Source organism: Duganella sp. Root1480D1, assembly GCF_001427305.1.
Classification (GTDB): Bacteria; Pseudomonadota; Gammaproteobacteria; order Burkholderiales; family Burkholderiaceae_D; genus Rugamonas.
In genome coordinates this window covers 171,472-400,148 of the sequence record NZ_LMFZ01000023.1, presented here as the reverse complement: position 1 = coordinate 400,148, position 228,677 = coordinate 171,472, and the positions used below count along the sequence as shown (strand labels likewise).

213 protein-coding genes and 1 riboswitch (2 of these 214 only partly in view) are annotated in these 228,677 nt (G+C 62.3%); of the genes, 99 read left to right on the top strand and 114 right to left on the bottom strand.

Going from position 1 to position 228,677, the window contains the following annotated elements; genetic code table 11:
• Positions 1–495: the 3' portion of a CocE/NonD family hydrolase gene (locus ASD58_RS19900; RefSeq protein ID WP_156401392.1), read on the top strand. The gene continues 543 nt to the left of window position 1, outside the view; only the last 495 of its 1,038 coding nucleotides appear in the window; its start codon lies beyond the left edge, outside the window; the stop codon is at positions 493–495.
• On the opposite strand, the gene ASD58_RS19895 is transcribed toward ASD58_RS19900, so the two are convergent.
• Entirely contained in the window at positions 496–906 is a 411-nt protein-coding gene (locus ASD58_RS19895; protein ID WP_156401379.1) for a hypothetical protein, read from the bottom strand. It abuts the gene before it with no gap.
• A 99-nt stretch (positions 907–1,005) separates the two neighbouring features.
• On the opposite strand from ASD58_RS19895, the gene ASD58_RS19890 reads away from it, so the two are divergent.
• The 6 genes from ASD58_RS19890 to ASD58_RS19865 are packed head-to-tail and all read left to right on the top strand — an operon-like array spanning position 1,006 to position 8,570.
• Complete coding sequence (locus ASD58_RS19890; protein WP_057262939.1) at positions 1,006–2,736, top strand: NADH-ubiquinone oxidoreductase-F iron-sulfur binding region domain-containing protein; 1,731 nt, start codon at positions 1,006–1,008, stop codon at positions 2,734–2,736.
• Positions 2,733–5,516, top strand: coding sequence for a formate dehydrogenase subunit alpha (gene fdhF, locus ASD58_RS19885; protein ID WP_057262938.1), 2,784 nt, complete (start codon positions 2,733–2,735; stop codon positions 5,514–5,516). Before ASD58_RS19890 ends, fdhF begins: the two co-directional genes overlap by 4 nt.
• A complete protein-coding gene (locus tag ASD58_RS19880; RefSeq protein WP_057262937.1) occupies positions 5,513–6,406 on the top strand; it encodes a formate dehydrogenase accessory sulfurtransferase FdhD in 894 nt (297 codons plus the stop codon). Before fdhF ends, ASD58_RS19880 begins: the two co-directional genes overlap by 4 nt.
• Positions 6,406–7,113, top strand: a complete 708-nt coding sequence (locus tag ASD58_RS19875) for an ABC transporter permease (protein ID WP_057262936.1) — start codon at positions 6,406–6,408, stop codon at positions 7,111–7,113. The genes ASD58_RS19880 and ASD58_RS19875 overlap by 1 nt, the downstream gene beginning before the upstream one ends.
• Positions 7,110–7,763, top strand: a complete 654-nt coding sequence (locus ASD58_RS19870; RefSeq protein WP_057262935.1) for an energy-coupling factor ABC transporter ATP-binding protein — start codon at positions 7,110–7,112, stop codon at positions 7,761–7,763. Before ASD58_RS19875 ends, ASD58_RS19870 begins: the two co-directional genes overlap by 4 nt.
• The gene (locus ASD58_RS19865; RefSeq protein WP_057262934.1) at positions 7,764–8,570 is read left to right on the top strand and encodes a substrate-binding domain-containing protein; all 807 of its coding nucleotides are present in this window, start codon (positions 7,764–7,766) and stop codon (positions 8,568–8,570) included.
• Here the strand turns inward: ASD58_RS19865 and ASD58_RS19860 are convergent.
• Positions 8,567–9,448, bottom strand: coding sequence for an alpha/beta fold hydrolase (locus ASD58_RS19860; RefSeq protein ID WP_057262933.1), 882 nt, complete (start codon positions 9,446–9,448; stop codon positions 8,567–8,569). The two genes, ASD58_RS19865 and ASD58_RS19860, sit on opposite strands and share 4 nt — an antisense overlap.
• 61 nt (positions 9,449–9,509) lie before the next feature.
• Between ASD58_RS19860 and trxC the strand changes: the two genes are divergently transcribed.
• Positions 9,510–9,944, top strand: coding sequence for a thioredoxin TrxC (trxC, locus tag ASD58_RS19855; RefSeq protein WP_057262932.1), 435 nt, complete (start codon positions 9,510–9,512; stop codon positions 9,942–9,944).
• On the opposite strand, the gene ASD58_RS19850 is transcribed toward trxC, so the two are convergent.
• From ASD58_RS19850 to dctP, 10 genes are read right to left on the bottom strand one after another with little or no spacing between them, the layout of a single operon-like run.
• On the bottom strand, positions 9,941–10,834 hold the full coding sequence (locus ASD58_RS19850) for an acyltransferase domain-containing protein (RefSeq protein ID WP_057262931.1): 894 nt from the start codon (positions 10,832–10,834) through the stop codon (positions 9,941–9,943). The genes trxC and ASD58_RS19850 overlap by 4 nt on opposite strands.
• Positions 10,831–11,757: a triphosphoribosyl-dephospho-CoA synthase MdcB gene (gene mdcB / locus ASD58_RS19845; protein WP_082565542.1), complete on the bottom strand. Its 927-nt coding sequence runs from the start codon at positions 11,755–11,757 to the stop codon at positions 10,831–10,833. Before mdcB ends, ASD58_RS19850 begins: the two co-directional genes overlap by 4 nt.
• On the bottom strand, positions 11,754–12,416 hold the full coding sequence (gene mdcG / locus ASD58_RS19840; protein ID WP_082565541.1) for a malonate decarboxylase holo-[acyl-carrier-protein] synthase: 663 nt from the start codon (positions 12,414–12,416) through the stop codon (positions 11,754–11,756). Before mdcG ends, mdcB begins: the two co-directional genes overlap by 4 nt.
• Positions 12,400–13,116 (bottom strand): biotin-independent malonate decarboxylase subunit gamma, encoded by a 717-nt coding sequence (locus ASD58_RS19835; protein ID WP_057262930.1) that lies wholly within the window; start codon positions 13,114–13,116, stop codon positions 12,400–12,402. The genes mdcG and ASD58_RS19835 overlap by 17 nt, the downstream gene beginning before the upstream one ends.
• 2 nt (positions 13,117–13,118) lie before the next feature.
• Positions 13,119–14,003 carry a biotin-independent malonate decarboxylase subunit beta gene (locus ASD58_RS19830; protein ID WP_057262929.1) on the bottom strand — a complete coding sequence of 295 codons (885 nt, stop codon included), beginning with the start codon at positions 14,001–14,003 and terminating at the stop codon, positions 13,119–13,121.
• Entirely contained in the window at positions 14,000–14,314 is a 315-nt protein-coding gene (gene mdcC / locus ASD58_RS19825) for a malonate decarboxylase acyl carrier protein (protein ID WP_057262928.1), read from the bottom strand. Before mdcC ends, ASD58_RS19830 begins: the two co-directional genes overlap by 4 nt.
• An 8-nt stretch (positions 14,315–14,322) precedes the next feature.
• A complete protein-coding gene (mdcA, locus tag ASD58_RS19820; RefSeq protein ID WP_057262927.1) occupies positions 14,323–15,990 on the bottom strand; it encodes a malonate decarboxylase subunit alpha in 1,668 nt (555 codons plus the stop codon).
• Entirely contained in the window at positions 15,991–17,340 is a 1,350-nt protein-coding gene (locus ASD58_RS19815) for a TRAP transporter large permease (protein WP_057262926.1), read from the bottom strand.
• Positions 17,337–17,891, bottom strand: coding sequence for a TRAP transporter small permease (locus ASD58_RS19810; RefSeq protein ID WP_057262925.1), 555 nt, complete (start codon positions 17,889–17,891; stop codon positions 17,337–17,339). The genes ASD58_RS19815 and ASD58_RS19810 overlap by 4 nt, the downstream gene beginning before the upstream one ends.
• Complete coding sequence (gene dctP, locus ASD58_RS19805) at positions 17,888–18,904, bottom strand: TRAP transporter substrate-binding protein DctP (RefSeq protein WP_057262924.1); 1,017 nt, start codon at positions 18,902–18,904, stop codon at positions 17,888–17,890. Before dctP ends, ASD58_RS19810 begins: the two co-directional genes overlap by 4 nt.
• A gap of 129 nt (positions 18,905–19,033) precedes the next feature.
• Between dctP and ASD58_RS19800 the strand changes: the two genes are divergently transcribed.
• The 4 genes from ASD58_RS19800 to ASD58_RS19785 all read left to right on the top strand — a co-directional run bounded on the left by ASD58_RS19800 (position 19,034) and on the right by ASD58_RS19785 (position 21,930).
• Positions 19,034–19,696 carry a GntR family transcriptional regulator gene (locus tag ASD58_RS19800; protein WP_057262923.1) on the top strand — a complete coding sequence of 221 codons (663 nt, stop codon included), beginning with the start codon at positions 19,034–19,036 and terminating at the stop codon, positions 19,694–19,696.
• Positions 19,697–19,762: 66 nt separating this feature from the next.
• Positions 19,763–21,004, top strand: coding sequence for an MFS transporter (locus ASD58_RS19795; RefSeq protein ID WP_057262922.1), 1,242 nt, complete (start codon positions 19,763–19,765; stop codon positions 21,002–21,004).
• Complete coding sequence (locus ASD58_RS19790; protein WP_057262921.1) at positions 21,001–21,621, top strand: metalloregulator ArsR/SmtB family transcription factor; 621 nt, start codon at positions 21,001–21,003, stop codon at positions 21,619–21,621. Before ASD58_RS19795 ends, ASD58_RS19790 begins: the two co-directional genes overlap by 4 nt.
• A 51-nt stretch (positions 21,622–21,672) precedes the next feature.
• Entirely contained in the window at positions 21,673–21,930 is a 258-nt protein-coding gene (locus ASD58_RS19785) for a hypothetical protein (protein WP_057262920.1), read from the top strand.
• On the opposite strand, the gene ASD58_RS19780 is transcribed toward ASD58_RS19785, so the two are convergent.
• The gene (locus ASD58_RS19780) at positions 21,900–23,102 is read right to left on the bottom strand and encodes a multidrug effflux MFS transporter (RefSeq protein WP_057262919.1); all 1,203 of its coding nucleotides are present in this window, start codon (positions 23,100–23,102) and stop codon (positions 21,900–21,902) included. The two genes, ASD58_RS19785 and ASD58_RS19780, sit on opposite strands and share 31 nt — an antisense overlap.
• Positions 23,103–23,228: 126 nt before the next feature.
• On the opposite strand from ASD58_RS19780, the gene epsC reads away from it, so the two are divergent.
• The gene (epsC, locus tag ASD58_RS19775) at positions 23,229–24,146 is read left to right on the top strand and encodes a serine O-acetyltransferase EpsC (protein ID WP_057262918.1); all 918 of its coding nucleotides are present in this window, start codon (positions 23,229–23,231) and stop codon (positions 24,144–24,146) included.
• Here the strand turns inward: epsC and ASD58_RS19770 are convergent.
• Genes ASD58_RS19770 through ASD58_RS19735 form a run of 8 tightly spaced genes read right to left on the bottom strand, consistent with a single transcriptional unit; the run spans position 24,143 to position 31,589 of the window.
• Positions 24,143–24,871, bottom strand: a complete 729-nt coding sequence (locus tag ASD58_RS19770) for an ABC transporter ATP-binding protein (protein ID WP_057262917.1) — start codon at positions 24,869–24,871, stop codon at positions 24,143–24,145. The genes epsC and ASD58_RS19770 overlap by 4 nt on opposite strands.
• The gene (locus tag ASD58_RS19765; RefSeq protein WP_057262916.1) at positions 24,864–25,724 is read right to left on the bottom strand and encodes an ABC transporter permease; all 861 of its coding nucleotides are present in this window, start codon (positions 25,722–25,724) and stop codon (positions 24,864–24,866) included. Before ASD58_RS19765 ends, ASD58_RS19770 begins: the two co-directional genes overlap by 8 nt.
• On the bottom strand, positions 25,721–26,704 hold the full coding sequence (locus tag ASD58_RS19760; RefSeq protein WP_057262915.1) for an aliphatic sulfonate ABC transporter substrate-binding protein: 984 nt from the start codon (positions 26,702–26,704) through the stop codon (positions 25,721–25,723). The genes ASD58_RS19765 and ASD58_RS19760 overlap by 4 nt, the downstream gene beginning before the upstream one ends.
• Positions 26,701–28,089, bottom strand: coding sequence for an LLM class flavin-dependent oxidoreductase (locus ASD58_RS19755; protein WP_057262914.1), 1,389 nt, complete (start codon positions 28,087–28,089; stop codon positions 26,701–26,703). Before ASD58_RS19755 ends, ASD58_RS19760 begins: the two co-directional genes overlap by 4 nt.
• A gap of 4 nt (positions 28,090–28,093) precedes the next feature.
• On the bottom strand, positions 28,094–28,921 hold the full coding sequence (locus ASD58_RS19750; RefSeq protein WP_057262913.1) for a MetQ/NlpA family ABC transporter substrate-binding protein: 828 nt from the start codon (positions 28,919–28,921) through the stop codon (positions 28,094–28,096).
• 12 nt (positions 28,922–28,933) lie between these two features.
• On the bottom strand, positions 28,934–29,596 hold the full coding sequence (locus ASD58_RS19745) for a methionine ABC transporter permease (RefSeq protein ID WP_057262912.1): 663 nt from the start codon (positions 29,594–29,596) through the stop codon (positions 28,934–28,936).
• Positions 29,589–30,398 (bottom strand): methionine ABC transporter ATP-binding protein, encoded by an 810-nt coding sequence (locus ASD58_RS19740; RefSeq protein ID WP_057262911.1) that lies wholly within the window; start codon positions 30,396–30,398, stop codon positions 29,589–29,591. Before ASD58_RS19740 ends, ASD58_RS19745 begins: the two co-directional genes overlap by 8 nt.
• Before the next feature lie 3 nt (positions 30,399–30,401).
• Complete coding sequence (locus ASD58_RS19735; RefSeq protein ID WP_057262910.1) at positions 30,402–31,589, bottom strand: acyl-CoA dehydrogenase family protein; 1,188 nt, start codon at positions 31,587–31,589, stop codon at positions 30,402–30,404.
• Positions 31,590–31,718: 129 nt separating this feature from the next.
• On the opposite strand from ASD58_RS19735, the gene ssuE reads away from it, so the two are divergent.
• The 8 genes from ssuE (at position 31,719) to ASD58_RS19695 (ending at position 38,874) form a co-directional block, all read left to right on the top strand.
• The gene (gene ssuE, locus ASD58_RS19730) at positions 31,719–32,279 is read left to right on the top strand and encodes an NADPH-dependent FMN reductase (RefSeq protein ID WP_082565540.1); all 561 of its coding nucleotides are present in this window, start codon (positions 31,719–31,721) and stop codon (positions 32,277–32,279) included.
• An 8-nt stretch (positions 32,280–32,287) separates the two neighbouring features.
• Positions 32,288–33,268, top strand: a complete 981-nt coding sequence (locus ASD58_RS19725) for a sulfonate ABC transporter substrate-binding protein (RefSeq protein WP_057262909.1) — start codon at positions 32,288–32,290, stop codon at positions 33,266–33,268.
• 10 nt (positions 33,269–33,278) lie between these two features.
• The gene (gene ssuD, locus ASD58_RS19720) at positions 33,279–34,427 is read left to right on the top strand and encodes an FMNH2-dependent alkanesulfonate monooxygenase (RefSeq protein ID WP_057262908.1); all 1,149 of its coding nucleotides are present in this window, start codon (positions 33,279–33,281) and stop codon (positions 34,425–34,427) included.
• A 1-nt stretch (position 34,428) separates the two neighbouring features.
• The gene (gene ssuC / locus ASD58_RS19715; protein ID WP_057262907.1) at positions 34,429–35,187 is read left to right on the top strand and encodes an aliphatic sulfonate ABC transporter permease SsuC; all 759 of its coding nucleotides are present in this window, start codon (positions 34,429–34,431) and stop codon (positions 35,185–35,187) included.
• A gap of 9 nt (positions 35,188–35,196) precedes the next feature.
• Positions 35,197–36,003, top strand: coding sequence for an ATP-binding cassette domain-containing protein (locus ASD58_RS19710; RefSeq protein ID WP_057262906.1), 807 nt, complete (start codon positions 35,197–35,199; stop codon positions 36,001–36,003).
• Positions 36,004–36,130: 127 nt separating this feature from the next.
• Positions 36,131–36,697 (top strand): YceI family protein, encoded by a 567-nt coding sequence (locus ASD58_RS19705; protein WP_057262905.1) that lies wholly within the window; start codon positions 36,131–36,133, stop codon positions 36,695–36,697.
• A gap of 4 nt (positions 36,698–36,701) precedes the next feature.
• Entirely contained in the window at positions 36,702–38,462 is a 1,761-nt protein-coding gene (locus tag ASD58_RS19700; RefSeq protein WP_057262904.1) for an amidohydrolase, read from the top strand.
• Between the two features lie 208 nt (positions 38,463–38,670).
• Positions 38,671–38,874, top strand: coding sequence for a hypothetical protein (locus ASD58_RS19695; RefSeq protein WP_057262903.1), 204 nt, complete (start codon positions 38,671–38,673; stop codon positions 38,872–38,874).
• A 286-nt stretch (positions 38,875–39,160) separates the two neighbouring features.
• Here the strand turns inward: ASD58_RS19695 and ASD58_RS19690 are convergent, their stop codons facing one another.
• The 3 genes from ASD58_RS19690 to ASD58_RS19680 form a co-directional block, all read right to left on the bottom strand.
• Positions 39,161–39,859: a hypothetical protein gene (locus ASD58_RS19690; RefSeq protein ID WP_229210030.1), complete on the bottom strand. Its 699-nt coding sequence runs from the start codon at positions 39,857–39,859 to the stop codon at positions 39,161–39,163.
• Between the two features lie 290 nt (positions 39,860–40,149).
• Complete coding sequence (locus ASD58_RS19685; RefSeq protein ID WP_057262902.1) at positions 40,150–40,770, bottom strand: hypothetical protein; 621 nt, start codon at positions 40,768–40,770, stop codon at positions 40,150–40,152.
• A complete protein-coding gene (locus ASD58_RS19680; protein WP_255357341.1) occupies positions 40,767–42,425 on the bottom strand; it encodes an ATP-binding protein in 1,659 nt (552 codons plus the stop codon). Before ASD58_RS19680 ends, ASD58_RS19685 begins: the two co-directional genes overlap by 4 nt.
• A gap of 155 nt (positions 42,426–42,580) precedes the next feature.
• On the opposite strand from ASD58_RS19680, the gene ASD58_RS19675 reads away from it, so the two are divergent.
• Positions 42,581–43,210, top strand: coding sequence for a LysE family translocator (locus ASD58_RS19675; protein WP_057263049.1), 630 nt, complete (start codon positions 42,581–42,583; stop codon positions 43,208–43,210).
• Here ASD58_RS19675 and ASD58_RS19670 read toward each other — a convergent pair.
• The gene (locus ASD58_RS19670) at positions 43,194–43,817 is read right to left on the bottom strand and encodes a YceI family protein (protein ID WP_229210028.1); all 624 of its coding nucleotides are present in this window, start codon (positions 43,815–43,817) and stop codon (positions 43,194–43,196) included. The two genes, ASD58_RS19675 and ASD58_RS19670, sit on opposite strands and share 17 nt — an antisense overlap.
• Positions 43,818–44,361: 544 nt before the next feature.
• Here ASD58_RS19670 and ASD58_RS19665 point away from each other — a divergent pair.
• From ASD58_RS19665 to ASD58_RS19645, 5 genes are all read left to right on the top strand, one after another.
• Positions 44,362–47,415, top strand: coding sequence for a putative Ig domain-containing protein (locus tag ASD58_RS19665; RefSeq protein ID WP_162253038.1), 3,054 nt, complete (start codon positions 44,362–44,364; stop codon positions 47,413–47,415).
• A gap of 10 nt (positions 47,416–47,425) precedes the next feature.
• Positions 47,426–48,016 (top strand): NF038129 family PEP-CTERM protein, encoded by a 591-nt coding sequence (locus tag ASD58_RS19660; RefSeq protein ID WP_057262899.1) that lies wholly within the window; start codon positions 47,426–47,428, stop codon positions 48,014–48,016.
• 67 nt (positions 48,017–48,083) lie between these two features.
• On the top strand, positions 48,084–48,782 hold the full coding sequence (locus ASD58_RS19655; RefSeq protein ID WP_057262898.1) for a glutathione S-transferase family protein: 699 nt from the start codon (positions 48,084–48,086) through the stop codon (positions 48,780–48,782).
• Between the two features lie 24 nt (positions 48,783–48,806).
• Positions 48,807–49,430, top strand: a complete 624-nt coding sequence (locus ASD58_RS19650; RefSeq protein WP_057262897.1) for a glutathione S-transferase family protein — start codon at positions 48,807–48,809, stop codon at positions 49,428–49,430.
• Positions 49,431–49,433: 3 nt separating this feature from the next.
• Complete coding sequence (locus ASD58_RS19645; RefSeq protein ID WP_057262896.1) at positions 49,434–50,231, top strand: ABC transporter substrate-binding protein; 798 nt, start codon at positions 49,434–49,436, stop codon at positions 50,229–50,231.
• Here the strand turns inward: ASD58_RS19645 and ASD58_RS19640 are convergent.
• The 6 genes from ASD58_RS19640 to ASD58_RS19615 are packed head-to-tail and all read right to left on the bottom strand — an operon-like array spanning position 50,200 to position 55,777.
• A complete protein-coding gene (locus tag ASD58_RS19640; RefSeq protein ID WP_057262895.1) occupies positions 50,200–51,267 on the bottom strand; it encodes a branched-chain amino acid ABC transporter permease in 1,068 nt (355 codons plus the stop codon). The genes ASD58_RS19645 and ASD58_RS19640 overlap by 32 nt on opposite strands.
• 1 nt (position 51,268) lies before the next feature.
• Positions 51,269–52,243, bottom strand: coding sequence for a branched-chain amino acid ABC transporter permease (locus ASD58_RS19635; protein ID WP_057262894.1), 975 nt, complete (start codon positions 52,241–52,243; stop codon positions 51,269–51,271).
• 13 nt (positions 52,244–52,256) lie between these two features.
• Positions 52,257–52,979 (bottom strand): ABC transporter ATP-binding protein, encoded by a 723-nt coding sequence (locus ASD58_RS19630; RefSeq protein WP_057262893.1) that lies wholly within the window; start codon positions 52,977–52,979, stop codon positions 52,257–52,259.
• Positions 52,972–53,721, bottom strand: coding sequence for an ABC transporter ATP-binding protein (locus tag ASD58_RS19625; RefSeq protein ID WP_229210044.1), 750 nt, complete (start codon positions 53,719–53,721; stop codon positions 52,972–52,974). The genes ASD58_RS19630 and ASD58_RS19625 overlap by 8 nt, the downstream gene beginning before the upstream one ends.
• Positions 53,722–53,734: 13 nt before the next feature.
• A complete protein-coding gene (locus ASD58_RS19620; protein WP_057262891.1) occupies positions 53,735–54,907 on the bottom strand; it encodes a substrate-binding domain-containing protein in 1,173 nt (390 codons plus the stop codon).
• Positions 54,908–54,910: 3 nt separating this feature from the next.
• Positions 54,911–55,777: an alpha/beta fold hydrolase gene (locus tag ASD58_RS19615; protein ID WP_057262890.1), complete on the bottom strand. Its 867-nt coding sequence runs from the start codon at positions 55,775–55,777 to the stop codon at positions 54,911–54,913.
• A gap of 137 nt (positions 55,778–55,914) precedes the next feature.
• On the opposite strand from ASD58_RS19615, the gene ASD58_RS19610 reads away from it, so the two are divergent.
• On the top strand, positions 55,915–56,817 hold the full coding sequence (locus tag ASD58_RS19610) for a LysR family transcriptional regulator (protein ID WP_057262889.1): 903 nt from the start codon (positions 55,915–55,917) through the stop codon (positions 56,815–56,817).
• Here ASD58_RS19610 and ASD58_RS31395 read toward each other — a convergent pair.
• From ASD58_RS31395 to ASD58_RS19590, 5 genes are all read right to left on the bottom strand, one after another.
• Positions 56,703–57,311, bottom strand: coding sequence for a hypothetical protein (locus ASD58_RS31395; protein WP_156401378.1), 609 nt, complete (start codon positions 57,309–57,311; stop codon positions 56,703–56,705). The two genes, ASD58_RS19610 and ASD58_RS31395, sit on opposite strands and share 115 nt — an antisense overlap.
• Positions 57,312–57,313: 2 nt before the next feature.
• Positions 57,314–58,192 carry a DUF692 family multinuclear iron-containing protein gene (locus ASD58_RS19605; RefSeq protein ID WP_057262888.1) on the bottom strand — a complete coding sequence of 293 codons (879 nt, stop codon included), beginning with the start codon at positions 58,190–58,192 and terminating at the stop codon, positions 57,314–57,316.
• Entirely contained in the window at positions 58,176–58,430 is a 255-nt protein-coding gene (locus tag ASD58_RS19600; protein WP_057262887.1) for a hypothetical protein, read from the bottom strand. Before ASD58_RS19600 ends, ASD58_RS19605 begins: the two co-directional genes overlap by 17 nt.
• Before the next feature lie 149 nt (positions 58,431–58,579).
• Positions 58,580–61,225 (bottom strand): AAA family ATPase, encoded by a 2,646-nt coding sequence (locus ASD58_RS19595; RefSeq protein WP_057262886.1) that lies wholly within the window; start codon positions 61,223–61,225, stop codon positions 58,580–58,582.
• A 66-nt stretch (positions 61,226–61,291) separates the two neighbouring features.
• A complete protein-coding gene (locus tag ASD58_RS19590) occupies positions 61,292–63,628 on the bottom strand; it encodes a TonB-dependent receptor (protein WP_057262885.1) in 2,337 nt (778 codons plus the stop codon).
• A gap of 213 nt (positions 63,629–63,841) precedes the next feature.
• On the opposite strand from ASD58_RS19590, the gene ASD58_RS19585 reads away from it, so the two are divergent.
• A complete protein-coding gene (locus tag ASD58_RS19585; protein ID WP_057262884.1) occupies positions 63,842–66,073 on the top strand; it encodes an alpha-galactosidase in 2,232 nt (743 codons plus the stop codon).
• Between the two features lie 9 nt (positions 66,074–66,082).
• On the opposite strand, the gene ASD58_RS19580 is transcribed toward ASD58_RS19585, so the two are convergent.
• On the bottom strand, positions 66,083–66,979 hold the full coding sequence (locus ASD58_RS19580) for a LysR family transcriptional regulator (protein WP_057262883.1): 897 nt from the start codon (positions 66,977–66,979) through the stop codon (positions 66,083–66,085).
• On the opposite strand from ASD58_RS19580, the gene ASD58_RS19575 reads away from it, so the two are divergent.
• Positions 66,972–67,973 carry an AEC family transporter gene (locus tag ASD58_RS19575; RefSeq protein WP_200951635.1) on the top strand — a complete coding sequence of 334 codons (1,002 nt, stop codon included), beginning with the start codon at positions 66,972–66,974 and terminating at the stop codon, positions 67,971–67,973. The genes ASD58_RS19580 and ASD58_RS19575 overlap by 8 nt on opposite strands.
• A gap of 9 nt (positions 67,974–67,982) precedes the next feature.
• Here the strand turns inward: ASD58_RS19575 and ASD58_RS19570 are convergent, their stop codons facing one another.
• The 4 genes from ASD58_RS19570 to ASD58_RS19555 form a co-directional block, all read right to left on the bottom strand.
• Entirely contained in the window at positions 67,983–68,831 is an 849-nt protein-coding gene (locus tag ASD58_RS19570; RefSeq protein ID WP_057262882.1) for a CheR family methyltransferase, read from the bottom strand.
• Positions 68,831–73,726, bottom strand: coding sequence for a HAMP domain-containing protein (locus tag ASD58_RS19565; RefSeq protein WP_057262881.1), 4,896 nt, complete (start codon positions 73,724–73,726; stop codon positions 68,831–68,833). Before ASD58_RS19565 ends, ASD58_RS19570 begins: the two co-directional genes overlap by 1 nt.
• Positions 73,727–73,959: 233 nt before the next feature.
• Positions 73,960–74,802 carry a transposase gene (locus ASD58_RS19560; protein WP_057262880.1) on the bottom strand — a complete coding sequence of 281 codons (843 nt, stop codon included), beginning with the start codon at positions 74,800–74,802 and terminating at the stop codon, positions 73,960–73,962.
• Between the two features lie 120 nt (positions 74,803–74,922).
• A complete protein-coding gene (locus ASD58_RS19555) occupies positions 74,923–76,989 on the bottom strand; it encodes a prolyl oligopeptidase family protein (protein WP_057262879.1) in 2,067 nt (688 codons plus the stop codon).
• Between the two features lie 81 nt (positions 76,990–77,070).
• On the opposite strand from ASD58_RS19555, the gene ASD58_RS19550 reads away from it, so the two are divergent.
• Positions 77,071–77,643, top strand: coding sequence for a hypothetical protein (locus ASD58_RS19550; protein ID WP_057262878.1), 573 nt, complete (start codon positions 77,071–77,073; stop codon positions 77,641–77,643).
• Here ASD58_RS19550 and ASD58_RS19545 read toward each other — a convergent pair whose 3' ends face one another.
• Entirely contained in the window at positions 77,644–78,531 is an 888-nt protein-coding gene (locus ASD58_RS19545; RefSeq protein WP_057262877.1) for a neutral zinc metallopeptidase, read from the bottom strand.
• A 74-nt stretch (positions 78,532–78,605) separates the two neighbouring features.
• Between ASD58_RS19545 and ASD58_RS19540 the strand changes: the two genes are divergently transcribed.
• Positions 78,606–79,286, top strand: coding sequence for a hypothetical protein (locus ASD58_RS19540; protein ID WP_156401376.1), 681 nt, complete (start codon positions 78,606–78,608; stop codon positions 79,284–79,286).
• On the opposite strand, the gene ASD58_RS19535 is transcribed toward ASD58_RS19540, so the two are convergent.
• Positions 79,273–80,664 (bottom strand): CehA/McbA family metallohydrolase, encoded by a 1,392-nt coding sequence (locus ASD58_RS19535; RefSeq protein WP_229210027.1) that lies wholly within the window; start codon positions 80,662–80,664, stop codon positions 79,273–79,275. The genes ASD58_RS19540 and ASD58_RS19535 overlap by 14 nt on opposite strands.
• A 360-nt stretch (positions 80,665–81,024) precedes the next feature.
• Between ASD58_RS19535 and ASD58_RS19530 the strand changes: the two genes are divergently transcribed.
• From ASD58_RS19530 to recD, 4 genes are read left to right on the top strand one after another with little or no spacing between them, the layout of a single operon-like run.
• A complete protein-coding gene (locus ASD58_RS19530) occupies positions 81,025–84,120 on the top strand; it encodes a CHASE domain-containing protein (protein ID WP_057262875.1) in 3,096 nt (1,031 codons plus the stop codon).
• Between the two features lie 48 nt (positions 84,121–84,168).
• A complete protein-coding gene (recC, locus tag ASD58_RS19525; RefSeq protein WP_057262874.1) occupies positions 84,169–87,567 on the top strand; it encodes an exodeoxyribonuclease V subunit gamma in 3,399 nt (1,132 codons plus the stop codon).
• Positions 87,564–91,196 carry an exodeoxyribonuclease V subunit beta gene (gene recB, locus ASD58_RS19520; RefSeq protein WP_057262873.1) on the top strand — a complete coding sequence of 1,211 codons (3,633 nt, stop codon included), beginning with the start codon at positions 87,564–87,566 and terminating at the stop codon, positions 91,194–91,196. Before recC ends, recB begins: the two co-directional genes overlap by 4 nt.
• Positions 91,193–93,166 (top strand): exodeoxyribonuclease V subunit alpha, encoded by a 1,974-nt coding sequence (gene recD / locus ASD58_RS19515; protein WP_057262872.1) that lies wholly within the window; start codon positions 91,193–91,195, stop codon positions 93,164–93,166. The genes recB and recD overlap by 4 nt, the downstream gene beginning before the upstream one ends.
• On the opposite strand, the gene ASD58_RS19510 is transcribed toward recD, so the two are convergent.
• Both ASD58_RS19510 and ASD58_RS19505 read right to left on the bottom strand, forming a co-directional pair.
• The gene (locus tag ASD58_RS19510; protein WP_057262871.1) at positions 93,146–95,476 is read right to left on the bottom strand and encodes a histidine kinase dimerization/phospho-acceptor domain-containing protein; all 2,331 of its coding nucleotides are present in this window, start codon (positions 95,474–95,476) and stop codon (positions 93,146–93,148) included. The two genes, recD and ASD58_RS19510, sit on opposite strands and share 21 nt — an antisense overlap.
• A 33-nt stretch (positions 95,477–95,509) precedes the next feature.
• Positions 95,510–96,376 (bottom strand): serine hydrolase, encoded by an 867-nt coding sequence (locus ASD58_RS19505; RefSeq protein ID WP_057262870.1) that lies wholly within the window; start codon positions 96,374–96,376, stop codon positions 95,510–95,512.
• Positions 96,377–96,577: 201 nt separating this feature from the next.
• On the opposite strand from ASD58_RS19505, the gene ASD58_RS19500 reads away from it, so the two are divergent.
• The 3 genes from ASD58_RS19500 to ASD58_RS19490 are packed head-to-tail and all read left to right on the top strand — an operon-like array spanning position 96,578 to position 103,550.
• A complete protein-coding gene (locus ASD58_RS19500) occupies positions 96,578–98,080 on the top strand; it encodes a cache domain-containing protein (RefSeq protein WP_162253037.1) in 1,503 nt (500 codons plus the stop codon).
• A gap of 9 nt (positions 98,081–98,089) precedes the next feature.
• Entirely contained in the window at positions 98,090–102,400 is a 4,311-nt protein-coding gene (locus ASD58_RS19495) for a response regulator (RefSeq protein ID WP_057262868.1), read from the top strand.
• Between the two features lies 1 nt (position 102,401).
• A complete protein-coding gene (locus ASD58_RS19490) occupies positions 102,402–103,550 on the top strand; it encodes a two-component system response regulator (RefSeq protein ID WP_057262867.1) in 1,149 nt (382 codons plus the stop codon).
• 3 nt (positions 103,551–103,553) lie between these two features.
• Here the strand turns inward: ASD58_RS19490 and ASD58_RS19485 are convergent, their stop codons facing one another.
• Positions 103,554–104,564 carry a sulfate ABC transporter substrate-binding protein gene (locus ASD58_RS19485; RefSeq protein WP_057262866.1) on the bottom strand — a complete coding sequence of 337 codons (1,011 nt, stop codon included), beginning with the start codon at positions 104,562–104,564 and terminating at the stop codon, positions 103,554–103,556.
• A 173-nt stretch (positions 104,565–104,737) separates the two neighbouring features.
• On the opposite strand from ASD58_RS19485, the gene ASD58_RS19480 reads away from it, so the two are divergent.
• Positions 104,738–105,256, top strand: coding sequence for a GNAT family N-acetyltransferase (locus tag ASD58_RS19480; RefSeq protein ID WP_057262865.1), 519 nt, complete (start codon positions 104,738–104,740; stop codon positions 105,254–105,256).
• A 24-nt stretch (positions 105,257–105,280) separates the two neighbouring features.
• A complete protein-coding gene (locus ASD58_RS19475) occupies positions 105,281–106,015 on the top strand; it encodes a ThuA domain-containing protein (protein ID WP_057262864.1) in 735 nt (244 codons plus the stop codon).
• On the opposite strand, the gene ASD58_RS19470 is transcribed toward ASD58_RS19475, so the two are convergent.
• Both ASD58_RS19470 and ASD58_RS19465 read right to left on the bottom strand, forming a co-directional pair.
• Positions 106,016–106,240: a 2-hydroxymuconate tautomerase family protein gene (locus tag ASD58_RS19470; protein WP_057262863.1), complete on the bottom strand. Its 225-nt coding sequence runs from the start codon at positions 106,238–106,240 to the stop codon at positions 106,016–106,018.
• Positions 106,228–107,592, bottom strand: a complete 1,365-nt coding sequence (locus ASD58_RS19465; protein WP_057262862.1) for an MFS transporter — start codon at positions 107,590–107,592, stop codon at positions 106,228–106,230. Before ASD58_RS19465 ends, ASD58_RS19470 begins: the two co-directional genes overlap by 13 nt.
• A 96-nt stretch (positions 107,593–107,688) precedes the next feature.
• Between ASD58_RS19465 and ASD58_RS19460 the strand changes: the two genes are divergently transcribed.
• Positions 107,689–108,555: a LysR family transcriptional regulator gene (locus ASD58_RS19460; RefSeq protein WP_057262861.1), complete on the top strand. Its 867-nt coding sequence runs from the start codon at positions 107,689–107,691 to the stop codon at positions 108,553–108,555.
• Between the two features lie 94 nt (positions 108,556–108,649).
• Here the strand turns inward: ASD58_RS19460 and ASD58_RS19455 are convergent, their stop codons facing one another.
• From ASD58_RS19455 to ASD58_RS19440, 4 genes are all read right to left on the bottom strand, one after another.
• Entirely contained in the window at positions 108,650–110,878 is a 2,229-nt protein-coding gene (locus ASD58_RS19455) for an NADP-dependent isocitrate dehydrogenase (RefSeq protein WP_057262860.1), read from the bottom strand.
• Between the two features lie 121 nt (positions 110,879–110,999).
• A complete protein-coding gene (locus ASD58_RS19450; protein WP_057262859.1) occupies positions 111,000–111,836 on the bottom strand; it encodes a sterol desaturase family protein in 837 nt (278 codons plus the stop codon).
• A gap of 45 nt (positions 111,837–111,881) precedes the next feature.
• Complete coding sequence (locus tag ASD58_RS19445) at positions 111,882–112,625, bottom strand: helix-turn-helix domain-containing protein (RefSeq protein ID WP_057262858.1); 744 nt, start codon at positions 112,623–112,625, stop codon at positions 111,882–111,884.
• Positions 112,625–113,137 carry a DUF1697 domain-containing protein gene (locus ASD58_RS19440; protein WP_057262857.1) on the bottom strand — a complete coding sequence of 171 codons (513 nt, stop codon included), beginning with the start codon at positions 113,135–113,137 and terminating at the stop codon, positions 112,625–112,627. Before ASD58_RS19440 ends, ASD58_RS19445 begins: the two co-directional genes overlap by 1 nt.
• 10 nt (positions 113,138–113,147) lie before the next feature.
• Here ASD58_RS19440 and ASD58_RS19435 point away from each other — a divergent pair, with 10 nt between their 5' ends.
• The 3 genes from ASD58_RS19435 to ASD58_RS19425 all read left to right on the top strand — a co-directional run bounded on the left by ASD58_RS19435 (position 113,148) and on the right by ASD58_RS19425 (position 114,631).
• Entirely contained in the window at positions 113,148–113,423 is a 276-nt protein-coding gene (locus ASD58_RS19435; RefSeq protein WP_373994459.1) for a 2Fe-2S iron-sulfur cluster-binding protein, read from the top strand.
• 59 nt (positions 113,424–113,482) lie between these two features.
• Complete coding sequence (locus ASD58_RS19430; RefSeq protein ID WP_057262855.1) at positions 113,483–113,932, top strand: hypothetical protein; 450 nt, start codon at positions 113,483–113,485, stop codon at positions 113,930–113,932.
• Positions 113,933–114,013: 81 nt separating this feature from the next.
• Positions 114,014–114,631, top strand: coding sequence for a DUF882 domain-containing protein (locus tag ASD58_RS19425; protein ID WP_082565535.1), 618 nt, complete (start codon positions 114,014–114,016; stop codon positions 114,629–114,631).
• An 18-nt stretch (positions 114,632–114,649) separates the two neighbouring features.
• On the opposite strand, the gene ASD58_RS19420 is transcribed toward ASD58_RS19425, so the two are convergent.
• Positions 114,650–114,835 (bottom strand): DUF3460 family protein, encoded by a 186-nt coding sequence (locus tag ASD58_RS19420; protein WP_057262854.1) that lies wholly within the window; start codon positions 114,833–114,835, stop codon positions 114,650–114,652.
• Between the two features lie 35 nt (positions 114,836–114,870).
• Between ASD58_RS19420 and ASD58_RS19415 the strand changes: the two genes are divergently transcribed.
• From ASD58_RS19415 to ASD58_RS31370, 21 genes are all read left to right on the top strand, one after another.
• A complete protein-coding gene (locus ASD58_RS19415) occupies positions 114,871–115,275 on the top strand; it encodes a hypothetical protein (RefSeq protein WP_057262853.1) in 405 nt (134 codons plus the stop codon).
• A 10-nt stretch (positions 115,276–115,285) separates the two neighbouring features.
• Positions 115,286–116,056 (top strand): transporter substrate-binding domain-containing protein, encoded by a 771-nt coding sequence (locus ASD58_RS19410; protein WP_057262852.1) that lies wholly within the window; start codon positions 115,286–115,288, stop codon positions 116,054–116,056.
• A 2-nt stretch (positions 116,057–116,058) separates the two neighbouring features.
• Complete coding sequence (locus ASD58_RS19405) at positions 116,059–116,721, top strand: amino acid ABC transporter permease (protein WP_057262851.1); 663 nt, start codon at positions 116,059–116,061, stop codon at positions 116,719–116,721.
• A gap of 42 nt (positions 116,722–116,763) precedes the next feature.
• Complete coding sequence (locus tag ASD58_RS19400) at positions 116,764–118,983, top strand: bifunctional diguanylate cyclase/phosphodiesterase (protein WP_229210026.1); 2,220 nt, start codon at positions 116,764–116,766, stop codon at positions 118,981–118,983.
• Between the two features lie 181 nt (positions 118,984–119,164).
• The gene (locus ASD58_RS31390) at positions 119,165–119,602 is read left to right on the top strand and encodes a hypothetical protein (RefSeq protein ID WP_156401375.1); all 438 of its coding nucleotides are present in this window, start codon (positions 119,165–119,167) and stop codon (positions 119,600–119,602) included.
• Positions 119,603–119,848: 246 nt separating this feature from the next.
• Complete coding sequence (locus tag ASD58_RS19395) at positions 119,849–122,158, top strand: cohesin domain-containing protein (RefSeq protein WP_082565534.1); 2,310 nt, start codon at positions 119,849–119,851, stop codon at positions 122,156–122,158.
• Positions 122,155–122,649: a type II secretion system protein gene (locus ASD58_RS19390; protein ID WP_156401374.1), complete on the top strand. Its 495-nt coding sequence runs from the start codon at positions 122,155–122,157 to the stop codon at positions 122,647–122,649. Before ASD58_RS19395 ends, ASD58_RS19390 begins: the two co-directional genes overlap by 4 nt.
• Before the next feature lie 31 nt (positions 122,650–122,680).
• Positions 122,681–123,229: a hypothetical protein gene (locus ASD58_RS19385; RefSeq protein ID WP_057262848.1), complete on the top strand. Its 549-nt coding sequence runs from the start codon at positions 122,681–122,683 to the stop codon at positions 123,227–123,229.
• A complete protein-coding gene (locus tag ASD58_RS19380; RefSeq protein ID WP_156401373.1) occupies positions 123,222–123,740 on the top strand; it encodes a hypothetical protein in 519 nt (172 codons plus the stop codon). The genes ASD58_RS19385 and ASD58_RS19380 overlap by 8 nt, the downstream gene beginning before the upstream one ends.
• A gap of 7 nt (positions 123,741–123,747) precedes the next feature.
• The gene (locus ASD58_RS19375) at positions 123,748–124,230 is read left to right on the top strand and encodes a type II secretion system protein (RefSeq protein ID WP_057262846.1); all 483 of its coding nucleotides are present in this window, start codon (positions 123,748–123,750) and stop codon (positions 124,228–124,230) included.
• Between the two features lies 1 nt (position 124,231).
• The gene (locus ASD58_RS19370; RefSeq protein WP_057262845.1) at positions 124,232–124,606 is read left to right on the top strand and encodes a type II secretion system protein; all 375 of its coding nucleotides are present in this window, start codon (positions 124,232–124,234) and stop codon (positions 124,604–124,606) included.
• 17 nt (positions 124,607–124,623) lie between these two features.
• A complete protein-coding gene (locus tag ASD58_RS31385; RefSeq protein ID WP_057262844.1) occupies positions 124,624–125,808 on the top strand; it encodes a type II secretion system F family protein in 1,185 nt (394 codons plus the stop codon).
• Positions 125,809–125,817: 9 nt separating this feature from the next.
• Entirely contained in the window at positions 125,818–127,467 is a 1,650-nt protein-coding gene (locus tag ASD58_RS31380) for a GspE/PulE family protein (RefSeq protein WP_057262843.1), read from the top strand.
• On the top strand, positions 127,448–128,215 hold the full coding sequence (locus ASD58_RS19355; protein ID WP_156401372.1) for a hypothetical protein: 768 nt from the start codon (positions 127,448–127,450) through the stop codon (positions 128,213–128,215). Before ASD58_RS31380 ends, ASD58_RS19355 begins: the two co-directional genes overlap by 20 nt.
• Entirely contained in the window at positions 128,212–128,739 is a 528-nt protein-coding gene (locus ASD58_RS19350; RefSeq protein WP_057262841.1) for a hypothetical protein, read from the top strand. Before ASD58_RS19355 ends, ASD58_RS19350 begins: the two co-directional genes overlap by 4 nt.
• 146 nt (positions 128,740–128,885) lie before the next feature.
• Positions 128,886–129,218 (top strand): hypothetical protein, encoded by a 333-nt coding sequence (locus ASD58_RS19345; RefSeq protein WP_229210025.1) that lies wholly within the window; start codon positions 128,886–128,888, stop codon positions 129,216–129,218.
• Positions 129,219–129,277: 59 nt separating this feature from the next.
• Positions 129,278–129,604 carry a hypothetical protein gene (locus tag ASD58_RS19340; RefSeq protein ID WP_057262839.1) on the top strand — a complete coding sequence of 109 codons (327 nt, stop codon included), beginning with the start codon at positions 129,278–129,280 and terminating at the stop codon, positions 129,602–129,604.
• A 63-nt stretch (positions 129,605–129,667) separates the two neighbouring features.
• Entirely contained in the window at positions 129,668–130,006 is a 339-nt protein-coding gene (locus ASD58_RS31375; protein WP_156401371.1) for a hypothetical protein, read from the top strand.
• Between the two features lie 194 nt (positions 130,007–130,200).
• Positions 130,201–137,163: an HNH/ENDO VII family nuclease gene (locus ASD58_RS19335; RefSeq protein WP_156401370.1), complete on the top strand. Its 6,963-nt coding sequence runs from the start codon at positions 130,201–130,203 to the stop codon at positions 137,161–137,163.
• Positions 137,141–137,557 (top strand): hypothetical protein, encoded by a 417-nt coding sequence (locus ASD58_RS30640; RefSeq protein WP_200951633.1) that lies wholly within the window; start codon positions 137,141–137,143, stop codon positions 137,555–137,557. The genes ASD58_RS19335 and ASD58_RS30640 overlap by 23 nt, the downstream gene beginning before the upstream one ends.
• On the top strand, positions 137,554–138,027 hold the full coding sequence (locus tag ASD58_RS31370) for a hypothetical protein (RefSeq protein WP_156401369.1): 474 nt from the start codon (positions 137,554–137,556) through the stop codon (positions 138,025–138,027). Before ASD58_RS30640 ends, ASD58_RS31370 begins: the two co-directional genes overlap by 4 nt.
• Positions 138,028–138,344: 317 nt before the next feature.
• On the opposite strand, the gene ASD58_RS19330 is transcribed toward ASD58_RS31370, so the two are convergent.
• Positions 138,345–138,569 carry a hypothetical protein gene (locus ASD58_RS19330; RefSeq protein ID WP_156401368.1) on the bottom strand — a complete coding sequence of 75 codons (225 nt, stop codon included), beginning with the start codon at positions 138,567–138,569 and terminating at the stop codon, positions 138,345–138,347.
• 160 nt (positions 138,570–138,729) lie between these two features.
• On the opposite strand from ASD58_RS19330, the gene ASD58_RS31685 reads away from it, so the two are divergent.
• The gene (locus ASD58_RS31685; RefSeq protein ID WP_162253036.1) at positions 138,730–138,942 is read left to right on the top strand and encodes a hypothetical protein; all 213 of its coding nucleotides are present in this window, start codon (positions 138,730–138,732) and stop codon (positions 138,940–138,942) included.
• Between the two features lie 449 nt (positions 138,943–139,391).
• Here ASD58_RS31685 and ASD58_RS19325 read toward each other — a convergent pair whose 3' ends face one another.
• Complete coding sequence (locus ASD58_RS19325) at positions 139,392–139,775, bottom strand: helix-turn-helix domain-containing protein (protein WP_057262836.1); 384 nt, start codon at positions 139,773–139,775, stop codon at positions 139,392–139,394.
• Between the two features lie 99 nt (positions 139,776–139,874).
• Between ASD58_RS19325 and ASD58_RS19320 the strand changes: the two genes are divergently transcribed.
• The 6 genes from ASD58_RS19320 to ASD58_RS31360 all read left to right on the top strand — a co-directional run bounded on the left by ASD58_RS19320 (position 139,875) and on the right by ASD58_RS31360 (position 145,611).
• The gene (locus ASD58_RS19320) at positions 139,875–142,949 is read left to right on the top strand and encodes a CHC2 zinc finger domain-containing protein (protein ID WP_082565531.1); all 3,075 of its coding nucleotides are present in this window, start codon (positions 139,875–139,877) and stop codon (positions 142,947–142,949) included.
• 11 nt (positions 142,950–142,960) lie between these two features.
• Complete coding sequence (gene xerC, locus ASD58_RS19315; protein ID WP_057262835.1) at positions 142,961–144,031, top strand: site-specific tyrosine recombinase XerC; 1,071 nt, start codon at positions 142,961–142,963, stop codon at positions 144,029–144,031.
• 2 nt (positions 144,032–144,033) lie between these two features.
• The gene (locus ASD58_RS19310; RefSeq protein WP_057262834.1) at positions 144,034–144,225 is read left to right on the top strand and encodes a hypothetical protein; all 192 of its coding nucleotides are present in this window, start codon (positions 144,034–144,036) and stop codon (positions 144,223–144,225) included.
• Positions 144,226–144,227: 2 nt separating this feature from the next.
• Complete coding sequence (locus ASD58_RS19305; protein ID WP_057262833.1) at positions 144,228–144,431, top strand: hypothetical protein; 204 nt, start codon at positions 144,228–144,230, stop codon at positions 144,429–144,431.
• Between the two features lie 199 nt (positions 144,432–144,630).
• On the top strand, positions 144,631–145,059 hold the full coding sequence (locus tag ASD58_RS31365) for a hypothetical protein (RefSeq protein WP_156401367.1): 429 nt from the start codon (positions 144,631–144,633) through the stop codon (positions 145,057–145,059).
• Positions 145,060–145,611, top strand: coding sequence for a hypothetical protein (locus ASD58_RS31360; protein ID WP_156401366.1), 552 nt, complete (start codon positions 145,060–145,062; stop codon positions 145,609–145,611). It begins immediately after the preceding gene.
• A 438-nt stretch (positions 145,612–146,049) separates the two neighbouring features.
• Here ASD58_RS31360 and ASD58_RS31355 read toward each other — a convergent pair whose 3' ends face one another.
• From ASD58_RS31355 to flgB, 13 genes are all read right to left on the bottom strand, one after another.
• On the bottom strand, positions 146,050–146,247 hold the full coding sequence (locus tag ASD58_RS31355) for a hypothetical protein (RefSeq protein WP_156401365.1): 198 nt from the start codon (positions 146,245–146,247) through the stop codon (positions 146,050–146,052).
• 227 nt (positions 146,248–146,474) lie between these two features.
• Positions 146,475–147,509, bottom strand: coding sequence for a hypothetical protein (locus ASD58_RS19300; protein WP_057262832.1), 1,035 nt, complete (start codon positions 147,507–147,509; stop codon positions 146,475–146,477).
• Between the two features lie 5 nt (positions 147,510–147,514).
• Entirely contained in the window at positions 147,515–148,426 is a 912-nt protein-coding gene (flgL, locus tag ASD58_RS19295) for a flagellar hook-associated protein FlgL (RefSeq protein WP_057262831.1), read from the bottom strand.
• An 11-nt stretch (positions 148,427–148,437) separates the two neighbouring features.
• Positions 148,438–149,829 carry a flagellar hook-associated protein FlgK gene (flgK, locus tag ASD58_RS19290; RefSeq protein ID WP_057262830.1) on the bottom strand — a complete coding sequence of 464 codons (1,392 nt, stop codon included), beginning with the start codon at positions 149,827–149,829 and terminating at the stop codon, positions 148,438–148,440.
• Between the two features lie 84 nt (positions 149,830–149,913).
• Positions 149,914–150,321 carry a rod-binding protein gene (locus ASD58_RS19285; RefSeq protein WP_082565530.1) on the bottom strand — a complete coding sequence of 136 codons (408 nt, stop codon included), beginning with the start codon at positions 150,319–150,321 and terminating at the stop codon, positions 149,914–149,916.
• The gene (locus tag ASD58_RS19280) at positions 150,321–151,514 is read right to left on the bottom strand and encodes a flagellar basal body P-ring protein FlgI (protein ID WP_200951632.1); all 1,194 of its coding nucleotides are present in this window, start codon (positions 151,512–151,514) and stop codon (positions 150,321–150,323) included. The genes ASD58_RS19285 and ASD58_RS19280 overlap by 1 nt, the downstream gene beginning before the upstream one ends.
• A gap of 10 nt (positions 151,515–151,524) precedes the next feature.
• Entirely contained in the window at positions 151,525–152,184 is a 660-nt protein-coding gene (gene flgH, locus ASD58_RS19275; protein WP_057262829.1) for a flagellar basal body L-ring protein FlgH, read from the bottom strand.
• Positions 152,184–152,975 carry a flagellar basal-body rod protein FlgG gene (flgG, locus tag ASD58_RS19270; protein ID WP_200951631.1) on the bottom strand — a complete coding sequence of 264 codons (792 nt, stop codon included), beginning with the start codon at positions 152,973–152,975 and terminating at the stop codon, positions 152,184–152,186. The genes flgH and flgG overlap by 1 nt, the downstream gene beginning before the upstream one ends.
• 13 nt (positions 152,976–152,988) lie before the next feature.
• Entirely contained in the window at positions 152,989–153,717 is a 729-nt protein-coding gene (gene flgF / locus ASD58_RS19265) for a flagellar basal-body rod protein FlgF (RefSeq protein WP_057262828.1), read from the bottom strand.
• 11 nt (positions 153,718–153,728) lie between these two features.
• Positions 153,729–154,976, bottom strand: coding sequence for a flagellar hook protein FlgE (locus ASD58_RS19260; RefSeq protein WP_057262827.1), 1,248 nt, complete (start codon positions 154,974–154,976; stop codon positions 153,729–153,731).
• 15 nt (positions 154,977–154,991) lie between these two features.
• Positions 154,992–155,660, bottom strand: coding sequence for a flagellar hook assembly protein FlgD (locus tag ASD58_RS19255; protein WP_057262826.1), 669 nt, complete (start codon positions 155,658–155,660; stop codon positions 154,992–154,994).
• Positions 155,660–156,076, bottom strand: a complete 417-nt coding sequence (flgC, locus tag ASD58_RS19250) for a flagellar basal body rod protein FlgC (protein ID WP_057262825.1) — start codon at positions 156,074–156,076, stop codon at positions 155,660–155,662. The genes ASD58_RS19255 and flgC overlap by 1 nt, the downstream gene beginning before the upstream one ends.
• Positions 156,077–156,110: 34 nt before the next feature.
• Positions 156,111–156,473: a flagellar basal body rod protein FlgB gene (gene flgB, locus ASD58_RS19245; protein ID WP_057262824.1), complete on the bottom strand. Its 363-nt coding sequence runs from the start codon at positions 156,471–156,473 to the stop codon at positions 156,111–156,113.
• Between the two features lie 60 nt (positions 156,474–156,533).
• Here flgB and flgA point away from each other — a divergent pair, with 60 nt between their 5' ends.
• On the top strand, positions 156,534–157,250 hold the full coding sequence (gene flgA, locus ASD58_RS19240; protein ID WP_229210024.1) for a flagellar basal body P-ring formation chaperone FlgA: 717 nt from the start codon (positions 156,534–156,536) through the stop codon (positions 157,248–157,250).
• On the opposite strand, the gene ASD58_RS19235 is transcribed toward flgA, so the two are convergent.
• The 17 genes from ASD58_RS19235 to ASD58_RS19155 form a co-directional block, all read right to left on the bottom strand.
• Positions 157,210–158,043 (bottom strand): glycoside hydrolase family 73 protein, encoded by an 834-nt coding sequence (locus ASD58_RS19235; protein ID WP_057262823.1) that lies wholly within the window; start codon positions 158,041–158,043, stop codon positions 157,210–157,212. The two genes, flgA and ASD58_RS19235, sit on opposite strands and share 41 nt — an antisense overlap.
• On the bottom strand, positions 158,030–158,458 hold the full coding sequence (flgN, locus tag ASD58_RS19230) for a flagellar export chaperone FlgN (protein ID WP_229210023.1): 429 nt from the start codon (positions 158,456–158,458) through the stop codon (positions 158,030–158,032). The genes ASD58_RS19235 and flgN overlap by 14 nt, the downstream gene beginning before the upstream one ends.
• Positions 158,455–158,727: a flagellar biosynthesis anti-sigma factor FlgM gene (locus ASD58_RS19225; protein ID WP_057262822.1), complete on the bottom strand. Its 273-nt coding sequence runs from the start codon at positions 158,725–158,727 to the stop codon at positions 158,455–158,457. The genes flgN and ASD58_RS19225 overlap by 4 nt, the downstream gene beginning before the upstream one ends.
• A gap of 22 nt (positions 158,728–158,749) precedes the next feature.
• On the bottom strand, positions 158,750–159,736 hold the full coding sequence (locus tag ASD58_RS19220) for a flagellar motor protein MotB (protein ID WP_057263038.1): 987 nt from the start codon (positions 159,734–159,736) through the stop codon (positions 158,750–158,752).
• On the bottom strand, positions 159,720–160,634 hold the full coding sequence (gene motA / locus ASD58_RS19215) for a flagellar motor stator protein MotA (protein WP_057262821.1): 915 nt from the start codon (positions 160,632–160,634) through the stop codon (positions 159,720–159,722). The genes ASD58_RS19220 and motA overlap by 17 nt, the downstream gene beginning before the upstream one ends.
• A 40-nt stretch (positions 160,635–160,674) precedes the next feature.
• Positions 160,675–161,391 carry a FliA/WhiG family RNA polymerase sigma factor gene (locus tag ASD58_RS19210; protein WP_057262820.1) on the bottom strand — a complete coding sequence of 239 codons (717 nt, stop codon included), beginning with the start codon at positions 161,389–161,391 and terminating at the stop codon, positions 160,675–160,677.
• Between the two features lie 5 nt (positions 161,392–161,396).
• The gene (locus tag ASD58_RS19205; protein ID WP_057262819.1) at positions 161,397–161,852 is read right to left on the bottom strand and encodes a flagellar basal body-associated FliL family protein; all 456 of its coding nucleotides are present in this window, start codon (positions 161,850–161,852) and stop codon (positions 161,397–161,399) included.
• A gap of 7 nt (positions 161,853–161,859) precedes the next feature.
• Complete coding sequence (locus tag ASD58_RS19200) at positions 161,860–163,095, bottom strand: flagellar hook-length control protein FliK (RefSeq protein WP_057262818.1); 1,236 nt, start codon at positions 163,093–163,095, stop codon at positions 161,860–161,862.
• 2 nt (positions 163,096–163,097) lie between these two features.
• Positions 163,098–163,409 (bottom strand): hypothetical protein, encoded by a 312-nt coding sequence (locus ASD58_RS19195; RefSeq protein WP_057262817.1) that lies wholly within the window; start codon positions 163,407–163,409, stop codon positions 163,098–163,100.
• Positions 163,402–163,788, bottom strand: a complete 387-nt coding sequence (gene fliS, locus ASD58_RS19190) for a flagellar export chaperone FliS (RefSeq protein ID WP_057262816.1) — start codon at positions 163,786–163,788, stop codon at positions 163,402–163,404. Before fliS ends, ASD58_RS19195 begins: the two co-directional genes overlap by 8 nt.
• Positions 163,789–163,800: 12 nt before the next feature.
• Positions 163,801–165,192 (bottom strand): flagellar filament capping protein FliD, encoded by a 1,392-nt coding sequence (gene fliD / locus ASD58_RS19185; protein WP_057262815.1) that lies wholly within the window; start codon positions 165,190–165,192, stop codon positions 163,801–163,803.
• An 87-nt stretch (positions 165,193–165,279) separates the two neighbouring features.
• Positions 165,280–165,711, bottom strand: coding sequence for a flagellar export protein FliJ (gene fliJ, locus ASD58_RS19180; RefSeq protein ID WP_057262814.1), 432 nt, complete (start codon positions 165,709–165,711; stop codon positions 165,280–165,282).
• Positions 165,708–167,018: a flagellar protein export ATPase FliI gene (gene fliI, locus ASD58_RS19175; protein ID WP_057262813.1), complete on the bottom strand. Its 1,311-nt coding sequence runs from the start codon at positions 167,016–167,018 to the stop codon at positions 165,708–165,710. Before fliI ends, fliJ begins: the two co-directional genes overlap by 4 nt.
• Positions 167,015–167,725 carry a flagellar assembly protein FliH gene (fliH, locus tag ASD58_RS19170; protein WP_057262812.1) on the bottom strand — a complete coding sequence of 237 codons (711 nt, stop codon included), beginning with the start codon at positions 167,723–167,725 and terminating at the stop codon, positions 167,015–167,017. The genes fliI and fliH overlap by 4 nt, the downstream gene beginning before the upstream one ends.
• The gene (locus tag ASD58_RS19165; protein WP_057262811.1) at positions 167,725–168,753 is read right to left on the bottom strand and encodes a flagellar motor switch protein FliG; all 1,029 of its coding nucleotides are present in this window, start codon (positions 168,751–168,753) and stop codon (positions 167,725–167,727) included. The genes fliH and ASD58_RS19165 overlap by 1 nt, the downstream gene beginning before the upstream one ends.
• A complete protein-coding gene (gene fliF, locus ASD58_RS19160) occupies positions 168,734–170,515 on the bottom strand; it encodes a flagellar basal-body MS-ring/collar protein FliF (protein WP_057262810.1) in 1,782 nt (593 codons plus the stop codon). The genes ASD58_RS19165 and fliF overlap by 20 nt, the downstream gene beginning before the upstream one ends.
• Before the next feature lie 36 nt (positions 170,516–170,551).
• Positions 170,552–170,902, bottom strand: a complete 351-nt coding sequence (locus ASD58_RS19155) for a flagellar hook-basal body complex protein FliE (RefSeq protein ID WP_057262809.1) — start codon at positions 170,900–170,902, stop codon at positions 170,552–170,554.
• Between the two features lie 386 nt (positions 170,903–171,288).
• Between ASD58_RS19155 and ASD58_RS19150 the strand changes: the two genes are divergently transcribed.
• From ASD58_RS19150 to ribB, 9 genes are all read left to right on the top strand, one after another.
• Positions 171,289–172,143, top strand: coding sequence for a FliM/FliN family flagellar motor switch protein (locus ASD58_RS19150; RefSeq protein ID WP_082565558.1), 855 nt, complete (start codon positions 171,289–171,291; stop codon positions 172,141–172,143).
• A 2-nt stretch (positions 172,144–172,145) separates the two neighbouring features.
• Positions 172,146–172,520: a FliM/FliN family flagellar motor switch protein gene (locus ASD58_RS19145; protein WP_057263037.1), complete on the top strand. Its 375-nt coding sequence runs from the start codon at positions 172,146–172,148 to the stop codon at positions 172,518–172,520.
• A complete protein-coding gene (fliP, locus tag ASD58_RS19140) occupies positions 172,517–173,263 on the top strand; it encodes a flagellar type III secretion system pore protein FliP (protein ID WP_057262807.1) in 747 nt (248 codons plus the stop codon). Before ASD58_RS19145 ends, fliP begins: the two co-directional genes overlap by 4 nt.
• 11 nt (positions 173,264–173,274) lie before the next feature.
• Positions 173,275–173,547 carry a flagellar biosynthesis protein FliQ gene (gene fliQ, locus ASD58_RS19135; protein WP_057262806.1) on the top strand — a complete coding sequence of 91 codons (273 nt, stop codon included), beginning with the start codon at positions 173,275–173,277 and terminating at the stop codon, positions 173,545–173,547.
• Positions 173,548–173,553: 6 nt separating this feature from the next.
• Positions 173,554–174,336 carry a flagellar biosynthetic protein FliR gene (locus ASD58_RS19130; RefSeq protein ID WP_057262805.1) on the top strand — a complete coding sequence of 261 codons (783 nt, stop codon included), beginning with the start codon at positions 173,554–173,556 and terminating at the stop codon, positions 174,334–174,336.
• Positions 174,329–175,474, top strand: coding sequence for a flagellar type III secretion system protein FlhB (flhB, locus tag ASD58_RS19125; protein ID WP_057262804.1), 1,146 nt, complete (start codon positions 174,329–174,331; stop codon positions 175,472–175,474). Before ASD58_RS19130 ends, flhB begins: the two co-directional genes overlap by 8 nt.
• Complete coding sequence (locus ASD58_RS19120; protein ID WP_057262803.1) at positions 175,471–177,564, top strand: flagellar biosynthesis protein FlhA; 2,094 nt, start codon at positions 175,471–175,473, stop codon at positions 177,562–177,564. Before flhB ends, ASD58_RS19120 begins: the two co-directional genes overlap by 4 nt.
• 8 nt (positions 177,565–177,572) lie before the next feature.
• A complete protein-coding gene (locus tag ASD58_RS19115) occupies positions 177,573–178,217 on the top strand; it encodes a hypothetical protein (RefSeq protein WP_057262802.1) in 645 nt (214 codons plus the stop codon).
• A 65-nt stretch (positions 178,218–178,282) separates the two neighbouring features.
• Positions 178,283–178,432, top strand: a riboswitch (FMN riboswitch).
• A 100-nt stretch (positions 178,433–178,532) separates the two neighbouring features.
• Positions 178,533–179,174 carry a 3,4-dihydroxy-2-butanone-4-phosphate synthase gene (gene ribB, locus ASD58_RS19110; protein WP_057262801.1) on the top strand — a complete coding sequence of 214 codons (642 nt, stop codon included), beginning with the start codon at positions 178,533–178,535 and terminating at the stop codon, positions 179,172–179,174.
• A 169-nt stretch (positions 179,175–179,343) separates the two neighbouring features.
• Here ribB and ASD58_RS19105 read toward each other — a convergent pair whose 3' ends face one another.
• The 6 genes from ASD58_RS19105 to ASD58_RS19080 form a co-directional block, all read right to left on the bottom strand.
• Positions 179,344–180,024, bottom strand: a complete 681-nt coding sequence (locus ASD58_RS19105; protein WP_057262800.1) for an aquaporin — start codon at positions 180,022–180,024, stop codon at positions 179,344–179,346.
• On the bottom strand, positions 180,021–182,366 hold the full coding sequence (gene xdhB, locus ASD58_RS19100; protein WP_057262799.1) for a xanthine dehydrogenase molybdopterin binding subunit: 2,346 nt from the start codon (positions 182,364–182,366) through the stop codon (positions 180,021–180,023). Before xdhB ends, ASD58_RS19105 begins: the two co-directional genes overlap by 4 nt.
• Positions 182,363–183,850, bottom strand: a complete 1,488-nt coding sequence (gene xdhA / locus ASD58_RS19095) for a xanthine dehydrogenase small subunit (RefSeq protein ID WP_057262798.1) — start codon at positions 183,848–183,850, stop codon at positions 182,363–182,365. The genes xdhB and xdhA overlap by 4 nt, the downstream gene beginning before the upstream one ends.
• A gap of 17 nt (positions 183,851–183,867) precedes the next feature.
• On the bottom strand, positions 183,868–185,169 hold the full coding sequence (locus tag ASD58_RS19090) for an NCS2 family permease (protein WP_057262797.1): 1,302 nt from the start codon (positions 185,167–185,169) through the stop codon (positions 183,868–183,870).
• 145 nt (positions 185,170–185,314) lie between these two features.
• The gene (locus tag ASD58_RS19085) at positions 185,315–187,066 is read right to left on the bottom strand and encodes an allantoate amidohydrolase (protein WP_057262796.1); all 1,752 of its coding nucleotides are present in this window, start codon (positions 187,064–187,066) and stop codon (positions 185,315–185,317) included.
• A gap of 130 nt (positions 187,067–187,196) precedes the next feature.
• Positions 187,197–188,132, bottom strand: coding sequence for a LysR family transcriptional regulator (locus ASD58_RS19080; protein ID WP_057262795.1), 936 nt, complete (start codon positions 188,130–188,132; stop codon positions 187,197–187,199).
• A gap of 232 nt (positions 188,133–188,364) precedes the next feature.
• On the opposite strand from ASD58_RS19080, the gene ASD58_RS19075 reads away from it, so the two are divergent.
• The 5 genes from ASD58_RS19075 (at position 188,365) to ASD58_RS31880 (ending at position 193,784) form a co-directional block, all read left to right on the top strand.
• Positions 188,365–189,645, top strand: a complete 1,281-nt coding sequence (locus ASD58_RS19075) for a urate hydroxylase PuuD (RefSeq protein WP_057262794.1) — start codon at positions 188,365–188,367, stop codon at positions 189,643–189,645.
• A gap of 11 nt (positions 189,646–189,656) precedes the next feature.
• On the top strand, positions 189,657–191,279 hold the full coding sequence (gene hutH, locus ASD58_RS19070; RefSeq protein WP_057262793.1) for a histidine ammonia-lyase: 1,623 nt from the start codon (positions 189,657–189,659) through the stop codon (positions 191,277–191,279).
• A 77-nt stretch (positions 191,280–191,356) separates the two neighbouring features.
• On the top strand, positions 191,357–192,592 hold the full coding sequence (locus tag ASD58_RS19065; RefSeq protein ID WP_156401364.1) for a hypothetical protein: 1,236 nt from the start codon (positions 191,357–191,359) through the stop codon (positions 192,590–192,592).
• Between the two features lie 37 nt (positions 192,593–192,629).
• A complete protein-coding gene (locus ASD58_RS19060) occupies positions 192,630–193,094 on the top strand; it encodes a hypothetical protein (protein WP_057262791.1) in 465 nt (154 codons plus the stop codon).
• Positions 193,095–193,427: 333 nt separating this feature from the next.
• Positions 193,428–193,784: a hypothetical protein gene (locus ASD58_RS31880; RefSeq protein ID WP_057262790.1), complete on the top strand. Its 357-nt coding sequence runs from the start codon at positions 193,428–193,430 to the stop codon at positions 193,782–193,784.
• Between the two features lie 4 nt (positions 193,785–193,788).
• Here the strand turns inward: ASD58_RS31880 and ASD58_RS19050 are convergent, their stop codons facing one another.
• The 3 genes from ASD58_RS19050 to ASD58_RS19040 all read right to left on the bottom strand — a co-directional run bounded on the left by ASD58_RS19050 (position 193,789) and on the right by ASD58_RS19040 (position 197,514).
• Positions 193,789–195,150, bottom strand: a complete 1,362-nt coding sequence (locus ASD58_RS19050) for an 8-oxoguanine deaminase (RefSeq protein WP_057262789.1) — start codon at positions 195,148–195,150, stop codon at positions 193,789–193,791.
• 112 nt (positions 195,151–195,262) lie between these two features.
• Positions 195,263–196,615 carry a uracil-xanthine permease family protein gene (locus ASD58_RS19045; protein ID WP_057262788.1) on the bottom strand — a complete coding sequence of 451 codons (1,353 nt, stop codon included), beginning with the start codon at positions 196,613–196,615 and terminating at the stop codon, positions 195,263–195,265.
• Positions 196,616–196,692: 77 nt separating this feature from the next.
• Positions 196,693–197,514 carry a hypothetical protein gene (locus tag ASD58_RS19040; RefSeq protein WP_057262787.1) on the bottom strand — a complete coding sequence of 274 codons (822 nt, stop codon included), beginning with the start codon at positions 197,512–197,514 and terminating at the stop codon, positions 196,693–196,695.
• A gap of 129 nt (positions 197,515–197,643) precedes the next feature.
• Between ASD58_RS19040 and uraH the strand changes: the two genes are divergently transcribed.
• A complete protein-coding gene (gene uraH / locus ASD58_RS19035) occupies positions 197,644–197,997 on the top strand; it encodes a hydroxyisourate hydrolase (protein WP_057262786.1) in 354 nt (117 codons plus the stop codon).
• Positions 197,998–198,006: 9 nt separating this feature from the next.
• Positions 198,007–199,308, top strand: a complete 1,302-nt coding sequence (gene guaD, locus ASD58_RS19030) for a guanine deaminase (RefSeq protein WP_057262785.1) — start codon at positions 198,007–198,009, stop codon at positions 199,306–199,308.
• 55 nt (positions 199,309–199,363) lie between these two features.
• Here guaD and pyk read toward each other — a convergent pair whose 3' ends face one another.
• From pyk to gcl, 5 genes are read right to left on the bottom strand one after another with little or no spacing between them, the layout of a single operon-like run.
• A complete protein-coding gene (gene pyk, locus ASD58_RS19025) occupies positions 199,364–200,785 on the bottom strand; it encodes a pyruvate kinase (RefSeq protein WP_057262784.1) in 1,422 nt (473 codons plus the stop codon).
• A gap of 28 nt (positions 200,786–200,813) precedes the next feature.
• Positions 200,814–202,085, bottom strand: a complete 1,272-nt coding sequence (locus ASD58_RS19020; RefSeq protein WP_057262783.1) for a glycerate kinase — start codon at positions 202,083–202,085, stop codon at positions 200,814–200,816.
• Between the two features lies 1 nt (position 202,086).
• Positions 202,087–202,974 (bottom strand): 2-hydroxy-3-oxopropionate reductase, encoded by an 888-nt coding sequence (glxR, locus tag ASD58_RS19015; protein ID WP_057262782.1) that lies wholly within the window; start codon positions 202,972–202,974, stop codon positions 202,087–202,089.
• A 17-nt stretch (positions 202,975–202,991) separates the two neighbouring features.
• Complete coding sequence (gene hyi / locus ASD58_RS19010) at positions 202,992–203,774, bottom strand: hydroxypyruvate isomerase (protein ID WP_057262781.1); 783 nt, start codon at positions 203,772–203,774, stop codon at positions 202,992–202,994.
• A gap of 9 nt (positions 203,775–203,783) precedes the next feature.
• Positions 203,784–205,526 (bottom strand): glyoxylate carboligase, encoded by a 1,743-nt coding sequence (gene gcl, locus ASD58_RS19005; RefSeq protein WP_057262780.1) that lies wholly within the window; start codon positions 205,524–205,526, stop codon positions 203,784–203,786.
• A gap of 125 nt (positions 205,527–205,651) precedes the next feature.
• Between gcl and ASD58_RS19000 the strand changes: the two genes are divergently transcribed.
• Positions 205,652–206,620: a LysR family transcriptional regulator gene (locus tag ASD58_RS19000; protein ID WP_057262779.1), complete on the top strand. Its 969-nt coding sequence runs from the start codon at positions 205,652–205,654 to the stop codon at positions 206,618–206,620.
• Here ASD58_RS19000 and ASD58_RS18995 read toward each other — a convergent pair.
• From ASD58_RS18995 to ASD58_RS18985, 3 genes are all read right to left on the bottom strand, one after another.
• Complete coding sequence (locus tag ASD58_RS18995; protein ID WP_200951629.1) at positions 206,550–207,509, bottom strand: hypothetical protein; 960 nt, start codon at positions 207,507–207,509, stop codon at positions 206,550–206,552. The genes ASD58_RS19000 and ASD58_RS18995 overlap by 71 nt on opposite strands.
• A 74-nt stretch (positions 207,510–207,583) precedes the next feature.
• Positions 207,584–208,465 carry a flagellin gene (locus ASD58_RS18990; protein ID WP_057262778.1) on the bottom strand — a complete coding sequence of 294 codons (882 nt, stop codon included), beginning with the start codon at positions 208,463–208,465 and terminating at the stop codon, positions 207,584–207,586.
• A 173-nt stretch (positions 208,466–208,638) separates the two neighbouring features.
• On the bottom strand, positions 208,639–210,255 hold the full coding sequence (locus tag ASD58_RS18985) for an electron transfer flavoprotein-ubiquinone oxidoreductase (protein WP_057263035.1): 1,617 nt from the start codon (positions 210,253–210,255) through the stop codon (positions 208,639–208,641).
• Positions 210,256–210,466: 211 nt separating this feature from the next.
• On the opposite strand from ASD58_RS18985, the gene ASD58_RS18980 reads away from it, so the two are divergent.
• Positions 210,467–211,243, top strand: coding sequence for an SDR family oxidoreductase (locus ASD58_RS18980; protein ID WP_057262777.1), 777 nt, complete (start codon positions 210,467–210,469; stop codon positions 211,241–211,243).
• Between the two features lie 27 nt (positions 211,244–211,270).
• On the opposite strand, the gene ASD58_RS18975 is transcribed toward ASD58_RS18980, so the two are convergent.
• On the bottom strand, positions 211,271–211,816 hold the full coding sequence (locus ASD58_RS18975; protein ID WP_057262776.1) for a PAS and helix-turn-helix domain-containing protein: 546 nt from the start codon (positions 211,814–211,816) through the stop codon (positions 211,271–211,273).
• Between the two features lie 82 nt (positions 211,817–211,898).
• Between ASD58_RS18975 and ASD58_RS18970 the strand changes: the two genes are divergently transcribed.
• Together ASD58_RS18970 and ASD58_RS18965 are read left to right on the top strand one after the other, a co-directional pair.
• Positions 211,899–212,597, top strand: coding sequence for a CoA transferase subunit A (locus tag ASD58_RS18970; protein ID WP_057262775.1), 699 nt, complete (start codon positions 211,899–211,901; stop codon positions 212,595–212,597).
• A gap of 12 nt (positions 212,598–212,609) precedes the next feature.
• A complete protein-coding gene (locus tag ASD58_RS18965; protein WP_082565528.1) occupies positions 212,610–213,254 on the top strand; it encodes a CoA transferase subunit B in 645 nt (214 codons plus the stop codon).
• A gap of 45 nt (positions 213,255–213,299) precedes the next feature.
• On the opposite strand, the gene ASD58_RS18960 is transcribed toward ASD58_RS18965, so the two are convergent.
• From ASD58_RS18960 to ASD58_RS18925, 9 genes are all read right to left on the bottom strand, one after another.
• Positions 213,300–214,421: a hypothetical protein gene (locus ASD58_RS18960; protein ID WP_057262773.1), complete on the bottom strand. Its 1,122-nt coding sequence runs from the start codon at positions 214,419–214,421 to the stop codon at positions 213,300–213,302.
• Positions 214,418–214,591 (bottom strand): hypothetical protein, encoded by a 174-nt coding sequence (locus ASD58_RS31350; protein ID WP_156401363.1) that lies wholly within the window; start codon positions 214,589–214,591, stop codon positions 214,418–214,420. The genes ASD58_RS18960 and ASD58_RS31350 overlap by 4 nt, the downstream gene beginning before the upstream one ends.
• A gap of 51 nt (positions 214,592–214,642) precedes the next feature.
• The gene (locus ASD58_RS18955) at positions 214,643–217,984 is read right to left on the bottom strand and encodes a pilus assembly protein (protein ID WP_057262772.1); all 3,342 of its coding nucleotides are present in this window, start codon (positions 217,982–217,984) and stop codon (positions 214,643–214,645) included.
• A 39-nt stretch (positions 217,985–218,023) separates the two neighbouring features.
• Positions 218,024–218,599: a hypothetical protein gene (locus ASD58_RS18950; RefSeq protein ID WP_082565527.1), complete on the bottom strand. Its 576-nt coding sequence runs from the start codon at positions 218,597–218,599 to the stop codon at positions 218,024–218,026.
• A complete protein-coding gene (locus ASD58_RS18945) occupies positions 218,599–219,621 on the bottom strand; it encodes a PilW family protein (RefSeq protein ID WP_057262770.1) in 1,023 nt (340 codons plus the stop codon). Before ASD58_RS18945 ends, ASD58_RS18950 begins: the two co-directional genes overlap by 1 nt.
• Positions 219,622–219,632: 11 nt before the next feature.
• Positions 219,633–220,190 carry a prepilin-type N-terminal cleavage/methylation domain-containing protein gene (locus ASD58_RS18940; protein WP_082565526.1) on the bottom strand — a complete coding sequence of 186 codons (558 nt, stop codon included), beginning with the start codon at positions 220,188–220,190 and terminating at the stop codon, positions 219,633–219,635.
• 8 nt (positions 220,191–220,198) lie between these two features.
• A complete protein-coding gene (locus ASD58_RS18935; RefSeq protein WP_057262769.1) occupies positions 220,199–220,648 on the bottom strand; it encodes a GspH/FimT family pseudopilin in 450 nt (149 codons plus the stop codon).
• A 4-nt stretch (positions 220,649–220,652) separates the two neighbouring features.
• The gene (locus ASD58_RS18930; protein ID WP_057262768.1) at positions 220,653–221,045 is read right to left on the bottom strand and encodes a type IV pilin protein; all 393 of its coding nucleotides are present in this window, start codon (positions 221,043–221,045) and stop codon (positions 220,653–220,655) included.
• Positions 221,046–221,209: 164 nt separating this feature from the next.
• On the bottom strand, positions 221,210–222,526 hold the full coding sequence (locus ASD58_RS18925) for a dicarboxylate/amino acid:cation symporter (protein WP_057262767.1): 1,317 nt from the start codon (positions 222,524–222,526) through the stop codon (positions 221,210–221,212).
• 134 nt (positions 222,527–222,660) lie between these two features.
• On the opposite strand from ASD58_RS18925, the gene ASD58_RS18920 reads away from it, so the two are divergent.
• Entirely contained in the window at positions 222,661–223,197 is a 537-nt protein-coding gene (locus ASD58_RS18920; RefSeq protein ID WP_057263033.1) for a gamma carbonic anhydrase family protein, read from the top strand.
• Here ASD58_RS18920 and ASD58_RS18915 read toward each other — a convergent pair whose 3' ends face one another.
• Entirely contained in the window at positions 223,198–223,992 is a 795-nt protein-coding gene (locus ASD58_RS18915; RefSeq protein WP_057262766.1) for a 3-hydroxybutyrate dehydrogenase, read from the bottom strand. It lies immediately after the preceding gene.
• 73 nt (positions 223,993–224,065) lie between these two features.
• Here ASD58_RS18915 and ASD58_RS18910 point away from each other — a divergent pair, with 73 nt between their 5' ends.
• From ASD58_RS18910 to ASD58_RS18900, 3 genes are read left to right on the top strand one after another with little or no spacing between them, the layout of a single operon-like run.
• Positions 224,066–224,947: an alpha/beta fold hydrolase gene (locus ASD58_RS18910; RefSeq protein WP_057262765.1), complete on the top strand. Its 882-nt coding sequence runs from the start codon at positions 224,066–224,068 to the stop codon at positions 224,945–224,947.
• 9 nt (positions 224,948–224,956) lie between these two features.
• Entirely contained in the window at positions 224,957–225,304 is a 348-nt protein-coding gene (locus ASD58_RS18905; protein ID WP_057262764.1) for a RidA family protein, read from the top strand.
• A gap of 26 nt (positions 225,305–225,330) precedes the next feature.
• Entirely contained in the window at positions 225,331–227,580 is a 2,250-nt protein-coding gene (locus ASD58_RS18900) for a bifunctional (p)ppGpp synthetase/guanosine-3',5'-bis(diphosphate) 3'-pyrophosphohydrolase (RefSeq protein WP_057262763.1), read from the top strand.
• Positions 227,581–227,651: 71 nt separating this feature from the next.
• Here ASD58_RS18900 and ASD58_RS18895 read toward each other — a convergent pair whose 3' ends face one another.
• A complete protein-coding gene (locus tag ASD58_RS18895) occupies positions 227,652–228,500 on the bottom strand; it encodes a LysR family transcriptional regulator (RefSeq protein WP_057262762.1) in 849 nt (282 codons plus the stop codon).
• A gap of 99 nt (positions 228,501–228,599) precedes the next feature.
• Here ASD58_RS18895 and ASD58_RS18890 point away from each other — a divergent pair, with 99 nt between their 5' ends.
• Positions 228,600–228,677, top strand: partial view of a lipocalin-like domain-containing protein gene (locus ASD58_RS18890; RefSeq protein ID WP_057262761.1) — the 5' portion only. The gene runs 402 nt beyond the window's last position; the window shows 78 of its 480 coding nt (coding positions 1–78); the start codon lies at positions 228,600–228,602; its stop codon lies off the right edge, out of view.

Genomic DNA, 228,677 nt, shown 5'->3' with positions numbered 1-228,677 from the left:
AGTTACTTCGGCCCGGAGCTGGTGGCGCGCATGCATGGCGCCTTCATTGCGGCCGGCGGCAAGGCCGACCTGGTGGCGTATGGCGCGTTCAAGAAAGACGCGCATGGCTTGCTGGGTAACCGTGACGGCGCTGCGATCTGGCTGCCGGAGGTCGAGCGTTTCCTGGCCGGCGTCGGCATGCCGACCCGCGAAGTGTATGCGGTGGCGGAGCCGCCGGTGCAAAAGGCCACCCACTATGCGGCGCTGGATGACGTGAATGCCGTGCCGTTCCTGCCGCAACGCGGGCGCGAACAGTATCGCGCATTCCTGACGAAGGCCACGCCGCGCGCCTTTGCGATTTCGGCTACCGGTTCCTGGGGCTGGGCGGAAGAGGGTGAGAACACCAACGAGAAGGCGCTGGCGGCGTGCCAGGCGGCGAGCAAGGAACCATGCCGCTTGTACTCGGTCGATAACGATATCGTCTGGTCTGAACACGGTACTGCCGGCCGTAACTGATTACGCCAGCGTACATCCGGCGACGACGGTCAGCGCGGCACTCAGGTAACCGAGCGGGCGCTGGGCCCAGACCATGCGGTGGGCCATCATGGCACTGGCGCGGTGCAGGCGAACGAAGGCGTAGCTGGCCAGCAGGTTTTGCAGCGCAACCCAGGCATGCATCATGATCGCGGCGCCCAGCAGGGCGATGCCGCCTCCACGCACGATCGCGCTATATTCCACGGCAGCGGCGATCACCGCGCCCTGCGCAATCCCCAACATCATTCCAAGCATGGCCACCCGCATCAGGCGCGGGTGGAAATATTGGCGCTGCCATTGCGGTACCAGGCTGAGCGCATGCAGTACGAGGATGATCGTCAGGCTCAGCTGATACAGGTCCAACATGGACGCCAGCGACTGAAAATTTTCCACGGTTGACCTCCCGTGCTGTGGCATCCTTATACTGACAATAACATGATCCGCCGCAGGGCTACGCATGATACCCTGAGGTAAGCAACGCCATTTTGCGAGGTGAATCAGGGCATGATTCCTATTGCAGTGCAGGGTGCCAGCCGGGAGAGGAAACGCCAGCGGCCGAAAGGCCGGCAAGTCGACGCTGCTGCGCTGCAGCAGGTGCAGGCTTTGCTGGGCGGCCTGCCGCGCAGGCGGGATTTGCTGATTGAATTCCTTCATTTGATTCAGGATGCGCATGGCTGCCTGTCGGCTGCGCATCTGGCGGCGTTGGCTTCCGAACTGCGGCTGGCGCAGGTTGAGGTCTTTGAAGTCGCATCTTTCTACCACCACTTCGATATTGTCCGCGAGGGCGAGCAGGTGCCACCCGCGCTGACGGTGCGCGTGTGCGATGGCCTGTCGTGTGAGCTGGCAGGTGCTGGCGAACTGCTGGCGCGCTTGCCGGCGTTGCTGGGGCGGGAGGTGCGGGTTGTGCCGGCACCTTGCATCGGGCGCTGCGATCAAGCACCGGTGGCGCTGATAGGCCAGCGGGCGTTGGCGCCGGCCAGTTGCGCGGGCGTGTCGGCGGCAATTGCCGATGACGCCTGTGCTGGCAACGCGGCCAAGGCTGCGCTGGCCGAGGATGCGGTGGACGCAGGCGTCGCGAGCCGGGGGAACATGGCGGGCTCCGGCGTTGACGGTGGCGCGTTCGCGGTCCTGGGCGAATGCCTGTCCGGCGCGCGTTCCGTGGAGGCCGTGATTGGAGCGCTGGAGGATTCGGGCCTGCGCGGGCTCGGTGGGGCCGGCTTCCCGGCGGGGCGCAAATGGCGCATTGTGCGCAACGAGCCGGGCCCGCGCCTGATGGCAGTCAATATCGACGAAGGCGAACCGGGCACCTTTAAAGACCGCTTCTACCTCGAACGCAATCCGCGGCAATTCATCGAAGGCATGCTGATCGCGGCCTGGGCTGTGGGCATCGACGAAATCTACATCTACCTGCGCGACGAATACCACGATTGCCGCAAGCTGCTGCAGCAAGAGCTGGCGCGCCTCGACGCGGGAATGCCGCGCATCCACCTGCGGCGCGGCGCCGGCGCCTACATCTGCGGCGAAGAATCGGCCATGATCGAATCGATCGAGGGCAAGCGCGGCATGCCAAGACTGCGGCCGCCATACGTAGCCCAGGCAGGCCTGTTCGGCCGTCCGACGCTGGAACATAACTTCGAAACCTTGTACTGGGTGCCGGAGATCCTGGCAAAAGGCGCAGCATGGTTCGCCAGCCATGGCCGCAACGGCCGCAAGGGCTTGCGCTCGTTCTCGGTATCAGGACGCGTGAAGCAGCCAGGCGTCAAGCTGGCGCCCGCCGGCATCACGGTGCACGAACTGATCGACGAATACTGCGGCGGCATGCAGGAGGGCCACCAGCTCTACGCCTATCTGCCGGGCGGCGCTTCGGGCGGCATCCTCCCCGCCAGCATGGGCAATATCCCGCTCGACTTCGACACGCTGCAGCCCTATGGATGCTTCATCGGCTCCGCCGCCATCATCGTGCTCTCGCAGCACGACAGTGCGCGCGCCGCGGCCGGCAACATGATGCGCTTCTTCCGCCACGAATCCTGCGGCCAATGCACGCCTTGCCGCGTCGGCACCGCCAAGGCGGCTGAATTGATCGAGGCGCCGGTGTGGGATGCAAGCCTGCTCGGCGAACTGTCGCAGGTGATGCGGGACGCGTCGATCTGCGGCCTTGGCCAGGCTGCGCCCAATCCGGTCGACTGCGTACTGAAATACTTCCCGCAGGAGGTCACGCGATGATCGCGTTCGAGCTCAATGGCCGCACAGTGCAGGCGGCGGAAGGTGAGACCCTGCTGCAGGCGGCCCGCCGCCAAGGCATCGAGATCCCGCACCTGTGTTACAAGGACGGCATGGCGCCCGCCGGCAATTGCCGCGCGTGCATGGTGGAGATCGATGGCGAGCGCGTACTTGCGCCATCGTGCTGCCGCCACCCCGCGCCGGGCATGAAAGTCAGCACCGACAGTCCGCGCGCGCTGGCAGCGCAAAAGATGGTGCTGGAACTCCTGCTGGCAGACATGCCCGGGCAAGCGCATACGCGCCATAACGAAGTCGAACAATGGGCCGCCAGGCTTGCGGTTGGCAAGCCGCGCTTCGCTGCGCGCAGGCAGCCAATTCGCGACCTGACGCACGCCGCCATTGCGGTCAACCTCGACGCCTGCATCCAATGCACGCGCTGCCTGCGTGCCTGCCGAGACGAGCAAATGAACGACGTGATTGGCCTGGCCTGGCGCGGCGACCACGAGAAAATCGTCTTCGACATGGATGACCCGATGGGCGCATCCACTTGCGTCGCCTGCGGCGAATGCGTGCAAGCCTGTCCGACCGGTGCGCTGATGCCGGCGCGCGACGCTGCGCTGGCCGCGCCGGACAAGCGCGTCGACTCCGTATGCCCCTATTGCGGCGTAGGCTGCCAGCTCACTTACAACGTCAAGGACAACAGGATACTCTACGTAGAAGGGCGCAACGGACCGGCCAACCAGGGCAGGCTGTGTGTGAAAGGCCGTTATGGCTTCGACTACGCGCACCACCCGCACCGGCTGACCAGGCCCCTGGTGCGCCGCGCTGATGCGCCAGCGAAGTCGGGCGACTTCACCATGGACCCAGAACGTTTGTACGACGTCTTCCGCGAAGCGAGCTGGGAGGAAGCGCTGGCGCTGGCCGGCGGCAAGCTGGCCGCTATCCGCGATACCCACGGCCCGCGTGCGCTGGCCGGCTTCGGCTCCGCCAAGGGCAGCAATGAAGAGGCTTACCTGTTCCAGAAGCTGGTGCGCACCGGTTTTGGCAGCAATAACGTCGATCATTGCACGCGCCTGTGCCACGCCTCCTCGGTTGCTGCGCTGCTGGAAGGGATAGGCTCGGGCGCTGTGTCCAATCCGGTCAAGGACGTAATAAAGGCCGAAGTGGTCATCCTGATCGGCGCCAATCCGGCAGTTAACCACCCGGTGGCAGCGACCTGGATCAAGAATGCCGTGCGGCAGGGCACAAAGCTCGTGGTGTGCGACCCGCGCCGTTCCGACCTGTCGCGCATCGCCCACCGCTTCCTGCAATTCAAACCGGATACCGACGTCGCGCTGCTGAATGCAATGATGAACGTGATCGTGACGGAGGGGTTGGTGGACCAGGATTTCATCGCCAGCCGCACCATCGGCTACGAGGAACTGGCGGCTAACGTGGCCGATTACAGTCCGGAAGCCATGGCGCCGATCTGTGGCGTCGAGGCAAGTACCATCCGCGAGGTGGCGCGTTTATACGCCACGTCGCGCGCTTCAATGATCCTGTGGGGAATGGGAATCTCGCAGCACGTGCACGGCACCGACAATGCACGCTGCCTGATCGCGCTGTCGCTGATGACGGGGCAGATCGGCCGGCCGGGCACCGGGCTGCATCCGCTGCGCGGGCAGAATAATGTGCAAGGCGCGTCCGATGCCGGCCTGATTCCGATGATGTATCCGGACTACCAGCGCGTGACCGAGCCGGTGGCCAAAGCCCGCTTCGAAAATGCCTGGGGGCTGGCGCCCGGCACGCTGGACGACAAGCCCGGCCTGACGGTGGTGGAAGTGATGGATGCCGCCGAAGCCGGGCAGGTCAAAGGCATGTACATCATGGGCGAGAACCCTGCCATGTCCGATCCCGATGCCAATCACGCGCGGGCCGCGCTGGCGTCGCTGGGGCACCTGGTGGTGCAGGACATTTTTCTCACCGAAACCGCCTACCTGGCAGACGTGATCCTGCCTGCCAGCGCCTTCCCCGAAAAGACCGGCAGCTTCACCAATACTGACCGGCTGGTACAGATCGGACGGCAGGCGCTGGAACCGCCCGGTGAGGCGCGGCAGGATTTGTGGATCATCCAGCAGCTTGCCCAAAGGCTTGGACTGGACTGGCAATATGGCAGTGCGGCCGACGTGTTTGCAGAGATGCGGCAAGTCATGCCAAGCATTGCCGGCATTACCTGGCAACGGCTGGAGCGCGAGCATGCGGTGACCTATCCATGCCATGAAGAGGGCGATCCGGGCACGCCTGTGGTGTTTACCGAAGACTTCCCGCGCGAGTCCGGCCGGGCGCGTTTTGTACCGGCCGACATCATCCCGGCCGACGAACGTCCCGACGCGGCATATCCGATGGTCCTGATCACCGGCCGCCAGCTCGAACATTGGCACACAGGCAGCATGACGCGCCGCACGGCGGTGCTGGATGCGATCGAACCGGATCCGGTAGCGCTGGTGCATCCGCTGGACCTGGCGGCACTCGGCGGCAAGCCTGGCGATGTGGTGTCCATTGCTTCGCGAAGGGGGCAGGTTGCGCTGTACGCGCGGGCCGACGACAGCTCGCCGCGCGGGGCGGTGTTCGTACCGTTCTGCTATTACGAAGCGGCGATCAACAAGCTGACCAACCCCGCGCTCGACCCGTTTGGCAAGATCCCCGAATTCAAGTACTGTGCAATCAAAGTCACGCTGGGCGGCGAAGTCGCGCCCCAGTCCAGTTTTGGAGGTGGCAGAGCGATGGAGGCGGCAGGCGCATGAGACTACCGGAGATGACACAGGCCAGCGTGCCGCTGACGCAGGAAGTGGAAGCGATCGACGAGAAGGGACGCCGCTCCGTGATCCATATTCCCGCCGAACGCCCGCTGACCGTGTACGTGGACAAGCGCGAGCTGGTCACCCTGATGACGCTGGGCGGCGCGCCGGAAGCCCTGGTGCTTGGCTACCTGCGCAACCAGCGGCTGGTGCGCTCGGTGGAAGAGGTGGAGTCGGTCCAGGTCGACTGGTCGGTCGGCGCCGCGGCAGTCAGGACGCGCGGCGGCGTGGCCGATATCGAGCAGCGCACCGCACGCAAAGTGGTAACCACCGGTTGCGGCCAGGGTTCCGTGTTCGGCGATCTGATGGACGAAGTGGACGACATCGTGCTGCCGCCCGACGCGCGGCTGAAGCAGTCGGGCGTGTACCGGATCGTTGAAACCATCCGCACGCTGCAGTCGATTTACAAGCAGGCCGGTTCGGTGCACGGCTGCGCCCTGTTCACGCAAGACGGAGAGTTATTGTATTTTGTCGAAGACGTGGGACGTCACAATGCAGTGGACTCGATTGCCGGCAAAATGTGGCTGGACGGCGTGGAAGGCGGCGATAAAGTGTTCTACACCACCGGCCGCCTGACATCGGAAATGGTGATCAAAGGCGCGCAAATGTCGATCCCCTTCCTGTTGTCGCGCTCCGGCACCACGCAAATGGGCCACAGTGTCGCCAGCCGGCTAGGCATGACGCTGCTGGCCCGCTGCACCGGCCGCCACTTCCTGCTGCTGGCATCACCGCAACGCCTGGTCGCCGAACCGGAGCTGGCAGAGCTACCGTCGAGGCCGTGTCCCGCCGTGGGGTCTGACCCCAAGGTGGGACACGAGCTCGGCCGGGAGCCGTGATGGGGCTGATGGATGCGGTGCGCGGGGCGTTTGAACTGCTGTTCAATGGCGATCCGGCTCTTTGGCGGATTGTGTGGGTGTCGGTCAGCACCAGCGTGCTTGGTTTGCTGGTTGCGACGCCGTTTGCGATTGCCGGCGGCTATGCAATTGCGATGGCGCAGTTCCGTGGCCGCCGCGTCGTGATATGGCTGGTGCAGGCGGCATTGTCCCTGCCGACTGTGCTGATTGGACTGTTGCTGTACATGATGCTGTCGCGTCACGGGCCTTTGGGCGGCCTGCAGTGGCTGTTTTCGCAACCGGGCATCGTGGCGGGGCAGGTGGTGATTGCGTTGCCGGTGCTGCTGGCCTTTACGCTGGCGGCCGTGCAGGCGGCCGATCCGCGCTTTGCGGAAACCGCCATCGCGCATGGCGCTTCGCCTTGGCGGGTGATGTCGACCCTCCTTTATGAAGTGCGCTTTGGCGTGATGGCGGCAATTATCAGCGGCTTTGGGCGGGTGATCTCGGAAGTCGGCTGTGCCATGATGGTTGGCGGGAATATCGCGGGGGAGACGCGTACCATCACTACTGCCATCGCGCTCGAAACCAGCAAGGGAGAATTCGCGCAGGGCATCGCGTTGGGCGTGGTACTGGTCACCATCGCACTGGCCATGAATGGCGCCATGATGGTGCTGCAGGGCGACGCCCATGCCGCCAGGGGCCGGGGATGACGCCGATGCTTTCCATCGCCCGGCTGACCAAACGTTATGGGGGAAACCTGCTGTTCGACCTGCAGGATTTCAAGCTTGATGCTGCCCGCGCCTATGTGCTGACCGGGATGAACGGCGCCGGTAAAAGTACCTTGCTGCGCGTGCTGGCAGGCCTGGCGCCGGCAGACGCGGAGGGCATGCACTTCGCGGGCGAAGCGGTGACTCTGGCGCCTTATCCCGCTGAGCTGCGGCGCGAGATCGTTTATGTGCACCAGCATCCGGTAATGTTCTCGACCAGCGTGGCTGGAAATATCGGCTATGGCCTGAAAGCGCGCGGCATGGCGCGTGCTGATGCGGCGCAACTGGTCGAGGAAGCCATGCATTGGGCCGGCGTGCAGCATTTGCGCGCCAGCCAGCCGGCTACCCTGTCCGGGGGCGAGAAGCAGCGCGTTGCGCTGGCCCGCGCCAAGGTGCTGCATCCGCGCCTGCTGCTGCTTGACGAGCCGACTGCCAGCCTGGATGGCGAGGCGCGCGAACAAGTGCTGGCATTGATTCCATCGCTGACCCAATCGGGCAGCACGGTAGTCATGGCGTGCCACGACCGTGACTTGATTAACCTGCCGCACGTGCGGCGCCTGAAGCTGCGCGACGGCCAACTTGAGGAGAAGTGAATGAAGCGCAGGCTCCTGCTTACCTTTGCCGCTGCGTTTGCACTGTCCGGCAGTGCTTATGCCCAGCAGATCATCCGGCTGTCGACCACGACCAGCACGGAAAATTCCGGCTTGCTGGCCTACCTGCTGCCGGCCTTCGAGGCCAGGACCAACAGCAAGGTGCATGTGATCTCGGTCGGTACCGGCAAGGCGCTCGAGCTGTCGAAAAATGGCGACGTCGACGTGACCCTGGTGCATGCGCGTGCGGCGGAAGATAAATTCATGGCCGAAGGCTGGGGTGTCGATCGCCGGGATGTAATGTACAACGACTTTATCGTGGTCGGCCCATCCAGCGATCCGTCCGGCATCAAGGGCGGCAAGGATGTCCTGGCTGCATTCCGCAAGCTGGCTGGCGGCCCGGCGAAGTTCATTTCACGCGGTGACAATTCCGGCACCGACATCATGGAAAAGGCCTATTGGAAGCAGGTGGGCATGCAGCCCGCCGGTGCGCAGTACGTTTCGGCGGGCCTGGGAATGGGCGAAGTGCTGAATATGGCAGCCGAGATGGGAGGCTATACCCTGACCGACCGCGCGACTTACGGCGTGTACCAGGCCAAGACCGGACTGGCGTTGATGGTAGAGGGCGATCAGCGCATGTTCAACCCATACGGCATTATCGCCACCAATCCTGCCAGGCATCCGGGCGTGAACTACAAGGGCGCGCGCCAGTTGATCGATTGGATCACGTCGCCGGAAGGACAGGCGAGGATTGCGCAGTTCCGGCCCGGCGGCCAACAGCTATTCTTCCCAAGCGCCAAGCCCGACTAAGCGCGCTGCAGCCATGCGAGCAGGGCGTCGGCCACGGCGCCCGGGTTCTCGCGCTGCGGGAAGTGGCCGACGCCGGCCAGCAGTGCGCGGTGATATGGGCCGCTGAACAGGTGTTCCTTGTGCTCCGACGTTTGCGGGCTGTTGGCGCCGTCCTCCGTGCCATGCAGAGTCAGCGTCGGCACGCTGATCATCGATTCATGCCGCAGCCGTCCTTCCTGCAGGGCGTAATGTGGATCGGGCAGGGCCAGACCCCAGCGGTGGCGGTATGAATGCAGCGTTACGTCCACCCAGTCCGGATTGTCCCAGGCATGCATGGTGTCGTGGAAAACGCCTTCGCCGAAATGCCATGAAGGCGACCAGGTGCGCCATAGCAGGAGCGCGAATTCGCGACGCTCCTTGCGTAGCGCTTCGGCGCCGCGCTCGGTCGCCATATACCAGTGATACCAGTAGTTGCGCGCCTGGTGCAGGCTCAGGACCTGGTTCGGGTCATTGGTGCCCCAGCCCACCGACAAGGCCATGCAGCGCATCACGCGTTCTGGCGCCAGCAGGGCGGCGTTGTAGGCTGCGCGTGCTCCCCAGTCATGGCCGACCACGTTGAAACGCTCGATGCCCAGCGCGCTGGCGAAGTCCAGCAAGTCTTGTGCAAGCGCGCTAAGCTGGCCGCTGCGCGGTGTGGATGGGGCGAGGAAGCGGGTGTCGCCAAAACCGCGCAGGCTGGGCACGATCAAGCGGTAGCCGCAGCCTGCCAGGTAGGGCAGGACGCCATCCCAGGTATGCATATCATCCGGCCAGCCGTGCAGCAGGAAGATCGGCTCTCCCTGCATGTCGCCATGCTGGCGGAAGGCAATGCGCAAGCGGTCGGTGTTCACGTATTCCATGTTGCCTCCTGGCTGGCGAAGCGTGCCCTCGGGATTATAAGCCTGCGCTATACTTGAACCTATGGAAAACTTGCATATCGTCTGCCCCCACTGCGACGCGGTCAACCGTGTGCCTTCGGTGCGCCTGGAAGAAGAGGCTACCTGCGGCAAATGCCTGCGTCCCCTGTTCACCGGCCACCCGGTGGACTTGGCGACAGAGCGCTTCCTCAAGCATGTTGAGCGCAACGATATTCCGGTGCTGGTGGATTTCTGGGCGCCGTGGTGCGGGCCTTGCCGCACGATGGCGCCGTTCTACGAGCAGGCCACCCAGCACCTGGAACCGTATTTCCGTGTGGTGAAGGTTAATACCGAGGCGGAACAGCAACTGGCGGCGCGCTATGCCATCCGCAGCATCCCGACGCTGGCAGTCTTCAAAGGCGGCCGCGAACTGGCGCGCCAGGCCGGTGCAATGGATAGCAAGAGCATCATCGCCTGGGTGCAGCAGCACTTGCGTTAAGCCCGCGCCAGCCAGGTTCGGATTCCATCCATTGAGCGGAAATCCGCTACCGAACGGCATTCGATGCCGGGGTGGCGGGCCGACAACATCTTCGACAAAGCACTGCCGGGGCCCAGTTCCAGTGCGGCCGTAATGCCTTGCTCAACGCAGGCGTCCATGCATTCGGACCAGACGATTGTTTCTGCCAGCTGGCGTGAGAGATGGCGGATAGCGGCGTCCTTTTCTCGTATGGGCGTGGCATCTATTCCGCCCAGGACAGGTGCGCGTGGCGTTCCAAATTCTTCCTGTGCGAGGAGATTCGCGAATGGCTCAACGGCGCCTTGCAGGTAGGGCGTGTGCGAGGCAACAACAACTGGCAGCGGGGCGATACGCGCGCCAGGGAGCGAAATGTCGGCGGCATGCGAGGCGGGGCCGCCGGCGATGCAGCTATCCTCGCCTGTTTCTATTGCGATGTAGAAGCCGTGGGATGCCAACTGGGGACGCAAGGGGGCTAAGCGGCGGCCACTGATCGCGAGCATGGCCTGCGGCTTGTCTGGGGAGACGCAAGCGTCCATCAGCGCGGCGCGTTGTGCTGCAAGGGCGACGGTGCGCTCGGGCGTGAATGCGCCAGCCACGCCGTAGGCCGTCAGCTCGCCGACGCTGTAGCCGGCCACCAGGGCAGGTTGCGGGCAGTCGCGGCGCAATGCTTCCCACATGGCGAGGCTGCTGGCGGCGATGGCCGGTTGGGCGCTGCGGTTGCTGAACATCGTACCTGGCTGGGACAGGTCGGGCAGCCATGGCGCCAATTGTGCCAGCAGGGAGGCGGCGTGCGGGTCGCTGCGCGCCAGGTCGTACATGGCTGCATGCTGGCCGCCTTGGCCGGGACACAGGATCAGCAGGCGGCTTTTCATGGCGGTGGCATGGCGGTGAGGCTATGCACCAGGCAGGTGGCGGCCAGCAGGTCGGCAGCGCCGCCAGGCGACAGTCGTTGGGCGACGAAGCGCCGGTGGCAGTCCAGGGCATGCTCTTTCCATTGCGGATTTGCGGTGCCGCCTTGCTGCTGGAAGTGTCGGGCGGAGTGCCGCACCGTGTCGGCTCCCTTGGCTCCGCCGCGGTGGTAGATATTGGTGTCGCTGATGTGAGCCATCAAGGCAAAGATGGCGTCGATACGGGCGTGCAGCATGGGGGCGCCACGTGATAGCGTGGCTTGCAGGGCCGGCAGGCCGACGTCGAATACCGATGGCAGGCCGAGCGCACCTTCTTCACGGGCGCCGCTGGCGGCATGCCGTGCGGCTGCCTGCAGGCCATGCGATTTACCGCTGGCCTGCGTGTGGGCGGCCAGCTCTTCGCCCCAGTGCAGCAGGAGTGCGGTGCGCAGGGCGGCCGGCGTCAACGTCATGTGCAGGGACCGGACGCGGCCCATCGCGGCGCACAGCAGGCCGAGGGCGAAGATGGCGCCGCGGTGGGTGTTGATGCCTTGTGTGGCGGCCATCATGCGCCGCTCGGCGGCGATGCCGAGTTTTTTCAATTCCGCGAAAGGGGCGCCATCGTAGCCTGCCCGGCAGATGCGGGCGTAATAGTGGCGCAGCGAAAACAGGCTGCGCATGAAGGTGGCGGCGTTCATGTCGGCATGGCTGCCGTTGTCGACAAAGGAGACCAGGCCCGGCTTGGGGTAAAGTGCCAGCTCGTGGTACAGGCTGCGTACTGCGCGCAGGGCGACCTCGCGGGAAAGCGCATATGCGGCGTGGCGGCGCGGCTTTGGATTGGCAGTGAGGCGGGCGGCTGCCGCCAGTGCGCGTGCTTGCGGTGCCGGGTGGAGGGCGGATGCGCTCATGCGGGCTCCAGTTCTGCGCGCAGTTCGGCGCGCTTGCCGAGTTTTACACTGGCTTGCGACTTGACGAGAACGCGATCCGTGTGGGTCTGCACGGCGAACCATTCTTTCCACGCCACGGCCTGGCCGCTGGGGAAAATGATTTCTCCGTCCAGTGGCAGTTGGTCCAGGAAGCTGGCGAGCAGCAGGGTGCCTTGATCCAGTTCGGCGCTGTCGCGCGGGCGGAACAGCAAGTCGATGTCGGAGGTGTCGCGCAGGTAGGCCTGGCCGGTCAGTGCTTGCAGTGCCAGTGAGCCGAAAACGCGGAGCTCATGCCCTGTGCTGGCCCTGGCCAGGCGGCCAAACTGCACTTGCCAGCGCGCGGGGAGGGCATGGATTACAGCGCCCAGCGCCAGCGGCGCGCTATGGCGGGCGATGTGCCGCGCCGGGACGCGCAATGGCAGGCGCAGTTTCGCGCCGCTGGCTGCATCGGGGGGCGCGGCCAGGCCGAGGCAGACATCGCCGGCGTGCGCGCTGTCGTCTCGGCGGCGGACGACCAGCGGCCAGTCGGCTTCGGCCCAGCGGGCGATTGCCGCATGGGCGGGGTTGCCATGCACGGCGGTGGCCAGCACGTCACGCCAGCCATCTCGCGTCAGCCACGCCAGGTCATGCCGCGTGTACATTGCTGCCGCCAATGATGGCTTCAATGACCGGCTGCGCTACCTTACGGCCGCCGCGCAACAGGCCGAGGGCGCTGCGCTGGTCGTCGCGTGGCGCGTTGGCGATGGCGTGCGCAAGATGCCCAGCCAGGTCGCCTTCCCAGATCGCCTGCAAGCCGCCCATGCGCAAATAGTTTTCGGGCCCCGGGGCGAACACGGGATTGCTGCGCGCCAGTTCCACCAGCTTTTCCTCGGGCACTTTGGTGATGCGCGCCATTGCGGGCAAACCCATGACGCGGATCGTGGCGTCGGGAAGGGCGTAGCAGGCATCTGCCAGCAAGCCGCTGGTAATGAAGCCGCCGGACAATGCCTGGTCGTAAACCAGCCCGATGATGCTGTGGCCCAGGTGACGGGCCAGGTCGATGCATTTTCCCAGGTGAGCCATATAGCTGTTGATGCCCAACATTTCGTCGCGATGTCGCAAGCGTTGTCCTTGCGTGTCGACCAGCAGCACGATCGGGCGGCCTGGATGGTTGCGCACTGTCGCCAGCACGGCCTTGGCCTGCGCCAGGGCGATTTCCACACCGATTGGCGCATGGCCTGTGGTGCCGATCACGCTGACGGTCTCGCCGTCCACCCGCGCGGTGCCATTCAGGAATTGCTCTCGTTCGACGATGTCATGCCCGCCCGGGAACAGGGAATCGGCCAGTACTTTCCAGTCCATTGTCATGCTCCCAATCGGTAAGGCGCTACGGCGGCGGTGAAGGAATCGATGTCGAGCATCGGGATGTCCTGCGGTGCGGCAATGCCCAGGGCAGCCCAGATGTCAGCCGGGTCGCGCAGCTCGCCAAAACGTTCGATGCGCTGCTCCAACATGGCCTGCTCCGCTTCCAGCGCTGCCAAAGTCAATTCGACGGTGCCGTTGCGGGCCTCCTCGATGGCATCCAGTGCGGCCTGGCGGAAGGCGGGAATGCTGTCCTCCACGATGCGCTGCACATCGCCAAGCAGGTAGCGGTGTTTGCCGCCGGTGGTGCGCCATACCAGGGCGCGGTCGCGCGAATCGAATTCTTCGACGCCATTTGCGGTTTCGATCACCTCCGGGCCCGACATGGCCAAGCGGCCTTCCTCGGAAATCACCAGCGAATTCGCGCAGCGCGCCACGATGCCCATGCCGCCAAAGGCGCCGTTGGAGCCGCCGATCAGCGCCACCACCGGGATGCCGGCGGCACGCACGTCCAGCACGGCGCGCATGACTTCCGATACCGCGATCAGGCCCGCATTCGCTTCATGCAGGCGCACGCCGCCGGTTTCCAGCAGCAGCAGCACGGCGGCGGGACGCTCAAGCAGGGCGCGCCGCAGCAGGCCAACCAGCTTCGCGCCATGCACTTCTCCGACGGCGCCACCCATGAAGCCGCCTTCCTGCGCTGCGGCAAATATGGTCAATCCGCCCAGCGCGGCGCGGCCAACGACCACGCCGTCGTCGAACGACACCGGCGCATTGAGTTGCGCCAGGTGCGGGCTGACGACGCGCTGCGCCGGGCCGATGAATTCCTCAAAGCTGTCGAACAGCGCCAGGCGCTCGCGCGCATTGGCTTCCAGGTAGCTGCTCATTTGCCTTCTCCCAGCATGGATTCCACCGCCTGGTCGAGCCGCAAGCTGACCACGGCGGGCGTGGCGCCCATATCGTTGATGGCGATGCGCGTGTCTGCCAGTTGCCAGCGCTGGTGGAAATCGGTGATGACGGCTTGCCAGATCGGGCCGAAGCCGACTGCGGCGGTCTGGATGCCTACTTCGCAGGCGCCGCCCAGCGGCAAGCTTTCGATCAGCACTTCCAGGTTGCCCGAACTGACTACGCCGACGATGCGCGGTTCGGCCGACAGCGCGCGGCGGCCTTGTTCGAATCGGTAATTGAGTGTTTCCATCTTGGCTCCTACCAGTTGCGAAAGCGTTTGGGTGGGTCATACAGGCCGCCCGACGCTCGCACGAGGTCTTTCATGTTCTTTGCCGCCAGCAGGTCGCGCGTGGCTTGGCGCTTGTCGATGCCCAGGTCTTCGGCGCGCGTGATGATGCCGCGGTCGCGCAGGTTTTCCACCATGCGCTTGTCGCGCTGCAGGCCGACCGGGGTATAGCCCGCCACGCCGCGGATGGCCTGTTCGCGCTCCTCGGCGCTACGGCACAGCAACAGGTTGGCAATGCCTTCCTCGGTCAGGATGTGGGATACGTCGTCACCATAGATCATCACCGGCGGAATCGCCATCTTAGCCTGTTCGCCCAGTTCCCAGGCGTCCAGCCGTTCGACAAAGGCGGGCTGCATGTGTTCGCGGAAGGTCTCCACCATCTGCACCACCAATTTCTGGCCGCGCGGGATCGAGCCGCTGCCCTGGCGCGCCTGTTCGCCGGCCTTGAGCCATGCCGGGCTGGCGTGGCGCCGGCCGCGGGCATCGGCGCCCATGTTCGGTGCGCCGCCAAAGCCGGAGATGCGGCCCAGCGTGGCGGTGGAGGAGTTGCCGGCCAGGTCGATCTGCAGGGTGGAACCGATGAACATGTCGCAGGCGTAATGGCCCGCGGCCTGGCAGTAGGCGCGGTTGCTGCGCATCGAGCCATCCGGTCCGACCGCGAAAACGTCGGGCCTGGCGCGAATATAGTTCTCCATGCCCAGTTCGGACCCGAAGGAATGGATCGATTCCACGAAACCCGCCTCAATCGCGGGAATCAGGGCCGGGTGCGGATTCAACGCCCAGTTGGTGGCGATCTTGCCGCGCAGACCGAGCGAGGCGCCGTAAGTCGGCAGCAGCAGTTCGATGGCCGCGGTGTCGAAGCCGATGCCGTGATTCAGGCGCTGTACCTGGTATTCGGCATAGATGCCCTTGATCGCCATCATCGCCATCAGCACCTGGATTTCCGAAATCTGCGCCGGGTCGCGCGTGAACAGCGGTTCGATGTAGTAGGGCGTTGGCGACTGCACCACGAAATCGACCCAGTCGCCCGGCACGTCGATGCGGGGCAGTTCGTCCACGATGCGGTTGACCTGCACGATCACGATGCCGTTCTTGAAAGCCGTAGCCTCGACGATGGGTGGCGTGTCTTCCGTATTCGGGCCGGTGTACAGGTTGCCGTGGCGGTCGGCCGCTTCCGCCGCGACCAGGGCCACGCGCGGCGGCAGGTCGATGAAGTAACGGCTGAACAGCTCGAGGTAGGTGTGGATGGCGCCGATATTCAGCTTGCCTGCTGCCGCCAGCCTGGCGACACGGGCTGCCTGCGGGCCGGAGAAGGAGAAGTCCAGCTTCGACGCCACGCCGCGCTCGAATACGTCCAGGTGCTCGGGCAGGGCCAGTACCGATTGCAGCATGTGCAGGTCGTGTACACGCTGCGGATCGAGCCCCGCCAGGGCCTGCGCCAGGAAGTCGGCCTGCTTCTGGTTATTGCCTTCGATGCAAACGCGGTCGCCGTTTTCCAGCACAGCATGCAGCAGGTCGGCGATGCGGGCAGCAGGTAATGCCTTGCCTGCCAGCTCGCTACCAAGCACGCTGCTGGCGCGCGTCAGGCGTTCGTTGCGGTTGCGCTGAAGGCTGTCCCATACGCGGGTTGGGGCATTCATTTACTTGGCTCCCATGATCATGTCGGGCAGGCCGGTGGCAATGCCGGGGAAGATGCACAGCAGGATCACGGCCGCCACCATCAGCAGCAGGAAAGGCATCACGCCCCAGATCACGTCGCGCAGCGGAATATCCGGCGCGATGTTCTTGATGACGAAGATGTTCAAGCCCACCGGCGGGTGGATCAGGCCCATCTCCATCACCACCGTCATGACGATGCCGAACCACACCAGGTCAAAGCCGGCTTCGCGCAGCGGGGGCAGGATGATCGGGGCCGTCATCAGGATGATGGAGACCGGCGGCAGGAAGAAGCCCAGTACCACGACCAGCACCAGGATGGTTGCCAGCAGCACCCACTTCGACAGGTGCATGCCGACCACCCAGCTCGCAGCAGCCTGGCTGATATGCAGGTAGCTCATGACATAAGAGTACAGCAGCGACATGCCGATGATCAGCAGCAGCATGGTCGATTCCTTGATGGTGGACGACAGGATCGGCGACATGTCCTTCGGCCGCCAGGCGCCGTACACCACTGCGATCAGCACCAGCGCGAGCAGGGCGCCCAGGCCGGCCGTTTCGGACGGCGTAGCGAAGCCGCCATACAGCGCGACCATCACGCCGATCAGCAGCACGATGAAGGGCAGCACGCGCGGCAGCATTTCCACTTTTTCGCGCAGCGTGAAATGCTCGTCCTCCAGGTAGGCCGACTTGACGCCGCCCTTCTGGTAGGCCACCAGCGCCAGTTGGTATTCGGCGCGGGCGCGGTAGACGGCATAGCCGGCAAACAGCAGCACCAGCAGCACGCCCGGACCAATACCGGCCAGGAACAGGCGGCCCAGCGACTGCTCCGCCGCCACAGCGTACAGGATCATGGTGATCGAAGGCGGCAGCAGGATGCCGAGCGTGCCGCCGGCAGCGATGATGCCTGCCGCGAAGCCAGGCGAGTAGCCGCGCTTGCGCATTTCAGGAATGCCTGCGGAGCCGATCGCCGAGCAGGTGGCCGGCGAAGAACCGGCCATGGCGGCAAACAGCGCGCAGGCAAACACGTTGGCGATGCCCAGGCCTCCCGGCACCTTGTGCAGCCAGGTGTGGATGGCCGAGTACAGGTCTTTGCCGGCCGGCGATTTGCCGATGGCCGCACCTTTCAGGATGAACAGCGGAATCGAAAGCAGGGTGATGGAAGCCATTTCCTCGTACACGTTCTGGGTGACCGTGTCGAGCGAACTGGCGGGCATGAAGAAATACATGAAGGTGGTCGCCACGATGCCCAGCGCATAAGCGATCGGCATGCCGGAGAACATGACTACCAGGGTGACGATGCCGTACAAGGCGCCTAAAGTCAGCTCGCTCATTTTGCGGCTCCTTTGTCAGTGATGCGGGCCAGCACTTGCAGCAGGATCTGCAGGGTCAGCAAGGTCATGCCGGCCGCCATCATGGAGTAGGGAATCCACAGCGGCGGTGCGAAAGTCGAAGTGGTGGTCTGGCCGTCCGCCCAGGCTTCGTGCCACAGCGTCCACGACTTCCAGGAGAAGAATGCACAGAACACGAAGGACAGCAGGTCGACGATGAACATGCGCACGGCATTGGCTTTGGGCGGCAGGATCGCAGCCAGCGCCTCGATGCCGATATGGCCGCGGAAGCTTTGCACATAGGCGCAGCAGAAGAAGGTGACGCCGACCAGCATGAAGATCGACGCTTCGTCCTGCCAGTCGGTCGGCGCGTGGAAGAAATAACGCGACACCACGGAGTAGGTCAGGATCAGGGCGGTGGTCACCATCGCCACCATGGACAGGACCAGCAGGCCCTGGTTCACTTTCGCCAGCAGCATGCCCGCCATCGACAGGCCGGGAGCCTGCGGCAGCGCCGCCTCCTTGGGCGGATTGAGTTCGAATCCGTGGCTCACAGCGTTTTCTCCGCGAGGGCCAGCAGCTTGGCGCAGCTTTCGTTGCGCTCGCCGTAATCCTTCCACGCGGTGGTGCGGGCGATGGCTTGCCACTTCTTGACAGAGGCTGCGTTCAGGTCGACCACCTTGGCGCCGGCCTTCTGGTACACGGCGGCGACTTGCGAGTCGTCGGCCTGGGCCGCCGTCCTGGCGAAAGCTTCCAGCTCGGCGCCAACGGCCATGATGGCTGCCTGCTGGTCCTTCGGCAGCCGCTCGTAGGCGGCGCGCGACATCATCAATGGCTCGAACATGAACCAGTAAGCAGTACCGCGCCCGGTGGTCAGCGCTTTCGATACTTCTTCCAGGCGGAAGGAAATCAGGGAGGTGGAGGAGGTCAGTGCCGCATCCATGGCGCCGGTCTGCATGGCCGCGTAGATCTCGTTGGACGGCAGCGACACCACGGCGGCGCCGGCAGCTTTCAGGATCAGGTCCATTTCACGCGAGCCGCCGCGGATCTTCATGCCCTTGGCATCTTCCGGATCGACCACCGGTTTGACGCGCGAAGCGACGCCGCCGGCCTGCCAGATCCAGCTCACCAGCACCACGCCTTTTTCCCACAACAGCTGCGTCAGCGCCTTGCCGATTTCCTGGTTCTTCCAGCCGTAGCCTTGTTCATAGGAGGTGACCAGGCCGGGCATCAGGCCGATATTCACTTCGGGCACTTCGCCGCCCGCGTAAGACAGCGGCACCAGCGACAAGTCGAGCGCGCCCTTGCGCATGGCGGAGAACTGGGCGTTGGTCTTCATCAGCGAAGAGCCGGGATAGATCGAAAACTTCAGGGCTCCCTTGGTGCGTTTTTCTACTTCCGCAGCAAACATGCGCGTCAGCCGGTCGCGGAAGTCGCCTTCGGCCAATGTGCCGCCGGGGAACTGGTGTGAGATCTTCAGGGAGCCGCTCTGGGCCCAGGAGGTTTGCAGCCACAGCGGGCTGGTGGCGAGTGCGGCAAGAACGGACCTGCGGGTCATCTGGGACATGTCATCCTCCAAGGGTTAAGTATGCAGCTTTGTTTTTTATGTATACAAGAATATCTTCACCAAATACATTGTCAAGTGAAATGTGCGACTTATAATGGAGTCTTATATACACACCTAATTTGTGGTTCCATGACGAAACATTCTTCCACCCTGCGGGAAACCATCGAGGAAATGATTGCGATGGGGGAGCTGCAGCCGGGCCAGCACCTCGATGAAACCGAGCTGGCGAGCCGTTTTGGCGTGTCCCGCACGCCGATCCGGGAAACGCTGATCCAGCTGGAATCGATGGGGCTTGTGGTGATCCGGCCACGGCGCGGCGCCATCGTGGCCGAACTGGGGCCGCAACAGTTGGTCGAAATGTTCGAAGTGATGTCGGAACTGGAAGCGACCTGCGGCCGCCTGGCCGCTCGCCGCATGACGCCGGAAGAGCAGCAGGTGCTGCTGGCTGCCCATGAAGCCTGCAAGGCCGCCGTCGAAGCACAGGAGCCGGACGAGTATTACTACCGCAATGAGGCCTTCCACGAAGCGATTTACGCGGGTGCCCACAACAGCTTCCTGTTCGAGCAGACGCGCGGGCTGTATCGCCGGCTGCGGCCTTACCGCCGCTTGCAGCTTCGCGTGCGCAACCGTATCGGCCATTCCTATTCCGAGCATGAGGGCGTGGTGCAGGCCATCCTGGCCGGCGATGGCGACCAGGCGGCCGAACTGCTGCGCGGGCATGTGATGATCCAGGGGCAGCGCTTCTCCGACCTGATGGCATCGCTGCCGCAACTGACCAAATCCGCTGCCTGATAAATTAGCAAGAATAAGTAAGGTTTTTTGTTTACTTATTGTCGGGGCCTGCGTATATTGGAGGGCATGAACAATGTCCTCCTCATCGCGGCGACCTGCCTGCTTGGCCTGCTGTCCACCACGGGTGCCTCGCTGCCATATCCTATCCTTCCGCCCTTGTTTGCGGCGGAAGCGCATAACTCCCTCAATAACTTTCTAGGCTTGCCGCCCAAGCTGTTGTTCGGCATTGCGTTGACGGTAAATCCGATCGGCCTGGTGATCGGCTCGGCGCTGCTTGGTCCTCTCTCGGACCGCTATGGGCGCCGCCCGATCCTGCTGGCGACTGCGCTCGGCGCCGCCGCAGGCCACGCACTGACCGCATTCGCGCTGGTGATGCAATCCTACCCCTTGTTCATCCTGGCCCGCTTCGGCACCGGCCTGCTGGAAGGAAATGGCGCGGTCGCGCGTGCGCTGGTGGCCGAAAAGCTGGAAGGGCCGCAGCGCCTGCGCGCGCTGTCGCTGGTGAATGGCTCCCTGCACCTGGGTTGGCTGGTGGGCCCGGTGCTGGCCGGCTTCACGCTGGGCTTCGGCATTACGGTGCCGTTCTGGGTTGCGGTGGCGGCGCTGGTGCTGGCTGCGGCATTGGTGGCAATCACGGTGCCGCGCGCCGCCAGGACGCCTGCCGATGGCGCTTCGTGGTGGCAGGTGGCGCGTTCGCACCATGCGATGAACCTGTTGCGCTTTCCTGAGTTGCGCACGCTGTTCATCGTGCAGTTGGCGCTGACCTGCGGGATCACCGGTTTCTACGAATACTATCCATTGTGGCTGGTGGAGCAGGGCGGCTACGATGCGCGTGGTATCGCCACCATCAATATGGCGATGTGCGCAAGCATGACGCTGGCCGCCTTGATCGCAGGCCGGCCAAGCAGCATGGAACCGCTGCATCGCGCGAGCTGGCTGGCGTTCGGCCTTGCGGCTTCGGTGGCGGGCGTTGCGCTTGGCAACCTGTGGGTCGGCATGGTGGCGATCTGCCTGTTCGGGCTGCCCAATGCTTTCTATAACGCGACGGTGCAGTCGTGGGCGGCGGACCGTTTTGCCGCACATGGCCAGGGCTCGGTCATGGGGCTGCTGTCGATGACGTTCTGCCTGGCGAACATCGTCATGGCGGCGATTGGATCGGTGCTGACCTTGGTTGATACGCGCCTGATCCTGTTGCTTGGCGCCGTGCTGGCGGTGTGGGCGGGCTGGCGGCTGCGCGGCTGGCGCGGCGAGTTGGCGGCGGTACCCGTGCAGCGCGCGGCGGCAAGTACTGGAGGAGCTGGCGCATGAATACTGCCGACCAGATCCTGTTCCTGTTGAAGACGCGCGGCCCGCGCACTGCGCAGCAACTGGCCGAGCTGCTCGACCTGACCTCGATGGGTGCACGCCGCCACCTGGAAGCGGCAGAGGAGCGTGGCTTCGTCACCTTCGAAGACGTGGCGGAAAAAGTCGGGCGCCCTGCGCGCCGCTGGCTGCTGACTGACGCCGGCCATGCGCGCTTCCCCGACCGCCACGCCGACCTGACGCTGCAACTGATCACGCAAGTGCGCGCGCTGTTCGGCGAGGAAGGCATGGATAAGCTGATCGCCGCCCGCGAGCAGACCAGCGAGGCCTTCTATCGTCAGGCGATCGGCGATGGTGCCGCGCTGCCGGAGCGGGTGCAAGCGCTGGCCCTGGCGCGCGACGTGGAAGGCTATATGGCCGAAGTCGAGCAGCAGGGCGACGGCAGCCTGCTCCTGGTCGAAAATCATTGTCCGATCTGCGCCGCGGCGCGCGAATGCCAGAATTTCTGCCGTTCCGAGCTCGACGTCTTCCAGCGGGTGCTGGGCCCCGGGTGCGCAGTGCAGCGCGAAGAACATATCCTGGCCGGCGCGCGCCGTTGCGCCTACCGGATCAAGCCTGTGTGACAGCATTCCCGCCACTGGTGTAGAGTAGGGGAAACCCCAATGGAGGCACCAATGGACGACGAAATCAGGCGGAAATTTGTCACCGAAGTGTGGAAGCGCTACGTCGAAGTGCAGAACTGGGCCATTGCCAACTGGCCCGACCGCGAACATCCCCTCAGTACTTCCGATTTTGTCGAAGGCAGGAAGGAAATCCTGGGCCTCGGCTTGCCCTCCAACCTGAAGCTGGGCCATGAGCCGCCGCAGGCAGCTCCCGAGCCAGCGCAAGGCGGCCCGCAATATCAGGAAGTGACGCCAGCCCCCTGGCCCTGATGCTGGCCATGCGTGGCACCGCGATAGGTGGCGTAACTCACCACCAGGCAGGCCACCAGGCCAAGCGCCAGGTGCAGCGCGCTGTCGAACAGCAGCGGCGCCACCAGGCCGGACACCAGGGCAAACAGCATCATCTGCAGGAAGGACTGCATTGATGCGGCCAGGCCGCTATGCTGGGGGAACAGGTTCATGCCGGCCAGGGTCAACGGCGGCATCGCCAGGGCCAGCGAGAACGAGAACAGGAACAGCGGCAGCACGGCCCAGGGCACCGTGGCAGCGAAGAACCAGTTGTAGCCCACGTTGAGCGCTGCGGCGATTGCCATCAGGCCGTAGCTCAGGCGGATCAGTCGGGCCGGCGCCATGCGGTGCGCCAGCCTGCCGCTCATGGTGGCGCCCAGCACGTGGCCGCTGATCAGGGGGATGAACAGCCAGGCAAAGGCGGTTTCCGGCAGCTTCAGGATGTGCATGATGAAGTAGGCGGCGGAGCCGATATACAGGGCAAAGCCACCAAACGCTGCGCCGAGCGATACCGACAGCAGCAGGAACTGACGATGCTTCAGCACCATCCAGTAGTTGCGGGCGATCGCCCCCAGGTGCAGCGGGTGCCGCTTCTCCTGCGGCAGGCTTTCAGGCAGCCAGCGCCAGACGGCAACCCACATCAATACGCCGAAGGCAGCCAGGAACCAGAAGATGGAGCGCCAGCCGAAGGACACCTGCATCCAGCCGCCCAACACCGGCGCAATGGCTGGCGCCAGGCCGAATACCATCATGATGTTGCCGAGGATTTTCTGGGCTTCCATGCCCTGGAAACGGTCCTGCACGATGGCGCGGCCGATCACGGAGCCGGCGCCGGACGCCAGGCCTTGCAGGATGCGCGCGCCAAGCAGGAAACCGAAGGAGCCGGCCAGGGCGCCACCCAGCGAAGCGAGGACATACAGCACCAGGGACCACAGGATGACCGGGCGGCGGCCGAAGCTGTCCGACAGCGTGCCATAGAACAGCATCATGAAGGCAAAGGTGAACAGGAACAGGCTCAGGGTCTGCTGGATCGCCATCGGGCTGGCGTTGAAAGTCTCCGCAATCGCAGGGAAAGACGGCAAATAGGTGTCGATTGCCAGCGGACCGACCATGGTCAGGCCGGCAAGCAGCAGGGTAAGCAGGATGTTCTTCATGTGGTGCCCGAGAGTGAGCGCGCTATTTTAAGGGAAACCCGGACTATCTGCTTATGACTGAAAAGCATAAGCTTGTGCAAACAGTTTCTTTCGCTTTTCAATGTAATCTCGATATTCTTGTGCCTTATGGCTATCGACTCTTACGGCGCCGCGAGCGGCGCAGCACGCTGGGACCTCGACGAGGTGGTTAACCAGCTACGCGTATCGCGCGAAGCGACCCACAATATCCGCCACCAGCGCCGGGTGCGCGAGCTGCCTTCGCGTGCCGAGCTGGTGCAGATCCTGGAGGGTTTGTCAGCGGCCTTGTTCCCGACCCATTACGGGCGGCCGAACCTGACCGACGAGAGCATCGACTACTTCGTTGGCGATACCCTCAACACGACGCTGGACCGCCTGCATGAACAGGTGCGGCGCGGCTTGCAGTTCGGCGCCGGCGTGGCGGAGACCGAGGAAGCGCAGCTCGCCACGGCGCAGGGCATTACGCGGGCTTTTGCTGCCTCGCTGCCGCGGATCCGTGCGCTGGTCGTGTCAGACGTACAGGCCGCGTATGCCGGCGACCCGGCGGCGACCTCGATCGCGGAAATCCTCCTGTGCTATCCGGGCATGGTCGCCATCCTGCATTATCGCCTGGCGCATAGCCTGCATAAACTGGGCGCACCGTTCATCGCCCGCATCGTCAGCGATATCGCCCATTCCCGCACCGGCATCGATATCCACCCGGCGGCGCACATCGGCGCCAGCTTCTTCATCGATCACGGTACCGGCGTCGTCATCGGCGAGACCACCATCATTGGCGAGCGTGTGCGGCTGTACCAGCATGTGACGCTGGGCGCCAAGCGCTTCCCCGCGGACGAATCGGGACAGCTGATCAAGGGCACGCCGCGCCATCCGATCGTGGAAGACGACGTGGTGATCTACGCCGGCGCCACAGTGCTGGGACGCATCACCATCGGCGCCGGCTCTACCGTCGGCGGCAACGTCTGGCTGACGCAGAGCGTGCCGCCGAACAGCAATGTCTCCCAGGCGCAAATGCGCAGCGACTAACCGGCCTGCTCGGCCAGGTGCAGCAAGTCCAGTACCCGGTGCTTCAACGGCAGCAGGCTGGCCTCGCTGCGGCTGCGCGGCCGAGCCGCCGGAACCGTGAATTCCCCGCGCAGCGGACCACCACCGGAAGCCAGGACCAGGATGCGGTCGCTCAGGTAGAGCGCTTCGTCGATGTCGTGCGTGACCTGCAGGATGGTCAATTGGTGGTGGCCTGCGACCCGCAGCAGCAGGTCTTGCAGCTTCATCCGCGTAAAGGCGTCGACCGCCGAAAACGGCTCATCGAGCAGCAGCACGCGCGGGCGGCGCATCAAGCCGCGTGCGATGGCTGCACGCTGGGCCTGGCCGCCGGATAGCTGCTTGGGTAGGCGCTGGCCCAGCCCTTGCAGGCCGGTTTCTGCCAGCAGCAACTCCACTTCGCAGCCGCAGTCGTCCGAGGAAGGCAGGCCAAAACGCAGGTTCTCAGCCACTGTCAGCCAGGGAAACAGGCGCGGTTCCTGGAATACCAGGCTGACCGCCGGGTGCACGCCGTGCAAGGCGGCTCCGTCCAGGTGCAGACTGCCGCGCCAATCGCGGTCCAGTCCCGCGAGAATGGAAAGCAGGGTGCTTTTGCCGCTGCCGCTGGCGCCCAGCAGGCTGACGACTTCCCCTTGCTTCAATTGAAGGTGCAATGGCCCCAGTACCTTCTGGTCGCCATAGGATTTGCTGTCGATGCGGATATCAAGCATGGTCGGTGCTTTCAAAGCTGTCGCGCCAGGCCAGCAGGCGTTGTTCGAGGCGGAGCACCAGGCTGTCGCTGGCTTTTCCCAGTACGGCTAGCAGCAGGATCGCTGCCAGCACGATGTCGGCACGGCTGGTTTCGCGGCCATCGCTGAGCAGGTAGCCAAGGCCCTTGCTGGCGGCAATCAGTTCTGCCGCCACCATGAACATCCAGGCCAGGCCCAGGCCGTTGCGCAGGCCGGTCAGGATGGCCGGTAGCGCGGCCGGCAGCAATACTTGCCTGGCCTGCTGCGACGGCGAGAGCCGGTACAGGCGTGCCACTTCCACCAGCTTGCGGTCAACGCCGCGGATGCCGGCACCAACACCCATGTAGACGGGGAAGAAGGCGCCGATGGCGATCAGCGCAAGTTTCGGCGCTTCGTCGATGCCGAGCCAGAGCAGCAGAAGCGGTACCCAGGCCAGCGAAGGAATGGCGCGCAACGCTTGCAACGTTGGGTCGAAAATGGCGTGGGTTGGCCGGTGCAACGCAGTGGCAGCGCCGAGCAGGATCGCTGCCAGGGCGCCGGCCGCAAAGCCGGCGGCGACCCTGAGTGCACTGGCCGCAATATGACCGGCCAGTCCGCGCTGCGCCAGCTCCGCAATCGTCGCCAGGATGGCGCTTGGCGGCGGCAGCAGGTTTGGCGCCAGGACGCCCGCGCGAACTGCCAGTTCGGCGCAGGCCAGCAAGGCGGCCGGCAGCAGCAGGCCAAGCAGCCAGCCTGGCAAATGGCGGCGGCGTGCCGGCGCGCTCGGGACCGCGCCGGCCGCACGGGCCGTGTGCGCCCCTCCCTGGCCGGGATAAATTGCTGCCTGTTCGCTCATGCGCGGGCAATCAGCGCTTGGGCGAAGCGGGTGTCCACCAGCTCAGCGATCAGGCGCGGCAAGTCGCTGCCCGGCTTGACCAGTGCTTCGTCGAGCAGGATCGGCGCCGCTGCCTGCAGGGCTTTCACGTGCTCGCTGGACGGCTGCGGATTGGAGAAGTCGGTGCGCAGCTTGAGCTGCAGCAGCGCTATCGGCAGCGACACCTTGGCTTCCTCCGACAGGATGCGCGCCGCTTCGCTCGGGTTGGCGCGGATCCAGGCACGCGCCTTTTCATAGCCCTGGATGACCCGGCTGACAGCACCCGGCTGGCTGGCCAAAAAATCTTCCCGTACATTGAGGAAACCGTAAGTATTGAAAGCGACGTTGCGGTAAATGAGGCGGGACCCTCCTTCCAGTTCGCTGGCCGCCATGTGCGGATCCAGCCCCGCCCAGGCATCCACCTTGCCTTGTTCCAGCGCGGCGCGGCCATCGGCATGCGGCAGCGAGATGTGCTCGATATCGCTGCGCTGCAGCTTGGCCGAATGCAAGGCGCGCAGCAGGAAGAGGTAGGGATCGGTGCCCTTGGTGGCGGCGACCTTCCTGCCTTTCAGGTCGGCCAGGGAGCGGATCGGGGAATCCTTGCGTACCACCAGCGCAGTCCATTCGGGGCGCGAGAAGATATAGGGTGTGCGGATTGGGTTACCGTTTGCCTTCGCCAACAACGCCGCCAATCCGGCACTCGAGCCGATGTCGATGCTGTTGGCGTTCAGGTATTCGAGAGCGCGATTGCTGCCGGCGCTCAGTACCCATTTGACTTGGGTGCCGTCGGTGGCAAAGTCCTGTTCCAGCCAGCCGAAGCGCCGCAGCACCAGGCTGGCTGGCGAATAATAGGCGTAATCGAGCCGCAGCTCCTTGAGTGGTGCGGCTGCGTGCGCGAGGCGCGGCAGGGTGGCCAGGGCGGCGCTGGCGCCGGCAGCTTGCAGCAGGGTTCTGCGTTTCATAAGGCTTCCTCGGAAAAATGGGAGGGAATGACTACCTGTGTAGCGGGATGGCTGGCCGCCAGGCGCGGGCCGCGGCCGGCCAGCTTGTGGCGCAAGGTGCCCGGGGTGTAGGACGTGGGGTAGCGGCCGCGCCGCTGCAGTTCGGGCACGATATAGTCGACGACGTCGCGCATCGATTCGTGGGCAACCGCAAACGCAAGGTTGAAGCCATTGATGCCGGTGCTGTCGAGCCAGTCTTCCAACTGATCGGCCACTTCGCTGGCTGCACCGGTCAGCACCGGACCGCGCCCGCCTAGGCCGATGAAGCGGGCGGCGTCGCGCACCGTCCATTGGCGGCCGGGATCGGCGGTGGTGAACGAGGCAAGCGCCGAGCGGCCGGCATCGGATTCGATGTAGTCGATGGTGGCATCCAGCGGCAGGCGGCTGAAATCGACGCCGGTCCAGCCGGACAGCAAGGCCAGGGCGGCTTCGACGTCAACGTGCTCCAGGTATTCCGCATGGCGCTCGCGCGCCTGCTCGCTGCTTTCCCCGGTAATGATCAGCGCCTGGCCATAGACCAGCAGGGCGCCCGGATCGCGCCCGGCATCGGCTGTCGCGGCGCGCAGCTTGTCGACATAGCCTTTGACGACGCCTTTGCCCGGGCCGCTGACGAAGGCTGCCTCCGCATGGCGGCCGGCAAACGCATTGCCGCGAGGCGAACTGCCGGCCTGGTACAGGAAGGGCGTGCGCTGCGGCGACGGTTCGCTCAAGTGGATGCCAGGGACGCTGTAATAACGGCCCTCGTGGCCGATGGGGTGAACGCGGGCCGGATCGGTATAGATTCCGCTGGCCTTGTCGCGCAGGACGGCACCGTCCTCCCAGCTCTTTTCCCACAGTTTGTAGACTACCTCCAGGTATTCGTCGGCCAGGTCGTAGCGCTCATCGTGCGCCAGTTGACGCTGCTGGCCGAGGTTGCGGGCCGCGCTATCGAGATAGCCGGTGACGATATTCCAGCCGATGCGCCCCTGGGTCAGGTGATCCAGCGTCGACAGGCGGCGTGCAAAAGTGTAGGGATGCTCATAGGTGAGGGCGGCTGTCACGCCAAAGCCAAGGTGCTCGGTGACGCCTGCCATCAGCGGCACCAGGGCCAGCGGGTCGTTGAGTGGTACCTGGACGCCGCGCGCCAGCGCCGTGGCGTGACTTTGCTTGTAGACGTCGTACACACCCAGCACGTCGGCCAGGAATACGGCGTCGAACAGACCGCGCTCGAGCAACTGCGCCAACTCGATCCAATGCTGGGGATCGGTGTAGCGGTGGCTGCTGTCGCGCGGATGCCGCCACAGCCCGGGCGACTGATGCCCGGCGGTGTTCATCTGGAATGCGTTGAAGCGAATCTGCCTGGCCATTGTGCTACTGCGCCTTTTCCAGGGCGAGCTGGTAGTCGGTCTTGGCGTAATCGCGGAAATGCTTGTTGGTGACCGCCAGGAATTCCTTCGATTTGTAGGCGGCCTCGATGTCGCGCGCAAACTGCTTGTCCTTGTCGGCGGTACGAACGGCAACCAGGTTCACATAGTTGGGCGAGATCTTTTCCGTCATCAGGGCTTCATTCAGTTTGAGGCCGGACGCCAGCGCGTAATTGCCGTTGACGAAGGAGTAGTCGGCATCCTGCAGCGAACGCGGAAGCTGGGCCGCTTCCAGCGGCAACAGCCTGACCTTCTTCAGGTTCTGCGCCACGTCGCGTTCGGAGGCGCGCAGCGGGTCGGCGCCGGCTTTCAGCTTGATCCATCCAAGCTGGTCCAGCAGCACCAGGGCGCGCGCCTGGTTGGTCGGGTCGTTCGGCAGCGCCACGGTAGTGCCGTCGCGGACCTCGGACAAGGCTTTGTGCTTCTTGCTGTAGATGGCAATCGGCGCGGTCGGGATGGTGACCAGCGGCGACAAGGCCAGCTTATGCTCGGCTGCGAACTTGTTCAGGTAGATGATGTGCTGGAATACATTGGCGTCCAGCGAACCTTCGGCCAGCGCGATGTTCGGCTGCACATAATCGTTGAACTCCACCAGCTTGACCTGGTAGCCCTGCTTTTCGAGGATGGGTTTGATGCCCAGCTTGATCTGGTCGGCATAAGGGCCGGCGCTGGTGCCGATCACCAGTTGTTTCGGATCCTTGGCGGCAGCGGAGCCGGCAGCGAGGGCCAGGGTGGCCAGTGCGGCCAGCAGTACGGAACGTCGTAGAACAGTCATTGTCACTCCTTGTTATCGTTTGTCGAGGCGGCGCGCGATGCGATTGCCGGCGAACTGGATTGCCTGCACCAGCAGGACCAGCAGGGCAACAGTGGCGAACATCACGTCGGTCTCGAAGCGGTAATAGCCATAACGGATGGCAAGGTCGCCGATGCCGCCTCCGCCCACTACCCCAGCCACTGCGGAATAGGACAGGAAGCTGATTGCCAGTACCGTCAGTGCCAGCACCAGGCCGGAACGCGATTCCACCAGCAGCACCCGCAGCACGATCTGCAGTTCGCTGGCACCCATGGCATGGGCTGCTTCGATCACGCCGCGCGGTACTTCGCGCAGGTTCTGTTCGACCAGGCGGGCGAAGTAAGGGATTGCCGCCACCGACAAGGGAACGGCCGCCGCCAGCGGGCCGATCGAGGTGCCGGCAATCGCTCGCGTGAACGGCACCAGCGATACCAGCAGGATGATGAAAGGGAAGGAGCGCACCGTATTCACCAGCCAGCCAAGCAGTGCGGACAGGGGACGGTTTTGCAGCGACTGGCCATCGCCGACCAGGAACAGCATGATGCCAAGCGGGCCGCCCAACAGCACGGCGATGGACAAACCGATGCCAAGCATGGTGCCGGTTTGCGCCAGCGCTTGCACCAGCTCGGGCAGCAGCGAGAGGTATTTTTCAAACATGGGCAGCTTCCTTTCGCAAGGCGACGCCGGCTGCCAGCGAGGCCTGCGCCGACAGCGCTGCCAGCTCGCGGCCGAGGGCGGTCTGGCGCGGAGCCGGCCAGTCGGCGACGTGGAACTGTTCGGCGACCGTGCCGTCCTCGATCACCGCCACGCGCTGGCAGATCGAGGCCAGCACGTCCAGTTCGTGGCTCACGATCACGATGGTCACAGCCAGCCGCTGGTTGACGTCCTGCAGTGTCGCCAGCAGGGCGCGCGTCGTTTCGGCATCAAGCGCCGAGGTGGGCTCGTCGCAAAGCAGGACGGCCGGTCTGCTGGCCAGCGCGCGCGCAATTGCCACACGCTGCTGCTGCCCGCCGGACAGGCGCGAAGGATAGCTGCCCGCCTTGTCCTCCAGTCCCACCAGAGCCAGGCAGTCTGCCACCCGGCGTGCCACGTCTTGCCGGCCATGGCCGCCATGGATGTGCAAGGGAAACGCGACATTCTCGGCGACCGTTGCGTTGCGCAGCAGGTTGAATTGCTGGAAGATCATGCCGATGTTCTGTCGTGCGGCGCGCAGCGCGCCCTTGCCGAGGGCGGTCAGGTCGTCCCCCTCCACCAGCACACGGCCCCTGTCGGGACGCTCCAGCAGGTTGATCATGCGCAGCAAAGTCGACTTGCCGGCACCGCTCTTGCCGGCCAGGCCGAAGATCTCGCGGCGCCCGATCGTCAGGCTGACGTCGCGCACCGCGTGCAGTCGCTCACCTGGGCCTTGCGCAAAGCTGCGCGCGACACGGTCCAATTGAATAAGTGGTTCGATGGTCATGGATCAGGAATAGGCTGTCGGCTCAGGCAAGGTGCGGTGCAGGGCATAGCGTCCGAGGTCGCGGTACTTGTAGTCGATCGGGTCGTGCAGCGTATGCACGCGCACGTTGCGCCAGAAACGGTCCAGTCCCAGCTTGCTGGAAGTGGCGCGGGCGCCGGTCAGTTCGAACAACTGGTTCGATACTTCGATGCCCGCGCGATGCGACAGCACCTTGGCCTCGGCAACGGAAATGGCCAGTTCGCCGCGCTCACGTTCGGTCACCAGCGCGCCTTTGCCCAGTACCGCGTCCAGTTCCAGCGCGGCGTGGCCCGCCAGTACGGCTGCGGGCCGCAGCAAGGTCCACAACTCGCCATAGCGGTGCTGCACGAAAGGATCTTCGGTTGCCGCGGCCACATTGGATGCGAACCAGGGACGCGATTGTTCGCTAGTGAAGCTGCGCGCCGCTTCAAAGGCGCCTTCAGCGATGCCGAGGTAAAGGTTGGCCATGATCAGTTGTGCGACCTGCGAGCGCAGGGTGGCGCGCGGGGATGGCTTTTGGCCGGGCGGCTGCAACACCAGGCCGGCCGGCAGTGCGACACCGCGGAATTCCACGCTGCCGCTATCGGTCTGCTTCTGGCCAAAAGCATCCCAATCAGGACGGATCGAAACACCTTCGCTGGTGCTTGGCAGTACGCCGATCAGCGCGCTTTGCGTTGGCGCGTGCCATGCCGACACGGTGAGCCAGTCGGAACCGACCGAGCCGGAACTGAAGCTCTTCACGCCGGACAGCACGAAGCCATCGCCCTGTTCGGTGGCGACGGTGCGCTGGTCGAGCGGGTTCAGGGCATTGCCCCAGAACAGACCCTGTTCAACCGTGGCCGTGAGCAGTTCGCGTTGCTGGCGCGCGCTGCCGTACAACTGGATGCCGGCGAGCTGCAGGTGGTGGAAGCCGAACAGGTGGGCCAGCGCGCTGTCGGCGCGCGCCAAAATGCGGACCACCTGGTTCACCGTGATCCAGCTGGCGCCTTCGCCGCCGAATTCGCGCGGCACGGAGAGAGTGAGCAAGCCGGACTCGCGCAGCTGGCGGCGTTCGCGTGCTGCGTGGCCGCCCTGGCGGTCGCGTTCTACGGCGCTGGCAGAAAAACTGCTTGCCAACTCCTCGGCGATCGCCAGCGGGTCGAGTGGCTGTGGCTTGAGTAATGCATTGGTCATGGAAGGTCTTTCGGGTTGCGATGTTTTCAGTATTGCCGCCGACGCGAGCAAGCGTCCACGAAGAAAACTGAATATCTATTTGCGAAACAATTCGTTTGCCCGGCGAACCGTGCGCCTTACGCTAGGCCCATGACTATCTTGCTTATCAGCGGCAGTCCCGCACAACCATCCAGTTCCAATCGTCTGCTGCAGCACATCGGCGAACGCCTGGCAGTGCTGGGACACAGGTATAGCCGCATCCATGTGCGCGACCTGCCGCCGCGCGCCTTGCTGCATGGGCTGGCGGAAGACCCGTCCGTGCAGCGCGCCTTACAGGCCGTGCGCGATGCCGACGCAGTGGTGATTGCCACGCCGGTCTACAAGGCTTCCTTCGCAGGCATACTGAAAGCCTTCCTGGACCTGCTGCCGCAGGACGGGCTGGCAGGCAAGGTGGTGCTGCCCATCGCGACGGGCGGCAGCCAGTCCCATTTGCTGGCCCTCGATTACGCGCTGCGGCCGGTGCTGCAGGCACTGGAGGCGCGCCACGTTCTGGCCAGCATTTTCGCCACGCCGCAGCAACTGCAATGGACCGAAGAACGCGGCCTGCTGCTTGCTCTGCCGATTGCGGCGCGGGTCGATGCAGGCGTTGCCGCGCTTTCGCAAGCGCTGCTGCCGCGCCACGGCGAATTCAACGATCTTCAATCCGCATAAGGAAACCCATGAACCAATACCAGCTAGCACGGGCGACGCGCCGCCGCACCCTTGGACTTTTTGCGATCGGCATTTTCCTGGCCGGCGTAGCGGCCGGCCTGCTGCCTTCCGCCGCGCTGGCACAAGAGAAGCAGGTGCTGCGCATCGGCTACCAGAAATACGGCACGCTGACCTTGCTCAAGGGCCGTGGCACGCTGGAGATGCGCCTGGCCGAGAAGGGTGTCGACGTGAAGTGGACGGAATTCCCGGCCGGCCCGGTGCTGCTGGAAGGCCTGAACGTGGGCAGCATCGACTTCGGCACGGTAGGTGAAGCGCCGCCGATCTTTGCACAGGCAGCGGGAGCCGACCTGGTGTACGTAGGAAACGAGCCGCCATCTCCGGCCAGCGAGGCGATCGTGGTGCCCAAGCAGTCCGCGTTGCGCAGCGTGGCGGACTTGAAGGGCAAGAAGATCGCCCTGAACAAAGGTTCCAATGTCCATTACCTGCTGCTGAAGGCGCTCGAGAAGGCCGGCCTGCAATACAAGGACGTGCAAACCGTGTTCCTGCCGCCAGCCGATGCGCGTGCCGCCTTTGAGCGCGGCAGCGTGGATGCGTGGGTGATCTGGGACCCCTTCCTGGCTGCAGCCGAGAAGCAGCTGGGGGCGCGGGTCATCGCCGACGGCAAAGGCCTGGTAGCCAACCACCAGTTCTACCTCGCTTCGCGCAGCTATGCGCAAAAGAACCGCGAGATTGTCGGCATCGTCATCGACGAACTGGCCAAGGTCGATGCATGGGGCGCCGGCAAGCCGAAGGAGGTGGCGGCCATCTTGTCGGCGCAGACCGGGCTGGAGCCGCCGGTAGTCGAACTGGCGGCCACCCGCTATGCCTACGGCGTGCTGCCGGTGACAGCGCAGGTCATCCAGGAACAGCAGAAAGTGGCCGATGCTTTCGCCACGCTCAAGCTGATTCCGAAACCAATCATCGTCAGGGAAGCCCTGCTCAAGCCTTGAAGGACACCAAATGACTTCCGATATCTTCTGGTTCATTCCAACCCATGGCGACAGCCGTTACCTTGGCACCACCCAGGGTGCGCGCGCGGTCGATGCCGATTACCTGCGCCAGGTCGCTGTTGCAGCCGATACGCTGGGCTACGATGGCGTACTGCTGCCAACCGGCCGTTCCTGCGAGGACGCCTGGGTGGTCGCTTCGTCGCTGATTCCGGTGACCAGGCAGCTCAAATTCCTGGTTGCCGTGCGGCCGGGCCTGTCCACACCCGGCCTGGCGGTGCGCATGGCGTCGACCTTCGACCGGCTGTCCAACGGACGCCTGCTGGTGAACGTGGTAACCGGCGGCGACCAGCAGGAGCTGGAGGCCGACGGCGTGTTTGCCAGCCACGCCCAGCGCTATGAAATTTCCGACGAATTCCTGCGCGTCTGGCGCGCCGCGCTGGCAGGCGAGGGCGGCGAGGCGGGCTACGACTTTGAAGGCAAGCACATTACCGTCAAAGGCGCGCGTACCCTGTACCCACCGGCGCAGAAGCCGTATCCGCCGCTGTATTTCGGCGGCTCCTCCGAAGCGGCGCACGAGCTGGCCGCGCAGCAGGTCGACGTCTACCTGACCTGGGGCGAGCCCCCGGCCGCCGTGGCGGAAAAGATCGCCGACGTGCGGGCGCGGGCCGCACGCCATGGCCGCAAGATCCGTTTCGGCATCCGCCTGCATGTGATCGTGCGAGAAACCAGCGAGGAAGCCTGGGCTGCCGCCGACAAGTTGATCAGCCACCTGAGCGACGACGTCATCGCCAATGCACAGGCGGCATTCAGCAAGATGGATTCCGTCGGCCAGCGCCGCATGGCTGCCTTGCACGGCGGCCGCCGCGACAGGCTGGAAGTGTCGCCCAACCTGTGGGCCGGCGTTGGGCTGGTGCGCGGCGGTGCGGGAACGGCACTGGTAGGCGATCCGGAAACCGTGGTGGCGCGCATCCGCGAATACGAGGCGCTCGGCATCGAGAGCTTCATCTTCTCCGGCTACCCGCACCTGGAAGAATCCTACCGCTTCGCCGAACTGGTGTTTCCGTTGCTGGGCAAAGGCAAGGCTGCGGGCGAACAGTCGCTGACTGGCCCCTTCGGCGAAGTCATGGCATCGAACATCGTGCCGAAGAAGGCGGCCTGAGATGGCTTGGCGCAAAGCGCTGGTGCCCTGGGCATTGCCGCTTGCCTTGCTGCTGGCCTGGGAGCTGGCGGCGCGCATCGGCTGGCTCTCCAGCCGCATCCTGCCCGAACCGCTGGCGGTGGCACAAGCCTTCTGGTCGCTGGCCGTCTCGGGTGAGCTGTGGCAGCACTTGAAAACCAGCCTGTGGCGCGCCGCCAGCGGCTTTGCCATCGGCGCCAGCGCCGGCCTGGTGCTTGGCCTGCTGACCGGCACCTGGCGCCAGGCGGAAACCCTGCTCGATACAACGCTGCAAATGGTGCGCAACATCCCGGCATTGGCCCTGATACCGTTGGTGATCCTGTGGTTCGGCATCGACGAAACGGCCAAGCTGTTCTTGCTCGCGGTAGGGGTGTTCTTCCCGGTCTACCTGAACACCTTCCATGGCATCCGTTCGACCGATGCCGGGCTGGTCGAAATGGCGCGCAGCTACGGTTTGCGCGGCTGGCCGCTGTACCGCGAAGTGATCCTGCCGGCGGCCTTGCCCTCGATTCTGGTCGGCGTGCGCTTCTCGCTAGGGCTGGTATGGGTGCTGCTGATCGTCGCAGAAACCATTTCTGCGCAGGCCGGCATCGGCTACATGACGATGAATGCACGCGAGTTCCTGCAGACTGACGTGGTGCTGGTCGGCATCCTGCTGTACGCGGTGCTGGGCAAGCTGGCCGACATGCTGGCACGTGGCCTTGAAAAACATTACCTGCGCTGGAATCCAGCCTACCGATAAGGAGTGTCCATGCTGCTGGCACCAACTTTGATCGACAGTGACTTGCTGGCCTATGCGCGCCAGGAATTGTCCCCACCCGAGCGGCAGCCGGTGGCACGCCTGGGCGCCGGCATCGTGCTGGAGGGAGTGGGCAAAGCCTATGGTGCGCGGCGCGTATTGCATGGCGTTGACCTGAACCTGAAAGCCGGCGAGTTCGTTGCCGTCGTGGGGCGCAGCGGCTGCGGTAAAAGCACGCTGCTGCGCGCGATCGCGGGCATTGAAATCGCTGACGAAGGGCGCACCCGCGTCGGCAACGGCGCCGCCGATGCCAGCCTGCGCATCATGTTCCAGGAACCGCGGCTGCTGCCATGGAAGACGGTGCTGCAGAACGTGGCGCTCGGCCTGCCGTATGCACTTGGCCGCGCCGCAGGCGCGCTTTCCACAGTCGGCCTGGCCGAACGCGCCGACGACTGGCCGGCCGAGCTTTCCGGCGGACAGCGGCAGCGCGTGGCGCTGGCAAGAGCCCTGGTGCACGAACCGAACGTGCTGCTGCTGGACGAACCACTTGGCGCACTCGACGCGCTGACGCGAATCGAAATGCAGCAGTTGATCGAATCGCTTTGGCGCCAGCGCGGCTTCACCGCCGTCCTGGTAACGCACGACGTGCAGGAAGCCCTGGCCCTGGCCGATCGCGTGCTGCTGGTGGAACAGGGCCGCATAGCACTGGACCTGCCGGTGCATCTGGCGCGCCCGAGGCAGCGCGGCGATGCCGCCTTTGCCGCCCTCGAACGGCGTTTGCTGGAGCGCCTGCTGCAGCCCGATACCTCGAAAGGGTGATTGTTTTTCGCTCCCAAGTGGTGCCTACTATCGAAAAAGTCGATCGGTAGTGCGCACATTATGCGTTTTACACTGATCGGCAGTCGTCGCATAATGGGCCATCATCCCCCACCTGGAGTGTTAGACAATGAAAAAACTGATCGCCTTTGCCCTCGCCGCTGGTTTCTCGCTTGCCGCATCGGCCGCACCTGAAACCTATGCCATCGATCCAATGCACTCTTTCTCCCGCTTCGAATACAGCCACTTCGGCTATTCGACCCAGGTGAACAAGTTCAACAGCACCACCGGCAAGATCCAGATCGACCGCGCCGCCAAGACTGGTTCGGTGGAAGTGACCATCGACCCGAAATCGGTCAATACCGGTTCCGACCTGTTCAACGGCCACCTGCAAGGTCCTGACTTCCTCGATTCCGCCAAATATCCGGCCATCACCTACAAATCGACCAAGTTCCTGTTCAACGGCGACAAGGTGGTAGGTGTGGAAGGCAATCTGACCATCAAGGGTGTGACCAAGCCGGTGAACCTGGAAGTGACTTCCTTCCAATGCATGCCGCACCCAATGCTGAAGAAGGACGCTTGCGGCGCCAATGCGGTCGCCAAGATCAAGCGCTCCGATTTCGGTGCCGGCAAATACGCTCCGCATGTCAGCGACGAACTGACCCTCGGCTTCTCGATCGAGTCCGTCAAGGAATAAGCCCATGAACAGACCGTTGCTGGCCGCAGCCTTGCTGGCTGCCGGTCTGTCGCAGGCGTCTGCGACAGACATGATCATCACCAATGGCAAAGTCGCCACGATGACGCGTGAAGGCAGCTTCGCGCAGGCAGTAGCCATCAAGGGCGGTGTGATTACTGCGGTGGGCAGCGATGCCCAGGTGCTCAAGCTGAAGAAGCCGGGCACGCAAGTGATCGACGCCGGCGGCCGCACGGTCATTCCCGGCCTGAACGACTCCCACCTCCACATCATCCGCCAGGGCCTGAATTACAACGCCGAGCTGCGTTGGGATGGCGTGACCTCGCTCAAGCGCGCGATGCAGATGCTGCGCGAACAGGCGGCCCGCACGCCGGACGGCGCTTGGATCAAGGTGGTGGGCGGTTTCAATGAATTCCAGTTCGAAGAAAAGCGCCTGCCGACGCTGGAAGAGCTGAATGAGGCGGTGCCGGACAAGCCCGTATTCATCCTCTACCTGTATGGCCTTGGCTTCGTGAACAAGAAGGGCATTGAAGTCCTGGGCTACGACAAGGACACCAAATACAAGGACGGTGTGGTGGAGCTGGGCGCCGACGGCAAGCTGACCGGCCTGCTGGTGGCCAAGCCCAATGCCATGGTGCTTTATTCCACGCTGGGCAAGACCGGCGTGCTGCCGCGCGAGCAGCAGCTGAATTCCACCATCCAGTTCTACCGCGAGATGAACCGCCTGGGCGTGACCAGCGCCATCGATGCGGGCGGCGGCGGCCAGGCCTATCCCGACGACTACGCGGTCAGCCTGGAGCTGGCCAGGGACGGCAAGCTGACCGTGCGCACCTCCTACTACCTGTTCGCGCAAAAGCCCGGCAAGGAGCTGGAGGATTACCAGCGCTGGCTGGCCATGGCCAAGCCGGACCACAACGACCATATGTTCTACGCCAATGGCTACAACACCGAAGGGGCCGGGGAGAACCTGGTCTGGAGCGCAGCCGATTTCGAGAACTTCCTCGAGCCGCGCCCTGAAATGCCGGGCCATATGGAAAGCGAGCTGGAACCGGTGCTGCGCCTGCTGGTGAAGAACCGTTGGCCATTCCGCATCCACGCCACTTACGGCGAATCGATCGAACGCGACCTGGCAGTGATCGAAAAGGTCAACCGCGAAGTGCCGTTGAACGGCTTGCGCTGGTTCTTCGACCACGCCGAGACCATCAGCGAGGAGCAACTGGCGCGCGTCAAGAAGCTGGGTGGCGGCGTGGCGGTGCAGGACCGCATGTACTTCCAGGGCGAGCTCTATTGGAAGCGCTATGGCGAGCAGGCGCGCCAGATGCCCCCGATCCGCAAGATGCTGGAAATGAAGATCCCGGTCGGCCTGGGCACGGATGGCACGCGCGTGTCGAGCTATGGCCCGTGGCCATCGATCTATTGGGCGGTGACCGGCAAGACTGCCGGTGGCATGCCGCTGTGGCAGGCCAAGGACCGCCTGAGCCGCTACGAAGCGCTGAAACTGATGACGCAAGGGAGTGCCTGGTTCAGCGGCGAAGAAAAGCTGAAAGGCCAGCTCGCCAAAGGCCAATACGCCGACCTGGTGATCCTGCCGAAGGACTACTTCAGCATCCCCGAAGCCGAAATCAAGACGCTGGAGAGCGCGCTAACGGTGGTCAACGGCCGCATCGTCCACGCCGGCGCCGACTTCGGCCAATACGCCCCCGACCTACCGCCCGTGCAGCCCGAGTGGAGCCCGGTCAAACACTTCGGCGGCTACCAGAATCACTAGGCCCTACGGCCCAGTCCGTGTCACACCCTGGGGTCACACCCCAAGTGTGACACGGCCTCAGCGGGACGCGGCTGTGCTCGTGTCACACTTGGGGTGTGACCCCACGGGGTGACACGAGCTCGGCAGTAGTTGTTGCGGGCGGGCCATTGACTTATTGGCGACATGGTCAATACTTCCTTGACCGCCCACCCCGCCCGAAGGTGTTCTTATGGATCTGCTGCAATACCTGCCACGCGTCGATGCGGCGCGCAGTGCAATCGTCGACCGAGGTATCGAGGTGCAAGCCAGTTTCAGCACCTTGTGCGCAGTGGAGTATATGAAGTCCCATAACATCGCTCCCCACATCATCCAGCGCGTCTTGCTGCAACCGGCCCAACGGCGTGCGGCAGCTCAGGTTATGCACAAGAATTAACGAAAAGTAACGCGCGACTTTAATTAGTTAAAGAACGCATGTGATAATTCGTGAGATTTTAAGTCGTTGATTTTTAAGGTGCTTTTTTCTGCACATTGAACAGGCAGTTTGTTGGAAATGGCGTCGTTGAGGGCTGTTTGCCTTGTCAAGACCCTCTTATCAACAAAGATATCCACAGACAATGTGGATAATCGGAAAAGCCCTTTTCAATCCGCCACTTACGGCAGTTTGTCTGGAATTTGATGGTAGATGACCGCAAAATAACCACTGTACGTGCGTACAGTGGTTATTTCAGGATGCGGCCGGAGGCCTTGAAACTGCCTGGTTCAGCGCCCGGCTGGACCTGGATATCCACAGTCGAAGCAGGCTGGCCGATGACCAGTTGGCCCGACCACGCTTGGCCGTTTTGCAGGCCTTGCAGGATCGCGGCGAATTGCTCGCGGTGCTGGCTGTATTTGGCCAGTTGCGATTGCAGGATCTGCAGGTCGGAGTAGTTGCGCAGCGAAGAAATCACGGTGGTGAACAGCTTGCGCGTGGTGAGGTCGGTCTTGCACCAGAAATCATTGATGTCGTAGTCAAGAATGATGCTGTGCTCGAGGGCCTGGCCGGGCTGGCCGGTGCGAAGCACGATGCGCACCAGTTCGTTCTTGAGTTCCGAGCGGATCTGGTTGGCCACGCGCAGGCCTGCATCGCTGGTTTCCATGATCACGTCCAGCAGCACCAGGGCGACATCCGGATTGTTGCGCAGGGTCGTCAGGGCCTCTTCGCCGGAGTAGGCATGCAGGAAGCTGAGGCGGCGCCCCATGAAGCAGGCATTGCTGAGGGAGAATTTCGTGACTACGTGGACGTCAACGTCATCATCGACGATCAGCACCCGCCATGGAGCGGGATTCGTGCCTGGAGCCTGCTCGGCGGAGCTGGCTTGCGCCTCGTCGTCGATCATCCATCCTTCGCTTGAATCGTCGTCAGGAACTTTCACGTCCATGCATTTTCCTTTGTCGGTTGTGGACACACTATTCCGCGCCAGAACTTTTGTCAAAATATTTTCCGAAGGCCCAGTGAGTTGCAAAAAGGCATGCACTCTGCCTTGCTAAGTCATTGATTCTATTCAGACTAATCGGCTGCCAAAGAATTGGGCAATTTGTTGAAAGCCGCGTCGTTAAAGGCGAAACAGGCTGTCAAGAGCCGCTTCTCCACACGTTTATCCACAGCAGGAGTGGATAACTGAAATTTCGTCTTTAAAAACTTCGCTTTACGGCAATTTTATCATCCGGACTATGAAGCCGCCGCCTTGAGGCGATTCAGTTCATCCAGGAAACGTTCACAAGCGAGCCCCGGCGGCCAGGGTTCCCAGGCCGGCTCGCCGTATAAGGCTTGCAATGGATCTTCGTGTAAGGGCACGGCGGTAATCTTCAATGTGCGCCGCACTTCTTCATCGCTCCAGCCCACCACGTGCACGGCTTCGCTCGCTGCCGCCAGGCGGTCGGCGCGCTTGTGGACCTGGTATTCCTTTGGCGTCCAGGCCGGCAAGCCATAGCGCAGGAAGACGGCCTGTTCCAGCCGCTGGCTCAGCTCGCGGAAGCTGTCGCCAAGGAAGGGCTTGAGCACCGAGATGCAGTCGAAGCCGAGCAAGCCTTCCTCTGCGTCGTGCAGCAGCTCGCGCAAGCAGCGCAGCGGATCGAGCGGGGCGGGCGACCACAGGCGGCGCAATTGCAATACCGTGATCGAGTGCTGGGCAACGGAGAGCGGCAGGGGCCAGGCCGAGTGGCCGCCCCAGCGATAGGTGCGTGCCAGGCCCAGTGCCAGGTCGGCGTCGTCCCAATCGAAGGGCGTGGGGTCCAGCAAGTCCAGCCGCCGGCCGGATGGCATGCGCACCCAGGCGCGTTGTGTCGTCATGCAGCTATCGTATCGTCGCGACGCAGGTCGGCGCAAGCTTGCAGGATCAACGTTTCGAGTTCCGGCAACAAGGTGGAGGCGGATTCCAGATCGCCGGCCGCACTGGCTTTTTCCATTTGATGGCACAGGGTGTGCAGTTCCGGCGCACTCAGGTAGCCGCAACTGCCTTTCAGCGCGTGGAAAGCACTGGTGGCGCCTTCGCCGTCGCCGTTCTGCAGCGCCAGGCGGCCTTCGTCCAGGCGGCGCGGCGCCTCCTCCAGGAAAGCTTGCGCGATGCGCTGCTGGTGGCGTGCCGTCATGCCGCTGAGCGGCAGGATATGGATCGCCGGGCTAGCCGGCTCCACGCCGAACATGTCGTCCAGTTCCGCCAGCGTGGGGGCGGTGCGCGGCAGGCTGCGGCCGCGATTGAGCAGTTGGGCGATGGTTTTTTCGAGCTGGTCGAACAGCAGCCGCTCGTCGACCGGCTTGCTGAGGAAGGCATCCATGCCGGCCGACAGGTAGCGGGCGCGATCGAGGTCGCTGGCATTGGCGGTGAGGGCGATGATCGGGATCAGCGGGTCGCGTGACGGGAAGTCCTGGCTGCCGCCGCGGCGCACCAGGCGCGCCGCCTGCTCGCCGTCCATTTGCGGCATGCGGCCATCCATCAGCACCACGTCGAAGTCTCTTTCATGCAGGGCGCGCAGGGCTTCCAGGCCGTTTTCGGCGACGGTCACTTCATGGCCCATGCCTTCCAGCAGGGTGCTGATGATGATCTGGTTGGTGCGCACGTCTTCCGCGCACAGCACGCGCAGGCGGTAGGCATGGCGCAGGTGGGCCGGGATCTTGACCGGGTCCTGTTCCGGCGGTCCGCCCAGGGCCAGCGGCAGCGAGAAGCGCAGCGTGGTGCCTTTGCCGATGCGGGTATCGGCTTCGATCTGGCCGCCCATTAGGTCCACCAGCTCCTTGCAGATGGCCAGGCCAAGGCCGGGACCGTCGGCGCGGCGGGTGGAAGAGAGGTCGGCCGGCTCGAATTTGCGGAACAGGCGTGGCAGCATTTCCAGCGGAATGCCAGGTCCCGTATCGCTGATGCTGAAGCTGACCCGCGCCAGGCCGTCGGTCGTTTCACCGGATGCGCGCAGCCGTACCTCGCCGCGCTCCGTGAACTTGATGGCATTGCCCAGCAGGTTGAGCAGGATCTGGCGGATGCGATTCGGGTCGCCCTGTACATGGCGCGGCAGGCCGGGCGCCAGTTCGCAGCGCAGCAGCAGGGCCTTGGCGTCAGCTTGCGGACGCAGGATGGTGATGGCTTCGTCGATGATGTCGATCAGGTCCAGGTCCTGGGTGTTGATCGACAGGCGGCCTGCATCGATGCGGGAGAAATCGAGCAGGTCGTTCAGGATGGCCAGCAAGGCTTCGCTGTTCTTCAGGCCGATGCGCAGGTATTCGACCGTGCGGTCGGCGATGGTGCGGTCGCGCAGCGCAAATTTCAGCATGCCGATCACGCCGGCCAGCGGGGTGCGGATGTCGTGACTCATGGCCGCCAGGAAGTCGATCCGGTGCCGGCCAAGTTTTTCATTTTGAATCTGGGTTTGCCTCAGCGCGGCTTCCCGCGCCTGTAATTGCTTCTTTAGGCTGCGGTTCTCCCATATCAGCAGGATAAACGCCGCCAACCCCACGATTAATAAGAGGGGTGCAAGCAGTTCAATAAATGATGCAAACGAAGAAAGCAAAATATTAATGATCTCCTCAATAGCAATTATTGTAATGGACAAATAATCATGGCGTGATACTGAATTGTTATGCCCCGGCGCACTCGTGTATGATCCTGGCTATGTTAATTTCTCCTGAACAAGGGCTGGCCTTCCTGGCTGCCGCCATGCTCATTACTGTTTCCCCAGGTCCGGATAACCTGATGGTCTTAAGTATGGGCATGTCTCGTGGACGCAAGCAGGGCGTGGTTTTCGGCCTGGGCTGCGCCCTCGGTTGCCTTAGCCATACACTGTTGGCCGCGCTGGGCGTGGGCGCCCTGATTGCAGCATCGCCAACCGCATTCACCGCGCTGAAGGTTGCGGGGGGACTCTACCTGATCTGGATGGGATATGGCGCACTGCGCAGCAAGGGCGGTGCGCAGGTGGGCCAGGCGGCCTTGCCGGAGGAGTCCTTGGGCAAACTGTTTGCCAAAGGCCTGTTCGCGAACGCGATCAATCCGAAGGTGGTGCTGTTCTTCCTCTCGTTCCTGCCGCAGTTCGTGGTGGCGGGGCGCGGCGACGCGAGCTGGCAGACCGCGCAACTGGGCTTGATCTTCACGCTCCAGGCTTGCCTGCTGTTCGGGATGCTGGGCTACTTCTCGGGCGCGGTGGGTAAATGGATCAACCGCAATCCGCGTGCCGGCTTGTGGCTGGACCGCGGCGCCGGCGCGATTTTCGTCGGCCTGGGCCTGCGCCTTATCGTCGCGCGCTGATCGCGAATCTCAGTTCCAGCTCGTCTTTCACTGCCAGTGCGCCGCCGAACACGGCAAACGGCGTGATGCCGAAATCGGTCTGCCTGGCCACAAAGGCGCCGCTGGCTAGCACGCTGGCGCCGTCTGCGCGCAACTGCAGCGGCACCTGGTACTCGTGAGTCACCCCGTGCAGCGTGATTGCCGCGCGCAGCATGTCTTTCCTTCCCGGCTCGAACGCTGCCTGCACCAGCACCCAGGGGTAGGCTTGCGCTTGCAGCACCTTGCTGAACATATTCCGGCGCGTGCCATCGATGGCGTCGACCGAAGGCTGCGTCTCCAACCCGGCTTCCTCGCGCAGGGCTGCTTCGTCGACCGTGAGCTGGTCCAGGCGGAAGCGCAATTCGGTGCGGCCCTGCTCAAGGTCGATGAAACCGTCAAGCTGGCGCGTTGCGACCACGTGGTCGTGCCCCATGCGCGCCAGCGGCCCGCCGCGGCGCACCGTGATGGTGACCAGCGAGTCGCCGGCCACGATGCGGTGTGCCGACTGGCTGGCCTGCAGCACAGGCGCGGCCGGTGCCGGCACGGCAGTTGGCCCTGGGGGCTGGGTGCCGCAAGCGGAACTGGCCAATAGCGCCGCTAAACACACGCTTCGAAAAGTCCATTTGCAGATTTTTTTATGCATTGTGACTATTGGATAGTTTCTATTATAAAAAGTGTACTATCTTAAACGAAGTCGTGATGTTTTCGTTTTCGAGAATATCCCCTTGCACTTTCAAATCTCTCCCGATTTGAATCCCTTAACCCGCGCAAAGACGCGGGTATTTTTTTGCCGCGATAATTTGATTCCTTAATGAACTCCTAAGCCTGGGGCGGTGGAATGCTGGCAAAGTACGTTCATAGCGTACAGCATCCCTGTGCGCCGGGTTGCCGGATTCCTCAATCCGGCACGGTTTCTTCTATCCCCGCGCCCTCAAAAGCGTTTTTCACCGGCCCCTCCAAATGGCCGGTTTTTTTTTGCCCATCCGTAAACCGGTATCGCTAACGTAGATATCGATAACATAAATTTAAGGCAGGTTTACATGGTGCGTGCTATATTTATTTGGTATCGATAACACGAGAGGAGACGCTCGGCTGTCGGTATGTCCCTTCGACATTGGTTAATAAGGATAATCATGCATAACCATTCACTTAAGGGCGGGGTCACGGCCGGTTTCAGGGTATTGGCCGCTGCGGCGGCAATCGCCGCTTCATTACAACCCGCACACGCAGTCAGCTATGTAGCAACACCTGTTTTCCAGCCAGTTGTTAACGCTACCGGATTCAGGCATCCAGCGCTTGGCATCACGCTCGAGCAGCTCGAGTACGCGCGCCAGCAGGTGCGCGCCGACGTCGAGCCGTACAAGACTTACTACAACACCCTGGCGACGGTTTGCTGCAATTACGCGAACATCAACCTGCTGCCGACCAACCGCGATGCGACCAAGGTCGACACGCCCAACACGCCTAACTTCAACGGCAATACCGCCCAGGTGCGCCTGATCAACGATTCGCAGGGGGCACTGACGCAAGCCATCCTGTATTACATCACCGGCCGCAACGAGTACCGCCGCAATACCATGCGCATCCTGCGCACCTGGAGCAATATGAACAAGGATGGCTATGCCTACTATCCGGATGCGCACATCCACACCGGCGTGCCGCTGTTCCGCATGCTCGCTGCCGCCGAGATCATGCGCTATACCCCGGGCGACCCGGCCTACACGGCCTATCCGCTGGCCTGGACCGACACCGACACCCAGAAGCTGAAGGACAATCTGGTCGACCCGATGGAGCGCACCTTCTTCGCCAGTAACGAGCGCTTCATGAACCAGCAAGTGTATTCGCTGGTGGGGCGGATTTCCGGCGCCATCTTTACCGACAACCGCGTGCGCTATGACGAATCGGTGGAATGGATGACGGTCAACGCCACTTCGACGCGGCAGGACATCAATGGCGCCATCCTGCCGCTGATACCCCTGATCGAGGCTGACAACCCGTACAACAAATACGGCTATCCCTTCTACCAGATCCAGGAAATGCAGCGCGACCAGGCCCATGGCGGAGACAACGTCGACAACCTGACCGGCTTGCTGCGCCTGGTGACAGCCCAGGGCACCAGGGTCGATCCCTTCAGCGGCAAGCCCTCCAGCTCGGGCGATGCGGTAAGCGTCTACAAGTTCGGCGGCAACCGCGTGCTGATGGGTGCCAATGCCTATGCCCAGTTCATGCTGGGCTATGCCGCGCCCTGGGCCGATACCTCGGGCGGCACTTCGTCCCAATCGGAAGCCTACCGCGGCCGCCTGTACGAAGTGGGCGGCATCGCCGAACTGTATAACGTCTACAAGTATGAGGAAGGCGTGGATGTCGATACGGACGCACCATTCCTCGCTACGGCGTCCGCACATTCGAACGATTTCGTCACGCGCTGGGGACCGGGGGCGCCGGCCAACAAGGACATGGGGGCGGAAGCTTTCCTGTCCTTGCCCAAGGCGCTGACCGGGGCCACTTTGCCGGTCAACACCGGCATGCTGGAGACGGAGCGCAAATCGATCTTCCTGAAAGGCGACTGGAGCAAGGTGACTGAGGGAGAGCGTACCTTTGGCCACGCCAATGTCACGCAGGCCGGCGCCACCGTGGTGTTTTCCGACGTGCAGTACGCCGACCGCGGCAAATATGCGCCAGTCGGCATCATGATCCGCACCAATGCCGTGACCAAGCTCTCGGCCAGCGCCACCGAAAGCGCCAGCCCTTGGTGCGAAATGACAGTGCCGGATACGGAAGGCCAGTGGCGCTATATCGTGCCGGATACTTCGTGGGCTGCCACGCCGGGCAAGCGCCAGGGCGACAATATCATGTACTTCAAATTCACCGGCGCCGAAGGGGCAGCGGTGGATGTGGACTTCGTGAACATGGCCGCGCCAACCCAGCTGACTCCGCCGCGCTTCGCCATGCCGGTATTCCCGGTCACGGAGCTGGTGGTGCAGGGCATACCTTATAAGGCCACCTACACGGCGACCGATGCCCAGGTCGGCGACACGGTGCTGTACAAGGCGATCAGCATCCCCGACGGCGCTACGCTCGATACCTCGACCGGCGCCTTCAACTGGACCCCGACCGCGGGGCAGGCCGGCCTGCATGACATTATCATCAGCGCCACCGACGGTGTCTCGATCAGCACCATGACTGCACGCCTGAGCGTGCAGCCGGACCGCGCCAGCGCCTTTGCGGCGGCGCAGGGCGGCTATGACCCTGCCAGCGTCTACACCACGCCGTCGCTGGCGACCTTCCAGCAGGAGATCGCACCGCTGCGGGACCAGATGATGACGGTGTCGGATGCCGACTTCCCGGCCTTGCTGAAATCCGTGCAGGCGGTGGTGGCCAGGCTCGAGTTGCTGAACCCGCGCGTGGCGCTGGACGGCAGCCTGGATTGGAGCAAGCATATGGTGAGCACGACCACGCTGGACGTGAATCGTGTCGGCCTGCTGGTTGACGGCGACTACAACAGCACGTCGGGCGACCTGCGCAATTTCGTGACCATCGACTTCGGCGCGGATTACCGCGTTTCCGTCGACGCCTTCGGCATCCAGGCCCGCTTCATGTTCGCCAACCGTTCCCAGGGCATCAATATCTACGGCTCGAACGACAACTCGAACTGGACGCTGCTGACCAGCCGCGAGACTACCGATACCAGCGGCCGCAATTTCGAGCTGGAGACGATCCCTGTGCTGCCCGGCCTGTCGGAACAGCGCTATCGCTACTTCATGGTGCGGGTCGACCATCCCGGCCCGCCCACCGATCCGGCCTATCCGGGCATCTCGTCCTATAGTGAATTGCACTTCCATGGCGACCGCTACGACCTGCTGACGCCGGTGGACGTCACGCCCATCGTCAAGATCCAGCAATCGGGCCTGAACATGAACCGCTTCACGCAGAAGTACAGCGGCAACGTGACCATCGTCAATTCCACGGATCACACGGTCAGCGGGCCGCTGCAGTTCCGCCTGTACGGGCTGACGCCGGGAGTGACGCTCGATAACGCGACAGGCATCAAGGATGGCGTGCCCTATATCACGCTGCCAACGCTTGACCTGGCCCCTGGCCAGAGCCTGACGCTGACGACCACCTTCAGCAATCCGGCAAAGGCGGCCATCGGCTATACCCGTCAACTGTTCAGCGTCAAGTACTGAGGACATCATCATGATCAATCTGCAAAAAATGCTGGCGCGGCTGCTGTTGGTCGCCATGCTGGCCTGCGGAGCCGGGCAAGCTGCGGCCGGGCCGTTATACAAAGTAAGCGTCGACACTGCCCCGCTGGGATCCGGACCGGCTTTTCTTGGCCTGTATTTCATGGGCCTGGCCGATGCCGCGCCTGCCACCGCGCTGGTCACCAACCTGGCGGGCGACCTGCTTGGCGCGCCCGACGTGAGCGGAACCATTGCCGGTTCGGCGCCAGGTCCCATTGCATTCAGCAATGCCAATGGCGGCAGCGACTGGGTGCAGGCGGTGACGCTGGGCGGTGTGTTCTCCTTCGACGTCAACTTCCTGGTCGGGCCAGGCGATGCCGGTTCGACCTTCGGCTGGGCGCTGTTCAACGACACCAGCTACCTTGGCGCCGATGGCGACCTGGGGACGGTGTCCGTGCAAGCTATCCTGGGCGGCAATCCGCAGTTCGCCCTGGTCACGACCAGCCCGCTGGTTGAGGTGCAGGCGATTCCGGAACCTGGCACGGCCTGGCTGCTGCTGGCAGCCTTGCCACTGCTGGCCTTCACTCGCCGCCGCCGCGCCTGACGCGGCGGGCCCCGGCGTGGGAGTGGAAAAGCAGCTATGATGCAGCGATTCCGTGAAAGGAGCCGCGATGATCGACCTGTACACCGCCGCCACGCCGAACGGCCACAAGATTTCCATTGCGCTGGAAGAGCTGGCGCTGCCTTACGAACTGCATGTGCTCGAACTGGGCAGGAACGAGCAGAAGGAGCCATGGTTTACGGCCATCAATCCGAATGGCCGCATCCCGGCCATCGTCGACCGCGCCAACGATAACTTCGCGGTGTTCGAGTCCGGCGCCATCCTGATCTACCTGGCCGAAAAGACCGGCCGCCTGCTGCCGCAAGACCCCAAGGGCTGCTCCCTGGTATTGCAATGGCTGATGTTCCAGATGGGCGGCATCGGCCCGATGATGGGCCAGGCCAATGTCTTCTACCGCTACTTCCCCGAAAAGATCCAGCCGGCCATTGACCGTTACCAGGGCGAGTGCCGGCGCCTGTTCCGCGTGTTGGACGGCCACCTGGCGCAGCACGAATTCCTGGCCGGCGATTATTCGATCGCCGATATCGCCAACTGGGCCTGGGTACGCACCCACCGCTGGTCGGGCGTCGAGACCGAGGGCCTGCCGCACCTGCAGCGCTGGATTCGCCAGATCCGCGCCCGTCCCGCCGTGCTGCGCGGGATCGAACAGCCGCCCAGCAATGTGTTGGAACGGGAGGACAGCAAGGATAAAGTTGAGCAATTTGCCGCCGAGGCGCGCAAAATGCTGGAAACAGGCCAGTCGCGCTGATTACCTACAACTGAAGGAGACCTGATGAAGCTGTACACCGCCCCCCGTGCCCCCAACCCGCGCCGCGTTGCCATGTTCATGGCGGAGAAGGGCATTCAACTGGATTTGCAGCCGGTCGACCTGGGCAAGGGCGAACATCGCAGCGCGTCTTACCTGGCGGTCAATCCTTTCGGCCGCGTGCCGGCGCTGCAATTGGACGACGGCCGCATCCTGTGCGAAACGCGCGCCATCTGCACCTACCTGGAAGGCCTGCATCCGACGCCGAACCTGATGGGCGAGGGGGCCGAGGAACGCGCGTTCATCGAAATGGCCGACCGCCGCATGGAGCTGCACCTGTTCGCCATCGCGGCCAACAGCATCCGTCACTCCCATCCCGGCTTTGCGCCGCTTGAGAATCCGCAGTTTCCGGACTTTGGCGCTTCGCAGGGCGAAAAGTTTCGTGAGAACGCGAGGTGGCTCGATGGCGTGCTGGCCGGGCAGCCTTTCGTGGCGGGGCAGCGTTTCACGATTGCCGATATCACAGCCTATTGCGCAATCGACTTTGCGCGCGGGCTGATGAAATTCCGTCCGTCCGACCATGGGCTGGCGCATTTGCAGGCCTGGCGCGATCGCATCGCCGAGCGCCAGAGCGCCACTGCCGGGACCTGAGCGATGGATGCGGCGCTGCGCCGGCGCTGGCTGGGCCGCATGGCCCGCTGGTCGGGCGCGGCCGCCTGGGCCGCCATGGTCCCGGTGGCGCTGGTCTCCCGGCCGGGTCGCGCGATCGCCAGGCCGCGCGCGCTGCGTGCAGTAGCGCTGGCAATCCCGCCTTTTGCCACGCTTGATGCGGGCGGCCGCAAGTCCGGGCTTTTCGTGGAGGCGCTTGAGTTGATCTCGCACGAATCGCGGCACCAGATCGAGATCACCGTTGCTCCCTACGCCCGTGCCATCGCCATGCTGCGTTCGGGCGAGGCCGACCTGATGATCGCGACCTCGAATTCCGCCGTGGCGGAGGCGGCCGAACCCATGGGCATGCTATGGACCACGGAAGTCATCGCCATCGGCCGGCCGGGCCTCAAGCTCGAAGGCTTGCAGGACTTGCGCGGGCGCACGGTAGGCATGTTGCGCGGCTCGGACTATGGCGCCGCCTTCCTGGATGACCATGAATACCGCAAGCATGAGATCACCGACCAGTTGCAGGGCATCCGCATGCTGCTGGAAGGGCGGCTCGATGCCTCGATCGGCACGCGCTTGGGGGTGTTCCACGCCATGCGCCTGCTGGGCGTGCCGCGTGGGCGGCTGGGCGGAACGCTGGCGGTGCAAACGCGTGAAATCCATTTGCACCTGAGCCGCCACAACACCGATGAAGCGCTGGCCACGGAGTTGCGGCGTGCCGTGCATGAATTGCGCAGCAGCGGCAAGGCCGATGCACTGCTGGCTAAGTACCTGGCCGGGCTGCCTGCTGCCTGAACCTGCCCACGATCCCGCTCGGGAAGAAGTAAATGGCGAGGATGAACAGGATGCCAAGCCACAGCAGCCAGCGGTCCGGATGCAGGGCCGCTTCGAGGATCGGCACGCCAGCTACGGCGCCTGCCGCTTTCGCCATCAGGGACTTCAGGTAGTTGTTCGCCAGGATAAACAGGGCGGCGCCGATCACGGAACCATACATGGTGCCCATGCCGCCAATGACCACGATCAGCAGGATGTCGGTCATCACTTCAAAGCCCAGGGTCGTCTTGGGACCGACGTAGCGCAGCCACAGCGCCATCAGCGCGCCGGCCAGCGCGGCGGCGACAGCGCCGATGCAGTTGGCAGCAATGCGGTAGACGACGGTACGATAGCCCAGGGCCTCGGCGCGGAACTCGTTTTCGCGGATTGCCTGCAGCACGCGGCCGAACGGTGAGTTGACGATCCGCAGCAGGGCCAGGAAGATCAGGACCGCGCAAGCAAACACGATGTAGTAGGTGAGCACCTTGCCGTCCAGGATGCGGCCCAGGAATTCGCCGAACTCGTTGGCTGGCGACAGCAGGTCCGGCACGTCGAAAGTCTTGCCATCCTCGCCGCCGGTCCAATCCGACATTTGCGATGCCAGCACGGCGAAGGAGGACGCCACGGCCAGGGTAATCATGGCGTAGAAAATCGCGCGCACGCGCAGCGCAAACAGGCCGATGATGAAGGCCAGGACCAGCGTCAGGCCCAGCGCCGCAGCAAGGCCCAGCGCCATCGTGCCCCAGGCCGGCGCGGGGCTGTCGAATCCAAGCCCGACGCCATAGGCTCCGATGCCGAAGAACATGGTGTGGGCGAAGGACACGATGCCGGTATAGCCAATCAATAAGTCGTATGAGGCGACCAGCACGATATAGATGCAGATGGTGGCGGCCGTATTGAGCGGACGTGCCCCGCTGGTAATGAAGGGCGCAAATGCGAGCCCCAGTACCACCACGAGCAGCAACAAGGACAGCGCACGGCTGCGTGGCAGGTCGCCTGAAAGAAGGGTGTTCAGCATTTCATTTCCTCGACAGGCCGGCTGGGCGCCACAGCAGGATGGCGATCATCAGCACGATATGGGACACGAGCGCCAGCTTGGGTGCGAGGAAGCCGGCGTAGTTGGCCGTCAGCGCCATCAGCAGTGCCGCGATGAAGCAGCCGCCGACCGAACCGAGGCCGCCGATGATGATCGTGATGAACACCATGACCATTACCTCGCCGCCCATGGAGGCGGTCAGCGTTTCCTTGTACAGGCCCCACATCACGCCGCCCAGGCCCGCCAGCGCGGAGCCGGCTGCAAATACCGCCACGAACAGGCGGCGGATGCGGTAGCCAAGCGCTTCGACCATTTCGCCGTTCTCGACGCCGGCGCGGATCAGCAAGCCAAGCTTGGTGCGATTCAGCACCAGCGTGAGCACGATGAACACCAGCACGCCAACGGCCACCGCCAGCAGTCGATACTTTTCGATGGCAGCATCGGCCACCACGAAGGCGCCGCGCAAGGCGGTTGGCAACGGCATCGGTTTCTGGTCGGCGCCCCAGATCACGTGGATCAATTGTTCGACCACGATCATGCCGCCCATCGTGATCAGGATCTGTTTCAGGTGCTGGCCGTAGACCGGCATGATGATGACGCGTTCGAAGACCCAGCCCAAAGCGGCTGTAACGGCCATTGCCATGGCAATGGCCAGGGCAAGCGCGACCAGGTTCATGCCGAGTGAATCGGCTTCCATCCAGCCCTGCAATGGCACCAGCACCAGCGTGGCCGCGAAGGCGCCGACGGACACAAAGGCGCCATGGCCGAAATTCAGCACGTCCATCAGGCCGAACACCAGCGTGAGGCCGCTGGACATAATGAAGATCATCATCCCCATCGCCAGCCCGGCCACGGTCAGCGTGACCCAGGTTGGCATGCTGCCCACCAGCGGCAGCATGGCCAGCATCAGGGCCGGCACCAGCAGTATGGGAATGTAGTCGCGTGGGACGGAAGGCATCTTGGGCGGCTCCTTATTGGTGTGAGTCGAGGGCCAGGCCAAGCAGGCGCTCCTGCAGGGCGCGGTCGGCGGCCAGTTCGGCCATCGGACCGCTGTGGACGATGCGGCCGTCATCCATCACTGCCACGGTGTCGCCAAGCTGGCGCACGAAATTGAAATTCTGCTCGACCAGCAGCACGGTGGCCTGGCCCTTGAGCTGGCGGATCGCATCGGCCAGGCTCTGAATGATGGCGGGCGCCAGGCCCTTGGTCGGCTCGTCGATCAGCAACAGTTCGCGCGGCTCGATCATGGCGCGCGCGATTGCGACCATTTGTTTCTGGCCGCCGGACAGGTTGCCGGCGGGGTAATTCCAGAACTTCTTCAAGGCCGGGAAGAACGAGAAAATCCATTCCAGCCGCGCCGTGTCCATAGGCCCGCTGCGCGCGGCCAGATGGAGGTTCTCGCGCACCGTCAGGTCGCTGAACACGGCCATCGATTCCGGCACATAGGCGATGCCTGCCTGGGCGATGTCCGGCGTGCGCAGTTTGCTGATATCGCCCCCGTTGAATTCGACCCTGCCGGCGCTGGCTTGCCACAAACCCATGATGGTGCGCAGGGTGGTGGTCTTGCCCGCCCCGTTGCGGCCCAGGAGGACCGTCAGCCCGCCGCGCGGCACGGCCAGGTCGACGCCTTGCAGGATATGGTACTCGCCGATATGCGTGTGCACGCCGGAAATTTTGAGCAGGGCGTCAGTCATGGCTTGCGGTTCCCAGGTAAGCTTCCTGCACGATGGCAGAGGACATGACGGCTGCCGGTTCGCCGTCCGCCACCAGGGCGCCGTTGTGCAGCACGATGATGCGGTCGGCCAGTGCGCGTACCACATCCATCTTGTGTTCAACCAGCAGCACGGCCTTGTTGCGCTCCGCCCTGACCTGGTGGATCAGGTCCAGCACCACCGGCACTTCATCCACGCTCATGCCGGCGGTCGGTTCATCGAACATCATCACTTGCGGCTCCAGTGCGAGCAGGATGGCCACTTCCAGCTTGCGCTTGTCGCCGTGCGACAGGGCGGCCACCGGCGTGTCGCGCCTGGCTGCCAGCGCCACGCGTGCGAGGTAATGGTCGGCACGTTCGATCAGTTCCTTGTGGCTGGACCAGACCGACCACAGCTTCATTCCCGCGTTGGCGTGCGCCTGAACCGCCAGCCGCACGTTCTCGTGCACCGTCAGGTGGGGAAACAGGTTGGTGAGCTGGAAGGCGCGGCCGATGCCCTTGCGGGTGCGGCTTGCCGGCCCGCTGCGCGTGATGTCTTCGCCGCGCAGCAGCACCTGGCCACTGGTGGCAGGCAACTGGCCGGACATCAGGTTGAAATAGGTGGTCTTGCCGGCGCCGTTGGGTCCGACGATCACCGTCAACTGGCCCGCATGGAAGTCAGCGCTGACGTTGTCGACGGCCGTGTGGCCGCCGAAGCGGATAGTCAGCCCGCGTGTGGACAGCAATGGAGTCATGGGTTCAACGCCGCTTGTTCTTGATTGGTACCGGCAGTTCGGAAGCCGGAATTTCGCGCACCAGTTCCAGCAGGTCCCATTCGTTCTTCTGCTCCTTCTTGATGCGGAAGTGGTACATCGGCTGCATCGCCTGGTGGTCCTCCTTGCGGAAGCTCATTTTTCCCTTCGGCGTGTCGAATTCCATGCCTTCCATGGCGGCGATCATCTTCTGCGTGTCGCCGCCGCCGGTCCTGGCGAGGGCAGTGTAGACCGCGCTGGCGGCCGTAAAGCCGCCCGCCGTGAACATGTCCGGCGGTTTCCCGTAGCGCCTCTGGTGCTCGGCCACGAACCAGTCGTTCATCCTGTTGTGCGGGAAACCGTAGTAGTAATAGATCGTGCCTTCGGTTCCGGCAAACGATTTCCAGGTCTTCAGCACCGGCAGGATATTGCCGCCAGGGGCCAGCGTAATGCCGTAGCGCTCTGGCTTCATGTCGGCGATCTTGTTCATCGGGTTGGGGCCGGCCCAGATGATCTGCAGCACCCGCGGCTGCGGGGCGTCTTTCAGCTTGTCAAACAGCCGCTGCGCCGAAGCGGTGAAATCGGTCGCATTCTGCGGTGCGAACTCCTCGTGCACGATATTGGCTTTGGAGCCGGTCAGCTTGAGCGCTTCGCGCGCTGCCGCCACCGCGTCCTTGCCGAAGGCATAGTCCTGCGCCAGGAAGGCTACGCTGCCCTGCTTGAAGGTGGAAGCGGCGGCCAGGCCGTCCTGCATCGAATTGCGGGCCGTGCGGAAGATGTACTTGTTCCACTTGGCGCCGGTGATGGCGTCGGCCACCGCAGGTTCCACGATCAGGACCTTCTTGTATTCCGCCGCGATGGGCAGCATGGCGATGGCCGAGCCGGAGGAACTGGTGCCGACTGCGATGTCGACCTTGTCGTCGCCGTAGGCTTCGGCCAGCAGGGTGCGGCCCAGGTCCGGCTTGCTCTGGTCGTCCTTGACGAAGACTTTCAGCTTGCGGCCATTGATTTCCATCCTGCCCTTGGTAAGGTATTCAAGGCCCATCATGAAGCCGGCCTCGGTCTCCTTGGCGTATGGCTCGAGGATCCCTGTTTTGCCTGCGATGAGCGCGACCTTCAGTTCCTGCGCCATGGCCATGGCCGGCGCCAATGCGAGCAGCAGGGGTATCAGTTTTTTCATCAATCAATCCACACTGGCGAGGAAGTTGCGCAGCGCTTCTTGCGCGGCGGGCTCGGACAGCATCGGCGCATGGCCGACATCGGGCACCTCAGCATACAGCATGCGCGGTGCGGCGGCGCGCATGGCATTGGCCTGCGCCGGCTCGATCAGGTCGGACAGCGCACCGCGAATCAGCATGGTAGGGCGGCGCCGTGCCAGCCGGCGGAAAGCGAAGTGCGCGGCCATGGAAGTGGAGCGCAGCTTGTTGGCGCGGATCGGCACGGCGATGTTCGGGTCGTAGCGCATGGCCAGTGTGCCGTCCTGCTCTTCGCGGAAGGCGCGCCGCGCCCAGCGCTCCCATTCCTGCGGCGTATTGCCGGGGAAGGCGACGGCGTTGATGCCGCTGATGTAGTCGGCCGCCTGCTGCCAGCTGGTGAACTGTTCGCCTTTGCCGGTGTAGCTGCGGATGCGCGACAGGCCGCGCTCGGACAGCGTCGGTCCCACGTCGTTGAGGACTGCCGCAGCGACCAGGGCCGGTTTGCGCAGGGCCAGGGTCATGGTAATCAGGCCGCCCATCGAGGTGCCGATGAACACCGCGCGTTCTATGCCCAGGTCGTGCGCCAGCTTGACTACGTCATTGGCGTACACCATCGGCGTGTAGCGGTCGGGCTGCGCATCGTAGTCGGAATTGCCCCGCCCGCGCACGTCGACGGCGATCACCCGGCGGCCCTGGGCCGCAATCGATGGCGCGACATCTTCGAAGTCGGCCGAATTGCGCGTCAGGCCGTGGATGCAGATCACAGGCAGGCGCGCAGGGCCGCTGGCGGCGGGGTAGTCACGCGCATACAGGCGCAGGCCATCATCGCTGGTGTAGCTGATCTCGGAATACATGGTCCTCGTGGGCAGCGTTGCAGGAGCGTGCAGTGTGCAAGAAATGCATCAAGGCGGGAACCGGAGGCCGCGCCCACTGTGTGTGCAATTTTGCACAGCAACACTACGGCGCGGGAAAATGATGCACAATAGGCCGCATGAAAACACTGCCCGAATGGACCGACCTGCGTTTCTTCCTGGAGCTGGCGCGCTCCGGCACTCTGTCCGGCGCCTCGCGCCGGCTGGAAGTGGAGCACACCACGGTCTCGCGCCGCATCGACCGCCTGGAGCAGCAGTTAGGCGCCACGCTGTTCGACCGTTCGCGCGAAGGCTATGAATTGACGGAAATGGGGCATGCCGTGCTGCCGCATGCCGAAGCGATGGAGAGTGCGGTGCTGGCTGCTCAAGGCCAGTTGTCCGGCACCGAGGTGGCGATTCGCGGCGTGGTGCGCCTGGGCGTGCCGGAGGCCTTGGGCGTGCGCTTCATCACGCCGCTGCTGGCGCAGTTCCTGCAGGATTACCCGGAGCTGTCGGTCGACTTGCTGGTGCAGCCGCGCTTTGCCAACCTGGCCAGCCGCGAGGCCGACCTTGGCGTAACGCTGGATGCGCCCAACACCGGCCGTTACATGGTGACACGCCTGGCGTCCTTCCGGCTGTACGTGTATGGTTCGCCTGATTACCTGGCGCGCCATCCGCCGATCAAGAAGCGCAGCGACCTGGCGGGGCACGATTTTGTCGACTACGTGCAGGACCGCCTGGCCAGCAATGAGCTGAACTTCCTCGATGAACTGGGCGTCAACCCGCGCCGCCGCCTGTGCTGCACCGGCATGCTGGCCCAGGCCGAAGCTGCCGCGGCCGGCCTGGGCTTGATGATGGCGCCGCCGTACATGGCAACCGATGGCCGGCTGGTGCCAGTGCTGCAGGACGAGGTGTTCGTGGAGCGCGCTTACTGGCTGGTGGCGCCGGTCGATTTGTACCGGCTGCCGCGTGTCAGGGCGGTGTGGAACCTGCTGCGCTCATTCGCCGAATCGCGCGCCAGCCTCTTTATCTCGAACAAATAGGGCAGATCTCCTGAAATCTCGGTGCGGTGCAGGTCGGGATCGGCCCGATCCGGCAACGGCTCCCGCTGCGCCAGCGCTTGCAGGATGGGCGTTGGCTCGTAGCTCCAGTCCACCATATAGCGGCAGGGATCGCCCTCGCGCACCTTCATCAACGCCAGTTCGAACTGCGACACCGACACCACCAGCGGGTCCTCATGCCCGGCCAGGAAGTCGAGGAAGGCCAGTGGCTGGTACTCGCGGAACGGCGAGATATTCTCCTGCCGGATGAAGGCCTGCAGCGCTTCTTCCAGCAAAGCGCCCTGGCGCAGCAATTCAACCGTCAGCACGCAGCTGCGTTCCAGCACGTAGACCCGCCACAGGAGCACATTGCCGCGTGCCTCCTGCAGGTCAGGCGACCCGGCAACCCGGTGGTAATACGAAGCATCGCCGGCCCCGGGCCGGTAAGTGGCGCGCATCAGGCCAAGCAGGATGCGCTGGTGGCTGGCCAGGTCCATGTCTACCTCCATTCTCGTTGCCGCATTTGCTGCAGGGTGTTGGCGATGGCCGCGTTACCCAGGCCGGGCACGGCTTCCGGCATGAATTCGTACACGATCACTTCCGCCTCGGTCGCCACCTCGCGCAGTACTTGCTGCGCCAGGTCCATGGTGCAGGGGCGCGGCAGGCGCGAATGCACGTCCAGCATCAGGCCATTGTGCTTGACGCCGCAGGCGACGTGCAGCTCCTTCACATGGCGGCCATCGAGCTCCGCGAGGAATGCCTGGATATCGAGCGCGTGGTTATGCTCATCGCATTCCAGGTTGTACACGTCCAGGATCAGCCCACAGCCGCTGTCGCGCGCAACAGCATTCAGGAAGCCGGCGTCGCTGTAGTCGGCCGGGCAGTCGGGCACCACATGCACGATATTCTCCAGCAGGAAGGGCAAGCCGTAGCGCTGTTGCAGGCACCAGGCCCGCTGCGCCACCAGTTCCGCCGCCTGTTCGGTGCGCGGCATGGCCAGCATGATGCCGAGGTGTTCGCCATCGACCCGCGTATAGCCAAGATGCTCGCTGTGCCAGCGCACCCGCACCTGGTCCATCAGTTCGTCGAGCAGGTGCAGGTAGGTCGGCGACCAGCCATCGTGCGAACCGATGGACAAGCTGACCCCATGCACCACGATGGTCTTTTCGCGGTCGATATTTTTCAGCTCGGCCAGGATGCCTTTATCGAGCGAAATCCGGTCGCCGTCCACCACCGACATGGTCTCCGGCGTGACCTCGATGACGTCCACGTGCGGCAGCATCATCTCCAGCAACGCCGGGTCGCGCCCTTCATAGCTGACGCCCACGCCCAAGGCAGGGCGTGGGTCGGGCGCAGGCAGCTTAGCCGCGGAATTCATTTTCCAGCACCGCGCCTTCGATGTGCGGGACCTCGCGCAGCACGCGGCCAATCGACGGGTCGCCGCGCAGGAAGGTCAGGTCGAAGCCCGTCAGGCCGCAGTTGCAGCCGCCCTTTGGCACCATCTGGGACACGGCGATGTCGAGCGCCTTGTGCAATTCTTCCAGGGTGACCTTGCCTTCGCTGACGACGATCTTGATATGGTTTTTCTTGGAATTGGTGTGGCGCAGTTCTTCCATGACGATCTCCAGGCGGTCCGGTATTGAAGAGGGGCGGGCCCTTCGGACCAGGCTATGGACCGCGCCCCGTGCTTTCCATGGAAGTCACTTTAGGCGGCAAGGAGGCGCGGCGAATTGGTACTGGCACCCAGATTCCGGGCCGCCAGCACCTAGTTTTTATGTAGAGGGGCAGGCGGCCGGCGCAGCAAGTCGAGGCGGGTGGTGGCGCCCAGCTTGCCGAGCAGGGTTGAAACATGGTGTTCGACCGTGCGTTCGGAACGGCACAGGCGCTGGGCGATCTCAAGGTTGCTGAGGCCATCGAGCAGCAATTCCAGCACTTGGGCTTCGCGGCGGGTCAGGCCGCTCGGATGTTCGCGCGCCGCCGCATAAGGGCCGCGCCGCGACTTGGGTAGTTGGGCCTGGGCTCCGCAGGCACGCGCGCGCTGCCGCGCCAGCGCTGCCGCCGGTACGGCGCCGATCTGCTCCAGCAGCGCGACCGCCTTGGGCATGGCTTGCGCCGCGGCGGCACCGGGCAAGTCGAGCAGCGCCAGGGCCGCCTCAAATGGCAGGCCCAGTGCCAGCCAGGCATCGCAGGCGGCCTGGCAACTGCCGGTAGCCTCCGCAGCGCGCGGCAGCGGGCCAGCAGCGCGTTCGCCCGCCACCTGCGTGGCCATTGCGGCCCGCCGCTGCCAGGCGCCGACTTCAGCCAGGTCCCAGGCATTGACGCCGGACAGGTCGAACTGGCCGATCTCGTCCAGCCAGCGGCGGCAACTGTCCATGTCCTGCACTTGCCAGGCCGCTTCCGTAAGGGCCAGCAATACCGGCAACAGGCGCTGCGATTCGCCGGTGGCGCGGGCCCATTGCAGCGCTTCCTGCAGGCAGCGTGCAGCGTCCGGTTCGCCCTGGCGCGACAGGGTGCGGCCCAGTACCGTCAAGGCCGGCAATCGCATCACCAGGCTCAGGTCCGGCAGGGCAAGCACCTGCTGCGCCAGCGCAGCGGCCTGCGCAAACTCGCCTTTGTCGAGGTGGAGCTGTGCCTGCCAACCGGTCAGGTAATGCACCCAGGCATCCAGCTCATGCTCGCGGTGGTAAGTGAAGCCTTCGGCCAGCAGGCGTTCTGCCAGCGCAAACTGCTTGAACACCACGGCGTATTCCACCCAGTTGCTGTAGATGCGCGCTGCATGCTCGTGCAAGTGCTGGGCCAGGGCGCATTGCAGGCCATCGGCCAGGTCTTGCTGCCCGCTGTCATCGCCCAGGAATAATTTGGCGCTGCCGATATTGGTCAGCGCATGGACGCGGGTGTCGTGGTCGTCCAGCGCCGTAGCCAGTTCCAGCGCCAGGCGGCCCCATTCGATGGCGGAAGCGGGGTGGTCTTGCAATAACTGGTGCTGGGAACGCATGCTGTACGCCATGGCCAGCTCTTTGCTGTTCGGCAGCTGTTCGAGCGTGCGGATGGCTTCCAGCCCATAGCGTTCGGCCTCTTTCGCTTCGCCGCGGTACCAGTGGGTGCGCGCCAGCCAGCGCAGGTTGAGGCCGACCTTGTCGGGCCGCTCCACGCTTTGCCACAGGGCGATGGCCTTTTGCCGCGCTTCGATCAGGCGCTCGTCTATGCGCAGCAGGCCGGCTTCGTAGGCCCAGTCTTCGTAAAGCTGGGCTGCTTCACCGGTCCAGCCAACGGCGTCGACGAATTGCAGGGCACTTGCCAGGTGGGCCGCGGCCTGGCGGTGTGCGCCCAGCCGCGCTGCCTGGCGGGCTGCGCGCGGCGCCAGTTGCAGCACCATATGCGCATCCTGCGCCCCAGTCGCGTGGTGGACCAGCCGCGCCAGTTCGATGCGGGCATGCGGCGGCGCCTGCGAGGTCAGGGCCTTGCACAGTCGTTTGTGCAGGGCGCGCGTGGCGCCGGGACGCAGTCCGCTCAACACTGCTTGCCGCGCCAGTTCGTGGCGGAACGACAGCAGGCCGGGACTGGCGCGTTGCAACAGGCCGCTGTCAACGCTGGCGTCGATCGCATCGTGCCCCTGTTCACCCAACAGGGCTTCGAGCAGCCGTTCCTCCAGGGCCACGGGGCTGACGCTGACCAGTTCCAGTACGGTGCGGACCTCAGGATCGAGCCGCGAGGTACGCGCCCAGACCGCATCGCGTACCGAGGCAGGCAGGTGGCCGGGGTCCCGACTGCAATCGGTCAGCAGTTCGGAAAGGAAAAAGGGATTGCCGCCGGTGACGCGATATAACTCGCAGGGATCGCAATCCGCGTCGCGCGCGAGCGTGGCGACAGCATCGGGGGACAAAGGCGGCAGGTCGAGGCGTTGGGTGCTGGCGGGCGGCAAGTCGCCGGCCCAGCGCCAGAAGGCATGGTCGGGCGGCAGCTCGTCGTTGCGGGCGCTGGCCAGCAGCATGATGTGCTGGTCGGAGATGCGGCGGGCCAGGTATTTGAGCAAGTCCAGCGTCGCCTGGTCGGCCCAGTGCAAATCCTCGCACATCACCAGCACCGGCCGCGGCTGGGTGGCCAGGTGGCCCAACAGCAGCGGCATCAGGATGTCGGGGCTGCCGGCATTGTCGATGGTGGACACCACATCGGGCCCCAGTGCCGGCGCGAAATCGCGTAGGGGGCCAAGCACGCGTGGCGTCGACAGGTCTTCGCAAGCCCCTTGCAGGACGAAGAATTCGCCCTTCAGCGGTGCGGCAAAGGCTTGTAGCAGGGATGACTTGCCAATGCCGGCTTCACCCAGCACCAGCGCCATCCCGCCCGCACCTGAGCTAACGCGGCTGGCAAGCCGCTGCAGTTCCTGCAATTGCCTTTCGCGCTCGAGCAGCATCTGGCTCTCCTCACTGCCATCATATTCCTGTCAGCGCAAAAGGATTCTCACCAATCGTAACGTGCGTCAGAACTTGTACGAAGCGGTCAGCTTGTAGGTCCTTGGGTCGCCGTAGTAGGCGGTCACGGTGTTGAAGAAACCACCGAAGGCGTAGCCAGCTACCTTGTAGCGCTTATCCGTCAGGTTACGGCCGTGCAGGCCGATTTGCAGGCGGCGGTCGGTACTGGTCCATACCAGGCCGGCGTCCCACAGCGTGAAGCCGCCTTGTGCCAGCATCAGGTTCTGCGGCACCAGCGCATCCATCGAAGCGATGCCGGTCAATCGCACGATTTCAGCCTGGTACACCTTGTCCTTGTAGGACAGGCTGTTGTTGAAGCTCATGCTGCCGCCGCGGCCGAACAGGCTGACCGGCCACTCATATGTCGCGCCCACGTTGGCCGACTTTTTCGGCGTGTTCTGGAATTCCGCACTGCTCGCCACATTGACCAGTGTCGCGCCGCTGGCCACCATCCATTCCTTGTACTCGGCGTCGATGTAGCTCAACATGCCGTTCAGCGACAGGCCATCCGTGACGCGGGCAATGGCTTCCAGCTCCAGGCCCTTGATCTTGGCCTTGCCGGCGTTGGTCAGCGTGCCGGCGAAGCCGTTCACCTGGCCTTGTGCATTGAAAGTCGGGATCGAGCCGGGAATCTGCACGTTCTTGTAATCGGTGTAGAACACAGCCGCATTGGTCTGCAGGCGGCCGCCGTTCAGCGACGATTTCAGGCCCAATTCAACGGTATCGACTTCTTCCGGATTCACGCCCTTGCGTTTCTCGAGCGAGGCCGGGGTGTTCGGGCCGCCGGTCGCCGCCAGGTCCATGCGCGGATCGAACATGCCGCCCTTGAAGCCGCTCTGGTACGAGCCGTACACGTTGTGTTGCGGCGACAGTTTCCAGCCAAAGCCCAGTTTCGGGGTGAATTTCTTGTCTTTGCGATGCAAGTCTCCCTTGCCGAGGTCCGTGTTCGGCGTCAGGCCCACGGCGGCAGGATTGCCCAGGTTCGGCGAGCCGGCCAGACCGAGGTAGGTGCGCTTATAAATGGCGGCTTCGCGCTCGTCGTCGGTCCAGCGCCCGCCGACACTGACGCTGAAACTATCGGACACGCTATAGCTGGCATCCGCGTAGACGGCCCAGGTCTTGGAATCGATATCGTCGCGGGTCAGCAAGGACAGGCCGCCAGCGGCGCTATACAGCACGTCGAATTCGTTGAAGGCATTGGTCTTCATGTAGAACAGGCCTGCCACGCCCTGCCATTTGGAGCCGGTGTAGGTGAGCTGGAACTCCTGGCTGTCCTGCTTGTCGCTGTAAATGGCCGGCGCTTCCCACAGTGGCGCGTTCAGCGAGTCGAAGTCGATTGGCGCGTAGGATTTGGACGAGCGGTGCGCAGTGACCGACTTGAACATTGTTTCGGCATTGATGTTGTAGTCGATCGTCAGCGAGGCGCCCTTGGTGGTCACTTGCTGCTCATGGCCGTTCACCTTGTACAGGTTGGCGCGGGTGTCGTAAGCGCCTTCCAGTGGGGGCTCATTGCCCGGCGGCGGGCCATTCAGCAGGCGGTAGCCTTGCTTCGGTTCCGAATTGTCCCGGGTGTAATCGGCGGCCAGCCGGATGAACAGGTCGCTGTTCGGTACCAGCTCCGCGCTGATGCGGGCGGCGTTGACGTCCTTGTTGTAGTTCTCGCGGCCGTTGATGAGGTTCTTGCCGAAACCGTCACGGTCGAAAGTGCCCACCGTGCCGCCGATGCGCAGGATGTCGCTGACCGGGGTGCTGCCTTTCAATACCAGGTCGTGCTGGCTATAGTTGCCCAGGGCTCCCTTGATTTCGAAAGTCGGGTTGGGGGACAGCTTGCGGGTCACGTATTTGACGGCGCCGCCAATGGTATTGCGGCCGTACAGGGTGCCTTGCGGGCCGCGCAGCACTTCGATGCGTTCCAGGTCGTAGATGTCGGTCAGGGCGCCTTGCGGGCGGGCCAGGTAGACGTCGTCCAGGTAGATGCCGACGCCTTGCTCGTAGCCGGCCACCGGGTCTTGCTGGCCGATGCCGCGAATGAAGGCGGTCAGGGTGGTATTGGTGCCGCGCGAGGCTTTGAGCGTGGTATTCGGCACAATGTCGGTCAGCGCGGTAATGTCCGGCAGCGCTTTCTTTTCGAGCTGTGCGCCGGATAGCGCGGTGACGGCGCCCGGCACATCCTGGATCAGCTCTTCGCGTTTGCGGGCGGTGACGATAACCCGGTCCATCTCGCCTTCGGCCTTCTCACCGCCGGCGCTTTGCGCCAGGGCAGGGTGGGAATACATGGCGGGAAGCGTCATCATCACGGCCGCTACCGAGCGTCGCAGCATGAAATTGTGTTTCGACACACGCATCAAAGTCTCCTCAGGTTTTGTTATGCGAGGAGTGTGCATGTTTTGCCAACTGTGCGAAACTGACAGGGTTGCACTCACGTTGTGCAATTTTGCACACAATCGTGACTAGTGCTATTTCAAATTCAGATAGAACTAATCCGTACTGATATAGCTGTGCCGCAGCGGCCTGCCCGCTTGCTATCCTCTGCCGAAAACATATCAGGGAGGCGGCAAATGACAGCGACGAATGAAACCCGGCGCAAGGTCTTTCTTGGCTTATTGGGCGGGGCCGCGGGGCTGGCCTTCGGCGGCGGCGCGGCGGCCCGCGTCGCGGTCGACGAGGCCAGCAAGGTCTTTCGCCTGGACGGCGGCGCCGCCACCTACGCCTTTGGCGTCAATGCGGGTGGCCAGGTACAAACGCTGTACTGGGGCGCCGCGCTGGCTGCCAGCGACCAGTTGCCGGCGGCTGTCCTCACCGAAGGCAATTCGTCGAACGAAATGCCGGTGAGCGTTTCGCCTTACGAATTTGCCGGTTTTGGCGGCGGCTTGACGACCGAGCCGGCATTGAAGGTGCGCTTCCCCGACGGCGTGCGCGACCTCGACTTGCGCTATGTTGGCCACCAGGACAAGGGCGACCGGCTTATTCTGCAACTGAAAGATGTGCAGCGGGCAGTCCATGTTGCGTTGACTTACGCAATGGACGAGGCGACTGGCATCCTTGCCCGCTCCGCCGTGGTGGAAAACAGGACCGGCAGCTGGATCCAGGTAGACCAGATGGCTGCAGCCTGCCTGAATCTTCCTTACAGCGACGATTACCAGTTGTCTTTCCTGTCCGGGCGATGGGCCGGCGAATTCACGTTGCAGACGCGCGCCATCACGCCCGGCGCCTTCGTGCTGGAAAGCCGCAAGGGCGTCACCTCGCACCAGGTGAATCCATGGATCGCAATCAGCCGCGCCGCGACTGGCGAGGAGGCTGGTCCCGTGTGGTTCGGGGCGTTGGGGTGGAGCGGCAACTGGCGCATCAGCGTCGAAATGGATGCAATGGGCGGCGTGCATGCAAGCGCTGGCTACAACCCGTTCGATTTCAACTACCGGCTGAAGCACGGCGAAAGCCTGGCGTCACCCGTGCTTCATGCCGGCTTTTCGAATGAGGGCTTTGGCGGAGCGTCGCGCATCTTCCATCGCTACCAGCGCGAGAAAATCCTGCCGCACGCGCCCGCGCCGCGCCTGCGCCCCGTGCTTTACAACTCCTGGGAAGCGACCTTCTTCGACGTCACCGAAGCGGGGCAGCTGGCTCTCGCTGAAAAGGCGGCCGGCATCGGTGTGGAACGTTTCGTCGTTGACGATGGCTGGTTTGGTGCGCGCAACAGCGACAAGCAAGGGCTTGGGGATTGGGTGGTCAGCCGCAAAAAGTTCCCGAATGGACTGGGCCCCCTGGTCAAGCGCGTGAATGAGTTGGGCATGCAATTCGGGCTCTGGGTAGAGCCTGAAATGGTGAACCCGGACAGCGACCTGTATCGCGCCCATCCCGACTGGGTAATCAATTTCCCCGGCCGGCAGCGTTCCCAAGCGCGCAACCAGTTGGTGCTGAACCTGGCGCGGAAGGACGTCTGCGAACACTTGCTGAAGGTGCTGGATGGGCTGGTCGCCAGTCACAATATCGCATACCTGAAATGGGACCATAACCGGGCCTGGTCGGAACCCGGTTGGCCGGAAGCGGCGCCGGACGAACAGCAGCGGCTCTACGTCGTCTATGTGGACAAGCTGTACCAGCTGCTGGCCGAACTGCGTCGGCGCCATCCGAAACTTGAAATTGAATCCTGTGCCAGCGGCGGAGGGCGCGTTGACCTGGGCATCATGCGGCTCACGGAACAGGTCTGGACCTCCGACAATACCGACCCGTATGACAGGCTCGTGATCCAGGACGGATACAGCCATGCTTACGCACCTGCGGCAATGATGGCCTGGGTGACCGACTCGCCGAACTTCGTCAACAAGCGGGAGACTTCGCTGGAATACCGTTTCCTGTCGGCAATGCAGGGCGGACTGGGAATTGGCGCCAACCTCAATCATTGGAAGGATGAAGATTTTTCCAAGGCCAGGCGCTTAATCGGAGAATACAAACTGATTCGCGCTACCGTGCAATTGGGGAATCTCTATCGGCTGGTATCGCCGAGGAATGGTTCGCCGCGTTCGGCTACGCTATCCGTTTCGCAAGACCGCAAGCAAGCAGTGTTGTTCGCCTTCCTGCATTCCAGCATGATGCGCTCGGCACAGCAAACGATCCAGCTGCGCGGCCTTGATGCCGATACCGTCTACGCGCTGCGTGCCATCGCCGGTGCCGCGGCGCCGGGGACGGTGGCCAGGGCAAGCGGCGCCTACTGGATGGGGCATGGCTTGAAGGTGATTCTGGAAGGCGACTTCCAGGCAGCAGCATTCGTGCTGCAGGCCGCCGCACACACCTGACCGGCGCATTCAGGCAGGACGGTGCTTGAGGCTAGCGTGGTAGCGGCGGGTCTCCTGCCAGAAAGCCTTGGCGACCGGCGAAAGCCGGCTCTCATCCAGGCATGCCAGGCCAATGCGCCTTGAAGCGCCCGGCGAGATGGGCCGCAGGACGACACCGTCATAGTGTTCGGGAAGTGCCAGCCTGGCCAATACCGATATGCCTTTCCCGCTTGCGACCAGCTCCAGGATAGACATCAGTTGCACCAGCTCGTAACGGATGTTTGGCCGCGATCCGTTCTTTTCAAATAGCCTGGAGACCAAAGCCTGCGACCCCGCACGCGTCAGGATGAATGGATCGTTCGTCATCGCTTTGAGCGGGACGTTATCGAGCCGCGCCAATGGATGCCTGGACGGCAAGACCGCCACCAGCTCGTCGATGGCCAGGGTTTGCGTATCGAAGTCGCGCTTGGGAAGCGTTATTGCGGCCAGTTCCAGGCGGCGCTCGATCAGGTCGTGCGAGGTTTGCTCGTCGGGCTTTTCCGTGACAACTATCTCCACGCCGGGATAACGCGCCTTGAAGCGCTCCAGAAGCGGCGGCAGGACCCTGATCGTCGCGCTGGCCCCGAATGAACCCAGGCGCAACAGGCCGGTCTTGAGTTCTGCCCCGGCCAGCGCCGTGGCCTGCGCCAGTTGGAGCGAGGCGAAGACGTCCCGGACGTGGGGCACGATTTGTTCGCCTGTATAAGTGAGCGACACGCCTGGCGCATTGCGGTCGATCAGTTCCGTGCCGAGCGCAGTTTCCAATGCTCGCAGGGCATGGCTGGTGGCCGAGGGCGACATGCCAAGCTTGGCCCCGGCTCCGGCGATTCCGTCCGAGGAAACGAGTGCCAGCAGAAGTTCAAGCTGACGCAAGGTAGGAGTGGTCATTCGAATCGTATTGAAATCAAATTCAATTGTGTATGAATTTGATGAAGCATACGATAAGCCGCTGTTCGCAACAACCATTAATATCCCAATGAGCCTCACCCTGGTAACACTCTGGCCCCTTTTTGTGTTGATTGTGGCTGGCTACTTCATGAAGCAAACCGGTTTTCCAGGCGATGGATTCTGGCCGGGAGCAGAACGACTCAATTACTTCATCCTTTTCCCAGGCCTGCTTTTTGGCAGCCTGGCAGCCGCGCCATTGGACAACCCAGCCTTGCCTCGACTGCTCGGGGCGACGACGCTTGCGTTGTCGGCATATGTAACCGGGCTGCTGCTGCTCCGCGCGCTGAAGGGATGGCCCGCGGCCCGGTTTGGAGTGATGTTGCAAGGTGTCCTGAGGTTTAACACCTACCTTGGCCTGGCAACAGTCGGCGGGCTTTATGGCAAAGAGGGCATGCTCCTGGCGAGTGTCCTGATTGCCTTGCTCGTACCTGCAGTGAACGTGCTGTCCGTTCTGGCACTGTCGGCCGACAGTGGGACGAGGCTTAAGCCGCTCGCACTCTCGCTCGTCAAAAATCCATTGATCGTATCTTGCCTTGCCGGTGCACTTTTCAATCTATTGGGATTCCGGCTGAACTGGGGCGCAGATCGTCTCCTGGCATTGCTTTCCAATTCGAGCCTGCCGCTTGGCTTGCTGTGCGTCGGAGCTGCTTTGAAGCCAGGCGAACTTCGCGGCCAGTTCAGCGCATTGGTCTCAAACAGCGTAGCGCGACTGTTGCTGGTTCCATTGGTTGCCTGGCTCAGTGCGCGATTTCTGAAGTTGTCCGGCACTGAAACGGCGATCATGGTGCTTTTCTTTGCCTTGCCCACTGCTCCAACTTCATATGTGCTGACGCGGCAAATGGGCGGGGATGGCCACCTCATGGCCGGCATCATCTCGTTGCAAACCCTGTTGTCGGCAGCAAGCCTGCTGCTGGTATTGGCGATGGCGACCTAGCAAATCAAATCAGCTAATGCGCTTGTACCAGCACTGGCCGGGGACGATGGCCTGATAAGCGGCGGCAAGGGGTTCTGCTGGATCGAGTTCCCGATCGAGGCCGAGGGTGCCGAAGGGAACCAGGCTGTCATGGAACAACTGCAGCACGCGCTGCCGCAGCAAGGGACCAAAGTCGGGCAGGGCACGCTGGCAGGCGATCAGGTTGAATTCGTTGAACGAAGCGTCGGTGACCAGGTTGTATTGCGCCCAGGTGATGTGGCTGCGCAGCGATGGCACCAGCATCGCGCGGCCACCCTGCAGGTTGAAGTAATCGGCCAGGCGGCCCTTGCCACCGGACTGCTGGTAGCCTTCCTGCGCCCGTTCAAGGTCCGCTTCGGGCAGCCAGGCCGACGCGGCTTCGTCCAGCATCTCGTCGCTGGCGACCGTGGCGTGAATTTCGGCATGGGACAGCAAGCCCATTTCGGCCAGTATGATGGCCAGCGTCCAGGCCTGCCCGGCGCCGGCGCAATCGGCCAGCCAGATGCGGGGCAGGGCAGCGCCGCGCAGGGAATGCTCGGCGGCTTCGCGCAGCATGAGTGCTTCGGCCGCGTCGTCGAACAATCCTGCCGGCGGCACGTGCAAGGTGCGCAGCAGCCCACCTGCAGTGGCGGGATCGTGCAGCACATGGTCCTGCAACTGCGACAGCGTGGAAAGCCCACGCTGCTGCATGAAGCCGAACAGCTTGCGCTTTAGCGGCGCCCGGTCGTGCAAGCGGAAATCGAAGCCGAAGCGCCGCACCAGCGCTTCCAGCAGCAGCTCCAGTTCGAGTTCCTCCAGCTCTGGCGCCGTGCTGCGGCGCAGTTCTTCGTTGGCACCCATCAGTGCAGCCAAACGCGCATCAGCGACAGGAGCTGGGCCACGTCCACCGGCTTGGTGATGTAGTCCGACGCGCCGGCCGCAATGCACTTGTCGCGGTCGCCCTTCATCGCCTTCGCCGTCAAGGTGATGATCGGCAGCGAGCGGAATTTCGGGATGCGGCGGATGGCGCGCATGGTGTCGTAGCCGTCCATTTCCGGCATCATGATATCCATCAGGACGATCTCGATGGTCGGATCGCGCTCCAGCACTTCAATGCCGTCACGCCCGTTTTCCGCGAAAGATACCAGCATCTGCTGGCGTTCCAGCAGCGAGGACAGGGCAAAGATGTTGCGCAAGTCATCATCGACGATCAGCACCTTGCGGCCCGCCAGTCCGGCATCGGCCGCATGGACTTCTTCCAGCATGCGACGCTGAGCTTCCGGCAGATTGGCCTGCGAACGGTGCAGGAACAGGGCCGTTTCATCGAGCAGGCGCTCCGGCGAACGGGCATCCTTGATGACGATGGTCTTGGCGTAGCGTTTCAGCTTTGCCACCTCCTTGCGGTTCAACTCCTTGGCTGTGTTGATCACGATCGGCAGGTCGCGCAGGCGCTGGTCCTTGCCGATCATGTCCAGCAGGTCGAAGCCGCTGATGTCGGGCAGGGTCAGGTCCAGCACCATGCAATCGAAGTGCGAGGCGTGCAGTGCAGCCAGCGCGTCCTGGCCGGTGCCAACGGCTGTGATGTCGACATCGCTATCGCCGATCAGCTTGACGATGGCGTCGCGCTGGTTTTCCTCATCATCCACCACCAGCAGGTTGCGCTTGCCGCCGATCAGGAAGCGCTGGATGCGCATGAATTCCTCGTTCAGGTCTTCCTTGCTGACCGGTTTATTCAGGTACGAGATGGCGCCGGAACGCAGCGCGCGTTCGCGCTCGCGCAGGCTGGACATCACATGCACCGGGATGTGGCGCGTGCTCGGGTCGCGTTTCAGTCGTTCCAGCACGGTGAAGCCATCGATGTCCGGCAAATCCAGGTCAAGCAGGATCGCGGACGGCAGGTAGTCGCGCGCCAGGCTCAGCGCCCAATCGCCCTGGTGGGTCACGATGCCCTTGAAGTTCTTCTCGCGAGCGAAATCCAGCACTACCTTGGCGAAACGCTCGTCGTCCTCGACGATCAGCACCGATGGATCGCCTGGCGTGGTCAAGCCGCGGTCGTCGATGGTCGAACCGTAGATCTGCTCGTCGGCCTCCACTTCCTGCCCCTGCAGCGGCTGCGCGTACAGCACGGCCGGCGTGGTGATGATCGGGTTGGCAGTTGTCGTTGAAGCCGGCAGGCGTGGCATGGCCGGCTGGCGGGCAGTTTCGTAGTACACGAAGCCGGAGCGGTTATACGGCAGGAACAGGGTAAAGGTCGAACCTGCGCCGACAGTCGACTCCACGCGGATCTCGCCGCCCAACAGGCGGGCCAGTTCGCGCGAAATCGACAGGCCCAGGCCGGTGCCGCCGTATTTACGCGCGGTGGAACCGTCAGCCTGCTGGAATGCCTCGAAGATCAGTTGCAGCTTGTCGCCCGCGATACCGACACCGGTGTCGCTGACCGAGAAGGCCAGCACCGCGTCGGCATTGCCCAGGTTCGGGTGGTCGGTGCTCCAGCCGCTTTGCACCAGCGCGATGCCAAGCGAGACCTGGCCATGGTTGGTGAACTTGAATGCGTTCGACAGCAGGTTTTTCAGCACCTGCTGCAAACGCGTGGTATCGGTCATCAGGGAGGCCGGCAGGTTGTTGCCAAGTTCCACCGTGAAGCCGAGATGCTTGGCTTCGGCCATGTGACGGAAAGTGCGTTCCACATAGCTGCGCAGGTTGGCGAAGCGGTATTCCGAGACGTCCAGCGTAACGGTACCGGACTCGATCTTCGACAGGTCCAGGATGTCGTTAATCAGGGTCAGCAAGTCGGAACCGGAACCGTGGATGGTCTTCGCAAATTCCACCTGCTTGCCCGACAGGTTGCCCTCCGGGTTGTCGCCCAGTTGCTGCGCCAGGATCAGCAGCGAGTTCAAAGGCGTGCGCAGCTCGTGCGACATATTCGCCAGGAACTCGGATTTGTACTTGGAAGACAGCGCCAGCTGGGTCGCCTTTTCTTCCAGCGCCAGTTTTGCCTGTTCCACCTCGCGGTTCTTGCGTTCTACCTCGATGTTCTGGTCGGACAGCAGGCGGGCTTTCTCCGCCAGTTCCTGGTTGGTCTGCTGCAGCTCTTGCGCCAGCGATTGCGACTGGGTCAGCAGCGATTCGGTCCGGCTGTTTGCCTCGATGGTGTTCAGCACCACGCCGATCGACTCCATCAGCTGGTCGAGGAAGGAGAGGTGGGTTTCCGTGAAGCGGTCCAGTGAAGCGATTTCGATCACTGCCTTCACCTGCTGCTCGAACAGGATAGGCAGCACCACGATATTGGTTGGCGGCGCAGCCCCCAGTCCGGAACTGACCACGATGTAATCGCGCGGCACATCGGTCAGCCAGATACGCACTTTCTCCAGCGCGCACTGGCCCACCAGGCCTTCGCCCGGCAGGAAGGAAGTCGGCAACTTGCGCGAGGAACGGTAGCCGTAGCTGGCGATCATGCGCAGGCGGGCGTCGGCCAACTGCGAGTCCATCATATAGAACACGCCGTGGTGGGCCGATACCAGCGGTGCCAGTTCGGACAGGATCAGTTTCGTCACCGCCTGCAAGTCGCGCTGGCCCTGCAGCAGGCGGGTGAAGCGCGCCAGGTTGGTTTTCAGCCAGTCCTGCTGGGCATTCTTCTGCGTGGTTTCCTTCAGGTTGCGGATCATCTCGTTGATGTTGTCCTTCAGGTAGGACACCTCGCCGCGCGCTTCTACCTGGATGGAACGGGACAAGTCGCCGCGCGTCACGGCGGTCGCCACCTCCGCAATGGCTCGCACCTGGTTGGTCAGGTTTGCCGCAAGCTGGTTCACGTTCTCGGTCAAGTCCTTCCAGGTACCGGCCACCCCGGACACGTTGGCCTGGCCGCCCAGCTTGCCCTCGGTACCCACCTCCCGTGCCACGCGGGTCACCTCGGAAGCGAAGGAAGACAACTGGTCCACCATCACGTTGATGGTGTCTTTCAGCTCCAGGATCTCGCCTTTCACGTCCACGGTAATTTTCTTGGACAAGTCCCCGCGTGCCACCGCGGTGGTCACCGCCGCAATATTACGCACCTGGCCGGTCAGGTTGGACGCCATGAAGTTCACGTTGTCGGTCAAGTCCTTCCAGGTGCCGCCGACGCCCGGCACGTAGGCCTGGCCGCCCAGCTTACCCTCGGTACCCACCTCACGCGCCACGCGGGTCACCTCCGATGCAAAGGAAGACAACTGGTCCACCATCACGTTGATGGTGTTTTTCAGTTCCAGGATCTCGCCCTTCACGTCCACGGTAATCTTCTTGGACAGGTCGCCGTTTGCCACCGCGGTGGTCACCTCCGCGATGTTGCGCACCTGGCCGGTCAGGTTGGACGCCATGAAGTTCACGTTGTCGGTCAAGTCCTTCCAGGTGCCGCCGACGCCGGACACGTTTGCCTGGCCGCCCAGCTTACCCTCGGTACCCACTTCGCGCGCCACGCGGGTCACCTCCGATGCGAAGGAGTTCAACTGGTCCACCATCACGTTGATGGTGTTTTTCAGTTCCAGGATCTCGCCCTTGACGTCCACCGTGATTTTCTTGGACAAGTCGCCGTTGGCCACGGCGGTGGTCACCTCAGCGATGTTACGCACCTGGGAGGTCAGGTTACCCGCCATCGAGTTCACGGAGTCGGTCAAGTCTTTCCAGGTACCAGCCACGCCTTTCACCTGCGCCTGGCCACCCAGCTTGCCCTCGGTCCCCACCTCCCGTGCCACGCGGGTCACCTCCGAAGCGAAGGACGACAACTGGTCCACCATCACGTTGATGGTGTTTTTCAGTTCCAGGATCTCGCCCTTCACGTCCACCGTAATCTTCTTCGACAAGTCGCCGTTTGCCACCGCGGTAGTCACCGCCGCGATATTCCTCACCTGGCCGGTCAGGTTGGATGCCATGAAGTTCACGTTATCGGTCAAGTCCTTCCAGGTGCCGCCGACGCCCGGCACGTATGCCTGGCCGCCCAGCTTGCCCTCGGTACCCACCTCCCGCGCCACGCGGGTCACTTCGGACGCGAAGGAACGCAGCTGGTCTACCATCACGTTGATGGTGTCTTTCAGCTGCAGGATCTCGCCGCGCACGTCAACCGTGATCTTCTTCGACAAGTCGCCGTTCGCCACGGCAGTGGTCACCTCGGCGATGTTACGCACCTGGGAGGTCAGGTTGCCCGCCATCGAGTTCACGGAGTCGGTCAAGTCTTTCCAGGTACCGGCCACGCCTTTCACCTGCGCCTGGCCGCCCAGCTTGCCTTCGGTACCCACTTCACGCGCCACGCGGGTTACTTCCGAAGAGAAGGACGTAAGCTGCTCCACCATGGTATTAGCGGTCATCGCCGCGCGCAGGTACTGGCCTTTCAGCGGATGGCCGTCGACTTCCAGCGCCATGGTTTGCGACAGGTCGCCCTTCGCCACAGCGCCGATCACGCGCGCCATTTCGGTGGTAGGGCGCACCAGGTCATCGATCAGGGTATTGACGGCGCTGATGATGGTCGCCCAGCCGCCGGAAACATGGACAGTCGCGCGCTGCGTCAGGCGGCCTTCGCGGCCCACTACGCGGCTAACCTCAGTCACCGACTTCACCATGCGCTCGTTGGTCTCGATGATGTCATTGAGGGTATCGGCGATCTTGCCCGACACGCCCGTCCAGTCGGACGGCAGGCGCGCCGAGAAATCACCTTTTTTCAGAGCCATCAGGGTGGACAGGATCAGCTTAAGGTCCAGCTCTTCCGGCAATTCGGTCATGTCGTTCATTCGACGGTACCTCAGGTATGAAGGTGGAATGCGAGGGTAGGCCTAATGTCACTCCGGCAGGTGCGACAGTCAAGTAAAAACGTGACAAAAAACTTCACTTTGTCAACTATGCAACGCGTGGGGAAACATTTTCCTTAGCATAACGACGTGCAATATTCCAACGCGCACGATTGGGGACGAAATTCGGGGTCAGGTCTGTCATTTGGACATCCAGCTCGCACCTTTGATATTTCTCAATACGTTCTTTCAAAGGCGGCGACCGCTCGGCTAACGGTTTTGACGGAAACACGTGCAAACCCGGCAATTTCTGGCATTGAATAAGCAAGGGAGCGATAGGCGCGTGCCATGGCTTCTTTCGGATCACGAAATTCCACGAAGTATTCTGCCAAGGGCCGAGCTATGGCACGACGTTGGGACCGCTTGAGTTCCATCAGGTTTCCTTCAGGACGCGTGTCCGCAACGCGAGCGCAGAATTCCTCGTCGCCAAGCAGGAGTTGGTTCGAGACTGCACGAAGGGGGCTAGGGCCACCCATTCCAGCCACGACGAACTCCTCATACGCCAAGCGTGCCTCGTGCCTGTTGCTATCGAAGTGCGCAAGCAGCTCATCGGTCCGTAGCCAGGAAGGGCCATCGACCATGTCCATCGTTGCGTTATAGCTGCTCCAGGGCCATTCCGAAGGCAAGGCCATCATATTTGCGCGCACGGGATTGAGTTCGATATACCGTGCAAGTTCCTTCATATAACGTTCTCGCTGGCAGAGAATCGCCTGGAAGCGTCCCTGGAACACGTGCCCGACGAGTCCATGGGCACGGTTGAAGTACTGCGAATAATTGCCATTAAGGTGCCGCATGCCGCGCGATAGCTGCCCGTCAACCGTTTCAAGCAAGATATGGAAATGATTGGTCATCTGGCAGTAAGCCAGCACCGCCAAATTGAATCGATCACAAGTCTCACCTAACAGGGTAAGCCAGGTCATCCGATCGCTATCGAAGCGAAAAATGTGATCTTTTCGGTCGCCGCGCGCAGTGACGTGATAAAGCGCGCCGCCGAGTTCGATGCGGAGTGGACGGCTCATCGATAGAGCTTACGCAGCAATACAAATGAAAACACCCGCCATTGAGCAACGTTGGGCGGGCGTTTTGATCTGCATCAAAGGTGTGCGGCGACTGTCCGAAAGACAGACCTGACCCCGAATTTATTGCAACTGCTTGAGGAGGAAGGCGTAGGTCAACGCCCACATCTGGGCTTGCTGGTCGTTGTTGGCGGCGCCGGCGTGGCCGCCTTCGGTGTTTTCCCAGTACAGCACGTCGTGGCCTTGGTCTTTCATCTTGGCGACCATCTTGCGCGCGTGGCCGGGATGGACGCGGTCGTCGCGGGTGGAGGTGGTGAACAGCACGCGCGGGTAGTGCTTGTCCTTGAACACGTTCTGGTAGGGCGAGTACTGGCTGATGTAGGCCCACTGCGCCGGGTCGTCCGGATCGCCGTATTCGCCCATCCAGGAGGCGCCGGCCAGCAGCTTGCTGTAGCGCTGCATGTCCAGCAGCGGCACCTGGCAAACAACGGCATTGAACAGGTCGGGGCGCTGCGTCAGCGCGGCACCGACCAGCAGGCCGCCATTGCTGCCGCCCATGATGCCGAGGTGGCGCGGGCTGGTGATCTTGCGCTTGATGACATCCTGGGCGACGGCAATGAAGTCGTCGAAGGCGCGCTGGCGGTTTTCCTTCAGCGCGGCCTGGTGCCAGCGCGGGCCGAATTCGCCGCCGCCGCGGATGTTGGCCAGCACGTAGGCGCCGCCATGCCGGAGCCATGCTTCGCCGGTAGTACCGCTGTAGAAGGGCTTCATCGAGACTTCGAAGCCGCCATAGCCGTACATCACGGTGGGGTTTTTGCCATTCAGCCTGGCCTTCTTGTTCATCAGGACGAAGTAGGGCACCTTGGTGCCGTCCTTTGAAACCGCCATGTGCTGCTGCACGGTGTAGGGTTTGGCGTCGAAGTAGGCCGGCAGGGACTTCAGCGCGGTGCGCTCGTCGTTGCCGGCATGGGCCAGGTACATCGTGGTCGGGGTCAGGAAGTCGGTCACCGTCAGGAAGTACTGCTCGGATTCGATCGGGTCGAGCGCTTGCACGGCCAGCGTGCCGAAGGCTGGCGCAGCGACGTCGCGCCGCTGCCATTTGCCGTCTGCATGGCGCAGTTCGACCAAGCGGTTCTTCACGTTATCGAGCACGTTGAGCAGCAGTGCCGAGCGGGTGGCGGAGACCCCGTCAAGCGAGCTGCTTGGCGTTGGTGTGAACAGTACTTCGAACTGTCGTTCGCCGGCCATGAAGCGCTTGAAGTCGGCCGCCAGCAGCGAGCCTTGCTTGTAGGTGGCGCCGTTGACGGTCCAGTCGGAGCGCAGGTCGATGATCAACTGGTCGCGCACCGTGTAGGCATTGGCGTCGTCCGGCTTGTCGATCTTGAACAGCTTGTCGCCTTCGCGCACGAACAGCTCGCTGGCGTAAAAGCCGATCTGGCGGTTGATGAACTGGTGGCTGTGGCCGGGCGTGAAGTCCTTGTAGGCGCCCACGCCCAGGTCGTCGGCCCTGGCTTCGTACAGGGTGGCCGCTGCAGTCAGCGCGGTGCCGCGCTTCCATTCCTTGACAATGCGCGGATAGCCGGAGGCGGTCATGCTGCCTTCGCCGAAGTCGGTTGAGACGAAGATGGTGTCGCTATCGATCCAGCCGATATCGCTCTTCGCTTCCGGCAGGTTGAAGCCGTCGGTCACAAAACGCCGGCTGGCGACGTCGAACTCGCGCACCACGTGCGCATCGCCGCCGCCGCGCGATAGCTGCACCAGGCATTGCTCGCCTTTCGGATACAGGCAGGACACGCCGTGCCATACCCAGTTTTCGTTCTCGTCGGCGGCCAGCTTGTCGATGTCGAGCACCGTCTCCCATTGCGGCTCGGCCTTCTGGTATTGCTCCAGCGTGGTGCGACGCCAGATGCCGCGCGTGTGCTGGGCATCGCGCCAGAAGTTGTAGTAATAGTCGCCATGCTTTGTGACGTAGGGGATGCGCTCCCTGGAATTGAGGATGGTCTTCAGGCGCTCGTGGATGCCGGGGTAATCCGGCTGCGCCTGCAGTTCCTTGAGGGCGACGGCATTTTGCTCCTTGACCCAGGCCAGTGGCTTGTCGCCGCCCACGTCCTCCAGCCAGAGATAGGGATCAGGCTTTTGCGCTTGCGCGCCGCCGACTGCCGCCAGCCCGAAGACTACTCCAGATGCCATTTTTCGATACGACCGCATTGCCGCTCCTGTTCTTCAGAATCCAATTACTCTACACTAATCGTTTTCCTGCAGGAGAACGAATTGAAGAAGTCCATCATGGCCACCATTCTTGGCGCGGCCGCCTTCGCCGCCAACGCTGCGGCGCCTGCCGTCAAGGTCACCCAGGAAGAGGGCTTCGTCGATTTTGCATTTCCGGTGCAGAAGGTTGAGCAGTTACAGGATGGTACGCGCAGCGTGGCGGTGCATGGCAGCCTGGGTGGCCAGCCCGTGGGCTTTGCCGTCGAGTTCCACCCGAACTGGAAACGCAAGCAGATCGAAGGCAGTCAAGCTTCGGTCTATTGGGGGACCGGGCGTTTCATGAGCACCGGCGGCGATACCGATCGATTCATTGATGCACTGGCGCGCTTGTACGGAGTGGCCGGCGGTCTTCATCAGGCGAAAGCCAGTGTGGATGCCGAAGTGGTGGGGCTGGATGCTGATCCGGCGGCAATGGCGTCCGCGCCGACGAGGATGAAGTTCTTCTTCCAGGGCGACGGTTCGCAAGGCCAGTACAGCGAAGTCTTCATCAACGCGGACCTGAAGCGGGGCATCCTGTATTTCAACGAAAAAGACGTCGATTACAGGGCGCCCCTGGTCAGGAACCTGGCGAAATAATCAGAGCTGGCGCGCTTCGAAGGTGTTGCACTGGGCGATTTCGCCCGATTCGATGCCGCGGTTGAACCAGCGCACGCGCTGGGCCGAGCTGCCGTGGGTGAAGGAGTCCGGCATCACCTGGCCGCCGGCCTGCTTTTGCAACGCATCGTCGCCGATGGCGGTGGCGGCGTTCAGTGCCGCCTCCACGTCGCCTTTTTCGATAATGCTGCGGGCGCGGTTGGCGTGGAAGGCCCAGACGCCGGCGAAGCAGTCGGCTTGCAGTTCCAACCTTACCGACAGGGCATTGGCCTGGCGTTCGGAGGCGTTGCGCTGGGCATTATGCACCTTGTCGCTCAAGCCCATCAGGTTCTGCACATGGTGGCCGACTTCGTGCGCGACCACATAGGCTTGCGCAAATTCGCCCGGCGCGTGGAAGCGTTGTTCCAGCAGGCGGAAGAAATCGAGGTCGATGTAGATGTCCTGGTCGCCCGGGCAGTAGAACGGGCCGGTGGCGGAACGCCCGGCGCCGCACGCAGTCTGGATGGCACCGCTGAATACCTTCATCTTGGGCATCTGGTAGGTGCCGCCGTTGCGGCGGAACAAGTCGGTCCACACGTCTTCGGTATCGGCCAGTACCACCTTCATCAATTTGTATTCGCGGTCATTGGCTTCGGTGCGCGGGCGTTGTTGCTGCTGCTGGCTTACCTGGACCGGGCCGCCGCCGCCGCTCAGCAGGCCGAGGATGGTCATGGGGTTGACGCCCAGGACCCAGCCGCCGATCAGCGCCACCACGATCGTGCCGATACCGATCGACCGGCCGCCGAATCCGAATCCGCCGCCGCCGCCCCCGCCGCCATCGCCGCGGTGGTCTTCGACGTTATCGCTTTCCCGGTTACCTTCCCAACGCATTTTTTAACTCCTTGTTTATTTTCGCTAAGTGTAACGCATTGGTGCGCGGGGCAGGCGCACGTAGAATGCTGGGCATGAAGATTGAACGCAAAACCATGTTCGCGGCGCTGGCCGCCGTGATGTTCCTGGCAACGGCGGCGGGCGGCGCCTGGTATTACCAGCGGTTGCAGGAGCGCGGCAGCGTGCCGTGCGCGCAGCAGCCGCCCGCCCAATTCAGCCCCTATTGCCTGGCCCAGTCGCAGGCTGCGGCGGGACGCGGCGAGCGGGCTGCGATGGCGGCGCTGGTAGAGTATTTCGACAAGCGCCAGCCGGCCGAAGCGATCCGCTGGACCAGGGCGGCGGCGAAATTGGGCGAGCCGAAGGCGGTCAGCCGGGTGCTGTCTTCCTGCGGCGCGGCGGGACCATTCGCGGTGGAGGAGGCGCAAGCGCTGTTGCCGGCGGCGCCGGTGCTGGAAGCGCTGAATTTCCGTCTCGGCGGCGCTTGCGCGCCTGCGGATGTGGCGGCGGCACGCGCCGTAGTGCCGGCCGAACTGCTGGCGGCACCGGATGGCGCGGGGCTGTGCAAGGTTGCGGTGCGTTTTGGCATGCTGCGTTTGTCGCGCGAGGGAGCGCAACTGGACTCGCAGGCGGCACAGCAATTGCTGGCCGAATGCGAGCGCCGCCGGCAGGTGCCGGCCATTGTCCGCAAAGAGGCGGAAACGGTGCGGCAGATGCTGGCGCGTGAAATCAATCCGGTCCGCATCAGCGTTGATTGACCCAGATCGGCGCTGACCAGAGCTGTTTGCCGTCGTCTTGCGTAAGGCGTGCGTAATAGAAATGCGCGCCGGGCTGTGGCGTGAAGCCGTGCTGCATGCCGCGCACGCCTGCCATGGGTTTGACTTCGCCATGGCGGCCCGGCACGCCTTCCATGATGTCCAGCGCTGCAATGCCGCGGCCTGCGCTGCTGGCGTAATGCACTTGCAGCGTGAGCGGGCCGCTGTTGTCCATTTGGGCGCCCATCAGCGTGCCGTTGGCGGTCAGCGCGATGGCGGCCTGCTTGTCCATCGTCGCGAACACGCGGCGCGCGCGGATTGCTTCCAGCAGGGCCTCGACAGTCGGAGTTGTGCCGGCGGGCAGCAGGATGCCGGTGCGGTTGCTGTAGGAGGCGCCCCAGTTGGCGCAATGGTTGTCCTGGTCGCTGCTGAATGCCAGGCGGTAGCCGGCTTCCAGCAGCGTGGCGCAGGCATCTTCGTAGAAGCTGTGGCGCGGCTCGCCTTCGTCCAGGCGTTTGGAAAAGGCGTTGCTGTTCATGACTTCGCACAGCGCCATGACGGCGGCGCCGTCTTCACTGAAGGCCAGCGGCTCGCCGTTGAGCGGGAACTGCCTGGCGCCCGGATGGTTGAACTGGCCCAGCCAGCCTTGCTCCTTCATCAGCTTGTACAGCGCGGCGTAGTCGTTCTTTGGCGTGACCACGTCGGCAAAAGGTTCGCCGCTGGTGCTGCGTTCCCAGCCCAGCAGGGCAGGGCTGTTCAGGATATTGAGGTGTCCGCCTCCGCTGATGACGCCCCATTCCAGGCCGTACATCGCGACGAAGCCGGGGTGCCTGGCAGTATATTGCTCGGCATTCGCGATGCCCAGGCGGTACAACTGGCGGGCGGCCTGCGGATCGGCGTTCGGGTCGCTGCCTTCGCTGGCGTCGTACATGTGGTTGTGTTCTGAAGTGAGCAGGAATTGCAGGCCGTGTTGCTGGGCGAAGCGGTAGGCGTCTTCGGGGCCGAAATCGCCCGTGCGGGGCGCCTGGGCGCCGCGGCAATGGGCGGGATCGCCGCCGCCGTCACTGTGGTTGGTCTGGCTGTGGAGGTTGCCATACACGATATCGAAGTCCAGTCCGACAAGCTGCGCAGGCCCGCTCATGCCTGGTGCCGCCAACGCTGCTGCGGCGTGCTGCAATGGCGCCGGATGGCCAATCGCAATCGGGCGGCGCTGGCGGATATGGTCGGCTTGCAGGCGCAATTCGTAGATCCCGGCCGGCAGGGTAGCTGGGACGCGCCAGTCGACCATGGTGCTGCCGCTGCCGCCATGCAAGACGTGGCGTCCGCGCCACTTGCGGGCCAGGCTGCCGTCCGGATGGTGCAGTGCCAAAGTCCAGTTCACAGCTTGCGCCGCATGTGCACCGGGAAGTGTAAAGTGCACTATGAAAGTTCTGTTTTTTCCTGCTGCGGGTGGCTGGAATGCGGCCTCCAGCATGGCATCGAATTCGCGGTGCTCCAACACCGGCGCGGGTGGCGGGGGTTGCCGCCCGACTGGTGCGGCAGTGGCCGGCACAGCCAGGAAAAGTGTCGTGCAATGCATGCAGGCTAGGAAATTCCGGCAAGCCCGGGATGCCGGTAAGATGTGGAATCCATTTTTCATGATGAGCCCTCCTGTCGCGCTTTGGACCGGGGGGCGATGAATTGGTTCCGTTCAGGGCTGCTTTAATAGTATGCTGCTCAAATGCAAGACTTTTCTCAATGGATGAGGCGTAAGCTGCGTAGCCTGGCAAGCGGGCGGGTCGTGCTATGGATACTCGGCCTGTCGCTGGCAGCCGCGGTCGGCACTACCTTGTTTGCCACCACTTCCAACACGGTGGAGGAGGAGGCGCAGCGCCGTTTCGACAACCTGAACCGCGCGACCCAGTACAGTATCTCGGCGCGGGTGAAGGCTTATTCGGACGTGGTGCGTGGCCTGGCGGCGCTGTTCCAGACGTCCGACCATGTGACCCGCCTGCAATTCCGGCAATACGTCACCAGCCTGAACATCGGCAAGCATTATCCGGCCATCGAGGCAATCAACTATGCGCCGAACGTGGCGCAGTCGGAGCGCGATGCCTTCGTGGCCGCGGTGCGTGCCGATACCAGCCTGACGCCCGCCGGCTATCCAAAGTTCGACATCAAGCCACCCGGCATGCGCGAACAGTATTCGCCGCTGACCTACCTGGAGCCGATGGGCTTGCTGATGGAGAAGTTCGGCGTCGATATCACCGCCAATCCTGCGATCGGGCGCGCCATGCAGCTATCGCGCGACACGGGCGAAATCAGCGCTTCCGGCCAGCCGGTGCTGCTCAAGCAGCCGGTGCCCCATATCGGACTGGGCATGCGCCTGCCGGTGTACAAGCGCGGCATGCCGTTGGATGACGTGAGCAGCCGCCGCAGCAGCTTCATGGGCTCGGTGGGCATCGGCTTTTCGGTCTCCAAGCTGATCCAGGGCGCGATCGACGAGATGGCGGACCGCCAGGTGCACATGATCCTGTATTCGGACGCCTCCACCGATCCCGAAAAGCGCAACCTCACCATCGAGGCGGACGACCGTTTGCTGTTCAACGACAACGGCTCGATCGACAAGCCGGCGGCGCTGCCGGGCAATCCCGACGACTATTTCACCTCCGTGCTGCCGATCGACTTCAATGGCAGCCTGTGGAAGGCGCAGTTCTACGCCCGCAAGGACGCGATGATCGTCGGCTTCGACCGCTGGATTCCCTATCTCGCGCTGGTGACCGGCTTTGTCGGCACGCTGCTGATATACGGCTACCTGTTCACCATGTATTCCCAGCGCCGTAACGCGCTGGAGCAGCGCCGCCTGCTGGACAGCGTGCTCGATAACGTCGAGGCGCTCGTCTACATGAAGGACCAGGACCGGCGCTATGTCTATGTCAACGCCAAGATGGCGGAAGTGATCGGCTTGCCGGTGGAGGACATCATCGGCCGCCTGGACATCGAAGTCATGCAAAAGCGCGATGCGGACCAGGCCTGGCTCGAAGACGGCGTGGTGCTGGCCGATCGCCAGAAGCGCTCGGGCGAAGCCAGTTACACCGACCGCCACGGCGTGGTGCACCACCTGTGGACGGTGAAGGCTCCGGTGCGGCTGGAAAAGGATGTGACGGTGGTGATCGCGCTGTCGACCGATGTCACCGAGCTGCACATGCTGAAAGAGCAGGCGCGCGCGGCCAACCAGGCCAAGAGCGATTTCCTGTCCAATATGAGCCACGAAATCCGCACGCCGATGAATTCCGTGATCGGCATGGCGCACCTGGCCTTGAAGGGCGCCACCAGCCCGAAACAGAAGGACTACCTGCAAAAGATCTACCACTCGGGCCAGCACCTGCTGGGCATCATCAACGATATCCTCGATTTCTCCAAGATCGAGGCGGGCAAGCTGGACCTGGAAGTGCTGGACTTTGCGCTTGAATCGCTGCTGACCAATATCTCCGCCCAACTGGGCGATGCGGCCAGCCGCAAGGGGCTGGAACTGGTCTTCGAGATCTGGCCGGGACTGTCGCACCAGTTGCGCGGCGACCCGCTGCGGCTGGAGCAGGTGCTGCTGAACTTCACCAGCAATGCCATCAAGTTCTCGGAAAACAGCAAGATCTACATCCGCGCGCGGCCGGTCGAGGACCGCGACAACTATACCGTGGTGCGCTTCGAAGTGCAGGACAACGGCATCGGCATGACGCCGGCCCAGGTTTCCAGCCTGTTCCAGTCCTTCCACCAGGGCGATACCTCAACCACCCGCAAATACGGCGGTACCGGTCTGGGCCTGGTGATCAGCAAGCAGCTGGCGGAGCTGATGGGCGGCACGGTGGGTGTGGAGAGCGAGCCGGGCAAGGGCTCGACGTTCTGGTTCACGGCCAAGCTGCAGAAGGGCACCCACCTGCTGCAGGCCACGGACACCAACGCGCTGCAGCCGGACATGCTGGCGCCGATCCACGGCGCTTCGATCCTGCTGGTGGAAGACAATATCTTCAGCCAGCAGGTGGGCCAGGAATTGCTGGAAGATGCCGGCGCCACGGTGGTGGTGGCCAACAACGGCAAGGAAGCCATCGACCTGTTGCTGAAGGAGCACTTCGACTGCGTGCTGATGGACGTGCAGATGCCGGTAATGGATGGTTATGAAGCGACGCGCATCATCCGTGCGCATCCGAAATTGTCCGGTACCCTGATCATTGCCATGACGGCCAATGCCGGCCGCGAAGACCAGGCGCGCTGCCTGGCTGCCGGCATGGACGAATTCGTGACCAAGCCGATTGCGCCGAACCTGCTGTTCTCCGTGCTGTCCAAGTGGATGAGCCAGCGCGCGGCGGAAGCCCACCTGGCCCAGGTGCGCAGCACCACCACGCCGGGCCAGCCGCTGCCCGAGCCTGCGCCGGCGCCGATGCCGGCGTCAACGCCCGCGCCGGCGCCGGCATCCGGGCTGGAAACCGAGGCGGATGCCGCCGGCGGCGAGGCCGAACTGTTCGACATGCGCGCATTGGCCCAGACCTTCGGCAACAAGCCCGAGAAGATGCGCAAGTATGCCAATATGTTCCTCGATTCGGCGCAGGATGGCCTGCGCGAAGTGCAGGTGGCGCTGGAGGCTGGCGATGTCGTGCGCCTGTCCGAATTGGGCCACCGCATCAAGTCTTCCGCCCGCGCGGTAGGCGCCATGAGCTTTGCCGACCTGTGCCTGGCGTTGGAAAAAATGACGCCGGCCGATGGCATCGACCGCGCGCGCTCCATCGTCAGCCAGATGCAGCCTTTGCTGGACCGCCTGCGCGAGCATATTGCGCAAGAAATGAACGTCAATATTCCCGGATAGCCGGCTTTGCGGCGATAATGGCAATCTACGCTATTTCGCTGCTTTTACATGGCTCAAAGCATCCAACCCGGACTCCTTATTTTGCACGGCAACCAGCTCGAAGAGTTGCGCAGCGCCGTGTTCCAGTGGCTGCGCGGCCAGCCGCTGGAGCCGTTGGAGCAGGAAATCTTCCTGGTGCAGTCGAATGGCGTGGCTGAATGGCTGAAAATCGCGTTGGCCGAGGAGACCGGTCTGTGCGGCGCCACCCGCGTTGCGCTGCCGGCGCGGCTGTTGTGGGAAATTTACCGCGGCATGCTGGGCCATGCGCGGGTGCCGCCGATTTCCGCCTTCGACAAGGGACCGTTGACCTGGCGCCTGATGCGCCTGTTGCCGCAACTGCTGGAGCTGGAGGCCTTTGCGCCGCTGCGCCATTTCCTGCGCGATGGCGACCCCGAACGCCGCCTGCAGCTGGCCGAGCGCCTGGCCGACTTATTCGACCAATATCAGGTGTACCGCGCCGACTGGCTGCAAGACTGGGCTGACGGCCGCGACCAATTGCGCAATGCGCGCGGCGAAGCGCTGCCGCTGGCGCCGGACCAGCGCTGGCAAGCCGAGTTGTGGCGCGCGATCGCGGCCAGCGTGCCGGAGGAGGAACGCGGACTGGGACGTGCCAGCGTGCACGCCGCCTTCGTGCAGGCAGTGCAGCGCGGCGATGCGCCGCTGGGGCGCCTGCCGCGCCGCATCGTGCTGTTCGGCGTCTCGGCGCTGCCATACCAGACCTTGCAGGCCATGGCCTCGCTGGCGCGCTTCACCCAGGTGGTGATCGCAGTGCCGAATCCTTGCCGCTACTACTGGGGCGACATCATCGAAGGCCGCGACCTGCTGCGCGCCGCCCGCCACCGCCACGCGGCGCGCAAGGCCATCGACCTGTCGGCGGTGCCGCTGGAGGCGCTGCACGCGCACAGCCATCCGCTGCTGGCGAGCTGGGGCCGCCAGGGCCGCGACTATATCCGCATGCTGGATGAATTTGACACTGCCAGCGACCTGGACGGGCGTGATGACAAGCTGCGGGTGGACCTGTTCAGCGACGAGGCAGGAGAGACGCTGCTGGCGCAGGTGCAGGCTGCCGTGCGCGACATGCTGCCGTTGGCCGAGCATCCCCACGTGCCGCCCGGGGACAGCGACCGTTCGATCGAATTCCATGTGGCGCACAGCGTGCAGCGCGAAGTCGAAATCCTGCACGACCAGTTGCTGGCCATGTTTGCCGCCGAGCCGTCGCTGCGCCCGCGCGAGGTGGTGGTGATGGTGCCGGACATTGATGTTTTCACCGCCTCGATCCGCGCCGTGTTCGGCCAGCACCGGCGCCATGACCCGCGCTTCATCCCGCACGAGATCGGCGACGTCAACGACCGCAGCGTCAATCCGCTGCTGGTGGCGCTGGAATGGCTGCTGCGCCTGCCGCAGCAGCGCTGCCGGCAGAGCGAGGTACGCGACCTGCTGGACGTACCGGCCCTGGCGCGCCGTTTCGGCCTGGCCGAAGACGATTTGCCGACGCTGGGCCAGTGGATCGAAGGGGCCGGCGTGCGCTGGGGCCTGGATGCCCGGCACCGGGCTGGCCTGGGCCTGGCGCCGGCCGGCGAGCAGAATGCCTGGATATTCGGCGTGCGGCGCATGCTGCTTGGCTATGCGGCCGGCAACGGCGACGCCTTCGTCGGCATCGAACCGTATTCGGAAGTAGGCGGTCTGGATGCCGCCCTGGCCGGCTCGCTGGCACAATTGATCGAAGCCTTGCTGGTCTGGCGCGAGCGCCTTGGTGCGGTGCGCCGTCCTGCCGATTGGGCCGAGCAGGCGCGCCTGCTGCTGGCAGGCTTCTTCAGCGACCGTGACGAGGCCGACCGCCTGACGCTGGCGCGCCTGGACGGCGCGCTGGATAAATGGCTGGAGACGTGCGAAGACGCCGGCTTTGACGAAGAAGTGCCGCTGGCGACCTTGCGCGAAGCCTGGATGGGCGGCCTCGACGAACCATCGCTGGAGCACCAGTTCGTGTCAGGCGGCGTCACCTTCTGCACCCTGATGCCGATGCGCGCCGTGCCATTTCGCGTGGTGTGCCTGCTCGGCATGAACGATGGCGACTTCCCGCGCCGTGCCAGCCGTGCCGACTTCGACCTGCTGGCCCTGCCCGGCATGGCGCGCCCCGGCGACCGCTCGCGCCGCGACGATGACCGTTACCTGATGCTGGAGGCGGTGCTGGCGGCGCGCGACAAGCTGTATGTGAGCTGGGTCGGCCGCAATGTGCGCGACAACAGCGAGCAGCCGCCATCGGTGCTGGTGGCGCAGTTGTGCGAGTACCTGCGCGCCGGCTGGAACCTGGATCTCGCCGCCCGCACCACCTTGCATGCCCTGCAGCCGTTCAGCCGCGCCTACTTCGAGCGCGGCGGCCTGCTGACCTATGCCGGCGAATGGCGCGCGGCGCATGATGCCGGCGGCGTCGACGCCAGCGTGGCGGCATTGCCGCCATACGAGGTGGAGGAGAGCTTCCGCTTGCGGCTGTCCACGCTGGCAGGCTTCCTGCGCCAGCCGGTGCGGCATTTCTTCCGCCAGCGCCTTGGCGTCTACTTTGCCGAGTCGGCGACGGTGGGCGAGGATGAAGAGCCATTCCAGCTCGATGGCCTGCAGCGCTACACCCTGGAAGACGCGATGCTGGCGGACAGCGGCGGGATCGAGGCTGGGAGCGACGTGCGCGCCGGCCTGCAGCAGCGCGGCCAGCGCTTGCGACGCCAGGGCGTGCTGCCGATCGGCTTGATCGGCGACCGCGTGCTCGAGGAATTGGTGGAAGAACTGGTGCCGGTGCGGACCGCCTGGCTGTCGCTGCGCGGCACTTACCGCGATGAGGCGCCCAAACTGGCTATCCACCTGGAGTTCGACGGCCTGCTGCTGGAGGACTGGATCGACCAGTTGCACCGTGCCGAGGGGGCGACGGTCTGGCTGCTGCAAATGTCCTCGCGCGTATGCGACAAGTCCGGCGCGCCGCGCGGCGAAAAACTGATACCGATGTGGCTGCGCCAGCTGGCGGCGGCAGCCCAGGGGCACGAGGTCACCGGCTTCCTGGTCGCGCGCGATGCCATCGTCATCATGGAGCCGCTTGAGCAACAGGCCGCGCTTGCAGCATTGACCCGTATTGTCGAACTGTGGCGAGCGGGCATGGACCGGCCGCTGCCCGCTGCCTGCAAGACCGGGCTCGCCCTGGTGCTGGACGGCGACCCGCGCAGCGTCTACGACGGCGGCTTTGAGCTGTCCGGCGAAAACGAAGACCCGTGCCTGGCCCGCCTGTGGCCGGACTTTGCCGGGTTGGCCGCGCAGCCGGGCTTCGCGGAGCAAAGCCGCGCGCTGTACCAGCCGCTGGCGGACTGGTTGGCGCAGTCGGTGGCGGTGCAGCCGATTGAAGGCGGGGGGGAGGGCGAGCAATGAGCATCGCACTGGACCCGCTCGACTTTCCGCTGCATGGCTCGCGCCTGATCGAAGCCAGCGCCGGTACCGGCAAGACCTGGACCATCGCGGCCTTGTATGTGCGCCTGGTGCTGGGCCATGGCGGCGCCAACGCCTATCGCCGGCCGCTGATGCCGAACGAAATCCTGGTGATGACCTTCACCCGTGCGGCCACCCGCGAACTGTCCAACCGCGTGCGCGAACGGCTGGTGGAGGCGGCGGCCTACTTCCGCGCCGAAACGCCGCTGGTCCGCGATGCTTACCTGGACGCACTGCTGGAGGAATTGCCCGACCACGTGGCGTGCCAGCAGGCCGCCTATCGCTTGCAGCTGGCCGCCGAAACGATGGACGAGGCAGCAATCTTCACCATCGACGCCTGGTGCCAGCGCATGCTGCGTGAACATGCCTTCGACAGCGGCAACCTGTTCGATGAAGAATTGCTGAGCGACGAGGCGGCACTCTACGAAGATGCGGTACACGACTACTGGCGCCAGCACGTCTACCCGCTGGGCGAGCAGGCCTTGCGCGTGCTGCTCTCCGCCTGCCGCGACGTGTCGGTGCTGGGCCGCAGCGTGCGTGAGCTGGCGCGCCGGCCCGATGCCGCCGCGCTGGCCAGCCGGGAGCCGCTGGGGTCGATGATCGGCCGCGTGCAACAAGAGCAGCAAACCGCGCTGGCGGGCCTCAAGCAAGGCTGGGCCGAACGTGCCGACCGCATGGAAAGCTGGATCGCGGCCCAGCGCGAAGCCAATCCCAAATGCTTCAACGGCACCAAGATGCGTGCCGACTCGCTGGCCAGGTGGTTTGCCGCCCTGCGCGACTGGGCCGGCGACCCTGCTCTGGCCGAGCCCGAAATGAACGCCACGCCGTGGATGCGCCTGACCTCGGCCGGCCTGGTCGATGCCTGCGCCAAAGGCTTCGCTCCCGACATTCCGGCCGACTTTGAAGAAGTCGCGCCGCTGCGGCGCGCGCTGGACGCGATCGAACCGCTGCGCCACCACGTCTTGCGCCATGCTGCGGCCACGATTGCCGCGCGCATGCAGGAATTGAAGCGCCAGCAGCGCCTGTTCGGCTTTGCCGACATGCTGGAGCGCCTGCGCAGCGCGCTGGAAGGCGCCAACGGGGCGGCGCTGCGCCAGCGTATCGTGACCCAGTTTCCGGTGGCGATGGTCGATGAATTCCAGGACACGGCGCCAAGCCAGTACCGCATCTTCAACCTGCTTTACCAGGTTGCCGCCAACGACCCCGGCCTTGGGCTGTTCCTGATCGGCGACCCGAAGCAGTCGATTTACGGTTTCCGCGGCGCCGACATCCACAGCTACCTCGATGCGCGGCGCGCCACCGAAGGCCGCCATTACCAGCTTGGTACCAACTTCCGCTCCACGGCGCAAATCGTGGCTGCGGTCAACCAGGTCTTCCTGCATGCGGAAGGCGTGGCCGGACAGGGTGGCTTTGCGCGCGGCGCCTTCCGCTTCCGCACCGAACAAGGCAACCCGCTGCCGTTCGACGCGGTGGGTGCGCGCGGCCGGGCGGAGCGGCTGGTTGGCCCGGCAGGCGACATCCAGGCCCTGACGGCCGGCTGCACGCTGGAACAGTTGGGGGCCGACGCCTACCGCGAATACTTTGCCGAGCAGTGCGCCGAACATATCGCCTGCCTGCTCAACGATGCTGCGACAGGCTTCCAGGGCAGCGCTGGCTTCACCCGCCTGCAGCCGGCCGATATCGCCATCCTGGTGCGCGACCGCCGTGAAGCGGCCGCCGTGCGCAGGTCGCTGCAGCGCCGCCTGGTGCCCAGCGTCTACCTGTCCGACAAGGACTCGGTGCTGTCCAGCGACGAGGCGGCGGATATGCTGCGCTGGCTGTCGGCGGTGGCCAACCCGCTCGATGGCCAATTGGCGCGGACCGCATTCGCCACCCGTACCGCCAACCTGCCGCTGGCCGAGCTGGCGCAGTTTTCGGCCGACGAACTGGCCTGGGAGCGCCGTGTCGAGCAGCTCAAGGAATTGCATCTGGTGTGGCAGCGCCAGGGCGTGCTGGCCATGCTGCGCCGCTTCATCCACGACCTTGGCCTGCCGGCGCAACTGCTGGCACGGCCGGGCGGCGAACGCAGTCTGACCAACCTGCTGCACCTGGCCGAGCTGCTGCAGCAGGCCGGCCGCCAACTGGAAGGCGAGCAAGCACTGATCCGCTGGCTGGCGGAGCAGATCGACGAAGAGACGGATGGCGGCGACGAACGCGTGCTGCGGCTGGAATCGGATGCGGAACTGGTCAAGGTCGTCACGGTGCACAAGTCGAAAGGCCTGGAGTATCCGCTGGTCTACCTGCCGTTTGCCGTCACCGTGCGCAAGGTCGACAAGCGCAACCGCACCTTCTTCGAATACACCGATGCCGACGGCGAGCGCCGCCTCGACATGCGCCTGTCCGATGAAGGCCAGGAGGCCGCCGAAGCTGCCCGCATCGAGGAAGACCTGCGCCTGCTGTATGTGGCGTTGACGCGCGCCCGGCATTTCCTGTGGCTGGGTGTTGCTGCGCTGCCGGCGCGCAAGAAAGACGAAAACACCCTGCACGATTCGGCCCTGGGCTATCTGCTGACCGGCGGTGCGCCGCTGCCATCCGGGCAATTGCTGGAGAGCTGGCAGCAGTTGCGGGCCGGCTGCGACGCCATTTCCATCGCCTTGCTGGAACCGTCCGTGCCGGTAACCCGGCTGGCGCGCGCAGTTGAGCGCCCGCCGCTGGAGGCGCCGCTGGCCTATCAAGGCAATTTCGAGCGCGACTGGTCGGTCGGCAGCTTCACCTCGCTGGCAAGGCGCAGCGGCGGCGAAGCGCTGCCTGCGCCCATGCACGCCTCGCAAGAGACGCTGCTCGAAGGCGAAGAGGAGGGCGCGCTGCTGCGCATCGAAGACACGGCCTGGCACCGTTTCCCGCGCGGTTCCGTTCCCGGCAACTTCCTGCATGACCAGCTTGAATCGCTGGCGCGCGACGGCTTTGCCTCGATCCACCAGGAGCACTTTGCCGAGCGCGCCGCACGCCAGATCAAGCGCGCCGGCTGGGGCCATCGGGAAGCCGACACCCTGGAATGGCTGCAAGTGATCGCCACCACCGAGCTGCCGCCCCTGGGCTGCGCGCTGGACGCCATCGTGCAGCTGCTGCCGGAGATGGAATTCTGGTTCCCGAGCGAGCGCCTGGACACCGGAAAGCTGGACCGCCTGTGCCGCCAGCACCTGCTGGACGGCATTGCGCGCCCCGGCCTGCCGCAGCGCGAGCTGCACGGCATGCTGAAAGGCTTCTGCGACCTGGTGTTCGAATACGGGGGGCGCTACTGGGTGCTGGACTACAAATCGAATGCGCTGGGCGGCGGCGATGCGGCGTATCACAAGGCTGCGCTGGCGCACGGCATGGCCGCCCACCGCTACGATGTTCAGGGCGCGATCTACATGCTGGCCCTGCATCGCCTGCTGCGCACGCGCCTGGGCGATGCCTACGACCCGGCCGCGCAACTGGGCGGCGCAATCTTCTATTTCCTGCGCGGCGTCGGGAATGCGCAGACGCGCGGCTGCTACCTGCTGCCGCCGGATGCGGAACTGCTGGATGGACTGGACGGGCTTTGCCAATGAGTTTTTACGAACATAACGACATGCTGGCCGAAGGCGGCATGCTGCGCCGTCTGGGACCGGTGTTTGCGCGATTTGTCGCCTCCCTGGCGCCGGCAGGCAGCGCGGCGGGCGGCACCCCGCTGGCCCTGGCCTGCCTGCTGCTGTCCGAGCTCGAAGGCCGCGGCCACAGTTGCCTGCACCTGTCGGCGCTGGCCGGCAACCCGTCCTCCATGCTGGGCTGGAGCGAGGAAGACTGGCAGGGACTGTGCGCAGAAGCGGGGGAATTGCCGCAAGGGCTGGCGGGCTGGCACGAATTCCTGCAGGCCTGTCCCCAGGTCCTGCGCTGGCCGGGCGACGCCGATCAGGGCCAACCCCTGGTGCTGGCCGGCGGCCGGCTGTACCTGCGCCGCTACTGGTCCGACGAAAACACCGTGGCCGATGCCGTGCGTGCCCGGACCGAACCGGAAAAATGGGGACGTACCCCATTTTCTGAGGAAAATGGGGTACGTCCCCATTTTTCCGAGCCGGCGCTGGTGCGCCAATGGCTGGATCGCTTGTTTACGCACGCCACGCGCGAGGGTGGTGCCGACTGGCAGAAGATTGCCTGCGCGGTCGCCACGCGCGGCGGCCTGGCGGTCATTACCGGCGGCCCGGGCACCGGCAAAACCTATACCGTGGCGCGCCTGCTGGCATTGCTGTTTGCGGTCGCAGGAGAGCATGCCGGGCAACTGCGCGTCGCGCTGGCCGCGCCGACCGGCAAAGCTGCGGCCCGCCTGAAGCAAGCCATCGACGGCGCGCTGGAAGACCTGGAACAAAGCCTGGCAGGCGCCTTGCCGCTGCGCGAGCTGGCGCAGCGCATGGGCGGGGCCCGCACCCTGCATTCGCTGCTGGGGGCGCGTCCGGACACCCGCGCTTTCCGCCACAACGCCGCTAACCCGCTCGACGTGGACGTGCTGATCGTGGACGAAGCTTCGATGGTGCACCTGGAAATGATGGCAGCTCTGCTGGACGCCTTGCCGCAAGGCGCACGCCTGATCCTGTTGGGCGACAAGGACCAGCTGGCGTCGGTGGAAGCGGGCTCGGTGCTGGGCGACTTGTGCCACGATGCCCAAGCCGGCGGCTACGGTGCCGCCACGGCGGCCTTTGTGCAGGCTGCCTCCGGCCAGGACATCCCGCCTGAGTTCCTCGGCAATGGCGGCGCGCTGGCGCAGCAAACCGTGATGCTGCGCCAAAGCCGCCGCTTCGGCGGCCCGATCGGCCAGTTGGCCATTGCCGTCAACAATGGCGATGCCGAAGCTGCACGCGCCGTGCTGCGTTCCGACAGCGCAGGGCAACTGCACTGGAACGAAGCGGCGCAGCAGGAAGACATGCTGCGCCTGGCGCTCGAGGGCTACCGGCCTTTTCTGCAAATGATCCGGCAGGGCGCCGCTGCGGCGGGCCATGATGCCTGGGCGGCCAGCGTGCTGGCAGCTTTCGAAGGGTTCCGCCTGTTGTGCGCCGTGCGCGAGGGGGAATGGGGCGTTGCGGGGCTGAACGACAGCATTGCGCAGCGCCTGGAAGAACACGATTTGTTGAAGCGGCGCGGCGACTGGTATGTGGGCCGCCCGGTCATGGTCACGCGCAACGACTACGCAACGGGCGTGTACAACGGCGACATCGGCCTGGTGCTGCCCGATCCGGAGCGTTCTGGTTCGCTGCGCGTGTATTTCTCGGATGGCGGCCAGGTGCGCAGCGTGCTGGCGACCCGTTTGCGCAACGTGGAAACCGCCTTCGCCATGACGGTGCACAAATCGCAGGGTTCGGAGTTCAGCCACACCGTGCTGGTGTTGCCGCGCGAGGCCTCCAGCGTGCTGGCGCGTGAGCTGGTGTACACCGGCATCACGCGTGCCCGCCAGCGCTTCACTTTGTTGACGCCCAATCCCGGCGTGCTGCCCGAGGCGATCCGGCGCCGCACGGAACGCACCAGCGGCTTACGCAGCTTGCTCGCCTGAGCCGTCGACCGCCTGAAGGTCGGCGTGGATCGCCTGCAGCACCGCGTCCAGCACCGGGGCAAGCTGCGCCAGTTCCGCTGCCGCATCGCCGCCGGCACGCAATGCGTTGAACACGCCAGCCGCGACGCGGCGCAATCCTTCCATGCCCCATTGTGCCGAAAGCCCGGCCAGCGTATGGGCCATCCGCTGCGCCCGCTGGCGATCACCCATCGCGCATGCATCGCCAATCGCCACGTGCAGGGCGGCCTGGCCCTGCAGGAACTGGCCAAGCATCTTGCGCAATTGGGCGCGGTTGCCGTGCATGCGCGCCAGTGCGCCTGCCATGTCGGCGCCGAGCGCGCTCAGGGCGGGGAAGGCTGCCTGCGCCGCCGCTTGCGCTTCGGCGCAGGCCACGGCACCCGGCAGCGGATGCCGGAACAGGACGGTAAACACGAAGCGGTTGCCTTCGGCCGGGTCGCTCTCGAGCAGCAGGTGGCCGCCCATCATGGCTGCCAGTTGGCGCGCCACCGAGAGGCCGAGGCCGGCCGCCGAATCGCCCGGCCCGACCGGCTCATAGAGCTGGACTGCCGCGTCGCGCGCCGCGCCGGTGTCGCGTACTTCCCAGCGCAGCACGGTGCCATCTTCGCTGCCGGCATCTTCCTGCCGCAGCAGCAGCTGCACTTTGCCGCGCTCCGTGAACTTGATCGAATGCGCCAGCAGGTGCTGCAGCAGCTGCTGCAGGCGCGCTGCGTCGCCCACCAGTTCCTCAGGCAGCGCCGCCTCCACCGAGCATTCGAGCTGCAGTCCTTTGGCCTGCGCTGCCGCCTGCCACTCCGCGCACGCCTGTTCGGCCGCCTGGCGCACGCCGAACACGCATTCCTCCATGTGGAACTTGCCGGCCTCGATGCGCGAGAAATCGAGAATGTCGTTGAACATCGCCATCAGGCTCGCTGCCGCGCCATCGACCTGTTCAAGATAGCTGCGCTGGCGCGCATCGAGCGGCCCGCGCAGGGCCAGTTCGGTCAGGCCGATGATGGCATTCAGCGGCGTGCGGATTTCGTGGCCCATATTGGCCAGGAAGGCGCTCTTGCTGCGATTGGCGTGCTCCGCCGCCTCGTGGGCCGCCGCTATCGCCCGCTCGGCCTGGCGCAGTTCGGTCACGTCGATGCCGAAGCTGAGCATGGCGATGGCGCCGTCTTCCAGTGCGCTGTGGTGCCAGGCGATGCGGCGTTCGTCGCCCGAGGCGGTATGCAGCAGGTGTTCGTGCCCGGCCGGCATGGCGCGGAACTGTTCCGGATGCCCGCCTTCCGGCCATTGGGATACGGCCGACATGGGCAGCAGCGGCAGGTCGCGCCAGACGCGCCCCAGCACGCTGTCGCGGCTGCAGCCGGTGACCTGGGCTGCGGTTTCATTGAAGATCAGGACCTCGCCGTCGTGCCCAAGCCCCAGCACCAGCATGTCGGCGCTGTTCAACAGGCGCTCCAGCAGCTGGCGCGTGCAGCGCAGCTTGCGATCCGCTTCGTCGCGCGCGGCCGCGGCAGTGGCCAGGCTCTCCTGCAATGCATGCAGGGATGACAGCAGTTCGCCGGTTTCGTCGTCGAAGGGCTGCGGGGCCGGCGAGCCCAGGTCGCCGCTGCGTATCCGTTGGGCGATTGCCAGCGCCTGCGCCAGCGGCCGCGTCATGCTGCGGCTGATCAGCCATGCCATGCCGGTCGCCAGCGCCAGGGAGCCGCCCAGGATGGCCAGCAGCAGCAAGCTGTCGGCCTGGATGCGGTCGGACGCCTGGCCTTCGGTAAAGCGCGCGCGGCTGGCCGCCAGGCTGACCAGGTCATCCACCACTTGCCGGTGCAATTCGTAATGGCGCTGCATCTTCGCCAGCGCATGGTCGGCGCGCGGCCGGTCGCCCAGCTCCAGCGCAGGCACCAGTTGGCCGAAGGCTTCGTTGTAGAAGGCGCTGGCCTGTATGTTCGCTTGCTTGAGCGCTTCGGCCAAGCTGCCGTCAAGCGCGCGGCCTTGCCAGTAGTGCACGCGCGCCACCTGCTGCGCGTGCAGCGTGCGCAGGCGCTGCGCCAGCTGCTCGCGTTCGACCTGGCTGCTTGCCGCGGCCAATTGCTGTGCGATCAGGAAGGACTCGATGATATACAGCGGCGGCGGCAGCACGTCCGCAATCAGGTCCTTGCCCTGCACCACGTCCCCATACAACGGGCCATTGACGCGCAATGCATCGAGGGTACGGAAGGACCAGAAGCCGTACAGCAGGAAGCCGCCGGCAAAGATCCCGACGAGGATCGCCAGGCGGCGCGCGAAGCGCAGGTTGCGCAACAGGTCCATGGTGCCTCTCGGCAGCGAACCCCGTCCGGAGTGTTACATGCGGCGGCGACGGCGTTCCGTTGTGCGCAGGGCTTTCTTGCGCGGGCTCGATGCTTTCATCACTTTGGGAGCGTCGTCGCCCGCCAGCAGGCGGCGGATGTTCAGCGCGTCCATCAGGCGCGCCGAATTGCCCCCGGCGTTGAGCAGCACCAGGGTTGCTGCGCGGCCGGCTTCCGTGATGCGCATGATCAGGCAGCGGCCCGCTTCTTCGGTATAGCCGGTCTTGGACAGGCCGATATCCCAGCCCTTGGCGCCGACCAGGCGGTTGGTGTTGTGGTACTGCACCATGCGCCCCTTCATATTGATCACTTCCTCGGTATCGGTCGTGATGCGGCGGATCTCAGGATACTGGGCAGCGGCCGCAGCCATTTTCACCAGGTCGGCCGCGTTCGATGTATTGTTAGGCGACAGGCCGGTCGGTTCGTCGATCTGGGTGCTGGTCATGCCAAGCTGCTTGATCTTGGCGTGCACGGCCGCGGTAAAGGCAGCCGGGCCGCCGGGGAAGGTGCGGGCCAGCGCGGCGGCTGCACGGTTATCGGACGACATCAGCGCCAGTTGCAGCACGTCGCCGCGCGAAATGGTGGCGCCGACCGGCACGCGCGAGGTGCTGTGCTTGAGCGTATCGACATCGTCCTTGTCGATGCTGATCTGCTCGTCCATATCAAGCTTGGAGTCGAGCACGACCATTGCAGTCATCAATTTAGTCAGGGAGGCGATCGGAACAACGGCGGTGGCGTTCTTCTCGACCAGCACTTTGCCAGTCTCATCCTCGACGACAAGCACGGATTGCGAGCCCAGAGGCACGGCAAACGCGGCTGCGGAGATCGACATCAGCAGGGCTGCGGTTATTTTCTTGAACATGGTTGGTGTGAAGCGTTCGTTCGGGGCGGAATATTGCTGGATTAGGGGCAATATTCTAAATATGGACAATATCACTAACGGGTTAACTCGTCCAGCAAACGTCAATCATGCGCAACTGAACAATAAAATCCAAAGCGTGCGGCACATGCAGCGGGAATGCTGGTATTGTTATTCGATAATATTTCCTTCTTGAAATTTGCCATGTTGGTAATTGAGAGAATTGCAAAATATCCCTTGCGCGCCTGGGCGGTAGTCACGCTGCTGGCCGTGGCGGCGGCCCTGCTGGCGGGCAGCAGCTACCGCGCCAGGATGGAACAAGGCCGGCTGGAATTATTGAATATCGATGTCCAGCGCGATGCCATTGCCGCCATGTCATTAACCCTGGACAGTAATTTGATGGGGGCGATATCCCTGCTCGGATTGATTGAACCGGATATCAAAAAGGAAAGCACGGGGCCAATTCCAGCAAACCAGCCGAATATATCGGCCTTATTGGAAAACGTTGGCCGGGCCCAGCATATCCAGGGTTTATTTGTGGTGGGCCGGGACGGCTTCGTCAAATCTTCCTGGGACGATAGCGGAAAACCGTCCACCGGCATCGATGTGCGCTTCCGGCCTTATTACAAGGAAGCCATGGCCGGGCGGAACAATATCTACGCCGCCATCAGCCTGGCGCGCGGCGACCATGCCTTGTATTTTGCCGCGCCGGTCTACGCCGGCATGGCGCGCCGCGGCGATCCGGTCGGCGTGGTAGTGGCGCGCACCGATATGGAAAAACTGGAGCGCCTGCTGGCGCGCAGCGGCCAGGCCGCCATCCTGCTGTCGCCGCAAGGCGTGGTGTTCGCCAGCAGCCGGCGCGAATGGCGCGGCATGCTGGCGGGCGAGGTGACGCCGGCCCGGGTGGCCGAAATCCGCGCCGTGCGCCAGTTCGGCAAGCTGTTCGATGAGAAGGCGCCGCGCACGCTGCCGCTTGGCCTGGTGCCCGGCATGGTGCAGGGCGAAGGGCGGCATTATGCCGTGGCATCGGCAGTCGTGGACTGGAACGATCCATCCGGCAGCTGGAAGCTGGTGGTGCTGGAAGACCTGGGCCAGAGCGTGCCGGTGGGGACCGGCGTGCCTGCCGCATCCATGGCGGCTGCCGTCGTGGTCCTGCTTGGCGCGGCCGGCATGCGCGCCGTGCGCAGCCAGGCCGCCCAGCAGCGCGCCCACCTCGAACTCGAACGCGTGGCGCAGGAGCAGGCGCTGCGCGCCGAACGCAAGATGCAGCTGGCCCAGGTGGCGCTGCAGATGCAGCAGGCGCCGGACCGCCATGCCCGCCTCACCGCCTTCCTTGACCAATGCCATCAACTGTTTGGCGCCATGCAGGGCAGTATCTACGCCGCCGATGCCGATGGGCTGGCACTGGCCGCCAGCTATGCCAGCAGCGTGCCGCCGGAGCGCCTGGCGCTGGGCGAAGGCTTGCTGGGCCAATGTGCGCTGGAGCGCAAGGCCCGCATCGTCGATGCCGGCGGCGCCAACGCCGCATGGAGCATCCGTTCCGGGCTTGGCAGCGCGGCGCCGGGTGCCTTGTTGCTGGCGCCAGTCCAGTTAAGCGGCCGCCTGTTGGGAGCAGTGGAGCTGGCGCTGCCGCAAATGCCGGAAGCGGCGGCCCACGAACAATTCCTGGCAGCGCTCGACCTGCTGGCAATTAATATGACTGAGTAGGGAGGAAGCGTGTCGCGCTTACTGACTCGACTTGAAAAACTGGGCCTGACGTGGAAACTCGCGCTGGGCTTTGGCGGCAGCCTGTTGATCACGCTGGCGTTCGGGCTGCACAACGTCACCACCCAGTCCCGCATGCACGACGAAATCCTCGGCATTTACAAAAACGACCTGCTTGGCATTTCCGACGCCAAGGATGCGCTGATCCAGTTCGTCCAGCGCGGCCGGGCCTTGCAGCAAGCCTTGCTGGCGCGCGACAAGGCAAGCCGCGATTATGCGCTGTCCTTGATCGAAGAAGCCCAGCGCAGGCAAGACCGGGCGCTGGAAGAACTGCGCCCGCGCATTATCCGCGAAGAGAACCGCAAGAACCTGGCCGAGTTCGAAACCGCCTACGCCGACTATCACCTGCGCGTCGACGACGCAGTGCGCCTGCTGCGCGCTGGGCAGGCGGAACAGGCGCTGGCCGTGGTGGCGGATCCGGCATTCCAGGAGCACGCGCTCCGTGCCAACAATGCCTTGACGCGCATTGCCGAAATCAAGGAAGACAGCGCGCGCCACCAGATCGAGGAAATGCAGGCCCTGTCGCGCTACGAAAAGCAGCTCACCTACGGCTTGCTGGGACTGAGCCTGGTGCTGGGCATCCTGTTCAGCTACCTGGTGGGCCGTTCGGTGCGGCTGCCTACCGACCGGCTGCGCAACGCCGTGCAGCAACTGGCGAAAGGCAAACTCAGTGCCGAAGTGCCGCTGACCGATTTCCCCAACGAGATGGGCAGCCTGGCGCGCTCGATCAAGGTGCTGCAGGAAGAAGCGTGCAAGATGGAAGCGCAGCGCTGGCTCAAGACCCACCTGGCGGCAATCGGCAACGACCTGCAATCGGCGGAAAGCGCCGAGGACCTGGCCACACGCACGCTGGCGGCACTGGCGCCGCTGGTGCAAGCTGGCCACGCGGCTTTCTACCGGCATGAAGCGGAGGTGGGCAGCCTGTCGCTGCTGGCCGGCTATGCGATGCGAGGCAGGTCGGCGGCGCAGCAAGGCTTCCTGCTCGGCGAAGGATTGGTGGGGCAGTGCGCGGCGCAAGGCAATCCGATCGTCATGCGCCAGGCGCCGGCGGGTTATGTGCGCATTGGTTCCGCGCTGGGCGAGGCCGACCCCGCCAGCATTGCCATCGTGCCGGTGCAGCGCAATGAACGCCTGCTGGGCGTGCTGGAACTTGCTACGCTGGAGCCTTACGGCGACCAGGCCCAGTCGCTGCTCGATGGTGCGCTGCCGGTGATCGCCATGAATATGGAAATCCTGGAACGCAACGAGCGCACGCGGCTGCTGGAAGAGCGCAGCCGCCTGGTGCTGGGCGCCGTCAGCGACGGCATTGTCGGCCTGGACCTGGGCGGCAGGATCACCTTCGTCAACCCTGCCGCACCGGCCTTGCTGGGTTACGGCGAAGGGGAGCTGGTTGGCGCCGAATGGCAGCAGGATGGCGAGCAATTGAAGCGCAAGGACGGCAGCACCTTCCCGGTCGACTATGCGGACCGGCCAATGTACAAGGATGGCGCCCAGGTCGGTTCGGTGGTGGTGTTCCGCGACATTACGGAGCGCAAGGTGCTGGAAGAACAAATCAAGCGCAGCAATTTCCTGGGCGATATCGCGCTGGAGATGACCGATTGCGGATACTGGGTGGTGGACTACAGCGATCCCGATTACTACACGCAGTCCGAGCGCGCGGCGCGCCTGCTGGGCGAGCCGCCACGGCCCGATGGCCGCTACCACCTGCAGGACGAATGGTTTGCGCGCGTTGTGGAAGCCGATCCCGAAGGTGCTTTGCGCGTGGCGGCCCGGGTGCAGGGCGCGCTCGATGGCAGCTACGACAAGTTCGACGCGGTATATGCCTACAAGCGCCCATTGGACGGCCGCGTCATCTGGCTGCACGCGGTCGGTACCGTGGTGCGCGACGAGGAAGACGGCAGGGCGCGTTTCATGTATGGCGTGTACCAGGACATCACCGCCCAAAAGGCCGCCGAGGACGAGCTGCGCATCGCCAAGGAGCAGGCGCAGGCTGCAACGCGCGCCAAGAGCGACTTCCTGGCCAATATGAGCCATGAAATCCGCACGCCGATGAACGCCATCATCGGCATGTCGCACCTGGCCTTGCAGACCAACCTCGATAAACGTCAGCGCAACTATGTCGAGAAGGTGCAGCGCGCCGGCGAGAACCTGCTTGGCATCATTAACGACATCCTCGACTTCTCGAAGATCGAGGCCGGCAAGATGACGGTGGAACAGGTCGAATTCGACCTCGACGACGTGCTCGATAACCTGGCCAACCTGATCGGCTTCAAGGCCGAGGACAAGGGCCTTGAATTGCTGTTCCAGGTGGCGCCGGAACTGCCGAGCGGGCTGGTTGGCGATCCGCTGCGCATTGGCCAGGTACTGGTCAACCTTGCCAATAACGCGGTCAAGTTCACCGACAGCGGCGAAGTGGTGGTCGGCATCGAGCAAGCGACCCGGGACGAGCAAGGCATCGAGCTGCACTTCTGGGTGCGCGATTCCGGCATCGGCATGAGCGCAGCGCAAAGCGCCAAACTGTTCCAGTCCTTCAGCCAGGCCGATGCCTCCACCACCCGCAAGTACGGCGGCACCGGCTTGGGCCTGGTGATCTGCAAGAACCTGCTGGAGCTGATGGGCGGGCGCATCTGGGTCGAGAGCGCGGAAGGCCAGGGTTCCACCTTCCACTTCACGGCGCGTTTCGGGCTGCAGGCCAATCCGAAACCGCGCCGCATGTTCCGCGCCGACGAGCTGCTTGGCGTGCGCGTGCTGGTGGTGGACGACAATGCCTCGGCGCGCGAGATCCTGTCCACCGTCGCGCGCTCCTTCGGGCTGGAAGTCGACGTGGCGCTGAGCGGCGCCCAGGCCCTGGACATGGCGGCACGCTCGGAGCAGCAGGCCATGCCATATGACCTGATCCTGATGGATTGGAAAATGCCTTCGATGGACGGGGTTGAAACGGTGCGTCGCCTGCAATCGGGACAGGCCGGCAGGCTGCCGGCCGTCATCATGGTGACCGCCTATGGCCGCGAAGAAGCCCTGACCAGCGCCGAGGAACGGCGGGTCCAGCTCAAGTCCGTGCTGACCAAGCCGGTGACGCCGTCGGCCTTGCTGGAAGCGGTCGGCGAGGCGCTCGGCAAGGGCGTGCTGGCCGAAGGCCGCCGCGCGGCGGAGCGCGACATGCATCATGGCGAAATCATGGCGCGGCTGTCGGGTACGCGCGTGCTGCTGGTGGAAGACAATGAGATGAACCAGGAACTGGCGATCGACCTGCTGGGCAAGGCAGGCATCGAAGCCGTGCTGGCAGGCCACGGGCAGGAGGCGCTGGACATCCTGGCGCAAGACACCCGTTTCGACGGCATCCTGATGGACTGCCAGATGCCGGTGATGGATGGCTTCCAGGCTTCGCGCGCGATTCGCGCCAATCCAGCTTTCGACAGGTTGCCGATCATCGCGATGACAGCCAACGCCATGGCCGGTGACCGCGAAAAGGTGCTGGCCTGCGGCATGCAGGACCATATCGCCAAGCCGGTCAACGTGGCTGAAATGTATGCCACGCTGGCACGCTGGCTGCGGCCGGCGCCGGGCGAGGGCCAGGCCGGCACGCAAGCCGCACCCGGCCCACGCGCGCTTTCCAGCGGCGCCGCTGCGGGCAAGACTGCGCCGCTTCCGGCGCTGCCGATGGTCGACGTGCGGGCAGGGCTCGCAACTTCCATGGGCGACGAAAAGCTGTACCGCCGCCTGCTGGTCAAGTTCCGCGACGGCCAGCAGGATTTTGCCGCCATGTTCGTGCAAGCCCTGATGGGCGGCGATGCCACGGCTCCCGAGCGCCTGGCGCATACCTTGAAGGGCGTGGCCGGCAATATCGGTGCGCGCAGCGTGCAGGAGGCCGCGCAGGCCCTGGAACAGGCTTGCCAGCAAAGCGCGGCACGCGAAGAACTGGAACGCCTGCTGGCGATGGTGCTGGTGGAGCTGGACCCGCTGCTGGCAGCCTTGCGCGCAGTCGACGCGGAGACGCGCGGCGCGGCCTTGCACCCGGCGCTGGTGCCTGTCGTGGCCGCACCGGCGGCGGCAATGGCCGCGGCGCCACCGCTCGAACGCCTGCGCCACCTGCTGGCCGACAGCGATTCGCAGGCTGCCGACCTGTGGGAGGCCGAACTGTCGCAGTTCAAAGCCGCCTTGCCCGATCACTGGCGACGTATAGCGAGCGGAATTGGTAACCTGGACCTTGAAGCCGCGCTGGCGGCGCTGGACGAAGCAATGGCAAGCCTGGAGGGAAAGTGAGATGGAACTGGAACTGATCGCAAGGAAAACCGTGCTGCTGGTCGACGATTCGCCCGACAACCTGGTGCTGATGAACGACCTGCTGAAAGACCTGTACAAGGTAAAGGTTGCCAACAGCGGCGAAAAGGCCCTGCGCATCGCCACCACCGGCCAGCCGCCTGACGTGGTGCTGCTGGACGTGATGATGCCTGAAATGGACGGCTATGAAGTATGCCGGCGGCTGAAGGCCGATCCGGCCACGCGCAACGTCCCCATCATCTTCCTGACTGCCAAATCGGAAGTGGAAGATGAAAGGCTCGGCCTCGACCTGGGCGCCGTCGACTACATTACCAAGCCAATCAGCCCGCCGATCACGCTGGCCCGCGTGCGCAACCACCTGATGCTGAAGGAGCATGCCGACTTCCTGCGCGACCAGAACGAATTCCTGGAACAGGAAGTGCGGGAGCGCACGCGCGAAGTGGTGGCGATCCAGGACGTCACCATCCTGGCCATGGCATCGATGGCAGAGACCCGCGATTCAGAAACCGGCAACCATATCCGCCGTACCCAATTTTACGTGAAGGCGCTGGCGGAACGGCTGAAACAGCATCCGCGCTTCAGCGCCGTGCTGACCGACAGCTACATCAACCTGCTGTTCAAATCAGCGCCGCTGCACGATATCGGCAAGGTCGGCATCCCCGACCGCATCCTGCTCAAGCCTGGCAGGTTCGAACCGCATGAATTCGAGATCATGAAGACCCACACCACCCTCGGCCGCGCCGCCATCGAGCATGCGGAGCGGTCGCTGGGCACGCCGATGGCATTCCTGTCGATCGCCAAGGAGATCGCGCATTCGCACCAGGAGAAATGGGACGGTTCAGGCTATCCCGAGGGGCTGGCCGGCGAAGCAATCCCCGTTTCGGCTCGCCTGATGGCAGTGGCGGATGTGTACGACGCCCTGATCAGCCGCCGCGTCTACAAGGACGGCATGCCGCACGAGCAGGCAGTGCAGATCATCATCGAGGGCAGGGGAAAGCACTTCGACCCCGACATGATCGATGCGTTCATCGGCTTGCAGGAGGAGTTCCGCGCCATTGCGGCGCGGTTCCATGATAGCGACCATGACATGGCCGAGAAGAAGGCGCAGATCGAGCGCCTGACGAAAGCGTAAGGCTTACTTCGAGCTGTAGATCTTGTCGAACTCGCCGCCGTCGTCGAAGTGCTTCTTCTGGGCCGCGCGCCAGCCGCCGAACACTTCATCCACGGTGAACAGCGAGATCGGCTTGAAGCTGGCCGCGTATTTCTTGAACACTGCATCCGAGCGCGGGCGCAGGTAGTGCTTGGCGATGATTTCCTGGCCCGCATCGGAGTACAGGAAATTCAGGTAAGCGGTGGCTTCCTTGCGGATGCCCTTCTTGTCCACCACCTTGTCGACCACGGCAACCGGCGACTCCGCCAGGATCGACGACGATGGATACACCACCTCGAAGTTGTCGCCGAATTCAGCGCGCACCAGGTTCACTTCGTTCTCGAAGGTCACCAGCACGTCGCCGATCTGGCGCTGGGTGAAGGTCGTCGTGGCGGCGCGGCCGCCTGCGTCCAGCACCGGCACGTTCTTGAAGATCTTGCCTACCAGCTCGCGCGCTTGCGCCTCGTTGCCGCCTTTTTTCAGCACCGAGCCCCAGGCAGCGAGGTAGGTGTAGCGGCCATTGCCGGCCGTTTTGGGATTCGGGATCACGACAGCCACGCCCGGCTTGGCCAGGTCGCTCCAGTCCTTGATCGCTTTCGGATTACCCTTGCGCACCAGGTAGACCATGGTGGAGTAGGCCGGCGCAGCATTATTCGGGAACTTCTTGGCCCAGTCCTGTACCACCAGGCCGCGGTCGGCCAGCATATCGATGTCGTTGGCCTGGTTCATGGTGACCACCGACGCCTCCAGGCCATCGGCCACGGCACGCGCCTGCTTCGACGAGCCGCCATGCGACTGCTTGACGGTGACGTCCACGCCGCTGCTCTTCTTGTAAGCCGCAGCGAAGGCCGGGTTGATATCTTTGTACAGCTCACGCGCCACGTCATAGGACACGTTCAGCAAGGTCACTTCATTGGCCGAGGCAGCCGGGGCAAAACCGATAGTGGCAGCCGCCAGGGTGGCACTGAGTGCAAATGCGAATTTGTTATAAGTCATGGCATTCTCTATTGTGAAAACAGATAAGCATGGTCTAGAATCTCGCGCCGAAAGGAAACTACTTATTCGTTATAAGCTTAGTATCGGCCCCGGATAAGGCAGGGCGCACGCGGCCTCATACGGGGATTTTGCCGCTGGTGTATATTCCGGTTATTGAATACCTGTGAGCACGCATGAGTTTTGAAATTCGCCGCGCGGAAGCGAAAGACGCCACGGCTGCCTGTGAGGTGCTGCGACGCTCAATCGCCGAATGTTGTGTGCTTGACCATAAAAATGATCCCGCCATTCTTGGCGCCTGGCTAGGCAACAAGACGCCCGAGACGGTAGCGTCCTGGTTCGCCTCGCCCACCAACTTTTCGCTGGTGGCAGTCGATGAGGGCGTTGTCGTCGGCGTCGCCTTGTTGACGGCTGCCGGCAAGCTGGCCCTGTGCTACCTGTTGCCCGAAGTGCGCCTGCGCGGCGCAGGCAAGGCGCTGCTGGCCTGCGTCGAACAGCAAGCCTGCAGTTGGGGCGTCAAGGCCCTGCAGCTGCACAGCACCGCCACCGGCGAGGAGTTCTTTGCCCGCCAGGGCTACCTCCGCGCCGGCAATGTCCGCTCCCCCTACGGCGTCGACACGGTCTTCTTCTGGAAGCAGCTGGATGGCACCGTCTGCGATGCCAGCAAGCCGAAGCGCTTCTGCGGCTGTAACTGAGGCGCCTAGCGGGCAGGGGCAGACATGAAACAACTGATCGCTGCTCTTCTTGCCTTATCCTGCTGCTGCGCGCAAGCCGCGCAATTCAACGTACTGGTGTTTTCCAAAACGGCCGGCTGGCATCATGACTCGATCCCGGCCGGGGTTGCGGCAATCGAGGAACTGGGCCGGCTGCATGATTTCAATGTGTCCTGGACCGAAGATGCAGATCGCGTCTTCAGCGAGCGGGAACTGGCCAAGTACCAGGCCGTGATCTTCCTGCAGACGACGGGCGACATACTGGACGCCAAACACAAGGAAGCGTTCGAGCGCTATATCCGTTCCGGCGGGGGCTATGTTGGCGTGCACAGTGCGTCGGACACCGAATATGGCTGGCCGTGGTACACCAGGCTGGTGGGGCATATGTTCGACCACCATCCCGCAATCCAGAGCGCAGTCCTGAAAGTGGAAAATCGCAATTTCCCCGGGATGGAGCGTTATGCCGCACGCAACCTGGTGACGGAAGAATGGTATGCGTTCAAGCCCGCCACCAGCAAAGTCAGTTACCTGCTCTCGGTCGATGAGTCGAGCTACCAGGCCGGACCGAAAGGGATGGGGGCCTTCCACCCGGTGAGCTGGTACCAGCATTACGATGGCGGCCGCGCATTTTACACAGCGCTGGGCCACCTGCCGGCGACCTATGGCGACCCGCTATTCCGCCACCACCTGTATGGCGGAATTTACTGGGCCGCCACGGGCAATGGCGTGACCCCGCAGTAATCAGCCCTCCTGCGCCTTGGCTGCCGCAGCCTTGGCGCGCAGTGTCGTGACGTTATCGTAGCCGATGCCCCAGTTATCGGTTTCCACTTCATCGATGATGACGAAAGTGGTGGCCGGGTTTTTGTTCAGCACGCGCTGCAGCAACTCGGTTGCGCCCTTGATCAGTTCCAGTTTCTGCTCAGCGGTTGCGCCTTCTTTGGTGATGCGGAAATTTACATACGGCATAGTGAAGCTCCTTTGGTGGCAAGTGGGTGTTTGATGCAGTGCCAGGCCAGCAAGGCGCCCAGCAGCAACAGGATGGTTGAAACGGAAAGCGCGAATTCGATGTCCTGCATGGCGCCGAAGATGGCGACCCCCATGGCGCCGCCAACCTGGCGCGCCGTGTTCAGCACTGCCGAAGCGGTACCGGCTTGGCTGCGGTCGACCGACGAAAGAATGGACGTGGTCATGGCCGGCACGGCCAGCCCCATCCCGCCCGGGATCAGCGCCAGGCCCGGCAGCATTTGCATGAACGTGGCATCGTTCGAGACGCCAAAGATCGCCAGCAGGGCATAGCCCGCAGCGCCAATCAGGCCGCCGACAATCATCGGCGTGCGCGATCCGAGCCGGGCCTGCATACGGCCGCTGGCAATATTCGAGATGATGAAAGTGCCCGTCAGCGGCAGGAACACCAGCCCTGCATGCATGACAGAGAAACCGCGCACCTTCTGCAGGTAGAAGCTGAGAACGAAGATCACACCGTAATAGGCAAAGTTGACCATGACGCCAAATAGTACCGCGCCTGAGAAACCGACATCCCGGAACAGGCCAAGCGGCAGCATGGGCGCCGCGCTGCGCTGCTGGCTGCGGATGAACAGCACGGCCGATACCAGGGCCACCAGCAACGCTCCCTGTACCAGGTGGCTGGAAGCGCCCAGCGCATTGAACTCGATCACGGCACCGATAAAGGCCGTCAACGCAATGATGGCGAGCACCTGGCCGGTGATGTCGAAAGCGCGCGCAGGCTCTTTGCCGCGCAGTGCCGGGACCACGCGCAGCGTGAGCCAGAAGCCCAGCACGCAAATCGGGACATTGACCCAGAAGATGCTGCGCCAGCCGGCAAGGCTCATGAGCAGGCCGCCCAGCACGGGACCGGCTGCGATCGAGACCCCGCCGGCAGCCGTCCACCAGGCGATGGCCTTGGCCAGTTGCGCGCGGTCGTGGGCGTAAGCGGCATTCAGTATTGCCAGCGAACTTGGGATCAGCAGCGCGGCGCCGACACCCTGCACGGCGCGCGCCAGGTTCAGCGCCAGCGCACCAGGCGCCATCGCGCAGGCCAGCGAGGCAAGCGTGAACAGCGCGAAGCCGGACAGGAACACGCGGCGCGCGCCGAAGCGGTCGCCCAGCACGCCGGCCGACAGCAGGAAGACGGCAAAGCCGAGGGTATAGGCGTCGACCACCCACTGCAAGGCGCTGACGCTGGCGCCCAGTTCGTGCCCGATCTCCGGCAAGGCAACGTTGACGATGGTGACATCAAGCTGGACGATGATGAAGGCAAAGCTGGCGGCCAGCAGGACGGCGGGTGATGGCTTGTTCATGGCGCGGCTCCCATTTGTTAGCTTGAACTATAAATGGCTTCACGCATCAATAAAAATGAATAATAATGATTGAAGTCATCTCAAACGGAGAACGAAATGGAACTCTCCTCCCTGAGGATATTCAAGACCGTCGCCGAGGAAGGCAGCGTGACCCAGGCGGCAGCGCGGTTGCACCGGGTGCAGTCGAACGTATCGGCGCGCCTCAACCAGCTCGAGGAATCGCTGGGCGTCACCCTGTTCAACCGCTCGGGGCGGCGCATGCTGATCACGGCGGAGGGAACGCGCCTGCTGGAATACGCCGACCGCCTGCTGCGGCTGGCCGATGAGGCGCAAATGTCGGTGCGCGGCGAGCAGGAGCCCGCCGGCCAGTTGCGCATCGGTTCCATGGAGACCACGGCCGCCGCACGCCTGCCGCGCGTGTTGGGAGCCTTCCACCGCAAATACCCGCAAGTCGACCTGCTGCTGGATACGGGACCGACCGACTACCTGGTGCAGCAGGTGTTGAACCACAAGGTCGACGTAGCCCTGGTATCGGCACCGATAGAACGCCCGGAACTCGAACAAGTGCCGGTCTTTGTCGAAGAACTGGTGCTGCTGACGGACGCGTTGCACGGCCCCGTCACCGGTCCGGCCGACGTGGCGCGCCGCACGCTGCTGGGCTTTCGCAGCGGCTGTTCCTACCGCCGCCGGCTGGAATGGTGGTTCGCCGACGCCGGCATCCCCCACGCGCGGGTAGCCGAATTCGGCACCTTCGAAGCCATCATCGGATGTGTTGCCGCCGGCATGGGCGTCGCCATGATGCCGCGCGAAGTCCTGCGCCAGCGCGGCCTGGGCCGCACCGTGCAATGCCATACCCTGCCACCCGACGTGGCAGAAGTCGAGACGATGATGATATGGCGCCGCGACATCCCCCACCACGCCGCCCGCGACGCCTTTATTGCCGGCGTCGGCCAAGCAAAATGAAAGTCGGGGTCAGCTCCGGCAATCGGACATTCGCTGCGCGAATGTCCGATTGCCGGAGCTGACCCCGACTTTTAAATGCGGAGCGAAGGGCGGCTTACAGGGCTGCCAGTGCTGCGTTGAAGGTGGCGCTTGGGCGCATGACGGCGGCGGTCTTGGCGGTGTCCGGCTTGTAGTAGCCGCCGATGTCCATCGCAGTGCCTTGCACGGAATTCAGCTCTTCCACGATCTTGGCTTCGTTTTCGGCCAGGGCCTTGGCCAGTGGCGCGAACTTGGCTTTCAGTTCGGCGTCGTCGTTCTGCGCTGCCAGGGCCTGGGCCCAGTACATCGACAGGTAGAAGTGGCTGCCGCGGTTGTCCAGTTCACCGGTGCGGGTCGATGGCGACTTGTTGTTGTCCAGCAGCTTGCCGGTGGCTTCGTCCAGGGTCTTGGCCAGGATCTTGGCTTTGGCGTTACCGGACTTGATGCCCAGTTCTTCCAGCGACACGGCCAGGGCCAGGAACTCGCCCAGCGAATCCCAGCGCAGGTGGTTTTCTTCCACCAGCTGCTTGACGTGCTTAGGTGCGGAGCCGCCGGCGCCGGTTTCGTACATGCCGCCGCCAGCCATCAGCGGAACGATCGACAGCATCTTGGCCGAGGTGCCCAGTTCCAGGATCGGGAACAGGTCGGTCAGGTAGTCGCGCAGGATGTTGCCGGTCACGGAGATGGTGTCCAGGCCGCGCGAAACGCGTTCCAGGGTATAGCGCATGGCGCGGGTCTGCGACATGATCTCGATTTCCAGGCCGCTGGTGTCGTGGTCTTTCAGGTAGGTCTCCACCTTCTTGATCACTTCAGCTTCGTGCGGACGGTAGGTGTCCAGCCAGAACACGGCAGGCATGCCGGAATTGCGGGCGCGGGTGACGGCCAGCTTGACCCAGTCGCGGATCGGCGCGTCCTTCACCTGGCACATACGCCAGATGTCGCCTTCTTCCACGTTCTGGGTCAGCAGCACTTCGCCGGTGGCCAGGTCGGTGATGTTGGCGATGCCGGCTTCCGGCACTTCGAAGGTCTTGTCGTGCGAGCCGTATTCTTCGGCTTGCTGCGCCATCAGGCCCACGTTCGGCACGGTGCCCATGGTCTTCGGATCGAAGTTGCCATGCCATTTGCAGAAGTTGATCATCTCCTGGTAAATGCGGGCGAAGGTCGATTCAGGCATGACTGCCTTGACGTCCGCAGTGCGGCCGTCGGCGCCCCACATCTTGCCGCCGATACGGATCATGGCCGGCATCGATGCGTCGACGATCACGTCGTTTGGCGAGTGGAAGTTGGTGATGCCCTTGGCCGAATCGACCATGGCCAGCTTCGGACGGTTTTCCAGGCAGGCGTGCAGGTCTTTCAGGATCTCGTCCTTCTGCGACGCCGGCAGCTTTTCGATCTTCTCGTACAGGTTGGCCATGCCGTTGTTGACGTTCACGCCCAGTTCGTCGAACAGCTTGGCATGTTTTTCGAACGCTTGCTTGTAGAAGATGCGCACGCAGTGACCGAACACGATCGGGTGCGATACCTTCATCATGGTCGCTTTCACGTGCAGCGAGAACATCACGCCGGTCTTGTACGCGTCGTCGATTTCGCGCTCGTAGAATTCCAGCAGGGCTTTCTTCGACATGAACATGGAGTCGATGATCTCGCCGGCTTGCAACGCGACCTTCGGTTTCAGGACGATGGTCTTGCCGGACTTGGTGATCAGTTCCATCTTCACTTCACGAGCCTTGTCCAAGGTCATGGACTTTTCGCCGTGGTAGAAGTCGCCGCCGTGCATGTGCGACACGTGGGTGCGCGATGCCTGGCTCCATTCGCCCATCGAGTGCGGGTTCTTGCGTGCGAATTCTTTCACTGCCTTCGGTGCGCGGCGGTCGGAGTTGCCTTCGCGCAGAACCGGGTTCACGGCGGAGCCAATGCACTTGCCGTAGCGGGCTTTCAGCGCTTTCTCTTCTTCGGTCTTGGCATCTTCCGGGTAGTCCGGCAGCTTGTAGCCGGCAGCCTGCAGTTCGCGGACGCAGGCGATCAGCTGCGATACGGATGCCGAAATATTAGGCAGCTTGATGATGTTGGTGTCTGGGTTCTGGGTCAGGGCGCCCAGTTCGGCCAGGTTGTCCGGCACTTTCTGAGCGTCGGTCAGGCATTCCGGGAAGGCGGCCAGCACGCGGGCGGCAACCGAAATATCGCTGGTCACGACGTCAACGCCGGCCGGTGCTGCGAATTTCTGCACGATCGGCAGCAGGGAATAAGTCGCCAGCAGTGGCGCCTCGTCGGTAAGGGTGTAGATGATTTTAGACTTTTGAGACATGTTTATTCCCTCAAATGCGGATGTTTTCCGCTGGATGTTCTTCCCTGGGCCAGCCGGATTCGACCGGCTCGGGGTGGATGGCGGGTGGCGATGGCCTACCGGACAAGCTTGACATTGTAGCTCACAGGAATGGTCGTAACAATTGGCGATGATACGTAGCCGGGGCGTTTGGGCTGTCCAGGCCGACATCCCCGCGCCCGATCCGGCCCGGCGGCTGGCGGTAAGTGCGGAACAGGTGGTCCCACAGCATCAGCCACTCGCCGAAGTTGACCTGGGCATCCGCGTAGTCCCGTTTATGGTGCCAGCGGTGGGTCTCGGCGACGCCGAACGCATGGCGCAGCGGGCCCAGCGCGTAATCGAGATTGGCGTGCTGGAAGGCCAGGTGGACGGAGAGAATGGCCAGGCCGCTCGAAATCACCGCTGCCGGAGCCCCCAATGCCAGCAAGATGGCAAAGCCGGGTGCGCCCATCATCATGGCGTGCAAGGGGTGGCGCCGTTCACTGTTCAGCCAATACAGGCGTTCACTGCTATGGTGCGCCTCGTGGAACAGCCACAGGCGGCGGTGGCGATGGCTTAGCCAATGCATAAAAAACAAGCCGAAGTCGAGCACGACCATGGCAGCGGCGATTTGCGCCCAAACCGGCCAATGCGAAGGCCATGCAGCCGGCGCCGGCAGCCAGGTACGCGCCCAGGACAGGATTTCGATGCTCCCATACAGGACGCTGGCATTGACCAGGAAGTGCAGGCTGTCGGTAAGCGTATCGCCATGGCCGGCCAGCCAGGCCTCTTCATAAGGCTGCCATTGCTCGAGCAGGGCGACGCAGGCGATGGCGGCCAGTGCCATCAGCGGCACGGCTGGCCAGTACGGCAGGCCTTGCGTGCAGCCCCAGAGAATTGCTGTTGCGGCACCGCCAAAAACGATCGGGTAACTCAGGTAGCGTATTGCCCATTGCTTCATATCGACCTCCTGTGGTGAGAGGAGGCCAGCGTAAGCGCGCCTGCGTCAGGCGGCTTGAACGAAAGAGCTATCCAGCACAATCCCCTGCAGCAGGGCCGCAGGATTCAGGCCGAACATTTCACGGAAGGTGCGCGAAAGGTGGGCTGAGTCGGCAAATCCGCTGGCGTGGGCGGCGTCGGTCAGGTTGCCTCCATGTGCAAGGCGGTGCAATGCCAGTTCCAGGCGTAGCCATTTCCGGTAGCTGCGCAAGGGAAGGCCGGTTTGCTCGACGAACCAGTGGGAAAAGCGGCTCGGGGACAGGTTCGCCAGGCCTGCCAGGTGGATGCGGCTGACACTGCCTGAGGTCGTGCCGGCACGCAGGGCGCCTGCCACGGCAGCCATGCGCGGATCCGGCGTTGACGAGCGAGGTAGTCCAAAGGCGCCCCTCAGCACGCTGCGCAAGGGCTGGCCTTGGTCTGCTGCCGCAAGGAGCTGGCTGCAGAGGTCCGCTGGCAGCGGCAACGGCGCGGTGGCAGGCAGCTGGAACAAAGCGGCTCCTTCCGGCGTCAGCGGGTCCAGGTAAACCAACAATGCTTCTTCAGCGCACACGCAATGCGGCATGCCCGCCGGGACGGCAATTCCGGCGGCGCGCAGCGGGCCGGTAGGGAAAGCAACGCCGACTTCGTCTTTGAGTGCGATGACTAGCTGGTGCGCGTAATGGGCGTGCAGGGCGCTGTCTCCGACCGTGCCGCGAAAGACGCCGAAACCGGGTGACAGCAGCGCATTTCCCGACCAGTGCTGGACTGGCATCAGGCCCCCGCGCACTTGCGCACCGTGTCCCAGGTGCGGGTGGTGATGTCTTTGCCGAAGGTCTTCTCGATCAGGCGCATGAACACCGGGCCGTCGCTGCTGGGCAGGTAGGTTGAAAACACCTCGCTCCCGATCACGCCGAGCATTTCGGCGCCGCTGACCGGTGGCGGCAGCGTGGTCTCGGGCGGTGCATCGCGCAGGAAGCTCACCACGCGCTTGGCGGCGGGATCGGCGCCAAGTCCGGGATACGGGTCATCGGCTATCAGGTTCTTCAGGTGCTGCTGCGAGCGGATAATGGTGTAGAAGCTGCGGCCCAACGCCTTTTCCATCGCTGCTTCGGCCTTGCGCTCCAGCGCCGATTCCGAAGCGGAACGGGCATCGAATGCTACATTGCCGCTTGATAGAAGCGTTTTGACGTTGGAGAATCCGGCACTTTCGAAAGCGGCTTTCAGTTCCGGCATCTTGCAATTCATCGGGCTGACGCCGCGGAGCAGGGCAATATAGCGAGGCATTGTGTTTCAGATAAGAGTTGAACCGAAGGGATTATCGTTCGAAACGGATGGCGAGGCCAGCCTGTTGGTGGCGGCCGCCCGCGCCGGCGTGGTGCTGCCCAGTTCCTGCCGCAACGGCACCTGTCGCACCTGCATCTGCCAGGTGCAAAGCGGCGCTGCGCGCCACCTGATCGATTGGCCGGGCCTGAGCCTGGAAGAGAAGCGGGACGGCTACATCTTGCCCTGTGTGGCGGTAGCGACCTCTGACCTGGTGCTGGAGGCACCGGCCGCCCACCGCCGCACGTGAGAATTCGATAATCTTATCGATGTCGCAACGCAGTACAATCGCTGCCCATGGCTTATCACATGACGATCTTGCGTAGCGCCCATGGCTTGCAGCAGCCCATTTCGCTTGACGAGGCGCTAGCGGCAGCCCGCAATTTGCAGGGATGGCGCGTGACGGATGAAGCGGAATTGGCTTTCAGCGACGGGCGCAGGTCTTTCAGCCTGTGGCATGACAACGGCGCACTGTGGACGCGACTGGATGATCCATGGGTGATCGAACACATGCTGGAAATGGCGAGGGAACTGGATGCCCGCGTGCGTGGGGACGCGTTTGAAACCTATGTAACAGCTGATCAAACGTATGCACATCCCGACGACGAACGCCTGGAACAGCTGGCACGCGCAGATTCCGCCCAGCTGCTGGCCAGGCATATGGCCGAGCAAAGGCGCATCCGTAATGCCGTCATCGGCTTCTTCGTACTGCTGGGCGCGATTGCTTTCTTAGCTGGTAAGTGGTTCGAGCGTCACTAAGTTTACGACAAATTGTTAAAGGGGTTTCTCAACTCTTCCTCTATTGCTATAGTAATCGTTATTGCAATAGATGGAATCGCCATGGCAACACGCAGAGACTTCCTCCACATGATGGCGGGTACGGCACTGGCTGGGCTGCCGTTGGTCGGCCAGAGCCGCCCGCAGTCGGAGCCGGAACCTCCGCCCGACATTTTCGACGCGCAGACGCTGGACCTGGAATTCTGGATCAAACCGCGCACCATCAGCGTGATCCGCCCGCAGAGTGGCGAGAAGGCCAGGCTGACTTATTGGAAGGACGGCGAAATCATCGATTCGGCTTACCAGGAACTGTGCCATTTGCTGCGCGATGTGAACGGCAAGGAGACTGCAGCGATCGATCCGAAGCTGTTTGAAACGTTGTGGGGGGCGCAGGCCTTTGTGCAGCGCTTTGGGATCGAGAGCCCGCTGGAGATCCTGTCGGGGTACCGCACGCCGGCGTCCAACAAGAAATTGATCGAACAAGGGATTCCGGCTGCGCGCCAGTCGCTGCATATGAGCGGGAAGGCGGCGGATATCCGGATTCCGAATTTGAATGCCGAGGTGCTGGGGAGCCTGGTACAGAGTTTCCGCCAGGGCGGCGTGGGCTTCTATTACCGCCAAGGCCCGCGCGGCGGCTGGATCCATGCCGATACGGGCCTGCAGCGGAGCTGGAAAGGCTGACCCAGCTTTACCGGGTTTTCAGTGGTAGTAATACGCCGGCGTAGGCACCGCATCCGTCCGCGCCAGCCGTTCCGCCTCAAGATCAACTTTATGATCCCACCAGATATTCCACCCAGCCCTCTGGTCGTCCACCATCTCAGGATGCTCATCGAGTAGCTTGCCGAAGAAGGCATCAAACTCAGATACATATTCGTTTACTTTCATACCGCCTCCCAACGTTTCGGTTACACTCCTGACCCATGCTTAATCACGATGACGAAGCGGCCAAGCCGCGCTTTCGCCCAGTGCCGTGGACCGCACTGGAAACGCCCCAGGACGTCGAGCTGTGGATCGCCGAGCACGACCTGGCGCTGAAGGAACACGTCGGCAAGCAGGAAACCGGCTACGGCGTGTGTTTCAGCCTGGCCGAAGGCGGCGATATCTACATGCAGACCACCGAGGGCGCCGTTATCCTCGATGTTACTCCTGAAGCCGATTGGGTGGAGCCCTTGTTGTGCGCCATTGCCGGTTGCGAGCCGCCGAAAGGCCGGGTATGGACGCTGCCTGAAGACAAGCTGGTGCAGCTCATCCTTGGCCTGTCGGTCCTGATCGCCACCACCACCCTCGTAGTAGGCCACAATTTCGGCCGCCGCCGTTCTTACTAAAGGATTCCTGATGCGCAAACCGTTGATCGCCCTCCTGCTGGCCGCAGCCGCGTTGCATGCCAGTGCTGCCGACCTGCTGCAAACCGTCAAGGCGCGCGGCACGCTGAAAGTGGCCATGGAAGGCGTCTACCCGCCGTTCAACTTCAAGGAAAAGGATGGCGAACTGGCAGGTTACGACGTGGACGTGGCGCGCCTGGTGGCAGGCAAACTGGGGCTGAAACCGGAATTCGTCACCACCGAATGGGCCTCCATCCTGGCCGGCCTGGCCAGCAATAAGTACGACGTGATCATTTCGCAGGTCGGCATCAACCCCAAGCGCGAGCAAGCCTTCGATTTCAGCGCGCCCTATATTTACTCATCGCCGATGCTGATCGTGCGCAAGGACGACAAGAACAACTGGACGTCGCTCGAGCAACTGAAGGGCAAGCGCGTTGGCGCGGGGCAGGGCAGCGTGTACGAGATGCAGCTGAAGGCGGTGCCGGGCATCGACGTCAAAGGCTACCCCGCCGCGCCGGAAAACCTGACCGACCTGGCCCTGGGCCGCATCGATGCCGCCCTGAATGACAGCCTGATGACTGCCTACCTGCTGAAAACCACCAAGCTGCCGATCAAGGCTGGTGCCCGTGTCGGTGCCATCGAACGCATGGGCATTCCCTTCCAGAAGGGCAACCCTGAATTCAAGGCCGCACTGAACAAGGTGCTGGCGGACGCCGCTGCCGACGGCAGCCTGAAAGCCATTTCCATGAAATGGTTCGGCACTGACGTCAGCAAGGCGCCGTAAGCATGGATTGGCTGGAGCTGCTGCACGAGGCGGCGCCCGTGATGTTGAAGGGCGCCGGCTATACCCTGGTGTTCGCCGTCGCCGCAATGGTGGGCGGCCTGGTGCTGGGCTTTCCCACCGCGGTGATGCGCATCCTGCCGTGGAAAATGCTGCGCTGGCCGGCCAATGTATACGTCAGCCTGATGCGCGGCACGCCGCTGCTGGTGCAGATGTTCGTGATCTACTACGGCCTGCCGTCGGTCGGCATCGAATTCACGCCGGTTACCGCCGGCATCCTGGCGTTGAGCCTGAACGCCGGCGCCTACTTGTCGGAGAGCCTGCGTGGTGCCATCCTGTCGATTCATCAAGGCCAGTGGTCGGCCAGCTACAGCCTGGGCCTGGGCTACGGCCAGACCTTGCGCCACGTGATCATGCCGCAAGCGCTGCGCATTGCCGTACCATCGATGAGCAACACGCTGATCAGCCTGATCAAGGATACTTCGCTGGTATCGGTGATTACGATGACCGAACTCATGCTCTCCACCAAGGAAGTGATCGCCACCACTTTCCGCCCCTTGCCGCTCTATCTCGCGGCAGCCCTTATTTACTGGATTCTCAGCCTGGCATTCGAGCAATTACAACGCTTTGCCGAGCAACGCCTGAACCGCGCGCACCGGCAAAGTTAGCTGCTCGACATTGTCACAAGGGCATGCTAGGCTGGAACCAATATGGATAAAGACCAGCATGCCAGGCAGGCGGAGCAGGTGACCGCCATCCGGCCCGCCGTCCCCGGACTGGCAGGGGTCGATGCACTCTTGCCCGGCGAAGCAGTGCTGGCAGCCATGGGCGGCACCCCGCCCGCCGTCTACAGCGGCATGCAGCGCGCCACCGGCGAACTGCAACTGGCCAATGACCAGGACTATTTCAACGACCTTTACCTGTTGGCGCCAGTCGGCTATTTCGTCCTCGCCAGCGACACCACCATCCTCCAGATGAACCTGGTCGGCGCCGACCTGCTTGGCTTGCCGCGCCAAAACCCTGATGGCGTTCCTTTCCGCAACTACGTCGCGCAACGCTTCATGGCGGACTTCGACGCCTTCGTCAGCAACAGCCTGGCCAGTGAAGAACCACAGCGCCTGTCGCTGCAATTGACGCGCGGGCGCGGCGACCGCGGCTTTGCCGTCACGCTGCTTGGCAGCGGCACGCCGGGCATGTCGCAGCTGCGCGTGGTGCTGGAAATGGCCGAAGGCAAGCTGGCCGCGCTGGAAAAGAGCGAAGAACGCTTCCGCCGCATCGTGCACAGCGCGGAAGAAGGGATCTGGGAAATCGACGCTGCCGCCCGCACCAGCTTCGTCAATCCCAAGATGGCCGCCATGCTCGGCTATACGATTGAGGAAATGCTGGAACAGCCGCTGGTCAACTTCATGGACGATGAAGGGCGCGCCCTGCTCGAACGCAATATCGCCCGCCGCCAGCAAGGCATGGCCGAGCGCCACGAGTTCAAATTCCTGCGCCGCGACGGCAGCGATATGTGGGCCACACTGGCCACCAACCCGATCTTCGACTCCGACGGCAGCTACCTGGGCGCGCTGGCGCTGGTGAGCGACATCACCGAACGCAAGCTGTCAACCGAGCTGATCTGGCATCAAGCCAATTACGATTCCCTGACGGCCCTGCCGAACCGCAATATGTTCCAGGACCGGCTATCGCAGGAAATGAAGAAAGCCCGCCGTGACGGACTGTTCCTTGCGCTGCTGTTCATCGACCTCGACCAGTTCAAGGAAATCAACGACCGCCTCGGCCACGAGATGGGCGACGCCTTGCTGGTGGAAGCGGCGGGGCGTGTGGGTGCCTGCGTGCGCGCCTCCGACACGCTGGCGCGGCTGGGCGGCGACGAGTTCGTGGTGATCCTGCCTGGCCTTGACCATGTCACCAGTGCCGAGCGCGTTGCACAGCAAATCATCGCCAGCCTGAACCGGCCCTTCGTGCTGGGCGACACCACCGGCTCGGTATCGGCCAGCATCGGCATTGCCCTGCATCCGTCGGACGCCAACGACCCGGAGCAATTGCTGCGCAACGCCGACCAGGCCATGTACGCCGCCAAGAATGCCGGCCGCAACCGCTACAGCTATTTCACGCCCGACATGCAGGCCGCCGCCCAACTGCGCCTGCGCATCACGCGCGACCTGCAGATGGCCGTTGCCAATGAACAGTTCGAGCTGCACTACCAGCCCATCGTCAACCTGCATACCGGCGCTATCGAACGAGCCGAAGCGCTGCTGCGGTGGCGCCACCCCGAGCGCGGCATGCTGAACCCGGTCGACTTCATCGGCAGTGCCGAAGCCAGCGGCATCATCCTCGAGATAGGCGACTGGGTATTCCGCCATGCCGCCGACCAGGCCAAGCGCTGGCAGGACGAGTTGGGGCGGCCATTCCAGATCAGCGTCAACCAGTCGCCAGTGCAATTTCGCACCGGCCCCGATTTCTTCGAGAAGTGGATGCATTACGTTGAGCGATTGCACCTGGCGCCGCGCAGCATCGTGCTCGAAATCACCGAACGCCTGCTGCTCGACAACAGCAGCCCCGTGATGGAACGCCTGCGCCAGTTCAAGTCGATGGGCTTGCAGGTCGCGCTGGACGACTTCGGCACCGGCCACTCCATGCTGGCCCACCTCAAGAACTTCGATATCGACTACCTGAAGATCGACCGCAGCTTCGTGATGGACCTGGCCGGCGACTCCGGCGACCTCGCGCTGTGCGAGGGGATTATCGTGATGGGCCACAAGCTGGGCCTGAAGGTGGTGGCGGAAGGCGTCGAAACCGAAGCCCAGCTCAACCTCCTGAAAGCCGCCGGCTGCGACTACGCCCAAGGCTTCGTCTACGCCCGCCCGATGCCTGCCTCCCAGATGACCCCCCTGGCCCGCGGCCCCGCCCGATTTGCCAGCTAAATCGCAAGTTCGCAAGCCCAAGTCATTTCTCCTCCCTCTCTTCGTTGGTGCACGCCTCGGCGCCATGAATCGCCGTTTCCGATCGCAATTTTTTGATGTGCACGTGCAACAAAATTGCAATTGGATATATTTCATTTCCTAACATTTTTGTATAATGCTTGCCGGTTTCACCCGGAAGTAGTTGCTCCAACAAATCGGCTCGCTTTTTCGTGGCAAATTTGGCAACATAAAAATTAGGCTCAATTCTAACGAGGAGAAATTCTTGCGAGGTCTACGAAACATTCTCTTTAGCGTCTTTTGCATTGGCGCGTCGCTTGTCAGCACGAACGCCTTGGCTGGGGAAACGCTTGGGGCTCGGAAAATTGTTGGCCTTGGATGCCATAACACCAACGGCGTTTGCTTCGTAACGCTGGATGGCGGCGCATTTGGCGCAACGCTTGGATGTTCAGTTGGGGCAACAAATGACTTCCGCTTCGACAATGGGGATACGGCAAACGGCAAGCGCACCTATGCTGCTTTAGTTGCGGCGTCTATTGCCGGAAAGTCTGTCTCTGTCTACGTCGATGGCTGTACTTCCCAGGGCTACCCGAACCTCATTTACTACTACGTAGCTAGTTAGCGGCCGTTCTAATGAATTTGATCCACCGCGGACCGTGAGGCTTGGGTCCCGGGATTAACGTTAAGACCGTTTCGCACTTCACTGGAATGTTGCTTCTTCCAGCCCGTCGCTGCCATAGGAGCTCATCAGATAAATGAGCTTGTTGGTGTCTCCAAAATTGTGGCCCTTTGGTCAGCCAATGATTAGGTTTGACTCAGTATCGCCTGGAAGCCGGCTAGCGCTGGCCAGCCGGGTCCAGGATAGTAAATGACGCTCTTGAAGATCTCTGCCTGCGCACGTCGATCTGTTGTGATCGCGGCCCTTGCCGTGCTAGCCGGCTGCGCAGCACAGCAACATCACAGCGCCGGAATGAGCGCATTTGAGCGAAGCGAGTACGCCGCGGCTGTCCTTGAACTGCAGAAGGCAGCCGAGTTGAGGGCTGGAGATCTTGAATATCGGCGCGACTGGCTGCGTGCTAGGGAGGCCGCGACAGACAAGCTATTGTCCGCCGCCCAGGAGGCGTTGGCCAAGAATGACCGCGGCATGGCCGTCCGGCACTATCAGGCAATTCTGAAATTCGACCGCGAAAATGATCGCGCACAGGGTGGAATCGAAAGGCTCGCGAACCTGGCGCGTGCGGACCAGGATGCTGAAGCTGCGCAATCGGCCTTGAAGGCCGGCGAGGTTGCAAAAGCTGGCGAACTTGTTGCTCGGGCATTGAAGGGCGCGCCATCACATCCGGCAGCTCTGGCGATCAAACAGGAAATCGACGCCCTCCATGCGCAGGAGCTGATGATCGAACCGTCGCTGAGTGCGATGTACAAAAAACCTATCAACCTTGAGTTTCGCGATGCGAGTATTCGCATGGTGTTTGATACCTTATCGCGCAGTACCGGTATCAATTTCATTTTCGACAGGGACGTAAGGACAGATCAGCGCACCACTGTCTTCCTGAAACAGACGTCTCTGGACGATGCTATTGGCGTCATTTTGTCCACTGGGCAGTTGGAAAAGAAAGTTCTGAATTCAAGCAGCGTCCTGATATACCAAAATACGCCGGCAAAGTTGCGTGAATATCAGGACTTGATTGTGCGCGCCTTTTACCTAGCGAACGTCGAAGCGAAGCAGACTGCCGCCATGCTGAAGACGGTCCTGAAGATCAAGGACGCATTCGTCGACGATAAATACAATATGATTGTTCTCCGTGAGGCCCCGGAGACCATTGCACTCGCCGAGAAGCTGATTCGCTTGCATGACCTCGAAGAGCCTGAAGTCATGCTTGACGTGGAAGTCCTGGAAATCAATCGTTCCCGACTGCTGAACGCTGGCATCCAATGGAACAGTGCCTTTACTGTTTCACCTTTGGGCGTGAGCGGATCCGGGTCGTCCGGCGGCGCGGCAACGGCCACAATGAAGCTCAGCGACTTGCGCCATCTCACATCCGAGAAGTTAGGCATTACGGCGCCCAGCGCAACCATCAATCTTCAGAAGAACGATGGCGATGCCAACTTGCTGGCCAATCCGCGCATCCGTGTGCGTGATCGGGAAAAGGCCAAGATCATGATCGGCGACAAAGTGCCGGTCGTGAGCACGACGACTACCAACACGTTCGTCACCGAGAATGTCCAATATCTGGACGTCGGATTGAAGCTTGAAGTTGAGCCGGACATTCACTTGCGCGATGAAGTAGGCCTGAAAATCGCGCTAGAAGTGAGTTCCCTGGTGTCTTCTGTCAAGACAAACAATGGCTCGCTGGCTTACCAGATTGGTACACGGAATTTCAGCAGCACCTTGCGCTTGCGGGAAGGCGAGACCCAGGTTCTCGCTGGGCTGATTAGCGATGAAGATCGATCCTCTGCCAACCGCGTGCCTTTGCTTGGCGATATGCCGCTGCTGGGTCGCCTGTTCGGCAGCCAGAACGACAACCGCCAGAAAACCGAAATCGTTCTGTCGATTACGCCACATCTGGTACGCAATATGCAACGCAAGGACCCTTCGCTCGAATCGTTCTGGTCCGGTACTGAAGCAACCATGCGTAACCGCCCATTGCTGTTGCGCGAAATGAAGCCGGCTTCTGGCGCCGCCGTGTCGACCGCGCCGAACCCGATGGCCGCGCCATCTTCACGGGACATCAATCCGGTAGTTGTGTCGCCGTCAGGTTCGCCCAAAATCACTTGGAGCGGGCCTGCGAAGGCAAAAGTCGGCGAGGTCGTTGAACTCGGACTGGAAATTGACAGCCAGGATGCCTTGCGCGCAGCTTCGCTTCAGCTCGCTTTCAACCCTTCAGACTTCAACGTTGTGAGTATTGAAGATGGCCACTACTTTGGCAAAGACGATCGAGGCGGATTCAGCAAATCCATCGAAGGTGCCAGCGGACGCATTTCGGTAGGCGCCAGCTCGGCGGAGGGCGGCTCGGGAAAAGGTGCAGGGAAACTGCTTGTCCTCAAGTTGCGCGCGTTGAAAGAAGCGCCGGAAACCAGCGTGGCGCTGGTGGCAGTGACTCCGGTTGGTTCGGAAAAAGCCGTGCCGCGGCCAGGGCTGCCTGTACCCCACGTAATGGCTTTGAGCGAAAGGTGAGCCTGCTGCGAACATCGATGACAGGTGGTGGACTGCGTCCCAAACAGTTGGGATTCACGTATGTCATCGTGATGTTGCTGGTCGCTGTGCTCTCGGTAGTTACCACGCGGGCCCTCGAGTATGCAAGTACGTCCGAGCGTCGCGAGAAGGAGACGGACTTGCTCTGGGCAGGAATGGCCTTTCGCAATGCGATTGAGGCATACCACAAAAGCTCGACAGGAAATATCAATGGTTATCCCACCGAGTTGGAGCAACTGCTGTATGTTGATTACCTGAGCAATCCCATACGGCCGCTGCGAAAAATCTACCGTGACCCAATCACCGGCGCCAGGGAATGGGGTTTGGTGAAAGATGGAGATAACATCATTGGAGTCTATTCCTTGTCGCCTCAGCGGCCAATCAAGCAAGCCGGCTTTGATCCGAAGCTCGCCGGATTCGTGAATGCGCAACATTACAGTGACTGGAAATTTGTGTATCAGCCCGAGAAGTAAATCTTCCGAACAATTGAATTGACCGTTCCCGATGGATTCCACCCAACTGCTCGCTAGCAAGACCGCATTCGTACTTCGACGGATGCTGGCTGCATACCGACTTCCGTTCGCGTTGGCGGCCAGCGCTGTGGTGCTGTTGGCGACCGCGATCGCCTTTTATGTGGCGGAAACATCGGCCCTTCAGGCAGCGCGGCTTGAGGCATTTGACTTGTCGAAACAAGAACAAGCCGCTGCGGAGCAGGCGCGCCGGGCCACCCCGGCAAAGATAGATTTGAAAGCATTTCGCAGTTCGCATCTCCTGGCGATTCTCGAACACGGCGCTTCCTCCGCCAACGTCAAGCTCGATGAAATTTCGTTTGCTGTCGAGGACTCACCGAACCAGCCGTTTGTGCGTTACCGTGCATCCTTCCAGGTGCTCTCGCGCTATCCAACGGTGCGCAAGTTCATCTCCGAAATCCTGAGCGGATCCGAAGGCGTAGTGTTAGACACGGTCTCTTGCCGCCGCGAGGACATTAACGCAGCCGATGTCCGCTGCGACATCTCCGCCTATGTTGCATATCGGGAGAAGGCCCATGGATAGCTCGCAACGTCGACGCTGGACTGTGTTGCTGGCGACCCTGTTACTCACGTTGGCCGCCGCCTTCCTGGGACCTGCGCCAGCCGAGGTGCCTGAGCTGAATACGGAGCGGGTACCGGCACGTTCTGGCATACCGGCTCCGCAGCACGCCGCAACCGAAATCGCGCCGGTCTTCGCGGAAGAGGGTGCGGCTGACCCATTTGAGAAGCGCGGCTGGGCAGAGCCGCTGGCGCCGGCGCCGCTGGTCGCGCCTGCACCTGTGGAGCGGATAGTTGCGCCAGTTATTGCGGAGCCAGCGGGACCGCCATCATTGCCTTATCGTTATGTCGGCAAGTTGAGCGATGAGTCCGGTTCCGTGATCTATCTCGCACGCGGGGAAGTGGCATTTGTGGCGCGCGTTGGCGAGACATTGGAAGGAGCCTACAAAGTCGCCGCGCTGCAGGCACGCAGCGTGGAGTTCGAGTATGTTCCTACAGGAGCGAAGCAGTCGCTTCCAATACCGGATGCGGAATGAGCAGAAAATGACTTCACGCATCCGAATTGCAGGCTTCAGCCTGGTTGAACTGCTGGTCTCCGTGGCGATCCTGGCGGTCCTGGCGTCGGTCGCCATGCCCGTGGTGGAATTGACCCAGAAGCGAAAGAAGGAAGCAGAGTTGCGGCTGGCGTTGCGCGAAATAAGGAGCGCCATCGATGCGTACAAGGAAGCTATCACCCAGAAACGGATTTCAGGCGCAACGGACGCTAGCGGTTACCCCCCGACGCTGTCCGACCTGGTCGCGGGAGTGCCCGACCTGTCGAGCAAGAACGGCGCAATGATTTACTTCCTGCGCCGGATTCCGCGCGATCCATTCAACAGCGATCCGTCCGTGACGGCCATCGACAGCTGGGGGAAGCGTAGTTTTGCCTCGCCTGCCAACAAGCCGATGCCAGGAGCCGACGTGTTCGACATCTACACCAAGTCCGGTGGCATCGCCTTGGACGGAACTGCTTACAAGGACTGGTGATATGCGTGTTCCCCGCGGCTTTACGATGATCGAATTGATGGTGGCCTTGGCTATTCTGGCGGTAATCCTGACTATCTCGGCGCCCAAGTACTTTAATAACCTGGACGCCGCCAAGGAAAGCACCTTGCGCGAAGACCTGTTTGTGATGCGCGATGCGATCGATAAGCACTTTTCCGACCATGGACGCTATCCGGATTCGCTGAACGAACTTGTCGAAAAACGATACCTGCGCGCAGTGCCGATTGATCCCATCACGCAAAAAACAAGCAGCTGGGTGCTCAAGCCGCCGACGGATACAAGCCTTGGCGCTGTATATGACGTCCATAGCGGAGCCCCGAACAAGGCGCGGGATGGAACCGCGTATCAGGACTGGTAAGCTGGGGACGATTCCGTATGCAATTCAAGGTCAAACTACTGACGCAGGCCATGGTCGTCGAGGAGCAGCTCCTCGATGCTGCCGACCGGCAGGAAGTCCAGCGCATGGTCAGTGCGGGCGGGGGCAAGCTGCTGTCCGCGACTCCCGCGCGCCAGGGGCTGGGCGGGACCCGTGGACGCCAGTCCTTCAACCTGTCGATTTTCAACCAACAGCTATTGTCCTTGCTCGACGCCGGACAACCTGTGGTCGACGCACTAGAGATCCTGGGGGCCAACGATATGCGCGGTGGCAACCGCCAGATCTATGAAACCCTGTTGCAGGGACTGCGCAACGGCAAACAATTATCTGACAGCATGTCGGCACTGTCGTCGGTTTTTCCACCGCTTTACATAGCGATGGTGCGTTCCAGTGAAACCACCGGCACGATCCGCACTTCGTTGCGTCGCTTCATGCAGTACCAGAAGCAGGTCGACGAGATTCGCGGCAAGCTGGTGGCGGCTGCGATTTATCCGGCGGTGCTGATGTCGGTCGGTTTTTTAGTGGTCGCCTTCCTGATGCTGTATGTGGTGCCGCGCTTCAGTGCGGTGTTTGAAGATGCCGGCCCGGGCAGGCAAATGGCTGGCGGGTTTGTCCAATTGTGGGGCGGCTTCGTGCGTAACAACCCTGTGCTGGCATGGTCGGGCGTGGGCATCGTTGCTGCAGGAGTCTTGCTAACCATCAGGAGCCGCAATTTTCGTGCACGGCTTGTCAGGCGCCTGGTATCCATTCCTGCCATCGGACGCCGGGTCCAGGTGTTCCAGTTCGGCCGCCTCTACCGCACCTTAGGCATGCTGCTTCGCAGCGGTATCAGCATGCTCAGTGCAATGCGCATGACCGCAGACGCACTGCCGGGAAATATGGCAGTTCCGATGACATCGGCCATGGAGTCGGTCAGTCAAGGCCACGCAATCTCTCGTGCGATGGCGGCAGCGGGACTTGGAACGGAAGTGGCGAATCGCTTGTTGGTGGCGGGAGAAGCATCAGGCAACCTGGACGAAATGATGGAGCGCATTGCCGATTTCTACGACCAGGAAACTTCAAGCTGGATCGACACTGCCGGCAAACTGATCGAGCCGGCCTTGATGATCGGCATTGGCCTTGTCATTGGCGCGGTAGTGTTGATGCTGTATATGCCGATCTTTGAATTGACCAACGTGATTTAGGGACCTGATTTGTTTGATTTGAACCAATTGCAGAAGGCCGTGGTCGGCGCACGTCCGCATGGTGACTGGGTCGCAGCCTTATGCCAGGATGACGTCGGTCAGCGCACGCAATGCGTTGCCTACGCAGCGGAATTGTGCGGCTACCAGGGGCTTGAGCGCACACTGGAGAGCCTGCTGCCGGCATTCGATCTGGCCGGTTATGCCGAGATGTTGGGGCAAAACGTGCTTCTGGCACGCGATGCAGAAGGCAACTTGCACATCGTACTTGGGACTCCGCTCGACGCGGGCGTCAGCATCTGGTTGGCATCGCGCGGTTTGCAAGCGGACAGCATCGCCCTGGCTGACCCTTTGGCGCTGCGGGCTTACCTGGACTCCTTCGAATCGAATTTCAGTGCCGTGGCCGATGCGGTCGCTGGTGAGGAAAAGCAGAGCCTGGAACTGACGTCGGCGGAAGAGTTGACGCTGACAGCGATCCAAAGTGAGGGCAGCCCGGCGATCAAATTGGTAAACTCCACGGTGTTTGACGCCTTGCGTTACGAAGCGAGCGACATTCACCTGGAGACGGTACCGGGCGGGATGGTGATCAAGTTTCGCATCGACGGCGTCCTGACCCGGATCGCAGAGGTGAATAGTGCGGGGTTGGCGGAGCAAACCATCGCGCGCACCAAGGTCCTGGCCGAACTTGATATTGCGGAGAAGCGAATTCCACAGGATGGGCGCTTCCGCGTGAGTGCCAAGAGACGCGAAATCGATATCCGCGTCTCGATCATGCCCAGCATACATGGCGAAGACGCCGTGCTGCGCATCCTGGACAAGAAAGCGCTGACCGATTCGGTCCAGCGCCTCACGCTCAATTCGCTCGGGTTTGATGAGGACACGATTCGCTCGTTGCGCCGGCTGGCATCTGAACCTTATGGAATGATGCTGATCACTGGCCCCACCGGTAGCGGCAAGACTACAACGCTTTATGCGGCCCTTACCGAGGTCAATCGCGGTGAAGAAAAGCTGATCACCATTGAAGACCCGGTGGAATATCAGTTGCCGGGCGTTCTGCAAATTCCAGTGAATGAAAAGAAGGGCCTGACGTTTGCCGTTGGCTTGCGCTCGATCCTGCGCCATGATCCTGACAAGATCCTGGTCGGTGAAATTCGTGATTCCGAGACTGCGCAGATCGCTGTGCAATCGGCACTGACTGGACATATGGTCTTCACCTCGGTCCACGCCAATAATACCTTCGACGTGATTGGACGCTTCATGCATATGGGAGTTGATCCTTATAGCTTCGTCTCTTCCTTGAGCGGCGTTGTGGCCCAACGCCTGTTGCGCCAGAACTGCCCGCATTGCAGCGAACCAGTAGTGCCTGACGAAGAATTGCTGCGCGAATCGGGAATCAGCGATCCGCAAAACTATCGCTTCCGTGCCGGCCGCGGCTGCCAGCAGTGCCGTGATACCGGCTATCGTGGCCGTCGCGCAATTGCTGAAGTGCTGCGCCTGACAGATGAAATCCGCGAACTGATTATTGGCCGTGCCACCATTCGCGCCCTGAAGGCGCAGGCGCGCAGCGAAGGGACACGCTTCCTGCGCGACGTTGCGTTGGACCTTGTCCGCGCAGGACATACCACGTTGGAGGAGGCCAATCGTGTTACGTTTATTGCCTGAGCGCTTATATGCGGGTCTCTTTGGGGAACATGCATGGCTTGGGCGTGGCGCAACTAGCGAGCTTGCGCCTGTTCAGCTTCCGCCGCAGACAAGCTCCAAGCCATCTGAAATGCTTGAAGCATTACTGCAGGCTGCACCGCCACGTCGGCGTGCCGCCAAACTTTCGGTAATGTTGCCAAGTTTAGCCGTGCGATGCGTGAGCCTGCCCTGGAGTCCTGGCATCCATGGCGCGGAAGAAAAGCAGGCTTACGCGCTGGCCCATTTGGAACAGGCTGGGCTAAGCACCGACGACATGCACGTCGTACATGCAGAATTCCGGCATTTTGGGGCCCGAGGCTTGGCCTACGCGGTTCCGCGGCAGTTGCTCGATGAACTGCATGCTGTGGCGGCTCGCTATTCCCTCGATTTGACGACTGCGCTTCCAATCGGTGGCGTGGCTTATTTGGCGGCACGTCGCGCGCGCGGGGCAGGGGGCGAGCTGACTTTGGTGCTGGAAGAGAATGCAGTAAGCGCTTTGCTTATGGATTGCGTTGGCCTCCAGCGTTTCGATGCAGAGCCTGCCGTAGGGGGATATCGGCAGGCGTTGCGTCGCCTGTTGACGAGATTGGCTTCCGACTCCACCGAATTCAAAGGAATCACGTTGTGCGCGGATGCGGAGGATAAGGAGCTCGCGGGGATCGCAGGGGCATTTGCGACGCCGGTTTCGGTGCGACAAATTAAATCGCCGCAATGGCGGAGATTCCTATGATTGATTATGCCGTGATGCTGCGTCCGCGTGCTCGGGCGCGTGCCCTGGGCTATTTGATGGCCATATGTATGGCAATTGGTGCGTTGACGATTGGCCATGCGGGATATCTGGCGAACCGGGATGCAGAGGCGGTCATACGCAGCAACGAACATTTCCGTGCGCGGCAGGCCGCTGCGCGCCAGGAGCCGAGCCGGCAAGACGTAGAGTTCCGGCGTCAATGGACCCTGTTACAACAGGAGCGAGCCTTCCCTTGGGAGAGGGTATTCCGTGCTGCGGAGCGCGCCTCTGACCCTGAGATTGAACTACTCGAATTCCGGCCCGACCGACGTAAAGGAACGTTGGTGTTGAGAGGTGAGGGGCAGGCCGGAGAAAGCGTAATGCGCTACCTGGAGCGTCTTCAGGAGGATCCGGCCTTTTCACGAGCAATCCTTATACATACCTCCAAGCTAGAGCGTGGTCACCTGATTACGCGAGAATTCGAGCTACACCTCAACCTCGCGCCTGGACAGTTTGGCTTGCACTAACAATCACTTTTGTTGTTCAAGCGATACAGTTTCCAAAAAATAATCTCCATTATGGAAATGTTTGTTGCTGTCGAGTCAAGTGTATGGGAAGATACTCGTCGCAAAAAATTATTGTAAAAATAATCTTAACTCAATTCGCTGGAAAAATGCGCTTTTTGAAAAGTACACTGATCCTCTTGATCCTGGTAATTGGAAACGCGCAGGCGCAAACACACACTGGGCCTGTTCCGGTCGTAAGAATTCGCACTGGCTGGAGCGCGGATTTATTTACAGTTGATACCGGTCAAGCGCATATTAATCCGGCCAATTGCCCAAGTGCGGACGGTTATTACGCGTCGAGCGCAGATCCAGGTTATAAGACGTTTTATGCTGCTGCACTGTTGGCTTTCTCGATGGGGAAAAGCGTCTCCTTGTACATCAGTAACTTCCAGTGCACCGAGCAGAGACCTCGAATTATTGGTCTGATCATTGAAAAGTAAAGTCCATTCTGGCCTTTTGACTCTATACACCTTTTGAGGAAATTTTTGGTAAAGAATTGATGATGAAAACGACTTTCTTGACAACTGCCGCGATGCTTTTTGGTCTTGTGTCGCAGGTCAATGCTCAGGCGACCTATTTCAGCGAAGGCACGAAGACAATCGCTAAAATCGGAGCCCAAGGTACTAGCTTTTACGTTTATTTTGTCGAGTCGGTAGGTCAGAACTGCCTGAATGGAGTTCAGTATATTTCTCCGGATAAAAAAGGCCTTTATGTCCAACTTCTTGCCGCTAAGCTTACTGGTAAGCACATTAGTCGCGTCGACTACAGTCAGCCTGGAGGAAATGGGACCACATGTAACGTTGAATTGGTGGAAATCTCAGAATAATGGAGCATTTTTGGTTTTTTCGTTGAAAGAATAGAGTTTGTTTAGAGAAGTTGGGAATAGTTCATGATCCACCGCATTTCGATTCTGCTTGCCGCTGTGGCGGCCAGTTTTTTCTGTAATATCGCTTTTGCAGAGCCAACAACTGGGCCGGTAAAAATTCTGGAAGTCCGTCCATATAATGTGCAAGGTGCGCCTGGTGCAGTCTACGTTCGGATAGATCAAGTATCACTGTGCAATACGGATACCTATAAGATTGACCTTAGCTGGAGCGGTTCCAAAGAAATCCTGGCCACAGCTTTGTCTGCTTTAGTCGCGGATAAGCCTATCAAAGTGGAGGTTGCGAATTCGGGATGCGTGGGATTTGCGACACCAATCCAATCTCTCTACATTTTGAAGCAATAACATTCTTCCCTAGGTGAAGATTTAGTTGAAATAACGACTTAGAGTGGAAATAGTGGCACCGTTATTCAACTCGTCCAGCTTAGTTCCAATGCTCCAAGTGTCATTTCGAGGCGGATGGTTTGCGCCGCTCGATCTTCTATTTAATTTAACTCGCCCAGCTAGTTCAGCCATCGCATAGCGATGCGGAGAAAACAGTGTCTTCTGCGACGTCCAATTTTGTCATGTCCAATACCGTCACCCAACAGCAGCACGCGGCAACAGTAATTCACCAGAGTAGCAGAGGGTGGCTTAACTGGTTTGCCTTCCTGCTGCTCTGCGTGGCCTTGATGCTGACGAATTCGGCGCACGCGCAGGTCACATACTCGTCCCTGGAAGGGAAGAACGGCACAGTTGTAGCACCTGCTACGACGTTCAACGCCGGGATTAAAGGCTCTGTAAAGGCATCGCAGACCGCTGATGCAGTCAATACCGTCTACCTGTATCAAGAAGGTAAATCGACTGCATTGGCCATGCAGGAATTCCCGGTCAGCTTTACGACAAACGAAGTTCCGATCAATACGCAGCGCAGTTTCGATCTGTCGGCCGCGCTACCGCCGGGCACGTACCGGCTGTACGTCAACGCAACGACTGAAAAAGGAGCGCAAGGCAACTCGCCTATCTTTACGGTGACGGTGACTGCTCCAGTAGCGACTGGACCAAGTCCCGCCATCGTGGCAGCTGCAATGGATGCGATTTTCAACCTGCTGTTTGACGATGATTCGTCTACCCAAACGACGCCACCTGGAGGCGGAACGGGAGGAACAGGAGGCGCCGGGGGCACTGGCGGAACAGGCGGCACCGGCGGCACCGGCGGTGCAGGTTCAATCGAGCAGTTCTCGTTGGCGAATCTGTCGATTCCAAACCTGAACGACCCGGATGCCGGTAGCCTGCCGGGAGCATTGTCGGTCAGTCCAAATGGCACAGCAAGCTATTCGATGGCGCTCGCGGTGCCGCCAGGTACGGCTGGTATGGCGCCGCAGCTTTCTCTGAATTATTCCAGCGACGGCGGCAACAGTCTGCTCGGCCTCGGCTGGTCGCTTGGCGGAATGTCCCACATCCACCGCTGCGGCAAGACGGTCGCACAGGACGGTATCAACAGCCGGATTTCCTTCAACAACGGCGATCGCCTCTGCCTGGACGGACAACGACTGGTACTCGTAAATGCAGGTTTGTCGGACGCAAGCTATTGGGCTGACGGTGCCGAGTATCGTACTGAGATCGAGAGCTTCAATCGCATCACTTTGTTCAACAAGCCTGAAGGAATGACCTTCAAAGTTGAATCTAAAGACGGTCGCGTGACCACTTATGGCGGCGGCACCGCGACCGTGCAGGCCGTGGTCGGACCAGTTGCAAGCGGCGCTGAAGCACCTCAGCCTAATCTTGCTGCGAAACAGGGTGCGCAATCCTGGGCAATCGCGCGTGTTGTCGATCGGATCGGTAACTACATTAGTTACGAATATGCGCAAGACATGACCACTGGCGAGCATATACCGAGATATGTCCGCTACGGTGGTTCGGGCAAGGCGTCGCATGCGGCAGTGGAGTTTGTGCCTGAAGGCCGCACCGATGCATGGAAGCGCTATATCGACGAAACTCGCAATGATCTGCGTCAGCGCATTCGTACCATCCGCACTTATGTGGGGAGCAATCTGGATGGGGCGATGGTTACGGCCGACTCGCGCAGGGTGCACGAGTACAAGCTTGCATATGAGAACAGCCCAACGAGCGGACGCAGCCTGCTGTCATCGGTAAAAGCTTGTGCTTTGTCACCAATCGGTGGTGCCGAAGTCTGTCTCCAGCCGACTACTTTTAACTGGGGCAAACCTGCACCAGGCAAGACGCCAGGTTTTGTCAGCCGCGGCTTCTGGGCCGGCGCGCCGATCATGACCACGTACCGTCCCGACGATTGGACTGGTATCTTGTATGCCAAGATCCATTCGGAGTATTTTGCCTTTAGCGACTTCGATCATGATGGGTACGACGATGTACTTGAAAAGCGTGTTGTCTCGAAGAGTGGTGATGGAGATGTGGCCAACAATCCGCTTCCGCCATATACCAAATATTCGCAGTACCGCTATTTCCGTAACACTGGCAGCGGTTTTGCAGAATACAGTTATGGCCTGAACACCGGCGAACAATTTGTCGTAATGGATACTGGCGACTTCGATGGGGACGGTGCGCTCGATTTGCTGGTTTACACTAACCGCGCACAGATTTGTCTGTCTCCGCTTGGCAAGCCAGGCAACCTGGGAACCCCAGGTTCACGAATCACATTTACGTGTACTCCAGACCTGCCCGCAACGGGTTCTGAAGGAGCTACCACAACGCCATACGTTGCAGATATCTATGGCGAAGGCCGTGCTGCCCACTTTGCGCGCATGGGTTACACCGTTACACGCTGCGTACAGCATGGCTGCGAGGCCGTCACGCAAGTACCGAGCGTTCTCGGTGGCTGGCCTGACGATGATAGTTATCACATGTATTCGTATGTCACCCAAATGGTTGACTTCGCGGGCGTGGGTAAGCCTTATGACGTCCGTTGGTCGTGGATGTACGCTACGAAAACTTTGCAAGATGGCTCTGAAACGATCGAGTTGCCAAAGCCGGTTTGGGTGAATACAAAACCAATCATATCAATTTACGGTGCCGGTTTTGACGATAACCCAGTCAGCAACTACGTCTATCCATACGACTTCTACAAAGCCTCGACGGTTCCTATGCAGCTCGCCTATCGTTTCGATAAGCCGGCGGAAGGCGGACTGTTGACGGCAGATTTCAATGGTTCGGGCTACAACAGTTTGGCATTCGGGTATCTGCAGTTCGCGTATCCGAATGGTGTTCGTACCTATGACAAGGCTGAAATGACTCTTTGCCTGTCGACTGGTCGGGCCCTTGACTGTGGCGTGCGTCGTAAATATAGCGGTGCAGACTACCGTGTGATCCGGACTGTTGGCAATTTCGTTGGCGATGGCGCACCGGCTCTTTTGGTTGAGAAGATGAGTTATCCGGCTGGTCTGCAACCGTCCCCGACAGGTGAACTCGAAGTCTGCCGTGTGATGGGGGATGACACTACCAACGGCACAAGTGACGGCGACACTAACATGGTGTGCAACCCATGGGCAGGTCTGAATATGTCATATGGGCCTTATCAAGGCGTCGGCGGAAATACCTTCTACTTCATGGATTTGCTGGGCACCGGCCGCCCGCAAGTTGTGAAGTACCACAGCGGCTACGTCGTAAACAACCAGTGGGTTGAGGACGGACGCTGGGAAGTATTTGAACCAGTGGACGTTGCTGCAGATGGCGAAGCGCTTGACCGTTTAGTGAAAGTCACGAACGGCAATAAAGCAAGTAGCGCAGTTGAGTACGCTGATGCCCTGCCAAACGGGCTGGTCCCCAACCTGACCGACTCTAGCCTGGCTTATCCGATTCAGCCAATGCGTTCGCCGGAGAAACTGGTGCGTCGCATCAAGCTCGGCAACGGCGTCAGTGCAGATCGCACAGTGCGTTACGCTTATCGCGATGCAGCCACCGATGTGGCGGGACGTGGTGCCCTGGGCTTTGCCAGCGTCGAAGAAACCGATGAACAGACCGGGATCGTATCGACTACTACTTACCGTCAACAATGGCCTTTCACCGGCCAAGTTGCGAAGGTGGTCGTAGCCAATGGCAGCGTTGCGTTGATGAGCACTGTCAATGATGTTCGCTCGGTGGACTTGGTGCAAGCAAATGGTGCAACTACCAAGTTTGTTTATGTCAGCGATAGTTCAACGACGCGCCTAGATTTGTTTGGTGACCCGCTTGGCACCGTGGCAACTCATAATGAGTTCACACCAGACAATTGGGCGAATTTGAAGCGACAGGTCGTCACGTCGACTGGTGCTGGCAAAACCTTCATTACCACTGTCGACAACATCTTTAAGCCGGCCGATGCTAGTCGTTGGTTGTTTGGCCTGCTGGATGCTGCTACTACTACGCGTACCTCCGCCAAGGGTTCCTTAACCCGAACCGTCAAACACACCTATAACGACACGACAGGCTTGCCGGCGACCGACATCGTAGAACCTGGAGTGGAGAAGTACCAAGTAACCACTACCTACGACCGGAGCAACAATCCGTTTGGCCTCGCTGGTCTTGTGCGGCAGAGCTGGATTGACCCGGTGACGAAACTTGCGGTAAGCCGAGAAACGGTTACCGAATTCGAACCGAACGGACGGTATGCGCTAAAAGTCACCAAGAAAGTGGCGACCGGTAACGACCACGTCGAGAACCGTACCAATGATAACGGCAGCGGCGCTGTACTCACCCGGACCGACCTGAACGGCTTTACTACCACGTGGACAATCGATGGTTTCGGCCGTGTGCAAAAAGAACTGCGCCCCGACGGCAACGAAACTCGCGTCTATCAAAAGGTTTGCCAGACTAGCTGTCCGGCGGGGGCTTCGCTTGTTCGCATCTCGGAACAGTACAACGGCGGCGTTCGAATCGCTGTTCCAAAGATCGAGTTCAGCGACAGCATCGGTCACATCTTGCGCACGCAGACCTGGAGCATCGACGGTAGCGTCATTCTTGGCGAGCAAGACTATGACAATTTGGGTCGCGTGTGGCATGCATATCATCCACGTGACGCGGCAAAGCCTCGAAATTGGGCGAGCCGCACCGAATATGACATCCTGGGTCGGGTTAAGAAATACGTGACGCAGGACGAAGGTCGCTATGAGCGCGCTACAGAAACTGAGTTCAAGGGCCTTGCGGTTACGCGCACTAATGCGCGAGGGTTATCACGCACGGAAACCCGCGACGTGTTGGGGCAGATTGAAACGGTACTCGATCCTAATGGAAAAAACACGAAATTCGAATACGATCCATTCGGGAATTTGGCCAAGACGATCGACCCTAACGGCAACGCGATTATTGTTTCGTTTGACTTGTGGGGACGCAAAGAAAAACTGAATGACCCCGATTTGGGCTTAATCCAGTATACCGTCGATCCAGTCGGCCGGACTCGCGAGCAGTTCACGGTGCGTCAAGGAACCGGTAAAAAGACCCGAATGGATTACGATGCACTCGACCGCATGACGGCGCGTTACGAGCCCGCCATTTCGGCGACTGAGCCAGGACTGGAGAGCCATTGGGTGTACGATACGGCGGCCTTCGGCAAAGGCCAGTTGGCCGAAACCTTCACTGGCACGGAGACCGCGAAAGACTACTATCGTAGCCATAGCTATGATCCACTTGGCCGTCCGAAGCACAACATGCAGAAGATCGGCAATACGGAATATCGAAGTGAGCAGGTTTACGATACGGTCGGTCGTCTCAAAACTATTAGCCATTGGCGAGGCACTAGTACGCCAAAACAGTTCAGTCTGGAATACACCAACGCTGGCTATTTATGGAAAGTGCTGCGCGGAACACGGTCACTGTGGGAAGTGAAAGCGCAAGATGCGAGTCTGCGTCGAACCAAAGTCTTGTTGGGAAATGGCTTGGTCCAGTCACAAGACTTCGATGAATATTCTGGCCGATTCAAGGGAGCCAGCTTGCAATTGGGCTCGGCACCGCGTTTGACCGAGGGCTACGAATACGACGAGATCGCCAGCGTAAAAACTCGCAATCTGTATTGGGACACTAACGGTTTCCATGAAACCTTCACCTATGACAAATTGAACCGACTGGAAACCAGCACGGTTGGCACGGCGACTCAGGTATTTAAATACGATGACGCCGGTAACATGATCGAAAAGAGCGGCGCCATCTATGGCTACGACCTGCAGGGCGAAGGCAATCCACACCCTCATGCGGTGAAAAGTGTGACTGGTCTGGGTAATTACGGTTACGACGACAACGGTAATATGATCAGCACGCCAGCCGGTGGAATCGCCTGGACGTCGTTTAACATGCCGGCCCGCATTACAAAGGGTAGCACGTGGTCTACCTTTACTTATGGCCCGGAACATCAGCGTACCCGCCAGTCGCGCAGTGATGGCACAGAGGTCATATACGCAGGTGCCCAGGAAGTTGAGATTAAGGACAACAAGACTACTGTTAAGACCTATTGGCCAAACGGCCTGGGTGTTGAGATAGACAGGCCCGATATCGCGACCAGCGAGCTGAACTGGTCCCACAGGGATTGGCTGGGGAGCCCAGTGGCGTTGTCGAACGAAGTCGGCATTCTGCGCGACAGAATGGCTTTCGATGCATGGGGCAAGCGGCGAGGCTTAGATGGCGGTACCACGCTCGGGACGCAGAATTTTGCGGACAACAAAGGCTTTACCGGTCATGAGATGCTGGACCAGCTCGAGCTGGTGCATATGAACGGCAGGATTTATGATCCGGTGCTGTCGAAATTTGTTTCCCCAGATCCACACATTACCGACACGCTGAACGGCCAAAACTATAATCGCTACAGTTATGTGCTGAACAGTCCGACCAATTTTACCGACCCGACTGGGTTCGACTATGTCGAACAAGTCTGGGAAATGCGATGCTGGGCTTGCCGCGACCGTGACACTATCCGGAGACTGATGAATGAACTCAGTGCGAAAGCAAGTCAGCTCGCGAAAAATGGCGCGCGTGCCGTGCGGCGAGTCGCTCCTGCGGTTGTGAGAGGCACCGTTAAAGCGCTGCCCCGAGCAGGACGGTTTGCAGGCACAACTATCTTAGCTGGCGGTGGTCCCGAGGATCTCCCCGCGGATGTGATCGCTGGGGTCGGGGCAGGGATCATTATTGCTGCTGAGGTTTATCAGGAAATACAGGCTACTGGCGATGCCGAACCTCAGGATGCGTTGTCTGGTGATGCAAATGGTACAAACAGCGAAGCTGAAACTAAGCAGGACGGCCACAAGATACCTAATGATGAGTTGAAAGCCGCTCCTGATAAACGAGGGAATGCGCCGATCGGGGAAGATGGTCATCCGGTCGAGCTTCACCACAATGGGCAGAAGCCAGATAGCCCTTTAGATGAGATGACGCGAACTGAACATCGTGGAAAGGGTAATTTTAAGAATAATCACGACAATACAGGCCAAGAACCTTCTAAAATTGATCGCGGCAAATTCAACCAAGAGCGTCGTGACTATTGGAATAAGGAGTGGGACAGTGGACGTTTTAACGGATTTTAATGTTGAGTTTCGCGATGGTGCGAGTAGGCAGGTGCTTGTGGTTGATGATGATGGACGAGTTGCATACGCTTACTTAATGGCGGCTGACGGTAAAATATCTTCTGATGTTTGGTTATACAACCGATGTGCCGCGCCGATGGAGCCTGAATGGACGAGTCCTGAAAATATGCCATTTGCGAATCCCGTTGATTACGTGAACGGCGACTTGGAATTTTCATTGCCGACTCATCCAAGTCAATTGTCTGTTGAGTGGTCCATGCGTGGCGGGAAATCGTTTGCTCGGGTATTCGTAAGAGAGGGCCTTGTCGCTGAATTGACCGATGGCGCAAAGCCTGGGTGGTCATTGCTAGCAAAGAAAGATGGCCCATTAGCGAAGGTATTGGAGATTCCATGACTGTCATTGCGGAAGAAACTGCCATTGCCCTTAAAGGGGTGTGTTCCACGGACGTAGATTTATCAACACTAAGATCGCGATTTCCCCAAGGCTTAGCTCCAGATTGGCTAATTGTTGCCATGGGGGAATTTAGATTGGCTGGGGCTTCTCTTTCACTGACAGAGAATGATGATGAGTCTGGGATTGGCGCGGAACTCAAATGGCTCACGCCAATTCAGATGGTTTCTGAAGCCTTTGAAAGCGAACCAGGTCTATCAGTGATGGCAATGGGGTTGTTGCCGATAGCAGCCTGCGCAATTGGATCGGGTGACCCCTACTTTCTTGACTTAAGAACCATTACTGACGATCCACCTCTTGTGCGAGTGCTTCATGATTTCGTCGGTGTGGAAGGTAAGAGTTTCCCTCCTGAGGGTATTGAGGTGGTCAGTCAGCATCTGAGCGATTTTTTTGCAAAAGCAACGGTAAATTGACAGGCGACGGGGCCCCGGATCTGACATTCGGGCGCGGCCTCGGCTGTAGCGGCGGACAACCTGTCCGGCCGCTGCACAGTCCCGCCATGATTCGCGTCCGGTTCGTATCCCGTCGTATCCCATCGGCCACCAGCCGTATCCCATTTGTATCCCGTTCGTATCCTGTCGAAAAGGCCGCCCGGTAGCGGTGCGGCCGCTAGCGACGTCCCGCTCGGCCCGGTGCGGGGAGCCCCCGCGCCCCCGCCAATCTCTCACACATCACGCAACCTCCGGTCGCGGCGCAAAGCCGCGCTGCGGCTGGCTTTGCGCGTTAAACGCTACCGTCTTCTATGTTTAACGCTTTGCTGATGAATCTTGGTATTACCAAGATTTCGCGTGGTGGCGTTCGAGCGCAGGATAGGCTTTCGCCCCCACTTGTAATACAGCGTGTCCACGGCATCATTGGCCAGGTCGTCGATGCCGCCGGCCACGGCATTGCCCACTGAACCATCCCCGAACCCGTACACGATTCCATACACGATTTCATACACGATTTCATACACTGCCCACCCCGACAACCAGAGGACAGGATGAGAAGCGTACGGACGCGGCAAGCCGCGCCCATACGCCGCCGGCCGGCGTTCGGTGGCGTCGCCCCCATCACGCCGTCCAGCTCTTCACTGAACTCAGGGCGCAGCCCCGAGACCCAATCAAGCGGCCTTAGTGGAACATAAAGAGGTGCTGACGCTGCGGTCTGAAAACGGCCGCAAACCCGCATGGCGACTGGCGTTGCGTTGGCAGACAGCAAGCGCGGTCGGGCCGACTTTGGCAGCACGGGTGCTGACGCCTTGCGGTCCGCAGCCGACCGCCGACCGGGTGAACAAAGCGATTACAAAACGGTGCCGGCCGATGAACACGGCGATCACAAAACGGTGACATGCGGATCACAAAGGGGTTACATGGCGGTGACATCGGCCGGCGTGGCCAGGATGCGTCGCCGGCCATCGCCGCGCAGCCGGCGTGCCGTACAACCCCTCTCAGGCTTCTTAGTGGAACATAAAGGAACGCATACGCTGGTGTGCGAAATCGGCCGAGAACCCGCATGGCTGCTGGGTTTCTCGTGTAAGACAAAAGCCGCCTTCGACGGCGATTTGTAAGCGTCAACGCATACACGGATTTCGGCCGCGCCGCCGGCAGGCGGCCAGGATGTAGCAAACCGTTAGTGATTTGTTAGCCAGATGTTAGTGGATTGTTAGTTCGACCGGCACGGTGGAGGTGGCCGGTGCACAGCCATCTTCTTTTTAGTAGCTAAAAAGGCCCCGCAACCCCAGCGGCGTTTGCCGGTGGGTGGGGGCGCTGCTTGCGCTTGCCGCCAAGCTGGCGACTTACTTGTTGTTGGTCGTGCTGCGTGAATCCCAGCGCCGTGCCGAATGCTGGAGCACCATGCCGGACAGCACGGTGCGCACGGTTTGCTTCTCGTCCTCGGTGAACTCGCTGATGGCCTCGAACAGCAGCGCCATATCCTCGTCGGGGCCGCGTTCGCCCTCGCCGAACACCAGATCGTCAAGCCGCACATGCAAGACCTTGGCAAGTCGTATGAGGGCTTCTAAGGTTGGTTGCGCCGTCCCCGCCTCATACCTGCGAATCTGATTGACGTGCAGTTCGGCCGCGCTGGCCAGACTTTGCTGGGTCAGGTTCAGCGCTTTGCGCAATTGGATGAGTCTGGCGGGGAAGTGCATGGGAAGGAACCACACTGTAGCGATCTGCATACTCTACCCCCTGTTCTAAAAACTGTTTTACACAACAACAGTATAAGGTATTAAAATAAAACATGAAACGGTTATTGACAGGTTTTAGAGGGGAATCGAATGGCACGTATCCAGGAAGCAGAAATCGAGCGGCTAAAGGCGGAAGTGTCGCTGGTGCGGCTGGTGGAGGCGGCCGGCATCGAGCTGCGCAAGCAGGGCAAGGACTACGCCGGGCGCTGTCCGTTCCACGCAGACGGCACGCCCAGCCTGATCGTGACGCCATCTAAAAACCTGTTTCACTGCTTCGGCTGCGAGGCGGCCGGCGGGCCGGTGGACTGGCTGATGAAGTTCGACAAGCTGTCGTTCCGTGCCGCCGTTGAGCGCCTGCGCAGCGAACTGGGGCTGGGCACGACGCCGGCACCAAGCGCGCCGCTGGCCACGGGCAAGTTCAAGGCCGCGCCGTTGCCGCTGGCCGCCGACGCGGACGGCCAGGTCGCCATGCGCCAGGTGCTGGACTACTACCACGAGACCTTGAAGCAAAGCCCGGAAGCGCTGGCCTACCTGCAAACGCGGGGCCTGAACCATCCCGACCTGATCGAGCGGTTCAGACTCGGCTACGCCAACCGCACGCTGGGCTACCGCCTGCCGGCCAAGGCGTGGAAGGAAGGCCAGGAAGTGCGCGGCCGGCTGCAAGCCATCGGCCTGCTGCGCGAGTCCGGCCACGAACACTTCAACGGCTCGCTGGTCGTGCCGGTGATCGACCAGAATGGCGTGATCCACGAAGTGTACGGCCGCAAGGTGCTCAGCAACCTGCGCACCGGCACCGCCTACCACCTGTACCTGCCCGGCCCGCATGCCGGCGTGTGGAACGAGGAAGGGATCATTGCCAGCGGCGGCGAAGTGATCCTGTGCGAAGCGCTGATCGACGCCATGACGTTCTGGGTGCATGGTTTTAGAAACGTCACCGCCAGCTATGGCGCGGGCGGGTTCACGGACGACCACCTGGCGGCGTTCCAGCGGCATGGCGTCAAACGGGTGCTGATCGCCTACGACCGTGATGACGCCGGCAACCAGGCCGCCGACGCGTTGGCGAAGCGCTTGACGGCCGAGGGCATCGCCTGCCATCGCATCCAGTTCCCGAAGGGGATGGACGCCAACGAGTACGCGCTCAAGATGGCCCCGCCGGACAAGGCGCTGGCCCTGTTGATCCGCAAGGCTGAATGGATGGGGGAAGGCAAAGCGCCCCCGCCGACCAGCACGGCGGCCGATGGCCTGGCCGCCGCTTCTTCTTTAGCCGCCGATGTGGCACTCGATCCGTCCGCGCCGGCCGCCCCCGCCACGCCGGCCATCCCCGAACCGACGCTGGCCAGCCCGATGCCGCCCGCGCCGGCCACCGATACGCCGGTCGAGCAAAGCGATGCCGAACTGGTGCTGGCCTATGGCGAGCGGCGCTACCGTGTGCGCGGCTGGAAAAAGCCGCTGAACCCCGAGGCGCTGAAAGTGAACCTGCTGGTGTCGCGCGACGAGCGCTTCCACATCGACACCTTCGACCTGTACCAGGCCAAGGCGCGGGCGGCGTTTATAAAACAGGCCGGCATCGAGCTGGGCGAGGCCGAGGACGTGCTGAAACACGACCTTGGCCGCGTGCTGCTGAAATTGGAGGAACTGCAAACGGCGAATCTGCAAGCGGCGCTCAAGAAGGAGGACGCCGGGCCGGTCTTGACCGATGCCGAGCAGGCCGCCGCCCTGGAGCTGTTGCAGTCGCCCGAGCTGCTGGCGCGCATCCTGGCCGACTTCGACGCCTGCGGCGTGGTGGGCGAAGAGACCAACAAGCTGGTGGGCTACCTGGCCGCCGTGTCGCGCCAGTTGGACAAGCCGCTGGCGGTGCTGATCCAGTCGTCCAGCGCGGCGGGAAAAAGCTCGCTGATGGACGCGGTGCTGGCCCTGATGCCGGCGGAAAGCCAGGTGCGCTACTCGGCCATGACGGGGCAAAGCCTGTTCTACATGGGCGAGACGAGCTTGAAACACAAGATACTTGCCATTGCCGAGGAGGAGGGCGCGGCGCAGGCCAGCTACGCCTTGAAGCTGCTGCAATCGGACGGCCAGGTGAGCATGGCGTCCACCGGCAAGGACGCCACCACTGGCCTGTTGACGACCCATGAATACAAGGTGGAAGGGCCGGTGATGCTGTTCCTGACCACGACGGCGATCGACATCGATGAGGAACTGCTGAACCGTTGCGTGGTGCTGACGGTGAACGAGAGCCGCGAGCAGACCCGTGCCATCCACGCGATCCAGCGCAACCGCCAGACCCTGGAAGGCTTGCTGGCTGACGAGGACCGTGACGCGATCCTCACCCTGCACCGCAACGCGCAGCGCCTGCTGCAACCGCTGAAAGTGGTGAATCCCTACGCCGACCAACTCACCTTCCTGGACGACAAAACGCGCACCCGGCGCGACCACATGAAATACCTGTCGCTGATCCGCGCCATCACCTTCCTGCACCAGTACCAAAGGCCGATCCACACGGTGCAGCACCGCGGCAAGCAGGTAGCGTACATCGAGGTCACGCCGGCCGACATCAGCACCGCCAACCGGCTGGCGCACGATGTGCTGGGCCGCACGCTGGACGAGCTGCCGCCGCAAACGCGCAAGCTGCTGACAACCTTGCACGGCTGGGTCAAGGGCGAGGCCGAGCGGCTGGCGATGAAGCCGGGCGACTTCCGCTTTAGCCGCCGCCAGGTGCGCGAGCTGACCGGCTGGGGCGATACCCAGCTCAAGGTGCACCTGGCGCGGCTGGCCGAACTGGAATACGTACTGGCGCACCGTGTGGCCCGTGGCCAGGGGCTGGAATACGAGCTGGTGTATGACGGCGAGGGCGATGCCGGCGGGCGCTTCCTGATGGGCCTGGCCGACATGGCGCAGTTCCAGCAAAAGGGCAATGCGGACGCGGATACCTTGCCTTACGACGCGCAGCGGTCGGGGGTAACGGGCGAGCGGTCGGCCCCCGGTCGGGGTGTGGTCGGTGGCCGGTCGGGTGCTGGCCGGGGCGCTGAAATTGCCGTTCACGCCAGTGCCGATGCGGCTTACGGCGAAACTGATGGCGGCGACGCGCAGGACGCGCATCAGACGGTCTCGCACTTGCCGCCGTCGTACCGCAAACCAGCCGCGCCCGCCCTGGCCGGCGACGCCTGAGGCAGGCCGCCATGCCACGTAAAGGCCAATCCACCACCAAGCCAGTGATCGGCGACGTGCGCGACCGCGACAGCCTGTATCACCACCTGCAACGCTTCAACGCCTGGCAGGCCGAGAAGAACTACTCGGCCGCCACCGTCGAGGGCCGCGACACCTATATCCGCTACTTCCTGCTGTGGTGCGAGGAGCGCGGCCTGAACCGGCCGCAGGACATCACCAAGCCGATTCTGGAGCGCTACCAGAGATACCTGTTCCTGTACCGGAAGGAGGACGGCCAGCCGCTCACCACGCGCAGCCAGCACACCCGCGTCACGCCACTGCGCGCCTTCTTCAAATGGCTGGCAAGGCAAAACCACATCCTGTACAACCCGGCCAGCGACCTGGAGTTGCCCCGGCTGGAGCGCCGCCTGCCCAAGCACGTCTTGAGCATCAAGGAGGCGGAGACCGTGCTGGCCCAGCCCGACCTGGGCACGGCCACCGGTATCCGCGACCGCGCCATGATGGAGACGCTGTACAGCACCGGCATGCGGCGCATGGAGCTGATCGGGCTGCACCTGCACGACGTGGATGCCGACCGAGGCACGGTGATGATCCGCCAGGGAAAAGGCAGAAAGGACCGCATGGTGCCCATTGGCGAACGCGCCCTGGAGTGGATCGCCAAGTACCGCGACGACGTGCGGCCAGAGCTGGCCATCGGCGGCGACGACGGCACGCTGTTCCTGTCGAACCTGGGCGAGTCGTTCACGCCGAACCGGCTCACGCAACTGGTGCGCGACCACGTGAACGCGGCCAAGCTGGGCAAGACCGGCGCCTGCCACCTGTTCCGCCACACGATGGCGACCCTGATGCTGGAGAACGGCGCCGACATCCGTTTTATACAAGCCATGTTGGGCCACGCCAACCTGAACACCACGCAGATTTACGCCCAGGTCAGCATCCGCATGCTCAAGGACATCCACACCGCCACCCATCCGGGGCGCGTGATCGCCGCCGGCCAGGCCGGGCAGGGCGATGCCGGCGACGCCATTGAGCGCGACGCCTTGCTGGCCATGCTGGACGCCGAAGCCGGCGAGGAGGATTAAACATGGACCGCACCGTGTACCTGGCATTCGATCTGCCGGCCGACGAGGCGCTGGCGCTCGCGCAGTTCCTCAAGCGGGTCGGCCTGGACGACTACCGCCGGCTCGCCGTTGACCCCGACGAGGCGTGGACCATGCTGGAAGCCGGCGAGCGCGTGCGCAAGGCGCTGGCCGACGCCGGCTATGCGCCGCGTTGACCATGGATGCCTTGACACGGCGCTACCGCGAGCGCGGCGGCCTCGATAACCTGATCCTGGTTGGCTTGCCGGCAGTGACGCCGGGCATGGTAAGAGTGGCGAGGATCGGCGAAGACTGGCAGGCGCATCCCGAGCTGGTTTGGCAGGTCTGGCCCAACGACCTGGAACCAATGGACGCCTCCCCGGACAGTGAGCCGCAGCCTTAGCCCAGCCGAACATGCCGGCCATCCATCGAACGCGCTGACACCTCGCCCGCCTGGCGGCATACGCACATCGCCACCGGCCGCCGGCACTTCCCAGAATTTGCACGTCCGCTAACATTGCGCATATCCACGCTGATATACTGCGCCGGATTGCTGGCCGCTGATAGAACAAAAACTGCATTAGGGGGTCTCGCTCCGCAAAATGGCGATTGCAGCCTGCGCATGGCGCGGGAAGCCGCATGGATGCTGGGGTTCAAGCGTTTCGGTACGGCGGGACGCGGTGGGGTTCTCTGTTGGTACAGACGAAGGGGTAGTCAGTACAGACAAAGAGGGGAAAAAGCAACCACCAAATCCAGATGGGCAGAACGGAAAACAAGACCATAAAGACAAGGTAAAGGAATTGGTCGAAAAAGCAGAAAGTGAAGCGCAGGATGGCGAAACCGTATTAGAAAATAGGAAGGTGCGGGGACATGATTCGAATCGTAAGCCTGACGTTCAAATTGTGGATAAGGAAGGAAATACGAGAAAAATCTTTGAGGCAGAGCGAAAACCAACTTCCAAGCGTAACATTCTCCGCGAGGCAGAGTATGATAGGTTGGGCATCCCTCACGAAACGCATGGATTGAAATGAATGGCTGAATTTAACTTATTTTGCACAGAAAAGGACCTTGTTACGTTACTTTATGAGGCTCTTGAAAATGGCTGTAAAGTTCAGTGGAAGATTCCATTACCAACCCCTTCGGCTAAATATTGCACATCGTTCGATGAAATATCGGCTGCTGTGTTGGCGGGTGGGCATGCTTTTTTGCTTGAACACGAATCATTTACCAAGTACCCCGTGTCGTTACTTGAATACGAAAGGGAAGGCATGAAATATTGGACGGCTAGGGCCGCCGAAGGTGGGCCGGTGATTGAGATACATTTCTTCTTTCCATTTGTAAAGAACGGGGTGTCTGTTATTCCGTGTTCGTTAATTAGCTTTCTTGATCGCATCGAAAATCCTGCAACTGGAGAACGTGAAATGTCAGGCGATGCAATCAAACGTTATTACGCGGGTTTCGTTAAACCAATTCGCAAGGGATCTCGCCGAGTTTCTTCAGGAAAGAGAGTTGCCTACGTTACAAATAACGCCGACGATATGTTGAAAGAAGGATGGCATTTGGCAACCCCTTATTCGGGTTGATTTGATGAATGAGCACGGTTTTGACTATTTCAAACCAAATTTTACGAACTGTTGGAATAAGCACCGGGCAAGGATCAGTGACCGCAACTTCCTGAAGGTGTTGGCGACAAAATAGTAAGACGGATCAAGCCCTCAACGACCTCAAGGGCATGAATAGCCTTGGTCCCGGTGAAATAAAGAAACTCAGCCTAGGCGTTGTTGAGAAACCTCCAGCGAAACCCGCCGCGGATGTCATGACGACGACCGGCATGGGAAAGCAGGAAAGGACGAGGATCGAGGTGCTCGCGCTGAAGTGGGCGCGATTGCAGGCAGTCTAGGCGCTCGGTGTGCGGTGTGGAAGGCAAAGGCTATGCATGATCCGTTCGTGCTACACGGCACGCGCCTTGCGGCGCTTGTCGCTTCGGTTCGCCGTCTGCCGCCAACTTATTCATTGCACATTTAGGACGCATCGGCGGTCAGCGCCTGAGTCGCAACATCGGTCGCCGCAGCGCCATCGAGTCCGCGAATAGGCACATGACCAATGACGGTGGATTGCGGCGGAGTTGGTTGAAGTGGGTCGATGGCTATGCATTTCATACGTTGCTGTTCGGCGGCCGTCACAACTTCGCATGATCCTTTGGCAGCTGCGATTTCCATCGGCTTGGATCGTCGCATGCCTGTCATCGCGGTCCGATCTTACTGTCGAGCTGCAGCACCTGATGCTACCAGCTCCCGGCTGATTGTGATTTATAGCGCTCTGTACTTAACGCTCTGTACTTAATTGCGGCTTCTCCTTTGGCTGCGAACATAGCAACTGCAATCCGGTTTCCTTAGCGAGTTGGAACCAGATAGATCCCTGAGCGCAATGCCTAAGGCTCGACGGATTAGGAAAGGCGTAACAGGGAGACGACGCGGTCGCGGTTGATGCCGACCAGGGCGGAGGTGAGGGAGACCAGGGCGGAGTAGCCGGGCTCGTTGGCGACGTTGGCGAAGACTTCGGCCATCTGGCCCATGCCGGCGACTTCGATTTCCGGCAACTCGCTTTGCACGCGCTGGCTGGCGGCGGCGAGTTCCTGGCGCACTTTCGACAAGGCGGCTTCGACGTGGGCCAAGGCTTGCGTCACTTGCTGCAGCGTGGCGCGCATCGATTCGATGTCGCTGGTGCCCCAGCCTTCGGGCACCACGGCCGGTGCTTCGGCGTCGGCCTTGATGCGGTTGAGCTGGCCCGCCGGGAAGCGGATGCCGGAACCTTGCACGGCCAGCGAATCGCGAATGCCGGGCCAGGCGCTTTCCGGCGCTGTGAACACCAGCTCGCCATCCTTGTTGACCGATACGCGCACCCCGGCCGGCGCCATGGCCTGGTCGAAGCGGGAAACGATTTCGCCGTCGGACAGGCCGGGCGCCAGGTGCACCGAACGCAAGCCCGCGGTGCCGCCGCCGACCGAGATGGCCAGGGTTTCACGGGCGCCGTTGCGCAGGTTGGCCAGCGTCATGCCGCGCACTGTGAAGCGCTGGGTCGATGGCTGGTTGGAGTAGTTCAGTTGCGCGTCGAGCGTTCCGCCGGAGGCTTGGGTGCGGTTGCGCCAGGTTTCGCTGAATTGGCGCACGCGTGCTTCTACCTGGCCGTCGCGCATATTGCGCGTGGTGAGCTTGGCGGCGAGGTCGGTTTTCAGCGCGCGCAGCTGGGCGGCTGTCTGTTCGAGGAAATCAATTGCTTGCTGGGCGCCCGAGACGTCGTTTTGCAGCGGGGCGTCCATATTGCTCAGGCCGCGGCGCAGCGGCGCGGGCGCCTTGCTGGCTGCAGCCTGGTCGATCGCCGCGCCAGCGTCCCCCAGCGCCGTCTCGGCCTGGCCTGGCGCCGGATTGGCGGTGGCGCGGGCGGAGGGGCCGGTTGTGCTGGGGCGCTGGGCGATTTCCATGATATTTACAGTACGTTAAACAGCGACAGTCCGCTGACCTTCGAATAGGCCTGGTAAGTCGCTTGTAGGGCGCTATTGTAACCAGACAGCTGGGTGGCCGCGAGGCCGTAATCCAATTGGGCGATATCGGTGATCGCGATCTTGTTCGAAAGGCTGACGTTGCCGTGGTTGTTGGCCAGGGTTTCCATCACGTTCTGGGCGCCGCCAAATTGGGCGATCTTGCCCGAAATCAGGCCCAGCGCGGTGTCGGTGCCGTCCAGCGCGGTTTTCAGCACCCCTTGCAGCACGGGGTCGTTGGCGTCCACGGTTGGGCTGCTCAGCATGCTGATCGCCACGTCGAGCTGGTTCAGGTAGGTGTCCATGCCTTGCACGGTGACGTTGGCGGGCTGGGTGATGCCATTGCCGACCACCACTTCCTGGGTGCCGTTATTGCCGCTGTAGCTATAGCGCGAGCCGGGCGCGGCGGCGGCGTTGAGGGTCAGCGCCGGGGTCGAGGTCAGGGTGCCGGAGAAGATGAACTTGCCTTCCTGGTCCTTGGTATTGCCATTGAAGTACAGCGAATCGCGCAGCGCCACCAGGCTGTTGACCATCGAGTTCAGGTCGGCCGGCGTGTTGGACCCGTCGGAGGCCCAGACGAACAGGTCGCGCGCGGCGCCCATGTCGTCCACCATCGAGCTCAGGTAGGTTTCGTTCTTGGACAGGCGGATCTTGACCGAATTGATGTTGTCGACGTACTGGCTGACGATGTTTTCTTCGCGGCGCAGGCGCGACAGCCGCACATTGGCGATCGGCTCGTCGGACGGCACATGGATCTTGTTGCCAGTGGCCATTTGCTCGGTCAGCTTGGCGATCACCGTCTGGTTGATCTGCAGCGAGCGGTTCATGGATGCCTGGAACTGGCTGGAGGCGATACGCATTTCAATAATCCTCAGAACAAGGCCAAGGTGGCGTCAAACAGGGTGTTGGCAACGGCGATCACCTTCATGTTCGCCTGATACATATTTTGGAACTCGACCAGGTTGATCGCTTCTTCGTCTTTGTTGACGGAGCTGGTCGCGGCCCAATCGTCTTCCGATTGCTGGCGGATGGTGGTGGCGGTATCCAGCAGCGACTGGTTCTGGCCGCTGTCGATGCCCAGTTTGCCCACCAGTTGGGTGTCGGCATCGCCAATCAGCACCGTGCCGATCGAAGTCAGGGTGATCGGCTGGCCCTTGATGGCGATCAGGTCTTGCAGGTTCTTGCTGTCGCCAGGCGCGCCGTTGGACGAGAATGCCAGGTCCTGGGCCTGGATGCCTGGGACCAGACCGAGGATGCCGCCGGCGCCCGTTGCATTAAAGGCGAACAGGGCAGTGCCTGGGGTGGCGGTCGGAGGCGGGCCTGGCAGGCCGTCTGGCTTGTAGCCGGCGGCCAGCGTGGTATTGACCTTGGTGGCGAGCTGGTTGGCCATGTCGAGCAGCGACTGCTGCAGCGGTTGCAGGGTGTTCTTTTCAAAGTCGCCAATGCCGCCGAGCTGGCCGCCGACCTTGGTGTCGTCCAGGCCGAAGGTGGTGCCGGCAAACTTCAGTTCCAGCGAGGCGGGGGTGGTCGACGGGTTCATCGACAGGGTGCCGGCCAGGTTGCCGACCACCAGCGGCTGGCCGCTGCGCAGGGAAACGCTGCGGGTGCCGTCCGGCTGTTCCAGCACTTCCACCGAAACCAGGTTGGCCAACGAATCGATGGCGCGGTCGCGCTCGTCGACCAGGGCCGAGGTATTGGTGCCAAGCGAGCCGGCCTGGATAATGCGGTTGTTCAGGGCGGCGATATTGGCGCTCAGGGTGTTCAGCTGCGGCAGCATGGCGTCGCGCTGCTGCGTGATCGACACTTGCTGCTGTCGCGTGACGTTGTAAATACTGTTAAACGATTGCGCCATGGCGTTGGCAGCCGTCAGCACCTGCTGGCGCAGCGGGGTCGATACCGGGTCGACGCCAGCCGCGTTCAGGGCGCGGAAGAACTGGTCGACGCCATTCGACAGGCTGGTCTGTTCGTCGCCCATCACGCGCTCGAGCTGCGTGAAGTATGGCTGGGTCTGGGTGCGCGAGCCGAGTTCGGAGTTGGCGCGCCACAATTGCTGGCTCTTGTACGAGTCGGAGAAGCGGATCAGCTTGCTAACTTCAACGCCGAAGCCGGGGCCGCCGGAACCGGTGGCGGGGGCGACCGCCGACAGCAGCACACCCTGGCGGGTATAGCCCTTCGTTTGCAAGTTTGCAATGTTCTGGCTGGTCGTATTGATGGCGGCTTGGGCGGCCAACGATCCGGACAGTGCATTGTTGATAATCGACATGGTGCAATCTTCCCTTAGACTGGGCCGTTGCTCAATGGCATCTTGGCCCGTTAACGAGTAAAGGCGACCGCGCCAATGGGGAGATTAAGCGTCGGTCGGATTTTTCTTGGATAAAACTGAAATTTCTTGCGGGGAAGCTGCCGCAGCCGGGGCGGCTGGCAACAACTGGCGCAGGATGGCGTCGGCAACGCCGAAGGCGCGGCGGCCGGCCAACTGGTCGGCCACCATATTGTCGGCCATGTCCAGCATGTCGCTGTTGATCGAGTCTTTATAGATGCTGTCGTCGTCGGCCATGGCCTTGGTGGCGTCGCGCATCTTGTGCAGCGATTGGGCGATGAAGAAGCTCTCGAACTTGACGGCCGCGTTGGTGGCCTTGTCGCGGTAATGCGCTTCCTCGGTTTGCGGGGCAGGGGCGGCTTGCCCGACCTTCGGTTGTTCGGGTTGGCCGATGTCCAGCTGGCGTACCGGCAGGGGCAGGAAGCGGCTGTCCATCAGATCACCACCAGTTCGCCTTCGATGGCGCCGGCCTGGTCGAGGGCTTGCAATATTGCCATGATGTCATCCGGCGTCGCGCCCAGGCTGTTGACCACGTCGATGATGGCTTGCAGCTTGGCGCCGGCCGGCCATTTGAACATTTGCGGCTTGGCTTCGTTCACCGCCACGTTCGATTGCGGGGTGATGGCGGTCTGGCCCTGGCTGAACGGAGCCGGCTGGCTGACTTTCGAGCTTTCCGAAATCACTACCTTGAGCGAGCCGTGGGTCACGGCGGCAGCTTTCACGCGCAGGCCATCGGCAATTACCACGGTGCCGGTGCGCGAGTTGAACACCACTTTCGGGACATCCTGGCCGACTTCGATCGGCAGCGCTTCCAGCTTGGCCATGAAGGCAACGCGCTGGGTTGGGTTTTCCGGCGCCAGCACATCAATGCCGGTGCCGTCTGCCGTGCTGGCGACGTTGCCGAACTTGCGGTTGATGGCTTCCACGATATTGGTGGCGGTTTCGAAATTCGGCTGCTTCAGCGACAGGTGCACCGATGGCTTGGTGGCAAAGTCGGTGGCGATCTCGCGTTCGATCACGGCGCCGTTCGGGATGCGGCCGGCAGTCGGGGTGTTGACGGTCACGGACGAGCCGCTTTTGCCGGAGGCCGACAGGCCGCCCACCACCACATTGCCTTGCGCCAGCGCGTACACTTCGTTGTCGGCGGCCTTCAATGGGGTCAGCAACAGGGAACCGCCGCGCAGGCTCTTGGCGTCGCCCAGCGAGGAAACCGTGACGTCGATCGGCTGGCCGCGCCGGTAGCCGGGCGGGAAGACGGCGGACACCATTACTGCGGCCACGTTTTTTGACTTGGCGTCGGCACCGTCCGGCATTTTGACGCCGAATTGCTTGAGCATATTGACTACCGACTGGCTGGCGAACTTGACCTGGGTCGAGTCGCCTGAACCGTTCAGGCCGACCACCAGGCCGTAGCCGACCAAGGGGTTGTCGCGCACGCCTTCGATGGCGACCAGGTTGCGCAGTTGGGGCGCGGCGGTGGCGGGCAGTGCGATGGCTAATAGCAGCGCTGCCACAAACCGGTAAACCAATGTCAGACCCGCAGGGTCTGACACTGCTACGCGGCGGCCGCCAGCCAGTGTCTGACCCTGCGGGTCAGACACTGCCTTGCCGGTTTTGAAACTGAACATATCCATCACCTCAGAAAGGCATCAAAGGGCCAAGGAAGAAGCGCGTCAGCCAGCCCGGCTGGTTGGTATCGGCCAGCGTGCCCTGGGCGCCGTAAGCGATGCGTGCATTGGCAATGCGCTGCGACGACACCTGGTTGTTGGCATCGATATCGGCCGCGCGCAGGAAGCCGCGCAGGCGCACGAACTCTTCGCCCTGGTTCAGGGTCAAGATTTTTTCGCCGGCCACTTTCAGCAAGCCGTTCGGCATCACTTCCTGCACGATCACGGTAATCGCGCCGCTCAGTGCATTTTGCTGGGTGCTCTGGGCATCGCCCTTGAAACCGCGCTCGGCCGAAATATCGACGCCGGCTTTCGGGAAGGTCTTGCCCAGCAGGCTTGGCGAGGCGATGCCGACGCTGGAATCCTTGGCCAGGGTGGTGCCGGCACTCTTCGATGCATGCGTGGTTTCCTGCAGGATCACGGTGACGATATCGCCAACGCGGAAGGCGCGGCTGTCCGACACCAGCGAGATGCTGCTGTCAGGATTGAAGACGCCACCCGAAGTGCCGCGCGGCAGCGCGGAACGGGACAGGGCAGGCGCTTCTTCGTAGGGCGCCGGGCGCACGGTCGGCTGCAGGCTGGAGCAACCAGCCAGCAGGACCAGGGCCAGCGCGGGCAGTGCGGTTTTCATCAGCGTGCGGCCTGTGCCAGGTACTGCAGCATATTATCCGCTGCTGTCAAAACTTTGGTGTTCATTTCGTAGGTACGCTGGGCAGCGATCATGTCCACCATCTCTTCCACCACCTGCACGTTGGAGCCTTCCAGCGCGCCCTGCTTGAGCTTGCCGAACTGGGCGTCGCCAGGGCGGCCTTCGGTCGGCGCGCCGGAGGCCGGGGTTTCCGCGAACATGTTTTCGCCCAGCGCTTGCAGGCCGGTCGGATTGATGAAGGAGGTCAGGGTCAACTGGCCCAGTTCGGTCGGCGTGGTATTGCCGGGAATGGTGGCCGACACGGTGCCGTTCTCGCCGATGGTGATGGCGGTGGCATTGGCCGGCACGGTGATTTGCGGCACCAGCGGCAGGCCGGAGGCATTCACCAGCACGCCGTCCTTGTCGACTTGCAGCTGGCCGGCGCGGGTGTAGGCCGGTTCGCCGTTCGGGCGGCGCACTTGCAGGAAACCATTGCCCATCACCGCCACGTCGAGCGCGTTATTGGTGGTCTGGATATTGCCGTTGGTGAAAATCTTCTGGGTGCCGACCAGGTGGGTACCGTTACCCATCTGAACGCCGGACGGGTTCAGGGTGTTGTTGTCGGCACGCTGGGCGCCCGGCTGCTGGTCGATCGAATAGAACAGGTCTTCGAACACCACGCGGTCGCGCTTGAAGCCGACGGTATTGGCGTTGGCCAGGTTGTTGGCGATGGCTTGCAGCTTTGCATCTTGCGCCTGCACGCCGGTTTTGCTGATCCACATTGCTGGATTCATCGGGATTCTCCTGTTAGCCGCTAATCAGTTTGTTGCCGACTGAAGTCATATCGTCGGCGGCCTTGAACAATTTCATCTGGATTTCGAAGGTACGATTCAGGCTCATGGTGGCCACCATTTCTTCGACTGCCGTGACGTTGGCGCCTTCCAGATGGCCTGCCTTCACTTGCACGGTCGGGTCGGTGCCCAGCAACTGGCCGTCGCGCGCCACCATCAGGCCCGCTTCATTCTTGGTCAGCTCGGAGGCCTCGGCGCGCACCAGCTTGAGCTTGTCGACCACCTGCATCTCGGCATTGGCGGTCGGGCCCAGGATCGAGACCGTGCCGTCCTGGCCGATTTCCACCTTGCGGTGCACCGGCAGGGTGATCGGGCCGCCTTCGCCCAGCAACTGCATGCCGTTGACGGTCATGGTGCCGTCGGCATCAAGGGTGATGGCGCCGGCGCGGGTGTAGGCCTCGCCGGTCGGGCCCTGCACGGCGAAGTAGCCGGGGCCGGAAATCGCCACGTCCAGGTCGCGGCCGGTCTGGCGCAGCGCGCCCTGGCGGTCGGTCACGGCATTCGACTGCATTTGCGACATATGGCGGTCGTCGTAGCCATAGCCCGGCAGCTTGGCTGCCTGCGCCAGTTCGAGGTTGGCGCGGAAGCCGTTGGTGTCGAGGTTGGCGAGGTTGTTGGCATGCACCTGCTGGCCACGCATGGCCCGCTCGGCGCCGCTCATCGCGGTGTAGATCAGCGCGTCCATTCAGTCCGCCTTTACAGGGCTTGCATCAGCGACTGCAGCATTTCATTCTCCGCGGTGATGACCTTGGAGTTGGCCTGGTAGTTGCGTTGCGAGGTCATCAGGCTGACCAGTTCCGAGGTCACGTCGACGTTGGAGGTCTCCAGCGAAGCCACGGTCAGCGCACCGGCCACGCCCTGGCCGGCTTCGGACAGGTTGGCATTGCCGGACTGGACGTTGGAAGTCCAGGCGGTTTCATTGATCGGGGTCAGCGCGTCTTCATCGGGGAAGGTGGCGATCGCCAGGCGGGCGATGGCTTGCTTTTCGCCGTTGGAATATTTGGCCACCACATTGCCGGCCTGGTCCAGTTCCACGCCCACATAGCTGCCGGCCGCATAGCCGTCGGCGGCGTTGGTCGAGGTGGTCGACTCACCTTTCTGGAAGGTGGTGCCGGTGTAGTCGATCTCGACCGTCATGGCCGCCGCCGGGGCTGGCGCGAAGCTCAGGTTATGGGCGTAGGACGCGCCGCCGTTGGCAGTCAGGTCGAGCTGGCCACTGGTGTCGAATACCAGGGTGTAAGGCGAACCGCCGGCAGCGCCCAGGTCGGTGCCGTCCACGGCCGAATACACTTTCACGGTGCGGGCGGCGGCGTCTTTCACGAAGTACTGGGTGACAGTGTGTTCATTGCCCAGCGAGTCGTGCACCACGGTGACCTTGGACATGTTGTACATGTTCGCATCCGGCACCACGGCAGGGGTGACGGTGGCGTCCGGCAGCTTGGTGGTGATGTTACCGGTCGGCACAGTCCAGTCGGCCGACATATTGGCGACGAAGTCGATATTGGTGGTGGCCTTGGCGGTCAGCAGGTTGGTCGGCACCTTGATGTCGCCCATCGGGCCGGCCACCATGCTTGGCGGGGTCAGCTGGAAGCCCTGCACCTTGGCGCCGGAGCTGTTGACCAGGAAGTCGGTAGCGTCCTTGGTGAAGATGCCGACGCGGGTGTAGTTGGTCTGGCCGGTGGAATCCTTGGCCACGAAGAAGCCGCGGCCGTTGATCAGGGCGTCCAGGCCGCGGTTGGTGGCCTGGATGCCGCCGTTCAGCCCGATCGACTGGGTGGTCGAGCCGACGTGCACGCCGGTCGGCTGCGCACCGGCGTGCAGCGAGGCGAAGTTGGCGCGGCTGGACTTGAAACCGTAGGTCCCGGCGTTGGCGATATTGTTGGAAATCGTGCCCAGTTGCTCGTTGATGGCCTGGATGCCGGACAAAGCGATATCGAAACTCATGGCGAGGACCTTTCGTTAAATTGCGGTAGTCGGGGTTTTGCCCCGGAATGCGGTAATGGCGGAAGGCGATACTTCGCCCACGGTATCAATCTTGACGGTAACGCTACCGGCGGCGCCGACCTGAACGCTGTCGAGGCGGCCCAACACGGCCAGCGGCACGTTCGGGTTGCTCTCGCTGGCCACGCGCATCGAATACGTGCCGGCTGGCAGACCGAGCGCGACCGGGTCGATGGTGAACTGGTGGCTGCCGGCAGGCAGGGTGCCCATCACGATCTCGTATTGCTGGCCGTTGCTGGCGGTCAGGACCAGGCTGGTCTTGGCCGAGTTGCTGCTGAGCGTGGCTTCCCCGCTCACCTTGTGGCCGTCGAGGGTCACCTGGCTGGACTGCACCATCACGTCGGAGCCGACCTGGGCGCCCATTGCCAGCACCTGCATCGATTGCAGCACCGAGGCGTTGGCGGTGGTCAGGTTGGCCAGGTTCTGCAGCGCTTCGGTTTGCGACAGCTGGGTCAGTTGCTGGACGAACTGGGACGGATCTTGCGGCGACAGCGGGTCCTGGTTCTGGATCTGGGCCACCAGCAGCTTGGTGAACATGTCGCGGCCCTCGTTGGAGGCGCCGTTCAGTGCCACGCCGGTCGGGTTGCTGTTTTGCGCAGCCGCGTTAGTGAACAGGTTGGTTTCCATCAGGATTCACCGAGTTTGAGCAGGGAAGCCTGCATGCCGCGGATGCGGCCCAGTACTTCCACATTGGTTTCGAAAGCGCGCGAAGCCGACATCATGTCGGTCATCTCGGCCACCTGGTTGACATTGGGGTAGAACACCATGCCGTCGGCATTGGCCAGCGGGTTGCCTGGCTCGTACACCTTGCGCAGCGGCTCGGCCGATTCGACCACGTCCAGCACCTGCACCCGGCCGCCGGCTGCGGCGTCGAGGTTGTCGTCCATCACCGTGGCAAACACCGGCTTGCGGGCGCGGTAGGTTTCGCCTTCGCTGCCGGCTACCGAGTCGGCATTGGCCAGGTTGGAGGCGACGGTATTCAGGCGTACTGTCTGGGCCGCCATCGCCGAACCGGCAATTTGCGCAATGTCTTTAAAGCTCATGGGTCTCCCCTTGGGATCAGTGGTATTCCGGGTGTTACTGGCCGTTGATGGCCTTGGCAATGCCGCGCAGCTTCATGTTGATGAAAGTCAGGCTGGTTGCGAAGTCAGTTGCATTTTGCGAAAAGGCGGCTTGCTCGACGCCAATTTCAACGGTGTTGCCGTCGCCGCTAGGGTGGTAGGGCACGCGGAACTTGGTCTCGCCGTCCCCGTCGAGGACCGGCTCGCCTGCCAGTTCCGCCTCTACGCGCGCCAGCGATTCCTTGAAGTCGATATCCTGTGCCGAGAAGCCCGGCGTGTTTTCGTTGGCGATATTGGACGCCAGGACACGGGTGCGCTGTGCGCGCAATTGCAATGCATCCGCATGCAAACCTACTGCGTCCTTGAAATTGATAGCCATCGTTTCCCTCCTCTGGTAATGTCCCAGCGAATTCGAATTTACATACTAAAGGTATTGCCCGTGCCCAACAATCCTATTGTACCGGTTTTTGGTGGACTATTGCTCTTGGGCATTTTAAATTTCCAAGTTGCAACTGCTTCAACAATGGAAGAATTGCTAAGCAAAGTGAAACTAGCTGCAGAAAATCAATTGAAAAACAATGCAGAAAGTCAACGCTGGCTTGAACCGAAGTTCGATATTGAAGTAATAAGGACTCATCGCGTGATCCCGGACTGTCCCTCTGAAACGCGGGTCGAGAGCCTGGACCCGCGCGGCATTGCGCGCATGCGCTTCGTGGTGATTTGCCCAAGCTTGCAAGGTTGGCGCTATGAGTTCCTTGCCAAGGGCAAGGTGTCGGCAAACGTTGCAGTTGCAGCCACCGATTTAATTTCCGGAAAAATTCTGTCGCCTTTAGACTTGTTGCGGGAGCGCCACGATATCACCTTGATTCCCGATGCTTTTTCCGACTTCGCGGAGCTGGAAGGGATGGCGGCGCGGCGTACCATCCGCGCCGGCGACGTGATCCGGCAGAATATGTTGGCAGCGCCACAACTGGTCAAGCGCGGCGACCAGGTCCGTATCGTCGCCAAGCGCGAGCAGATCGAAGTGTCTATGGCAGGGGAAGCGCTGGACAATGGCACGCGCGGCGCCATCATCCGTGTGAAAAACAGCAGCGGGACCCAGATCCGGGCGCGCGTTATTGATGCGGGAACTGTTGAGCCTGCTGACTTGCCTTGATGCTGGCCGCTACGCGGCCCAGCTTGTCGGCGTAGGCCGGATCGGTGGCGTAGCCGCCGGCCTGCAGCGCGTGCGCGAAGGCTTGCGCATCGCTGCCGGTGTTGAGGGCGCGCCGGTAGCGTGGATTGTCGAGCAGCATGCCGGCATAGTCCTCGAACGAGTCGCCCATATCGCCATAGCCGCGGAAACGCTCGTTGCGGCTGTGCGCCACGCCATCTTCCACTTCCAGCGTTGCCAGCGCCTGCACCGCGCCTTGCCAATTGCCGCCGGCCTTGATGCCGAACATATTATTGCCCGGGGCATGACGGCCCCAGCCTGACTCCAGCGCCGCGTGGGCGGCCACCAGTTCCGGCGCCACGCCAAGGCGCGCAGCGGCAGCTTCCGCGTGCGGGCGGATGGCTTCCAGGAAAGCTTGCTGGGCTTCGTTCGGCACGCTGGTTTCGCCAGCCGCATCGCCGCCAATGGCGCGTGCCGCAAGGCGGGCGCGCAGGGCGGCGCCGTCCGCAGTCAAAGTATTGCCGGCGCCGCTGGCAGCCGGGGACGGTGCATCGGTTGCAGCAATGTAGCGCGCCACTTCGGCGTGGACCTGGCGGAAGGTGGCGCTGGTGGCGCCGTGCGCGCTGCCAGTCGCGGCTGTGCCTGCCATGCCGGCATTGGCTGCCAGGGTAGGGCTGAACGCCGCCGGCAATGCTGGGCGCGTGGCGCTCATATTGCTGATGGTGGCTGCCGTGGCCTGGGTAGGCGCTGTGGCTGCTGTAAAGGCCCGGAAAGGCGTGAATTCAGACCGGCTCATAGGTTTGATCGTCGCCATGCAGCACGCGCTGCATGATGGTGTATTGCTCCGCCAGCAGGTCAGCATTGCGGCGGCCCATTTCGCGCGCCGTCTGCACCATGCCTTCCAGTTGCGCCCAATCGGCTTCGAGGCGCGCACGCGCTTCGGGCTTGAGCAGGGTGAACACTTGTTCCATGGATGGCTGGGGGCCGACCAGGCGGATCGCCAGTTCGACCCGCTGCGCGCGGCGCGCTTCCAGCACATCGACCAAATTGGCGATTTCTTGAGCGATTTCTCCCAGCCGGTCGCTCTGGTGGCGGATCGCCGCTTCGAACTGCTGGGCAATCAGGTCCAGCATCTGCTGGTAACTTTGCAAGTCCGCCCTGATGCCCTCGAGCAGCATCTTCATGGCGTCCTGGCGGCTGATCTCGCTCACTGCTCGCCCCGGTGGAACTTCTGGATCAGGCCGGCCAGCTTGCCGGCGTCGAAGGGCAGCTCGCCCTTGGCCAGGGCGTCGCGCAACAGGGCCACGCGTTCGTGGTCGATGTCGCCCATTTCCTGCATGGCTTTCATCGCAGGCTGCAACACGGCCGACTCCAGCTCGCGCTGGGCGGCTGGGGCGGCGGCCGGGCGGGCAGATTCTGCCGGCGCGCTGTCGGCCACGGTCTGCACCGGGGTGCCTGGGGTGGAACCGGAAATCCTCATACGGTTTCCTCTTGACTTAACATTAATTGCCATTGCTCTTCCCCTTGCCAGGCAGCATTTGTTGTCGCAATTGCTGCAACAGGCCGGGTTCGGGCAAATCCGATTCCCGGATGATAGCAGTCTTGTTGCTCGGCATGCCAAACATATCGGCGACGGCTTTCGCCTGCGTGTTGGTCAGGATCAGCAATTCGATCCGGCGGTTGACGCCAGCATCGGCCCGTTTGGCATCGAGCGGCGCACGGTCGGCCATGCCGACCACCTGCAGCACGCTGTCCTGCGGCATGGTGCCGGCCAGCAGTTGCGAGCGCGCCGCCATGGCGCGGTTGCTGGACAGGTTCCAGTTGGAGAAGGCCTTGTAGCTGGTGTCGGCGTACTGCGCGGAGTCGGTGTGGCCGACGATCAGCATCTGGTTTTCCATCTTGGCAAACAGCGGCCCCATGTTCTGCAGCAGGCGCGCGAACTTGTCGGTCGGCACGGCCGAACCGCGCACGAACATGCCTTGGCTGTCGGTATCGTGCAACATCACGCGCAAGCCATACGGGGTGATGACCGATTCAAGATTGCTGGCCAGGCCAGTTTCCTCGCTCATCTTGGTGAGCGTCTTGGCCAGCAGCTTGAGGTCTTCCGGCGATTCATAGCGCACCCGGTTTTCCGCCGTATTGGTGGGGCTCTTGTTGAAGCCCTGGGTAGCGTTGCCGTCCACATCGGTATTGCCGGTGCGCGGCATCGGGAAGCGTTCGATCAGGCTGCCGCGCGGGCCGCCCACCTGTTCCGGCATCACGCCCTTGCCGACGTCGGTCTTGCTGCCGTCGGACTGGGTCAGCACGTGTTCCAGCGATTCCTGGTTGCGCACGGCCATCAGCCACAGCACCAGGAACAGGCACATCAGGGCCAGGCAGAAGTCCGCAAACGCCACCTTCCAGGCGCCGCCATGTTCGTCATGCTTGTGCTTGCCACCGCCGCGCTTGACGATGGTTTGCTCATGGTGCTTGTCATGCGGCTTTAGCACGGCCACCTCCTCGGCGCGAAGTCGATTCCGGTTCGTCGCCGCCTTCCATTGCATTGATCCAGCCCTCGAGCTGGGCGAAGCTTGGCTTGATGTTCAGCTGCACCAGGCGGCGGCCGGCGTCGATTGCCAGCAGCGGCGGCTTGCCCGCCACATGGGTCACCAGCACCACTTTCACGCTTTCCATGGTCGACGCTTCCTGCACGACCAGCTGCTTGAGCATATTGGAGATCGGGTCCAGCACCCCGTAGCACAGGAAGATACCGATGAAGGTACCGACCATGGCCGCGCCCACGTGTTCGGCGATCTCGGCCGACGTGGCGCCTTCGCCCACGGTGCCCATGGTGATTACGATGCCCAGCACCGCGGCCAGAATACCGAAGCCCGGCATCGCTTCGGCGATCTTGTTGAGCGACTTGGCCGGCTGGGTCAGTTCTTCATGAATGGCTTCCAGTTCCTGCTCCAGCACGCCTTCCAGTTCGTGGGCATTGATCTTGCCCATTGCCATCAGGCGGAAGTTGTCGACGATGAAGGCCAGCAGCTTCGGCTCTTCCAGGATCAGCGGGTAGCGCTGGAACAGCGGCGATTCGCGCGGTGCTTCGACGTGGGCGTCCAGCGCCTTCAGGCCGCCGGCGGCCAGTTGCAGCAGTTCATACATCAGCAACAGCAGCTGGCGCTGGAATTCCGAGTCGTACTTCTTGCGCGACAGCAGGTGCTTGCACTGGGTCATGGTCTCGGCCAGCACGTGGCGCGGGTTGCCGATGACGAAGGCGCCAAAGCCGGCGCCGGCAATCACCATCAACTCCAGCGGCTGCCAGATCGCCGTGAAGTGGCCGCCCATCATGGCGTAGCCGCCAAACACCGAGCCAAACACGATCATGATGCCGAATAGTTGCTGCATGGTTTATGCCTTTCCAGTGGTGTTCCAGGTGGGCTGCGGCTCAGGCCGCCAGCACCGCCTTCATCTTGTTCAGGGCCTGCTTGTTCAACTGGCAGACGCGGGCGTCGGTCAGGTCCAGCACGGCGGCGATCTCTTTGTAGCTGAGTTCGAATTCGTAATACATCTGGATCACGCGCTGCTCGCGTTCGTCCAGGCCGGTCAGCGCCTGCTCCAGGCTGCGGCGTATCATCAACTGTTCCTCCGGGCCGGCCACGCTGCCGGTATCGGCCAGCGTGTCCTGCAGGATTTCATCGAAGCTGGCGATGGTTTCCGCGTTCTCGTCCAGCAGGTAAGCCTGGTAGGCTTCCACATCGAGGCCGAGCGCGCTCATGATTTCCTGTTCGCCCGGCTCGCGGCCCAGCTTGCGCGTCAGCTCGCGCACGGCGTCGCGCATCTTGTGGCTTTGCTGGCGCACCGCGCGCGGGCGCCAGTCCTGCCGGCGCAGCTCGTCGAGGATGGCGCCGCGCACCCGCAGCGAGGCGTAGCTGCCAAAGCCGGTATCGGGTTCACCATAGCGGCGCAGCGCTTCAAGCAGGCCCATCAGCCCGATCTGCTCCATATCGTCGCGGTCGATCGCGCCCTGGACTTGCGAGTTGAGCTGGCGCACGATGCGCTTGACCAGCGGCGCGTAGGCGAGCAGGTGCTTCTGCTCGTCGGCGACGCTGACGGCGCCGTAGCTTTCCGCATAAGGCTCTGCAACCGTGTCCACCAAGCCCATGGTTTTCACTCCAGGATCAACTTGCCGATCATCACCTGCTCGAAGGGGCGTTCGCGCGCCTCCTTGGTGTAGGCTTCATCGTAAGCCTTGTTCAATTCTTCGACAAACTGGTCAATGGTCATCATCGACGCCTTTTCCATCGGCAGCGCCGACAAGGCGCGCACGGCCACGCTGCGCAGCATCGGCAGGGCTTCCTTGGCTTCCTTTTCCTGCTTGGCCGTGGTCGAGATGACGAGGTCGGCCGACATATAGTGCGGCACGGTGTCGCCCGGCTGGCGGCGCAGCATGACGATGACTTTTTCAATGGTCAGGTACTTCAGCGGCTCGCCGGTTTTTTTCTCCTCGACGGCCGCCTTGGCTGGCTCGGCACTCTTGCCTTTCAGGTACCAGACGGCGCCGCCGGCGGCGCCTGCGCCCGCCAGCAGCACGGCTGCTACGATCAGAACCAGTTTCTTATTCATCGAATGCTTACTCCCGTTCGCCCGTCATGGCAAAAGTGGTGGTGCCGGCATCACCGTCTTCCAGGGCGCGGCCTGGCTGGCGCTGTTGCTCGGATTGCTGTTGACGCTGCTGCTGGCCGCCATCGGCCAGGTTGCGCGCGCTGCTGGCAGAAACCGTGACTGCCACTTCGCCGAACTGGCGCTGCGACAGGTCCTGGCGCACGGCGTCGCCGATGTTGTTGAGCTGGCGCAGCACTTCGCTGTGGCTGGCGGCGATATTCACCTGCAGCGCGCCGCCGCTGTGGCGCACGGAAATTTCCACGCTGCCCATATTCGGCGGTTCCAGGCGGATCACGGCGCGCTCGTCGTTGCGCGCCAGTTGCAGCTGCAGGCGGTCGCCGAGGGCGGCGCGCAGCGGCTGCTGCCATTGCTCCGGGCTGCCGCTCAGCTGCAGGGTGTTGCCAGGCTGTGGAGCGGCGGTGCTGGCCAGCACGCTGCGGAAGCCGGGCAGGGCGCCGGCATCGGTGGGCTGGTGCTGGCTGTCGGCCAGCAGGCTGGCGCTGTCCTTGGCTGCGATCGGCGCAGCGGTACTGTCGGCGGCCTGGCCTTGCAGGGCGTTCAATGCGGACGCCAGGGCTTCGCCGGCGGAACTGCGGCTGGCGGAGGCCGGCGTGGCCGCTGGCAGTGCCGGGCTGGCAGCCGGGCGGGCTGCCGCGGCAAGCATGACGGCGCGGGCATCGAGCAGGGGCGCCTCGGGCGCTTTCGCCGCCTCGCTTGGCGCAGCTGCGCCAACGTCGCGCGCGGCCAGGGTACTCGCCTGGACCTGCTGGCGCAGCAGCATGGCGCTGTCGTTGGCCGGCTTGATGGCCGGGGCGGTCAGGGCGGCAGCAACCGCTGCCACGCTGTCGGGCGTGGCGCCCGGCGTGCCGCCGGCCAGCGGCAGCTTGCCCATGGCAGGCAACATGGTGGCCACGGCCTGGGCGGCAGCAGTCTGGTCGTCCGCCGGCTTGGCGGCCGTGCCTTCTTCGTCTGCAGCGATGCCGGCCATGGCGTCCAGCAGGGCGCCGAACGGTGCCGGTGCGATGGCCGCGGCGACGTCCAGCAGGGCGCTCGCCAGGCCGCTGGCTGGCGCTGCACTGCCGCTGGTGGCGCTGCTGCGCTCGGCATCTGCGGTAGCGGCGCCGTTGGCGGCCGGTGGCGGCAAGCCGGCAGCGCCGCTGGCCGGTGGGATGGTGGCGGCAGGCGCCGCAGGCAGGTTGATCATGCTCAGGTTCCGGTTGCAGCGTTGCCGCTGTCGAGGGCGTAGGCGAGCCAGCCCTCTCTGTTGTTCATCATATCGCTCAGGTGCTGGCCGGTCTCGGCGGTGGCGCTATCGACTTTTGCCACTGCCGCGACATGCAACTCACGCAGCGCCGCCAGCGCTGCGCGTTCGGCCGGCGTCCACCCACCCTGCGCTGCCAGCGCCGGCAGGGTGGAGGCCATCAAAGTATTAATCGCCGCCAGTGCCGCCCAGTCGCTGGCGGCAGTGGCGGCGCTCAGCTGCTGTGCAAGCTGCAGCAGCGTCTTATGCCTATCCATGTTTGTCGTGCACTCCCTGCCAGCCGGTGCGGATCGTGGTCAGCAGGCCCACCACTTCGTCGACGACGGCAGGGTCCATGTCCACGCCGGCGCGGTACAGGCGGGCAGCGCAATAATCGTACAGGCGGCCCAGGTTGGCCACGACCTCGCCGCCTTGCTCGAAATCGAGCGAGCTGGCCAGGCCGTTGATGATTTGCGTGCACTTGTCGAGGCTGAGCGCCTTCTGTTCGTAGCGCTTGCCGACGATGTGGCCGCGCGCACGGGCCAGCTCTTCCAGCAAACCATCGGTCAGCACCAGCACCAGTTCAACTGGCGTGGCGCGGGCCGTCTGGGATTCCAGGTTGGTGGCGTGATAGCTGCCGTAGGCGTCGTGATCCATTGTTTAAGACTTTCAGGAATCGGATTTACTGAACATCGCTTCAAACATGCTGCTGGTGCCGCTCATCTGGGACTGCAGGCTTTGCAGTTGGGTGAACTGGGCCAGGTAGCGCTTGTAGGCGTTGTCGTATTGGGTTTCCAGCGCGGCCTGGCGGGCCGCAAGCTGGGTCTGCAGTTTGGAGTTGGCATCCTTGCGGGCGGCCAACTGGCCGGTACCGGCCTTGGTCCAGCTGCCGACCAGGGTGTCGAGGTTGCCCAGCACGCCGGTTGGTGTGGTACCGGTCTTGCCCAGAATGGCATCCAGGCCGGTCGGGTTGGTGGCCAGTGTCTTGTCGAGGCGCGTCTTGTCCAGCGCCAGGGTGCCGTCGCGCTGGGTGGTAATGCCGTAGTTGACCAGGCTGACGCCGCCGACCGCGGTGTGCAGCAGCGATTGCATGCGCGACTTCAGCGACGCCAGGCCGGCATCGGAAGCGTAAATGCCGCTGGCCGTGCCTTTGGCCGAATCGCCGGCCGCCGTCAGTTCGCCCAGCGAAGCCAGCATCTTGTTCCACTGGTCGACGAAATTCTGCACATTGGTGGCCGTGGTGCTGCTGTCGCGGGCCACGTTGAGCGTGACAGGCACGCCGCCGGTCTGCGCCTTGGTGAAGGTCATCGCGACGCCATCCACCACGTTGAAGGTGTTCGAAGCCTGCGTGATCTTGTTGCTCGGATCGCCGCCCGGGGCGCCAACCCAGACCACGGCATCGGTGCCGGCCTGCAGCACACGGTTGGCATCGGCCAGCTGGGTCTGCAGGTTGGCGTCGCCCAGGTTGGTGACGTCGATGCCGGCCACGCCATTGGCCTGGCCGGTCAGGTTGGAGGTCAGCACCAGGCGGGTCTGGCCATTGACGGTCAGGGTCGAGGCGGTGACGCGCGAGTTATTGCTCGCTTCCATATTGATGGCAGCGGCGATTTCCTTGGCGCTCAGCGCATTGTTCAAGTCCTTGTCGCCATTGGCCAGGCTGACCGTGAAGCTGCTGCCGTCGGCCAGCTTGATCGCCAGGGAACCGGCCGCGGCGCCGGTCACGCCGGAATCGGTGACGCCGCTGTACGAGACCTGGCCGACTGTGGCGAGCTGTTCGACGTAGAACTGGTAATTGCCCGCTACCGCCGTGGCATTTGCCGTGGCGCTGCCGACATCGGAACTGAAGCTTGCCTTATTGGCTACAACGGAGCCGGCGCTGGTGGTGGTCGACAGCGAGCTGCGGAAGGTGCTCAGTGCCGAGCTGAGCTTGGTCAGCGCCTTGTCGATCGCCGTCGCGGTCGCGGACTGGCTGTCGAGCATCGACTGGCGGCCCTGGACATACATCTGCGCCAGTTGGGCGGCCGTGGTCTTGGGATCGTAGGTTGGGACAGAAGTAGCCATTTCTCGTGCTCCGAAGAAATTAAATGAAGTGTACCAAGGTAAGAGGCGACCAAAGTGATGACTTCATGAAATATTCGGTTCAGCCTTTCATTTATGTCCGCGGTACCACAATTGGGTTGCCAGTTCGTCATGGCGCTTGCGCTCCTGGGCCCGTTGCGCCGTGGCGGCCGCATCCTGGTGGCGCTCGAGCACCTGGCCCAGCACTTCGCGCTTGACGTAGGCGGCGGTCAGGGCGCGCTGCGACACGGCCATGTCGGCCTCGTGCATGTGCAGGTTGAGGCGCTGGCTGTCGGCCATGGCCATCACGCCTTGCTTGTAATCGCCGCAATTGAGCGCCAGGGCCATCGGCAGCCGGCCGGACGGGCCGCTGCTTTCGTACAGGTTGGTCAGCTTGTCGAGCGTCTTCTGGTAGCGCTCGCGCACGCTTTCCTTGGCGGCCATTTCCGTTTGCAGTTTGTCGACTTCATTGCTGCGCATGTCGACCAGGGTCGACAGGCTGCGGATCGTGGTGGTCGTCATGCCATGAGCCTTTCAAGTTGGTCCACGCAATTGGCGTAGGGGGCCGGTTCCTTGGTCCCCTGGCACAGGAATTCTTCGATATGCGGATGCAGGTTGACAGCCTTGTCGGTGACCGGATCGGCGCCCGGCACATAGGCGCCCAGCGGGATCAGGTCGCGCACGCGCTCGTGGCGCGCCATCGAGGCTTTCAGTGCGCGCGCGGCCAGCATGTGCTCGCGCGTGATCACATGGTTCATGCAGCGGCTGATCGAGGCGGCAATATTGATCGCCGGGTAATGGCCGCGCTCGGCCAGTTCGCGCGTCAGCACGATGTGGCCGTCCAGGATGGCGCGCGCGGTGTCGACCACCGGGTCTTGCTGGTCGTCGCCTTCGGCCAGCACGGTATAGATCGCGCTCATGCTGCCGTAAGGATTCTCGCCATTGCCGGCCGATTCGACCAGTTGCGGCAGGGCCGAGAACACCGACGGCGGATAACCCTTGGTGGCCGGCGGCTCGCCCAGTGCCAGCGCCACTTCGCGCAGCGCCATCGCATAGCGGGTCAGCGAGTCGACCAGCAGCAGCACGTTCTTGCCCTGGTCGCGGTAATGGGCCGCGATCGAGTGGCACAGTTCGGTTGCCATGATGCGCATCAGCGGCGACTCATCGGCCGGCGCAATCACCAGCACGGCTTTCTTCAAGCCTTCCGGGCCCAGCGACATTTCGATGAATTCGCGCACTTCGCGCGAGCGTTCGCCGATCAGCCCCACCACCACCACGTCGGCCACGGTCTGGCGCGTGATCAGGCCCAGCAGCACCGACTTGCCGACGCCGGAACCGGCCATCAGGCCGACGCGCTGGCCCTTGCCCAGCGTCAGCATGGAATTGATGGCGCGCACGCCGACGTCAAGCGCATCGACCACCGGCTGCTTGCGCAGCGGGTTGATGCGCGGCGGTTGCGCGTCGAGCGGATAGTCGCCGCCCAGCTTGCCGAGGCCGTCGATCGGTTCACCGATGCCATTGACCATGCGGCCCAGCCAGCCGTCGCCAATCTGCAGGCTGGTTTTTTCCGGCGAGGGCAATACGCGCGCACCGGTAGTCAGCCCGGTTGCTTTCTTGAACGGCATCAGGAAGGTCAGCTTTTCGCGGAAGCCCACCACCTGCGCGTCCAGCCATTCGCCGTCGACTGTCTCGATCTGGCAACGCTGGCCGGTATGCAGCTTGCAACCCGTGGCCTCCAGCAGCAGGCCGGATGCCCCCACCAGCCGCCCGGTCGGGGTGGCCAGCGGTACGTCATCGAGTTCCAGTTTGCGCAGTGCGTCTGCAATCATTCTTCACTCTCAGCGTCGTCACCGCCATCGGCGGCCTGCAACTGATTATCGACCTGTTCCATGACAGCAGCAAGACGCTGGTGGCAGCCGGCATCGACTTCGCTATCGCCGGCGCGGATGCGGCATTCGCCCAGGTCGAGGCGGGCATCGCCGATCAGGTTCCAGCGCTTGGCGCGCTTGGGATCGACTTCCATGATGCGCTTGACTTCTTCCGGGTTCAGGTAGACATCGATCTCATCGCGCGTCGGCGGCATCGAGGCCAGGGTCTCGTCGACCAGGGCCATGATCTGCACCGGCTGCAGCGCCAGTTCGGCGCGGATCACGTTGCGCGCCACTTTCGCCACCAGGTCCACCACTTCCTTGCGCTGCGCGGCGCGGTAATCGGCGCGCAGCTTTTTCAGCGACTTCAGCATGCCGTCCACCGGGCGCGCCAGGTGGTCGAAGCCGACCAGGGTTTCCTGGCGGCCTTCTTCGCGGCCCAGCTCGACGCCTTGCTGGCGGCCCGCTTCGAAGCCGTCTTCCTGGCCGCGCTGCAAGCCGATTTCGTAACCGTCGCGCTGGCCCTGCTCGAAGCCTTCGCTGACCGAAGCCTGCCACTGGGCGGCATCGGCCATATGGCCCTGCCCACTGACGCGCTGGCCATTGGCGCCGTGCGTGTGCACGTACTGCTGTAAAGGCGGGAAGCGGTAAGGGCGGAACTGTTTCATCACTCGACCACCGTTTCAGCGAACAGCTGCACTTCGACTTCGCCGGCATCGGCCAGCGCCTTGACGGTGGCCATGATTTCCTGGCGGGTCGCTTCGATGCGCGACATCGGCACCGGGCCGGCGCGGCGCATCATGTCTTCGAAGGCCTGCGCCTGGCGTTTCGGCATGGTCTTCAGCACCGCATCGCGGATTGCCTGCTCGGCACCCTTGAGCGCAATGGCCCACTGCTCGAGCGGCACTTCCTCGATGATGCGGGTGAGGGTGACTTCAGTCTGGGTCGACAGGATCAGGAAGTCATACATCTGCATCTCGATCTGTTCCACCACTTCCGGATCGTGGGCGCGCAGCAGCTCGACGATCTGGGCGCGGTTGCCCGGCAGGCGGTTCAGGATCTCGGCCACCTGGCGCACGCCTTCCACGCTGGTCGACTGCGAGTCAAAGGAAGACAGGCAGCGGTTGACCAGCTCATCGAGTTCCAGCAGCAGGTCGCGGTCGATCTCGTCCAGGCGCGCCATGTTCAGCAGCACCAGGTCGCGCCCTTCCAGCGGCAGCGCATCGAGGATCTGGCCGGCCAGCGCCGGCGGCAGGAAGGCCAGGAACACCGCCTGCATCTGCACGTGTTCGTTGGCAATGTAGTCGGCCAGCCATTTCGGCGAGGCCCACTGCAGGCGCGCCATTTTCGGGCGCAGCTCGTCGCCGTAAATGTTGTTCAGCACGGTGTTGGCGATGTCGCCACCCAGCGCCAGGTCCAGCGAGCGCTTGAGGAAGGAGCGCGAAGCGCCATGCACCCCGGATTGCTGGCGGTAATCGTCGAAGAAGGTCTGCATCGCATTCTTCACGGCTTCGACCTTGATGCCGCTCATGCGCGACATGACCTGGGTGACTTCCAGCAACTCTTCGCGCGACAGGCAGCGCAGCACGGCAGCAGCCGGTTCTTCGCCGATCGACAGCAGCACGATGGCGGCCTGCTCGACCGGAGTCAGGCTGTGCTCGTTATCCAGGTCCTGGTTATTGTTGATGTCGGCCATTTTTCTGCATCCATTGTTTGACGACTTCGGCTACGCGTTCCGGCTCTTTCTCTGCCAGTACCTTGAGGTGGTCCACCATCACGTCCACCGGCGAACCGGCAGGCGGCAAATCGTAATTTTCCAGCAGCGGCACCACCGGCATCTGGCTGCTCTCCAGTTCGCCCTGCTTGGCGGCGGCAGCTTCCGCCGCTTCTGGAGAGCCTAGTGCAGCAGCCGCCGCCGCGGCGCCCGGGACGGCGCCGGCGGTGCCCGGGATCGGCGTTGCCTCGGCGTGGCGCGCAGCTGCGCCGGCCAGGGCTGGCTTGGCTGCCTGTGCCGCCGTGGCCGGTGCGAAGCGCGCGGTCAGCAGGCGCAGCAGCGGACGGGCCAGCAGCAGGTAAGCCAGCAGCAGGGCCACCGCGTAGCCGAGCCAGCTGGCCGAATCGACCACCGTATCGCGTTCCTGCCACCACGGCACTTCCGCCGCCTTGGCCGGGAAGTTCATGGCGCTGACCACCAGCTTGTCGCCGCGCTCTTCATTGATGCCGAGGCCGCTGCGCAGCACTTTGTCGATATTGGCGATTTCAGCTGCGCTCCAGCCAGTCTTGGGGAACGGCGCTGCCGCCTGGGCCAGCACCACGGCCACGTTCTGGCGCACCAGGCGGCCACGGGCGCGCTTGGTCTGGGTGATGCTGCGGTCATAAGCGTATTGGCGCGTGGTGGCGTTCTTGCGGGCGGTGCCTTCCGGTGCCTGGCCGGGCGCCGCTGCGCCGCCTTGCGCGGCTGCCTGCGCCGCTGCGGCATCGGCGGCCTGTTGCTGCGGCGGACGATTGGACAGGGTGCCGGGCACGCCCATCGCAATGCGGTTGCGGTCCTGCTCTTCGCGCATGGCCTCGCTGGTCACTTTGGGATCGGCGCCATATTTTTCAACGGTTTCTTCCACCTTGTCGTTGTCGACATCGGCAGTCACGCTGACGCGGAAATTGTTGTCGCCGACGATAGGGCCCAGCAGCCCCTTGATGTTGCTGCGGATTTCATCCTGCTGGCGCTTGGCGTTTTCGTTGGTCGAAGTCGAAGCATCGAACGCCTCGCTCAGGTCGACATGGGAGGACAGCAGGTTGCCGGCCTGGTCGACCAGGCTTACGCGCGCCGGGCTCAGCGAAGCAACGCTGCCCGACACCATGTTGACGATGGCGGCAATGTGTTCAGGCGCCAGCGTGCGTCCTGGTTTGGTAGCGATAACTACAGAGGCGGATGATTTTTCGCCATCGCTCGATACGAAGGAAGTGGACTTGGCGATCGACAGGTGGACGCGCGCATGCGCGATCGCATCGAGCGTCATGATCGATTGCGCCAGTTCGCCTTCCAGGCCGCGGCGGAAACGCACGTCTTGCACGAATTGCGATACGCCGAGCGGGTCGCTCTTGTCCATCAGTTCCAGTCCGGACGGCAGTTGCGCAGTCACGCCTTTGGCCGCCAGCAGCATGCGCACCTGGCCCAGCTTGCCTTCCGGGACCAGTACCTGGCCGGTTTCCGGATGGATGCGGTAGGAAATCTTTTCCGCGTCGAGCACATTCATCATGTCCGCGGTCGCGACTTTTTCGCGCTGGCCGAAGACCGGCTTGTAGCCGCTCTGGTCCTTCCACAGGATCATCAGCACCAGCGCCGTCACGCCGACAGCCAGCAGCAGCAGGGGATACAGGTTTTTCAGGACGGCAGGCGGCACCGTTGGTGCCGCAGCGCCCCGCCAGCGTCCGAGGGTGGACTTGAGGTTAGCAATCACGTCAGGTCTTTCGAGAGGGAAGGCGGAAGTTACAGCTTACAGCGGAAGCTTGATCAATTCATCGACCGCGCCCATTACCTTGTTGCGGACCTGCATCAGCATCTGGAACGACAGGCTGGCTTCCTGGCTGGCCAGCATGGCGCCCACCAGGTCGTCGCTGCGGCCGGCATCGACATCGGCCATTTTTTGACCGGCATCAAGGTCTTGCGCATTGACGCCGGCCACGGCGTCTTGCATCGTTTGGGCAAAGGAGAAGGTGGCGCCCGGTTGTGGCGCGTTGAACTGGGCGGCCGGCGCAATGATGTTGGCGTGCTGCGCGAGCTCGGCGGCCGCGTTGTTCAGGGATGCCAGGTCGGCCTTGATCAGGCCAGCGAATTCATTTGCCATAAAACACCTCAGGTTGGTTGCGTCAGGGCGCGCTTTCGTTACCAATGCAGCAACAACATTAACTTCCAGTTACTAACTAACAATCTGGACTAAATGTTAAATGGTGCCGCACGGGAACATGCATAGTAACCCGATTTCGGGATCGTAACAACCGCTTGCAAATCGCAAAACTTCTTATAAATCATGCACTAAGGATAGTTTTTGCAACCAACTGATGTTACCTTGCACTAATGAAGCTTACTCGTCGGAAACTTTTATGTAAAGTCTTTTTGACCAACGAGGTACTTGATTCATGGCAATACTGAGGGATTTGAGTTATTCTACGCTTCCAAGATCATCCTGAGCGTATAACTTTGCGATAGGATTGCAGCAGACGGATGGCCAATATGACTACCTCTCAAAGCACTGTGCAATACGAAGTACTTGACCCTTGCTTGCTGGGACGGCCGGTACACCGGCTGCCTGAGTTTGCCGCGCAGTTGCGCGAAGACCTGGCCCAGGCCATGCGCCTGAATGTGCATCGCCGTTATTGGGGCACGTTCCAGGTGGACGATGTCTCTTTCAGCCGCCTCGACGGCAGCGAAGCGCGCCAGCGCTGGCTGGGCTTTGCCGCACCTTCCGGACAACTCGGTTTTGCGCTGGAGCGTAAGATACTCCTGGGTGTATTGAATTACCGTTATGGGCGCGCCACCCGCGCCGACGCCGCTGTTGATGAACAGGCCGTGCGAGTTACCGCTACCGAAGAGCGCCTGGCTGTGGTTCTCGGGCAACAGCTGGTGAGCATCCTGGCAGCACGAATTGAAAGTAACCTGCCTGCAAGCGGCCAGGAACTTGGCGAAGAAGACAATATCAAGGCAAGCAGCGGCACCCAGCCTGGCAAGGGAAGCTGGGTGATTACCGTGTCGCTGAGCGATGGCGAGCTGCAGGGCAAGGCCTGGTTCGCGCTCGACAAGCAAGTGATGGGCAATGTGCTGGGCGGCTTGATGCCTGAGCGCGATGCCGGCAAGAAGGGCAACAAGAATCCAGGGCCGCTGGCGGCGCGGCTCCAGGTTGGCCTGAGTGGCCGGCTGGTTTCCAAGGAAACCACGCTGGGCGCCATGTTCGACTTGCGTGTGGGCGATGTCATTCCCATCAGCCTGCACAGGGCAGACGTTATGCTCGAAGAATCCCGCCTGTTTACAGCCGCGGTAACTGAGCACAAGGGCAAACTCTGCTTAACCTCTTTTGAAGATATCGAATGAATATGATGAATAATCCCAACGGCAGCAACGATTCCATGCTGGACGATATGTCGGAGGAAATGATCATCGACCAGGTGTCGCAGGATTTGAACGATGTGCCGGCGCCACGCGCCGGCCGCCGCGACCTGCCTGCCATGATGCGCAAGATCCCCGTCACGCTGACGCTGGAAGTCGGTTCGGCCCGCCTGTCGCTGCAGGACCTGATGCAGATCGGCCCTGACAGCGTGGTCGAGCTGGACATGCTGGCCGGCGAACCGCTGACCATCAAGGTCAACGGCACCGCAATCGGCCGCGCCGAGGTGGTGGTGGCCGGTGAAAATTACGGCCTGAAGGTCATCGATCTGGACGGGTTGAACCTCGACATGATGGCGCCATGACCGTGCGCCGCCTGGTGCCCGGCCTGGCGGCCGGGGCAGTGCTGCTATGCGCCTGCGCGCCTGCGTGGGCCCAGGATTTGCTGGCCGGGGTAGTCCCCGGCGCGAAGACCGATTTGTCGGTGAAGATGCAGATCCTGATCATCATGACCCTGCTGGGCTTGCTGCCCATCATGGTGATGATGATGACCAGTTTTACCCGTTTCGTGATCGTGCTGTCGCTGCTGCGCCAGGCCCTGGGCCTGCAGCAGGGCTTGCCCAACCGTATCATCACCGGCGTGGCGCTGATCCTGACCCTGCTGGTCATGAAGCCGATCGGCGATGCGGTGTGGCGCGATGCCTTCCTGCCTTACGACCAGGACAAGATCGGCTTGCAGGATGCCTTGAAAATCGCCGAGAAGCCGGTAGCGCGCTTCATGCTGGCGCAGACCAGCAAGGCTTCGCTCAAGCAGATTGCCCACCTGGCGGGCGAAGACGCGATCAGCAACCCGGCCGACCATGCCTTTACCGTCAAGCTGGCGGCGTTTGTGTTGTCGGAATTGAAGACCGCTTTCCAGATCGGCTGCCTGCTGTTCATTCCCTTCCTGATCATCGACCTGGTGGTCTCGTCGGTGTTGATGGCAATGGGTATGATGATGCTGTCGCCGCTGGTGATTTCGCTGCCGTTCAAGCTGCTGCTGTTCGTGCTGGTGGATGGCTGGACATTGACTGTCAACACGCTCGTGACGAGCATACAGGCCTATTAGGTGACAAAGCGATGCTGACGCCCGACGTGGCCGTCGACCTGATTGTCGAGGCCCTGCATATCGTAATGGTCATGGTCATGGTGCTGGTGGTGCCAGGGCTGGTGGCGGGCTTGCTGGTGGCGCTGGTGCAGGCCGCCACGCAAATCAATGAACAGACGCTGAGCTTCCTGCCGCGCCTGCTGGTAACCCTGCTTGCGATTGTCCTGACCGGGCGCTGGATGTCCAGCTACCTGATGGACTATTGCGTCTCGATCTTCCAGCGCGCGGCAACACTGGTCGGGTAGGCAGCCATGGAACAGGTCCTGGCAAACCTCCTGGTGTGGCTGACGGCAATCTGGTGGCCTTTCGTGCGCTGCATGGCCATGCTGAGCGCGGCGCCGGTGCTGGGCGAGATGATGGTGCCGGTCACGGTGCGGCTGCTGGTGTCGCTGGTCCTGGCGATCATCCTGCTGCCGGTGACGCAAGGGCAGGTGGTGCCGGGCATCGACCCGATTTCGGTGCAAGGCATTGCGGTGACGCTGGAGCAGGCGGTGATCGGCGGCGCCATCGGGCTGGCTTTCCATTTTTCGATGTCGGTGATCGGCGTACTGGGTTACCTGGTATCGAGCCAGGTGGGTTTTTCGATGGCGGTGATGAATGATCCGCTGAATGGCACCTCGTCCGACGTGGTGTCGGCGCTGCTGTCCATGCTGGCCATTGTGATTTTCTTTTCGATCGACGGCCACCTGGTGCTGGCCGGCGTGATCGGGCAAAGCTTCAAGGCCTGGCCGCTGGGCGGCGGTTATTCGGCGCTGCTGCTGCAAACGGTGGCCTGGAATGTGGCGTGGATCTTTTCGGCCGCCATGCTGTTAGCGATACCGGTGGTGTTTTCCGCGCTGGTGGTGCAGCTTGGCTTCGGCTTCCTGAACCGCGTGGCGCCGACGCTGAACCTGTTTGCATTGGGCTTTTCGGTGATCACCATTTTCGGCCTGCTGATGCTGGGCCAGGTGGTGCGCTTCATCCCGCAGCATTACATTCGCATGTCGGCCCGCGTGCTCGACATGATCCAGCAACAGATGGTGCCACATGGCTGACGACAGCGGCGGCGACAAGTCAGAGAAGGCTTCAGCGCAAAAGCTGAAGAAATCCCGCCAGGAAGGCCAGGTGGTGCGTTCGCGCGACCTGGCGACGGCGATCGGCATCCTCGTTTCGCTCAAGCTGTTCGTGTACATGCTGCCGACCTACCTGACGGATTTCCGCGAAATCTTCTACCAGTCGTTTGCACCGCTGGAAGGCGAAGGCGCCCTGGAAAACGTCATGAGCACGGTCTGGCTCAGCTCCGCGCTGCTGCTGGTGAAGATGGTGACGCCCTTGTTCGTGGTGCCGCTGTTCGTGGTGCTGGGCGCCATGGTGCCTGGCGGCTGGGTGATGAGCGCGAAGAACCTGCAGCCCAAGTTCGAGCGTTTCAATCCCGTCACCAACCTGGGCCGCCTGTTCTCGAAGAAGCACGGCTTCGAGCTGCTGGTTTCGATCGGCAAGGCGGCAGTGCTGACCTGGGTGCTGGTGCACATCGGCACCAGCACGGTCAACGAGTACACGCGCCTGCAGGGCCTTGGCCTGAATGAAGCCATGATCTCCGGCGCCAACCAGATGCTGAACGGGGTGATGGCGATGGTGGCAGTGTTCATCATCTTTGCCATCATTGACGTGCCGGCCCAGGCCTACTTCTTCGCCGAACAGCAGAAGATGTCGAAGCAGGAGCTGAAGGAAGAATACAAGTCGCAGGAAGGCCGCCCCGAAGTGCGCCAGCGCATCCGCCAGTTGCAGCGCGCCCTGGCCGAGCGTTCGGCGCGCAAGATCGTGCCGGGCGCCGACGTGGTGATCGTCAACCCGGAGCATTATGCGGTGGCGCTCAAATACGACGACAAGCGCGCAGAAGCCCCCTTCGTGCTGGCCAAGGGCGTCGACGAGATGGCGCTGTACATCAAGCGGCTGGCGCAGGAGCACGGGATCGAAGTGCTTTCGCTGCCGCCCTTGGCGCGCGCAATTTACAATACCAGCCAGGTCAACCAGCAGATTCCCGTGCAGTTGTACCAGGCTGTTTCCATGGTCCTGCATTATGTGCTGCAACTGAAGGCGTTCCGCGAAGGCCGCCGTCCATCGCAGCCAAATCCGCTGGAAGCGGCGCAGGTACCGGTTCCAACTTCCATGAGTGAGGCAGCAACGACATGAATTTCCTGAAGGGCTTGTTCGCAGAAGCGGGACGCCACAAACTCGCCACGCCGGTATTCCTGCTGGCGATCCTGGCGATGATCATCCTGCCATTGCCGCCTATCCTGCTGGACGTCCTGTTCACCTTCAACATCGTCCTGGCGCTGATCGTGATCCTGGTCAGCGTGAACGCCAAGCGCCCGCTGGACTTCTCGGTGTTCCCGACGGTGATCCTGGCCACAACGTTGATGCGATTGACGCTGAACGTGGCTTCGACCCGCGTGGTGCTGCTGCACGGCCACCAGGGCACGGACGCTGCCGGTAAGGTGATCGAGGCATTCGGCCAGGTGGTCATCGGCGGCAACTACGTGGTCGGCATGGTGGTGTTCGTGATCCTGATGATCATTAACTTCGCCGTGGTGACCAAGGGTGCCGAGCGCATTTCCGAAGTGTCGGCGCGCTTCACGCTGGACGCCTTGCCGGGCAAGCAGATGGCGATCGACGCCGACCTGAATGCGGGCCTGATCAACCAGGAGAAGGCGGTCCAGCGCCGCAAGGAAGTGGCGACGGAAGCGGACTTCTACGGCGCCATGGACGGTGCGGCCAAGTTCGTGCGCGGCGATGCGATCGCGTCGATCCTGATCCTGATCATCAATATCGTCGGCGGCGTCGCCATCGGTACCGTGATGCAGGACATGAGCTTCGGCGACGCGTTCAAACAGTACGCGCTGCTGACCATTGGTGACGGCCTGGTGGCGCAGATCCCGGCGCTGTTGCTGTCGGCTGCTGCTGCGATCATTGTTACCCGCGTGTCCGAGACGGAAGGCACGGATTTCGAAGCCCTGGTGGGCCAGCAGCTGCTGGCATCGCCGAACGTGCTGTTCAGCGCGGCGGCGGTGATGGTCATCCTTGGCCTGGTGCCGGGCATGCCGAAACTGAGCTTCCTCACCTTCGCGGCGGTACTGGGTTATGTAGGCTGGCGACTGTACCAGCGGCAGGGCGCGCCGGTGGTCGACAATATCGCCGCCATCGAAGCTGCGCTGCGCGAAGAGAAAGTACCGGAACTGGAATGGCAGTCGCTGCCCGTGGTGCAGCCGCTGCAGGTGTCGCTGGGCTACAAGCTGGTGGGCATGATCGACAAGGCCCATGGCGAGGTACTGACCAAGCGCCTGCGCGGCGTGCGCCAAAGCCTGTCGGAAGCGATGGGCATGGTGCTGCCGCAGGTGAATGTGCGCGATGACCTGGGCCTGAAACCGACCCAGTATGCCGTGGTGCTGGGCGGGTCGACCATCGCGCTGGCCGAGGTGTTTGCCGACCGCCTGATGGCCATACCATCGCCAAATGTGTACGGTCAGATCGACGGCATCCCCGGCGTAGAGCCGGCCTACGGCATGCCGGTAACCTGGATCGAGACCAAGGACAAAGCGCACGCCCTGGGCCTGGGTTACCAGGTCGTGGAGGCGCCAAGCGCCATCGCGACCCACGTGTCGAAGCTGATTCGCGAGTACCTGCCGGAGCTGTTCCGCCATGAAGACGTGGCCGCGCTGATGGAGCGCCTCACCGCGTTGTCGCCCAAGCTGGCCGGTTCGCTGGACAAGGCGCTGACCCATACCCAATTGCTGCGCGTGTTCCGCGTGCTGCTGCAGGAGTCGGTATCGTTGAAGGATATCGTGCCGATTGCGACGACCCTGCTCGATTCGTCCGAAACCACCAAGGACCCGATCCTGCTGGCGGCCGAAGTGCGTTGCGCATTGCGGCGCCAGATCGTGTCCGGCCTGTTCGGGCAGAAGACCGAGATGCTGGCCTTTAACCTGGGCGGCGAACTGGAAAACATGCTGCTTGGCTCCCTGAACCAGGCCCGCCAGACCGGCAAGGTGGTGCTGGATAACTATCCGATCGACCCCCACCTGCTGGCGCAATTGCAGGTGAATATGCCAGTGGCGCGCGAGCAGATGAAGCAGCAGGCGACACCGCCGCTGCTGCTGGTGCTGCCGCAGATTCGCCCGCTGCTGGCGCGCTATGCCCGCCTGTTTGCGCCGGGGCTGCATGTATTGTCATATAACGAAGTGCCTGAGAACCGCGAAGTGTCGATCATCGGGACAGTTGGCTAAGGGTGGATATGAAAGCGCTATTCAAACCTGCTTCCGGGACTTCAACGTCGAAGAACTCGATCGGCGGCGCAGCCTGGGTTCCCGAAGGTACGCAAGTCCCCGTGTGCCGCTGCTGTGGCGCGGTCCTGCAATTGTTCGTGCAGTTCGATGTGCAGCGGCAGTTTGCGCTGCCGTTCAGGGAGGGCAGCCACTTCGTGCTGTCCTTGTGCCCGAAGTGTAACGAAATTCCGATGTTCGACACCTACGCCGGGCAGCAGCTCCCGGCCAGGTACTGGGAAAAGAACGTAGGCAATCACCATGCCGCACTCTATCGTCCAACCGATGCATGGGCCCCGGCGCCTGGGGTTGACTTGCTGCGCGCCTTCGACCTGGTGTTCACGGAACAAGCGCCCGCCAGCGAGAGTTTCCAGATTGGCGGCGAGCCGTGCTGGGTCCAGGAAGCGGAGCACTTCACATGTTCATGCGGCGCCGAAATGCGCCTGTTGTTGCAGATACCGGAAAATCACCCGTTCCCGAAACTGGAGTCGGCACCGGAACAGCCCGACAGCTTCTCAAGCGATGACTATTGCGCTTTCCTTGGCAATGAAGTCTACGTCTTCGCCTGCGAAAAACAATGCGACGAAAGGGCGGTCTGGATCACGGTCCAGAATTAGGCAAGGCGCAGCGCGCGTGCCGCCGCTCTGCTACAATCGCGCCGCCTGCATCGTGCGGGCATACATTACGTCTTCGGGGCGGGGTGCAATTCCCCACCGGCGGTAAGAATGGCAACGTTCAAGCCCGCGAGCGCCTGCCTGGCAGTATGGGCAGGGTCAGCAGACCTGGTGCGACTCCAGGGCCGACGGTATAGTCCGGATGAAAGAAGATGTGCGCTGTTGCGCGTATTCCCTGTCCGCTTTGGCGGCACGGGAAGCCGCGCCTATTCGCTGCCCTGGAGCGTTTTTCGTTAACTTTAGCGAGGAGCGTTTCCTATGTTGTCCCCTGAATTATCCCTTCAAAGTACCGACATCGAAGCCCGCATGCATGCGGCGCTGGAAGCCATGCGGGCCGGCGTTCCCGTCATCCTGCTGGATGATTTCGACCGCGAGAACGAGGCCGACCTGATCGTCGCCACCGACCGCCTGACGGTGGAGACCATGGCCATGATGATCCGCGAATGCAGCGGCATCGTATGCCTGTGCCTTACCGCCGAAAAAGTGCGCGAGCTCGAGCTGCCGCCGATGGCAGCGGAGAATGGCAGCAGGTACGGCACGCCGTTTACGGTGTCGATCGAAGCCCGCCATGGCGTGACGACTGGCGTATCGGCGGCCGACCGCGTTGCCACCATCCGAGCCGCGGCGGCACCGAATGCGCGTCCGGAAGACGTGGTGCGGCCAGGCCACGTGTTCCCCTTGCGCGCCACGCCGGGCGGCGTGCTGATGCGGGCCGGCCATACCGAAGGCTCGGTCGACCTGGCGAGCCTGGCCGGCCTGTCGCCATCGGCCGTGCTGTGCGAGCTGATGAATCCCGACGGCACCATGATGCGCGGCGACGCCATCGAACAGTTCGCGCAACTGCATGGCATGCCGATCCTCACGATCGCCGAACTGATCGAATGGCGCAAGCGTGACTAAAATTCGGGGTCAGGTCTGTCATTCGGACAGGCAAACCACACATTTGAGGTAGATCAAAACACCCGCTGGCGTGCGATCGGCCAGCGGGTGCTTTTTTTGATGGGGGAAAGTATTGAGAAATATCAAAGGTGCGTCGGGGGTGTCCAAATGACAGACCTGACCCCGAATTTCAATGGTGTATTCCGTCACGAGTCTTCGCCGGACTATGCAGCCACGTGACCAGCACTGTCGCTGCGATTGCCCCGAGCATTTGGGCAGCGGCGTAGGCGGAAACATCTTGCAGCCGGATGCCGGCTACCGTGCCTGTCGCGGCCCGCGCCAGCGTGAGGGCGGGATTGGAGAACGAACTCGATGCGGTGAACCAGTACGCTGAAACGATGTAGGCGGCGACCGCAAACGGTGTCATTGCCGGGCGGCTGCGCGCGCAACCGCTGATGACGAAAATCAGTCCGAACGTCGCCACGAATTCGCTCCACCACTGCGCTGCGCCAGTCCTGGCGTGGCTTGCGGCAGAAAATGCCGGCTCGCCAAACATTGCATGCGCAGCCGCCACGCCGGCCAAGGCGCCGCAGGCCTGCGCCGCCATATAGGGCAGGGCGTCGCTCCACTTCATGCCGCCTTGCCATGCTTCAGAGAGGGTGACGACGGGGTTGAAGTGGGCGCCGGAGATGGCGCTGATGGCGAGGATCAGTGCCAGCAGTCCGCTGGCACTGGCGACAGAATTGGCGAAAAGGGCGATGGCGGCATTGCCGCCGCGCAGCCGGTCGGCCATGGTGGCGGAGCCCACTACCACGGCCAGCAGCAATGCTGTGCCAAGTGCTTCCGCGGCAAGGCGTCTTGCGAGCGTCATGCCTGGGCGCGCACGGCATCTACCGCATCGAGGATTGCTTCGCCGGTGGCCGGGGCACGCAGCGGCGGGTTGATGCGGTAGTTGCCAACCGAGGCCACGGCGTCGCGAATGGCCAGGAACACCGAAAACGGCAGCAGCAGCGGCGGTTCGCCGACCGCTTTGGAGCGGTGGATGCTGTCGAACGGGTTGCGGTTCTTGAACAGTCGCACGTTGAAGTCTTCCGGGCAGTCGGACACGCCGGGGATCTTGTAAGTCGATGGTGCGTGCGTCATCAGCTTGCCCTGCTGGTTCCACCACAGTTCTTCCGTCGTCAGCCACCCCATGCCCTGCATGAAGGCGCCTTCCACCTGGCCCACGTCGATGGCGGGATTCAGTGAATTGCCGGCATCGTACAGGCAGTCGGCTTTCAGCAGCTTCCATTCACCGGTCAGGGTGTCGACGATCACTTCCGATACCGAGGCGCCATAGGCGTAATAGCCGAAGGGGTTGCCGCTCATGGTTTCGCGGTCCCAGCTCAGGCCCGGGGTGGCGTAGAAGCCGTCGGACCACAGCTGCACCCGCGCCAGGTAGGCTTTCTGCACCAGGTCGGCGAATGGCATTACGGTTTCGCCTGCGAATACGGTGCCGTTGGCAAGGATCACTTCGTCCACCGTTACGCCGAACGACCTGGCGGCGAATTCCACCAGGCGCTTGCGCAGCGTGTGGGCGGCATCTTGGGCGGCCTTGCCATTCAGGTCGGCCCCGGTGGAAGCGGCGGTGGCCGAGGTGTTGGCGACCTTGCTGGTGTCGGTGGCGGAAGCGCGCACGCTGGACAACGGGATGCCCAGTTCATGTGCCACCACCTGGCACACCTTGGTGTTGATGCCTTGGCCCATTTCGGTGCCGCCGTGGTTCACCAGCACGGAGCCGTCGACGTAGATGTGCACCAGTGCGCCGGCCTGGTTGAAGTGGGTGACGTTGAAGGCGATGCCGAACTTTACCGGCGTTAGCGCCAGGCCTTTCTTTAGCACGGGGCTGGTCGCGTTAAAGGCGCGGATGGCGTCGCGGCGGCTGCGGTAGGCGCTCTCGCTTTCCAGTTGCGCAACCAGCTCGTGGATCACGTTGTCCACCACCTTCTGGCCGTATTGCGTGACGTTGCGCCCTTCCTCGTCGTTGCGGCCGTAGAAGTTCAGCTTACGCACATCCAGGGCATCCTTGCCGAGGTTGCGGGCGATTTCGTCGACGATGTATTCGATGGCGATGGCGCCTTGCGGGCCGCCGAAGCCACGGAAGGCGGTGTTGGACTGGGTGTTGGTCTTGCCGGCCATGGCGCGGATGTCCACGTCCGACAAGTAGTAGGTGTTGTCGAAGTGGCAGATGGCGCGCGTGGCGACCGGTGCGGACAGGTCGGCGGAGAAGCCGGCCCGGGTCACCATCTGCACCTTGGCAGCGGTGATCAGGCCCTGGTTGTCGTAGCCGATCTCGTACTCATAGTAGAAGCAGTGGCGCTTGCCGGTGACCATCATGTCGTCATCGCGGTCGGCGCGCAGCTTTACCGGACGCTTGAGGTGGGCGGCGCTGACGGCGGCGCAGGCGGCCCACAGTGCGGATTGCGACTCCTTGCCGCCGAAGCCTCCACCCATGCGGCGGCATTCCACCACCACGGCGTGCGAGGGGTAGTGCAGGGCGTGCGATACCACGTGCTGCATTTCGGTAGGGTGCTGGGTGGAGCAGTAGACGTGCATGCCATTGCCTTCCTTCGGGATGGCATAGGAAATCTGGCCTTCCAGGTAGAACTGCTCCTGGCCGCCGACGTGCAGCTTGCCTTTCAGGATATTCGGGGAGCGTTCGAAGGCGGCCTGGGCATCGCCGCGCGTCAGGCGCATTGGCGGCACCACGAAGGACTCGGCATCGCGCGCTGCTTCTGGCGTCAGGATGGCTGGCAGTTCCTCATACTGGATATCGGCCTTGCGGGCGGCGCGGCGGGCGTGGTCGTGCGTGTCGGCGACCACGATGAAGACCGGCTGGCCGACATATTCCACTTTCTTCTCGGCGAGGATCGGGTCGTCGTGGATGATCGGGCCGCAATCGTTGGTGCCGGGGATGTCCTTCCAGGTGTACACGGCCACTACGCCTGGCATGGCTTTCACCGGCTCCAGGTTGAGCGAGACGATGCGGGCGTGGGCTTTCGTGGACAGGCCAAGGGCGGCGTGCAGCGTGCCTTGCGCTTCGGGGATGTCGTCGGTGTAGACTGCCTCGCCCAGCACGTGCAGGATGGCTGATTCGTGCGGGTGGCTCTGGCCGACTTCGTACCAGCCTTTGGCGGCGCCGAGCGTCATGAACTGTTCGGACTTGCTGTTCATGCGGCGGCTCCTTCCTTGAATGCGTAAGCGTTGACGTAAGTGCCTGATACAGCGTCTTCGGGGCGGGTCTCCATCCAGAAACGGCGCAGCAGGTTTTGCGCAGTGCGCATGCGGTAGTTGGCGGAGGCGCGCATATCGGTCAACGGGGTGTAATCTTTCGCCAGAGCTTCCATGCCGGCACGCAGCGTGGATTCATTCCATGGCTGGCCGTTGATGGCTGCTTCGGCCAGCGGCGCGCGGCGCGATGTCGCTGCCATGCCGCCGTAGGCAATGTGGGCATTGCGAACCACGCCGTTATCCAGTTCGAGCGAGAACGCGGCGCAGACGGCGGAAATGTCCTGGTCGTAGCGCTTGGCCAGCTTGTAGGTGCGGAATTGCTGGCCGGCTTTCGGGGCCGGGATGCGCACTGCTTCCACGAATTCGCCCGGTTGCCAATCCTTTTTCATGTAATCGAGGTAGAAGTCCTGCAGCAGCAGGACGCGCTGGCCTTTGTCCGAGCGCAGCACGATCTCCGCTCCAAGCACGATCATCCACGGGGCGGAATCGCCAATCGGCGAGCCGTTGGCGACGCTGCCGCCGAGGGTGCCGGTGCTGCGGATAGGCTGCGAGGCGAAGCGCTGCCACAGCTCGTGCAGCGAATCGTTCGGATACAGTTCCAGTACGGCTTTGTAGGCATCGTCCAGTGACACGGCGGCGCCGATTTCCAGCTTGCCGCCGATGGTGGCAATGCGGTGCAGCTCCTGCACCTGGCGGGTATAGATGACGTCGCCCAGATTGCGCATCTGTTTGGTGACCCACAGGCCGACGTCGGTCGAACCGGCGAGGATGGTGGCGGCCGGCTTGGCGGCGCGCAGGGCGGCCATTTCGGCCAAGGTGCGCGGGGCGTGGAAAGTCTGGCCGTCATGGGTGTAGCTGAACATGGTGTCTCGCTGCAGGCCTTGCAGGACTGCCTTCAATGCTGCGCGGTCGAAACTGATCGCAGGCAGCTCGCCCATGCGGGCAGCTGCGTCAATAATCGGGCGGTAACCCGTGCAGCGGCACAGGTTACCGGACAATGTCTCGTCGATCGTTTTGCGGCAAGGCGGCGTGGCCTGGTCCTCCTGCTTCAGGTACAGGCTCCAGAGCGACATGGCGAAACCGGGGGTACAGAAACCGCATTGCGAACCATGGCATTCCACCAGCGCTTCCTGCACCGGGTGCAGGCTGCCGCCTGGCTGTTTCAGGTCTTCCACAGTGAACACTGCCTTGCCGTCCAGGGTTGGCAGGAACTGGATGCACGAATTCACATTGCGCATTTCCAGTTCGCCGTCCACCAGCGAGCCGATCACCACGGTGCAGGCGCCGCAATCGCCTTCGGCGCAGCCCTCCTTGGTGCCGGTGCAGTGCAGGTCTTCCCGCAGGTGTTGCAGCACCGTGCGGGTAGTGGCGGCGGAATCAACTTCCTGCACGCGCCCCTGGTAGAAGAAACGAATCGGTTGAGACATCTTTGCTACTCCTTACTTCATCCTGCGATGTAGATTGTTTTGAACAGGAACACGCCAGCGACACACCAGATCATGGCGCTGACTTCCTTGTACTTGCCGGTCAACAGTTTCAGGGCGGCGTAGCTGATGAAGCCCAGCGCCAGGCCGTTGGCGATCGAGTAGGTGAATGGCATGACCAGCGCGGTGACTACCGCAGGCACGCTTTCCGTGGTCTCGGCCCAGTTGATCTCCGACATCTCGCGCAGCATCAGGCAGGCAACGAAGAACAGGGCTGGCGCAGTGGCGTAAGCCGGTACCACGCCGGCCAGCGGCGCGATAAACAGCGCTGCCAGGAACAGCAGGGCCACGGTGACCGCGGTCAGGCCGGTACGGCCGCCTGCCTGCACCCCGGCTGCGCTTTCGATGAAGGCGGTGGTGCTCGAAGTACCCATGACGGCGCCGGCGATGATGGCGCCGGAGTCGGCCAGCAGCGCCTTGTTCATGTTGGCCGGAAGTTTGCCGTCTTTCATCAGGCCGGCGCGCTGCGCCACGCCCATCAGGGTGCCGGTGGCGTCGAACAGTTCGACCAGGAAGAACACCAGCACCACGTTGAACAGGCCGTGCGACACTGCACCCATGATGTCCAGCTCAAAGGCGGTCGGGGAGATCGAAGGAGGTGCCGACACGATGCCGTGGAAGGCGTTACCGCCGAAGAAGAAGCTCAGCACGGTCACTGCCATGATGCCGAGCAGCAGTGCGCCGGTCACTTTCAGGCGGTCCAGCGCGACGATGACCAGGAAGCCGATAATGGCCAACACCGGCGCCGGTTTGTGCAGGTCGCCCATGGTGACGAAGGTGGCCGGGCTGGAAACCACGATGCCCGCGTTCTTCAGGGAGATCAACGCCAGGAACAGGCCGACACCGGCCGGAATCGCAATACGCAGCGAGGCCGGAATGGCATTCATGATTTTTTCACGGATGCGCAGCAGGCTGACAATCATGAAGCAGCAGCCGGAGATGAACACCGCCCCCAGGGCCGCTTGCCATGGGAATCCCATGCCGGCCACCACGCCGTAGGCGAAGTAGGCGTTCAAGCCCATCCCCGGCGCCAGCCCGATCGGGAAGTTGGCGTACAGGCCCATGATCAGGGTGCCAATGGCCGCCGCCACGCAGGTGGCCACAAAGACCGAGTCTTTCGGCATGCCGGCATCGCCAAGGATGGAAGGGTTGACGAAGATGATGTACGCCATCGTCAGGAAGGTTGTAATGCCAGCCAGTACCTCGGTGCGCACGTTGGTGCCGTGCTCGCCGAGCTTGAAATAGTTGTCCAGGAATTGCATTTGCGTTGTCTCCGTTTAGTTTTTAGCGCCCGAAATCCCACCTCTCCGGGCGGGCAAATATGGCGTCCTTGCGCTACATGTTTTAACAATATCGTTGAAGGTCTCCTTTTCGGCTTATATGCCTGGGCATATCGGCTATCTCGATTTACGTATAGTTGCGCAGGAAGCTCAGCAGGATGCGGGCCGAGAGGTCGGCGTCATCGTCCGTCATGGTCTCCAGCGGGTTGTGGCTGATGCCGCCGTTGCCGCAGCGCGTGAACAGCATGGCGACGTCCGTGACGCGCGACATCAGCATGGCGTCGTGGCCGGCGCCCGAGGCGAGCTGGAAGGCGGGAATGCCGTTCCGTTCCACTGCGGCTGCCAGCTGTTCCATCAGGCGCGGTGCGCAGGGCGCGCAATCGGCGGCAACCGTCTGTTCGATCGACACCGTGATGTGGCGCTTTTCGCACACTTTTTCGATGTGGGCGAGGATGTCGTCCACGGCGGCATCGCGCGCAGCGTTGTTGGCGGCGCGGATATCGAGCGACAGGGTGCAGGCGCCCGGAATGACATTGGTGGAGCCGTTCGGCACCTGCAGTTGGCCGACGGTGCCGACCAGCGCAGAATCCTGGTCCAGCGCGCAGCGCTGTTCCACGAACAGGATGATTTCGGCGGCGGCAGCGGCGGCGTCCTTGCGCATCGGCATCGGCGTGGTGCCAGCGTGGCTGGCAACGCCTTTCAGTTCCACCAGGTAGCGCTTGCTGCCCGCAATGGAGGTGACCACGCCGACTGGCAGGCCGCGCTCCAGCAATACCGGGCCTTGTTCGATATGGACTTCCACGAAGCCAAGCAGGTCGGCAGGATCGCGTGCAATATCGGCGATGGCGTTGACGTCATGGTCGGCATCTGTCAGCACATCGCGCAGCAACTGGCCGTCGCGGTCGCGCAAGTCCAGCAGTTTCGGGTCGAACTGGCCGATCACGGCGCTGCTGCCGAGGAAGGTGCTCTTGAAACGCACGCCTTCCTCTTCCGCAAAGCCGATCACCTCGAGGTGGAAAGGCAGGGTTTCGCCGGTTTCGTGCAAATGCTTGACCACCGCGATAGCAGTCAGGATGCCCTGGCGGCCGTCGTATTTGCCGCCGTTGCGCACCGTGTCGTAGTGCGAACCAGTGAGCAGGGTGCGCGCCTGCGGATCGGTGGACAGGTAACGGCCCACCACGTTGCCCACAGCGTCGATATGGGCATGCATGCCGGCTTCGCGCATCCACTTCGCCAACTGGTTGGCCGTGCGGCGGTGGGTCTGCGTCATATAGGTGCAGGTAAGGCCTTGTTCATCTTCGCTCATGGCGCCGATTTCTTCGGCCCATTCGATGATGTCGCGGCCCATATGCGGAACGTAGGAGAGCAGGGCATTCAGGCGCATCTCGGCGATGCGGTGGATCTGGCGCAGCGCCTCGCGTTGCTCATCGCCGGCCTGGTTGCGTAGGCGCCGGCGGAAAGCAGCGATGATGGCCTGGCGCGAAAGCCCTTTACCGTCGCCGCCCTTGACCGCAAGGATGAAGGGGAAGCCGAATTTGCTGTTGTAAGCGCCGTTCAGCTCCTGCAGTGCTGAGAATTCTTCCTTGGTGCACAGGTTCAATCCTGCTTTGGCCTGTTCGCCGGTGGATTCCGGCGTCAGTTCGCCTGCGACGGCGGCTTTGCCGGCCAGCTCCGGGTGGGCGCGGATCAGGCCCAGTTGTTCATCGTTGTTCGCATCCGTCACAACCTTCTGCAGGCCCAGTTTCAGTTCGTCGATGGTGCGGAACGGGCGCTGCGCGGCGGCGCGCTGTGGAATCCATGGGGAATGCTCATACAGGCCATGCAGGATCTCGGTAAAAGTCTCTGCGTCGCAGGTGTTCAGTCGCTTCAGGCTCGTCATCGTGCTTCGGGGCGCCGACTGGCGACGGCCCGCTCCAAGTAAGGTGTTCTGGGGGAATGGCGAATTGATAATAGAGGCCCAGCAGGCGGGAGATATAACGCTGGGCCGATAACGGCTATCCGGTGCTGTTCTATTTCACCAGTAGGCGGGCGGCGGCGCTGACCTGGGCGCGCAGCCATTTATGTTCGGTGGCGTGGTGGGCGCGCTCGTGCCATAGCTGGTAGAAGCTCAGCGGCGGGAAATCCAGCGGCACTTTATAGGACTTCAGTCCCAGCAGGTTCTCGTAGAAATTGGCGAATTGTTTGCCACTCGTCAAAACCAGATCGGTCTGCTGAACGATATAGGGCAGCATGCGAAAGTGTGCCGATTCCACAACAATATTGCGCTCCATATCGCGCTCCTCGAGGAAGGAATCGATGTTGCCGTGGTAGCCAGGCAGGATCTGGGCCGGCGCGACGTGGGGCAGGGTCAGGTATTCCTCCGGCGTCATGCCGTCTTTCGGGGTGCGGCGGGCATAGGCGCTGTTGGCGCGCATCAGGCACACGATCGGGTCGTCGAACAGTTTGGAGATGTGCAGGTGCTGCGGCGGTTCGTCCCAGTTGCCTACCACCAGGTCCAGGTCGCCGTCCGACAGCAGGCGCACATAGTCGACGTCCGAGCCCAATGAGTGGATCACCAGGCGGCTGCGCGGCGATTCGCGGCGCAGGCGGGCGATTACCTCGGTAAAGAACTGGGTGTTCATATAGTCCGGCGCGGCAATATGGAAGGTGCGCGCCTCGTCCTGCGGTACGAATGCAGTCTTGGGGCTGAACAGGCTTTCGGTTTCGTCGAGGATGCGCTTGGCGGTCTTCAGCAGGCTTTCGCCGTGTTGCGTCGGCACCATGCCGCGGCCGCCGCGTACCAGCAGGGGATCGCCGGTCAGGTCGCGCAGCTTGCGCAACGAGCCTGATATGGAGGGCTGCGGCTGGTTCAGTTTAAGGGCCACGCGCGATACGTTCTTCTCCACCAGCAGCAGGTAAAGGATACGGATCAGGTGGATGTCTAAGTGTTCTGGCAATCTGGACATCATGGTCTCCGAATATTATTTATTTAGATTTATCGATGAGAGGTTCGCACCTTCCGGGGCGCGAAACTATATCTCCAGGTATATGCGAGTTATATAGGAAATGGAAGGTCTCCCGCGCCCGCAACCGATATCGTTCCATCCACGCAGGTCGTAGCGGCGGCTGTATAACGACCGTTTGGTTCATCTGAAGTGCCCGCCAGAGGCAGGTGAACGGACTTAATGGATAAAAATCATGGAGACTTTATTCGGCCCTTATGGGGTGGAATGGCTTAACTTGCTGGTTCGCTGGCTGCACCTGATCACCGGTATCGCGTGGATCGGCGCCTCGTTTTACTTCGTCTGGCTGGACAACTCGATCCGCCCTCCGAAGCCCGGCAGCCCGTTGGCCAAGAAGGGCGTGATGGGCGAACTGTGGGCTGTGCACGGCGGCGGCTTCTACAATCCGCAGAAATACCTGGTCGCGCCAGATGAACTCCCGGAAGACCTGCACTGGTTCAAATGGGAGGCCTACGCCACCTGGCTGAGCGGCTTCGCAATGCTGTTCATCGTCTACTACTTCAATGCGTCGGCGATGATGATCGATAAGAACGTGGCCGACCTGAGCTCCCTGCAAGCTGTGGCCGTGGGCCTGGGCACGCTTGCTGGCGGCTGGCTGGTGTACGACACCCTGTGCAAGACCGCGCTGGCCGAAAAGCCAGCAGTGCTGGGCACCGTGATGTTCGTATTGATCGTCGGCGCTGCATATGTGCTGACGCATACCCTGAGCGGCCGTGCCGCCTATATCCACATTGGCGCCATGATCGGCACCATGATGGTCGGTAACGTGCTGTTCGTGATCATCCCGGGGCAGCGCAAGCTGGTTGACGCGATGGCCAAGGGGCAGTCACCTGACCCGATCTACGGCAAGCGCGCCAAGGTGCGCTCGGTGCACAACAACTACTTCACGCTGCCTGTGCTGCTGATCATGATCAGCAACCACTACGCAATGACCTACAGCCACGCCTATAGCTGGCTGGTGCTGGCCGCCATCATGGCTGCGGGCGTGCTGATTCGTCACTTCTTCAATCTGCGTCATGCTGGAAAGGTGTCGCCGGCATTCCCGATTGCCGGCGTGATCCTGCTGGCCGGCGTGGCCGTGGCAATCGCCCCGGCGCCGCGCAAGGCAGTTGCCGCTCCCGCGACCGTGGCGGCTGCCGTGGATGCCGATGGCCATGCCGCGCCGGGCGCTGGCGGTGCAGCTGCTGCTGCTGCCGGACAGGCCAGCCTGTCCAGCGTCCAGCAAGTCGTATCGGCGCGCTGCGTGTCCTGCCACTCCGCAGCGCCGACCCAGGCGGGTTTCGCATCAGCCCCGGGCGGCGTGATGCTCGATACCGAAGACCAGGTGAAGCAGCACGCCGCCAAGATCTACCAGCGCGCCGTGCAGAACAAGGATATGCCGCTGGCAAACATGACCCATATGACCGACGCTGAACGCCAGTTGATCGGGACCTGGTTCGAGACCAGCGCGAACTGAAAGGAAAAGCAATGAGCAATGTAACTATCGACGGCTTCAACCTGACTGCCGAAGACGTCCTGGCTGTCGCGCGTAATGGCGCCAAAGTCGAACTCTCCGCCACCTCGCGCGCCGCGCTGAAGGAAAGCCGTGACTACATCGAATCCACCTGGATGCACGATGAAGCGCCGATGATGTACAGCTTTAACACCGGCGTGGGCCTGTTGAAAGACACGCGCATCAAGGTTGAACACATCGAACTGTTCCAGACGCAGTTGATCAAGGCCCACAGCGGCGGTATCGGCGAGCCGTTTTCGGAAGAGGTCAGCCGCGCCACCATGCTGTTGCGGGCAAATGCCTTCGCCAGCAACTACTCGGCTCCGCGCGTGGAAGTGGTTGACCGATTGCTGGCCTTCATTAACGCCGGCATCCACCCGATCATGCCGCAGAAGGGGTCTGTCGGCGCATCCGGCGACCTCGCGCCACTGGCTTACCTGGCAGCAGCTATCGCCGGCTTCGATGAAGCCGAGGTGATGTACAAGGGCCAGCGCATGCCGGCCGCAGAGGCGATCACGCGCGCCGAAGTCGGCCCGGTCAAGTTCGACCTCATGGCCAAGGACGCATCGGCCCTGATCAACGGCTGTACCGCTTCGCTGGCCGTCGCCGTGCTGGCTGCCAAAGATGCGCGCGACCTGCTGACCGACGCCTGCCTGTCGCTGGGCCTCACGCTGGAAGCGATGCGCGCCGAGATGTCCGCCTTCGATCCGCGCATTCAGCAAGCACGCCCGCATCCGGGGCAGATCAAGACTGCCTCTGTCGTGCGCAAGCTGCTGAAAGGCTCCACCCGGGCCACCCACGAGGCGCGCGCCGTGCAGTTTCCCGACGAACTGCGCCGCACCGATATCCCGTACACCCCGCGTATCCAGGACGTGTACTCACTGCGCTGCACGCCACAAGTCTACGGTCCCGTGTTCGATGCGCTGGACTACATTGACACCATCGTGAAGAACGAAATCAACTCGGCCACCGACAACCCGCTGATCTTCGGCAAGGACGGCGGCGGTTTCGAGATCATCTCCGGCGGTAATTTCCACGGCCAGTACCTGGCGCAAGCGATGGATTTGCTGGCCATAGCGATTACGGACCTGGGCAGCATCTGCGAACGCCGCGTGGCGCGCCTGATCGACCCGACCTTGTCGTGGGGGCTGCCGCGCAACCTGATGTCCGGCCTGCGCGGCGTGAACACGGGCTACCCGGTGGTGCAGTGTTCGCTCAGCTCACTGGTGATGGAAAACCGCACGCTGTCGATGCCGGGCAGCGTGGACTCGATTCCTTCGAAAGCCAACAGCGAAGACCACATATCCAACTCCACATGGTGTGCACGCAAAGCGCACACCGTGGTTCAGAACACGCAATACATCGTGGGTGTGGAAATGCTGCTGGCAGCACAGGCCCTGACCATGACCGAGCACCTGCTGCCGGGTTTCAAGCTGGGTGAAGGCACGCAAGCCGCCTACGACGAGATCCGAAAACAGATCCCTGCTTGCCTGGACGGCGACCGTTGGTTCCACAACGACATCCAGGTCGCCCACAGCTTCGTCACCAGCCGTTCGGTGCAGGAAGCGGTGACTGCGAAGGTTGGCGAGTTCGTCTAACGGTTCGCAGGTTCCAGGAAAACGGCCCGCATGGGCCGTTTTTTGTGCCGCACTTCAAAACATTGGAGTAGATCTGAATGACAAATCTGAAGTTGTTGTTAAGGATGGTGGCAAGTTTTCTTGCGTTGCTCCTCCTGCTAATCGCGTTCGTGTTCTTTGTCAATCGCGAAGACAAATCTCCCTCCGAGGCTGCCATCAAGTTGCAGGAAATTGCGGCTGCCACTACGCCCGTCGCTGACCGTGATAATGCCTACGTTTATGTCATGGGCTTTTCCGCGCCGGACGATGCCGATGTGATGTCGGAAGGCGCAGCGCGCGTCGAACAGATGCGCAAGTCAATGGAAGCACCGGAGTCGGCTGACATCGCCGAAATGCCAGGCCAGGAGCAGCTTCAGCGAGAGCCTGCCAAAATGATAGAGCGCTATGAACGCCTGGTGGAATTCAAACAGTGGCGCGAAATTTTGACGGGTGACGCGCGCTCGCAGAGCGCAGCATTCAACCAGGTCCTCGAAGCGCAACGCATGATGTATCTCAAGGCCTTGTCGCCGGACGTCAAAGGGGGCGCCGCGGATTGCAAACGCCTGTTGGAAAAGGACTATAGGTTCTGGCGGATGGTCCTGGCAGAGAGTGCCAGCGCGAACGCCAAAATGATCGCAGCGCGCAGCATTGAACTGCATTTTGAGATGGGCAATCTTGTAGTGCGCCGTTTTCCACCAGCGTTGACGATGGTGGCGATTCCGGATGCCTGGCGGGACCCTCTCTCAAGCCGCGAACTTTCAATGGCAAAGGTGATGGCCAACGAATGGACATCTTCGGAAATGCGGCCTGACGACGAGCACTCCAAGCATTTGGCTGCAATGCTGTTCGGAAGTTTCCTGTACCAGCCACAAGCAACGAGCAATGCCAACGCCGATCGTATGCTTCGCTTGGTCGAACTGTATGGACGCGACTACGCCGCGATTCCGCAGGCGGCATCCACTTTCCTGGCGACCTATGGGATGGAGAAGAAGGCTGCCGCCGACATTGGCGTCTACAACCCGATTGGCAGGATCGTGCTCAATATGGAGGCCATGGATGCATATACCACGTATGGATTCCGGGTCGTCAATCTGGAAGGAATGCGCCGCTTGGCGTTGCTGGCGTCCCAATTGCGGAGCAGCGGCGCCAAAGGCAACGATGTGGCAGAAGGAGTCCGAACAAGCGATCTGCGCGACCCATACGATGGCAAGGAATTCGCCTGGGATCAGGAACACAGCTTCCTCTTGTTCAGCCGAGCGCTTGAAGGGAAACCGGATTTCAAGATCGCATATTAAGGTGCGATTTGGGTTGGCGAGATGGTATGCTGCCGGCATGAAAATCTCCAGCAACCCGACCCGCCAAGGCATCCGTCTACGCTGGCACTTTATGCGCTTTGCGGTGGGGGCGGCGATGCTGGCCGCCTTCTGGTTTCCAAAACATGCGGTTGATCTGCTAGCTATAGGCTTGGTGATCCTTGTTGGGGCATTTCTATCGAAAGCCAACGACGAAGACTTGCTGGTAGAGGTTTTCGATGATGGCGACAGTCTTCGGTTCGAGCTCGGAGACCTTCACCCATCTGCCCGCATGGCGGAGATTGAGAAAGTCGAGTTTAGGGACGGCGGCGACGGGATGGACAGGGTAACAGTCACGCTTGCGCATACTACGCCATTTGGTCGAGCCATCGAATTGACCCCGCAGTCGGTCTATGTCTTCGACTGGGAAGTAAGTGTCTGGTTCGCCGACCTGCAGCGTCGTGTTCAGGAAGCGAAATCCAACGCTTCAAAAATAGCTACTTGACTTCATGCCACTGGCCGTCGTCCCACCACTCGACGGCCAGAATGATCTTGACCTCATAGAAGTCGCCACTGGTCTGGCGATATATCTCAAGTCCCAAGGAGCGGGCGAGTTCAGCGTCGTATTGCCTGAATGCCTGCAGCCTCTATGCGCCGCAGGCTAACGTCTTCCGCAAGGCAGATGGCAGTCCCCATCCATTGGTGCGCGACCACGACAAGGTGCTGGGCACCTTCGAGGAGTTCGCCAAATTGGAGCGCGTGCTGGGTAACTATGGCGGTCAACTCGCCTCGATGGAGTGGGTGTTCTCGCCTCGCAGCCAGGCGGGGGGCGCAGCCGATGTTTGACCGCGATACGGGCAGCGTCGACCCAGCCGTCGTCGCCTATTGGCGTGAGAACTTCGACATCGCCCACCGCATGAAGCGTGATTGGCCGTCGCTGAAAGCCGACCTGGATGGAAAGATCCACCTTCTGGTAGGTACAGCGGATACCTTCTACCTGGACGGCTCCGCGCAAAAGCTCCAGGCTGTGATGGAAGGATTGAAGGCCAAGACTGATTTCCGCTTCATTTCGAACAAGACCCATTTTGACCTATACCAGCAGGGCGAAAACAAGATGGCTCTGCTGGATCAGATCAGTTGGGAAATGTATGCTGTAGCGCGCCCGAATTCCGATTTGAAGCCAACTGCGAAGTAGGCGATCAGGTGCTCGCCAATGCCAGCTTGGTAGCAAGCTGGTTATGGCGCTCTATGACTAGCGGCAGGTCGATGGTTTGCAGGATGCCGTCCTTGACCACCACTTTGCCGTTAATGATGCTGTAGCTGACGTTAGCCGGCGTGCAGAATACCAGCGCGGCAACCGGATCGTGCAGGGCGCCGGCAAAACCGACCTGGTCCAGCTTGAACATGACGATGTCGGCGGACATTCCGGGTTTGAGAGCGCCGATGTCGTCGCGGTTCAGTACTTTAGCGCCGCCCAGCGTGGCCAATTCCAAAGCATGGCGTGCGGTCATTGCATCGGGACCGAAGCCGACACGTTGCAGCAGCATGGCTTGCCGCACTTCACCCAGCATGTGGGCGCCATCATTCGAAGCGGAGCCGTCGACACCCAGGCCGACGGGCACGCCAGCATCGACCATCTTGCGGATTGGGGCAATGCCGGAGGCCAGGCGCATGTTCGAGCAGGGGCAGTGCGCCACGCCCGTGCCAGTCCTGGCGAACATGTAGATCCCATCATCATCGAGCTGCACACAATGGGCGTGCCAAACGTCGTGCCCGACCCAGCCGCAGTCCTCGGCGTATTCGGCCGGGGTCATCTTGAATTTCTCGCGGCTATAGGCTATGTCGTTGACGTTCTCCGCGAGATGGGTGTGCAGCGATACGCCGTGGCTGCGGGCCAGCGCTGCGGCCTCTTTCATCAGGTCGCGCGAAACGGAGAATGGGGAGCAGGGGGCGACGACGATGCGTTGCATGGCGTGGCGTTCGGTGTCGTGATAAGTCTCGATCAGGCGCTGGGTGTCGCGCAGGATCGCTTTTTCATCTTCGACCACGCAGTCGGGAGGCAAGCCGCCTTTGGACTGGCCGACGCTCATCGAGCCTCGGGCGGCGTGGAAGCGCATGCCGATTTTGGCGGCGGCTTCGATGCTGTCGTCGAGCCGGCAATCGTTGGGGTAGATGTACAGGTGGTCGCTGCTGGTAGTGCAGCCGGACAGGATCAATTCCGACATGGCAGTCAGCGTCGACGCGTGCACCATTTCGGCATCCAGGTTGGCCCAGATCGGGTAAAGGTTGGTCAGCCAGTTGAATAATTCGCCGTTTTGCGCGGTTGGGATCACACGCGTCAGGCTTTGGTACATGTGGTGGTGGGTATTGACCAGGCCGGGGACCACTACATGTCCGGTTGCCTCAATCACCTCGTCGGCCGACTGCGGCAGTTCTGCGGTCGGGCCGACTTGTTCGATGACGTTGCCGCGCACGTAGATGGCGCCATTGTCGATTTCGCGGCGCTGTTCGTCCATCGTGACAACCACGCGCGCGTTCTTGATCAGGAGAGTTTTACTCATTCAGTTTTTCTCGAAATGATTAAACACTGCGGAAACAATGCGCGGGGCAATGCGGAAACAATGTCAGGGAAAGGACCGGGCCTGCGACGTGAAGGTGCAGGCCCCGGGGAGTTTAGCCGACTTTCGGGATCAGCATCGGCTGCGGTACATCCTCTTCTTCGTCTTCGTCGTGTTCGGCAACCGGGCGGTCCGGCAGCACCAGGTTCAGTAACACGGCCACGATTGCGGCGGTGGAGATGCCGGAGCCGAAGATTTCGTGCACAAAGGCCGGCAGCTTGGACAGCAGTTCAGGACGGACCGACACGGCCAGGCCGCAGCCCACCGATACAGCGATCAGCAGGCCAGTACGCTTATCGTGTTCGACGTTCGATAGCATCTGCACACCCGCCGCAATGATCATCGCGAACATCATCAGGCCCGCGCCGCCCAGCACCGGTTGCGGGATCGTCACGACAATCGCACCAAGTACCGGGAACAGGCCGGCTGCGGCCAGGAATATACCGGTCAGCGCCACCACGTAGCGGCTTGCCACGCCAGTCAGCGAAATGACACCCACGTTCTGCGCGAAAGTCGATACCGGCGGCGCGCCCAGCACCGACACGAACGCCGAACCCAGGCCGTCGCACAGAACGCCACGGCACAGCAGCTTGCCCTTCATCTTGGTTTTGGTGGCGGAACCCAGCGCCATGAAGGTGCCGGTGGTTTCCACGATGGTGACAACATATGCCAGGGCCATCGCCAGGATGCCGCTAAGCGGGAACGTCATGCCGAAATACAGGGGCTGTGGCACGGCGAAGACTGCGGCTTTCTGGACGGCCGAGAAATTCACCAGGCCCAGTCCCAGGCACACGCAATAGCCGATCGCAATGCCGATCACCACCGCGGCGGCGGAGATGATGCCTTTGCCGAATTGGACCAGTGCGATGACGGTCGCCAGCACGAACAGGGCGATGCCAAGATTGGTCGGGTCGCCGTAATTCGCACCGGCGTTCTTGCCGCCGGCGGCCCAGTCGACTGCAACCGGCACCAGCGACAGCCCGATCATGGTCACGACCACCGCCGTTACCTGGTGCGGGAACAGCTTGCGGATCTGCGGCATGAAGAAGCTGCCGAGGATCATGATCGCGGAACCGGCAAGCGAGGAGCCCAGGATCCCGGGGACGCCATGCTCCAGGCCAACGCTGATGGCTGCACCGACAAAGGCGAAGCTGGTGCCCATCACGCAAGGCAGGCGGATGCCGACCCGGCCTACGCCGATGCATTGGATGGTGGTGACGATGCCGGAACCTAGCAGGGCAGCATTGACCAGCGCTACCACCTGGTCGGCGGGAAGCTTCAGGACTGCGCCGACAACCAGGGGGACGGCGATGATGCCGCCCAGTGCGGCCAGCATATGCTGGGCCGCCAGCAGGGCGGTTGTGATTGGCGGTGGACGGTCATCCACCTGGTATAGCAGGTTGTTCATGGTGTCTCCGTGATAGGATTTTTGTCTGAACTACTTGTTCCGGTGCTATTCGGCATGCCGCTGTGGGTCGGTTTTCGTCAGAAATGGTACTCCGCGCGGATCATCGGGGTCTTTGCCGTGCTGCCGGGGATATTATGCGGATTCCCGAATTTGTTGCGCCAGTATTGGTACTCCACGCCGACCTTGAAGCTATTCGGCTTGGCGCCCAGGTGGCCGCTCAGGTCATACATCACCTGGGCGTCGATGTTCACCTCCGGTGAAGTCTGGCCGCCGAATTCGTCCTTGCCTTTGCTGCCGATCCAGTTGGCATAGCCTTCGAAGCTGAAGCCGGAACCGAGCGGAATGCCCCAGGCGGCGTTCAACATGGCGTGCGTGTCGTATTTGTAGCGCTTGGCGATGCCCAGTGGCTGGTTGCTTTCCCACAGGCCAAGCAGGCTCACATTCAGGAAGCCCGGCACGTCCAGCATCAGGGTCGGGCCGGCAACGATCATGCGCTTGCGCGAGTTGTAGCTGTCGTCGTTCTTGGTGTTCCAGTCGAAGCCTGCGGTGATGCCAACTCCGCGTACCGGACCGAATTTGAAGTTCTTGCCGCTTACTTTGCCAAGGTCCAGGGTGTGGCGGTACAGCAGGTAGGCTTCGTGCGCGTTGTTGTCCTTGCCGTCGGAACGCAGGAAGTCCAGGTTCATGTAATTGCCGCCGTATTTGTAACCGTCGACGTAGGTCCAGTTCAGGATCTGCTTGCGGATGTCGTTCGGGTTGTACGGCTCTGCGAATTTGCTGCCGTAACGGTAGCCGATTGAAGTGTCGCTCCAGTCGGCGGCGCTGGCTGGTTGCGCGCCCATCGCCAGGGCCAGGACAGCGATGGTGCCGGCTGCCGCTACGCGTAATGCTTGCTGCATGGTGTCTCCTGTATTTTTTGATATGGAGCCCCGATTATGTCCGTGCACGTCATGGTTGATATTCATCGCCGTGTATATATCGCAATGGCCTGCCGTATATGATTTTCTTCATTCACAAGAGGAGACCATATGGGCAAACTGAGTACACACGTCCTGGATATCACACAGGGCAAGCCTGGCGCGGGCGTAAAAGTGAAGCTTTTCCGCGTTGAGGGAAACACAAAAGTGTTGTTGAAGACCGACACTACCAACCAGGACGGCCGTTGCGAAACGCCTTTGCTGACTGGCGGTGAGGTCGTGGCGGGCAAATACGAACTGGTTTTTGCGGCAGGAGACTACTTTGCTGCGCAAGGCGTGGCGCTGCCGCAACCGCGTTTCGTCGACGAGGTGATCATCGCTTTTGGCATTGCGGACACGGACGCGAACTACCACGTTCCAATCGTGGTCTCGCCGTGGGCGTATTCGACTTACCGCGGCAGCTAGGAAGGCGCCATGACTACTTTGAAAGCTTTTCGTGCCAGCATCCTTCACTTCACGGCGGATCCGGCGTTCAATGCTGGCGCACATGCGTGGCATGAAGATGGCCTGCTGGCGATCAGCGACGGCCGTGTGCTGGCCGCCGGCGATTATCAGCAGTTGAAGGGCAAGCTGCCGCCGGAAACCCAGGTGCGCGACTACCGCGGCAGGATCATCATGCCGGGTTTTATCGACACCCACATCCACTACCCGCAGACGGACATGATTGCCTCGCCGGCTCCAGGCCTGCTGCCTTGGCTGGATACCTATACTTTCCCCACCGAGCGCCAGTTCAAGGACCCGGCACATGCGGGTGAGGTGGCCGACTTCTTTGTCAGGGAGCTGCTTCGGTGCGGCACCACGACAGCCATGGTGTACTGCACCGTTCATCCGGAATCGGTGGACGCCTTCTTCGGCGCAGCGGAAGCGCGCAACCTGCGTATGGCGGCGGGCAAGGTGATGATGGACCGCCATTGCCCGGGCTTCCTGCAGGACACGGCAGAAACCGGTGCGCGCGAAAGCGAGGAGCTGATTCACCGCTGGCACAACAAGGGCCGCAATATGTACGCGCTCACGCCACGTTTTGCTCCGACTTCCACCGAAGCCCAAATGCATATGTGCGGCGAATTGGCGCGCGCGTATCCGGATACCTACGTGCAGACGCACGTGGCGGAAAATGCGGACGAAGTGGCGTGGGTGAAGTCTTTGTTCCCTGATGCACGCAGTTACCTGGACGTGTACGACAAGTACGGATTGCTGCGAGCGCGTTCGATGTATGCGCATTGCATCTGGCTGGATAACGAGGACCGCGCGCGCATGGCGGCCACCGGAACTGCCATATCCATGTGTGCCACTTCCAACCTGTTCCTGGGCAGTGGGTTGTTCGACTTCGCCGCTGCGGACCGGCAGCAGGTTGCGCTGTCGCTGGCCACCGACGTAGGCGGCGGCACTTCGTTCTCCATGCTGCAGACCATGAACGAAACTTACAAGGTGGCGCGCATGGGAGGAACCTACTTGCCGGCACTGCGCATGTTCTACATGGCGACCCTGGGCGGAGCGCGCAGCATGCAGCTTGAAGGCACAGTGGGTAACTTCGTGGCCGGCGCCGAGGCGGACTTTATCGTGCTCGATCCTAAGGCGACGCCATTGCTGGAGCGCCGAACTACACGTTGCGACAGCCTGGAGGAGTTGCTGTTTGCAATGGCCTTGCTGGGCGATGATCGCGCCATTGCTGCAACCTATGCGGCAGGCGTTCAAGTACATCAGCGCGGAGAATAAAAAAAGACGCCGGTTGGAGGACCGGCGTTAAAAGAGAAAGCCTGTACGTTGAAACTTATTGAGGCCAGATTTCGGCGAGGCGCAGGAGGTTGGTGCTGCCCGGCTGGCCGAATGGCGTGCCTGCCGCGATGGCGATCTGGTCGCCTGGCTTCACAAATCCCTCACGCAGCGCGGTACGGCAAGCTGCCGCCACCATCTCATCCACACTGTTCACATCCTGGCTCACGGTGCTATGCACGCCCCAGGCCAGTGCCAGGCGGCGCGCCGTCTCCGGCTTCGGAGTGATGCTGACAATTGGTGCCATCGGGCGCTCGCGTGCCGTGCGCAGGCTGCTATGCCCCGAAGTGGTGTATGCCACCATCGCTTTGGCGCCCATGATTCGGGCCGCGTCGCGCATGGCTGCGCTGATGGCATCGCCCTTGTTCGGCAACGGCGCCTGGTGCTGGGCCTCGATCACGGCTGGATACAGCGGGTCGCGCTCGACTTCGGAAATGATGCGGTCCATGATCGATACCGCCTGCACCGGATAGGCGCCGCTGGCCGATTCAGCCGACAGCATCACGGCGTCCGCGCCTTCATACACGGCGTTGGCGACGTCGGAAGCTTCCGCGCGGGTCGGGACTGGCGCACTGACCATCGATTCCAGCATCTGCGTAGCGACGACCACCGGCTTGCCGTGCTTGCGGCACAGGCGCACGATGCGTTTCTGCACGCCGGGCACGCGTTCGGGAGGAAGTTCAACGCCGAGATCACCGCGCGCCACCATGATGGCATCGGATACGCCGACAATTTCCTCCAGCCGGTCCAGGGCGGCTGGTTTTTCCAGCTTGGACAGCACGCCGGCACGGCCTTGCACCAGTTCCTTGGCCTGCGCCACATCTTCCGGTAGCTGCACGAAGGACAGTGCGATCCAGTCCACGCCCAGCCCGAGTGCGAACTCCAGGTCCGCCTTGTCCTTGGCGGTCAAGGCCGGGATCGGCAGCACCGCATCCGGCACGTTGACCCCTTTGCGGTCCGACAGCACACCGCCGTCCACCACGCGGGTGCGAATGGTGCTGGCGTCGCTGGCCAGGACTTCCAGCCGGATGCGGCCGTCGTCCAGCAAAAGCGACTGGCCGGCGCTGACGGCTGCAAACAGTTCAGGGTGGGGCAGGCGGACGCGCGAGGCGCTGCCCAGCGCGGGCGCCAGGTCCAGTTGGAATTCGGCGCCGGCATCCAGCGTCACTTTGCCGCCTTCGAACTGGCCGATGCGCAGCTTCGGGCCTTGCAAATCGGCCAGGATGGCGATCGGGCGGCCCAATTCCTTCTCGATGGCACGCACGATGCCGTAGCGGGCCTGGTGGTCGGCATGGCTGCCGTGGCTGAAGTTGAAGCGGAAGACGTCGGCGCCTGCTTCGAACAGTGCCTTGATGGTGGCGTATTCACTGCTTGCAGGGCCGAGGGTTGCTACGATTTTTGCTTTGCGTTCGCGACGCATATTGGTGTCTCTCTCTATTCTCAATGAATCAAAGAATCAGGATGGCGCGGAAGTCGTTCACGTTGGTGCGGGTCGGACCGCTGACCACAAGGTCGTCCAGGGCGCTGAAGAAGCTGTAAGCGTCGTTATTGGCCAGCAGGTGCTTGCCGCTGACGCCTTTCGCTTCGGCGCGGCCCAGTGAATCCGGGGCGTAGACTGCGCCGGCATTATCTTCCGAGCCGTCAATGCCGTCGGTGTCGCAGGCGATAGCATGCACGCCGGTGGCGCCTTCCATGGCCAGCGCGAAGCTGAGCAGGAATTCGACGTTGCGACCGCCGCGCCCGTTGCCGCGCACGGTGACCGTGGTCTCACCGCCGGAAAGGATCACGCAAGGGCGCTGGAACGGCTGGTTACGCGCCGCCACCTGGCGCGCCATGGCCGCATGCATCAGGCCAATGTCGCGTGCTTCGCCCTCAATCCCGTCGGACAGGATGTACGGTGTGATGCCGGCTGCGCGCGCCTTGGCAGCGGCAGCTTCCAGCGCATGTTGGGCCGTGGCGATGACGTGGTGGCTGTGACCGCCGAAGCGGGCATCGCCGGGTTTTGGCGTCTCACTGGCATCCGATTGCAGGTGTGCCAGGACGCTTTTCGGGATCTCGATCCGGTACTTGCACAAGATCGCCAGCGCTTCGGCGCTGGTGGTGGCGTCGGGCAGGGTCGGCCCGCTGGCGATCACGCGCGGATCGTCGCCCGGCACGTCCGAAATCAGCAGCGTCACCACCCGTGCCTTGCCGCAGGCCAGCGCCAGGCGCCCGCCCTTGATGGCGGACAGGTGCTTGCGCACGCAATTCATCTCGCCGATGGTGGCGCCACTTTTCAGCAGCGCCTTGTTCAGCGCCTGCTTCTCGGCCAGCGAGATGCCATCGGCCGGCAGCGCCAGGAGGGCCGAACCGCCGCCGGAAATCAGGCACAGCACCAGGTCGTTCCCGGTCAGGCCCTGTACCATTTCCAGCATGCGTGCGGCTGCCTTCTGGCCGGCGTCGTCCGGCACTGGATGGGATGCTTCCACGACTTCGATATGCTGCGTGTCCGCACCATGGCCATAGCGGGTTACCACCAGCCCGGACAACGGGCCTTGCCAGCTCTGTTCCACCGCTTGCGCCATGGCGGCGGCGCCTTTGCCGGCACCGATCACCAACGTCCTGCCGTTGGTGGGCGGCGGCGGCAGGTAGTCCTGCACCAGGTTGCGCGGATGGACCGCAGCGATGGCTGCGTTGTACAGGTCGAGCAGGAGCTCGCGTGGGGCTGGTGCGGGCGTCATATCAGGCCTGTGCGATGCGGTGGTTGGACATCAGTTCGATTGCCTGGCACAGCGCGGAGTGGTCGAGGCCTGACAAGCCGTTGGCGGCGCAGGCATTCATCAATTCCTGCGTAGCCGAGGTGTTTGGCAGCGATACGCCCAGGGCCTTGGCGCCTTGCAGTGCCAGGTTCAAATCCTTCTGGTGCAGTGCGATGCGGAAGCCAGGGTTGAAGGTGCGCTTCACCATGCGCTCGCCGTGCACTTCCAGGATGCGCGAGGATGCGAAACCGCCCATCAGCGCTTCACGCACCCTGGCAGGATCGGCGCCGGCTTTCGATGCGAACAGCAGCGCTTCCGCCACGGCCTGGATGTTCAGCGCCACGATGATCTGGTTGGCGACCTTGGTGGTCTGGCCGTCGCCGTTGCCCCCGACCAGGGTGATGTTCTTGCCCATCAGGTCAAATAGCGGCTTGACGGTGTCGAAAGCCTCCTGCGGGCCGCCAACCATGATGGTCAGCGAGGCCGCCTTGGCGCCCACTTCGCCGCCCGATACCGGGGCATCCAGGTAAGCGCAGCTCTTCTTGTTGATCTTCCTGGCGAATTCCTTGGTGGCGATCGGCGAGATGGAGCTCATGTCGACCACGATCTTGCCGGCGCTCAGGCCGGCGGCAATGCCGTCTTCGGCGAACAGGACTTCTTCCACCTGCGGGGTGTCCGGCACCATCAGGAAAATGATGTCGGCGCGCTTCGCTACTTCCATCGCCGAGGTGCAGACCGTTGCGCCGCCGTCGACCAGGTTGGCCGGCGGGTTCTTCACGTCGTGCAGGTATAGTTTGTGGCCGGCTGCCTGCAGGTGTCCTGCCATAGGGCCGCCCATGATGCCGAGGCCAATGAATCCGAGTTTTTGCATGATGCTTTCTCCTTTGGTTATTGCGCGGCCAGTTCAGCGCGCCAGCCCAGGCCTGCTTCGGTGCCGGCCCTTGGTTTGTATTCGCAGCCCACCCAGCCGTCGTAGCCGACCTGGTCGAGGAAGTTGAGCAGGTAGCGGTAATTGATTTCGCCGCTGCCCGGTTCGAAGCGGCCCGGATTGTCGGCCAGCTGGATATGCTTGATGACCGACAGGTGGTTCTTGATCGTGTTGGCCAGTTCGCCCTCCATGCGCTGCATGTGGTAGATGTCGTACTGCAGGAACAAGTTATCCGAGCCCACCGACTCAATCAGGTCCAGTCCCTGGCGGGTGCCGGACAGGAAGAAGCCAGGGATGTCGAAGGTGTTGATCGGCTCGATCAGTAGCGGGATCCCGGCCTTCTTCAGTGCCGCAGCCGCGAACTTCAGGTTGCTTACCAGGGTGGCGCGGGCATCAGCATCGGCCACGCCGTCCGGCTTGATGCCGGCCAGGCAGTTGATGCGCTGGGTGCCCAGCACGCTGGCATAGGCGAGAGCAGTTTCCACGCCCTGCTCGAATTCCGGAATGCGGTTCGGGTGGCAGGCGATGCCGCGTTCACCGCCGGCCCAATTGCCGGCCGGGAGGTTGTGCAGCACCATGTCCAGCTTGTGCCGCTCCAGTTGCTCATGCACCTGTTGCGGTTCGAACTCGTAGGGGAACAGGAACTCCACTCCCTTGAAGCCATTGCGCGCGGCGGCGCCGAAGCGTTCCAGGAAAGGCTGCTCGTTGAACAGCATGGTCAGGTTGGCAGCGAATTTTGGCATTGCAGTTCCTTATGCGGCGTCGATGATGTCATTGAATTCGTTGATGGCATTGATCTCGGTGCCCATGGCGATGTTGGTCACGCGCTCCAGGATCACTTCCACCACGACCGGCACGCTGTGCTTGGCCATCAGTTCGCGGGCCTGTTCGAAGGCCGGGATGATGTCGTCCGGCTGGTGCACGCGGATCGCTTTGCAGCCCAGGCCTTCCACCACGGCCACGTGGTCGACGCCGTAGCCATTCAATTCGGGCGCATTCACGTTTTCGAAGGACAGTTGCACGCAGAAGTCCATGTCGAAGCCGCGCTGCGACTGGCGGATCAGTCCCAGGTACGAGTTATTCACCAGCACGTGGATGTAAGGCAGCTTGAATTGCGCGCCGACGGCCAGTTCTTCGATCAGGAACTGGAAGTCGTAGTCGCCCGAAATGGCCACGATGTCGGTGGTCGGATCGGATGCGCGCACGCCCAGCGCGGCGGGAATGGTCCAGCCCAGAGGGCCGGCCTGGCCACAGTTGATCCAGTTGCGCGGCTGGTAGACGTGCAGGAATTGCGCAGCGGCGATCTGCGACAGGCCAATGGCGGACACATAGCGCGTATTGCGGCCGAAGTATTTGTTCATTTCCTCGTAGACGCGCAGCGGCTTGACCGGCACGTTGTCGTAGTCGGTACGGCGCAGCATGGTGCGCTTGCGATGCTGGCATTGCGCCACCCAGCCGGTGCGATCGCGCAGCTTGCCGGCGGCCTTCCATTCCCTGGCAACCTCGATGAACAGTTCCAGTGCATAGCCGGCGTCGGACACGATGCCCAGGTCAGGACCGAACACGCGGCCGATCTGGGTTGGCTCGATATCCACGTGCACGAAGGTGCGGCCTTCGGTGAACACGTCGACCGAGCCGGTGTGCCGGTTGGCCCAGCGGTTGCCGATGCCGATGATGAAGTCGGAGGCCAGCACGGTGGCGTTGCCGTAGCGGTGGCTGGTCTGCAGGCCGGCCATGCCCGCCATCAGCGGATGGTCGTCGGGGATGGTACCCCAGCCCATCAGGGTCGGGATCACCGGCACGTTGACGATTTCGGCGAATTCCTGAAGCAGGGCGGATGCGTTGGCGTTGATGATGCCGCCGCCGGCGGTGATCAGCGGATGCTCGGCGTCGTTCATCATCGCCAGCGCTTTTTCAACCTGGGCACGCGAGGCGCGCGGCTTGAAGGCGTCGAGCGGGGTGTAGGTCTCGGGATCGAATTCGATCTGCGCCATCATCACGTCGAACGGCAGGTCGATCAGCACCGGGCCCGGACGGCCGGAGCGCATCAGGTGGAAGGCCTGCTGGAATACGCGCGGTACCTGGGCCGGTTCCAGGACCGTGGTCGCCATCTTGGTGACCGGTTTGGCGATGGACGAGATGTCCACGGCCTGGAAATCTTCCTTGTGCAGGCGGGCGCGCGGCGCCTGGCCGGTGATGCACAGGATCGGGATCGAGTCCGCTTGCGCCGAGTACAGGCCGGTGATCATGTCGGTGCCGGCCGGGCCGGAAGTGCCGATGCAGACACCGATGTTGCCAGGGGCAGCGCGGGTGTAGCCTTCAGCCATGTGGGAGGCGCCTTCGACGTGGCGGCCCAGGATGTGCTTGATCTTGCCGTTCTTTTTCAGTGCAGCGTACAGCGGATTGATGGCGGCGCCCGGCACGCCGAACGCGACCGAAATGCCTTCCTTCTGCAGTACGTGGACAGCCGCTTCGGCTGCCGTCATTTTTGCCATGGTGGTCTCCTGATATGCATGCAAAGTCTGTTGTTGATGTTTTGTATGCTATAGGCGATGAGTTCCCCTGATAAGACGACAAAAAATCGTTTCATTCGATACTCTGGGTATGGAATAATCGAGGCATGGACAAATTGAAGCAAATCGAGGCCTTCGTGGCCGTGGTCGAGAAGGGCAGCCTGGCGCGTGCCGCGCTGGAACAGAACATCACGCCGGTGATGCTGGGGCGCCGGATCGACGCGCTGGAAAAGCGTTTGGGGGTAAAACTGATGCACCGCACCACGCGCCATTTGACGCTGACGGAGCAGGGCAATGTCTTCCTCGAAGATTGCCGCAAGCTGCTCTCTGGCCTCGACATCGCCGAGCGCAATATTTCGGAGGGGCGGCACAAGGCGACCGGCCACCTGATCGTGTCCGCGCCGGCCTCGTTCGGGCGCCAGCATGTTGCACCGCACGCGCCGGCTTTTCTGGCCGCCAATCCCGACGTGCAGATCTCGTTCAACCTGACCGACCAGGTGATCGACCTGGTGCGCGAAGGCTATGACCTGGGCATCCGCATCGGCGGCGTGATCGACCCCAGTTTCGTGGCGGTGCGGCTGGCAAAGAATCGCCGTGTTGTATGCGGCACACCGGAATACTTCGAGCGGCACGGCATTCCGCGCACGCTGGACGACCTGGCCCAGCACAACTGCCTGGCCTTCAACCTGCAGGGCGGCCAGCAGCGCGGCTGGTACTTCCAGCAGGGCGGCAAGCCCGTCACGGTAAGGGTGCAGGGGAACCTGGACTGCAACGACGGCGAGTTGCTGCACCGCTGGGCGTGCGAAAGCCTGGGACTGGCATGGCGGTCAACGTGGGAGATCCAGGCGCAACTGGCGGAGGGCAGCCTGATTACCGTGCTGGATGATTTTGCGCTGCCCGATTACGACATCATGGCCGTCTACCTGCAGCAAAGGCATCTGCCGGCGAAGATACGCTTCTTCATCGACGAATTGAAGGAAGTCTATGCGCAGCCGGGCTACTGGACTAGGCCGACAGCGCTTGTTCCGGCAAGCGTGGCTGCGACAGGAACACAGCTACTTCCGCCATCGCCTTGAACAGGGATGCCGTGAGCAGCGCGACCTGGGTGCGCGACGGGTCGTTGTCGAGATGATTGACCGGCGTCAGTTCGCGCATCAGGCGCGCGCGCACGATCTGCAGGCCGCATTGGCCAATGATGGTGGCGATGCGGGGCAACAGCTCGCGCATCTGCTGCATCGCTTCATTGCTGGCGGCGCCGATTTCCAGCACTACGCCAAGTTCTGAAGGCTCCATCTGAACCACAATCTTGCCGATGTCGGGCAAGTTCATTTCCAGGCGCAGCGCCACGCGCGGACGGCGGCGGCGCTGTTCCGGCGGACCTTCTTCCTGGCCCGGATCGCGCGCCACCACGCGCAGCGTCAGCTTTTCGGCGCCCCAGGCGTAGACCGCGAAACGCCAGGCATCCAGCTCGGACACCAGGCCCGGATACGGGCGCCCATCGCGCAGCACGGGCGGCGGCGGATCGGCCATGAACAGGCTGGAAGGGACATGGCGGCCTTCATTCTGCTGTTGCAGGGCGGCGCGCTGCTCGCCGTAGGTGCGCACCATGACTTGCCAGGACGCGGCCAGCAAATTGGTGTCGGGGGTATGCCAGACCATCTGGCGCAAGGGAAATAACTGGTTGGGCTGCATCGACAGCGCTTCCTGCGACAGCAGGGCGCCGATGGTGGCGCCCGCGGCAGCCGTGCTTCGCACCAGCTGGTTTTGCTGCGCACCTTCCATTGCCTCGATCAGGGCACCGACGGAAGCGGGCAGGCCGCTTTGCAGCGCGAACTCGGGCGTATCGCCTGGTGGCTGGGCAACCGGCGGAACCGGCTGGGCATTGACCTGGCCAGGATTCTCCCGGACCTGGCGGTCGTGGATGCTCAGGCTCGGATTGGAAGGAGTGACGCGATCGATTGCCATACAAACTGATAGTAATACGGCGATATAAAAAAAGCCAACCGCGCACGGTTGGCTTTCTCAGGCCACCTGCGGGATTACTGCAGCAGGGACAGGACCAGGGACGACTGGCTGTTGGACTGCTTCAGCATGGCGGTGCCGGCTTGCAGCAGCATCTGCGACGAAGTCATCGAAGCGGATTCGGATGCGAAGTCAACGTCCATGATGCGGCCGGTTGCGTTCTTGGTGTTGGTCGAGATGTTGGACAAGTTGTTGTAGACGTGGTCCAGGCGGTTCGACACAGCACCCAGTTTCGAGCGCAGGGCGCCAACCGAGTCAATCGCGGTTGCCAGCTTGCCGATGGTGGCGTTAGCTGCCACGGAGGTCGCGGTACCCAGTTCGGAACCAGCTGCGGCGCCGGCGCCGGTGGTGACGAAACCTGCTGCTGCTGCCAGCACGTCGGTGCCGACTTTGGTCAGTTCGGTGGTGAAGTCGCCGGTCATGGTTTCGGTCGAGTCAGCACCGATCTGGAACTTCAGGGCTGCGGTCAGCTTGCCGCCGGCGCTGTTGAACAGGGTGGTGCCGCCGAACTTGGTGTTGGCAACGATGTTCGACAGTTCGTCGGTCAGGGTGTCGAATTCCTTCTGCATCGCGGTACGGTCAGCGGAGGTGGAGGAATCGTCGGCTGCCTGGGTTGCCAGGTCTTTCATGCGGTTCAGGATGTTGGTCGATTCGTCCAGTGCGCCTTCAGCGGTTTGCATCAGGGAGATCGAGTTCTGGGTGTTGCGCATTGCCACGGTCATGCCGCTGGTCTGGGTTTTCAGACGGGTTGCAATCTGCAGGCCGGCAGCGTCGTCCATTGCCGAGTTGATACGGAAGCCGGTGCTCAGGCGGGTCATCGAAGTCGACAGGCCGGTCTGGGTGCGGGAGATCGAGTTTTGGGCGGACAGGGCCGCTGCGTTGGTGTGAAGGCTCAGCATGATAACTCCTGGGTGGTTGGTTCAAATCGAGCAGCGGGTCTTTTTCTGCGCTCTCAGAAGTACAAGACGACCGTGGGACCGGGAGCATTAAATGCCGAGTGGAAATTTTTTTGATTTTTTTTGGGTCCTTGCCAGGGTGACCATGAAAAAGGGGGCCGAAGCCCCCTTGGATCTTACATATTTGGGTAGTTCGGACCGCCGCCGCCCTCTGGCGTGATCCAGACGATGTTCTGGGTCGGGTCCTTGATATCGCAAGTCTTGCAATGGACGCAGTTCTGCGCGTTGATCTGCAGGCGGTCCTGGCCTTCGTCGGTCTTGACGAATTCGTAGACGCCGGCCGGGCAGTAGCGCGATTCCGGGCCTGCAAATTTGGCAAGGTTGACATTCACCGGCACCGAATTGTCTTTCAGCGTCAGGTGGATCGGCTGGTCTTCGGCGTGGTTGGTATTCGAGATGAACACCGACGACAGGCGGTCGAAGGTCAGCTTGCCATCCGGCTTCGGATAGGTGATTGGGCTGAACTCGGAAGCAGGGCGCAGGCAGGCGTGGTCCGGGGTCGAATGGTGCAGGGTCCACGGCGCCTTGCCGCGGAACACGATCTGGTCGATGCCGGTCATCAGGGAGCCCAGGTACAGGCCCTTCTTCAGCCATGGCTTGACGTTACGCGCCACGTGCAGCTCTTCGTGCAGCCAGGACTGTTCGAAGGCGGTCGGGTAGGCGGCCAGTTCGTCAGCCGAGCGGCCGGCGCCCAGCGCTGCCACCACGGCTTCCGCAGCCAGCATGCCGGATTTGATCGCAGCGTGCGAGCCTTTGATGCGGCTCATGTTCAGGAAACCGGCGTCACAGCCGATCAGCGCGCCGCCCGGGAACACCAGCTTAGGCAGCGACTGCAGGCCGCCGGCGGTAATGGCGCGCGCACCATAGGAGATACGCTTGCCGCCCTCGAGGAAGGTGCGGATTTCCGGGTGGGTCTTGTAGCGCTGGAATTCTTCGTAGGGCGACAGGTATGGATTCTCGTAATCCAGGCCCACCACGTAGCCGATCATGACCTGGTTGTTTTCCAGGTGGTACAGGAAGGAGCCGCCGTAAGTCTTGGTGTCCAGCGGCCAGCCGGTGGTGTGAATCACCAGGCCAGGCTGGTGCTTGGCCGGATCGATTTCCCACAGTTCCTTGATGCCGATGCCATAGGACTGTGGATCCTTGCCCTTGTTCAGGTCGTACTTGGCCATCAACTGCTTGCCCAGGTGGCCACGCGCACCTTCGGCGAACAGGGTGTACTTGCCGTGCAGTTCCATGCCGAGCTGGAAGTCAGGGCCAGGTTCGCCATCGCGCTTCACGCCCATATTGCCGGTGGCAACACCTTTGACCGAACCGTCATCGTTGTACAGGATTTCGGCGCCGGTGAAGCCAGGGAAGATTTCCACGCCCAGGGCTTCCGCCTGCTGGCCCAGCCAGCGCACCACATTGCCCAGCGAAATGACATAATTGCCGTGGTTCTCGAAACACTTCGGCAGCATGAAGTTGGGGGTCTTGAAAGCCTTGGTCTCGGTCAGAAACAGCACGCGGTCTTCGGTCACGGCGGTGTTCAGCGGAGCGCCCAGCTCTTTCCAATCAGGGATCAGTTCGGTGAGTGCTTTCGGGTCCATCACCGCGCCGGACAGGATATGGGCGCCGAGTTCGCCGCCTTTTTCCAGCACAACCACGGAAGTATCCGGATTCAGTTGCTTGATCTTGATCGCTGCCGACAGGCCAGCAGGGCCGCCGCCAACGATCACAACGTCGTACTCCATTGCCTCGCGCGGGCCGTACTGTTCTACAAGGTTGCTCATAGTGTTTTTGTAAGAATGATGGGAAATTCGATGCTGGAAATAGAACGAGTGTGCTCTTTTTTCCGGGGTATTGCAACGGTGGCGCCATTGTGAGGGCTAATATTAGACGTGGCAATCTAATAAGGAGGTTTTTTGTGTCATGATGTCGGGACAGAATCAAAAGGAGTAGCCGGTGGGGATCGAAGTAAATTTTGAGGGCAAAATCGCCCTGATCACGGGCGCCTCCAGCGGTCTTGGTGCCCGTTTTGCCAAGGTGCTGGCCAAGGCAGGTTGCCAGGTGGTGCTGGCCTCGCGCCGCATCGAACGCCTGAAAGAACTGCGTGCCGAAATCGAAGCCGATGGCGGTGCTGCCCATGTGGTCACGTTGGACGTGACCGACTACGCGAGCATCAAATCGGCCATCGCCCATGCTGAAACCGAGGCGGGCCCGATCGACATCCTGGTCAATAATTCCGGTGTATCAATGACGCAACGTTTGCTTGATGTGTCGCCGGAGGATTATGACTTTGTCATGGACTGCAACCTGCGCGGAGCCTTTTTCGTGGCACAGGAAACGGCCAAGCGCATGATTGCGCGGGCCAAGGGCGACTCTCGCAAGCAGCACCGGATTATCAATATCGCCTCCGTGGCAGGACTGCGCGTGCTGCCGCAGATCGGGGTGTACTGCATGAGCAAGGCAGGCGTGGTGCAGATGACCAAGGCCATGGCGGTGGAGTGGGGCAAGTATGGCATTAACACCAATGCCATTTGCCCCGGCTATATCGAAACCGAGATCAATGAGGATTACTTCGCCAGCGACCAGGGCAAGCGGCTGATTGATATGCTGCCTCGCAAGCGGGCCGGCAAGCCGGAGGATCTGGATGGGCTATTGCTGCTGCTGGCGGGGGATGAGGCGCACTTTATCAATGGCGCGATCATTTCTGCCGACGACGGGATGATGGCCGGTTAGAACCGTCAGACCCCGGTTTACCGGTTTTCAGCGCGCCCCAGCCAGCTTATGAACAAGCTCCGTCGCCGTCGCCGCCCCGAACTTGCGCATCAACCTGGCCCGGTGCATTTCCACCGTCCGCGGCGACAAGCCGGCATCTCGCGCAATCATCTTGCTGGTCTTGCCCTCCACCAGCAGCGCCGCAATTTCCCGTTCACGCGGCGTGAGGGCGGCGGAAACCGGCCTCTGCTCCGACACGTCCTCAAACGTCCAGATGCCTGCGCCCAGCGGCTGGGCCGTATCGAGCGCGCGCCCGGTCACGTGGCACCAGAACAATTCCCCATTGGCGCGGCGCATGATGCGTTCGTCCGAATAGCGCCCCTTGGCATTCATGATAGGGATGATGCGGTCCCCGGTGCGCAGGTATTCGTCCTGGGTCGGATACAAGACCTGGAACGACTGCCCATCCAGGGCACCCGCGCCGTAGCCGAACATCGCCGCCAGCGCATCGTTACTGGCCTGGATCACGCGGCTGTGGGAAACGCACATGCCTACCGGGGCGAATTTGAAGATGGACTCGTAATTGATCGGCATTGCGGTATTTCTACGGTATTGATGTTTGGGCGGGCGTATTCTATCCTCAATCGCCTTCTGGCCATTTGAACAAGGAGACATAATGAACAAGATTTACCCGGATGCCAAGGCCGCCCTGGCCGGCATCGTGGCCGACGGCCAAACCATTGCGGTCGGCGGTTTCGGCCTGTGCGGCATCCCGGAAGCCCTGATCGCTGCGCTGCGCGATAGCGGCGCCACCGGCCTGACCGCGATTTCCAACAACGCCGGCGTGGACGGCTTCGGCCTGGGCCAGTTGCTGGAGACCCGCCAGATCAAGAAGATGATCTCCTCCTACGTGGGCGAGAACAAGGAATTCGCGCGCCAGTTCCTGGCCGGCGAACTGGAACTTGAATTCACTCCGCAAGGCACACTGGCTGAAAAGCTGCGCGCCGGTGGTGCCGGCATTCCGGCCTTCTTCACCAAGACCGGCGTCGGCACCATCGTCGCCGACGGCAAGGAAATCCGCGAATTCGACGGCGAACAATATGTGATGGAGCGTTCGCTGGTGGCCGACGTATCCCTTGTCAAAGCCTGGAAGGCCGACAAGTCGGGCAACCTGGTATTCCGCAAAACCTCCCGTAACTTCAACCCGAACGTGGCTGCCGCCGGCAAGGTCTGCGTGGTGGAAGTGGAAGAAATCGTGGAAGTGGGCGCCATCGATCCGGACGCCGTGCACCTGCCGGGCATCTACGTGCACCGCATCGTGCTCAACGCCACCCCGGAAAAACGCATCGAACAGCGCACCGTGCGTGCCAACTAAGGAGAAGACAACATGGCATGGACTCGTGATGAAATGGCCGCACGCGCGGCGAAAGAGCTGCAGGATGGCTTCTATGTGAACCTGGGCATCGGCTTGCCGACCCTGGTGGCCAACTATGTGCCGCAGAATATCGAAGTGTTCCTGCAGTCGGAAAACGGCTTGCTGGGCATCGGCCCGTTCCCGACCGAAGCAGAAGTGGATGCGGACCTGATCAACGCCGGCAAGCAGACCGTGACTGCACTGCCGGGCGCCGCTTATTTCAGTTCGGCCGATTCGTTCGCGATGATCCGCGGCGGCAAGATCAACCTGGCGATCCTCGGTGCGATGCAGGTATCGGAAAAGGGCGACCTGGCCAACTGGATGATCCCGGGCAAAATGGTGAAGGGCATGGGCGGCGCGATGGACCTGGTGGCCGGCGTCAAGAAAGTGGTGGTGCTGATGGAGCACGTCGCCACCGCCAAGGATGGCTCGACTTCGCACAAGCTGCTGAAGAAATGCGACCTGCCGCTGACCGGCGTCGGCGTGGTCGACATGATCATTACCGACCTGGGCGTGATGGAGGTGACTCCGACCGGCGTCAAGGTGACTGAAATGGCGCCTGGCGTCACGCGCGAAGAAATTGCCGCTGCTTCCGGCGTGGAGCTGTCGTTCGCCTGAACGATTGGCTGAAGGGAGAAAGGGGGCGCTGCGGCGTCCCTTTTTTTATACCAGTGCGCGGGTTTCGTCCAATGCGTCGTAGCGGCATTCGTTGGCAATCCAGTCGGGCAGGCAGTCCATGTCCTTCATCCATTCGACGATATCCCGCCGGCATAGCGTGCAGGGATTGGTGCGGTAGATGAAGATCGCTACCTGGGCCAGGCGCGTGTCCGGGTTCGCTTCGCACACGCGAAGGGCGCTCAGGCCAAGGCGATGCATGCCTTCGGTGTCCGTATTCGCGCGTTCCAGGGCTTTAAGTATGAGGAGCTCGTCGCCTGGATGGTAGTGATTTGTGAACAATTGGATTGCATCGCAGCTCTTGGCGGAAATGTGGCCATCGCCAATCCTGCGCCTTGCAAATTCACCGAGCCGGTCATCCTTGAGCAATACCAAAGCACGGATTGCGGCAAAGCGTACATCCTCAATTTCACTGTGAGCGAGTTTCCAGACAGCGTCGTCCCATTCATGCAGCCCTTCCGCTCGGAATACGCCGAGCAGCCAACGCTGTACCTTGGGATCGGGTTCGGATGCAAGAGCTTGCAGTATTGCCTGGCGTTCGGAGTCGGGCGCTTGCCGCCCAAATCGTGAGAACAGAAAGTGCTGGCCTTTGCCCGGCTGCCTGGCAAGTTCGATGATGCGCGCCGCAGGATTCTCGGAAATGAACTTGCTAGTGTGCACGATCCATTGCTGTTGCCGCTGCTCGTCGGTCAGCTGTTCATTCTCGGCTTGCTCGGCGGCCCGCCGTTCGTGCTGTTTGAGGTAGGCCGAGATTGCAGCATCGCCTGGCGCCAGCTTGAGCAATTCTGAGAGAACCTGTTCACGCAATGGCGCGTCATCGGTCAGGAATTCGAGGGAGTCGGCATATTCATCGGGATCGGCAATCAGTAGCAGCCCAAGCCGGCGAACGACTTCGATCGCCGCCGGCACACCGTCCAGCGCAATGATTGCAGTCTCGCCTGCGAGGTCGTTTTCGGCCCATGAGTGGCGCAGTGCGGCTGCCGCCTCTGGATTGCCATTCCTGGCAAACAGGCCTACCAGGTTGGCGACCTGGAAGCAGTCTTGTTCTTCGACGGGGTTTTCAAAGGCTTCGAGGACTGCGGCGCATAGTCTGTCTTCGTGGGCAATCAAGGTATGCAGCCAAGCTGCGCGCGGCCCTTCGCACTGACGGTCAAACGCCGGTTGTGCAGGCAAGCATCGAGGAGGATGTCGAACAGTTCGTCCGATGGAAAGTCGTGCAGGTGGAGGAAGGCGCTGCCGCGGCCCTGGTGCAGGGCGGTTGTAAAGCTGGAAATGTGCATGCCACACTGTAGCACGAAGAAGAAGGGGACGCCGAAGCGTCCCCTTGTGGCTTACTGCCCCTTAACGTATGTGTATTTACGTTTGCGGACCGAAGCGATTTTCGGCTTGACCGGAGCGGAGTTAATCGCCGAAGGGGTGTAGCCGGAGCCAATCACCACCGAAACGCGGCGGGTCGGGGAGTTAGGGTCACGCGGGTCGCCATGGACTTCCACGCCGGTGGCCATCACCGGCGAAGGAGGCAAGCCGCCGCCAGCAAAGGCGGAGGAGCGGTTGCCGCCGCAGAAGCCGTCGCTGCCGATTGCGCCGGAAGCGTTGAACAGGTTGACCACATAGCCGCGCGCCTCACCCAGGGCGGTGGAGCAGCTGGCTGCATTGCCAACGATTGGACGGTTGGTACTGAACATGACGGTGCCGCCCACGATCAGGGACGAGGTCACAACCTGCTCGCCCTTCTGCAGGCCCATGAACCAGCCGCGGCTGCTGCCGTTCGGCAGCACGTTTGGCGCGTTGCAGTCGGTTGGCGAGGTGCTGTTGGTCAGGCTGGCGTCCATGTTCAGGCCTGCGTCGTCGGTCGCCGGCTTGAGCGACAGGTCGTCCAGCGCCACGTAGAAGCGGTTGGTGGTCGAGTCGTATGGGTACTGCCATGACAATGGGTGCTCGCGGTCGCCGCTGCCCAGGGCCACGTAGACGAAGCCTTTGGTGTACAGCAGTGCCGGGCCAAACATGAACTTGCGCGGGCTGCTGGCCTCGTTGGTGTAGGCCACGCGATACATGCGCCAATTGTTGGAGCTCAGGGCGCCCTTGGTGGTCGGGCTGTCGATGAAGTCGATGCGGTAGATGTTGCCGCCCATATCGGCCGCGTAGGCATAGTCAGGCTTGCCATCGTTGTCGATGTCGACCATGGAAATATCGCCGACAACGCTGCGCTTGGTCTTGAAGCTGGCCACCAGGGAACCGGATTCCGCGTCCATGATGTAGACGTAGCCGCCTTTGCCGGCGACGCAGGTTGGTGCGCCGGTGTTGGCATCTTCGCAGTTGTCGTAGCCGCCGCCCATCAGGATCAGTGGACGGGTGGCCGAATAGCCCTTGATGAAGGCGACGCCAGGAACCGACCAGGTCTGGCCGATGCCATCAAAGCCGGTGGTGCAGCCGGTGTCGTCGGTCAGGTTCGGGCAACCGGCCGACCACATCAGGCGCGGGTTGTCGATGTCGGTAACGTCCATGCCGTACACCATGCGGCCGCCGCGGCGCATGGTCGGGTAGATCCAGACTTTCTTTGGATCGCTGGGCGTGAGCGGCTGGTTCTGGTACACGCCGGTGGAGCCATCGAAGAAGTAGTCTTTCGGGCTACCGACTGCCGATACGTCGCCCGGGCCTGCCACGTTCGGGTAGTTCACCAGCGGCAACTGGTCTTTCAGGCGGCTCAGGCGGCTGAAGAATTCCGGCGCAACAAAGGCCCAGCGTTCCTTGCCGTTGCTGGCATCGACGGCGCGGAAGAAGCCGTCGTTGGAACCGTAGAACACGAAGACATTATTGTCGTCATAAGCCAGCGGCAGCGGACGCGAGTGGATCACATCGCCGTGTATCGATGGGCGGGTGAGGGTGGTATCCGCGCTGCGTTCCTGCGTGACGTCGGCGCCCTTGATGAAGTTGACCAGGTCGCTCGACAGACCGCTGTTGGCGGCGTTGAACGGCACCAGCGTAGCGCCGCCGGCGGTGCGGGTGTACAGCGTGCGGCTGACTGCATAGGTCGGCGTGCCGGTGTTGCCAGGATTATTGCCGTTGCGCAGCATCTGCGCGATCGCGCCTTTTTCGACCGATGGACCATCCGGCGCATCGGAGTAGGGCGAAATACCTTTCGACAAGGTCTTGCAACCGCTTGCCGGGTCAGGATTGATACCGAGCTTTTCCCAGTACGCCCCTTTCTCGACGGTCCAGAAGCTTTGCGCGCAATCGGTGATAAAGCCGGTATTGTCATTGACCGCCAGGTTGCCGTTGGCATCGCCCAGCTTGACGTCCGAACCATCCACCACCAACTGGTAACGCTTCAGGTTGCCGAACCAGCGCGGCTTGGCATCCGGATCAGGGCGGAACATGCCGATGAAGACCTGGTTCTGGTTTTGCGAGCGGTTGGTGGAGTTCACCGGCAGCGAAGTCGACGCGAAAGTGGAGTTCACTGCCAGCACTTCGCCGATGATCTGGTTCAGTGCATCGACGATCGCTTGCTGGTTCTTGGCGGCGAAGTACTTGCCGCCGCCGGCCTTGGCCATGCTCAGCATCAGCTTGGTGTGTTCGATGTTCTGCTGCGCGTTGTAGACGTCGATGGTGTAGAAGGTCACCTTGGACTTCAACGAGCTGGCCGGGATCGGTACGCCCTTGTCGTGCATGAAGCGCGCCCATTCGTCAGCGTTCCACGGGTTGGCATCGGTGGTCTCGCCGCCAGTCGGCACGTTGGTTACGGTGCTGTTGACACCGTTGATTGCATACGATGCGGTGCCGACCGGGCAGATCTTGGTGCCGTTGTTCAGGGCGGAACCGATCTGGCAGCCGTCGGTGTAATTGCCGCAGGTGGTTGGCCACGGCGCCGTATTCAGTTCGGCGGCGGCAGCGGTCTGGCTCGAATAGCAGGCGTTGGTCTGGCCGATATTGGTGATGCTCTGCACAGTCTGGGTCGAGAAGTTCGGCAAGCCAAGCTGCTTGGTATTGCCGCCCAGGCTCTGCAACTGGGTGGTATTCGCGGCATCGTCCTTGGTCGGGCCGCTCTGGTCCGGGTTGGTGACGAAGATGACGATGGTCTTGGCGCAGCTCGCGTCATCCGTCAACGGGGACTTGAACGGCACCCACTTGCTGACGTAGCCGGCGGGGTCGGCGATCGAGCTTGGCGTTACGCCCTTGGAGGCGGAGTAGCCCGGCAGGCCACCGAGGTAGTTGTACACGTCGTACATCAGGTTGCCGTACATCGTGCCGGAGTTGCGCTTTTCGATCGGGCTGGTAATGCCAACGTCGATGGTGTCGAGCCGGTTGTTGAAGCCGTTCCTGGCCGACGGGCTCATTGGCTGCACCTGGTAGCGCACGAAGCCGCCGTTGTCGTTGGCGTTGCCGTCGGTGACGAATTCGAACAGGCCGACGTTGACCTTGTCGTCCAGGCCGGCAATTGCGCTCTTGATGGCGCGCACTTCGGACTGGCCCTGGGTCAGGCCGCCTGGCCATTTCTGCGCCTGGCGCGACCAGTTGGACGTATTGTCCAGAACGATCAGGATCCGCGGATTGATCGAGGTACCGGCGGAGGCGCCGGTGAAAATATCGATGTCGTCAGCGCCAGCAGGGAACGACAGGAGGGTGGCACATGCACCGAGGCTGGCGGCCACGGTGGTCAATAGCTTTTTTTGCATGGCTGGCTCTCAAATAGAAGCGGGCTAATTACTTAATTATTATTTGCAAGTGGTTTCCACGTTGTCGGTCGGGACGCGCATTGCGACCCCCTGCACGACGACGACTTCGGATTGGGCTTGCTGGTCTTGGCTGGTTGCGGTCATTTCCCAAGTGGTATCGGCACACATCGAATTACCGCTCTGGGCCTGGCCGCCGGCAATACCGAAATCCCCGGGCGTGCCCAGGCTGCAGCCACGGTCTTCCGCGCTGCCGGTAATGTCGAGTTCGTTCGACTTGATGGTGCGCACCTTGACGCATTTCGGTGTGCTCAGGGCGGTGACGATGTCGATCACGCCGTCGCCGTTGAGGTCGAAGCAGCGATGGTTACTGTTGAGGCAAGGCTGGTTCAGCGCATCGGTTGGCGTGTCGAAGAAGCGGGTGCTGGACATTGCTTCGTCGAGCACGCTGCGGCTGGCGGCAATGCCTTCATCGCGGTTTTGCATATTGTTGACCACCTGGATGCTCGATTTACCCAGGTTGAACGTGGTCATTGCCAGCAGGGTGATCAGCACGAGCATGACCAGGGCCACGACCAGGGTCATGCCGCTCTGTCGATGGAGTGCAGGGTGTTTCATCAGGATTTCCTTCCGGCCACGTTAGGCAGGCCAATCAGTGAAGTGAAAACGTGGCGTTTGTATTTATCGTTGGTGGCGCTGATGACGTTGGGTTGGCCTTTGTCGTCTGCCCCCAGCACATAGGTCTTGGTATCGGTGTAGCCGAGGGACGGGCTCAGCGTGCGCGCCAGCAGGTGCAGCTTGACCGACACCACATTGCCCCAGTCGGGATCGGTGATCTTGGGGGAGAAGGTGTCGGCCACGCCGTCGTTGTTACCGTCGAGACCGTATTCGATCTGCATGTTCTCGATGCCCTCGGCCAGCGGCACGATCTGGACCGACATGACGCCGCCCTTGCTGATCACTTCGGCGCGCTTGAGGGTAGGGATGCCGTCGCCGGCCAGGCTGTTGTTGGCGATGAAGTAAATATGCGTCAACAGGCGGCGCACGTCGGCCGCACTCCCGGAGTTGTTGACTTGCGTGCAGTTGTACTTATGCAGGGTGAAGCCAGTGTTGATCTCGGAGAGCTGGAAGTGCATGGCCTGGTCGTTGGAGCCCAGTTCATATTGGTTGGAGCATTGCGAGGCCTGGAAGAAGGGCCCGCCGGCAGTGGCGTCTTCGCAATCGGCTTCGCCGACCACGCAGGTATGGGTATGGCGCACCACCACCACGTCGGTGTTGGCCTTGACGTCCGACAGGCAGCCGAGGGAATTGCTGTTGTCGTAGCCCTGCACCGCGAAGGCGATTGCGCCGCGGATGGTGGCCAGGTCGGTCGCGCATGGATCGGGCAGCACGGCCGGTACCGCCAGTTCGATCGGGTCGTACTCGGAGTAATAGCCGGCATTGCGCAAGTCGCCGGTCATCAGCTGCATGGCATAACGCCCGTTTTCCACCTGGCGGTTGGCGCGCTCGATTTCCATCTGGGCGGCGCTATTGTTGGTGAACAGGGTCGACAAGCCGGCGAGCATCAACAAGCCGATGGTGACTGCCACCATCAGCTCAACTGCGGTAAAGCCTTGCTCGCGATGGCGATGAATATGCATGGATGGGCTCCTCATTTGCATTCGAGTAGAGGAATCAGGACCTGGGCGGCAATCAGGCGGCGATAGGTTTCGTCGCCGAATTGATTTTTGCCGCAGTCCAGGTTCGGAGCCTGGGTGGCGTGCAGGCCTTGCCAGGTCACTGCAACCTGGACGATGCCTGGCCTGCAGACGCCTGGGCTGGGGTCGGCGGCCTGCAGCAAGGTGACGCAGCCACGTGCGCCGATCATGGCGCCGACCTTGGTACTGCTGTCGGCTTCCGCCGCGCCTTTCAGTAAATTGCTCCACTCGCAGACGTCGCGCGGGGCGCCGCCGCCAAGGGCGCTGCAATCGGCCGGTTGGGAGTCGCCGGTGCCGATGTTGGCGGATTCATAGGCGGCGGTGTTTTGCGGATTGCCTTGCACGCGGGCGGTGATGTCATCCAGCAGGATGACGGCCTGGGCACGCTGGTACGATTCGATCGAACCGACGCTGGCTTTGGACTGGAACACGGCAATGCCCAGCAAGCCAAACGCCAGGATCACGATCGTGACCAGGACTTCAATCATAGTAATGCCGTGTTGGCGGCGCATAGTAGGTCTCAGCATGATTTGGGTTGCACGTTCGGGCGGCCGCCGAGGTCGATCCGGATGCAGCTGGCTTTGCCAGTCGAAGACGTAAGGGAAAACTGCAAGTCGGCATCTCCCTTGACGCGGCCGGCAGCATTGAAGGTCACGCCAGTCGCCGGTCCGGCGACCGTGATGGATGAGCGCGTCGTAAAACTGGCCAGGGCTGGTTCGCCGGCATTCGGGCTGGGAATGGACCAGCCCGTGTTCCAGTTGCTGCTAGGCGTGATCGACACCTCCTTGTTGCGTTTGATCGCCTCGCTGCGTGCGCGCAGGATGCTGGTGAACAGGTCGCTCGAGGTGCTCTTCAGGCGCTGGTTGGCGATAAAGTCCTGCATGGCGGGCATGCCGACCGCTGCCAGGACGGCAACGATGGCCGCAACTGCCATCAATTCCGTCATGCCGAAGCCGTGTTGGCGCTTCATGGCATCACCACTTATCGGCCGGCAGCTTGGTGCCTGCCTGGTCGATGCTGATTTCGCCATCGTCAACCTGGCCGGTGCCCGCCAGGGGCGTCGCAATGATCTTGAATTTTGGTGGCGGTCCGCTGTCAGTCTGGATCGCGATGGAATAGTACTTCGAGACCGACGGCGGCGTTTGCATGGTCAGGCCGCTCACCGAATCCTTGTAGACCCGCACATCGGACATGAATTGCTGTTCGCGCTGGGCCAGGTCGATGAGATGCTGTTGTGCAGCCGCTCGATTGCCGCGGACCACATAGCGCGAGTAGTTGGGAATGGCGAAGGCAGCGAGGATACCGACAATCGCAACGGTAATCATCACTTCAATCAAGGTAAAACCACGGTGGCTGGGGTGTCTCATCCTGGCGTCCGTTCTAGGTGCATTATTAGTGAGTTTATTCTAGGTTGCATGTTTCCGTATGTCAACATTCACACCTCTACTTTTCGTTACATTCTAGCCACAAAAAAAGACAGGCCCCATGCACAATTGCATAGGGCCTGTCTTCGTGGTAGTGGCTATTTGGCTTACTCGGCGGTAGCTGCCAGGGCCTCCGTTGCAGCCGGCTGGGCTGGCGCATTGAGCGGGGTAGGGTTGGCCAGTTCGCGCTTCAGGGTATCCATGTCCAGCTCGCCTTCCCACTTCGCCACCACCAGGGTTGCCACGCCGTTGCCGACGAAGTTGGTCAGGGCGCGGCATTCGCTCATGAAGCGGTCGATGCCCAGGATCAGCGCCATGCCGGCCACCGGAATGGTCGGCACCACGGCCAGGGTGGCTGCCAGGGTGATGAAGCCGGCGCCGGTGATGCCGGAGGCGCCTTTCGAGGTCAGCATGGCAACGCCGAGGATGGTCAGTTGCTGCCACAGCGACAGGTCGGTATTGGTCGCCTGGGCCACGAACAGGGCGGCCATGGTCATGTAGATATTGGTGCCGTCCAGGTTGAAGGAGTAGCCGGTCGGTACCACCAGGCCAACCACAGGCTTGGAGGCGCCCAGTTTTTCCAGCTTGCGCATCAGCGACGGCAGGGCGCTTTCCGAGGAGGAGGTGCCCAGCACGATCAGCAGTTCTTCCTTGATGTAGGCGATGAAGCGGGCGATCGAGAAGCCGGTGTACTTGGCGATCAGGCCCAGCACGATGAACACGAACAGGAAGCAGGTCAGGTAGAACGAACCCATCAGCTTGGCCAGCGGCAGCAGGGAAGCGATGCCGTATTTGCCAATGGTAAAGGCCATGGCGCCGAAGGCACCGATCGGGGCGGCCTTCATGATGATGTTGACCATGCCGAAGAAGGCATGCGATACCTCGTCGACCAGTTTGGTGACTGGACGGCCACGCTCGCCGAGCAGCGACAGGGCAAAGCCGAACAGCACCGCCACCAGCAGCACCTGCAGGATGTCGCCTTTGGCAAAGGCATCGAATACGGTGTTGGGGATGATGTTCAGCAGGAAGTCGGTGGTGGTCAGGGCCTTGGTCTTTTCCGTGTACTGGGCGATGGACTTGGTGTCCAGGGTGTGCGGATCGGCGTTGAAGCCGGCGCCAGGCTGCATGAAGTTGGCCACCGCCAGGCCGATGATCAGGGCGAAGGTGGACACGATCTCGAAGTAGAGCAGGGCTTTGCCGCCGACGCGGCCGATTTTCTTCACATCCTGCATGCCGGCGATGCCGCTCACCACGGTACAGAAGATGACCGGGGCAATGATCATTTTGATCAGTTTGATGAAACCGTCGCCAAGCGGTTTCATGGCTACTGCGTCAGCGGGCAGGTAAATGCCGAGCATGACGCCGCAGAAAATGGCGAACAGTACCTGGACGTACAGTACTTTGTAGAAGGGTTTCTTTTCCATGATGAGGGGCCTTATTTGTCTCCGAATATCCTCATCATGGCAAACGGGTTGCCTTGCCGCTATTGTGTGTATCCCCATTGTGGAAAACCACAATGGCTTGCGTGCTGCGGTGCCGCAAGCCATATAATCTTTGCATGACTCTACAACCCTACCTCGACTCCTTCCCCCGGCTCGACGACGGCGTATTCGTCCACCCATCCGCGCAAATCATTGGCGACGTCAGCATCGGCCGCGATGCCTCGATCTGGTGCAATGCGGTGCTGCGCGGCGACGTGAACCGCATAACCATCGGCGAATCCAGTAATGTGCAGGACTTTTCCATGTGCCATGTGTCGCACCGCTCGGCGGCCAAGCCGGAGGGTGCTGCCCTGACGATTGGCAATTACGTCACGATTGCGCATTCGGTGCTGCTGCACGGTTGCACCATCGGCGATGAATGCCTGATCGGCATGGGCGCGATCGTCATGGATGACGTGGTCATCGAAAAGCATGTCATGGTGGGCGCCGGCAGCCTGGTGGCGCCCGGCAAGGTGCTGAAAAGCGGAGGGCTGTATGTCGGCCGGCCCGCGATGCGCATCCGCGAGCTGACCGAACAGGAAATTGCGCACTTCAAGTACTCGGCCGAGCACTATGTGCGCCTGAAGAACAACTACCTGGCGCAGCAGGCCTGATTACTGGGCGACCCAGCCGCCATCCATATTCCAGGCCACGCCACGCATCTGCCTGGCGGCGTCGGAGCACAGGAATACGGCCATGGCGCCAAGTTCCTCCGGCGTGACGAATTCGCCGGACGGCTGCTTTTCTGCCAGCAGGGCGGCTTTGGCAGCCTCGTTGGACATGCCTTCCTTTTCGGCGCGTGCGTCGACCTGTTTCTGCACCAGCGGCGTCAGGACCCAGCCCGGGCAGATGGCGTTGCAGGTGATGCCGGTCTGCGCGGTTTCGAGCGCAGTGGCCTTGGTAAAGCCCACCAGCCCATGCTTGGCCGCCACATAAGCCGATTTGCCGGCGGATGCCACCAGGCCGTGCACCGAAGCGAGGTTGATGATGCGGCCCCAGTTGCGCGCCTTCATGTGCGGCAGCGCCAGGCGTGTAGTATGGAAGGCGGAAGTCAGGTTGATGGCGATGATTGCGTCCCAGCGGTCGACCGGGAAGTCTTCGACATTGGCCACATGCTGGATGCCGGCGTTATTCACCAGCACGTCCACGCCGCCGAATTTGTCGCCGGCATAAGCCATCATGGCCTCGATGTCGGCCGGCTTGCTCATGTCCGCGCCGTGGTAGCCCGCCTGCACGCCGAATTCGGCAGCCAGCGATTCCTGCAGTTTGGCGATTTCCCCTGCATCGCCAAAGCCGTTCAAAACGATGTTGGCGCCTTCGGCTGCCAGGCTGCGCGCGATGCCCAGGCCGATGCCGGAAGTGGAGCCGGTTACGAGCGCAGTTTTGCCGCGCAAAGTCGTGCTGACCATTTGGTCCCCTATAATTAGTTAGCCAATGTAGAATGTAGCGCAAAAACCAATAGTACGGGGAGCGAGGAACCGAATGCCAGAAGCTAAAATCAAGTCCGTTCAGTGTTTCTCCATGTCTGGCCTGCACCAGATGGCATACAAGGAATGGGGCGAAGAAGACAACCCGAACGTGCTGGTTTGCGTGCACGGCGTGACCCGTGTTTCGGACGATTTTGACAACCTTGCACAGTCACTGTGCAAGGATTACCGCGTGGTTTGCCCCGACGTTGTGGGCCGCGGCCGCTCCGGCAGCCTGGCCAACCCCCAGCTCTACCGCCTTCCCCAATACGTGAGCGATATGGTGACGCTGCTGGCGCGCGTGCTGGCCAATGGCGAGCGCCAGACGGTCGACTGGTTCGGCACTTCCATGGGCGGCTTGATCGGCATGGGACTGGCCTCGCTGCCGGATAATCCGGTCAGCAAGCTGGTATTGAACGATATCGGCCCCACATTGGATTCGGTGGCGATCCAGCGCATCGGCGATTACATCGCGCAGGAAGTGCGCTTCCCGACCTTCAAGGCTGGCGCCGAATTCGTGAAGATGGTTTCGACTACGTTCGGCGAACACACGGATGCGGAATGGCATAAGCTGGCCGCCGACGTGCTGCGCCAGGACAGGGATGGTTCGTGGGTGCGTCACTACGACATGGGCCTGGCCTTGCCGTTCCAGTCGGTGACGCCGGAATCGGCCAAGGCGGACGAAGCCATGCTGTGGGCTGCCTACGATGCGATCCGCTGCCCGACCTTGCTGGTGCGCGGCGCCAATTCCGACCTGCTGTCGCGCGAAACGGCGGAAGCCATGACGCAGCGCGGTCCGAAAGCCAGGCTGGTGGAAATCCCGGACGTCGGTCACGCGCCGACCTTCCTGCACGACGACCAGATCGCGATTGCGAAAGATTTTTTGTTGAACCACTAAGAGAGAAGCATGGAAATCAAACGTTTTCACGTAGGTAAGCGCATGTCCGAAATCGCCGTCCACAACGGCACCGTGTATCTGGCCGGCCAGATCGCCGAAAAGGCTGGCGACATCAAGGCGCAGACTGCGGAAGTGCTGGGCCACATCGACCGCCTGCTGGCCGAAGCCGGCAGCGACAAGGCGCACATCCTGCGCGCCCAGATCTACATCACCGACCTGGCCAATTTCGCCGCCATGAATGAAGTGTGGGAAGCCTGGGTTGTGGAAGGCAATACCCCGCCGCGCGCGACTGTCCAGGCGCAACTGGCGAATCCTGAATGGCTCGTCGAAATCGTGGTGACTGCCGCCCAGAAGTAAATCAGAAGTACGTAAAGGTTTCAGCAATGGTTTCAATCGCGGCTCTCAATAGCGCAACGACGGACGCGCTGGTGCAAGGCTTGTCCGCCGACGATGGGGCGCGCGTGCTCGCTGCGCTCGACCACGCCAGCCAGGCGTACAGCGGACGTATCACCGGCCACGGGCAAGATGCCCTGGAATTTGCCGTCGGGGTGGCCAGCACACTGGCCATCCTGCGCACCGATGCGGAAACCCGCATCGCGGCACTGATGTTCGAGCTGACCCTGCTCGACGCCGATACCGCCCCTTCCATCGAGCCGCGCTACGGCCAGGAAGTCAACGACCTGGTGGCTGGCGTGCGCCAGTTGATCCGCTTGCGCGAACTGACGCTGGCATCTTCCGGCAGCGCTGCGCGCACCAAGAATGCGGCGCAGCAGGCTATGGCCCAGGTCGAGTCGCTGCGCAAGATGCTGCTGGCAATGGCCACCGACATGCGCGTGGTGCTGGTGCGGCTGGCATCCTGCTGCACCACCTTGCGCTACTTCTCCGATATCAAGCGCTTTGATGAAGTGACGCGGGCTTACGGCCGCGAAACCCTGGAGCTTTACGCGCCGCTGGCAAACCGCCTCGGCATCTGGCAGATCAAGTGGGAGCTGGAAGACCTGTCGTTCCGCTTCATCGAGCCGGATACCTACAAGCGCATTGCGAAGATGCTGGAAGAGAAGCGCATGGCGCGCGAGAGCTTCGTCACGTCTTCCATTGCGCGCCTGCAGTCCGAATTGGCTGCAGCGGGCATCAAGGCCGAAGTCTTCGGCCGGCCTAAACACATCTATTCCATCTGGAACAAGATGAAGGGCAAGGACCTGGACTTCTCGGAACTGTACGATGTGCGCGCCTTCCGCGTGATCGTGGAGGACGTGAAGACCTGCTATACGGTACTGGGCGTGGTCCACAATATCTGGACCCCGATCCCGAAGGAATTCGACGATTACATTTCCCGTCCCAAGCCGAACGGCTACCAGTCGCTGCACACCGTAGTGACCGCGGACGACGGCCGTCCCCTCGAAGTGCAGATCCGTACCCAGGAAATGCACAACTTCGCCGAATACGGCGTGGCGGCGCACTGGCGCTACAAGGAGGAGGGCGGTTCCAATTTCAAGGGGCAGCAGTACGACGAGAAAATCGCCTGGCTGCGCCAACTGCTGGCCTGGAAGACCGAGGTTGCCGATGCGGTGGTCAACAACGAAGACCAGCAGCGCGAGTGGGTGGAAAAACTCAAATCCACCACCCTGGACGACCGCATCTTCGTGCTGACGCCGCAGGCGCGCGTGATCGAGCTGCCGGTCGGCGCCACGCCGATCGATTTCGCCTACCACCTGCACAGTGATGTGGGCCACCGCTGCCGCGGCGCGCGTGTCGATGGCCAGATGGTGCCGTTGAATACGCCGTTGAAAAGCGGGCAAACTTGCGAAGTCATTACTGCCAAGGGCGCGCCCGGCACGGCTGGCCCGTCGCGCGACTGGCTGAGCCCTGGCTATACCGTATCGAATCGCACGCGCACCAAGGTGCGGGCGTGGTTCCACGCCATTGATGTGCAGGAGACGGTCGCCAATGGCCGCTCCCTGGTCGAGAAGTCGCTGCAGCGCGAGGGCAAGACGGCAGTCAACCTGGAAACGCTGGCGCAAAAGCTGGGTTTTGGCAAAGTCGACGATCTCTTCCTGGCAGTTGGCAAGGATGAGTTCTCGCTGCGGCACGTCGAAGCGGCTTTGCGCGATCCTGCCGAGGCCGAAGAAGATGAAACCGACCAGGTCGCAGTTAACAAGAGCCGCAATTCAAGCGTGGAATCAGGCGCCAAATCGGGTGTATTGGTCGTTGGCACCGATGGCTTGATGACGCAATTGGCAAAATGCTGCAAACCGGCGCCGCCCGACCCCATCGTTGGTTTTGTCACGCGCGGCAAAGGTGTTTCGATCCACCGTGCCTCCTGCAAAAACTTTGCCGAAATGCGCGCCAAGGCGCCGGAGCGGGTAATCGTTACGGCGTGGGGCGCTGCACGTTCCGATACGGTATTCCCGGTTGATTTGTTTGTATTGGCCGCGGACCGCCAGGGATTATTGCGGGACATTTCCGAGATTTTCTCGCGCGAGAAAATCAACGTCACCGGCGTGAATACCCAGTCCGCAAAAGGCCAGGCGCGCATGACATTTACCGTGGAAATCGGCGCCACCAGCCAACTGCAAAAAGCCCTTGCAGCAATCTGCGAAGTCACTGGCATCCTCGAAGCCCGCCGTGCTTGACCTGAGGTGACGTGCCTCCCTCTGAGGGCTTGCCTGCAACGTGCCAAGGCTTGGCGCGTTGCAGCCAGAACCTAGTTCGCTGGGCTGCTGAACAGTTCTGCGATCAGGTCGGCAGTGCGGCGCACGCGAGGCGATTTGCGCACATCATCGTGAATCACCATCCACAGTTCGCGCTGCACCGGGGAGATCATGTCGGGGATTATCAAGCCGGTGGCGAGGTAATCAGGCAGGATTGCAATGCCAGCGCCAAAACGCACTGCCGCCGCAATTGAATTAAGGTCGTTGCTGTAAAAAACATAGGGCCGGCCCGCCGCAAATGCGTCCAGCCACTCCTGCTGCGGTGTTTCTGCGAGACTTTCGTCGTAGCCGATAAATTCCCATTGGTCCAGGTTATGCGAGGCGAGATATTCGGGGGTGGCGCACAGATAATATTTGACGGTTGCGACGACCCGCACCGCCAGATCGGGCGCTAATGGCCGACGAAAACGGATCGCGATATCTGCCTCGCGCCGCGATAAATCCACGTAGGCCGGTTCGGCACCCAACTCGATTTGAATTCCCGACAGTTGCGCGTGCAAACCTGCCAAGCGCGGCGCGATCCAATGGGCTGCAATGGCAGGTGGTGCAGAAATGCGCACCGAGCCAAATCCGTCGGCAGCGCCAGTCGCCAGCCGCAGCAATCCCTGGATTTCCTCCTCCACGCGGCGCGCCTGGGGTAGTAGCGCTGCGCCAGCAGTGCTTAATGACCACCCGCGTGCGAAGCGGTCAAATAGCCGCACGCCCAGTACTTTTTCGAGCGCCTCGATGCGGCGGGAGACAGTTGTGTGCTCAACACCAAGCGAGCGCGCGGCAGCAGACAGCGAGCCAGACTTGATGACGGCAAGGAAGTAGCGAAGATCGTTCCAGTCAGGGGTATCCATCGGTGCAATTATGCACCGGTGGCGCGAGGTTTTTGCAATATTACTGCGCGATCAAGCCAGCTATCCTCTATCGAGTGTCCAACAGAATGGAGGTTTGCAATGAGGAAATTTATTTTGGCTACGTTAGCGCTTTGTGGTGCAGCGACGGCCACCGATATGCCCGCTGCCACGGCGGGC

Coding starts and splice junctions, on each gene's coding strand:
- fdhF (WP_057262938.1), top strand. CDS start 2,733: ATGATCGCGTTCGAGCTCAATGGCCGCACAGTGCAGGCGGCGGAAGGT.
- ASD58_RS19880 (WP_057262937.1), top strand. CDS start 5,513: ATGAGACTACCGGAGATGACACAGGCCAGCGTGCCGCTGACGCAGGAA.
- ASD58_RS19875 (WP_057262936.1), top strand. CDS start 6,406: ATGGGGCTGATGGATGCGGTGCGCGGGGCGTTTGAACTGCTGTTCAAT.
- ASD58_RS19870 (WP_057262935.1), top strand. CDS start 7,110: ATGACGCCGATGCTTTCCATCGCCCGGCTGACCAAACGTTATGGGGGA.
- ASD58_RS19865 (WP_057262934.1), top strand. CDS start 7,764: ATGAAGCGCAGGCTCCTGCTTACCTTTGCCGCTGCGTTTGCACTGTCC.
- ASD58_RS19860 (WP_057262933.1), bottom strand. CDS start 9,448: ATGGAATACGTGAACACCGACCGCTTGCGCATTGCCTTCCGCCAGCAT.
- trxC (WP_057262932.1), top strand. CDS start 9,510: ATGGAAAACTTGCATATCGTCTGCCCCCACTGCGACGCGGTCAACCGT.
- ASD58_RS19850 (WP_057262931.1), bottom strand. CDS start 10,834: ATGAAAAGCCGCCTGCTGATCCTGTGTCCCGGCCAAGGCGGCCAGCAT.
- mdcB (WP_082565542.1), bottom strand. CDS start 11,757: ATGAGCGCATCCGCCCTCCACCCGGCACCGCAAGCACGCGCACTGGCG.
- mdcG (WP_082565541.1), bottom strand. CDS start 12,416: ATGTACACGCGGCATGACCTGGCGTGGCTGACGCGAGATGGCTGGCGT.
- ASD58_RS19835 (WP_057262930.1), bottom strand. CDS start 13,116: ATGGACTGGAAAGTACTGGCCGATTCCCTGTTCCCGGGCGGGCATGAC.
- ASD58_RS19830 (WP_057262929.1), bottom strand. CDS start 14,003: ATGAGCAGCTACCTGGAAGCCAATGCGCGCGAGCGCCTGGCGCTGTTC.
- mdcC (WP_057262928.1), bottom strand. CDS start 14,314: ATGGAAACACTCAATTACCGATTCGAACAAGGCCGCCGCGCGCTGTCG.
- mdcA (WP_057262927.1), bottom strand. CDS start 15,990: ATGAATGCCCCAACCCGCGTATGGGACAGCCTTCAGCGCAACCGCAAC.
- ASD58_RS19815 (WP_057262926.1), bottom strand. CDS start 17,340: ATGAGCGAGCTGACTTTAGGCGCCTTGTACGGCATCGTCACCCTGGTA.
- dctP (WP_057262924.1), bottom strand. CDS start 18,904: ATGTCCCAGATGACCCGCAGGTCCGTTCTTGCCGCACTCGCCACCAGC.
- ASD58_RS19800 (WP_057262923.1), top strand. CDS start 19,034: ATGACGAAACATTCTTCCACCCTGCGGGAAACCATCGAGGAAATGATT.
- ASD58_RS19795 (WP_057262922.1), top strand. CDS start 19,763: ATGAACAATGTCCTCCTCATCGCGGCGACCTGCCTGCTTGGCCTGCTG.
- ASD58_RS19790 (WP_057262921.1), top strand. CDS start 21,001: ATGAATACTGCCGACCAGATCCTGTTCCTGTTGAAGACGCGCGGCCCG.
- ASD58_RS19785 (WP_057262920.1), top strand. CDS start 21,673: ATGGACGACGAAATCAGGCGGAAATTTGTCACCGAAGTGTGGAAGCGC.
- ASD58_RS19780 (WP_057262919.1), bottom strand. CDS start 23,102: ATGAAGAACATCCTGCTTACCCTGCTGCTTGCCGGCCTGACCATGGTC.
- epsC (WP_057262918.1), top strand. CDS start 23,229: ATGGCTATCGACTCTTACGGCGCCGCGAGCGGCGCAGCACGCTGGGAC.
- ASD58_RS19770 (WP_057262917.1), bottom strand. CDS start 24,871: ATGCTTGATATCCGCATCGACAGCAAATCCTATGGCGACCAGAAGGTA.
- ASD58_RS19765 (WP_057262916.1), bottom strand. CDS start 25,724: ATGAGCGAACAGGCAGCAATTTATCCCGGCCAGGGAGGGGCGCACACG.
- ASD58_RS19760 (WP_057262915.1), bottom strand. CDS start 26,704: ATGAAACGCAGAACCCTGCTGCAAGCTGCCGGCGCCAGCGCCGCCCTG.
- ASD58_RS19755 (WP_057262914.1), bottom strand. CDS start 28,089: ATGGCCAGGCAGATTCGCTTCAACGCATTCCAGATGAACACCGCCGGG.
- ASD58_RS19750 (WP_057262913.1), bottom strand. CDS start 28,921: ATGACTGTTCTACGACGTTCCGTACTGCTGGCCGCACTGGCCACCCTG.
- ASD58_RS19745 (WP_057262912.1), bottom strand. CDS start 29,596: ATGTTTGAAAAATACCTCTCGCTGCTGCCCGAGCTGGTGCAAGCGCTG.
- ASD58_RS19740 (WP_057262911.1), bottom strand. CDS start 30,398: ATGACCATCGAACCACTTATTCAATTGGACCGTGTCGCGCGCAGCTTT.
- ASD58_RS19735 (WP_057262910.1), bottom strand. CDS start 31,589: ATGACCAATGCATTACTCAAGCCACAGCCACTCGACCCGCTGGCGATC.
- ssuE (WP_082565540.1), top strand. CDS start 31,719: ATGACTATCTTGCTTATCAGCGGCAGTCCCGCACAACCATCCAGTTCC.
- ASD58_RS19725 (WP_057262909.1), top strand. CDS start 32,288: ATGAACCAATACCAGCTAGCACGGGCGACGCGCCGCCGCACCCTTGGA.
- ssuD (WP_057262908.1), top strand. CDS start 33,279: ATGACTTCCGATATCTTCTGGTTCATTCCAACCCATGGCGACAGCCGT.
- ssuC (WP_057262907.1), top strand. CDS start 34,429: ATGGCTTGGCGCAAAGCGCTGGTGCCCTGGGCATTGCCGCTTGCCTTG.
- ASD58_RS19710 (WP_057262906.1), top strand. CDS start 35,197: ATGCTGCTGGCACCAACTTTGATCGACAGTGACTTGCTGGCCTATGCG.
- ASD58_RS19705 (WP_057262905.1), top strand. CDS start 36,131: ATGAAAAAACTGATCGCCTTTGCCCTCGCCGCTGGTTTCTCGCTTGCC.
- ASD58_RS19700 (WP_057262904.1), top strand. CDS start 36,702: ATGAACAGACCGTTGCTGGCCGCAGCCTTGCTGGCTGCCGGTCTGTCG.
- ASD58_RS19695 (WP_057262903.1), top strand. CDS start 38,671: ATGGATCTGCTGCAATACCTGCCACGCGTCGATGCGGCGCGCAGTGCA.
- ASD58_RS19690 (WP_229210030.1), bottom strand. CDS start 39,859: ATGGACGTGAAAGTTCCTGACGACGATTCAAGCGAAGGATGGATGATC.
- ASD58_RS19685 (WP_057262902.1), bottom strand. CDS start 40,770: ATGACGACACAACGCGCCTGGGTGCGCATGCCATCCGGCCGGCGGCTG.
- ASD58_RS19675 (WP_057263049.1), top strand. CDS start 42,581: ATGTTAATTTCTCCTGAACAAGGGCTGGCCTTCCTGGCTGCCGCCATG.
- ASD58_RS19665 (WP_162253038.1), top strand. CDS start 44,362: ATGCATAACCATTCACTTAAGGGCGGGGTCACGGCCGGTTTCAGGGTA.
- ASD58_RS19660 (WP_057262899.1), top strand. CDS start 47,426: ATGATCAATCTGCAAAAAATGCTGGCGCGGCTGCTGTTGGTCGCCATG.
- ASD58_RS19655 (WP_057262898.1), top strand. CDS start 48,084: ATGATCGACCTGTACACCGCCGCCACGCCGAACGGCCACAAGATTTCC.
- ASD58_RS19650 (WP_057262897.1), top strand. CDS start 48,807: ATGAAGCTGTACACCGCCCCCCGTGCCCCCAACCCGCGCCGCGTTGCC.
- ASD58_RS19645 (WP_057262896.1), top strand. CDS start 49,434: ATGGATGCGGCGCTGCGCCGGCGCTGGCTGGGCCGCATGGCCCGCTGG.
- ASD58_RS19640 (WP_057262895.1), bottom strand. CDS start 51,267: ATGCTGAACACCCTTCTTTCAGGCGACCTGCCACGCAGCCGTGCGCTG.
- ASD58_RS19635 (WP_057262894.1), bottom strand. CDS start 52,243: ATGCCTTCCGTCCCACGCGACTACATTCCCATACTGCTGGTGCCGGCC.
- ASD58_RS19630 (WP_057262893.1), bottom strand. CDS start 52,979: ATGACTGACGCCCTGCTCAAAATTTCCGGCGTGCACACGCATATCGGC.
- ASD58_RS19620 (WP_057262891.1), bottom strand. CDS start 54,907: ATGAAAAAACTGATACCCCTGCTGCTCGCATTGGCGCCGGCCATGGCC.
- ASD58_RS19615 (WP_057262890.1), bottom strand. CDS start 55,777: ATGTATTCCGAGATCAGCTACACCAGCGATGATGGCCTGCGCCTGTAT.
- ASD58_RS19610 (WP_057262889.1), top strand. CDS start 55,915: ATGAAAACACTGCCCGAATGGACCGACCTGCGTTTCTTCCTGGAGCTG.
- ASD58_RS31395 (WP_156401378.1), bottom strand. CDS start 57,311: ATGGACCTGGCCAGCCACCAGCGCATCCTGCTTGGCCTGATGCGCGCC.
- ASD58_RS19605 (WP_057262888.1), bottom strand. CDS start 58,192: ATGAATTCCGCGGCTAAGCTGCCTGCGCCCGACCCACGCCCTGCCTTG.
- ASD58_RS19600 (WP_057262887.1), bottom strand. CDS start 58,430: ATGGAAGAACTGCGCCACACCAATTCCAAGAAAAACCATATCAAGATC.
- ASD58_RS19595 (WP_057262886.1), bottom strand. CDS start 61,225: ATGCTGCTCGAGCGCGAAAGGCAATTGCAGGAACTGCAGCGGCTTGCC.
- ASD58_RS19590 (WP_057262885.1), bottom strand. CDS start 63,628: ATGCGTGTGTCGAAACACAATTTCATGCTGCGACGCTCGGTAGCGGCC.
- ASD58_RS19585 (WP_057262884.1), top strand. CDS start 63,842: ATGACAGCGACGAATGAAACCCGGCGCAAGGTCTTTCTTGGCTTATTG.
- ASD58_RS19580 (WP_057262883.1), bottom strand. CDS start 66,979: ATGACCACTCCTACCTTGCGTCAGCTTGAACTTCTGCTGGCACTCGTT.
- ASD58_RS19570 (WP_057262882.1), bottom strand. CDS start 68,831: ATGGGTGCCAACGAAGAACTGCGCCGCAGCACGGCGCCAGAGCTGGAG.
- ASD58_RS19565 (WP_057262881.1), bottom strand. CDS start 73,726: ATGAACGACATGACCGAATTGCCGGAAGAGCTGGACCTTAAGCTGATC.
- ASD58_RS19560 (WP_057262880.1), bottom strand. CDS start 74,802: ATGAGCCGTCCACTCCGCATCGAACTCGGCGGCGCGCTTTATCACGTC.
- ASD58_RS19555 (WP_057262879.1), bottom strand. CDS start 76,989: ATGGCATCTGGAGTAGTCTTCGGGCTGGCGGCAGTCGGCGGCGCGCAA.
- ASD58_RS19545 (WP_057262877.1), bottom strand. CDS start 78,531: ATGCGTTGGGAAGGTAACCGGGAAAGCGATAACGTCGAAGACCACCGC.
- ASD58_RS19540 (WP_156401376.1), top strand. CDS start 78,606: ATGAAGATTGAACGCAAAACCATGTTCGCGGCGCTGGCCGCCGTGATG.
- ASD58_RS19530 (WP_057262875.1), top strand. CDS start 81,025: ATGAGGCGTAAGCTGCGTAGCCTGGCAAGCGGGCGGGTCGTGCTATGG.
- recC (WP_057262874.1), top strand. CDS start 84,169: ATGGCTCAAAGCATCCAACCCGGACTCCTTATTTTGCACGGCAACCAG.
- recB (WP_057262873.1), top strand. CDS start 87,564: ATGAGCATCGCACTGGACCCGCTCGACTTTCCGCTGCATGGCTCGCGC.
- recD (WP_057262872.1), top strand. CDS start 91,193: ATGAGTTTTTACGAACATAACGACATGCTGGCCGAAGGCGGCATGCTG.
- ASD58_RS19510 (WP_057262871.1), bottom strand. CDS start 95,476: ATGGACCTGTTGCGCAACCTGCGCTTCGCGCGCCGCCTGGCGATCCTC.
- ASD58_RS19505 (WP_057262870.1), bottom strand. CDS start 96,376: ATGTTCAAGAAAATAACCGCAGCCCTGCTGATGTCGATCTCCGCAGCC.
- ASD58_RS19500 (WP_162253037.1), top strand. CDS start 96,578: ATGTTGGTAATTGAGAGAATTGCAAAATATCCCTTGCGCGCCTGGGCG.
- ASD58_RS19490 (WP_057262867.1), top strand. CDS start 102,402: ATGGAACTGGAACTGATCGCAAGGAAAACCGTGCTGCTGGTCGACGAT.
- ASD58_RS19485 (WP_057262866.1), bottom strand. CDS start 104,564: ATGACTTATAACAAATTCGCATTTGCACTCAGTGCCACCCTGGCGGCT.
- ASD58_RS19480 (WP_057262865.1), top strand. CDS start 104,738: ATGAGTTTTGAAATTCGCCGCGCGGAAGCGAAAGACGCCACGGCTGCC.
- ASD58_RS19475 (WP_057262864.1), top strand. CDS start 105,281: ATGAAACAACTGATCGCTGCTCTTCTTGCCTTATCCTGCTGCTGCGCG.
- ASD58_RS19470 (WP_057262863.1), bottom strand. CDS start 106,240: ATGCCGTATGTAAATTTCCGCATCACCAAAGAAGGCGCAACCGCTGAG.
- ASD58_RS19465 (WP_057262862.1), bottom strand. CDS start 107,592: ATGAACAAGCCATCACCCGCCGTCCTGCTGGCCGCCAGCTTTGCCTTC.
- ASD58_RS19460 (WP_057262861.1), top strand. CDS start 107,689: ATGGAACTCTCCTCCCTGAGGATATTCAAGACCGTCGCCGAGGAAGGC.
- ASD58_RS19455 (WP_057262860.1), bottom strand. CDS start 110,878: ATGTCTCAAAAGTCTAAAATCATCTACACCCTTACCGACGAGGCGCCA.
- ASD58_RS19450 (WP_057262859.1), bottom strand. CDS start 111,836: ATGAAGCAATGGGCAATACGCTACCTGAGTTACCCGATCGTTTTTGGC.
- ASD58_RS19445 (WP_057262858.1), bottom strand. CDS start 112,625: ATGCCAGTCCAGCACTGGTCGGGAAATGCGCTGCTGTCACCCGGTTTC.
- ASD58_RS19440 (WP_057262857.1), bottom strand. CDS start 113,137: ATGCCTCGCTATATTGCCCTGCTCCGCGGCGTCAGCCCGATGAATTGC.
- ASD58_RS19430 (WP_057262855.1), top strand. CDS start 113,483: ATGACGATCTTGCGTAGCGCCCATGGCTTGCAGCAGCCCATTTCGCTT.
- ASD58_RS19425 (WP_082565535.1), top strand. CDS start 114,014: ATGGCAACACGCAGAGACTTCCTCCACATGATGGCGGGTACGGCACTG.
- ASD58_RS19420 (WP_057262854.1), bottom strand. CDS start 114,835: ATGAAAGTAAACGAATATGTATCTGAGTTTGATGCCTTCTTCGGCAAG.
- ASD58_RS19415 (WP_057262853.1), top strand. CDS start 114,871: ATGCTTAATCACGATGACGAAGCGGCCAAGCCGCGCTTTCGCCCAGTG.
- ASD58_RS19410 (WP_057262852.1), top strand. CDS start 115,286: ATGCGCAAACCGTTGATCGCCCTCCTGCTGGCCGCAGCCGCGTTGCAT.
- ASD58_RS19405 (WP_057262851.1), top strand. CDS start 116,059: ATGGATTGGCTGGAGCTGCTGCACGAGGCGGCGCCCGTGATGTTGAAG.
- ASD58_RS19400 (WP_229210026.1), top strand. CDS start 116,764: ATGGATAAAGACCAGCATGCCAGGCAGGCGGAGCAGGTGACCGCCATC.
- ASD58_RS19395 (WP_082565534.1), top strand. CDS start 119,849: ATGACGCTCTTGAAGATCTCTGCCTGCGCACGTCGATCTGTTGTGATC.
- ASD58_RS19385 (WP_057262848.1), top strand. CDS start 122,681: ATGGATTCCACCCAACTGCTCGCTAGCAAGACCGCATTCGTACTTCGA.
- ASD58_RS19380 (WP_156401373.1), top strand. CDS start 123,222: ATGGATAGCTCGCAACGTCGACGCTGGACTGTGTTGCTGGCGACCCTG.
- ASD58_RS19375 (WP_057262846.1), top strand. CDS start 123,748: ATGACTTCACGCATCCGAATTGCAGGCTTCAGCCTGGTTGAACTGCTG.
- ASD58_RS19370 (WP_057262845.1), top strand. CDS start 124,232: ATGCGTGTTCCCCGCGGCTTTACGATGATCGAATTGATGGTGGCCTTG.
- ASD58_RS31385 (WP_057262844.1), top strand. CDS start 124,624: ATGCAATTCAAGGTCAAACTACTGACGCAGGCCATGGTCGTCGAGGAG.
- ASD58_RS19350 (WP_057262841.1), top strand. CDS start 128,212: ATGATTGATTATGCCGTGATGCTGCGTCCGCGTGCTCGGGCGCGTGCC.
- ASD58_RS19345 (WP_229210025.1), top strand. CDS start 128,886: ATGCGCTTTTTGAAAAGTACACTGATCCTCTTGATCCTGGTAATTGGA.
- ASD58_RS19340 (WP_057262839.1), top strand. CDS start 129,278: ATGATGAAAACGACTTTCTTGACAACTGCCGCGATGCTTTTTGGTCTT.
- ASD58_RS31375 (WP_156401371.1), top strand. CDS start 129,668: ATGATCCACCGCATTTCGATTCTGCTTGCCGCTGTGGCGGCCAGTTTT.
- ASD58_RS31370 (WP_156401369.1), top strand. CDS start 137,554: ATGACTGTCATTGCGGAAGAAACTGCCATTGCCCTTAAAGGGGTGTGT.
- ASD58_RS19325 (WP_057262836.1), bottom strand. CDS start 139,775: ATGCAGATCGCTACAGTGTGGTTCCTTCCCATGCACTTCCCCGCCAGA.
- ASD58_RS19320 (WP_082565531.1), top strand. CDS start 139,875: ATGGCACGTATCCAGGAAGCAGAAATCGAGCGGCTAAAGGCGGAAGTG.
- xerC (WP_057262835.1), top strand. CDS start 142,961: ATGCCACGTAAAGGCCAATCCACCACCAAGCCAGTGATCGGCGACGTG.
- ASD58_RS19310 (WP_057262834.1), top strand. CDS start 144,034: ATGGACCGCACCGTGTACCTGGCATTCGATCTGCCGGCCGACGAGGCG.
- ASD58_RS19305 (WP_057262833.1), top strand. CDS start 144,228: ATGGATGCCTTGACACGGCGCTACCGCGAGCGCGGCGGCCTCGATAAC.
- ASD58_RS31365 (WP_156401367.1), top strand. CDS start 144,631: ATGGCGATTGCAGCCTGCGCATGGCGCGGGAAGCCGCATGGATGCTGG.
- ASD58_RS31360 (WP_156401366.1), top strand. CDS start 145,060: ATGGCTGAATTTAACTTATTTTGCACAGAAAAGGACCTTGTTACGTTA.
- ASD58_RS31355 (WP_156401365.1), bottom strand. CDS start 146,247: ATGGAAATCGCAGCTGCCAAAGGATCATGCGAAGTTGTGACGGCCGCC.
- ASD58_RS19300 (WP_057262832.1), bottom strand. CDS start 147,509: ATGGAAATCGCCCAGCGCCCCAGCACAACCGGCCCCTCCGCCCGCGCC.
- flgL (WP_057262831.1), bottom strand. CDS start 148,426: ATGCGTATCGCCTCCAGCCAGTTCCAGGCATCCATGAACCGCTCGCTG.
- flgK (WP_057262830.1), bottom strand. CDS start 149,829: ATGTCGATTATCAACAATGCACTGTCCGGATCGTTGGCCGCCCAAGCC.
- ASD58_RS19285 (WP_082565530.1), bottom strand. CDS start 150,321: ATGGACAGCCGCTTCCTGCCCCTGCCGGTACGCCAGCTGGACATCGGC.
- ASD58_RS19280 (WP_200951632.1), bottom strand. CDS start 151,514: ATGTTCAGTTTCAAAACCGGCAAGGCAGTGTCTGACCCGCAGGGTCAG.
- flgH (WP_057262829.1), bottom strand. CDS start 152,184: ATGAAAACCGCACTGCCCGCGCTGGCCCTGGTCCTGCTGGCTGGTTGC.
- flgG (WP_200951631.1), bottom strand. CDS start 152,975: ATGAATCCAGCAATGTGGATCAGCAAAACCGGCGTGCAGGCGCAAGAT.
- flgF (WP_057262828.1), bottom strand. CDS start 153,717: ATGGACGCGCTGATCTACACCGCGATGAGCGGCGCCGAGCGGGCCATG.
- ASD58_RS19260 (WP_057262827.1), bottom strand. CDS start 154,976: ATGAGTTTCGATATCGCTTTGTCCGGCATCCAGGCCATCAACGAGCAA.
- ASD58_RS19255 (WP_057262826.1), bottom strand. CDS start 155,660: ATGGAAACCAACCTGTTCACTAACGCGGCTGCGCAAAACAGCAACCCG.
- flgC (WP_057262825.1), bottom strand. CDS start 156,076: ATGAGCTTTAAAGACATTGCGCAAATTGCCGGTTCGGCGATGGCGGCC.
- flgB (WP_057262824.1), bottom strand. CDS start 156,473: ATGGCTATCAATTTCAAGGACGCAGTAGGTTTGCATGCGGATGCATTG.
- ASD58_RS19235 (WP_057262823.1), bottom strand. CDS start 158,043: ATGAGCCGGTCTGAATTCACGCCTTTCCGGGCCTTTACAGCAGCCACA.
- ASD58_RS19225 (WP_057262822.1), bottom strand. CDS start 158,727: ATGAGGATTTCCGGTTCCACCCCAGGCACCCCGGTGCAGACCGTGGCC.
- motA (WP_057262821.1), bottom strand. CDS start 160,634: ATGCAGCAACTATTCGGCATCATGATCGTGTTTGGCTCGGTGTTTGGC.
- ASD58_RS19210 (WP_057262820.1), bottom strand. CDS start 161,391: ATGGGCTTGGTGGACACGGTTGCAGAGCCTTATGCGGAAAGCTACGGC.
- ASD58_RS19205 (WP_057262819.1), bottom strand. CDS start 161,852: ATGAATAAGAAACTGGTTCTGATCGTAGCAGCCGTGCTGCTGGCGGGC.
- ASD58_RS19200 (WP_057262818.1), bottom strand. CDS start 163,095: ATGATCAACCTGCCTGCGGCGCCTGCCGCCACCATCCCACCGGCCAGC.
- ASD58_RS19195 (WP_057262817.1), bottom strand. CDS start 163,409: ATGGATAGGCATAAGACGCTGCTGCAGCTTGCACAGCAGCTGAGCGCC.
- fliS (WP_057262816.1), bottom strand. CDS start 163,788: ATGGATCACGACGCCTACGGCAGCTATCACGCCACCAACCTGGAATCC.
- fliD (WP_057262815.1), bottom strand. CDS start 165,192: ATGGCTACTTCTGTCCCAACCTACGATCCCAAGACCACGGCCGCCCAA.
- fliJ (WP_057262814.1), bottom strand. CDS start 165,711: ATGACGACCACCACGATCCGCAGCCTGTCGACCCTGGTCGACATGCGC.
- fliI (WP_057262813.1), bottom strand. CDS start 167,018: ATGATTGCAGACGCACTGCGCAAACTGGAACTCGATGACGTACCGCTG.
- fliH (WP_057262812.1), bottom strand. CDS start 167,725: ATGAAACAGTTCCGCCCTTACCGCTTCCCGCCTTTACAGCAGTACGTG.
- ASD58_RS19165 (WP_057262811.1), bottom strand. CDS start 168,753: ATGGCCGACATCAACAATAACCAGGACCTGGATAACGAGCACAGCCTG.
- ASD58_RS19155 (WP_057262809.1), bottom strand. CDS start 170,902: ATGGCAAATGAATTCGCTGGCCTGATCAAGGCCGACCTGGCATCCCTG.
- ASD58_RS19150 (WP_082565558.1), top strand. CDS start 171,289: ATGACTACCTCTCAAAGCACTGTGCAATACGAAGTACTTGACCCTTGC.
- ASD58_RS19145 (WP_057263037.1), top strand. CDS start 172,146: ATGATGAATAATCCCAACGGCAGCAACGATTCCATGCTGGACGATATG.
- fliP (WP_057262807.1), top strand. CDS start 172,517: ATGACCGTGCGCCGCCTGGTGCCCGGCCTGGCGGCCGGGGCAGTGCTG.
- fliQ (WP_057262806.1), top strand. CDS start 173,275: ATGCTGACGCCCGACGTGGCCGTCGACCTGATTGTCGAGGCCCTGCAT.
- ASD58_RS19130 (WP_057262805.1), top strand. CDS start 173,554: ATGGAACAGGTCCTGGCAAACCTCCTGGTGTGGCTGACGGCAATCTGG.
- flhB (WP_057262804.1), top strand. CDS start 174,329: ATGGCTGACGACAGCGGCGGCGACAAGTCAGAGAAGGCTTCAGCGCAA.
- ASD58_RS19120 (WP_057262803.1), top strand. CDS start 175,471: ATGAATTTCCTGAAGGGCTTGTTCGCAGAAGCGGGACGCCACAAACTC.
- ASD58_RS19115 (WP_057262802.1), top strand. CDS start 177,573: ATGAAAGCGCTATTCAAACCTGCTTCCGGGACTTCAACGTCGAAGAAC.
- ribB (WP_057262801.1), top strand. CDS start 178,533: ATGTTGTCCCCTGAATTATCCCTTCAAAGTACCGACATCGAAGCCCGC.
- ASD58_RS19105 (WP_057262800.1), bottom strand. CDS start 180,024: ATGACGCTCGCAAGACGCCTTGCCGCGGAAGCACTTGGCACAGCATTG.
- xdhB (WP_057262799.1), bottom strand. CDS start 182,366: ATGAACAGCAAGTCCGAACAGTTCATGACGCTCGGCGCCGCCAAAGGC.
- xdhA (WP_057262798.1), bottom strand. CDS start 183,850: ATGTCTCAACCGATTCGTTTCTTCTACCAGGGGCGCGTGCAGGAAGTT.
- ASD58_RS19090 (WP_057262797.1), bottom strand. CDS start 185,169: ATGCAATTCCTGGACAACTATTTCAAGCTCGGCGAGCACGGCACCAAC.
- ASD58_RS19085 (WP_057262796.1), bottom strand. CDS start 187,066: ATGACGAGCCTGAAGCGACTGAACACCTGCGACGCAGAGACTTTTACC.
- ASD58_RS19080 (WP_057262795.1), bottom strand. CDS start 188,132: ATGTCCAGATTGCCAGAACACTTAGACATCCACCTGATCCGTATCCTT.
- ASD58_RS19075 (WP_057262794.1), top strand. CDS start 188,365: ATGGAGACTTTATTCGGCCCTTATGGGGTGGAATGGCTTAACTTGCTG.
- hutH (WP_057262793.1), top strand. CDS start 189,657: ATGAGCAATGTAACTATCGACGGCTTCAACCTGACTGCCGAAGACGTC.
- ASD58_RS19065 (WP_156401364.1), top strand. CDS start 191,357: ATGACAAATCTGAAGTTGTTGTTAAGGATGGTGGCAAGTTTTCTTGCG.
- ASD58_RS19060 (WP_057262791.1), top strand. CDS start 192,630: ATGAAAATCTCCAGCAACCCGACCCGCCAAGGCATCCGTCTACGCTGG.
- ASD58_RS31880 (WP_057262790.1), top strand. CDS start 193,428: ATGTTTGACCGCGATACGGGCAGCGTCGACCCAGCCGTCGTCGCCTAT.
- ASD58_RS19050 (WP_057262789.1), bottom strand. CDS start 195,150: ATGAGTAAAACTCTCCTGATCAAGAACGCGCGCGTGGTTGTCACGATG.
- ASD58_RS19045 (WP_057262788.1), bottom strand. CDS start 196,615: ATGAACAACCTGCTATACCAGGTGGATGACCGTCCACCGCCAATCACA.
- ASD58_RS19040 (WP_057262787.1), bottom strand. CDS start 197,514: ATGCAGCAAGCATTACGCGTAGCGGCAGCCGGCACCATCGCTGTCCTG.
- uraH (WP_057262786.1), top strand. CDS start 197,644: ATGGGCAAACTGAGTACACACGTCCTGGATATCACACAGGGCAAGCCT.
- guaD (WP_057262785.1), top strand. CDS start 198,007: ATGACTACTTTGAAAGCTTTTCGTGCCAGCATCCTTCACTTCACGGCG.
- pyk (WP_057262784.1), bottom strand. CDS start 200,785: ATGCGTCGCGAACGCAAAGCAAAAATCGTAGCAACCCTCGGCCCTGCA.
- ASD58_RS19020 (WP_057262783.1), bottom strand. CDS start 202,085: ATGACGCCCGCACCAGCCCCACGCGAGCTCCTGCTCGACCTGTACAAC.
- glxR (WP_057262782.1), bottom strand. CDS start 202,974: ATGCAAAAACTCGGATTCATTGGCCTCGGCATCATGGGCGGCCCTATG.
- hyi (WP_057262781.1), bottom strand. CDS start 203,774: ATGCCAAAATTCGCTGCCAACCTGACCATGCTGTTCAACGAGCAGCCT.
- gcl (WP_057262780.1), bottom strand. CDS start 205,526: ATGGCAAAAATGACGGCAGCCGAAGCGGCTGTCCACGTACTGCAGAAG.
- ASD58_RS19000 (WP_057262779.1), top strand. CDS start 205,652: ATGGACAAATTGAAGCAAATCGAGGCCTTCGTGGCCGTGGTCGAGAAG.
- ASD58_RS18995 (WP_200951629.1), bottom strand. CDS start 207,509: ATGGCAATCGATCGCGTCACTCCTTCCAATCCGAGCCTGAGCATCCAC.
- ASD58_RS18990 (WP_057262778.1), bottom strand. CDS start 208,465: ATGCTGAGCCTTCACACCAACGCAGCGGCCCTGTCCGCCCAAAACTCG.
- ASD58_RS18985 (WP_057263035.1), bottom strand. CDS start 210,255: ATGGAGTACGACGTTGTGATCGTTGGCGGCGGCCCTGCTGGCCTGTCG.
- ASD58_RS18975 (WP_057262776.1), bottom strand. CDS start 211,816: ATGCCGATCAATTACGAGTCCATCTTCAAATTCGCCCCGGTAGGCATG.
- ASD58_RS18970 (WP_057262775.1), top strand. CDS start 211,899: ATGAACAAGATTTACCCGGATGCCAAGGCCGCCCTGGCCGGCATCGTG.
- ASD58_RS18965 (WP_082565528.1), top strand. CDS start 212,610: ATGGCATGGACTCGTGATGAAATGGCCGCACGCGCGGCGAAAGAGCTG.
- ASD58_RS31350 (WP_156401363.1), bottom strand. CDS start 214,591: ATGCACATTTCCAGCTTTACAACCGCCCTGCACCAGGGCCGCGGCAGC.
- ASD58_RS18955 (WP_057262772.1), bottom strand. CDS start 217,984: ATGCAAAAAAAGCTATTGACCACCGTGGCCGCCAGCCTCGGTGCATGT.
- ASD58_RS18950 (WP_082565527.1), bottom strand. CDS start 218,599: ATGAAACACCCTGCACTCCATCGACAGAGCGGCATGACCCTGGTCGTG.
- ASD58_RS18945 (WP_057262770.1), bottom strand. CDS start 219,621: ATGCATATTCATCGCCATCGCGAGCAAGGCTTTACCGCAGTTGAGCTG.
- ASD58_RS18940 (WP_082565526.1), bottom strand. CDS start 220,190: ATGCGCCGCCAACACGGCATTACTATGATTGAAGTCCTGGTCACGATC.
- ASD58_RS18935 (WP_057262769.1), bottom strand. CDS start 220,648: ATGAAGCGCCAACACGGCTTCGGCATGACGGAATTGATGGCAGTTGCG.
- ASD58_RS18930 (WP_057262768.1), bottom strand. CDS start 221,045: ATGAGACACCCCAGCCACCGTGGTTTTACCTTGATTGAAGTGATGATT.
- ASD58_RS18925 (WP_057262767.1), bottom strand. CDS start 222,526: ATGGAAAAGAAACCCTTCTACAAAGTACTGTACGTCCAGGTACTGTTC.
- ASD58_RS18920 (WP_057263033.1), top strand. CDS start 222,661: ATGACTCTACAACCCTACCTCGACTCCTTCCCCCGGCTCGACGACGGC.
- ASD58_RS18915 (WP_057262766.1), bottom strand. CDS start 223,992: ATGGTCAGCACGACTTTGCGCGGCAAAACTGCGCTCGTAACCGGCTCC.
- ASD58_RS18910 (WP_057262765.1), top strand. CDS start 224,066: ATGCCAGAAGCTAAAATCAAGTCCGTTCAGTGTTTCTCCATGTCTGGC.
- ASD58_RS18905 (WP_057262764.1), top strand. CDS start 224,957: ATGGAAATCAAACGTTTTCACGTAGGTAAGCGCATGTCCGAAATCGCC.
- ASD58_RS18900 (WP_057262763.1), top strand. CDS start 225,331: ATGGTTTCAATCGCGGCTCTCAATAGCGCAACGACGGACGCGCTGGTG.
- ASD58_RS18895 (WP_057262762.1), bottom strand. CDS start 228,500: ATGGATACCCCTGACTGGAACGATCTTCGCTACTTCCTTGCCGTCATC.